Annotated in this window: 249 protein-coding genes and 3 tRNA genes (2 of these 252 only partly in view); 131 read left to right on the top strand and 121 right to left on the bottom strand. The window is 65.4% G+C overall.

All coding sequences use genetic code 11. From position 1 onward, the window contains the following. Positions 1–151 carry the final stretch of a hypothetical protein gene (locus tag ACEQZ0_RS06470; RefSeq protein ID WP_370189522.1) on the top strand. The gene continues 782 nt to the left of window position 1, outside the view, so only the last 151 of its 933 coding nucleotides appear in the window; the start codon falls outside the window, past its left edge; its stop codon occupies positions 149–151. Positions 152–239: 88 nt separating this feature from the next. After that, positions 240–315, top strand: a tRNA-Ala gene (locus ACEQZ0_RS06465). Between the two features lie 17 nt (positions 316–332). Here ACEQZ0_RS06465 and ACEQZ0_RS06460 read toward each other — a convergent pair. Together ACEQZ0_RS06460 and ACEQZ0_RS06455 are read right to left on the bottom strand one after the other, a co-directional pair. Beyond that, the gene (locus tag ACEQZ0_RS06460; protein ID WP_370189945.1) at positions 333–1,208 is read right to left on the bottom strand and encodes a hypothetical protein; all 876 of its coding nucleotides are present in this window, start codon (positions 1,206–1,208) and stop codon (positions 333–335) included. A 68-nt stretch (positions 1,209–1,276) separates the two neighbouring features. Further along, positions 1,277–2,596 carry a replication-associated recombination protein A gene (locus ACEQZ0_RS06455; RefSeq protein ID WP_370189521.1) on the bottom strand — a complete coding sequence of 440 codons (1,320 nt, stop codon included), beginning with the start codon at positions 2,594–2,596 and terminating at the stop codon, positions 1,277–1,279. A gap of 106 nt (positions 2,597–2,702) precedes the next feature. Here ACEQZ0_RS06455 and ACEQZ0_RS06450 point away from each other — a divergent pair, with 106 nt between their 5' ends. Continuing rightward, on the top strand, positions 2,703–3,329 hold the full coding sequence (locus ACEQZ0_RS06450; RefSeq protein WP_370189519.1) for a PadR family transcriptional regulator: 627 nt from the start codon (positions 2,703–2,705) through the stop codon (positions 3,327–3,329). Between the two features lie 72 nt (positions 3,330–3,401). Further along, entirely contained in the window at positions 3,402–3,857 is a 456-nt protein-coding gene (locus tag ACEQZ0_RS06445; RefSeq protein WP_370189517.1) for a hypothetical protein, read from the top strand. Here the strand turns inward: ACEQZ0_RS06445 and ACEQZ0_RS06440 are convergent. Continuing rightward, complete coding sequence (locus tag ACEQZ0_RS06440) at positions 3,854–5,035, bottom strand: glycosyltransferase family 4 protein (protein ID WP_370189515.1); 1,182 nt, start codon at positions 5,033–5,035, stop codon at positions 3,854–3,856. The genes ACEQZ0_RS06445 and ACEQZ0_RS06440 overlap by 4 nt on opposite strands. A 174-nt stretch (positions 5,036–5,209) precedes the next feature. Between ACEQZ0_RS06440 and ACEQZ0_RS06435 the strand changes: the two genes are divergently transcribed. The 3 genes from ACEQZ0_RS06435 to ACEQZ0_RS06425 all read left to right on the top strand — a co-directional run bounded on the left by ACEQZ0_RS06435 (position 5,210) and on the right by ACEQZ0_RS06425 (position 9,197). Beyond that, a complete protein-coding gene (locus ACEQZ0_RS06435; protein ID WP_370189513.1) occupies positions 5,210–6,373 on the top strand; it encodes a phosphoserine transaminase in 1,164 nt (387 codons plus the stop codon). 99 nt (positions 6,374–6,472) lie between these two features. Further along, complete coding sequence (serA, locus tag ACEQZ0_RS06430) at positions 6,473–8,056, top strand: phosphoglycerate dehydrogenase (protein WP_370189511.1); 1,584 nt, start codon at positions 6,473–6,475, stop codon at positions 8,054–8,056. A gap of 28 nt (positions 8,057–8,084) precedes the next feature. Next, positions 8,085–9,197 (top strand): ATP phosphoribosyltransferase regulatory subunit, encoded by a 1,113-nt coding sequence (locus ACEQZ0_RS06425; RefSeq protein ID WP_370189510.1) that lies wholly within the window; start codon positions 8,085–8,087, stop codon positions 9,195–9,197. Here ACEQZ0_RS06425 and ACEQZ0_RS06420 read toward each other — a convergent pair. From ACEQZ0_RS06420 to ACEQZ0_RS06405, 4 genes are all read right to left on the bottom strand, one after another. Then, positions 9,194–9,799, bottom strand: coding sequence for a glutathione S-transferase (locus ACEQZ0_RS06420; RefSeq protein ID WP_370189508.1), 606 nt, complete (start codon positions 9,797–9,799; stop codon positions 9,194–9,196). The genes ACEQZ0_RS06425 and ACEQZ0_RS06420 overlap by 4 nt on opposite strands. Continuing rightward, a complete protein-coding gene (locus tag ACEQZ0_RS06415; protein ID WP_370189506.1) occupies positions 9,792–10,754 on the bottom strand; it encodes a rhodanese-related sulfurtransferase in 963 nt (320 codons plus the stop codon). The genes ACEQZ0_RS06420 and ACEQZ0_RS06415 overlap by 8 nt, the downstream gene beginning before the upstream one ends. Before the next feature lie 47 nt (positions 10,755–10,801). Further along, entirely contained in the window at positions 10,802–11,896 is a 1,095-nt protein-coding gene (locus ACEQZ0_RS06410) for a DUF5694 domain-containing protein (protein ID WP_370189504.1), read from the bottom strand. Between the two features lie 70 nt (positions 11,897–11,966). Beyond that, positions 11,967–12,785: an aldo/keto reductase gene (locus ACEQZ0_RS06405; RefSeq protein ID WP_370189502.1), complete on the bottom strand. Its 819-nt coding sequence runs from the start codon at positions 12,783–12,785 to the stop codon at positions 11,967–11,969. A gap of 182 nt (positions 12,786–12,967) precedes the next feature. Between ACEQZ0_RS06405 and ACEQZ0_RS06400 the strand changes: the two genes are divergently transcribed. Beyond that, positions 12,968–14,257 (top strand): adenylosuccinate synthase, encoded by a 1,290-nt coding sequence (locus tag ACEQZ0_RS06400; RefSeq protein WP_370189500.1) that lies wholly within the window; start codon positions 12,968–12,970, stop codon positions 14,255–14,257. A 142-nt stretch (positions 14,258–14,399) separates the two neighbouring features. Next, entirely contained in the window at positions 14,400–14,912 is a 513-nt protein-coding gene (locus ACEQZ0_RS06395) for a murein L,D-transpeptidase family protein (protein ID WP_370189498.1), read from the top strand. On the opposite strand, the gene ACEQZ0_RS06390 is transcribed toward ACEQZ0_RS06395, so the two are convergent. Together ACEQZ0_RS06390 and ACEQZ0_RS06385 are read right to left on the bottom strand one after the other, a co-directional pair. Then, positions 14,909–15,283, bottom strand: coding sequence for a DUF6768 family protein (locus ACEQZ0_RS06390; RefSeq protein ID WP_370189496.1), 375 nt, complete (start codon positions 15,281–15,283; stop codon positions 14,909–14,911). The two genes, ACEQZ0_RS06395 and ACEQZ0_RS06390, sit on opposite strands and share 4 nt — an antisense overlap. Then, on the bottom strand, positions 15,280–15,840 hold the full coding sequence (locus tag ACEQZ0_RS06385; protein ID WP_370189494.1) for an RNA polymerase sigma factor: 561 nt from the start codon (positions 15,838–15,840) through the stop codon (positions 15,280–15,282). Before ACEQZ0_RS06385 ends, ACEQZ0_RS06390 begins: the two co-directional genes overlap by 4 nt. A gap of 122 nt (positions 15,841–15,962) precedes the next feature. Between ACEQZ0_RS06385 and ACEQZ0_RS06380 the strand changes: the two genes are divergently transcribed. Continuing rightward, on the top strand, positions 15,963–16,931 hold the full coding sequence (locus ACEQZ0_RS06380) for a MarR family transcriptional regulator (protein WP_370189492.1): 969 nt from the start codon (positions 15,963–15,965) through the stop codon (positions 16,929–16,931). On the opposite strand, the gene ACEQZ0_RS06375 is transcribed toward ACEQZ0_RS06380, so the two are convergent. From ACEQZ0_RS06375 to argH, 4 genes are all read right to left on the bottom strand, one after another. Then, positions 16,928–17,698, bottom strand: coding sequence for an NAD(P)-dependent oxidoreductase (locus ACEQZ0_RS06375; protein WP_370189490.1), 771 nt, complete (start codon positions 17,696–17,698; stop codon positions 16,928–16,930). The genes ACEQZ0_RS06380 and ACEQZ0_RS06375 overlap by 4 nt on opposite strands. A 12-nt stretch (positions 17,699–17,710) precedes the next feature. Further along, positions 17,711–18,973 carry a diaminopimelate decarboxylase gene (gene lysA / locus ACEQZ0_RS06370; RefSeq protein WP_370189488.1) on the bottom strand — a complete coding sequence of 421 codons (1,263 nt, stop codon included), beginning with the start codon at positions 18,971–18,973 and terminating at the stop codon, positions 17,711–17,713. 62 nt (positions 18,974–19,035) lie between these two features. Continuing rightward, a complete protein-coding gene (locus ACEQZ0_RS06365) occupies positions 19,036–19,272 on the bottom strand; it encodes a lipoprotein (protein WP_370189486.1) in 237 nt (78 codons plus the stop codon). Beyond that, complete coding sequence (gene argH, locus ACEQZ0_RS06360; RefSeq protein WP_370189943.1) at positions 19,272–20,648, bottom strand: argininosuccinate lyase; 1,377 nt, start codon at positions 20,646–20,648, stop codon at positions 19,272–19,274. Before argH ends, ACEQZ0_RS06365 begins: the two co-directional genes overlap by 1 nt. 16 nt (positions 20,649–20,664) lie before the next feature. On the opposite strand from argH, the gene ACEQZ0_RS06355 reads away from it, so the two are divergent. Next, positions 20,665–21,222: a TlpA family protein disulfide reductase gene (locus ACEQZ0_RS06355; protein ID WP_370189484.1), complete on the top strand. Its 558-nt coding sequence runs from the start codon at positions 20,665–20,667 to the stop codon at positions 21,220–21,222. 78 nt (positions 21,223–21,300) lie between these two features. Here ACEQZ0_RS06355 and ACEQZ0_RS06350 read toward each other — a convergent pair. Next, a tRNA-Val gene (locus tag ACEQZ0_RS06350) sits at positions 21,301–21,376 on the bottom strand. An 86-nt stretch (positions 21,377–21,462) separates the two neighbouring features. Between ACEQZ0_RS06350 and ACEQZ0_RS06345 the strand changes: the two genes are divergently transcribed. Further along, entirely contained in the window at positions 21,463–22,440 is a 978-nt protein-coding gene (locus ACEQZ0_RS06345; protein WP_370189482.1) for an asparaginase, read from the top strand. A gap of 87 nt (positions 22,441–22,527) precedes the next feature. Here the strand turns inward: ACEQZ0_RS06345 and ACEQZ0_RS06340 are convergent, their stop codons facing one another. The 3 genes from ACEQZ0_RS06340 to fmt form a co-directional block, all read right to left on the bottom strand. Then, entirely contained in the window at positions 22,528–23,640 is a 1,113-nt protein-coding gene (locus tag ACEQZ0_RS06340) for a zinc-binding dehydrogenase (RefSeq protein WP_370189480.1), read from the bottom strand. Between the two features lie 82 nt (positions 23,641–23,722). Next, complete coding sequence (gene truA / locus ACEQZ0_RS06335; RefSeq protein ID WP_370189479.1) at positions 23,723–24,472, bottom strand: tRNA pseudouridine(38-40) synthase TruA; 750 nt, start codon at positions 24,470–24,472, stop codon at positions 23,723–23,725. Positions 24,473–24,578: 106 nt separating this feature from the next. Further along, a complete protein-coding gene (gene fmt / locus ACEQZ0_RS06330; RefSeq protein WP_370189477.1) occupies positions 24,579–25,556 on the bottom strand; it encodes a methionyl-tRNA formyltransferase in 978 nt (325 codons plus the stop codon). A 73-nt stretch (positions 25,557–25,629) separates the two neighbouring features. Here fmt and recR point away from each other — a divergent pair, with 73 nt between their 5' ends. From recR to ACEQZ0_RS06305, 5 genes are all read left to right on the top strand, one after another. Beyond that, on the top strand, positions 25,630–26,226 hold the full coding sequence (gene recR / locus ACEQZ0_RS06325) for a recombination mediator RecR (RefSeq protein WP_370189475.1): 597 nt from the start codon (positions 25,630–25,632) through the stop codon (positions 26,224–26,226). 193 nt (positions 26,227–26,419) lie between these two features. Continuing rightward, positions 26,420–26,992 (top strand): peptide deformylase, encoded by a 573-nt coding sequence (locus ACEQZ0_RS06320; RefSeq protein ID WP_370189473.1) that lies wholly within the window; start codon positions 26,420–26,422, stop codon positions 26,990–26,992. 183 nt (positions 26,993–27,175) lie between these two features. Continuing rightward, positions 27,176–28,639, top strand: a complete 1,464-nt coding sequence (locus ACEQZ0_RS06315) for a DNA recombination protein RmuC (protein ID WP_370189471.1) — start codon at positions 27,176–27,178, stop codon at positions 28,637–28,639. Between the two features lie 110 nt (positions 28,640–28,749). Further along, on the top strand, positions 28,750–29,823 hold the full coding sequence (locus ACEQZ0_RS06310) for a PAS domain-containing protein (RefSeq protein ID WP_370189469.1): 1,074 nt from the start codon (positions 28,750–28,752) through the stop codon (positions 29,821–29,823). Then, positions 29,820–30,182, top strand: a complete 363-nt coding sequence (locus tag ACEQZ0_RS06305) for a response regulator (protein ID WP_370189467.1) — start codon at positions 29,820–29,822, stop codon at positions 30,180–30,182. The genes ACEQZ0_RS06310 and ACEQZ0_RS06305 overlap by 4 nt, the downstream gene beginning before the upstream one ends. Before the next feature lie 18 nt (positions 30,183–30,200). Here the strand turns inward: ACEQZ0_RS06305 and ACEQZ0_RS06300 are convergent, their stop codons facing one another. The 7 genes from ACEQZ0_RS06300 to ACEQZ0_RS06270 all read right to left on the bottom strand — a co-directional run bounded on the left by ACEQZ0_RS06300 (position 30,201) and on the right by ACEQZ0_RS06270 (position 35,489). Then, positions 30,201–31,007, bottom strand: coding sequence for a TrmH family RNA methyltransferase (locus ACEQZ0_RS06300; RefSeq protein ID WP_370189465.1), 807 nt, complete (start codon positions 31,005–31,007; stop codon positions 30,201–30,203). Positions 31,008–31,011: 4 nt separating this feature from the next. Continuing rightward, entirely contained in the window at positions 31,012–31,290 is a 279-nt protein-coding gene (locus ACEQZ0_RS06295) for an HPr family phosphocarrier protein (protein ID WP_370189463.1), read from the bottom strand. Further along, a complete protein-coding gene (locus ACEQZ0_RS06290; RefSeq protein ID WP_370189461.1) occupies positions 31,287–31,712 on the bottom strand; it encodes a PTS sugar transporter subunit IIA in 426 nt (141 codons plus the stop codon). The genes ACEQZ0_RS06295 and ACEQZ0_RS06290 overlap by 4 nt, the downstream gene beginning before the upstream one ends. A 72-nt stretch (positions 31,713–31,784) precedes the next feature. Further along, positions 31,785–32,681 carry an RNase adapter RapZ gene (gene rapZ / locus ACEQZ0_RS06285; RefSeq protein WP_370189459.1) on the bottom strand — a complete coding sequence of 299 codons (897 nt, stop codon included), beginning with the start codon at positions 32,679–32,681 and terminating at the stop codon, positions 31,785–31,787. Between the two features lie 12 nt (positions 32,682–32,693). Further along, positions 32,694–33,140: an HPr kinase/phosphorylase gene (locus ACEQZ0_RS06280; protein WP_370189457.1), complete on the bottom strand. Its 447-nt coding sequence runs from the start codon at positions 33,138–33,140 to the stop codon at positions 32,694–32,696. Beyond that, positions 33,137–34,702 carry an ATP-binding protein gene (locus ACEQZ0_RS06275; protein WP_370189455.1) on the bottom strand — a complete coding sequence of 522 codons (1,566 nt, stop codon included), beginning with the start codon at positions 34,700–34,702 and terminating at the stop codon, positions 33,137–33,139. Before ACEQZ0_RS06275 ends, ACEQZ0_RS06280 begins: the two co-directional genes overlap by 4 nt. Before the next feature lie 16 nt (positions 34,703–34,718). Continuing rightward, positions 34,719–35,489, bottom strand: coding sequence for a response regulator transcription factor (locus tag ACEQZ0_RS06270; protein ID WP_370189454.1), 771 nt, complete (start codon positions 35,487–35,489; stop codon positions 34,719–34,721). Between the two features lie 182 nt (positions 35,490–35,671). On the opposite strand from ACEQZ0_RS06270, the gene ACEQZ0_RS06265 reads away from it, so the two are divergent. Then, positions 35,672–37,270: a phosphoenolpyruvate carboxykinase gene (locus tag ACEQZ0_RS06265; protein WP_370189452.1), complete on the top strand. Its 1,599-nt coding sequence runs from the start codon at positions 35,672–35,674 to the stop codon at positions 37,268–37,270. A gap of 116 nt (positions 37,271–37,386) precedes the next feature. Here ACEQZ0_RS06265 and ACEQZ0_RS06260 read toward each other — a convergent pair whose 3' ends face one another. Genes ACEQZ0_RS06260 through ACEQZ0_RS06250 form a run of 3 tightly spaced genes read right to left on the bottom strand, consistent with a single transcriptional unit; the run spans position 37,387 to position 41,292 of the window. After that, the gene (locus tag ACEQZ0_RS06260) at positions 37,387–38,955 is read right to left on the bottom strand and encodes a hypothetical protein (protein ID WP_370189450.1); all 1,569 of its coding nucleotides are present in this window, start codon (positions 38,953–38,955) and stop codon (positions 37,387–37,389) included. A gap of 56 nt (positions 38,956–39,011) precedes the next feature. Then, positions 39,012–40,877 carry a DUF885 family protein gene (locus ACEQZ0_RS06255; RefSeq protein ID WP_370189448.1) on the bottom strand — a complete coding sequence of 622 codons (1,866 nt, stop codon included), beginning with the start codon at positions 40,875–40,877 and terminating at the stop codon, positions 39,012–39,014. A gap of 37 nt (positions 40,878–40,914) precedes the next feature. After that, complete coding sequence (locus ACEQZ0_RS06250) at positions 40,915–41,292, bottom strand: DUF3597 domain-containing protein (RefSeq protein WP_370189446.1); 378 nt, start codon at positions 41,290–41,292, stop codon at positions 40,915–40,917. A 95-nt stretch (positions 41,293–41,387) separates the two neighbouring features. On the opposite strand from ACEQZ0_RS06250, the gene ACEQZ0_RS06245 reads away from it, so the two are divergent. Continuing rightward, complete coding sequence (locus tag ACEQZ0_RS06245; RefSeq protein WP_370189444.1) at positions 41,388–41,597, top strand: hypothetical protein; 210 nt, start codon at positions 41,388–41,390, stop codon at positions 41,595–41,597. 7 nt (positions 41,598–41,604) lie between these two features. Here the strand turns inward: ACEQZ0_RS06245 and ACEQZ0_RS06240 are convergent, their stop codons facing one another. Together ACEQZ0_RS06240 and ACEQZ0_RS06235 are read right to left on the bottom strand one after the other, a co-directional pair. Next, complete coding sequence (locus ACEQZ0_RS06240) at positions 41,605–42,270, bottom strand: energy transducer TonB (protein WP_370189442.1); 666 nt, start codon at positions 42,268–42,270, stop codon at positions 41,605–41,607. 153 nt (positions 42,271–42,423) lie between these two features. Continuing rightward, positions 42,424–43,080 carry an alpha/beta hydrolase gene (locus ACEQZ0_RS06235; protein ID WP_370189440.1) on the bottom strand — a complete coding sequence of 219 codons (657 nt, stop codon included), beginning with the start codon at positions 43,078–43,080 and terminating at the stop codon, positions 42,424–42,426. Positions 43,081–43,206: 126 nt separating this feature from the next. Here ACEQZ0_RS06235 and ACEQZ0_RS06230 point away from each other — a divergent pair, with 126 nt between their 5' ends. The 4 genes from ACEQZ0_RS06230 (at position 43,207) to ACEQZ0_RS06215 (ending at position 46,926) form a co-directional block, all read left to right on the top strand. Further along, complete coding sequence (locus ACEQZ0_RS06230) at positions 43,207–44,259, top strand: cysteine desulfurase family protein (RefSeq protein WP_370221290.1); 1,053 nt, start codon at positions 43,207–43,209, stop codon at positions 44,257–44,259. A gap of 403 nt (positions 44,260–44,662) precedes the next feature. Next, complete coding sequence (locus ACEQZ0_RS06225) at positions 44,663–45,751, top strand: cysteine desulfurase family protein (RefSeq protein ID WP_370189436.1); 1,089 nt, start codon at positions 44,663–44,665, stop codon at positions 45,749–45,751. Then, positions 45,748–46,077 carry a 2Fe-2S iron-sulfur cluster-binding protein gene (locus ACEQZ0_RS06220; RefSeq protein ID WP_370189434.1) on the top strand — a complete coding sequence of 110 codons (330 nt, stop codon included), beginning with the start codon at positions 45,748–45,750 and terminating at the stop codon, positions 46,075–46,077. The genes ACEQZ0_RS06225 and ACEQZ0_RS06220 overlap by 4 nt, the downstream gene beginning before the upstream one ends. A 96-nt stretch (positions 46,078–46,173) precedes the next feature. Beyond that, positions 46,174–46,926, top strand: coding sequence for an SDR family oxidoreductase (locus tag ACEQZ0_RS06215; protein ID WP_370189432.1), 753 nt, complete (start codon positions 46,174–46,176; stop codon positions 46,924–46,926). Between the two features lie 100 nt (positions 46,927–47,026). Here ACEQZ0_RS06215 and ACEQZ0_RS06210 read toward each other — a convergent pair whose 3' ends face one another. Continuing rightward, positions 47,027–47,584, bottom strand: a complete 558-nt coding sequence (locus ACEQZ0_RS06210; RefSeq protein WP_370189430.1) for a type 1 glutamine amidotransferase domain-containing protein — start codon at positions 47,582–47,584, stop codon at positions 47,027–47,029. A 206-nt stretch (positions 47,585–47,790) separates the two neighbouring features. On the opposite strand from ACEQZ0_RS06210, the gene ACEQZ0_RS06205 reads away from it, so the two are divergent. Further along, entirely contained in the window at positions 47,791–48,393 is a 603-nt protein-coding gene (locus tag ACEQZ0_RS06205) for a hypothetical protein (protein ID WP_370189428.1), read from the top strand. Positions 48,394–48,475: 82 nt separating this feature from the next. Next, positions 48,476–50,767: a DNA topoisomerase IV subunit A gene (gene parC, locus ACEQZ0_RS06200; RefSeq protein WP_370189426.1), complete on the top strand. Its 2,292-nt coding sequence runs from the start codon at positions 48,476–48,478 to the stop codon at positions 50,765–50,767. A gap of 95 nt (positions 50,768–50,862) precedes the next feature. On the opposite strand, the gene ACEQZ0_RS06195 is transcribed toward parC, so the two are convergent. From ACEQZ0_RS06195 to ACEQZ0_RS06170, 6 genes are all read right to left on the bottom strand, one after another. Then, entirely contained in the window at positions 50,863–51,426 is a 564-nt protein-coding gene (locus ACEQZ0_RS06195; protein WP_370189424.1) for a hypothetical protein, read from the bottom strand. Positions 51,427–51,656: 230 nt separating this feature from the next. Beyond that, positions 51,657–52,835, bottom strand: coding sequence for a CCA tRNA nucleotidyltransferase (locus ACEQZ0_RS06190; RefSeq protein ID WP_370189422.1), 1,179 nt, complete (start codon positions 52,833–52,835; stop codon positions 51,657–51,659). Beyond that, positions 52,832–53,434 carry a CoA pyrophosphatase gene (locus tag ACEQZ0_RS06185; protein ID WP_370189420.1) on the bottom strand — a complete coding sequence of 201 codons (603 nt, stop codon included), beginning with the start codon at positions 53,432–53,434 and terminating at the stop codon, positions 52,832–52,834. The genes ACEQZ0_RS06190 and ACEQZ0_RS06185 overlap by 4 nt, the downstream gene beginning before the upstream one ends. Beyond that, a complete protein-coding gene (locus tag ACEQZ0_RS06180) occupies positions 53,431–53,979 on the bottom strand; it encodes a DUF1285 domain-containing protein (RefSeq protein WP_370189418.1) in 549 nt (182 codons plus the stop codon). The genes ACEQZ0_RS06185 and ACEQZ0_RS06180 overlap by 4 nt, the downstream gene beginning before the upstream one ends. A 182-nt stretch (positions 53,980–54,161) precedes the next feature. Further along, the gene (locus tag ACEQZ0_RS06175) at positions 54,162–54,716 is read right to left on the bottom strand and encodes a GNAT family N-acetyltransferase (protein ID WP_370189416.1); all 555 of its coding nucleotides are present in this window, start codon (positions 54,714–54,716) and stop codon (positions 54,162–54,164) included. A 49-nt stretch (positions 54,717–54,765) separates the two neighbouring features. Beyond that, on the bottom strand, positions 54,766–55,947 hold the full coding sequence (locus ACEQZ0_RS06170) for a PQQ-dependent sugar dehydrogenase (RefSeq protein WP_370189414.1): 1,182 nt from the start codon (positions 55,945–55,947) through the stop codon (positions 54,766–54,768). On the opposite strand from ACEQZ0_RS06170, the gene ACEQZ0_RS06165 reads away from it, so the two are divergent. Continuing rightward, a complete protein-coding gene (locus ACEQZ0_RS06165; RefSeq protein WP_370189412.1) occupies positions 55,946–56,587 on the top strand; it encodes a ribonuclease HII in 642 nt (213 codons plus the stop codon). The two genes, ACEQZ0_RS06170 and ACEQZ0_RS06165, sit on opposite strands and share 2 nt — an antisense overlap. Here the strand turns inward: ACEQZ0_RS06165 and ACEQZ0_RS06160 are convergent. Further along, positions 56,584–56,793: a hypothetical protein gene (locus ACEQZ0_RS06160; RefSeq protein ID WP_370189410.1), complete on the bottom strand. Its 210-nt coding sequence runs from the start codon at positions 56,791–56,793 to the stop codon at positions 56,584–56,586. The two genes, ACEQZ0_RS06165 and ACEQZ0_RS06160, sit on opposite strands and share 4 nt — an antisense overlap. Before the next feature lie 74 nt (positions 56,794–56,867). Beyond that, the gene (locus ACEQZ0_RS06155) at positions 56,868–57,080 is read right to left on the bottom strand and encodes a cold-shock protein (protein WP_370189408.1); all 213 of its coding nucleotides are present in this window, start codon (positions 57,078–57,080) and stop codon (positions 56,868–56,870) included. A gap of 410 nt (positions 57,081–57,490) precedes the next feature. Here ACEQZ0_RS06155 and ACEQZ0_RS06150 point away from each other — a divergent pair, with 410 nt between their 5' ends. Further along, positions 57,491–58,630, top strand: coding sequence for a site-specific DNA-methyltransferase (locus ACEQZ0_RS06150; protein ID WP_370189406.1), 1,140 nt, complete (start codon positions 57,491–57,493; stop codon positions 58,628–58,630). A gap of 3 nt (positions 58,631–58,633) precedes the next feature. Here the strand turns inward: ACEQZ0_RS06150 and ACEQZ0_RS06145 are convergent, their stop codons facing one another. Next, entirely contained in the window at positions 58,634–59,488 is an 855-nt protein-coding gene (locus ACEQZ0_RS06145; RefSeq protein ID WP_370189404.1) for a DUF4238 domain-containing protein, read from the bottom strand. A 119-nt stretch (positions 59,489–59,607) separates the two neighbouring features. On the opposite strand from ACEQZ0_RS06145, the gene ACEQZ0_RS06140 reads away from it, so the two are divergent. The 5 genes from ACEQZ0_RS06140 to folP all read left to right on the top strand — a co-directional run bounded on the left by ACEQZ0_RS06140 (position 59,608) and on the right by folP (position 63,352). Further along, positions 59,608–59,862, top strand: coding sequence for a type II toxin-antitoxin system ParD family antitoxin (locus tag ACEQZ0_RS06140; protein WP_370189402.1), 255 nt, complete (start codon positions 59,608–59,610; stop codon positions 59,860–59,862). Continuing rightward, on the top strand, positions 59,855–60,145 hold the full coding sequence (locus ACEQZ0_RS06135) for a type II toxin-antitoxin system RelE/ParE family toxin (RefSeq protein ID WP_370189400.1): 291 nt from the start codon (positions 59,855–59,857) through the stop codon (positions 60,143–60,145). The genes ACEQZ0_RS06140 and ACEQZ0_RS06135 overlap by 8 nt, the downstream gene beginning before the upstream one ends. A 51-nt stretch (positions 60,146–60,196) precedes the next feature. Then, complete coding sequence (locus tag ACEQZ0_RS06130) at positions 60,197–61,519, top strand: chloride channel protein (protein WP_370189398.1); 1,323 nt, start codon at positions 60,197–60,199, stop codon at positions 61,517–61,519. A 169-nt stretch (positions 61,520–61,688) separates the two neighbouring features. Further along, complete coding sequence (locus ACEQZ0_RS06125; RefSeq protein ID WP_370189396.1) at positions 61,689–62,243, top strand: GNAT family N-acetyltransferase; 555 nt, start codon at positions 61,689–61,691, stop codon at positions 62,241–62,243. Further along, complete coding sequence (gene folP / locus ACEQZ0_RS06120; protein WP_370189394.1) at positions 62,240–63,352, top strand: dihydropteroate synthase; 1,113 nt, start codon at positions 62,240–62,242, stop codon at positions 63,350–63,352. The genes ACEQZ0_RS06125 and folP overlap by 4 nt, the downstream gene beginning before the upstream one ends. Here folP and ACEQZ0_RS06115 read toward each other — a convergent pair. Together ACEQZ0_RS06115 and ACEQZ0_RS06110 are read right to left on the bottom strand one after the other, a co-directional pair. Beyond that, positions 63,349–64,128 (bottom strand): SDR family NAD(P)-dependent oxidoreductase, encoded by a 780-nt coding sequence (locus ACEQZ0_RS06115; RefSeq protein WP_370189392.1) that lies wholly within the window; start codon positions 64,126–64,128, stop codon positions 63,349–63,351. The two genes, folP and ACEQZ0_RS06115, sit on opposite strands and share 4 nt — an antisense overlap. A 22-nt stretch (positions 64,129–64,150) precedes the next feature. Continuing rightward, positions 64,151–65,569: a sigma-54-dependent transcriptional regulator gene (locus ACEQZ0_RS06110; RefSeq protein WP_370189390.1), complete on the bottom strand. Its 1,419-nt coding sequence runs from the start codon at positions 65,567–65,569 to the stop codon at positions 64,151–64,153. A gap of 188 nt (positions 65,570–65,757) precedes the next feature. On the opposite strand from ACEQZ0_RS06110, the gene ACEQZ0_RS06105 reads away from it, so the two are divergent. The 16 genes from ACEQZ0_RS06105 (at position 65,758) to ACEQZ0_RS06030 (ending at position 79,918) form a co-directional block, all read left to right on the top strand. Continuing rightward, on the top strand, positions 65,758–65,883 hold the full coding sequence (locus tag ACEQZ0_RS06105; protein WP_370189388.1) for an aa3-type cytochrome c oxidase subunit IV: 126 nt from the start codon (positions 65,758–65,760) through the stop codon (positions 65,881–65,883). Positions 65,884–65,892: 9 nt separating this feature from the next. After that, positions 65,893–67,017: an NAD(P) transhydrogenase subunit alpha gene (locus tag ACEQZ0_RS06100; RefSeq protein ID WP_370189386.1), complete on the top strand. Its 1,125-nt coding sequence runs from the start codon at positions 65,893–65,895 to the stop codon at positions 67,015–67,017. Between the two features lie 24 nt (positions 67,018–67,041). Next, complete coding sequence (locus tag ACEQZ0_RS06095) at positions 67,042–67,326, top strand: NAD(P) transhydrogenase subunit alpha (RefSeq protein WP_006833497.1); 285 nt, start codon at positions 67,042–67,044, stop codon at positions 67,324–67,326. Between the two features lie 170 nt (positions 67,327–67,496). Then, the gene (locus ACEQZ0_RS06090) at positions 67,497–69,014 is read left to right on the top strand and encodes an NAD(P)(+) transhydrogenase (Re/Si-specific) subunit beta (protein WP_370189384.1); all 1,518 of its coding nucleotides are present in this window, start codon (positions 67,497–67,499) and stop codon (positions 69,012–69,014) included. A gap of 1 nt (position 69,015) precedes the next feature. Next, positions 69,016–69,357 carry a hypothetical protein gene (locus ACEQZ0_RS06085; RefSeq protein ID WP_370189382.1) on the top strand — a complete coding sequence of 114 codons (342 nt, stop codon included), beginning with the start codon at positions 69,016–69,018 and terminating at the stop codon, positions 69,355–69,357. A 146-nt stretch (positions 69,358–69,503) separates the two neighbouring features. After that, positions 69,504–70,697: a parallel beta-helix domain-containing protein gene (locus ACEQZ0_RS06080; RefSeq protein ID WP_370189380.1), complete on the top strand. Its 1,194-nt coding sequence runs from the start codon at positions 69,504–69,506 to the stop codon at positions 70,695–70,697. Further along, a complete protein-coding gene (locus ACEQZ0_RS06075) occupies positions 70,694–71,722 on the top strand; it encodes an SO2930 family diheme c-type cytochrome (RefSeq protein ID WP_370189379.1) in 1,029 nt (342 codons plus the stop codon). Before ACEQZ0_RS06080 ends, ACEQZ0_RS06075 begins: the two co-directional genes overlap by 4 nt. Then, entirely contained in the window at positions 71,719–72,699 is a 981-nt protein-coding gene (locus ACEQZ0_RS06070) for an alpha/beta fold hydrolase (RefSeq protein WP_370189377.1), read from the top strand. Before ACEQZ0_RS06075 ends, ACEQZ0_RS06070 begins: the two co-directional genes overlap by 4 nt. 78 nt (positions 72,700–72,777) lie before the next feature. Then, positions 72,778–73,467: an aspartate/glutamate racemase family protein gene (locus ACEQZ0_RS06065; protein WP_370189376.1), complete on the top strand. Its 690-nt coding sequence runs from the start codon at positions 72,778–72,780 to the stop codon at positions 73,465–73,467. A gap of 131 nt (positions 73,468–73,598) precedes the next feature. Then, complete coding sequence (locus ACEQZ0_RS06060) at positions 73,599–74,729, top strand: S8 family serine peptidase (protein WP_370189374.1); 1,131 nt, start codon at positions 73,599–73,601, stop codon at positions 74,727–74,729. 133 nt (positions 74,730–74,862) lie between these two features. Then, complete coding sequence (locus ACEQZ0_RS06055; RefSeq protein ID WP_370189372.1) at positions 74,863–76,023, top strand: deoxyguanosinetriphosphate triphosphohydrolase; 1,161 nt, start codon at positions 74,863–74,865, stop codon at positions 76,021–76,023. Then, positions 76,016–76,717: an NAD(P)H-binding protein gene (locus ACEQZ0_RS06050; protein WP_370189370.1), complete on the top strand. Its 702-nt coding sequence runs from the start codon at positions 76,016–76,018 to the stop codon at positions 76,715–76,717. The genes ACEQZ0_RS06055 and ACEQZ0_RS06050 overlap by 8 nt, the downstream gene beginning before the upstream one ends. Further along, positions 76,714–77,166 (top strand): ABA4-like family protein, encoded by a 453-nt coding sequence (locus tag ACEQZ0_RS06045; RefSeq protein ID WP_370189369.1) that lies wholly within the window; start codon positions 76,714–76,716, stop codon positions 77,164–77,166. The genes ACEQZ0_RS06050 and ACEQZ0_RS06045 overlap by 4 nt, the downstream gene beginning before the upstream one ends. A gap of 80 nt (positions 77,167–77,246) precedes the next feature. Further along, positions 77,247–78,788, top strand: a complete 1,542-nt coding sequence (locus ACEQZ0_RS06040; RefSeq protein WP_370189367.1) for a fatty acid--CoA ligase — start codon at positions 77,247–77,249, stop codon at positions 78,786–78,788. Positions 78,789–78,798: 10 nt separating this feature from the next. Then, the gene (locus tag ACEQZ0_RS06035; RefSeq protein ID WP_370189365.1) at positions 78,799–79,392 is read left to right on the top strand and encodes a DUF938 domain-containing protein; all 594 of its coding nucleotides are present in this window, start codon (positions 78,799–78,801) and stop codon (positions 79,390–79,392) included. A gap of 58 nt (positions 79,393–79,450) precedes the next feature. Next, on the top strand, positions 79,451–79,918 hold the full coding sequence (locus ACEQZ0_RS06030; protein ID WP_370189363.1) for a hypothetical protein: 468 nt from the start codon (positions 79,451–79,453) through the stop codon (positions 79,916–79,918). A gap of 119 nt (positions 79,919–80,037) precedes the next feature. Here the strand turns inward: ACEQZ0_RS06030 and ACEQZ0_RS06025 are convergent, their stop codons facing one another. Further along, entirely contained in the window at positions 80,038–80,166 is a 129-nt protein-coding gene (locus ACEQZ0_RS06025; protein WP_282099801.1) for a hypothetical protein, read from the bottom strand. 53 nt (positions 80,167–80,219) lie between these two features. Beyond that, positions 80,220–81,140, bottom strand: a complete 921-nt coding sequence (locus ACEQZ0_RS06020) for a DMT family transporter (RefSeq protein ID WP_370189361.1) — start codon at positions 81,138–81,140, stop codon at positions 80,220–80,222. An 82-nt stretch (positions 81,141–81,222) separates the two neighbouring features. Here ACEQZ0_RS06020 and ACEQZ0_RS06015 point away from each other — a divergent pair, with 82 nt between their 5' ends. After that, positions 81,223–81,453 carry a hypothetical protein gene (locus tag ACEQZ0_RS06015; protein WP_370189359.1) on the top strand — a complete coding sequence of 77 codons (231 nt, stop codon included), beginning with the start codon at positions 81,223–81,225 and terminating at the stop codon, positions 81,451–81,453. On the opposite strand, the gene ACEQZ0_RS06010 is transcribed toward ACEQZ0_RS06015, so the two are convergent. Continuing rightward, entirely contained in the window at positions 81,450–81,599 is a 150-nt protein-coding gene (locus ACEQZ0_RS06010) for a hypothetical protein (RefSeq protein ID WP_370189357.1), read from the bottom strand. The genes ACEQZ0_RS06015 and ACEQZ0_RS06010 overlap by 4 nt on opposite strands. A gap of 206 nt (positions 81,600–81,805) precedes the next feature. Beyond that, on the bottom strand, positions 81,806–83,347 hold the full coding sequence (locus ACEQZ0_RS06005) for a CpaF family protein (RefSeq protein WP_370189355.1): 1,542 nt from the start codon (positions 83,345–83,347) through the stop codon (positions 81,806–81,808). A 231-nt stretch (positions 83,348–83,578) separates the two neighbouring features. Here ACEQZ0_RS06005 and glmS point away from each other — a divergent pair, with 231 nt between their 5' ends. Both glmS and ACEQZ0_RS05995 read left to right on the top strand, forming a co-directional pair. Then, the gene (glmS, locus tag ACEQZ0_RS06000; RefSeq protein WP_370189353.1) at positions 83,579–85,402 is read left to right on the top strand and encodes a glutamine--fructose-6-phosphate transaminase (isomerizing); all 1,824 of its coding nucleotides are present in this window, start codon (positions 83,579–83,581) and stop codon (positions 85,400–85,402) included. 85 nt (positions 85,403–85,487) lie between these two features. After that, positions 85,488–87,854 carry a putative bifunctional diguanylate cyclase/phosphodiesterase gene (locus ACEQZ0_RS05995; RefSeq protein ID WP_370189351.1) on the top strand — a complete coding sequence of 789 codons (2,367 nt, stop codon included), beginning with the start codon at positions 85,488–85,490 and terminating at the stop codon, positions 87,852–87,854. Here ACEQZ0_RS05995 and purQ read toward each other — a convergent pair whose 3' ends face one another. Together purQ and purS are read right to left on the bottom strand one after the other, a co-directional pair. Continuing rightward, on the bottom strand, positions 87,855–88,532 hold the full coding sequence (gene purQ, locus ACEQZ0_RS05990) for a phosphoribosylformylglycinamidine synthase subunit PurQ (RefSeq protein ID WP_370189349.1): 678 nt from the start codon (positions 88,530–88,532) through the stop codon (positions 87,855–87,857). It abuts the gene before it with no gap. Continuing rightward, a complete protein-coding gene (gene purS, locus ACEQZ0_RS05985; protein WP_370189347.1) occupies positions 88,532–88,765 on the bottom strand; it encodes a phosphoribosylformylglycinamidine synthase subunit PurS in 234 nt (77 codons plus the stop codon). Before purS ends, purQ begins: the two co-directional genes overlap by 1 nt. A 270-nt stretch (positions 88,766–89,035) precedes the next feature. Here purS and ACEQZ0_RS05980 point away from each other — a divergent pair, with 270 nt between their 5' ends. After that, complete coding sequence (locus ACEQZ0_RS05980; protein ID WP_370189345.1) at positions 89,036–91,261, top strand: TonB-dependent receptor; 2,226 nt, start codon at positions 89,036–89,038, stop codon at positions 91,259–91,261. A gap of 56 nt (positions 91,262–91,317) precedes the next feature. Here ACEQZ0_RS05980 and ACEQZ0_RS05975 read toward each other — a convergent pair whose 3' ends face one another. From ACEQZ0_RS05975 to ACEQZ0_RS05885, 19 genes are all read right to left on the bottom strand, one after another. Then, complete coding sequence (locus tag ACEQZ0_RS05975; protein WP_370189343.1) at positions 91,318–94,194, bottom strand: M16 family metallopeptidase; 2,877 nt, start codon at positions 94,192–94,194, stop codon at positions 91,318–91,320. A 118-nt stretch (positions 94,195–94,312) separates the two neighbouring features. Further along, a complete protein-coding gene (purC, locus tag ACEQZ0_RS05970) occupies positions 94,313–95,116 on the bottom strand; it encodes a phosphoribosylaminoimidazolesuccinocarboxamide synthase (RefSeq protein ID WP_370189341.1) in 804 nt (267 codons plus the stop codon). Positions 95,117–95,239: 123 nt separating this feature from the next. Further along, positions 95,240–96,547: a cation:proton antiporter gene (locus ACEQZ0_RS05965; protein ID WP_370189339.1), complete on the bottom strand. Its 1,308-nt coding sequence runs from the start codon at positions 96,545–96,547 to the stop codon at positions 95,240–95,242. A gap of 188 nt (positions 96,548–96,735) precedes the next feature. Then, entirely contained in the window at positions 96,736–97,296 is a 561-nt protein-coding gene (locus tag ACEQZ0_RS05960; protein WP_370189337.1) for a hypothetical protein, read from the bottom strand. A gap of 329 nt (positions 97,297–97,625) precedes the next feature. Beyond that, complete coding sequence (locus ACEQZ0_RS05955) at positions 97,626–97,808, bottom strand: helix-turn-helix transcriptional regulator (protein WP_370189335.1); 183 nt, start codon at positions 97,806–97,808, stop codon at positions 97,626–97,628. After that, positions 97,805–98,362 carry a hypothetical protein gene (locus ACEQZ0_RS05950; RefSeq protein WP_370189333.1) on the bottom strand — a complete coding sequence of 186 codons (558 nt, stop codon included), beginning with the start codon at positions 98,360–98,362 and terminating at the stop codon, positions 97,805–97,807. The genes ACEQZ0_RS05955 and ACEQZ0_RS05950 overlap by 4 nt, the downstream gene beginning before the upstream one ends. Further along, positions 98,359–98,880: an HNH endonuclease signature motif containing protein gene (locus tag ACEQZ0_RS05945; RefSeq protein WP_370221272.1), complete on the bottom strand. Its 522-nt coding sequence runs from the start codon at positions 98,878–98,880 to the stop codon at positions 98,359–98,361. The genes ACEQZ0_RS05950 and ACEQZ0_RS05945 overlap by 4 nt, the downstream gene beginning before the upstream one ends. 83 nt (positions 98,881–98,963) lie before the next feature. Further along, the gene (locus tag ACEQZ0_RS05940) at positions 98,964–99,266 is read right to left on the bottom strand and encodes a hypothetical protein (RefSeq protein WP_370189330.1); all 303 of its coding nucleotides are present in this window, start codon (positions 99,264–99,266) and stop codon (positions 98,964–98,966) included. A 69-nt stretch (positions 99,267–99,335) separates the two neighbouring features. Next, the gene (locus tag ACEQZ0_RS05935; protein ID WP_370189328.1) at positions 99,336–99,533 is read right to left on the bottom strand and encodes a hypothetical protein; all 198 of its coding nucleotides are present in this window, start codon (positions 99,531–99,533) and stop codon (positions 99,336–99,338) included. Beyond that, positions 99,530–99,778, bottom strand: coding sequence for a hypothetical protein (locus ACEQZ0_RS05930; RefSeq protein ID WP_370189326.1), 249 nt, complete (start codon positions 99,776–99,778; stop codon positions 99,530–99,532). The genes ACEQZ0_RS05935 and ACEQZ0_RS05930 overlap by 4 nt, the downstream gene beginning before the upstream one ends. 138 nt (positions 99,779–99,916) lie before the next feature. Beyond that, positions 99,917–100,054, bottom strand: coding sequence for a hypothetical protein (locus ACEQZ0_RS05925; RefSeq protein ID WP_370189324.1), 138 nt, complete (start codon positions 100,052–100,054; stop codon positions 99,917–99,919). Then, positions 100,051–100,296: a helix-turn-helix domain-containing protein gene (locus ACEQZ0_RS05920; protein WP_370189323.1), complete on the bottom strand. Its 246-nt coding sequence runs from the start codon at positions 100,294–100,296 to the stop codon at positions 100,051–100,053. Before ACEQZ0_RS05920 ends, ACEQZ0_RS05925 begins: the two co-directional genes overlap by 4 nt. Further along, positions 100,296–100,532 carry a DUF2312 domain-containing protein gene (locus ACEQZ0_RS05915; protein WP_370189322.1) on the bottom strand — a complete coding sequence of 79 codons (237 nt, stop codon included), beginning with the start codon at positions 100,530–100,532 and terminating at the stop codon, positions 100,296–100,298. The genes ACEQZ0_RS05920 and ACEQZ0_RS05915 overlap by 1 nt, the downstream gene beginning before the upstream one ends. Beyond that, positions 100,532–100,972, bottom strand: a complete 441-nt coding sequence (locus ACEQZ0_RS05910) for a helix-turn-helix domain-containing protein (protein WP_370189320.1) — start codon at positions 100,970–100,972, stop codon at positions 100,532–100,534. Before ACEQZ0_RS05910 ends, ACEQZ0_RS05915 begins: the two co-directional genes overlap by 1 nt. Continuing rightward, positions 100,969–101,118, bottom strand: a complete 150-nt coding sequence (locus ACEQZ0_RS05905; RefSeq protein ID WP_370189318.1) for a hypothetical protein — start codon at positions 101,116–101,118, stop codon at positions 100,969–100,971. The genes ACEQZ0_RS05910 and ACEQZ0_RS05905 overlap by 4 nt, the downstream gene beginning before the upstream one ends. Further along, positions 101,118–101,459 carry a hypothetical protein gene (locus ACEQZ0_RS05900; RefSeq protein ID WP_370189316.1) on the bottom strand — a complete coding sequence of 114 codons (342 nt, stop codon included), beginning with the start codon at positions 101,457–101,459 and terminating at the stop codon, positions 101,118–101,120. Before ACEQZ0_RS05900 ends, ACEQZ0_RS05905 begins: the two co-directional genes overlap by 1 nt. Before the next feature lie 147 nt (positions 101,460–101,606). After that, positions 101,607–102,110, bottom strand: a complete 504-nt coding sequence (locus ACEQZ0_RS05895; protein WP_370189314.1) for a hypothetical protein — start codon at positions 102,108–102,110, stop codon at positions 101,607–101,609. After that, positions 102,107–102,619 carry a hypothetical protein gene (locus tag ACEQZ0_RS05890; RefSeq protein ID WP_370189312.1) on the bottom strand — a complete coding sequence of 171 codons (513 nt, stop codon included), beginning with the start codon at positions 102,617–102,619 and terminating at the stop codon, positions 102,107–102,109. Before ACEQZ0_RS05890 ends, ACEQZ0_RS05895 begins: the two co-directional genes overlap by 4 nt. Further along, positions 102,616–102,924 (bottom strand): transcriptional regulator, encoded by a 309-nt coding sequence (locus ACEQZ0_RS05885; RefSeq protein ID WP_370189310.1) that lies wholly within the window; start codon positions 102,922–102,924, stop codon positions 102,616–102,618. The genes ACEQZ0_RS05890 and ACEQZ0_RS05885 overlap by 4 nt, the downstream gene beginning before the upstream one ends. Positions 102,925–103,048: 124 nt before the next feature. Between ACEQZ0_RS05885 and ACEQZ0_RS05880 the strand changes: the two genes are divergently transcribed. The 5 genes from ACEQZ0_RS05880 to ACEQZ0_RS05860 are packed head-to-tail and all read left to right on the top strand — an operon-like array spanning position 103,049 to position 105,110. After that, positions 103,049–103,654 (top strand): XRE family transcriptional regulator, encoded by a 606-nt coding sequence (locus ACEQZ0_RS05880; protein WP_370189308.1) that lies wholly within the window; start codon positions 103,049–103,051, stop codon positions 103,652–103,654. A 9-nt stretch (positions 103,655–103,663) separates the two neighbouring features. Next, a complete protein-coding gene (locus ACEQZ0_RS05875) occupies positions 103,664–104,134 on the top strand; it encodes an SHOCT domain-containing protein (RefSeq protein ID WP_370189306.1) in 471 nt (156 codons plus the stop codon). Further along, positions 104,135–104,485, top strand: coding sequence for a thermonuclease family protein (locus ACEQZ0_RS05870; RefSeq protein ID WP_370189305.1), 351 nt, complete (start codon positions 104,135–104,137; stop codon positions 104,483–104,485). 2 nt (positions 104,486–104,487) lie between these two features. Next, positions 104,488–104,865, top strand: coding sequence for a hypothetical protein (locus tag ACEQZ0_RS05865; RefSeq protein ID WP_370189302.1), 378 nt, complete (start codon positions 104,488–104,490; stop codon positions 104,863–104,865). Then, entirely contained in the window at positions 104,862–105,110 is a 249-nt protein-coding gene (locus ACEQZ0_RS05860; protein ID WP_370189300.1) for a hypothetical protein, read from the top strand. The genes ACEQZ0_RS05865 and ACEQZ0_RS05860 overlap by 4 nt, the downstream gene beginning before the upstream one ends. Positions 105,111–105,339: 229 nt before the next feature. On the opposite strand, the gene ACEQZ0_RS05855 is transcribed toward ACEQZ0_RS05860, so the two are convergent. Then, positions 105,340–105,963, bottom strand: coding sequence for a hypothetical protein (locus tag ACEQZ0_RS05855; RefSeq protein WP_370189298.1), 624 nt, complete (start codon positions 105,961–105,963; stop codon positions 105,340–105,342). Positions 105,964–106,218: 255 nt separating this feature from the next. Here ACEQZ0_RS05855 and ACEQZ0_RS05850 point away from each other — a divergent pair, with 255 nt between their 5' ends. The 35 genes from ACEQZ0_RS05850 to ACEQZ0_RS05680 all read left to right on the top strand — a co-directional run bounded on the left by ACEQZ0_RS05850 (position 106,219) and on the right by ACEQZ0_RS05680 (position 131,620). Beyond that, the gene (locus ACEQZ0_RS05850) at positions 106,219–107,001 is read left to right on the top strand and encodes a TIGR04255 family protein (RefSeq protein WP_370189296.1); all 783 of its coding nucleotides are present in this window, start codon (positions 106,219–106,221) and stop codon (positions 106,999–107,001) included. After that, entirely contained in the window at positions 106,998–107,540 is a 543-nt protein-coding gene (locus tag ACEQZ0_RS05845) for a hypothetical protein (RefSeq protein ID WP_370189294.1), read from the top strand. The genes ACEQZ0_RS05850 and ACEQZ0_RS05845 overlap by 4 nt, the downstream gene beginning before the upstream one ends. 4 nt (positions 107,541–107,544) lie before the next feature. After that, positions 107,545–108,324 carry a hypothetical protein gene (locus tag ACEQZ0_RS05840; RefSeq protein WP_370189292.1) on the top strand — a complete coding sequence of 260 codons (780 nt, stop codon included), beginning with the start codon at positions 107,545–107,547 and terminating at the stop codon, positions 108,322–108,324. A 6-nt stretch (positions 108,325–108,330) separates the two neighbouring features. Further along, entirely contained in the window at positions 108,331–108,663 is a 333-nt protein-coding gene (locus tag ACEQZ0_RS05835) for an HIRAN domain-containing protein (protein WP_370189290.1), read from the top strand. Between the two features lie 62 nt (positions 108,664–108,725). Then, on the top strand, positions 108,726–109,142 hold the full coding sequence (locus tag ACEQZ0_RS05830) for a hypothetical protein (RefSeq protein WP_370189288.1): 417 nt from the start codon (positions 108,726–108,728) through the stop codon (positions 109,140–109,142). Next, positions 109,108–109,758: a hypothetical protein gene (locus ACEQZ0_RS05825; RefSeq protein ID WP_370189286.1), complete on the top strand. Its 651-nt coding sequence runs from the start codon at positions 109,108–109,110 to the stop codon at positions 109,756–109,758. Before ACEQZ0_RS05830 ends, ACEQZ0_RS05825 begins: the two co-directional genes overlap by 35 nt. 179 nt (positions 109,759–109,937) lie before the next feature. Then, positions 109,938–110,111, top strand: a complete 174-nt coding sequence (locus tag ACEQZ0_RS05820) for a hypothetical protein (protein ID WP_370189284.1) — start codon at positions 109,938–109,940, stop codon at positions 110,109–110,111. After that, positions 110,111–110,287, top strand: coding sequence for a hypothetical protein (locus tag ACEQZ0_RS05815; protein WP_370189282.1), 177 nt, complete (start codon positions 110,111–110,113; stop codon positions 110,285–110,287). The genes ACEQZ0_RS05820 and ACEQZ0_RS05815 overlap by 1 nt, the downstream gene beginning before the upstream one ends. Next, complete coding sequence (locus ACEQZ0_RS05810; RefSeq protein ID WP_370189280.1) at positions 110,284–110,592, top strand: hypothetical protein; 309 nt, start codon at positions 110,284–110,286, stop codon at positions 110,590–110,592. The genes ACEQZ0_RS05815 and ACEQZ0_RS05810 overlap by 4 nt, the downstream gene beginning before the upstream one ends. Then, on the top strand, positions 110,589–111,101 hold the full coding sequence (locus tag ACEQZ0_RS05805; RefSeq protein WP_370189278.1) for a host-nuclease inhibitor Gam family protein: 513 nt from the start codon (positions 110,589–110,591) through the stop codon (positions 111,099–111,101). The genes ACEQZ0_RS05810 and ACEQZ0_RS05805 overlap by 4 nt, the downstream gene beginning before the upstream one ends. Further along, entirely contained in the window at positions 111,098–111,406 is a 309-nt protein-coding gene (locus ACEQZ0_RS05800; RefSeq protein ID WP_370189277.1) for a hypothetical protein, read from the top strand. Before ACEQZ0_RS05805 ends, ACEQZ0_RS05800 begins: the two co-directional genes overlap by 4 nt. Before the next feature lie 40 nt (positions 111,407–111,446). Then, on the top strand, positions 111,447–111,686 hold the full coding sequence (locus ACEQZ0_RS05795; RefSeq protein ID WP_370189274.1) for an HNH endonuclease: 240 nt from the start codon (positions 111,447–111,449) through the stop codon (positions 111,684–111,686). A gap of 124 nt (positions 111,687–111,810) precedes the next feature. Beyond that, on the top strand, positions 111,811–112,302 hold the full coding sequence (locus ACEQZ0_RS05790) for a P27 family phage terminase small subunit (RefSeq protein WP_370189270.1): 492 nt from the start codon (positions 111,811–111,813) through the stop codon (positions 112,300–112,302). Positions 112,303–112,313: 11 nt separating this feature from the next. Beyond that, positions 112,314–114,089: a terminase large subunit gene (locus ACEQZ0_RS05785; protein ID WP_370189269.1), complete on the top strand. Its 1,776-nt coding sequence runs from the start codon at positions 112,314–112,316 to the stop codon at positions 114,087–114,089. Next, the gene (locus tag ACEQZ0_RS05780; RefSeq protein ID WP_370189265.1) at positions 114,089–115,369 is read left to right on the top strand and encodes a phage portal protein; all 1,281 of its coding nucleotides are present in this window, start codon (positions 114,089–114,091) and stop codon (positions 115,367–115,369) included. Before ACEQZ0_RS05785 ends, ACEQZ0_RS05780 begins: the two co-directional genes overlap by 1 nt. Further along, a complete protein-coding gene (locus ACEQZ0_RS05775; RefSeq protein ID WP_370189263.1) occupies positions 115,344–115,964 on the top strand; it encodes an HK97 family phage prohead protease in 621 nt (206 codons plus the stop codon). Before ACEQZ0_RS05780 ends, ACEQZ0_RS05775 begins: the two co-directional genes overlap by 26 nt. Positions 115,965–116,045: 81 nt before the next feature. Continuing rightward, positions 116,046–117,323, top strand: coding sequence for a phage major capsid protein (locus ACEQZ0_RS05770; protein WP_370189261.1), 1,278 nt, complete (start codon positions 116,046–116,048; stop codon positions 117,321–117,323). Between the two features lie 120 nt (positions 117,324–117,443). Continuing rightward, positions 117,444–117,698, top strand: a complete 255-nt coding sequence (locus tag ACEQZ0_RS05765) for a hypothetical protein (protein WP_370189259.1) — start codon at positions 117,444–117,446, stop codon at positions 117,696–117,698. A 3-nt stretch (positions 117,699–117,701) separates the two neighbouring features. Further along, positions 117,702–118,283: a hypothetical protein gene (locus ACEQZ0_RS05760; protein ID WP_370189258.1), complete on the top strand. Its 582-nt coding sequence runs from the start codon at positions 117,702–117,704 to the stop codon at positions 118,281–118,283. A 71-nt stretch (positions 118,284–118,354) separates the two neighbouring features. Further along, the gene (locus tag ACEQZ0_RS05755; protein WP_370221277.1) at positions 118,355–118,606 is read left to right on the top strand and encodes a hypothetical protein; all 252 of its coding nucleotides are present in this window, start codon (positions 118,355–118,357) and stop codon (positions 118,604–118,606) included. Next, positions 118,607–118,798, top strand: a complete 192-nt coding sequence (locus ACEQZ0_RS05750) for a hypothetical protein (RefSeq protein WP_370189254.1) — start codon at positions 118,607–118,609, stop codon at positions 118,796–118,798. After that, entirely contained in the window at positions 118,798–119,202 is a 405-nt protein-coding gene (locus ACEQZ0_RS05745) for an HK97-gp10 family putative phage morphogenesis protein (RefSeq protein ID WP_370189252.1), read from the top strand. The genes ACEQZ0_RS05750 and ACEQZ0_RS05745 overlap by 1 nt, the downstream gene beginning before the upstream one ends. Next, positions 119,202–119,612 carry a hypothetical protein gene (locus ACEQZ0_RS05740; protein ID WP_370189250.1) on the top strand — a complete coding sequence of 137 codons (411 nt, stop codon included), beginning with the start codon at positions 119,202–119,204 and terminating at the stop codon, positions 119,610–119,612. The genes ACEQZ0_RS05745 and ACEQZ0_RS05740 overlap by 1 nt, the downstream gene beginning before the upstream one ends. 15 nt (positions 119,613–119,627) lie before the next feature. Continuing rightward, on the top strand, positions 119,628–120,062 hold the full coding sequence (locus tag ACEQZ0_RS05735) for a phage tail tube protein (protein WP_370189248.1): 435 nt from the start codon (positions 119,628–119,630) through the stop codon (positions 120,060–120,062). Further along, positions 120,062–120,553: a hypothetical protein gene (locus tag ACEQZ0_RS05730; RefSeq protein WP_370189246.1), complete on the top strand. Its 492-nt coding sequence runs from the start codon at positions 120,062–120,064 to the stop codon at positions 120,551–120,553. The genes ACEQZ0_RS05735 and ACEQZ0_RS05730 overlap by 1 nt, the downstream gene beginning before the upstream one ends. Before the next feature lie 62 nt (positions 120,554–120,615). Continuing rightward, positions 120,616–120,831 (top strand): hypothetical protein, encoded by a 216-nt coding sequence (locus tag ACEQZ0_RS05725; protein WP_370189244.1) that lies wholly within the window; start codon positions 120,616–120,618, stop codon positions 120,829–120,831. Next, complete coding sequence (locus ACEQZ0_RS05720) at positions 120,824–123,763, top strand: hypothetical protein (RefSeq protein WP_370189242.1); 2,940 nt, start codon at positions 120,824–120,826, stop codon at positions 123,761–123,763. The genes ACEQZ0_RS05725 and ACEQZ0_RS05720 overlap by 8 nt, the downstream gene beginning before the upstream one ends. 40 nt (positions 123,764–123,803) lie before the next feature. Continuing rightward, positions 123,804–124,469 carry a hypothetical protein gene (locus ACEQZ0_RS05715; protein ID WP_370189240.1) on the top strand — a complete coding sequence of 222 codons (666 nt, stop codon included), beginning with the start codon at positions 123,804–123,806 and terminating at the stop codon, positions 124,467–124,469. After that, positions 124,466–125,128: a hypothetical protein gene (locus ACEQZ0_RS05710; RefSeq protein WP_370189238.1), complete on the top strand. Its 663-nt coding sequence runs from the start codon at positions 124,466–124,468 to the stop codon at positions 125,126–125,128. Before ACEQZ0_RS05715 ends, ACEQZ0_RS05710 begins: the two co-directional genes overlap by 4 nt. Before the next feature lies 1 nt (position 125,129). Beyond that, on the top strand, positions 125,130–125,531 hold the full coding sequence (locus ACEQZ0_RS05705) for a hypothetical protein (protein WP_370189236.1): 402 nt from the start codon (positions 125,130–125,132) through the stop codon (positions 125,529–125,531). Continuing rightward, positions 125,524–127,698 carry a phage tail protein gene (locus tag ACEQZ0_RS05700; RefSeq protein WP_370189234.1) on the top strand — a complete coding sequence of 725 codons (2,175 nt, stop codon included), beginning with the start codon at positions 125,524–125,526 and terminating at the stop codon, positions 127,696–127,698. The genes ACEQZ0_RS05705 and ACEQZ0_RS05700 overlap by 8 nt, the downstream gene beginning before the upstream one ends. Positions 127,699–127,709: 11 nt before the next feature. Next, on the top strand, positions 127,710–130,226 hold the full coding sequence (locus tag ACEQZ0_RS05695) for a hypothetical protein (RefSeq protein ID WP_370189233.1): 2,517 nt from the start codon (positions 127,710–127,712) through the stop codon (positions 130,224–130,226). A gap of 65 nt (positions 130,227–130,291) precedes the next feature. Next, a complete protein-coding gene (locus ACEQZ0_RS05690) occupies positions 130,292–130,501 on the top strand; it encodes a hypothetical protein (protein WP_370189231.1) in 210 nt (69 codons plus the stop codon). After that, positions 130,494–130,994 carry a lysozyme gene (locus tag ACEQZ0_RS05685; RefSeq protein ID WP_370189229.1) on the top strand — a complete coding sequence of 167 codons (501 nt, stop codon included), beginning with the start codon at positions 130,494–130,496 and terminating at the stop codon, positions 130,992–130,994. Before ACEQZ0_RS05690 ends, ACEQZ0_RS05685 begins: the two co-directional genes overlap by 8 nt. Further along, the gene (locus ACEQZ0_RS05680) at positions 130,991–131,620 is read left to right on the top strand and encodes a hypothetical protein (protein WP_370189227.1); all 630 of its coding nucleotides are present in this window, start codon (positions 130,991–130,993) and stop codon (positions 131,618–131,620) included. The genes ACEQZ0_RS05685 and ACEQZ0_RS05680 overlap by 4 nt, the downstream gene beginning before the upstream one ends. Here the strand turns inward: ACEQZ0_RS05680 and ACEQZ0_RS05675 are convergent. Both ACEQZ0_RS05675 and ACEQZ0_RS05670 read right to left on the bottom strand, forming a co-directional pair. Beyond that, complete coding sequence (locus tag ACEQZ0_RS05675) at positions 131,605–131,859, bottom strand: hypothetical protein (RefSeq protein ID WP_370189225.1); 255 nt, start codon at positions 131,857–131,859, stop codon at positions 131,605–131,607. The genes ACEQZ0_RS05680 and ACEQZ0_RS05675 overlap by 16 nt on opposite strands. 164 nt (positions 131,860–132,023) lie before the next feature. Further along, positions 132,024–132,599, bottom strand: coding sequence for a hypothetical protein (locus ACEQZ0_RS05670; RefSeq protein WP_370189223.1), 576 nt, complete (start codon positions 132,597–132,599; stop codon positions 132,024–132,026). A 204-nt stretch (positions 132,600–132,803) separates the two neighbouring features. On the opposite strand from ACEQZ0_RS05670, the gene ACEQZ0_RS05665 reads away from it, so the two are divergent. Together ACEQZ0_RS05665 and ACEQZ0_RS05660 are read left to right on the top strand one after the other, a co-directional pair. After that, a complete protein-coding gene (locus ACEQZ0_RS05665) occupies positions 132,804–133,985 on the top strand; it encodes a tyrosine-type recombinase/integrase (protein WP_370189221.1) in 1,182 nt (393 codons plus the stop codon). Positions 133,986–134,016: 31 nt separating this feature from the next. Then, on the top strand, positions 134,017–134,250 hold the full coding sequence (locus ACEQZ0_RS05660) for a hypothetical protein (protein ID WP_370189219.1): 234 nt from the start codon (positions 134,017–134,019) through the stop codon (positions 134,248–134,250). 195 nt (positions 134,251–134,445) lie between these two features. Here ACEQZ0_RS05660 and ACEQZ0_RS05655 read toward each other — a convergent pair whose 3' ends face one another. The 7 genes from ACEQZ0_RS05655 to infA form a co-directional block, all read right to left on the bottom strand. Beyond that, entirely contained in the window at positions 134,446–135,204 is a 759-nt protein-coding gene (locus ACEQZ0_RS05655; protein ID WP_370189217.1) for a hypothetical protein, read from the bottom strand. A 25-nt stretch (positions 135,205–135,229) separates the two neighbouring features. After that, positions 135,230–136,498, bottom strand: coding sequence for a tyrosine-type recombinase/integrase (locus ACEQZ0_RS05650; RefSeq protein WP_370189215.1), 1,269 nt, complete (start codon positions 136,496–136,498; stop codon positions 135,230–135,232). Between the two features lie 160 nt (positions 136,499–136,658). Then, positions 136,659–136,733: transfer RNA gene (locus ACEQZ0_RS05645), tRNA-Phe, on the bottom strand. Between the two features lie 90 nt (positions 136,734–136,823). Continuing rightward, a complete protein-coding gene (gene yacG, locus ACEQZ0_RS05640; RefSeq protein WP_370189213.1) occupies positions 136,824–137,012 on the bottom strand; it encodes a DNA gyrase inhibitor YacG in 189 nt (62 codons plus the stop codon). Continuing rightward, positions 137,002–137,955 (bottom strand): ribonuclease E/G, encoded by a 954-nt coding sequence (locus tag ACEQZ0_RS05635; RefSeq protein WP_370189211.1) that lies wholly within the window; start codon positions 137,953–137,955, stop codon positions 137,002–137,004. The genes yacG and ACEQZ0_RS05635 overlap by 11 nt, the downstream gene beginning before the upstream one ends. Before the next feature lie 141 nt (positions 137,956–138,096). Beyond that, entirely contained in the window at positions 138,097–138,672 is a 576-nt protein-coding gene (locus ACEQZ0_RS05630) for a nucleoside triphosphate pyrophosphatase (protein WP_370189210.1), read from the bottom strand. A 6-nt stretch (positions 138,673–138,678) separates the two neighbouring features. Further along, entirely contained in the window at positions 138,679–138,924 is a 246-nt protein-coding gene (gene infA, locus ACEQZ0_RS05625; RefSeq protein ID WP_007163491.1) for a translation initiation factor IF-1, read from the bottom strand. Positions 138,925–139,180: 256 nt separating this feature from the next. Here infA and ACEQZ0_RS05620 point away from each other — a divergent pair, with 256 nt between their 5' ends. Next, complete coding sequence (locus ACEQZ0_RS05620) at positions 139,181–141,889, top strand: hypothetical protein (protein WP_370221280.1); 2,709 nt, start codon at positions 139,181–139,183, stop codon at positions 141,887–141,889. A gap of 4 nt (positions 141,890–141,893) precedes the next feature. Here the strand turns inward: ACEQZ0_RS05620 and ACEQZ0_RS05615 are convergent, their stop codons facing one another. The 5 genes from ACEQZ0_RS05615 to ACEQZ0_RS05595 form a co-directional block, all read right to left on the bottom strand. Continuing rightward, the gene (locus ACEQZ0_RS05615; protein WP_370189203.1) at positions 141,894–142,673 is read right to left on the bottom strand and encodes an esterase/lipase family protein; all 780 of its coding nucleotides are present in this window, start codon (positions 142,671–142,673) and stop codon (positions 141,894–141,896) included. Then, positions 142,670–144,280 carry a wax ester/triacylglycerol synthase family O-acyltransferase gene (locus tag ACEQZ0_RS05610; RefSeq protein ID WP_370189201.1) on the bottom strand — a complete coding sequence of 537 codons (1,611 nt, stop codon included), beginning with the start codon at positions 144,278–144,280 and terminating at the stop codon, positions 142,670–142,672. The genes ACEQZ0_RS05615 and ACEQZ0_RS05610 overlap by 4 nt, the downstream gene beginning before the upstream one ends. Before the next feature lie 113 nt (positions 144,281–144,393). Next, a complete protein-coding gene (locus ACEQZ0_RS05605; RefSeq protein ID WP_370189200.1) occupies positions 144,394–145,566 on the bottom strand; it encodes an NAD(P)/FAD-dependent oxidoreductase in 1,173 nt (390 codons plus the stop codon). Continuing rightward, positions 145,567–146,850 carry an APC family permease gene (locus ACEQZ0_RS05600; protein ID WP_370189199.1) on the bottom strand — a complete coding sequence of 428 codons (1,284 nt, stop codon included), beginning with the start codon at positions 146,848–146,850 and terminating at the stop codon, positions 145,567–145,569. Between the two features lie 53 nt (positions 146,851–146,903). Then, a complete protein-coding gene (locus ACEQZ0_RS05595) occupies positions 146,904–147,629 on the bottom strand; it encodes a lysostaphin resistance A-like protein (RefSeq protein ID WP_370189197.1) in 726 nt (241 codons plus the stop codon). Positions 147,630–147,727: 98 nt separating this feature from the next. Between ACEQZ0_RS05595 and uvrC the strand changes: the two genes are divergently transcribed. Then, on the top strand, positions 147,728–149,824 hold the full coding sequence (gene uvrC / locus ACEQZ0_RS05590; RefSeq protein WP_370189195.1) for an excinuclease ABC subunit UvrC: 2,097 nt from the start codon (positions 147,728–147,730) through the stop codon (positions 149,822–149,824). A 55-nt stretch (positions 149,825–149,879) separates the two neighbouring features. Here the strand turns inward: uvrC and ACEQZ0_RS05585 are convergent, their stop codons facing one another. Together ACEQZ0_RS05585 and ACEQZ0_RS05580 are read right to left on the bottom strand one after the other, a co-directional pair. Further along, positions 149,880–150,596, bottom strand: a complete 717-nt coding sequence (locus ACEQZ0_RS05585) for a type II CAAX prenyl endopeptidase Rce1 family protein (RefSeq protein WP_370189193.1) — start codon at positions 150,594–150,596, stop codon at positions 149,880–149,882. 113 nt (positions 150,597–150,709) lie between these two features. Further along, positions 150,710–152,587 carry a DEAD/DEAH box helicase gene (locus tag ACEQZ0_RS05580; protein WP_370189191.1) on the bottom strand — a complete coding sequence of 626 codons (1,878 nt, stop codon included), beginning with the start codon at positions 152,585–152,587 and terminating at the stop codon, positions 150,710–150,712. A 206-nt stretch (positions 152,588–152,793) separates the two neighbouring features. Here ACEQZ0_RS05580 and ACEQZ0_RS05575 point away from each other — a divergent pair, with 206 nt between their 5' ends. Further along, positions 152,794–156,366: a class I SAM-dependent DNA methyltransferase gene (locus ACEQZ0_RS05575; RefSeq protein ID WP_370189941.1), complete on the top strand. Its 3,573-nt coding sequence runs from the start codon at positions 152,794–152,796 to the stop codon at positions 156,364–156,366. Between the two features lie 292 nt (positions 156,367–156,658). Here ACEQZ0_RS05575 and ACEQZ0_RS05570 read toward each other — a convergent pair whose 3' ends face one another. From ACEQZ0_RS05570 to hisG, 8 genes are all read right to left on the bottom strand, one after another. Continuing rightward, positions 156,659–157,582: an acyl-CoA thioesterase gene (locus ACEQZ0_RS05570; protein WP_370189189.1), complete on the bottom strand. Its 924-nt coding sequence runs from the start codon at positions 157,580–157,582 to the stop codon at positions 156,659–156,661. Between the two features lie 20 nt (positions 157,583–157,602). Continuing rightward, complete coding sequence (locus ACEQZ0_RS05565) at positions 157,603–158,643, bottom strand: hypothetical protein (RefSeq protein ID WP_370189188.1); 1,041 nt, start codon at positions 158,641–158,643, stop codon at positions 157,603–157,605. Next, a complete protein-coding gene (locus ACEQZ0_RS05560) occupies positions 158,640–159,665 on the bottom strand; it encodes a GNAT family N-acetyltransferase (RefSeq protein ID WP_370189186.1) in 1,026 nt (341 codons plus the stop codon). The genes ACEQZ0_RS05565 and ACEQZ0_RS05560 overlap by 4 nt, the downstream gene beginning before the upstream one ends. A 162-nt stretch (positions 159,666–159,827) precedes the next feature. Further along, positions 159,828–161,984, bottom strand: a complete 2,157-nt coding sequence (locus ACEQZ0_RS05555; protein WP_370189184.1) for a sodium-translocating pyrophosphatase — start codon at positions 161,982–161,984, stop codon at positions 159,828–159,830. A 155-nt stretch (positions 161,985–162,139) separates the two neighbouring features. Beyond that, a complete protein-coding gene (thiL, locus tag ACEQZ0_RS05550) occupies positions 162,140–162,967 on the bottom strand; it encodes a thiamine-phosphate kinase (protein ID WP_370189939.1) in 828 nt (275 codons plus the stop codon). Positions 162,968–162,999: 32 nt separating this feature from the next. After that, the gene (nusB, locus tag ACEQZ0_RS05545) at positions 163,000–163,452 is read right to left on the bottom strand and encodes a transcription antitermination factor NusB (RefSeq protein WP_370189182.1); all 453 of its coding nucleotides are present in this window, start codon (positions 163,450–163,452) and stop codon (positions 163,000–163,002) included. Beyond that, positions 163,449–164,738 (bottom strand): histidinol dehydrogenase, encoded by a 1,290-nt coding sequence (hisD, locus tag ACEQZ0_RS05540; RefSeq protein ID WP_370189180.1) that lies wholly within the window; start codon positions 164,736–164,738, stop codon positions 163,449–163,451. Before hisD ends, nusB begins: the two co-directional genes overlap by 4 nt. Next, positions 164,738–165,394 carry an ATP phosphoribosyltransferase gene (hisG, locus tag ACEQZ0_RS05535; RefSeq protein WP_370189178.1) on the bottom strand — a complete coding sequence of 219 codons (657 nt, stop codon included), beginning with the start codon at positions 165,392–165,394 and terminating at the stop codon, positions 164,738–164,740. The genes hisD and hisG overlap by 1 nt, the downstream gene beginning before the upstream one ends. 36 nt (positions 165,395–165,430) lie before the next feature. Here hisG and ACEQZ0_RS05530 point away from each other — a divergent pair, with 36 nt between their 5' ends. Further along, on the top strand, positions 165,431–166,522 hold the full coding sequence (locus ACEQZ0_RS05530; RefSeq protein WP_370189176.1) for a DUF2332 domain-containing protein: 1,092 nt from the start codon (positions 165,431–165,433) through the stop codon (positions 166,520–166,522). On the opposite strand, the gene ACEQZ0_RS05525 is transcribed toward ACEQZ0_RS05530, so the two are convergent. From ACEQZ0_RS05525 to ACEQZ0_RS05510, 4 genes are read right to left on the bottom strand one after another with little or no spacing between them, the layout of a single operon-like run. Then, a complete protein-coding gene (locus ACEQZ0_RS05525; RefSeq protein WP_370189174.1) occupies positions 166,523–167,425 on the bottom strand; it encodes an alpha/beta fold hydrolase in 903 nt (300 codons plus the stop codon). 2 nt (positions 167,426–167,427) lie between these two features. Beyond that, positions 167,428–168,243 carry an SDR family NAD(P)-dependent oxidoreductase gene (locus ACEQZ0_RS05520; RefSeq protein ID WP_370189172.1) on the bottom strand — a complete coding sequence of 272 codons (816 nt, stop codon included), beginning with the start codon at positions 168,241–168,243 and terminating at the stop codon, positions 167,428–167,430. Positions 168,244–168,253: 10 nt separating this feature from the next. Then, the gene (locus ACEQZ0_RS05515; protein ID WP_370189170.1) at positions 168,254–169,144 is read right to left on the bottom strand and encodes a pirin family protein; all 891 of its coding nucleotides are present in this window, start codon (positions 169,142–169,144) and stop codon (positions 168,254–168,256) included. Between the two features lie 13 nt (positions 169,145–169,157). Beyond that, positions 169,158–169,430: a BolA family protein gene (locus tag ACEQZ0_RS05510; RefSeq protein WP_370189168.1), complete on the bottom strand. Its 273-nt coding sequence runs from the start codon at positions 169,428–169,430 to the stop codon at positions 169,158–169,160. Between the two features lie 59 nt (positions 169,431–169,489). On the opposite strand from ACEQZ0_RS05510, the gene ACEQZ0_RS05505 reads away from it, so the two are divergent. Next, on the top strand, positions 169,490–170,083 hold the full coding sequence (locus tag ACEQZ0_RS05505; RefSeq protein ID WP_370189166.1) for a DnaJ domain-containing protein: 594 nt from the start codon (positions 169,490–169,492) through the stop codon (positions 170,081–170,083). Here the strand turns inward: ACEQZ0_RS05505 and ACEQZ0_RS05500 are convergent. The 5 genes from ACEQZ0_RS05500 to ACEQZ0_RS05480 all read right to left on the bottom strand — a co-directional run bounded on the left by ACEQZ0_RS05500 (position 170,080) and on the right by ACEQZ0_RS05480 (position 172,969). Next, the gene (locus ACEQZ0_RS05500) at positions 170,080–170,472 is read right to left on the bottom strand and encodes a DUF302 domain-containing protein (RefSeq protein ID WP_370189163.1); all 393 of its coding nucleotides are present in this window, start codon (positions 170,470–170,472) and stop codon (positions 170,080–170,082) included. The genes ACEQZ0_RS05505 and ACEQZ0_RS05500 overlap by 4 nt on opposite strands. Positions 170,473–170,575: 103 nt before the next feature. Next, positions 170,576–171,061, bottom strand: a complete 486-nt coding sequence (locus tag ACEQZ0_RS05495; protein ID WP_370189161.1) for a VOC family protein — start codon at positions 171,059–171,061, stop codon at positions 170,576–170,578. Continuing rightward, positions 171,054–171,683 carry a glutathione S-transferase family protein gene (locus ACEQZ0_RS05490; RefSeq protein ID WP_370189159.1) on the bottom strand — a complete coding sequence of 210 codons (630 nt, stop codon included), beginning with the start codon at positions 171,681–171,683 and terminating at the stop codon, positions 171,054–171,056. Before ACEQZ0_RS05490 ends, ACEQZ0_RS05495 begins: the two co-directional genes overlap by 8 nt. Before the next feature lie 14 nt (positions 171,684–171,697). Beyond that, positions 171,698–172,051: a DUF1428 domain-containing protein gene (locus ACEQZ0_RS05485; protein WP_370189157.1), complete on the bottom strand. Its 354-nt coding sequence runs from the start codon at positions 172,049–172,051 to the stop codon at positions 171,698–171,700. Positions 172,052–172,123: 72 nt separating this feature from the next. Then, a complete protein-coding gene (locus ACEQZ0_RS05480) occupies positions 172,124–172,969 on the bottom strand; it encodes an oxygenase MpaB family protein (RefSeq protein ID WP_370189155.1) in 846 nt (281 codons plus the stop codon). A gap of 107 nt (positions 172,970–173,076) precedes the next feature. Between ACEQZ0_RS05480 and cobS the strand changes: the two genes are divergently transcribed. Both cobS and ACEQZ0_RS05470 read left to right on the top strand, forming a co-directional pair. Next, positions 173,077–174,072 carry a cobaltochelatase subunit CobS gene (gene cobS, locus ACEQZ0_RS05475; RefSeq protein ID WP_370189152.1) on the top strand — a complete coding sequence of 332 codons (996 nt, stop codon included), beginning with the start codon at positions 173,077–173,079 and terminating at the stop codon, positions 174,070–174,072. A gap of 60 nt (positions 174,073–174,132) precedes the next feature. Further along, entirely contained in the window at positions 174,133–176,322 is a 2,190-nt protein-coding gene (locus ACEQZ0_RS05470; protein ID WP_370189150.1) for a transglycosylase domain-containing protein, read from the top strand. Here the strand turns inward: ACEQZ0_RS05470 and ACEQZ0_RS05465 are convergent. Together ACEQZ0_RS05465 and ACEQZ0_RS05460 are read right to left on the bottom strand one after the other, a co-directional pair. Continuing rightward, positions 176,319–176,732: a PaaI family thioesterase gene (locus tag ACEQZ0_RS05465; RefSeq protein ID WP_370189148.1), complete on the bottom strand. Its 414-nt coding sequence runs from the start codon at positions 176,730–176,732 to the stop codon at positions 176,319–176,321. The genes ACEQZ0_RS05470 and ACEQZ0_RS05465 overlap by 4 nt on opposite strands. A gap of 1 nt (position 176,733) precedes the next feature. Continuing rightward, positions 176,734–177,180: a PaaI family thioesterase gene (locus ACEQZ0_RS05460; protein WP_370189146.1), complete on the bottom strand. Its 447-nt coding sequence runs from the start codon at positions 177,178–177,180 to the stop codon at positions 176,734–176,736. A 131-nt stretch (positions 177,181–177,311) separates the two neighbouring features. Here ACEQZ0_RS05460 and ACEQZ0_RS05455 point away from each other — a divergent pair, with 131 nt between their 5' ends. The 3 genes from ACEQZ0_RS05455 to ACEQZ0_RS05445 are packed head-to-tail and all read left to right on the top strand — an operon-like array spanning position 177,312 to position 179,346. Then, the gene (locus ACEQZ0_RS05455) at positions 177,312–177,467 is read left to right on the top strand and encodes a hypothetical protein (RefSeq protein ID WP_370189144.1); all 156 of its coding nucleotides are present in this window, start codon (positions 177,312–177,314) and stop codon (positions 177,465–177,467) included. A 14-nt stretch (positions 177,468–177,481) separates the two neighbouring features. Beyond that, a complete protein-coding gene (locus ACEQZ0_RS05450) occupies positions 177,482–178,462 on the top strand; it encodes a hypothetical protein (RefSeq protein WP_370189142.1) in 981 nt (326 codons plus the stop codon). Then, positions 178,450–179,346 (top strand): transposase, encoded by an 897-nt coding sequence (locus tag ACEQZ0_RS05445; RefSeq protein ID WP_370189140.1) that lies wholly within the window; start codon positions 178,450–178,452, stop codon positions 179,344–179,346. Before ACEQZ0_RS05450 ends, ACEQZ0_RS05445 begins: the two co-directional genes overlap by 13 nt. On the opposite strand, the gene ACEQZ0_RS05440 is transcribed toward ACEQZ0_RS05445, so the two are convergent. From ACEQZ0_RS05440 to pyrE, 9 genes are read right to left on the bottom strand one after another with little or no spacing between them, the layout of a single operon-like run. Beyond that, on the bottom strand, positions 179,337–179,498 hold the full coding sequence (locus tag ACEQZ0_RS05440) for a hypothetical protein (RefSeq protein WP_370189138.1): 162 nt from the start codon (positions 179,496–179,498) through the stop codon (positions 179,337–179,339). The genes ACEQZ0_RS05445 and ACEQZ0_RS05440 overlap by 10 nt on opposite strands. 11 nt (positions 179,499–179,509) lie before the next feature. After that, the gene (ruvX, locus tag ACEQZ0_RS05435; protein ID WP_370189136.1) at positions 179,510–179,998 is read right to left on the bottom strand and encodes a Holliday junction resolvase RuvX; all 489 of its coding nucleotides are present in this window, start codon (positions 179,996–179,998) and stop codon (positions 179,510–179,512) included. After that, entirely contained in the window at positions 179,974–181,212 is a 1,239-nt protein-coding gene (locus ACEQZ0_RS05430) for a DUF3089 domain-containing protein (RefSeq protein WP_370189134.1), read from the bottom strand. Before ACEQZ0_RS05430 ends, ruvX begins: the two co-directional genes overlap by 25 nt. Further along, on the bottom strand, positions 181,202–182,314 hold the full coding sequence (locus ACEQZ0_RS05425) for an AI-2E family transporter (protein WP_370189132.1): 1,113 nt from the start codon (positions 182,312–182,314) through the stop codon (positions 181,202–181,204). Before ACEQZ0_RS05425 ends, ACEQZ0_RS05430 begins: the two co-directional genes overlap by 11 nt. Positions 182,315–182,337: 23 nt before the next feature. Beyond that, positions 182,338–183,255, bottom strand: a complete 918-nt coding sequence (gene lepB, locus ACEQZ0_RS05420) for a signal peptidase I (RefSeq protein WP_370189130.1) — start codon at positions 183,253–183,255, stop codon at positions 182,338–182,340. Continuing rightward, positions 183,213–183,614 (bottom strand): holo-ACP synthase, encoded by a 402-nt coding sequence (gene acpS / locus ACEQZ0_RS05415; protein ID WP_370189129.1) that lies wholly within the window; start codon positions 183,612–183,614, stop codon positions 183,213–183,215. Before acpS ends, lepB begins: the two co-directional genes overlap by 43 nt. Continuing rightward, positions 183,611–183,859 carry a hypothetical protein gene (locus ACEQZ0_RS05410; protein WP_370189127.1) on the bottom strand — a complete coding sequence of 83 codons (249 nt, stop codon included), beginning with the start codon at positions 183,857–183,859 and terminating at the stop codon, positions 183,611–183,613. Before ACEQZ0_RS05410 ends, acpS begins: the two co-directional genes overlap by 4 nt. After that, positions 183,860–184,600 (bottom strand): pyridoxine 5'-phosphate synthase, encoded by a 741-nt coding sequence (locus ACEQZ0_RS05405; RefSeq protein WP_370189125.1) that lies wholly within the window; start codon positions 184,598–184,600, stop codon positions 183,860–183,862. Then, positions 184,597–185,178, bottom strand: coding sequence for an orotate phosphoribosyltransferase (gene pyrE, locus ACEQZ0_RS05400; protein WP_370189123.1), 582 nt, complete (start codon positions 185,176–185,178; stop codon positions 184,597–184,599). Before pyrE ends, ACEQZ0_RS05405 begins: the two co-directional genes overlap by 4 nt. A 211-nt stretch (positions 185,179–185,389) precedes the next feature. Between pyrE and coxB the strand changes: the two genes are divergently transcribed. The 7 genes from coxB (at position 185,390) to ACEQZ0_RS05365 (ending at position 192,397) form a co-directional block, all read left to right on the top strand. Further along, on the top strand, positions 185,390–186,412 hold the full coding sequence (gene coxB, locus ACEQZ0_RS05395; RefSeq protein WP_370189121.1) for a cytochrome c oxidase subunit II: 1,023 nt from the start codon (positions 185,390–185,392) through the stop codon (positions 186,410–186,412). A 30-nt stretch (positions 186,413–186,442) separates the two neighbouring features. Continuing rightward, positions 186,443–188,155, top strand: a complete 1,713-nt coding sequence (ctaD, locus tag ACEQZ0_RS05390) for a cytochrome c oxidase subunit I (protein WP_370189119.1) — start codon at positions 186,443–186,445, stop codon at positions 188,153–188,155. An 85-nt stretch (positions 188,156–188,240) separates the two neighbouring features. After that, complete coding sequence (locus tag ACEQZ0_RS05385) at positions 188,241–189,200, top strand: alpha/beta fold hydrolase (RefSeq protein WP_370189117.1); 960 nt, start codon at positions 188,241–188,243, stop codon at positions 189,198–189,200. Positions 189,201–189,223: 23 nt separating this feature from the next. Beyond that, entirely contained in the window at positions 189,224–190,141 is a 918-nt protein-coding gene (locus tag ACEQZ0_RS05380) for a heme o synthase (protein ID WP_370189115.1), read from the top strand. Between the two features lie 124 nt (positions 190,142–190,265). Then, positions 190,266–190,838, top strand: a complete 573-nt coding sequence (locus ACEQZ0_RS05375) for a cytochrome c oxidase assembly protein (RefSeq protein ID WP_370189113.1) — start codon at positions 190,266–190,268, stop codon at positions 190,836–190,838. 66 nt (positions 190,839–190,904) lie between these two features. After that, a complete protein-coding gene (locus ACEQZ0_RS05370; protein ID WP_370189111.1) occupies positions 190,905–191,726 on the top strand; it encodes a cytochrome c oxidase subunit 3 in 822 nt (273 codons plus the stop codon). An 86-nt stretch (positions 191,727–191,812) separates the two neighbouring features. After that, on the top strand, positions 191,813–192,397 hold the full coding sequence (locus tag ACEQZ0_RS05365) for an SURF1 family cytochrome oxidase biogenesis protein (RefSeq protein ID WP_370189109.1): 585 nt from the start codon (positions 191,813–191,815) through the stop codon (positions 192,395–192,397). On the opposite strand, the gene ACEQZ0_RS05360 is transcribed toward ACEQZ0_RS05365, so the two are convergent. Continuing rightward, the gene (locus ACEQZ0_RS05360) at positions 192,388–192,867 is read right to left on the bottom strand and encodes an SRPBCC family protein (RefSeq protein ID WP_370189107.1); all 480 of its coding nucleotides are present in this window, start codon (positions 192,865–192,867) and stop codon (positions 192,388–192,390) included. The two genes, ACEQZ0_RS05365 and ACEQZ0_RS05360, sit on opposite strands and share 10 nt — an antisense overlap. 49 nt (positions 192,868–192,916) lie before the next feature. On the opposite strand from ACEQZ0_RS05360, the gene ACEQZ0_RS05355 reads away from it, so the two are divergent. The 8 genes from ACEQZ0_RS05355 (at position 192,917) to ACEQZ0_RS05320 (ending at position 197,507) form a co-directional block, all read left to right on the top strand. Next, positions 192,917–193,270, top strand: a complete 354-nt coding sequence (locus tag ACEQZ0_RS05355) for an ArsR/SmtB family transcription factor (protein ID WP_370189104.1) — start codon at positions 192,917–192,919, stop codon at positions 193,268–193,270. 48 nt (positions 193,271–193,318) lie between these two features. Next, entirely contained in the window at positions 193,319–194,710 is a 1,392-nt protein-coding gene (gene thrC, locus ACEQZ0_RS05350; protein WP_370189102.1) for a threonine synthase, read from the top strand. After that, positions 194,710–195,624 carry a class I SAM-dependent methyltransferase gene (locus ACEQZ0_RS05345; protein ID WP_370189100.1) on the top strand — a complete coding sequence of 305 codons (915 nt, stop codon included), beginning with the start codon at positions 194,710–194,712 and terminating at the stop codon, positions 195,622–195,624. The genes thrC and ACEQZ0_RS05345 overlap by 1 nt, the downstream gene beginning before the upstream one ends. Before the next feature lie 9 nt (positions 195,625–195,633). Beyond that, positions 195,634–196,008: a dihydroneopterin aldolase gene (locus ACEQZ0_RS05340; protein WP_370189098.1), complete on the top strand. Its 375-nt coding sequence runs from the start codon at positions 195,634–195,636 to the stop codon at positions 196,006–196,008. Next, positions 196,005–196,304, top strand: a complete 300-nt coding sequence (locus ACEQZ0_RS05335; protein ID WP_370189096.1) for a Rossmann fold domain-containing protein — start codon at positions 196,005–196,007, stop codon at positions 196,302–196,304. Before ACEQZ0_RS05340 ends, ACEQZ0_RS05335 begins: the two co-directional genes overlap by 4 nt. Before the next feature lie 3 nt (positions 196,305–196,307). Then, entirely contained in the window at positions 196,308–196,550 is a 243-nt protein-coding gene (locus tag ACEQZ0_RS05330) for a MoaD/ThiS family protein (RefSeq protein ID WP_370189094.1), read from the top strand. Further along, a complete protein-coding gene (locus tag ACEQZ0_RS05325; RefSeq protein ID WP_370189092.1) occupies positions 196,543–197,010 on the top strand; it encodes a molybdenum cofactor biosynthesis protein MoaE in 468 nt (155 codons plus the stop codon). Before ACEQZ0_RS05330 ends, ACEQZ0_RS05325 begins: the two co-directional genes overlap by 8 nt. 74 nt (positions 197,011–197,084) lie before the next feature. Beyond that, complete coding sequence (locus ACEQZ0_RS05320; RefSeq protein ID WP_370189090.1) at positions 197,085–197,507, top strand: hypothetical protein; 423 nt, start codon at positions 197,085–197,087, stop codon at positions 197,505–197,507. Positions 197,508–197,573: 66 nt separating this feature from the next. Here ACEQZ0_RS05320 and ACEQZ0_RS05315 read toward each other — a convergent pair whose 3' ends face one another. Then, positions 197,574–198,092: a hypothetical protein gene (locus ACEQZ0_RS05315; RefSeq protein WP_370189088.1), complete on the bottom strand. Its 519-nt coding sequence runs from the start codon at positions 198,090–198,092 to the stop codon at positions 197,574–197,576. 202 nt (positions 198,093–198,294) lie between these two features. On the opposite strand from ACEQZ0_RS05315, the gene rplU reads away from it, so the two are divergent. From rplU to ACEQZ0_RS05300, 3 genes are all read left to right on the top strand, one after another. Continuing rightward, positions 198,295–198,720 (top strand): 50S ribosomal protein L21, encoded by a 426-nt coding sequence (rplU, locus tag ACEQZ0_RS05310; protein ID WP_370189086.1) that lies wholly within the window; start codon positions 198,295–198,297, stop codon positions 198,718–198,720. Positions 198,721–198,732: 12 nt separating this feature from the next. Next, the gene (rpmA, locus tag ACEQZ0_RS05305) at positions 198,733–199,002 is read left to right on the top strand and encodes a 50S ribosomal protein L27 (protein WP_221558324.1); all 270 of its coding nucleotides are present in this window, start codon (positions 198,733–198,735) and stop codon (positions 199,000–199,002) included. A 208-nt stretch (positions 199,003–199,210) separates the two neighbouring features. After that, positions 199,211–199,753, top strand: a complete 543-nt coding sequence (locus tag ACEQZ0_RS05300) for a GNAT family N-acetyltransferase (RefSeq protein WP_370189085.1) — start codon at positions 199,211–199,213, stop codon at positions 199,751–199,753. 125 nt (positions 199,754–199,878) lie between these two features. Here ACEQZ0_RS05300 and ACEQZ0_RS05295 read toward each other — a convergent pair whose 3' ends face one another. Continuing rightward, complete coding sequence (locus ACEQZ0_RS05295; RefSeq protein ID WP_370189083.1) at positions 199,879–200,757, bottom strand: metal-dependent hydrolase; 879 nt, start codon at positions 200,755–200,757, stop codon at positions 199,879–199,881. Between the two features lie 114 nt (positions 200,758–200,871). Here ACEQZ0_RS05295 and ACEQZ0_RS05290 point away from each other — a divergent pair, with 114 nt between their 5' ends. Further along, positions 200,872–201,471: a TetR/AcrR family transcriptional regulator gene (locus tag ACEQZ0_RS05290; protein ID WP_370189081.1), complete on the top strand. Its 600-nt coding sequence runs from the start codon at positions 200,872–200,874 to the stop codon at positions 201,469–201,471. On the opposite strand, the gene ACEQZ0_RS05285 is transcribed toward ACEQZ0_RS05290, so the two are convergent. Further along, a complete protein-coding gene (locus ACEQZ0_RS05285; RefSeq protein ID WP_370189079.1) occupies positions 201,452–202,195 on the bottom strand; it encodes a folate-binding protein YgfZ in 744 nt (247 codons plus the stop codon). The two genes, ACEQZ0_RS05290 and ACEQZ0_RS05285, sit on opposite strands and share 20 nt — an antisense overlap. A gap of 38 nt (positions 202,196–202,233) precedes the next feature. Between ACEQZ0_RS05285 and pyrC the strand changes: the two genes are divergently transcribed. Beyond that, complete coding sequence (gene pyrC, locus ACEQZ0_RS05280; RefSeq protein WP_370189937.1) at positions 202,234–203,271, top strand: dihydroorotase; 1,038 nt, start codon at positions 202,234–202,236, stop codon at positions 203,269–203,271. Here the strand turns inward: pyrC and rarD are convergent. Next, positions 203,249–204,151: an EamA family transporter RarD gene (rarD, locus tag ACEQZ0_RS05275; RefSeq protein ID WP_370189077.1), complete on the bottom strand. Its 903-nt coding sequence runs from the start codon at positions 204,149–204,151 to the stop codon at positions 203,249–203,251. The genes pyrC and rarD overlap by 23 nt on opposite strands. A 180-nt stretch (positions 204,152–204,331) precedes the next feature. On the opposite strand from rarD, the gene ACEQZ0_RS05270 reads away from it, so the two are divergent. Further along, positions 204,332–204,805 (top strand): glycine zipper 2TM domain-containing protein, encoded by a 474-nt coding sequence (locus ACEQZ0_RS05270; protein WP_370189076.1) that lies wholly within the window; start codon positions 204,332–204,334, stop codon positions 204,803–204,805. Between the two features lie 218 nt (positions 204,806–205,023). Next, positions 205,024–205,734, top strand: a complete 711-nt coding sequence (locus ACEQZ0_RS05265; RefSeq protein WP_370189074.1) for a hypothetical protein — start codon at positions 205,024–205,026, stop codon at positions 205,732–205,734. 6 nt (positions 205,735–205,740) lie between these two features. Here ACEQZ0_RS05265 and astD read toward each other — a convergent pair whose 3' ends face one another. Beyond that, positions 205,741–207,273, bottom strand: coding sequence for a succinylglutamate-semialdehyde dehydrogenase (astD, locus tag ACEQZ0_RS05260; protein ID WP_370189073.1), 1,533 nt, complete (start codon positions 207,271–207,273; stop codon positions 205,741–205,743). After that, positions 207,218–208,636: a protein adenylyltransferase SelO family protein gene (locus ACEQZ0_RS05255; protein WP_370189072.1), complete on the bottom strand. Its 1,419-nt coding sequence runs from the start codon at positions 208,634–208,636 to the stop codon at positions 207,218–207,220. The genes astD and ACEQZ0_RS05255 overlap by 56 nt, the downstream gene beginning before the upstream one ends. Before the next feature lie 75 nt (positions 208,637–208,711). On the opposite strand from ACEQZ0_RS05255, the gene ACEQZ0_RS05250 reads away from it, so the two are divergent. The 5 genes from ACEQZ0_RS05250 (at position 208,712) to ACEQZ0_RS05230 (ending at position 214,440) form a co-directional block, all read left to right on the top strand. Continuing rightward, positions 208,712–209,578: an alpha/beta fold hydrolase gene (locus ACEQZ0_RS05250; RefSeq protein ID WP_370189070.1), complete on the top strand. Its 867-nt coding sequence runs from the start codon at positions 208,712–208,714 to the stop codon at positions 209,576–209,578. Next, complete coding sequence (locus ACEQZ0_RS05245; RefSeq protein WP_370189069.1) at positions 209,575–210,726, top strand: glycosyltransferase family 4 protein; 1,152 nt, start codon at positions 209,575–209,577, stop codon at positions 210,724–210,726. The genes ACEQZ0_RS05250 and ACEQZ0_RS05245 overlap by 4 nt, the downstream gene beginning before the upstream one ends. A 117-nt stretch (positions 210,727–210,843) precedes the next feature. Then, the gene (locus ACEQZ0_RS05240) at positions 210,844–211,644 is read left to right on the top strand and encodes a tetratricopeptide repeat protein (protein ID WP_370189067.1); all 801 of its coding nucleotides are present in this window, start codon (positions 210,844–210,846) and stop codon (positions 211,642–211,644) included. 38 nt (positions 211,645–211,682) lie between these two features. Beyond that, positions 211,683–213,029, top strand: coding sequence for a PQQ-binding-like beta-propeller repeat protein (locus ACEQZ0_RS05235; RefSeq protein WP_370189065.1), 1,347 nt, complete (start codon positions 211,683–211,685; stop codon positions 213,027–213,029). Positions 213,030–213,093: 64 nt separating this feature from the next. Beyond that, the gene (locus ACEQZ0_RS05230) at positions 213,094–214,440 is read left to right on the top strand and encodes an isoprenylcysteine carboxylmethyltransferase family protein (protein WP_370189063.1); all 1,347 of its coding nucleotides are present in this window, start codon (positions 213,094–213,096) and stop codon (positions 214,438–214,440) included. Here ACEQZ0_RS05230 and ACEQZ0_RS05225 read toward each other — a convergent pair whose 3' ends face one another. From ACEQZ0_RS05225 to ACEQZ0_RS05215, 3 genes are all read right to left on the bottom strand, one after another. Beyond that, complete coding sequence (locus ACEQZ0_RS05225; RefSeq protein WP_370189061.1) at positions 214,441–214,743, bottom strand: putative quinol monooxygenase; 303 nt, start codon at positions 214,741–214,743, stop codon at positions 214,441–214,443. Positions 214,744–214,784: 41 nt separating this feature from the next. Beyond that, positions 214,785–215,924, bottom strand: coding sequence for a cytochrome-c peroxidase (locus tag ACEQZ0_RS05220; protein WP_370189059.1), 1,140 nt, complete (start codon positions 215,922–215,924; stop codon positions 214,785–214,787). Between the two features lie 274 nt (positions 215,925–216,198). Further along, positions 216,199–216,609 carry the end of a glutamate--cysteine ligase gene (locus ACEQZ0_RS05215; protein WP_370189057.1) on the bottom strand. It continues 960 nt past the right edge of the window, so the window shows 411 of its 1,371 coding nt (coding positions 961–1,371); its start codon lies beyond the right edge, outside the window; it ends in the stop codon at positions 216,199–216,201.

Raw genomic sequence — 216,609 nt, 5'->3', positions numbered from 1 at the left:
GAGCGCGGCACCGCTGCGCGAATCCAAGGTGGTGGACCCCGAGACCGGGGCGAAGATTCCCGTGGTCCCGGTCGATGAAACGCAATCCTCGGTTCCGGTGATCCAGCCGATCCTCAACGATGCCGGCGAGGACGACACACCGCAGAACTGACGAGATTGGTTCTTTTCAGGCGCGCCGCAATTGGTTAAACGGCGCGCCTCGCACCGCCGCCAAGACGCCGGTGCGGCAAACCTGGAACGGGGCCGTAGCTCAGTTGGGAGAGCGCGTCGTTCGCAATGACGAGGTCAGCGGTTCGATCCCGCTCGGCTCCACCAGGGCTTCACCGGACATCTCACAACGCACCGAAGGTCCAGCCTTCGGTCCGGGCGATCTCGGGCGTCAGCGCAGGCGGCTCCCAGCGGGATTGCTCGCCCACGACATGGCGCAGCCAGGCAGCGGCCAGCAGTGCGTCGGAGGAATGGTCGTCGATCGCTCCCGTGTGACCGGTCGGCGGCGCGCTGAGACTGGCCAGCGCCGCATCGAGTTCTTCCCCGCTGCGCATCTTCGCCCGTGCCGCGCTGCGCCCGGCCTCGAGCGCGGCGAGGCTGGTGTAGATTTCGACCACGGCCGAACCCTGCTCGGTGCGCTCGTCGACCGGCCAGACGGGCAACTGCCCGCGTAGGCGATGCAGCAGGCGCATTCCTGTGAGGCTCGATTTGCCCACCTGCGCCGCGCCGACCAGATTGAAGTTCGAATAGGGTTTGCAGCCCATGGCCGCCTGCGCTGCCTCGGTCACGCGGAAGCGCCCGCGACCATGCGCCGCGCCATCGCAGCCGAAATGCGAACCGGTTTCGGTGCCGTCACGGAAGTAGGGACGAAACTCGGGGTGGTCGACGAAGCTCTGAGCGCCAAGATTGGAGTCGCGCGAACAGATGTCGTCGATTAGCGCCCAGAGATCGGGCGCATTGTCCGGCGATTGGCCGGAGCCGGGGAAATAGCCACCGCAATCGGCGAAGGGCAGGGCGATGCCGAGATCGAGGCCGACCAGCGTATCGTCGGGCAGATCCTCGCGCAGCAAGGCCAGCACGTCCTCGCGCGACCAGCCCCGACCACGTTCGATCAGCACCGGGGGACCGCCATCGGCATGCGCGAGAGCCAGCGCGATACCCTGCTGCACGGGCCCCTTGGCGCCCGACCAGTCGATCGCCAGGAAATGTCTGAACCGGATCCTCGCGTAGGCGGGGGCCTCGGGCGAAGGTGCGCTTGGCCGACCGAGTTCCCCGCCTTCGCGGGGACTCACGCCTGTTTCTCGCGCCGCAGCTTGTCCCAATAGTCGAGCCGTTTCTTCACTTCGCGCTCGAAGCCGCGCTCGACCGGCTCGTAATAGCGCTGCGGCTCCATCTCTTCGGGCCAGTAATCATCGCCCGAAAAGCCGTCTGCCGCATCGTGGTCGTAGCTGTAACCCGAACCATAGCCGATATCCTTCATCAGCTTGGTCGGCGCGTTGAGGATGTTCTGCGGCGGCATCAGGCTGCCCGTTTCCTTGGCGGATTTGAAGGAGGCCTTCTGCGCCTTGTAGACCGCGTTCGACTTGGGCGCGGTGGCGAGATAGGTGCAGGCCTGCACCAGCGCGAGTTCTCCTTCGGGACTGCCGAGAAATTCGTAGGCATCCTTCGCCGCCATGCACTGCACCAGCGCCTGCGGGTCGGCCATCCCGATATCCTCCACCGCCATCCGCACCAGGCGGCGGGCAAGGAAGCGCGGTTCCTCACCCGCAGTGAGCATCCGCGCGAGATAATAGAGGCTCGCCTGCACGTCGCTGCCCCGCACCGCTTTGTGCAGCGCGGAGATGAGATTGTAATGGCCTTCACGGTCCTTGTCGTAGACCGCCACACGCCGTTGCAGGAATTTTCCCAGGCCGGCGGGATCGAGCGGCGCGGGAATCTTCGCGTTGTAGAGCGTTTCGGCCTGGTTGAGCAGGAAGCGTCCATCGCCATCGGCGCTCGCGACAAGCGCATCGCGCGCCTCGGGGGCGAGCGGCAGTGGTCCTTCGAGTTCCTCCGCGCGGTCGAGCAGCTGGCCGAGCGCCGCGCGGTCGAGCCGCTGAAGGATCAGCACCTGCGCGCGGCTCAGCAGTGCGGCATTGAGCGCGAAGCTCGGGTTCTCGGTTGTCGCGCCGACCAGCGTCACTGTGCCGCGTTCGACGAAGGGCAGGAAGCCGTCCTGCTGCGCGCGGTTGAAACGGTGGATCTCGTCCACGAACAGCAGCGTGCGCTGGCCGGCTTCGGCTGCCTTGTCGGCGGCGGCAAAGGCCTTCTTGAGGTCGGCGACGCCGCTGAATACCGCGCTGACGCTCTCGAAGCGCATGCCCACGCTGTCGGCGAGCAAGCGGGCGATGGTGGTCTTGCCCGTGCCGGGAGGTCCCCACAGGATCATGCTCGAGAGGCGGCCGGCCGAAACCATCCGTCCTATCGCACCTTCGGGCCCGGTCAGGTGCTCCTGTCCGATGACTTCCCCTAGGCTCGCCGGGCGCAGCCGGTCGGCCAGCGGCGCATCCTCGCGCGGCGTGTCGGCGGGGCGGGGCTGGTGGGTGTCTTCGGGAAACAGATCGACCATTGGTCGGCTGACATAGGGCGTTCACCGAGGAATTGCATCGTCCTCTTGCATCATTGATTGTAAGATATATCTTAGAGCTATCAAAGATAGGACAAGGGATGATCCGATGCACAAGGCTCACAAGTGGCGCAAAATGCGCAGGATGGGCGGCTGGCCCTTCGTGGCTGCGATGATGGCGGAAGCCGAATGCAAAGAGGGCCTCGGAGCCTCGGCACGATTCGGTGGGCCGGGGTGGTCGTTCGATTTCGGGCCGCGTGGAGGCGGACGGCGCCGGCGCCGGATGTTCGGTTCGGGCGAGTTGAGACTGGTGCTGCTCAAACTCGTCGCCGACGAGCCGAGTCATGGCTACGAACTGATCAAGGCGATCGAGGAATTGACCGAAGGGGCCTATGCACCGAGCCCTGGGACGATCTACCCCACGCTTTCGCTCCTCGAGGACGAGGGCGCGATTGCGCAGGCTGCAGGCGACGAAACGCGCAAGGCCTATGAGGCGACCGGTTCAGGACGGGCCGAGCTCGAGGAACGTGCCGACGAGGTCGAGGCCCTGTTCGAGCGGCTGTCGGGCCACGGCGAACACCGCCGCGCCTTTGCCACACCCGAGATGTTCCGCGCGCTCGGCAATCTCGCCGGCGTACTGAAGAACCGCGCCCGCTCGGGCAAGCTAGACGAGGACACCATGCGCGAGATCGTCGACCTGGTGGACGAGCTCGCCAAGAAGATCGAGCGGCTCTGATCGCCCTCCCGTTTACGACCTGCTGTGCAAGGTATATCCTGCCTCGCGGGTCGTCGAGAGGGAGGGAAGACAATGGACAAGGCTGGCAAGGCACCCTGGCACCTGTGGGTAGTCGGGTTCGTATCGCTGCTGTGGAATGCGTTCGGCGGCTATGATTACACCATGTCGCAATTGCGCGACCCGGCCTATCTCGAGGCGACGATGGGCCAGATGGGCATGTCGGTCGAACAGTCGATCGCCTTTCTCGACAGCTTCCCGGCCTGGGCGGATGCGCTCTGGGCGCTGGGCGTCTGGGGATCGGTTGCCGGATCGGTGCTGCTGCTGCTCCGCTCGCGTTTCGCGGTCATCGCGTTCCTGGCCTCGCTGGTCGGCGCGGTGCTCAGCTTCGCCTACCAGTATACCATCGACCTGCCGTCGCAGATGGCCGACACAGCCATGACCAAGGTCATGCCGTTGGTGATCATCCTCGCGGTCGTGTTGCAGTGGTGGTATGCGCGCAGCCAGCAGGCCGCAGGAGTCCTGCGCTAGCGTCGGTCTTCGGCGTCCGGGCGCTGATCGTGCAGCCGCAGATAGGTATCGACCACCGCCTGGTTGATCGCATCCCATGAATAGGCGCCGGCGGATAGCTCGCCGTTGGCGCCGTGCCGCAGGCGCAGCGTGTCGTCGAGGCAATAGGGTGCGAGCGCCTCGGCACAGGCAGGGGCAAAGACATCGGGCTTGCCCGGGGGGACGAGGCGACCGGTCTCGCCATCGGCCACCAGGCTGGCGGCGCCGGTGGCCCCGGCGGCGACCACGGGCAGACCGCAGGCCATCGCCTCGAGCGTGACGTTGCCGAAGGTCTCGGTGATCGAGGGGTTGAAGAAGATATCCCCGCTCGCCAGCGCCGTGCCGAGATCGGCCCCGGTCCTGAAACCGGCGAAAATGCCGCCCGGCAAGGCCTTCTCGAACCAGCCGCGCGCCGGACCGTCGCCGATCACGAGGACCTTGTGCGGCACCTGCCGCTTGCGCAGCTGGACGATGGTTTCGGCAAAGACATCGAGGCCCTTTTCCATCACCAGCCGGCCGAGAAAGACGATCGCGACATCTTCGTCGGCGAGACCCAGCGAGCGGCGCCATTCGAGATCGCGCTTCGATGGGTGAAAGAGATCCCGGTCGACTCCGCGCGACCAGATGCTGATGTCGTCGTGCATGTCCTGCGCCTTGAGCTCGTCGATCTGGCTTTGCGACGGCGCCACGAGCGCGTCGCAGCGGCGGTAGAACCGACGCAGCAACGCGACCACCGCCGGTTCGAGGAACCCGGCGCCGTAATACTGCGGATAGGTCTCGAAGCGCGTGTGGACCGAGGCGAGCACCGGAATATCGCGCTTGCGCGCCCATTTGAGCGCCGAGTGACCGGTGAAATCGGGAGCCGAGAGGTGGATCGTATTGGGCGCGAACGTTTCCAGATCGGCGCGCGCCTTGGCATCGAGCGGCAGGCCGAGGCGATATTCGCCGCGGTTCTTCACCGGCATGCGCATGTTGGGCACGTCGACGAGATCGCCGGTCGGCGGAAAATCGGGCTCGTCCACCACCGGCGAATAGACGCGCAGCGCGGCGCCTTGCCGCAAGAGATAGTCGGCAAGGCGGTTGAGCGCCTGATTGCAGCCGTCGCGGGTGTAGTTGTAGTTCCCGCTGAACAGCGCGATGCGGAGATCGGTCACATCCATCGCCGCGCCCTTAGGCAATTGCCGTCGCTTTGGCGAGGGGGGAGCCTGCCGTGTCGCAGCTACGCTTCGTCGCTGCATAGGTATTTCGCATTGACTTGCCGCGGCGCAACATTAGTTCGGCCATCGGGCCACGCGGTCCCAACGCCGCGCGAGCTCTCTGCAAGGAGAGAATACATGACTGCCGAACCGACGCTCAAGCCTGAGCGCCCCTTCTTTTCGTCCGGTCCGACCGCCAAGCACAAGGGCTGGTCTGCCGCCAATCTCAAAACCGAATCGCTCGGCCGCTCGCATCGCAGCGCGCTCGGCAAGTCGCGGCTGAAATACGCCATCGATCTGTCGAAGGAGATGCTCGGCGTGCCCGAGGATTACCTCGTCGGCATCATGCCGGCCTCGGACACGGGCGCGCTCGAATGCGCCATGTGGACGATGCTGCGCCCCGATCGCCCGGCGACCGTGGCGGCATGGGAGAGCTTCGGCAATGTCTGGATCCAGGACGCGGTCAAGCAGCTCAAGCTGCACCGCCTGACCACACTCGATGCGGACTATGGTGAGATACCCGATCTCGCCTCGATCTCGCAGGACAATGACGTCGTGTTCACTTGGAACGGCACGACCTCGGGCGCGAAGATACCGGACACCGACTGGCTCGCCCCGGGCCGCGAAGGCGTGACGATCAACGATGCCACCAGTGCCGTGTTCGCAATGGAGATGGACTGGGCCAAGCTCGATGCCACGACCTACAGCTGGCAGAAGGTGATGGGCTCCGAAGCCCAGCACGGCATGCTGATCCTTTCACCCAAGGCAGTCGAGCGGATCGAAAGCTACGATCCCGAATGGCCGCTGCCCAAGCTCTTTCGCCTCAAGAAGGGCGGCAAGATCAACACCGGCATCTTCGAAGGCGCGACGATCAACACGCCTTCGATGCTGGCGACCGAGGACTATATCGACGCGCTTGAATGGGCGCAGGCGCTCGGTGGCCGCAAGGCGATGTTCGAACGCGCCGATGCCAATGCCAAGATCGTGCTCGACTGGATCGAGGCGACGCCGTGGCTGCGCAACATGGTCTCCGACCCGGCCAAGCGCACCAATACCGGCGTGTGCTTCGTCTTCCAGGGCGAATGGTACGATAGCCTGTCAGACGAGGACAAGGCGGCGGTGCCGAAGAAGATCGTCAAGCTGCTCGAGGAGCGCGACGTCGGTTACGACTTCAACGGTTATCGCGATGCCCCGCCGAGCTTGCGCATCTGGTGCGGCGGCACGGTCGAGCAGGAGGACCTGAAACGCCTCCTGCCGTGGATCGAGTGGGCCTACGAACAGGTGAAGAGCTCGCACGCCTGAGGATGCCGCGAGCCCTAGCGAAGGCTGGGGCCTCCATCGGCCCAGCACCAATCTGGACGAGGTCCCAGCCCGCTCCGGGACTCGATTTAGGAAGAAATCATGACCAAACCCAAAGTCCTCATCAGCGACAAGATGGACCCCAATGCTGCGCGCATCTTCGAAGAGCGCGGCTGCGATGTCGACGTGAAGCCGGGCATGACGCCCGACGAACTCAAGGCTGTAATCGGCCAGTACGATGGCCTCGCCATCCGTTCGGCGACCAAAGTGACCAAGGAAATTCTCGAAGCCGCCGAAAATCTCAAGGTCGTCGGCCGTGCCGGGATCGGGGTCGACAATGTCGATATCCCCGCCGCCAGCGCCAAGGGCGTGGTGGTGATGAACACGCCTTTCGGCAATTCGATCACCACCGCCGAACACGCCATAGCCATGATGTTCGCTCTCGCCCGCGAAATCCCCGCGGCGAATGCGCGCACCCAGGCCGGCGAATGGCCCAAGAACGATTTCATGGGTGTCGAAGTGACCGGCAAGACGCTCGGCCTGATCGGCGCGGGTAATATCGGCAGCATCGTCGCCAGCCGCGCGCTGGGCCTACGCATGAAGGTCGTCGCCTTCGATCCCTTCCTGACCGAGGAACGTGCAGTGGAAATCGGAGTCGAGAAGGTCGATCTCGACACGCTGCTCGCCAAGGCGGACTTCATCACGCTGCACACGCCGCTGACCGACGAGACACGCAACATCCTGTCGGCCGAAAACCTCGCCAAGACCAAGAAGGGCGTGCGCATCGTCAACTGCGCGCGCGGCGGGCTGATCGACGAGGCGGCGCTGGCCGAGGCGCTCGACAGCGGCCAGGTCGCGGGTGCGGCGCTCGACGTGTTCCAGACCGAACCGGCCAAGGAATCGCCGCTGTTCGGCAAGCCCAATTTCATCTGCACCCCGCACCTCGGGGCATCGACCACCGAGGCGCAGGTCAATGTCGCATTGCAGGTGGCCGAGCAGATGGCCGACTACCTCGTCAACGGCGGCGTCACCAATGCGCTCAACATGCCGAGCCTCAGCGCCGAGGAAGCGCCCAAGCTCAAGCCCTATATGAAGCTGGCCGAGAACCTCGGCAGCCTCGTCGGGCAGCTGGCGCATGGCAACCTCACCAAGATCAGCATCGAGCGCGAGGGCGCGGCGGCCGAATTGTCGGGCAAGCCGATCGAAGGCGCGGTGTTGGCCGGCCTGATGCGCTGCTATTCGGATACGGTGAATATGGTCAACGCGCCCTTCCTGGCCAAGGAGCGTGGGCTCGACGTGCGCTCGATCCGGCACGAGAAGGAAGGCGCCTACAATACGCTGATCCGCGTTACCGTGGGCACCGAGGCGGGCGACCGTTCGGTGGCGGGAACGCTGTTCGGAACCGATGCCCCGCGCCTGGTGGAGATGTTCGGCGTCGGGATCGAGGCCGAGCTGTCGGGTGACATGCTCTACATCGTCAACGAGGACGCGCCCGGCTTCATCGGCCGGATCGGGACGCTGCTGGGCGAAAACGGCATCAACATCGGCACCTTCCACCTCGGTCGCCGCCAGGCGGGGGGAGAGGCGGTGCTGTTGCTGAGCGTCGACGCACCGATCCCGCAGGACGTCGTCAAGCAGGCCTGCGCGCTCCAGGGCGTGAAGACCGTAATGCCGCTGGCATTCTGACGGGCGATGAGGCAGGGGGCGCGGCGTTATGACGACACCTGACGACCTCCTGCCCGTCGGCCTCGAAGATGCGCTTCCCGATCGCGCCCGTGCGATCACCCGCGCGATGCGCGCCGTGCTCGATGCGATGGATGCGCATGGCTATGACCGCGTGCGTCCGCCGCTGGTGGAATTCGAGCGCTCGCTCGCCGGGCGCATGGACGGGGTGGCGACGCGGCGGATGGTGCGCTTCACCGACCCCGACAGCCTGCGCACGCTGGCGTTGCGCAGCGATATGACGGTGCAGGTCGGACGTATCGCAGCGACTGGCATGGCCGGCGCCCCGCGACCGCTGCGGCTGTGTTACGCCGGCGATGTCGCGCTGCTCCGCGCCGACCAGCTCGACCCCGCGCGGCAGCGGCTGCAACTCGGGGCCGAATTGATTGGCGCCGATAGTGTTGCGGCGGCGAGCGAAATGGTCTCGGTGGCGATCGATGCGCTCAAGGCGGCGGGCGTGGCCAATATCTCGGTCGATTTTACGCTGCCCGACCTCGTCGACGCGCTCGCCCGAGACGCGATGCCGCTCGATCCCGAGCAGCGCGAGGCGGTACGGCGCGAGCTGGATACAAAGGACGCCGGCGGGCTGCGCGAAGCTGGCGGCGAGGCCTATCTCCCGCTGCTCTATGCCACCGGCCCCTTAGGCGAGGCGATCGACAAATTGGCCGCGGTCGATGCGGGCGGCGCGCTCGCCAGCCGGATCGAGGGCCTGCGCGAGATCGCTGCAGCCATCGACAATCGCGCCCGGGTCACGCTCGATCCGACCGAACGCCACGGTTTCGAATACCAGAGCTGGTTCGGCTTCACGCTCTATGGCGAGGGCGCGCGCCGCGCACTGGGCCGTGGCGGCACTTACACCATTAAAGGCACCGACGAGGCCGCGACCGGCTTTTCGCTCTATATCGATCCGCTGCTCGAGGCTCTCGGCGCGATCGCTGCCGACAGGCGCGATACGCTGTTCCTCCCGTTGGGCCATGACCGCGAAGTGGCGGCACGCCTGCGCGGGATCGGCTGGCGGACGATCGCCGCCGTGGCCGAGAGCGACGATGCGCGGGCACTGGGCTGCACGCATGTGCTCGAAGGCAAGGAGCCGAAGCCGCTCTAGGCGCTCCGCCATTGCGGATGCTTGTGCATCACCCCGGAAAACAGATCTGACTCGATCAGCGCAGCGAGCCAGGCCTGCAGGCTTGGCAGATCCTGCGCATCAAACCAGGTGCGGTCGGCATTGGCGAACTGGCGGATGAAGGGAAAGATCGCGATATCGGCGAAGCCGCGCGCGTCGCCGCACAAAAAGGCGCTGGCAGCTAGCCGTGCCTCCAGTCGCTGGAGGATCTCCAGCGCCGCGGCGCGGTGCTCCTCGGGATCGACGTCGTCGTAGCGCGTGGCATATTTGTAGCGGTCGAGATGGTGCTTGAAGGGGCCGTCATTGGCTTCGAGCAAGGCCTCGTCGTGCCGCGCGAGCCAGCTTTCGGGATCGCTTCGCCCGAGCGCCCAGCGCATGATGTCGAGGCTCTCCTCGAGCACCGCACCGTGCTCCGTCACCAGCACCGGCACGGTGCCCTTGGGCGAGACCGCGAGCATCTCGGCGGGCTTGTCGCGCAGCACCACCTCGCGGTGGTCATAGCGCGCGCCGCTCACGCTCAGCGCCATGCGGGCGCGCATCGCATAGGGGCAGCGGCGAAAGCTGTAGAGGACCGCTTCAGCCATCGGCCTCTTCGTCGATCCCCGGGTTTTCCCGGCGTCCGACATGCTCCTCGCCGCGCGCCTCCGCGAGCCTTTCCTGCCGCTGGCGTTCGGCATAGCGGGCGCGCTGTTCATCGCTGCGTTCGCCATGGCAGCGGGGGCAGGAGACGCCTTCCTCGTAATGCTCATGCGTCATATCTTCGGCGCTGAGCGGGCGCCGACACGCGCGACACAAGGCATGGTCGCCGAGCCTCAGCCCATGGCCGACGCTGACTCGCTCGTCGAAGACGAAGCATTCGCCGCGCCACAGGCTTTCGGCCTCGGGTACCTGTTCGAGGTAATTCAAGATGCCACCCTTGAGGTGGTAGACTTCTTCCACCCCTTCGGCGCGCGCGAAAGCGGTCGATTTCTCGCAGCGGATGCCGCCGGTGCAGAACATGGCGATCCTGGGCGAGCGGCCCTCCGCCTCGATCTCGGCGCGCTTGGCGCGGAACCAGTCGGGAAATTCACGGAAGCTTGTGGTCTCCGGGTCGATCGCGCCCTCGAACGTCCCGATCTGCACCTCGTAATCATTGCGCGTGTCGATCACGATCGTGTCGGGATCGGAGATCAGCGCATTCCAGTCCCCGGGCGCGACATAGGTGCCGACTCCTGCCAGGGGGTCGAGATCGGGCTGGCCCATGGTGACGATCTCCTTCTTCAGCCGCACCTTGGTGCGGTGGAAGGGCATCGCCTCGGCGCGCGATTCCTTGACTTCGATATCCGCGCAGCCGGGCAGCGCGCGGACATGCGCGAGCACCGCCTCGATCCCCTCGTCCGAACCGGCGATGGTGCCGTTGATCCCTTCGCGGGCGAGTAGCAGCGTGCCGCGCACGCCGGCCTCTTCCATGCAGGCGAGCAGGTCCGGCTTCAAGGCGGCGGGATCGTCGAACCGCGCGAACTGGTAGAGCGCGGCGATGCGGATGGGAGGCAGCGACATGATCGCGCCCCGTTAGCACTCCGGGGCGCTTCGGGCACCCCTCGATGTCACTCCCTGCCGCTGCCCGCCAGTACAGCCTGTGTATCGGCCAGCTCGACATCGCTCATCATGCCGAGATAACGCTCGTAATAGGGCTTGTGCGACGAGCCGACGATCGCCAGCACGCGGCGGCCCGCGCCGATCACCTGCCGCAAATTGGCGACCATGCGCAGGTTTCGCGTCTCCCAATAGGCGAGATATTTGCGGCCCGTATTGCCCGGGTGGCGGGCGCCTGCGGCCGCGCCGAAATCGCTGCGCATAGCCAGCCGTGCCTCGCGCTCGCTGTTCATGAGGCGGTACCATTCGAGCACCGATAGCGATCCGTTTTGGAGCTGCTTGTCCCGGGCCTCGGAAGCGGCACGGCGCTCGGCCGTTGCGGGATTGTCCCAGGCTGCGCGAATTTCGCGCACATAGAGCTCCTCGTCGTCGATCGGCCCGGTGGCGATATCACCGGTATGGTCATCGACCGGATAGACGCGCTCGTGGCCGAGCCGGGCGGCGAGATGCGCCGCGATCAGGCTCGATTCGTTGCGCCGGGTCATGCGCTTGTCGATCTGTGCGACCAGCTCCCCGGTCAGCGCGCCCCCTGCACGGCGCTCGGGAGCAGGCAGGCGGAGCCACTGGACCAGCGCCGAATCGGGTTCGCCGATCGCGAGGAAAAGCGCCGCCAGCCGCCGCCGTTGCGCCGGCTCCCGCTCGGTGCCTTGTTCATCCAGCAGCTCGCGGACTTCGCGATCCGCTTCGGGCCCCGACACGCCGAGCGCGGCGCGTGCGGGCCCGGGGTCGGGGCAATAGTTTTCCGCAGTGTCGGGGTAGGCGTGCGCGTAGGCGCGCAGGAAGTCGCATTGCGGCCCGTCGAGATTCTCGATCGCGATGGCCTCGGGGCGCCACTCGGCAAGCCGGTCGAGCAGCGGGGCGAAGCGGGTGCGGTCGAAATCCTCGGGTAGAGAGCTGAGATGCGCTGTGCCGAGTACAAGCACCTCGCTCAGATCACCCCGCTCGCGCGCAGCCTCGTCGACGATGGCGACCGGATCGGTTGGGGTGGCTGCGGCTTGGGCGGGCGCCGCTGCGGCGACGAGCAGGCTGGCGATAAACAAGGTCATGACACTCTCCGTTTCCGGAGACGTGTCATGCCTATATAATACAGTCAATCCTCGCCCGGAGGACCGCAGCTCAGCCGTTGAAGTTCGCCGGATCGGGGCCGAGACGACCATCGTCGGTATCGAGCGCATCGATCCGCGCCATCTGCTCCTCGCTCAGTTCGAACGACAGGGCGGCAAAATTCTGCTCGATATGCTCGCGGCTAGTCGACTTGGGGATCGGGCAGAGCCCGTGCTGAATATGCCAGCGCAGCACCACTGCGCTCGCTGGCTGGCGCGTCTCGCCGGCAATCTCCTGGATCGCGGCGGCATCCATCCCGCCGCCCTGCCCAAGCGGCGACCAGCTTTGCGTGACGATGCCCATGTCCTCGTGAACCTTGCGCAGTTCGCGCTGCTGGAAGCTCGGGTGCAGTTCGATCTGGTTGAGCGCCGGGGTGACGCCGGTCTCGTCGACGATGCGCTTCAGATCTTCCTTGCGGAAATTGGACACGCCGATCGACTTCGCCTTGCCCTGGTCGCGCAGGTCGATCAGCGCCTTCCACGTGTCCACGAACAGGTCCTTATCAGGGCAGGGCCAGTGGATCAGCAGCATGTCGACATGGTCGCGCCCCAACCGCGCGAGGCATTTGTCGGCAGCCTTGAGCGTCCGGTCGTAGCCCTGGCTCTCGTTCCAGATCTTGGTCTGGAGGAAGATATCGGACCGCTCGCCGATCCCCTCGCCCACACCGCGCTCGTTGCCATAGATGGCCGCCGTGTCGACCAGCCTATAGCCGGTTTCGAGCGCGGTCTTGACGGCTGCGGGCGCCGTCTCCTCCTCGATCTGCCAGGTACCGAAACCGAGCTGTGGAATCTGGCAGCCGTCGTTGAGGGCGAGGGTGGGGTAATCGGTCATGGGGTCTCCTTTACCCTATCAATGATGCAGTGCAGCAATGTTTCCGCGGCTTGACTGCCAACCCGCAGGCTCCTACCTCGCGCCCCGCATTTGAAGCGGCACACCCGTTTCTCCATTCCATCCCCTGGTCGAGTCCTGTCGAAGGACCTTGTGGATCCCCTGGCAGGGGAAAAGGCGTAATCATGGCAAATGTGACCGTAATCGGTGCCCAGTGGGGCGATGAGGGCAAGGGCAAGATCGTCGACTGGCTTGCCAGCCGCGCCGATGCCGTCGTGCGCTTCCAGGGCGGGCACAATGCCGGCCACACGCTCGTCGTCGGCGACAAGACCTACAAGCTCTCGTTGCTGCCGAGCGGGATCGTCACGGGCACGCTCAGCATCGTCGGCAATGGCGTGGTACTCGATCCCTGGCATCTCAAGGCCGAGGTCGAAAAGCTCGAGGGGCAGGGTGTCGAGATCAATCCCGACAATTTCGCCATCGCCGACAATTGCCCGCTGATCCTGCCGATCCACCGCGATCTCGATGGCCTGCGCGAAACCGCAGCGGGTTCGGGGAAGATCGGCACCACCGGGCGCGGCATCGGCCCGGCCTATGAAGACAAGGTCGGCCGCCGCGCGATCCGCGTCTGCGATCTCGCGCATCTCGACCATCTCGAACCGCAGCTCGACCGGCTCTGCGCGCACCACGATGCGCTGCGCGCCGGTTTCGACCAGCCGCCGATCGACCGCGAAAGGCTACTCGCCGAGCTGCGCGAGATCGCACCCTTCGTGCTGCAATTCGCGCAGCCGGTGTGGAAACGCCTCAAGAAGGTCCGCAAGGCGGGCGCCAAGATCCTGTTCGAAGGCGCGCAGGGCGTGCTGCTCGATATTGACCACGGCACCTATCCCTTTGTCACCAGCTCTAACACTGTCAGCGGCGCCGCTGCGGCGGGCAGCGGACTCGGCCCCAATGCTACCGGTTTCGTGCTCGGCATCGTCAAGGCCTACACCACGCGCGTCGGCAGCGGGCCGTTCCCGACCGAGCTCGAGGACGAGGTGGGCAAGGGTATCGGCGAGCGCGGTCATGAATTCGGTACCGTCACCGGGCGCCAGCGCCGGGTGGGCTGGTTCGACGCCGTGCTGGTACGCCAGACCTGCGCGATCAGCGGCGTCACCGGTATCGCGCTGACCAAGATCGACGTGCTCGACGGGCTCGACGAGGTAAAGGTCTGCACCGGCTACCGCCTCCACGGCAAGATCATGGACTACTTCCCCAGCCACGCGGCGGATCAGGCCGCGGTCGAGCCGATCTACGAGACCATGCCGGGGTGGAAGGAATCGACTGCCGGCGCGCGCAGCTATGCCGACTTGCCCGCCAATGCGGTGAAATACATCCAGCGCGTGCAGGAACTGATCGAAACGCCCGTGGCGCTGGTCTCCACCAGCCCGCAGCGCGAGGACACGATCCTGATGCGCGATCCTTTCATGGATTGATGCGCAGTTCAGTTATTGCGAGCGTCGCGAAGCAATCCAGTCCTGCGCTGTCAGGATTGTTCTTTGGACAGCACGCTTCGCCGCGAAGCCTTCGGCTTCTCGCAATGACGAATTAAGAGTTGGTCGTTATGGTGCCCACACCATGCGCGGTCTCGCTCTTTCACTCGTGCTCCTGTTCGCGGCCTGCCTGCAGCCGGTGCCGGTCGCGCAGGCGCAGCAGGCGCGCGCGGGCGAGCGCGCCGATTTCGTCCTGATCGACAAGTCCGAACGCAGGCTGTGGCTCTATCAGGGCGGTCGCGTGATCCGTGCCTATAGCGGCCTGCAGTTCGGCGACCAGCCGATCGGCCACAAGCGCTTCCAGGGTGACGAGCGCACGCCCGAGGGGCGCTATACGATCACCTACGGCAATCCGCAGTCGAGCTATTATCTCAGCCTGTTCATCGACTATCCCAACGCGGCGGACCGGGCCTATGCCAAGGCACGCGGGCGCTCGCCGGGTGGGCTGATCTTCATCCACGGCCAGCCCAACGGCCTCGCCTTCGACGAGCGGATTCCGGGCGACTGGACCGATGGCTGCATCGCGCTGTCGAATGCCGAGATCGAGGAGCTGTGGAGCCTCGTGCCCGACGGGACGCCGATCGAGATCCGCCCCTAGCCGCGCCGCTCTTCGAGCATCGCCACCTGCAGCTGCAGGCGCTTCACCTCGCGCAGCACGCTGAGCAGGTTCATGCGCGAATAGAACCATTCCTTGATGAAGCCCTGCATGGTCAGCAGGCCGAGCGTCACAATCCCCCACCACAGCGCTTGGTCGAGCCCCGGAGCGGTAAAGAAGCGGTAGCCGCAATAGACCAGGGCGATCCCGACCGGCACCGCGAAGACGAAGATCAGCTTGGCCCAGCCGCCCAGCGGCCCGGCCAGCACGTCGCCCATCTGGCTGAACATGCCGCGCCCCTCGTCGAGCCCGGCGAGGAAGGCCTTGTCGTCGGCGTCGAGCGCGCCGCGGATACGGTCGTCGATATCGGTCATGTGTCGTCTCCTGTAAGCACCGCCTTTAGCTTGCGGCGGGCGTGGAAGAGGCGCGTCTTGGCGGTGCCCGGTGGCACCTCCTGCACCTCGGCGATCTCGGCGAGGGTGAGCCCCTCGACGAAGAACAATTGTGCGGCGAGCCGCTGGTTGGGCGGCAGCGCAGCGAAGGCCTGACGGATGGCCACCGCCTCCTCCGCCGAAGCGGGTAAGGCGGGCTCGTGCTCGCTCGCGCCGCTCCGCACCCGGTCGGCCTGCGCCCTGCGGATGCGATCGGCACAGCGCCGGCGCAAAATGCCGAAGGCCCAGGGCGCGAAGCGCGCGGGATCGCGCAGTGTGCCGATGCCGCGCAGGATCGACAGCCACGCCTCCTGCACCACCGCAAGTGCCGCCTCGTCCTCAGCGAGCAGCCGCCGCGCGGTCCGCGCGAGGCGCGGCTGCCAGCGCGCCGCCAGTCGCTCGCCCGCGCGCCGGTCACCCGACTGCACCAGCGTGACGAGCAATTCGTCATAGAGCCGCGCCGAAGCGGGTGGTCCGGCCGTTCTGCCCCTCGTTGTCATGATGCGATAGTCGCAGCAGCGGGGCGAAAGGTTCAATCACTCGTGTGGATTTTGCCCATCTTCTTGACGTGTGCGCTTTTTGTTCGCATTATGTTCCGTATCGGAGCAAGGAGTGCGAGTCGATGCAGGCGGATTTCGAGTATGAGCCGGCGCGCGATGCCTCGGGGTGCCAGCTGTCGGTGACCGTTCTCGCGGATCGCGACCATGTGCGAGCCGAAATGCGCGAGGATGCGCTCGCCGCAGGGTTTCGCCTGCGCGAATGCGGCAGCCTCGAGGAATATGCGCAGGGCCCGCTGGCCGCGCTGGGCGACCTCGTGCTGGTCGATTGCGCCGAGGCGAGCGCCGATGCGCTGGCGCTGCTCTCGCGGCTCGACATGCGCGGGGGCAAGGCCGGGGCGCAGCTGGTGGTTTCGACGACGATGGGCGCGCTCGACGACGTATTCGGCTGTTTTTCGATGTCCGCGCCGCAGATCCTCGTCGATCCCGCGCGTGCCGAACGGGTCATCGCCATCGGTCGCGTGCTCGCGCGCATTCCCAATCTGCGGCTGCGCGAAATGGGCGAGGAAGACCGGCTGATGCTGCTGCGGCTGACCGAACAGGTCGGCCGGATTGCCGAGCGGCTCGAACGGCTATCGCCCGGCCAGCGTGAAGGCGGCGGGGCGTTCAGGCTTGAGACGCCTGCGCCCGGATGGCGCAGCGAGGGGCACGATTATGTGATGGCGGGCAAGGACGAGCGGCCGCGGCTGCCCGATGCGGCAACGATCCGCAAGCTGATCAAGGCCCGGCAGGCGCGGACGCGCTTCTTCGATGCCGAACTCTTTGCCGATCCCGCTTGGGACATATTGCTCGATCTTGCCGCCGCGCGGGCCGAACGCAAGCAGGTTTGCGTGACCTCGCTATGCATCGCCGCAGGCGTGCCGGCGACCACTGCGCTGCGCTGGATCGGGCAGATGGTCGAGGCCGACCTGCTGGTGCGCGTATCCGACCCGCACGACCGGCGCCGCGCCTATATCGCGCTGGCCGACGAGACCGCCGACGCGCTGGCGCGCTATTTCGCCGCGGTCGGCGCAGGCGAGCTGGCGGTGGTCTAGGGCTTCCGCCGCAGGATCACGGTCAGCCCGTTGGCGGGCGGATCGGCGGGCAGCGGCAGGCGCACCGCATCGGCGCGGGCGCGGACCAGCAGCGCATCGGGCAGGTCCGGATCGTGGAGCACGGTATCGGCCATTCCCAGCGCGCGGGCCTGGCGCAAAGTCAGATCGTCGGGATCGTCGCTCGCAAGCGTGACATCGAAAACCTCTCCCTGGCGTGCCTCGCTGCGCCCCGCGAGCCAGCGATCGACCGCTTTGCCGTCCTGCGCGTCGAAAGGATCGAGCGCGCCGCCCTGCCGCAAGGCTTCGTCGAGCGCGCGGCGGCGGGCATCGGCCTGCGGGAAGCGTGCACGGATGCTGTCGCGCGCCGCCTCAAGCGCGCGGGCCAGCGCGCCGAGCCCATGCGGCAGCAGCGCCTCGAGCCGCAGCCGGACATGCTTTGCCAGCCCCGCCGAAGCGCCGCCGGTGCTCACCGCCACCAGCACCGGATCGCGGTCGAGCACGCTCGGCAGAGTGAAATCGCAGAGATCGGGCCGGTCGGCGACATTGACCAGCAAGCCCGCGCGCTTCAGCCGCAGCGCGGCAGCCTCGGCCGCACGCGGATCTTCGAGCGCGACGAAGCCGAGGCGCGCATGATGCGCCTCGGTCTCGGGGCAGGGCATGCCGCCCGCACGCGTAACCAGTCGCGCCTTGGCTTCGGCCATTGCGCCCGTGCCGACCACCACGACGCGTGTCCCCGCGATCCGGTGGAAGAGCGGCAGGCTATGCATGGCTGCGGGCCATCAGGCGAGCCACTCGGGTACGCGCTCGGCATCCATGATCGCGGAGGCGGCGATCCGGTCGGCGACGACGGCGTAGCGGTCGCCGTCGACCAGCACCTCGGCGACGAAGCCGCGCGAATTGTAGGACGAGGCCATGGTCGCGCCATAGGCACCCGCGGTGCGAAACACGGCGAGATCGCCCGCCACCAGCGCGTCGCAGTCGCGATCCATCGCAAAGGTATCGCCGGTCTCGCAGATCGGACCGACGATATGCGCGGTCATGCGCTCGCCACTGGGTTCGACCGCGTCGAAATCGTGCCACGCGCCATACATGGCGGGCCGCGCGAGGTCGTTCATCGCCGCATCGACCACCACGAAGGGCGGGCCGTTGCCGCTGCGCTTGGACCGGATCACGCGGGTCAGCAGCACGCCGGCATTGCCCGCGATCACGCGGCCCGGCTCGAACATCAGCCGCACGTCCCAGCCCTTGGTGACGCGGGCGACCATTGCGCCGTATTCGGCCGGGGCCGGCAGTTCCTCGCCGGATTTGTAGGGCACGCCGAGGCCGCCACCGAGATCGGCATGCGTCACGCTGCAGCCCGCCGCGCGCAGTTCCTCGATCAGCGCACCAACCTTGCCGAAGGCGGTTTCGAGCGGTTCAAGATCGGCCAGCTGGCTGCCGATATGCACGGCGATCCCGCGCATATCGAGCCCGTCCTCACGCGCCAGTCGGCCATAGATGTCCGCCGCGCGGTCGAGCGGGACGCCGAACTTGTTCTCGCGCTTGCCGGTCGAGATTTTCTCATGCGTGCGCGCATCGACATCCGGATTGACGCGCAATGCGCAGGCGGCGCGCGTGCCGTGCCGCGCGGCGATGGCGGAAAGCTCGTAGCCCTCTTCCTCGCTCTCGATGTTAAACTGGCCGATGCCGGCCTCGAGCCCCTGGAGCAGCTCGGCATGCGTCTTGCCGACGCCCGAGAAAACGATGTCCTCGGGCTTCATCCCCGCCGCCAGCGCGCGGGTCAGTTCGCCGCCCGAGACGACATCTGCGCCATACCCCTCGTTCGCCAGCACCTTGAGCACGGCGAGGTTTGGATTGGCCTTCACCGCGAAGGCGATATGCGGATTGTCGAGCGCGCCGAGCGCCTCGCGGAACACGCGCGCATGCCGTTCGAGCGTGGCGCGCGAATAGATGTAGACGGGCGTGCCGACCTCTTCAGCGATACGCGGCAGCGGCACGTCCTCGGCGTGGAGCACGCCGTTCTTGAGCTGGAAATGGTCCATGGCGCGTGCCTCTGCACAATGCCGGGCCGTCTGTCGAGCAAGCCTTGCTTGCCGTCTCGAAATTACTCGGGCGGCAGGTCGAAGGGGTCATCCTCGCGTTCCTCCGAGCGCGTCCGCAGTTCCACGCTGCGGTCGGGCGCGGCGGTGGGCGGTAGTGCGAGCAGTTCTTCCGAGGTCGGCTGTGCCTCCGCGCCATAGGGGGCGGGCGGCAGTGCGGTGCCCTCGACCGGTTCGAGCGCAGTCTTCTGCCCGCAGGCGGCGAGTGCCAGCAGCGCAGCAAGGGTGAGCGATAGGCGCATCAATCCTCCATGCCGAGGCGCTGTTTCGCCGCGGCCACCTGTTCCCTTACGCGAACCGGCGCGGTCCCGCCATAGGAGGCGCGCGCGGCGACCGAGGCATCGACCGAGAGCGCATCGAACACGCGCTCGTCGATCCGCGCATCGATGCCTTTCAGGTCCTCGATCGTCAGCCCGTCGAGCGCGACACCTTTCTCGTCGGCCAGCTTGACCGCCGCACCGGTGATGTGATGCGCCTCGCGGAAGGGGATGTCGGCCTGCCGCACCAGCCAGTCGGCCAGATCGGTCGCAGTGGCATGGCCAGCCTCGGCGGCCTTGCGCATCCGCGCCGTGTCGAACCCGCTGTCGGCGACCATGCCCGCCATCGCGGCAAGGCTGAGATCGAGCAGGCCCGCGGCTTCGAACACCGGCGGCTTGTCGTCCTGCATGTCCTTCGAATAGGCGAGCGGGAGGCCTTTCATCGTCACCATCAGGCTGGTTGCGCAGCCGATCATGCGCCCGGCATGCCCGCGCACGAGTTCGGCGGCATCGGGATTGCGCTTCTGCGGCATGATCGAGCTGCCGGTCGAAAGAGTATCGGGCAGCTTGACGAAGCCGAAGGGCTGGCTCGCCCAGATGATGAATTCCTCGGCCAGCCGGCTGAGGTGGAGCGAGCACTGGCTCGCCGCCATCAGGTAATCGAGCGCGAAATCGCGGTCGGACACCGCATCGAGGCTGTTGCGCGTCGGCCTGGCGAACCCCAGCGCTTGCGCGGTCATATCGCGGTCGAGATCGAAACCGGTGCCCGCGAGCGCCGCCGAGCCGAGCGGGCATTCGTCCATCCGCGCCAGCGCATCGCCAAAGCGCGAACGGTCGCGCATCAGCATTTCGAAATAGGCAAGCAGGTGGTGGCCCAGTGTCACCGGCTGCGCGGTCTGCAGATGGGTGAAGCCGGGCATGATGCTCTCGGCGTGTTCCTCGGCCCGCGTCACCAGCGCGGCGAGCACCGCATCGATCCCGCCGATCGCGCGCTGCGCGGCGCTGCGCACCCACATGCGGAAATCGGTCGCCACCTGGTCGTTGCGGCTGCGCGCGGTGTGCAGCCGCCCCGCCGCCGGGCCGACGATCTCGGTCAGCCGCGCCTCGACGGTCATGTGGATGTCTTCCAGGTCCCAGTTCTCGGGCACGCCGTCGCGCTCGTATTCGGCGGCGACCTGCTGGAGGCCCTCGTCGATCGTCTTCGCATCGGCCTCGCTGACGATGCCCTGCCGCGCGAGCATGGCGACATGCGCGCGGCTGCCCGCGATATCCTCGCGCCACAGCGCCTTGTCGAAGGGAATCGAGGCGTTGATTTCGCGCATGATCGCGCTAGGGCCTTCGGCGAACCTGCCGCCCCACATCGAATTGGAGCCCTTGGTGTCCCGCTTTTCGTTCACGCTAGCCTTCGTCCTCGGTCTTGCTGTCGCCGGCTGCGATAGGGGCGCGCCCGAACCGGCGCAAGAAAGCACCGCTTCTATTGCGCCAACGGCCGAAATCGACACGGGCGAGGCAGGCACGCCGATGCCGACCGCCGATGTGGCCGATCCGGACGGGCGTGTGCTCAACTTCGGCGACTTGCGCGGTTCGCCGGTGCTGCTCAACCTCTGGGCCACATGGTGCGCACCCTGCGTCAAGGAAATGCCGCTGCTCGATTCGCTGGCGAGCGAATATGACGGGCGGCTCAGGGTCCTGACCGTCAGCCAGGACATGCAGGGCGCGGAAAAGGTGCGGCCTTTCTTCGCGCAGGGCGGTTTCGCCCGGCTCGAACCGTGGATGGACCCCGAAAACAACCTCGGCTTCGCGATCGGCGGCGGGGTGATGCCGACCACCGTGCTCTACGATGCGGAAGGCAAGGAAGTGTGGCGCGTACAGGGCGAATTCGACTGGTCGGGCGAGGAGGCGCGCGCCGCCATCGACGCTGCGATCGCGGGGTAGCGCCGAGACGCGCCTTTCGCTTGCGCTCGGGAGGTTACGCGCGAGGCCAACCCCCGGATGCCTTCGTCCAGCGAAAACTGGTGGGCGCTGACGGGCTCGAACCGCCGACCCTCTCGGTGTAAACGAGAGGCTCTACCAACTGAGCTAAGCGCCCGCTCGCCTTGCGGGAGTGCTGCACATAACGTCCAAATCTTCAAAATCAATTGCCGAGATCGCTCCGCGGGGGCTAGGCCGCGCCGCATGACCACCAGGCTCACCGTTCTCGCCACCGGCGGCACGATCGCAGGGATCGCCGGCAGCGCCATCGCACAGGATTATCGCGCGGGCGAGATCGGGATCGAGGATTACCTCGAACGCGTCGGCGGGCTCGGGCTGGGGGCGGAACTGTCGGGCACGCAGATCGCCAATATCGATTCGGCCGATATCGGGCCCGCAGTGTGGCGCCCGCTTCATGCGGCCGCGCTTGCCGCGCTTGCCGACGAAAACTGCCACGGCATCATTGTAACCCACGGCACCGATACGCTGGAAGAGACCGCCTTCCTGCTCGACCTGACGCTGCCCGCGACCCAGCCGGTGGTGGTGGTCGGCGCGATGCGGCCCGCCGACGCGGTGGGCTATGACGGCCTCCGGAATTTCGCCAACGCGGTGCGCGTGGCGAGCGACCCCGATGCGGCCGGGCGCGGGGTGCTGGCGGTGATGGGTGACCGCGTCTTCGCCGCGCGCGACGTCTATAAGGTGCGCACGCGCGGGACCGAGGCGTTTCGCGGCTTCCCGCGCGAATCGGTGGGGCTGGTGACGCCCGCCTCGCTCGAATGGTTCGGCGCGCCCTGGCGCAGCGGGACCGAGGCGGCGTTCGCCTGGCCAGAGGCGCTGCCCGAAGTCGTCATTCTCTATGCCTATGCCGGTTTCGACGGCGCGGGCGTCATGCGGCAGGTCGGCGAGACCACTCGCGGCGTCATCGTGGCGGGCGTGGGGGAGGGCAACATGCCAGAAAGTGCCCGGCAGGCACTGATCGGGCTTGCGCGAAACGGAATTGCAGTGGTGCGCGCAAGCCGGGCCGACGAGGGACTGGTCGATCGCGAGCCCGAGGACGAGGCCAATCGCTTCGTCGCCGCGCGGGCGCTCAACCCGCAAAAGGCGCGTATCCTGCTGCAGCTGCTGCTGGCGGGCGGGACCAGCGATCCCGCCGCCATCCAGCGTGCCTTCGACGGGCGGTAAGCAGCGTGTGTCCCAGCGAAGGCTGGGACCTCCTGCAATTGCGCGCGATTGCGATGGAGGCCCCAGCCTTCGCTGGGGCTCACCAAGTTATCCGTTGGGCACGACCAGATATTTCTCGCCGGTCTTCATCCGGCGATAATCGAGGATCGCCTCCCTGGTCAGCATGCCTTCGAGGTCGACCCTGGTCTTGTAGCTGCTGGCGAAGGTGGTGGTGAGGTTGTCGAGCACGCGCTTGCGCATCCGCATCACGGTTTCCATGCCCGCGGTCTGCAGGAACGGGGTCAGCAGCCAGCCCGACAGCGTCCAGCCGAAGCCGTAGCTCGGGGTCAGCGTGGTCGGCCCGAAATCGAGCCGGCCATAGATGAACATGCGCTTTTGCTGATTCGAGCCGTAGCGCGAATATTCGGTCATCTTCGACACGGCGACCTGTTCCATCGCCTTGAAGCAGGTGTCGACCATCTGCCCGCCGCCGATCGGATCGAAACCGTAGAAGGCATCGGTCTCGTCGATCGCCGCCTTGAGCTGGGCCATGAAATCGTCGTCCGACGAGTTGACCACATGCTTGGCGCCGAGGCCCTTGAGCAATTCGGCCTGCTCCTGCTTGCGCACGATATTGACGAGATCGAGGCCGTCTTCCTGGCAGATCTTGACCAGCATCTGGCCGAGGTTGGAGGCGCCGACCGTGTGGAGGATCGCCTTCTGGCCGTCCATCTTGGCGTTCTCGGCAAACCCCAGCGCGGTCATCGGATTGACGAAGCTCGAGGCGCCATCCTCGGCGCTGTGATCGCCCAGCGGCAGGCACATGGCGGCATCGGCAATTGCGTATTCGGCATAGGCGCTGCCGGGGACGCAGGCGACGCGCTGGCCCATTAGCGCCTTGGCCATGTCGCTGTCACCCGTGGCGACGACGGTGCCGGCGCCTTCATTGCCCGCGGGCAGACGCTGGCCGTGGCGCGCCTTCTGGCCTGAATTGAACGGTTCGGGCATCTTGGCGACGACCTTGCCCGGCGAGTAGTCGGCATTCTCGAAATCCGCCGCACCCGTCAGGATCGCGAGGTCGGAAGGATTGATCGGCGCGGCTTCCATCTTGACCAGCACCTGGTTGCCGGTGGGATCGGGAAACTCGCTGTTGGCGATCTCTACGGTGAGCGTGCCGTCGCTTTCGAGCGTGGTGAAAAGCTGCTTGCCGGTGGTTGTCATCCTCGTCCCTTTCGTTGCGATACGAAACTCTTTGCGCGTCTCGCTACGCCCCGAAACCGGGCTTGGCTAGGGTGACGTTGGGTCAAGCCTCGTCCGGGTAGACCGCCCGAACGAAGTAAAGGCCGCAGGACGGGGCATTGAGGCCGAGCGCCTGCCGGTCCTTCGCCGCGAGCGCCTCGGCGAGCCGTTCCTCGCGCCAGCGCCCCATGCCGACCAGCGCCAGGCAGCCGACCATGCTGCGCACCTGGTGATGGAGGAAGCTGCGCGCCTCGGCATGGATACGCACCTCGTCGCCCTCGCGCTCGACATCGAGCCGGTCGAGCGTCTTCACCGGACTGTCCGACTGGCAATGGACCGAGCGAAAGGTGGTGAAATCGTGAAGGCCGACCAGCGCCTGCGCGGCGCGGTGCATGGCCGCGTGGTCGAGCTCCTGCGGCACCTGCCATAGCCGGTCCTTGTCGAGCGTCAGCGGCGCGCGGCGGTTGGCGATGCGATAGACATAGGCGCGGCCCACGCAGGAGAAGCGCGCATGCCAGTCGTCGGGGACCACCTCGCATTGCGTCACCGCGATCGGATCGGGCCGCAGATGCGCGTTCAGGGCCTCCATCAGCCGGAAGGGTGCGATGTCCTTCGCGATGTCGAAATGGCTGCGCATGGCGAGCGCGTGGACGCCCGTATCGGTCCTGCCAGCGCTGTGCAGCCGCACCTCCTCGCCCAGCACGCGAAAAGCGGCTTCCTCGACTGCCTGCTGCACGCTCGGCCCGTCCTTCTGGCGCTGGAGGCCGTAGAAGGGCGTGCCGTCGAATTCGAGAGTGAGCGCGAAGCGGGTCATAGCGGGCAAGCGCCGTGCCTGTGCTTCGACAGGCTCAGCACGAGCGGATGGGGGAACAGGCACCAGACCTGCTCAGCCTGAGCTTGTCGAAGGCCACGCACCAGCCTCACCCCAGCACCGTACCCGGTGCCACCGCATTGCCGCGCAGGAAAGTGTCGAGATCCATCTTTGGCTTGCCCGCACGCTGGAGTTCGATCGGGCGGATCGCGCCATCCTTGCAGGCGATGGTGAGCCGTTCGTCGAGCACCTCGCCGGGTGATCCCCCGCGCAGGCGGGGGACTCGGTCGGCCTGGTCGTCGCTCTTTGACTGCCCGAGGTCCGCGCCTTCGCGGGGAAGCGGTACTACTTGTGCGCGCAGGACCTTTACCCGCATGCCGTCCATTTCGAACCACGCGCCGGGGAAAGGCGACAGCCCGTGAATGTGGCGCACGATCTCCTGCGCGGGGCGGTCCCAGTCGATCCGCGCCTCGGCCTTGTCGATCTTGGCGGCATAGGTCGCTTGCCGCTCGTCCTGCGCCATCGGATGCAGCACGCCGTAGTCGATCAGCGTGCCGACCATCAGCTGCGCACCGATTTCGGCCAGCTCCTCGGTCAATTCGCCGGTGGTCTTGTCCTCGATCGGGGTGCGCGCGGTGGCCAGCATCGGGCCGGTGTCTAGCCCGGCCTCCATCTGCATGATCGTGACGCCGGTCACCGGATCGCCCGCCATCACCGCACGATGGATCGGCGCGGCTCCACGCCAGCGCGGCAGGATCGAGGCATGGACGTTGAGGCAGCCGTGCGCCGGCGCATCGAGGATCGCCTGCGGCAGGATCAGGCCATAGGCGGCAACCACTGCCACATCGGCATCGAACGCGGCAAACGCCTCCTGCTCCTCGGCCGATTTGAGCGACTTGGGATGGCGCACATCGATCCCCAGATCGCTTGCGCGCTGGTGCACCGGGGTCTGGGTCAGTTCCTTGCCGCGCCGCCCGCCGGGGCGCGGCGGCTGGGTGTAGACGCAGACCACCTCATGCGCCGCATCGATCAGCGCCTGCAGCGTCGGCACCGCGAAATCGGGGCTACCCATGAAGATTATGCGCACAACTTCGCTCCGTTCGCCCTGAGCCTGTCGAAGGGTCTTTCTCTGCTGTGCCCGCGCCCCTATCTGTGCCGCCATGGCATCGCAAGAGATCGAGACGCTGGCCGCTGCGCTGGCCCGCCTCCCCGGGCTCGGCCCGCGCAGCGCGCGGCGCGCGGTGCTGTGGCTGGTCAAACGCCGCGAAAGCGCGCTGCCCGCGCTGCTCGAAGCGCTGGCCACCGTGGGCGAGGCGCTGGTCGAATGCGACACCTGCGGCAATGTCGACACCACCAACCCCTGCGGCATCTGCGCCGACCCGCGCCGCGACACCAAATCGCTCTGCGTGGTCGAGGACGTCGCCGATCTCTGGGCGCTCGACCGGGCGAAGCTGTTCACCGGCACCTACCATGTGCTCGGCGGCAAGTTGTCGGCGCTCGACGGGGTGCGGCCCGAGGATCTCAACATCGCTTCGCTGATGGCGCGGGTCGAGAAGGGCGGCGTGGACGAAATTGTCCTTGCGATGAATGCGACGCTCGAAGGCCAGACCACCGCGCACTACCTCGCCGAGCGGCTTGAGGAGCACCCCGTGCGGATCACCCAGCTCGCCCATGGCCTGCCGGTCGGCGGCGAGCTGGATTATCTGGACGAAGGCACGCTGGCGCAGGCGCTCAGGGCGCGGCGGCCCGTTTCCTGATACGTGCGTGAAGCGCGTCCGCGCTTCCCTTTCGGCTGTTCCGTCCCACTCCCCCTCCCGGCCACCCACGGCACGGTAACTTTATAGGTGGCCGGGAGGGGGAGTGGGACGGAACAGCAAGCCTTCGACGGAGGTCGAAGGCGCACGCAACGAACAATTGAAGAATCCCGCGCTCGCGCCTATCTGGGCACCCATGGCTATCCGTGAAATCCTCGAAGTGCCGGATCCCCGGCTCAAGACCGTGTCGACCAAAGTTGAACCCGACGAATTCGGCGACGAGTTGAACACCCTCGTCTCCGACATGTTCGAAACCATGTATGCCGCGCCCGGCATCGGCCTTGCCGCGATCCAGGTCGGCGTGCCCAAGCGCGTGCTGGTGATCGATCTCCAGCCCGAGGACGAGGAAGCCGAGGGCGAGGTGTGCAACCATGGCGGGCACGAGCACGTCCATTATCCGACCAAGAAGGAACCGCGCGTCTTCATCAACCCGGAAATCCTCGATCCGGCGGACGAACTGGCGACCTATCAGGAAGGCTGCCTTTCGGTCCCCGACATTTTCGCCGATGTCGACCGGCCCGCGACCTGCCGCGTGCGCTATCAGGACCTCGAGGGTGAAACGCACGAGGAAGAGCTCGACGGGCTGATGGCGACCTGCCTCCAGCACGAGATGGACCATCTTGAAGGCATTCTCTTCATCGACCACCTCTCGCGCCTCAAGCGCAATATGGCGCTCAAGAAGCTGAAGAAACTGCGCGAAGCGGCGTAAGGCCGCCTCTCCCTCCGGATCCCAATCATCGTCACCCCGGACTTGATCCGGGGTCCCGCTTTTCCTCGCGTATTCTCACTACACGCAAGCAAGCCTGGCCTCGGCTCGGAGACCCGGGCGACGATTGTGGGTAGGCTGGTCGAGGGGCTGGCGTTCCCTCTCCGTTCCTCATAAAGTGCGCGGATGGATCCCGCAATTCTCGCCATCGTCGCACTCGTTCTCGGCCTTGGGCTGGGGTATTTTCTCGGCCACCGCTTCGGATCGGCCCCTGCCAAGGACTGGCAGGCCCGGCATGGTGAAAGCGAGGCGCGAGTCAGCGATCTCGACGAGAAGTTCCGCAAGGCGATCGTCGACCTTGAAAACGCCAGCGTGCGCGCCGACCGTGCGGATGCGCTCGATGCGGAGCTGCGCGAAACGCGCAAGAGCCACGAGGCGGCGATGGAGGAACTGCGCCGCACCAATGGTGCGCTCACTGCAGAACTGGCCACGCTGAAGGAAAAAACCGCCAATTTCGACGAGCAGAAACGCCTGCTGATCGAAGCACGCGAGGAATTGCTCAAGGAATTCCAGAACACCGGCTCGGCGGTGCTGACCAAGGCGCAGGAAGCCTTCCTCGAACGCGCCAACGAGCGGCTCGGGCATTCGGAAAAGAGCAGCGAGGAAAAATTGAAGGCGCTGCTCGATCCGGTCGGCAAGCGGCTTGAGGCTTACGAGAAGCAGGTCGCCGCGCTCGAGGAAAAGCGCACCGACGCCTTCGGGCGGCTCTACCAGCAGATCACCGAGATGCAGCGCGGACAGGAAGAGGTCCGGCGCGAGGCGCAGCGGCTTGGCAACAGCCTGACCAATGCCCCCAAAGCACGCGGGCGCTGGGGCGAGCGGGCGCTGCAGAACGTGCTCGAACAATGCGGATTGTCGGAGCACACAGACTTCAACCTCGAACATTCGATCGAGACCGACGAGGGCCGCTTGCGGCCCGATGCGGTGGTGCATGTGCCGGGGCAGAAGAAGCTGGTCATCGACGCCAAGGTTTCGCTCAATGCCTATCAAGCGGCGTTCGAGGCCGATGACGAGGGCGAGCGCGTGCGCCATCTCGACCTGCACGCCAAGAGCATGCGCAACCATGTCCAGACGCTGGGATCGAAGAGCTACCAGAGCCAGTTCGACGACACGCCCGACTATGTGGTGATGTTCGTGCCGGGCGAGCATTTCGTTGCCGCCGCGCTCGAACACGATCCCGAATTGTGGGATTTCGCCTTCCGCAACAAGGTGCTGCTGGCGACGCCGACCAATCTCGTCGCCATCGCGCGGACCGTGGCGCAGGTCTGGCGGCAGGACACGATCGCCCGCGAAGCGGTGGAAATCGGCAAGGCCGGGGCCGAGCTCTACGACCGCCTCGCGGTTGCCGCCGAACACATGAAGCGCGTCGGTGGCGGACTCGAAACCGCAGTCAACAATTACAACAAGTTCGTCGGCAGCTTCGAACGCAACGTGCTGTCGGCCGGTCGCCGCCTGCACGAGAAGGGCATCGAAATCGGCAAGCGCGAGATCGAGGAAGTGCCCAAGGTCGAGGCGACCCCGCGCTACAATGCCGAGGACGCCGCGCAGATCGAGGACGGGCGCGCAGGGCTCGGCGCTGCGGCTGAATGAGGGGCGGGGCCGGGCGGAACCCAAATGCGGTCATCTGCATTGCCTGAACAAACGAATCATACATATAGACGGCGTGATTCGACTGGTAGGCAGCAGCAGGAAGCCCCCTCATGCAACGCGGCGAAGGTGACGGAGAGCGCCCGACATTCGAGCAGGCCCAACAGGCCGGGCGCCCGTTCGATGCCGAGACAGACAATTTCTCCGGCGCGTCGGGCCTGTTGTTCGAACAGGCCATGGCGCAGACCCGCATGGCGGTGTGCCTCACCGACCCGCGGCTGGAAGACGATCCGATCGTCTTCTGCAACAAGGCGTTCGAAAAGCTGACCGGTTACCGGCAGGAAGATGTTATCGGCCGCAACTGCCGTTTCCTTCAGGGGCCCAAGACCGACCAGCGCCAGGTCGCCAAGATCCGCGAGGCGATCCGCACCGAAGAGGTGCTGGTGGTCGAACTGCTCAACTATCGCAAGGACGGCTCTACCTTCTGGAACGCGCTCCACCTCGGCCCGATCTACGACGAAAAGGGCGAGCTGCGCTATTTCTTCGGCAGCCAGTGGGACGTTTCGGATATCCACCTCGCCCGTGCCGAGGAAAAGCATGCCAAGGCCATGGCGCGCGAGGTTTCGCACCGCTTGAAGAACGTGTTCGCGGTGATCGGCGGCATCGTCAACATCACCGGCCGCGCGATGGATGCGCGCTCGGTCACCGTCAAGATCAACGAGCGTATCCAGGCGCTCGGCAGGGCCTACGAGCCGACTCTCGACGATGCCGCGCTGGGCACGATCGAGGTCGGGCAGGCGATCCGCTCGGTCCTCAACCCCTACGATCCCGAAAACGACCGGATCGTCTTCGTCGGCAATGGCGCGCGCACCGAACCCAATGCGGTATCGGCGATGGGGCTCACCTTGCACGAGCTCGCGACCAACGCCTCGAAATACGGCGCGCTGTCGAACCGCGAGGGCAAGATCACCGTGTCGTGGCATCACGAGGAAGACCGGCACGGTCGGCAATCGCTCGTGATCGACTGGAAGGAAACAGGCGGCCCGGCGATCGAGAGCCCGCCCGACGATACCGGGACCGGGTTCGACATTGCCGAGAGGCTGCTGGCCTATTCGCGCGGAACGCTCGACCGGATATGGGAGGAAGACGGGTTGCGAGCCAAAATCTCGCTACCGCTGAGATCATGAAATCGATTCTGATACTGGAAGACGAACCGCTGATTGCCATGGACCTGCAGTTTGCGTTCGAAGACGCTGGCGCGCATGCGGTCGTCACGATTTCCTGTGCCGAAGCGTTCGACGCGCTCGACCGGATGGAGTTCGACGGGGCGGTGCTCGATGTGAACCTCGGGCGGGGCGAGACCTGCGAACCGGTGGCGATCCACTTGCGGAAGCAGCGTATCCCGTTCCTGCTCCACACTGGCGATCTCGATCGGGCGGGCGAGGCGCTGCGCGATCTCGAGGCCCCGATACTCGCCAAGCCAAGCGGGGCGGACCATGTCGTCGAGAGACTCTTCGGGCTCGAAGGCCAGTACGAGCGGGCGTGACGGATCGCCGCGCCGCGATCAGTCGCCCAGCGTCGCCAGCACTTCATAGCCGAGTACCGCCGCCGCCACCGCGGCGTTGAGGCTGTCGGCGCGCCCCCTCATCGGCATGGTCACGCGCAGGTCGCAGGCCATCTCGTACTCTTCTGGCAGGCCGCGGCTTTCGTTGCCCACCATGACGAAGCACGGCGCGGCATAGGGGGCGTCGCGATAGGGCTGGGCATCGCGCAGGCTCGCCGCCACCAGCTGGCCGGCGCCGCCGCGAAGCCAGGGTTCGAATTCCTTCCACCGCGCCTGCGCGATCCTCTGCGTGAACACCGCCCCCATGCTTGCGCGCACTGCCTCGACGCTGAAGGGATCGGCGCAATCGTCGATCAGGATCAGCCCGCCCGCACCGATTGCGTCGCCGGTGCGCAGCATGGTTCCCAGATTGCCCGGATCGCGCAGCGCCTGCGCCACCAGCCAGATATCGGCGCGCGAGCGGTCGAGGGTGGACAGGGAGGTGTCGAACTCCGCGAACACCCCGGCCACCGCCTGCGGATTGTCCTTGCCGGTGATCTTCGAAAGGATGTCGGGCGTTGTCTCGATGACTTCGCCGCCCGCGGCCTCGACCGCAACCTCGAGTGCACCGAGCAGCGGATGCGGGTCGCGCCGGTCGGCCAGCACCAGCGTCTCGGGCAAATGGCCGCATTCGCGCGCATCGGTCAGCAGGCGCAGCCCCTCGGCGAGGAATTTGCCCGCGGCCTTGCGATGCTTCTTTTCGCGCAGGGCCCGCAGCGCCTTGACGGTGGGATTGGAAAAGCCGGTGATGTGGCGGCGATCGGCCATGTACCTACGGCTCCCCGAAGCCGTCCTCGACCATGGCGGACAGTTCGGCCAGGACCGCATCGGCATTGTCGCCCGCGACGATCAGTTCGATCGTGTCGCCCTTGGCCGCGCCGAGCATCATCAGCCCGAGAATCGATCCGCCCGCGGCCTCGTTGTCGCCCTTGGCCACGCGTACGCTGCAGCCGTTCGGCAATTCGGCCACGGCGTTGACGAATTTCGCGCTAGCCCGCGCGTGCAGGCCGCGCTGGTTGACCACTTCGATACGCTTGCGCCGCTCGCTCAAGAGGCTTTCCGTGCGCTTTCGAGGTCCTGGCCGAGGAACTCGCTGGCCACGGTGATGTAGTTGCGCCCGGCAGTCTGCGCGGCATGGACCGCATCGACCACATTCATGCTCTTGCGCGCGCCGGCGAGGCGGATGAGCATCGGCAGATTGATCCCCGCGATCACCTCGATATGCCCCGTATCGAGCAGCGAGATCGCGAGGTTGGATGGGGTCCCGCCGAACAGGTCGGTGAGGATGATAGCGCCCTGGCCCTCATCCACCTCCTTGATCGCATTGGCGATATCGGCGCGACGCTGCTCCATGTCGTCGTTCGGACCGATGCAGATGGTGGCCACGCCGTCCTGCTTGCCGACGACATGCTCCATCGCATCGATGAAATGCTCGGCCAGTTTGCCGTGGGTGACGAGGATCATGCCGATCATGCAGCTTCAGTTCCGTTTGCGATGCCCGAAGAGTGTGCCTGCGTGGCGCTTAACCATTCCTTGCCTCCGGGTCTAGCGGCGCTCGAGCGGGTCGGCGGGGCGCGATCCGAGGTTCCGGTGGATGACCGTGGGCGAAAATCCCGCCTCGCGCAAGACCTCGGCGGCGCGTTCCGCACTGTATACCGAACGGTGTCTCCCACCGGTACAGCCGAAGGCGATGTTGAGATAGCTGCGCCCCTGCGCGGCATAGCGCGGCATGACTTCGTCGAGCAGCGCGACGATGCGCGCGAAAGCGGGGGCGAAAGCGGGATCTGCAGCGATATGCTTTCCCACCGCGTCGTCGAGCCCGGTCTGTTCGCGCAGGCCCTCGACCCAGTGCGGATTGTCGAGAAAGCGCATGTCGAACAGCAGGTCGGCCAGCGGCGGCATGCCGCGCGCGAAGCCGAAACTCGAAACGGTCACCGTCATCGTCCGCTCGGCATCTCCCGCGAAATGTTCGCGTACGACCTGCTGCAACTGGTTGGTGGCATAATCGGTGGTATCGACGACCACATCGGCCCAGCGGCGCAGCGGTTCGAGCAATTCGCGCTCTGCCTTGATCCCGTCATGCGCCGGACGTCCGCGGGCCATCGGGTGCGGGCGACGCGTTTCATTGTAGCGCCGCTCGAGTTCGCCGCTGCCGCAATCGATGAACATCGTCGTCACCTCGAGGTCGTCGCGCGCCTCGAATTTCTTGAACAACTCGATGATCTTGGCCGGCACGAAGCCGCGCGTGCGCGAATCGACCCCGATGGCGATGCGCGAACTGTCTGCGCTGGCGCCGACCAGCCGGTTGAGCAGGCGGATGGGGAAATTGTCGATCGCCTCCCAGCCGAGATCCTCGAGCACCTGGAGGGCAGTCGACTTGCCCGCGCCGGACAGGCCGGTGACCAGGAGGATTCGTTGTTTCGAATGCGAATCGGCTGCCATTGCCTGCGCTGCCTATGCCTTTTCGGTGGGCTTGGGGAGGGGGAGACCGTGTACAGCCAGCGCTCGTTCGGCACGCAGCGCCTGGATCGCATCGCCCGGGGCGAAAGGCAGCACGGGCACCGCGCACCCCTCGATATCGCGCATGGCGAGATCCATCGGGTAGCGGGGTGCAGCGGGATCGAGCGCGAGAACCAGCGCCACAGGACCCTGAGCTACCGGCGTCTCGACGATCCCGACATTGCGGATCTCGATCAGGCCGGCGGTATTCGCTGGCGGTGCGGCGGTCAGGCGTCCGTCGTGCGCAGCCACTTCCACCGCGTCGTCGCCTACCAGCACCCCGCCGCGATCGATCAGCGCCAGCGCGAGCGAGGACTTGCCCGAACCCGGCGGCCCCTCGATCAGGATGACGCGACCGTCCACCGCCACGCCGGTGACATTGGCGAGAACGCGCGCGCTCATCGCTTCGCCGGCAAGCCGAGCTCAAGGCAGGCGCCCTCCCCGCCATCGGCGCGCGAGGTCGCCACCAGCGTTCCCTCGTGGGCCTCGGCAATGGTCCGCGCGATGGCGAGGCCGAGGCCCGAATGGTTGCCAAAATCCTCTTCCGCCGGGCGGTCCGAGTGGAAGCGCTGGAACACCTTTTCGCGCTTTTCCTCGGGGATGCCGGGCCCTTCGTCGCAGATGGACAGGGTGACCCAGTCGTCGCGGCGCACGATATCGGCCCAGATCCGCCCGTCGGCAGGCGAGAAGGAAACCGCGTTGTCGAGCAGGTTCTGGATCACGCGTTCGAGCCGCACCGGCACGCCCATCACCCAGGCCGGCTTGTCGGCGCCCGATATCTCGAGCTGGCGTCCTTCGTTCTCGTCGCGCGCGGCGCGGCTTTCGGCGATCGTGCAGAGCAGGTGCGCTAAATCCACCGGCTCGAAATCGGTGCGCGACATTTCGGCATCGATCCGGCTGGCGTCGGAAATCTCGGTCACCAGCCGGTCGATCCGGCGCACGTCGTGCGTGGCGATGTCGAGCAATTGCGCGCGCAGGTCCGGATCCTCCACCTTGGCGAGCGATTCGGTTGCGCTGCGCAGGCTCGCGAGCGGGTTCTTGATCTCGTGCGCGACGTCGGCGGCGAAATGTTCGACCGCGTCGATCCGCTGGCGCAGCGCGGCGGTCATGTCGGAGATCGAGCGCGCGAGCATGCCGATTTCGTCGCGCCGCTGCGGCAGGCGCGGAACCTCGACCTGCCGGTCGCGGCCCTGCCGCACGCGCACCGCAGCCTGGACCAGTTCGCGCAGGGGCCGCACGATGGTCTGCGCCAGGAACAGCGACAGCAGTGTCGAGATCGCCAGCGCCAGCAGGACGATCAACGCAACGGTCGAGCGCGCCTCGCGCACGCGCTCGGTGATGTCGACCGGATTACGGGTTAGCAGCAATGTGTCGCCGTCGAGCCCGACCGGCGCGGCGGCATTGATCACATGCGTCCCGTCGGGCGCGTCGCGCAGCACGATCTGGGTGAGGCTGTCCTCGCGCGCGCGGGTCAGTTCGGGCCAGTCCTCGACATCGTCGCTCTCGGGTTCGACATAGTCGGGCAGCGCGGGCGCGCCGACGATGCGGTCGAACCAGCGATCGAGCCGCAGCGCGAAAGCATTGCGGTCGACTTCGCTCGCGGAAGGCAGGGTGAAGCTGGGCGGGGCGAGCTTGAAACTGTCGGATTCGAGCCTGCCGTCGGGTCCATAGACGCGCAGGCGAAGGCGCTGTTCCTTGCCGATCTGGATCAGCAGGGCTTCCTGCCGCTGCGGTGTCGCCCCGGCGAGCGCCTCGGCGGTGATCTGCGCCTCGACAAGTGCCAGCTTGAAGCGCTCGTCGAGCAGCTGCTTGCGATAGGCATCGACATAGATCACCCCGCCGCCGAGCAGCACCAGCGGCAGGACGTTGACGAAGAGGATACGGCTGGTGAGCGAAAGCCGCCGCGACCAGCGCAGTTTCTCGAGCCGCGGATCGCCTTTGAGGACGCTGCCTATTTCCGACATGGCGTGCCTGCCCGCCTCAGCCTTCGTTGAAGCTGTAGCCGGCGCCGTACAGCGTCTCGATCGCCGAGAAGGTCGGATCGACACTGCGGAACTTGCGCCGCATCCGCTTGATGTGGCTGTCGACCGTGCGGTCGTCGACGAAAACGTCGTCGGGATAGGCGGCGTCCATCAACTGGTTGCGGCTCTTGATTACGCCGGGGCGCGCGGCGAGCGCCTCGAGCAGGAGGAATTCCGTGACGGTGAGCGAGACCGCCTGCCCGTCCCAGGTTACATGGTGGCGCGCCGGATCCATGTAGAGCCGCCCCCGTTCGAGCGCTTCGCCCGGGGTATCGTCGAACTGTTCGGACAGCAGCAGCGGATGGCGGTCTTCCCCGCTGCGGCGCAGGATCGCGCGGATACGGGCAAGCAGCAGGCGCAGGCTGAACGGCTTGGCGATGTAATCGTCGGCGCCCATCTCGAACCCGGCTTCCTCGTCGGTTTCGTCGTCCTTGCTGGTCAGGAAAATGACCGGCAGGGGCGATTTCTCGCGCAGTCGGCGAAGCAGTTCCATCCCGTCCATTTTGGGCATCTTGATGTCGAAAATGGCGAGGTCGGGCGGATTGGAGAGCAACGCGCTGAGCGCCGCCTCGCCGTCGGAATAGACGCGGGTGGCGAAGCCTTCGGCCTGCAGCGCGATGGAAACGGTGGTGAGGATATTGCGATCGTCGTCGACCAGCGCGATGACCGTGCGGTTTTCCTCGGTCCCCGTGGCGGGCCCCGTTGCGGGCTCTGGGCTTGTGCTGTCCATCGTCTTGCTGATTAGCCGCAATAATTCCGCAAAACAACGCAGGCCATGTCCCGCATAAAGACAAGTTGTCGCCCAGCCGTTTGACGCAGCGGCACGGCGGGACTATTGGCGATAGCGAAAGCCGCGCATTCGTATGCGCAGGCGATTCCCGGACCAACCCGCACGATGCGCTGGAGGATTCAGTGACCTTTCCGCTTTCCCACTCGCTTGCCGCGCAGGGCATCGAGACAGCCGCCACCATCCATCCCAACCTCACCTCGGAAGAGCTGACCGCCGCCGCGCTCGCCAATGGCGAGGGACGCCGCGCCAAGGACGGGCCGCTGGTGGTCGAGACCGGCAAGCACACCGGCCGCAGCGCCAAGGACAAGTTCATCGTCCGCGACGCCGAGACCGAAAACACCGTGTGGTGGGACAACAACGCTTCGATGACGAGCGCGCATTTCGCCGCGCTCAAGGAAGATTTCCTCAAGGCGGTGGCGGACAAGGGCGACCTCTACGTCGCCGACCTGTTCGGCGGCTCGCAGCCCGAATATCGCGTCAACGTGCGCGTCATCAACGAGCTCGCCTGGCACAACCAGTTCATCCGCACGCTGCTGGTCCGCCCGACCGAGGCCGAACTCGACGGTTTCGTCCCCGAATACACGATCATCGACTTGCCGAGTTTCAAGGCCGATCCCGAACGCCACGGCACGCGCAGCGAAACCGTCATCGCGGTCAACCTGTCGGAAAAGCTGATCCTCATCGGCGGCACCAAATATGCTGGCGAAATGAAGAAGAGCGTGTTCGGCATCCTCAACTACCTGCTGCCGACCAAGGGCGTGATGCCGATGCACTGCTCGGCCAATATCGGCCCCGACGGCAAGAGCGCGGTGTTCTTCGGCCTTTCGGGCACCGGCAAGACCACGCTTTCGGCCGATGCCAGCCGCACGCTGATCGGTGACGACGAGCACGGCTGGTCGGACACGGCGGTCTTCAACTTCGAAGGCGGCTGCTACGCCAAGATGATCCGCCTCGATCCCGAGGCCGAGCCGGAAATCTACGCCACCACCAAGATGGAAGGCACGATCCTCGAAAACGTCGTGATGAACGATGCGGGCGAGATCGACCTCGACGACAACAGCCTCGCCGAGAACACCCGCGGCGCCTATCCGCTGTCCTCGATCCCCAACACTTCGGCCGAGAACATGGGCCCGCCGCCGAGCAATGTGATCATGCTGACCGCCGATGCCTTCGGCGTGCTGCCCCCGATCGCGCGGCTGACTCCCGACCAGGCGATGTATCACTTCCTCTCGGGCTATACCGCCAAGGTCGCCGGTACCGAGATCGGCGTGACCGAGCCGCAGGCGACCTTCAGCACCTGTTTCGGCGCCCCCTTCATGCCGCGTCACCCGAGCGTCTACGGCAATCTCCTGAAAGAGCGGATCGCCAAGGGCGAAGTCCACTGCTGGCTGGTCAACACCGGCTGGACCGGCGGCAAGTACGGCACCGGGCACCGCATGCCGATCAAGGCCACCCGCGCCCTGCTCAACGCCGCGCTCGACGGATCGCTCAACGACGCAGAATTCCGCAAGGATCCGAATTTCGGCTTCGAAGTGCCGGTGAGCGTCGAAGGCGTCGACGACGGTATCCTCGATCCGCGTTCGACCTGGGCCGACAAGGACGAATACGATCGCACCGCCAGCAAGCTGGTGCAGCTCTTCGTCGACAATTTCGAACCCTTTGCGGCGCATGTCGACCAAGGCGTGCGCGATGCGGCGCCGAATACGGCAGTCGCCGCCTGACCCGATCGGCTTCCCCAAGGGGGAACCCACCAGTTGGAGAGGAGGCCCCCGGCCGCGGAAACGCGGACCGGGGGCCGAAAATTCCGGGACCGTGGCGAGCGGGCCTCCAGCCGCGATCAGTCGCCCTCGTCCTCGCCTTTGTCGCCGTCCTTCTTGCTGGCGATCGCCGCGAGCGCATCGGTCAGGTCGACCACGCGGCGCGGGCTCCATTCGGTACCCTCCGCAACCTCGTCGAGTTCTTCGAGATAGTGCTGCGCCTCGCGCGCCATGCGCCCGCCGTGGGGGTTCGCCGCGACCGGGCCGAGCGTGTTGCGGGCCAGCGCGATCTTGCCCTCGCGTGCCTGCATCAGCCCCGCATTCATCGCCAGGCTGCGGTCGAAGGGCGAGAGCTGTGCCGCGCGTTCGAGCGCATGGCGGGCGACCTCGTTGGGAGCGACGCCGCGTTCGACGAAGCTACGGTAGTAATAGATCAGCGGTAACGGGTGATCCTGTTCGAGCCGGTTGAGCGCCGAGAAGGGCTGCATCGCGGCGGCATAGGCGGCCTCTTGGTCGTCGGCCTGCTCCGCCTTGCGAAACAGCGCGAACCCTTTCTGCACCAAGGCGTTCTTGACCGTGGCGTCGATCGCCAGCGCGGCATCGGCGGCAGCGATCGCCGCATCGTCGTGGCCGGCGTCGAATTCGGCTTCGGCCAGCGCGGCGAGCACGCCGGCATCGTCGGGAAACCGCGCGGCCACTTCGCGCGCATCTGCGAGAATGCCTTCCGCTGTCTCATCGTCCACCCCGCGCTTCGAGCGGATGATCACGGGCAGCATCTCGTCCATTCCCGCGCTCAGCCTCTCCACGGCGACGGGCCGGATGGGGAGCATTTCGGGCTGCAGGACGAAGCCCAGCAGCTTGCGCTTCTTGAGATAGGCATCGAGCTCGCGTTCGAGCACGTCGAGGTTGCCAAAGGCGCTGACGGCGGCCTCGCGCGATGTCTGGCCCGCGGCGATATGGCGCGCGTATTCGAGCAGCTGGTTTTTGCGTTCGGGCGAAAAGGTGAGGTAGTGGTAGAGCGCCCAGCTGCGGCCGTAGAAATTGTCCTCGGGGTTATTGCCCCCGCGGCTTAAATTGCCACGGTCAAACAGTTCCTCGATCGGGACATCGGGTGCCAGTGCCAGTTCGTAGGCGCGATGGTGCGCCGGCAGGCCGATGCGCACTTCGCCGCTGCGCGGGAAGCGGGCCGAAGCGAAGAATTCGGCACCGCCTTCGTCCATCCACCGCGGCATGGCGAAGCGTGAGCTGCCGATCAGGAAATGATGCGCATATTCGTGCAGCAGGGTAATCATGGAAAAATCGAGCTCGCCGGAGCTTGCCCGGACGTCGGGTACGAAGGCGACCGAGCTGCCCGCGCGCGGGATATAGAAGCCCCCGACATTCCGAATTCCGGCCAGCTTGCGGATCTTGCGCGAGCTGCCGACGGCATAGATCGTCACGCGGTTCGACGGGCTCGGTGTCTCGAGTTCGCGCCCGGTGACGAAAGACATGGCGGCGTGATAGCGCTCGAGCATCTCGGCGAAGCGCGCGACGTCCTTGGCGCTGTCATCGGCATAGATGACGAAATGTTCGCTGTCCGCGCGGTGCCAGTCGGCCTGCGCCGGCACGGCGAGCGAAAGTGCTGCAATCGCAGCGATAGATCTCAGCATGGTTGCGACCCCCGTCTGTCTAGCGAGGCTGAGACTAGCCGGGGCTCGCGGAAAATCTATGACGAATGCGTCATCCGCGTGTGCTCGATATAACGCGAGATGGTCTTCTCCAGCACGTCCATCGGGACATTGCCGCCGAGCACGACGGCATCGTTGAAGCCCTTGAAATCATAGGCAGTGCCCAGTTCGCGCTGCGCACGGGCGCGCTGGTCGACGATCCGGCTGTGACCGAGCTTGTAGCCGGTCGCCTGGCCCGGCCAGCTGCAATAGCGATCGACTTCGCTGTCGACCTCGGTCGGCTTGTTGCCGTTGCGGGTGACGAAGAAATCGACCGCCTGCGCGCGGCTCCAGCCCTTGGCGTGGAGCCCGGTGTCGACCACCATGCGGCAGGCGCGGAAGGCGAGGCTTTGCAGATAGCCCAGCCGCCCGACGGCGAAGCCGTCGTAGGCGCCGAGTTCGTCAGCCAGCTGTTCGCCGTAAAGCGCCCAGCCTTCGCTGAACGGGTTGAAGGCGAGAATCGAGCGGATCAGCGGCAGGCGGTTCGAATATTCGCCCTCCCACACATGACCGGGGATGGTCTCGTGATAGGTGAGGTCGGCAAGATCGTATTTACGGTGCAGGTCGGTGGTCCGCAGGTTGATCCAGAAGCGGCCCGGGATCGTCCCGTCCTTGCTGCCCGCACCGCCATAGGCACCTGGTGCGCCGACTTCCTCGGCCGGCGGGATACGGCGGACCTCGAGATTGGGATCGACCAGCGTATGGAAAGCGCGCGGCATTTGCGCCTTGATCCAGTCGATCCGCTCGTGGATGAATTCCATGATCTCGGCGCGGCCCGCGTCGCCTGCGGGAAACTGGTAGCGCGGGTCCGCGGCGAGCGCCTGCATGCGTTCGCCCACCGAGCCGCTGGTATAGCCGATATCGCGCAGGATCGGGTCCATCCGCGCATGCAGCGCCTCGAGTTCCTCGAGTCCCTGCCGGTGGACTTCATCGGGCGAGAGCCGCGTGGTGGTGCTCGATCGCAGCGCCCAGTCGTAGAACTGCTCGCCATAGGGCCGAGCGGCAATGCCCGGGGCGTCGGTTGCAACCGCAAGCTCGGCACGCAATTCCTCCAGTTGGCGGGTCAGTGCCTCGGCGATCGGCCCGCTTTCGAGCGTCAGCGCGCGATTGGCATGGCTCTCGGGCATGCCCTTGGCCGTGAGCTTGGCGCGCAGATCGTCGGCGAACAGCTCGCCCTTGCCGGCGCTGGCGATGGTCTGTTCCATCTGGCGGATCGCCTTGTCGAGCAGGAAGGCGGGCGGAACCACACCCATGCCGCGCGCGGCACGGATGCGTTCGACTTCACCCGCGAAACTCGCCGGCATCTGCTCCATGCGCTCGATATAGGCGTCGGCATCGTCGCCATTCTCGACCTTGTGGTTCGACTGCATGAAGCGCGGCAGCGCGAGATATTCGCCGACGTTCTGGATCACGACATAGGGCGCTGTGCGCCAGTTGCCGACGGGCGTGTCGCCATAGGGCAGGGCGAAGCCGTCGAGTGCGAGATCATAGGCGCTCTCGACTACCTCGAGGCTGGTCAGCGTCGCATCGTCGAGCCCCTCGCGCGGGAAAGCGCGGACGCGGGCGAGATCCTGGCGCAGCGTCGCGGCATAGGCCTGCTGCCCGGCGGGCGACTGATCCTCGAGCTTTGCGCGCAAGTGGTCATGCGCGCCGGTATCGACGCCGAGCGCGGTGGCGCGGTCGGGTTCGTGTTCGAGCAGATTGTATCCCACGACTTCGAGCAGCCGCTCGGCACCGATGGCCTGCGCGCGGGCGAGCGCTTCGGGGCGCGCGGAAACCCCGCAGCCGGTGAGCGCGAGGGCGGAGGTGGCGCCGAGCCCGGCAAGGGCCTGGCGACGGGTGATTTCGAAGCTGGTCTGGGTCATGCGCGCGGGTGTGCTGTCCGTGCGCATGCCTGTCAAATCAATCGAGGAATTCCGCGGGGACCTTGCCGCCATTGGTTGCGAGGCCGTTCATCACGCGCCGGTGAAGCCAGATGTTGTCTTCCGCACTGCCCGCATAGTCCTCGCGACCCATCTCGCTCGCAAGCGCCTTGCGTGCCTCGTAATCGGAGTCGATGCCGAGCAGCTTCATCAGGTCGACGATCGAGGTCCGCCAGTTCAGGCTGTCCGCGCCGGGCATCGAATCGAGGTGGTTTTCAACGTCGATGACCGGCTTTGGCCGGGCCTCGATGACAGGCGCGTCGGTCGTGCCATGGCCGGACGGCCGAGTTCGGGGGGCTTCGCGTGCCTCGGCCTTCTTGCCGAAGATCGCGTCCTTGATCTTGCTGAAAATGCTCATGGGATCGTCTCCTTTGCCCCAGTCGAACGGGTGAAGGATGACCGTGTTCCGGCGAGGAGGCTTGCCGCAGGAGCGCAATCGGTTAATGCGATCGCATGCTCGATGCCGTGCTCTCGATCACTGTCCTCGCCGCGCTGCTGCTGCTCGTCGGAGCCTTCTTCCTGTGGCGCCGCACGGGCAATGCGAAGAACGCGCTGCTGATGGTGCTGCTGGCAGCGATCGCGCTGGTCAATGTGGCGATCTGGACGCTGCCCGATACGGATGGCGAGGCCCCGCTCGACAAGCTCGAGCAGGGCACCCGCTGACCCGCGCCTAGCGCGGCAATTCCCACCGCACCGCGCTGGAATAGCTGCCGGCGACCGGCTCGCCATTGACTCCGCGCGCCGGTTCGAAGCGTGCCCGCTTGGTGACCAGCGCACAGGTTGCCTGGTCGAGTTCGTCATGGCCGGTCGAGCCGGTAACGGTGCAGCCGGTGACCTTGCCGTTGGCCGCGATCTCGAGCCGGAAGCGCGCAGTCCCGGTCAGTTCGCGCCGCGCCCAGCTGGGCCGGTAGTCGTCGTCGCTCAGCCAGCGCGCCGGGTCGTTGCGCGGCTTTGCGGCAACCGGATCGAAGCCCGGCTGCGGCACCGGTCTGGGCAGCTCGCGGCCGAGCCCGGGCTGCGGCGTCGGCAGCGGAGGCAGGACCAGCGGAGTGGTCGGAATGGTCGGTTCGACGGGGGCGATGTCGAGCTTGGGCTTGGGGGCCTGGACCAACGGATCGACCGGTTGGGCCTCGCGGGGCTCGACCGGATCGGTGGGTTCGGGCGGCGGGGGCGGATCGATCGGGATGTTCGTCGCGTCGATATCGTTGATGATCTCGGGCATCGCACCGCTGACAGTCAACCCGGCGACGAGCGCCGCTGCAATAGCCGCATGCACGCCGACGACCGCCGCCATGCTGGCGGGGGAAGGCCTGCGGGTCTGGTCGATATAGGACATGGGTTGTGCTCCTCTTCCAACGCGGGAGCCGTTCGGGCGACTCTCCTGTTGGCAATGTTACAACGTAACATGCACGAGGCAAGCATTTTCGCGTTGCATTCCGCAACCTTGCAGCGATGGGGAGTTAGCGCAGGCGCCGGGTGGCCGGCGCGATCACTTGATCGGGCAGGACGGGTCGAGCCGGAAATCGAGATAGTTGTCGACCGACTTCATCAGCTCGGCCTGCTCGTTCTCGAAGAAGTGGTTGGCGCGCGGGATTTCCTCGTGATGCACGGTGATGTGCTTCTGCGTGCGCAGCTTCTCGACCAGCTTGGTCACCGCCTGCGGCTGGACCACCGTGTCCTGCGCGCCGTGGATGAAGATGCCGCTGGCGGGGCAGGGCGCGAGGAAGGAGAAGTCGTACATGCTCGCCGGCGCGCCGATGCTGATCCAGCCGCGGATCTCGGGGCGGCGCATGAGCAGCTGCATGCCGATCAGCGCGCCGAAGCTGACGCCAGCGACCCAGGTCACCTGCGCTTCGGGATGGACCTGCTGCACCCAGTCGAGCGCGCTCGCCGCATCGGACAGCTCGCCGATGCCGTTGTCGAAACTGCCCTGGCTGCGGCCGACGCCGCGGAAGTTGAAGCGCAGCGTGGCGAAGCCGCGGTTGACGAAGGTCTTGTAGAGCCGCTGCGTGATCTGCTCGTTCATCGTGCCGCCGCCCTGCGGGTGCGGATGGAGGATCATCGCCACCGGGGCGCGCGGGCGCGGGGCGGGGGAAAAACGGCCTTCGAGACGGCCTTCGGGGCCGGGAAAGATCACGGTCGGCATGGGAGGTATACCCTGGTCGAAATTTTCATGGGCTCGGCCCCCGAGAGGGCTTGCGCGAGGTTGCGCGCTATATAGGGTTTGTTGCCCAAATCGCAATCATTTCGAGCATGTCCCATCGCGAACCGCATCTATCTCGATCACGCCGCCACCAGCCCGCTGCGCCCCGAGGCGCGCGCCGCTATGGACGAGGGCTTCGGACACTGGGCCAATCCGAGCAGCCCGCATGCCGAGGGGCGTGCCGCGCGCAAGCTGCTCGAGGACGCGCGCGAGCGGGCGAAGGCGGCGCTCGGCTGGAAGGGCGAGGTGATCTTCACCTCGGGCGCGAGCGAGGCTGCGGCGCTGGCGTTGCAGCACGCCCAGGCCGGGGCGCGGCTTGTCTCGGCGGTCGAGCATGACTGTATCCTGCAGGCGGCCCCCGATGCCGAGCGCTTGCCTGTGCGCAGCGACGGTGCGCTCGATCTCGAAGTGCTGACCGAAGCGGTGCAGCGCGAGCGCCCGCTGGTCATTGTGCAGCAGGTCAATTCGGAAACGGGCAGCCGACAGGATGTGCCCGCCATCGCCGGGATCGTCCACCAGGCGGGCGGGCTGCTGCTGGCAGATTGCGCTCAGGGGGCAGGCAAGATGGCCCTGCCGGAGGGGGCGGACTTGGGAATCGTCTCGGCGCATAAATTCGGCGGGCCGATCGGTGTCGGCGCGCTGCTGGTGAAGGATTACGCCATGCTCACCCCCTCCGGCGGGCAGGAGCGCGGCTATCGGCGCGGGACCGAGAACATGCCCGGCGTGCTCGGCATGGCGGCGGCGCTGGAGGCTTGCAGCGATCGCTATGTCGATCCGCAGGTCTTCGAACCACTCGAGGTCCTGGCCGACGAATGCCGCAAGCTCGGCGGCACCTGGCTCTCGGATCGGCTCTCCGATCCCACCCCCTATATCCGCGCCATCGCCATGCCCAACATGAGCGCCACTGCGCAGGTCATGCGCTTCGACATGACGGGGATCGCCGTGTCGCAGGGCAGCGCCTGTTCGAGCGGGACGATGAAGACCAGCCGCGTGCTCGAGGCGATGCAGGTCGAGCCCGAGGTCGCCGCCAACACGATCCGCGTCTCGCTCGGCTGGAACACGACCCGTGCCGAGGTCGAGCGGTTCTGCGAAGTCTGGCTCGACCTCGCGCGGCCGCGCTGATCGGTTTTTCGCGCGAAGACGCCAAGACGCGAAGGCGAGCGGCGCAGGCTTTTGAACATTTGCACACGAAGCCACGAGGCCACGATGAAGCTGTTCGCGCCGACACCGTCGTGCATTCGTGGCTTCGTGTGCTCATAAACGGCGGCTTCGCCGCGGACTCATCCGCTTAGCGTCTTCGCGCGATCAAGACCGCCTGCAAGATGGAGCTTTCCTACTTCGCCCGCAGGCGTCAGAAATCCCCAATGGCCTCCCAAACCCACGATAGCCTGCTTTTCGCGCCCCGCACCCTGTCCGTCCGCCACGGTTTGGACCGTAAAAGGCCTGCATTTGCAGCGGATTGCCCCCTCCGCGCGAAAGTGACGGGGTGTCACCTTCGTCACTTTCGGCCTATCGAGGGTGTGGCATGATCTATCTCGACTACCAGGCCACCACCCCGCTCGCGCCCGAGGCGCGCGATGCCATGTTGCGCTGGCTCGACGGGCCGGGCGGCACCGGTTTCGGCAATCCGCACAGCGCGCACCGCATGGGCCGGCAGGCCAAGGCAGCGATCGAGCTGGCGCGCGACCAGGTCGCCGCGTTGTTTCCGCCCAATGGCCGGGTGATCTTCACCTCGGGCGCGACCGAGGCGATCAATCTCGCGATCCGCGGGTCGCGGCCGAGGGGCGAAGAGGGCGGCACGGTGTCCTATTCGGCGATCGAGCACTCGGCGGTCGGCGATACCGCGCAGGATGCAGGCAAGAGCCACATGCTCAACGTCGCCAGGAACGGCCAGTGCAATACGAAGCAGGACCTGCCCGCCGACACGCGGCTGGTCTGCGTGATGCAGGTCAATAACGAGATCGGGACCATCCAGCCGACGGTGGAATGGCATCGCAAGGCCAAGGAAAACAACGCGCTGTTCCTGTGCGATGCGGTGCAGGCCTATGGCAGGATCGAGCTGACCGGGGCCGACATGATCGCCATCTCGGCGCACAAGTTCCACGGCCCCAAGGGTATCGGCGCGCTGTGGCTGCGCAATGGAGTGGACCTGCATGAGGTACAGACCGGCGGCGGGCAGGAAATCGGCCTGCGCTCGGGCACCCTCAGCCCTGCGCTGATAGCGGGGATGGGCGCCGCGGCGGCCGAGGCGAAGGACCGGATGGAGCAGGACCGCGACCATGTCGAAAAGCTCTGGAGGCGCGCGCGCGACCTCTTCGCCGACTGGACGTTGAACGGCAGCGAGGAGGCGCGCTGGCACGGCAATCTCAACATCCGCCGCAAGGGGCTCGATGTCGCCCGGCTGATGAGCGAGGTGCGCGATGTGATGTTTTCCGCCGGGAGCGCCTGCGCCAGCGGATCGGGCCGCCCGAGCCATGTACTGAAAGCCATCGGCCTCAGCGACAAGCAGGCGAAGAGCTCGATCCGCCTCGGCTTCGGGCGCTACACCACGCTCGAGGACATCGAACAGGCGGCGGGCAAGATCAATGCTGCAGCGGAGGCGCAGGGACTGTGAAGATCGAATTCCTCACCTCGAAAGGCGAGACCGTCACAGCCGAGGCCGAACCCGGCGACAACCTTCTGCGCGTGGCGCAGGCGGCGGGCCTTCCGCTCGAGGGCACATGCGAGGGGCAGATGGCGTGTTCGACGTGCCACGTGGTAGTCGCCGCCGAATGGTTCGACCGGCTCGAGGAAGCGAGCGAGGAGGAAGAGGACATGCTCGACCTCGCCGCCGGCGTGGCGCGCACCAGCCGCCTCTCCTGTCAGATCGACCTCACCGCGGAGATGGATGGCCTAACCGTGCGCATCCCCGCCGAAAGCCACGATATGCGGCGGGGGTAGGTTCGCGTCATCGAAAGACATTTGAAGGCAAGAAACAAGACGCGCGAGGCAGCAATTGCTTATACATGACCGGCTCCATTGTAGAGGAGCGGGAAAATGGGGCTGATAAACGGCAAAGTTGCGATAGTTACCGGGGCCAGCGCTGGCATAGGAAAAGCAGCCGCACTGTTGTTTGCGAAAAATGGTGCATCCGTCGTTCTTGTTGCCCGACAGCAAGAACGTCTGACCCGTGTCGTACAGGAAATCAGGGATCAAGGGGGGCAGGCGCACGCCATTGTTGGGGATGTGGTTGACGAGGATCTACATCAAAAAGCTGTGGCGACCGCTTGCGACCGGTTTGGTGGTGTACACATAGCCTTTAACAATCCCGGTCTGGTGGGCGCCATGAAACCTTTGGCAGAGATTGAAATCGGGCAATGGTCAGACGTTCTCAGGGTAAATCTGACTTCGGCATTCCTTGCAGCAAAAGCGCAAATTCCTGTGATGCTAAAACAGGGTACGGGATCACTCATTTTCACCGGAAGCTTTGTCGGTTGCAGTGTAGGCTTACCAGGCATGGGTGCCTATGCGGCAGCCAAATCGGGCCTGCTGGGGCTCGTTCGGGCAATCACAGCGGATTATGGCGCCACCGGAATTCGCGCCAATGCCCTGCTGCCGGGGGGAACCGCGACAGACATGGCCGGAGATGCATCCCAGCGCGAATGGGCGGCACAGCTCCATGCCATGAAACGTATTGCGGATGCGGAAGAAATTGCTCAGGCGGCGTTATTTCTCGCCAGCGATATGTCGAGTTTCGTATCCGGATCAGCCCTATGGGCGGATGGAGGCAATGCTGCGGTAAAGTTATAACCTCTGTCTAAGCAATTGAACTATAATCATATGCATCGCATGAACAGCCAAGCCCCGTCGTGAAAGCGCGGCGGGGCTTGGGAAGATACAAATGGTGCAGTCATGCCGTTTCCAGATCGCCGGCATCTGCTGTGGCACCCAGCTTTTCGATCAGCGCCTTGCTGAAAGCGGGGATGTCGTCGGGGTTGCGGCTGGTGATGAGGTTGCCGTCGGTCGCGACTTCCTGGTCGACCACATTCGCGCCGGCGTTCTTCAGGTCGGTGCGGATCGAGGGCCAGCCGGTCACCGTCTTGCCGTCGATAAGGCCCGCCTCGGCGAGCAGCCACGGGGCGTGGCAGATCGCGGCGATGGGCTTGCCCGCCTTGCCGAATTCGCGGACGAGGGCGATCGCGCGCTCGTTCATGCGCAGGATGTCGGGGTTCATCTGCCCGCCGGGGAGCAGCAGCGCATCGTAACTTTCGCAGCTCGAAACTTCGTCGACCGTCGTGTCGACCTTGATGGCGTCGCCCCAGTCCTTGTCCTCCCAGCCGCGGATCATGCCTTTCTCGAGGCTGACCACCTCGGTGCTGATTCCGGCCTTTTCGAGATTGGCCTTGGGCTTTTCCAGTTCGGACTGTTCGAAGCCATCGGTGGCGAGGATCATTACGCGCTTGGTCATGAAGGGTCTCCTGTTGTTTGCGGTTACCCCCTTCAACGCCTCCGCGAAACGCGCCGTTCCGACGCGGACCACGAAGCGAGGCAGCGGCGAGGCGGATCGCGCAATTCCGCGCTTCCCGGCCGAAAAACGGTCCGAATTGGATGTGGTTGGGCTGGACAACGCGCGTCCTTGCCGGCCAGTTCGGGCATGAGCAGGGGGGGGCTTGCATGATACTTGGCGACAGGCAGGTCAGGGACAGGGACGGCAACCGCTATACGCTGCGCCTGAGTGTCGATGTGCAAAGCGCCATACTCAACGATGGCAATGTCGAGACGAGCGTCAGCGCCATTCGCCATGTCGATGATGGCGAGGATATCGCGCTGACCGCGCTGGTGCGTCTGGAATCCTTTGAACGCAGGATCGCGATTAGCCTTCCCGAGCAGGGCCCGATCTACATCGACATCGAATATTTCGAAGGCTTTGCCGAGCGCGAGGGGGGCGAAGTCGATCCGCTCGACGATGTCGAGGCAGGCGACGCGCTCGAACAGGCGGCGCAAGACCTGCTGGCGGGCGCCGGCGTGGACGAGGCGATCGAGGCCGCGATCCAGCGTATGCCGGTTCCCGAACCCGCCTTCGGCTGCCTGATCAAGGCCGGCGTGAGCACTACTGTCGGTCAACTGATCCGCTGCCACAATCGCCACCGCAGGATCGAACAGCGCGGCAACCGCGCCTGGCAGATCGTCAAGTGCCTCGGCGTCAATGCGCCGGGGATGACGATCAAGGCAACGCTGCGAACCTTGGGGTGCTGGCTGACGCTGGGTATCGTCTGACGGGCGGGAGCCGCCAAAAAACATGCCAATATCTGTCCCGGGGTATCTCGTGCCGACGGGGCAGTATTGCTAGTCCGGTGGCATGTCCGCGACCGATATCACCGATTCAGACCCCTTCGACGCAATCGTCGACGCGCCTTTCGACAGCGCCTTGTCCGAGCGCTACCTCGTCTATGCGCTGTCGACGATCACCGCGCGCTCGCTGCCCGATTTGCGCGACGGGCTGAAGCCGGTCCATCGCCGCTTGCTGTGGGCGATGCGGCAATTGAAGCTCGACCCGTCCAGCGCCTTCAAGAAATCGGCCCGCGTCGTCGGCGACGTGATCGGCAAGTACCACCCGCATGGCGATGCCAGCGTCTACGATGCGATGGTCCGCCTCGCGCAGGATTTCGCACTGCGCTATCCGCTGGTCGAGGGGCAGGGCAATTTCGGCAATATCGACGGCGATAATGCCGCCGCCTACCGCTACACCGAGGCGCGGCTGACGCGCACTGCGCTGCGGCTGATGGAGGGGCTCGACGAGGGCACGGTCGATTTCGTCCCGACCTACAACGGCGAGGAGCAGGAGCCCGAGATCTTCCCCGGCCTGTTCCCCAACCTGCTCGCCAATGGCGCCAGCGGCATCGCGGTGGGCATGGCAACCAATATCCCGAGCCACAATGTCGCCGAGATCGTCGATGCGACGCTCGAGGTGATCGACAATCCGCACGTCGAACACGCGCGGTTGATGGAGCTGTTCAAGGGGCCCGATTTTGCCACTGGCGGAATCCTCGCCGAAAGCGCCGAGACGATCGCCGCCGCCTACGAGACCGGGCGCGGGTCGTTCCGCGTGCGTGGCCGCTTCCATGCCGCCGAGGCCGAGAAAGCCGAGGATCGCGAGGCGGGGATCGAACGGCTTGGCGGCGGGCAGTGGCAGCTCGTCATCAGCGAGATCCCGTACCAGGTCGCCAAGGGCAAGCTGATCGAGCAGATTGCGCAGGCCATCGCCGACAAGAAACTGCCGATCCTCGAGGACGTGCGCGACGAGAGCGACGAGGCGATCCGCATCGTGCTCGTCCCGCGCAGCCGCAATGTCGATCCCGAACTGCTCAAGGAAAGCCTCTACAAGCTGACCGATCTCGAGACGCGCTTCGGATTGAACCTCAATGTGCTCGATGCCGGTCGCACGCCGATGGTGATGGGGATCAAGGAAGTCCTCACTCACTGGATCGCCAGCCAGATCGACATCCTCCAGCGCCGCAGCCAGCACCGGCTCGACCAGATCGCGCGGCGGCTCGAACTGGTCGAGGGCTACATCATCGCCTTCCTCAATCTCGACCGCGTTATCGAGATCATCCGCACCGAGGATGAACCCAAACCGGTCATGATGGCGGAGTTCAAGCTCACCGACCGCCAGGCCGAGGCGATCCTCAACATGCGCCTGCGGTCCTTGCGCAAGCTCGAGGAGATGCAACTCCGCAACGAACGCGACGAGCTGCTCAAGGAACAGGACGAGCTCGAAAAGCTGCTTGCCAGCCCGGCCCGCCAGCGCACGCGGCTGAAGCGCGATTTGAACCAATTGCGCAAGGAGTATGGCGAGCATACCGCGCTCGGCGCGCGTCGCACGACGATCGAGGAGCCCGCCCCGGCGGTCGAATTCAGCATGGATGCGATGATCGAGAAGGAGCCGGTGACGGTGATCCTCTCGCAAAAGGGCTGGGTGCGCGGGGCCAAGGGGCACCTGCCGCTCGACCAGGACTTCAAGTACAAGGAGGGCGACGGGCCCGCCTTCGTGCTCCACGCGCAGACCACCGACAAGCTGCTGCTGGCGACCGACAAGGGCCGGTTCTTCACGCTCGGCGCGGACAAGCTGCCCGGCGCGCGCGGCTTCGGCGAGCCGGTGCGCAACACGCTCGACATCGATGCCAGCGCGCAGATCGTCGCCGTGATCGTCCACAAGCCGGGCCAACGGCTGCTGCTTGCCGCCGATACCGGCAAGGGCTTCGGCGCGACGACCGACGAGCTGCTCGCCGAAACCCGCAAGGGGCGCCAGGTAGTCAATCTCAAGGGCGATGCGAAGCTGATCGTCGCGCGCCCGATCGCCGAGGGGCACGACCACGTCGCCTGCGTCGGCGACAATCGCAAGCTCGTGGTGTTCAATCTCGAGGAACTGCCCCAGCTCGCGCGCGGGCAGGGGGTGACGCTGCAGCGCTATCGCGACGGCGGGTTGTCTGATGCCACCACCTTCACGCTTGCCGAGGGGCTCAGCTGGACGATGGGCGGCAAGGAAGGCCGCACCCGCACCGAGGGCGAGATGTGGCAATGGAAGGTCGCGCGCGGCGGCGCCGGTCGCATGCCGCCGCAGGGCTTCCCGCGCGACAATCGCTTTGGCTGATCGGGGGCTCTAGGGCCCGTCGCCCTTCAACGCGAAAGGCCGGAGACGATCGCTCGTCCCCGGCCTTCGTGCGACCCGTCCAAGGGTAAGGCGGATTATTCGCCGGTGCTGGTCGCCGAGGCGCCGGCCTGGGCGGCCATGGCAGCATCGATCTGGGCGTTGGTCAGCAGCGCCATCAGCATGCCGTTGGCGTCGGCGGCGAAGTGTTCGCGCAGCAGGGTGATCTTGTTGGTTTCGTCGCCACCGCGAGCGATGATGACGTTGTCGCCATTGATTTCGAGCACAGTGCCGAGCGGCGCATGCTGGGCGGTCATGGCTTCGGCGCCGACGACCAGAGCGGCGTCACGCGCGGCGATGGCCTTCTGCTTGGCAGCCTGGAGCATGCCCACGATCTGCGCCTTGGTCGCGTTGAGCGATGCACCCTTTTCGCCGGTGCCGAAGGCATTGGCGGGAACCGGGGCCTTCATGCCGTCGACGACGAGGATCGCGGTCGCGCCATCCACGCGCTCGACCGTGCCGATTTCCGCACCATCATTGCCGTAAACGGTCGCGCCAGCGGTCACGGAAGCCGAGGCTTCCTGGGCAGCGGCCATGGTCGGCAGGGCAGCGGCGGTGGTGGTGAGGGCGACGGCGGCAAGCGCCAGCTTCGCGGTTTTCATGTGGCAACTCCAAGACTTGTTATTCGAAACACGCGGCTCTCCCACACGTGAATCGCGCGATCGAGCCGACCAAACTGGAAAGAGCGGGCGAGAGTGGAATTCAACGCCACCCGCAAGTCCCCCTGAGAGAACGGGGTGCTCTATCTCACGGGTCACGGTTTTTTGCAACCGCGAGCCCTTTATGCTGCATTGCACCTTAAGCCAGGCTGAAGCTGAGCCATGGTGCGCGTTCAGCGGGCGGCGAGTTCTTCCTCCAGCATTTCCTCGACGCGCTCGCGCGGGGGAAATTCCTCGGCCACCCAGCGTTTCTCGATGCGCTGCAGCATGCGCGCGACTTCAGGCCCCTTGTCGACCCCGCGTGCGACGATCTCGCCACCCTTCAGCGGAAAGACTGGCGCTTCCCACGCGCGGATGGGGGCCGGATCGGCATGCGTGAGAAGCAGGCGGTCGATCGCGCAGTCGCGGCCGACCTCGTAAGCGAGCGCCTGCGGATTCTCGCCGTCACGCATGCCGCGCTTCGCCACGCAGACGAGCCGGTCGCGCTGGCTGCGCGACAGGCGCAGCCGTGCCGAAACCGCCTCGGCCACCGGCGGGACCGCCGGCAGCAGGGCAGCCAACCGGCGCATCGCATCGGGTTCGACCGCTGCGGCCTTCTCCGCCTCGACCAAGATGGCGAGCTGCTCGACCTCGCGCGCGCCGCTTTCGGGCAGCACTTCCTGCAGCACGCCCAACTCGCGCATCTTGGCGAGCGTCGCGGCAGGATCGGGCAGGGCGAGAAGGTTCCGCATTTCCCAGCCCACGCGCTCGCGACTGAGGCCTTTCAGCGTCGGGGCGAGCATGCTGCAGGCACGGCTCGCCTCTTCGTCCCATGCGTCGCCGAAGCGCGTTGCGAAGCGGAAATAGCGCAGGATTCGCAGGTGATCCTCGTTGATCCGGGTCGCGGGATCGCCGATGAAGCGTACTCGCCGGGCCGAAAGATCGTCGAGCCCGCCGAAATAATCCGAGATTTCGAGCGTTTGCGGATGCGCATAGAGCGCATTGATGGTGAAATCGCGCCGTGCGGCATCGTCTTTCCAGTCCTGCGAAAAGGCGATGGTCGCGCGCCGCCCGTCGGTCGCGACGTCGCGCCGCAGCGTGGTGATCTCGACATTGCCCTCATCGAGGATCGCGGTGACGGTACCGTGATCGATCCCGGTGGGAATGGTGCGGATGCCGGCGTCCTTGCAGCGGTCGATCACGGCTGCGGGCAGGTGCCGCGTCGCCGCGTCGATATCGTTCACTGGATAGCCGAGCAGCGTATCGCGCACGCAGCCGCCGACCCAGCGGATGTCCTCGGCGCCGAGCGCCCGCACAAGCAGGGCGAGGCTCTTGCGCTGGGTCCACTCGGTTGCAGGCAGGCGCTCGCTCATCCGCGCGCCTCCAGCCACGCGACGCGGCGCGACAGGTTCCAGCAGATCGCCGCCGTCACGCCCCAGATCCGGTACCCCTCGTGATCCATCTCGAGATATTCGCGCATAGCCCCTTTCCAGAAGACCTCGTTGCGGCTCCATTGCGATGCATCCATCAGCTTGTCGAGCGGGCAGGTAAACCAGCTTTCGACCTCGCGCGGGTCGGGACGGATCGACAGGTCGTGCGGCACCGTGGCGAGGACCGGAGTGATATCGAAGCCGGTGCCCGTCTGGTAGCGGTCGGTGGTGCCGATCACACGCACCTGTTCTGGGGTGATGTGCAGTTCTTCCCACGCCTCGCGCAGCGCCGCCTCGATCGCGTCCTCGCCATGGTCGAGCTTGCCGCCGGGAAAGGCGACCTGGCCGGGATGGTCGCGCATGGTGCGCGGCCGCTGGGTCAGGATCACCGTCGGTTCGGGCTGCTCGGTCACCGCGATCAGCACCGCGGCATCGGCAGTGCGCGCGGCATCGGCGAAGCGGCGGTCCGACATCAGCTCGCCGACATCGCGCGCATGGCCCTGTTCGAAGAGCTGGGTCAGCCGGTCGAAGACGGCACTCATGCTGGCAGCAGCGAGTAGGTTTCGCCGCCGCTGGTCACGGTCCAGTCGTCTCCGTGTTCGAGCGCGATGCGGGCGAGCTGCTCGTAGGTCGAGCGGTTGAGCCGCGCCTCGCATCCCCGGCGGACATGGAGGTAGATCGCGGGCTGGTCGGCATCGCCTGCGGCGCGGATGGAATGGCCGGGCCCGGCGACAACCAGCTCGTCGGTGTTGATCCGGAAGGCGAGGTCGCCTTCGACCACGCTTACATCGGTGGCGATGAAGCAGGCGTCCTCGACCTCGATGCTCAGCTTCTGGTAGGGAACGACCAGCCAGTAGCTGCCATCGTCCTCGCGGTTCAGCAGGCCCGCGAAGGCACGTACCATGCCGGGGCGCTTGATCGGCGAGCCGTCGTGGTACCAGGTCCCGTCGGCCGCGATGCGCATGTGGCTGTCATCGACATTGTCGGGCGACCACTCTTCCACCGGCGGGAGCTTGCGTGCGGCGACCGCCTCGGCGATCTGTGCGAGTGACATTCCGGCGATTTCGGGGGGCGGGGTGTAGGGCACGGGTCGAGCGATGGCAGATGTCTCGCCTCGCCTCAATACCGCGTCGCCCCTGCGCAGGCAGGGGCCTATTCCAGCCTCCCCGGCACGGGGAGGGAGACCAGCGAAGCTGGTGGAGGGGCAGGCCCCAATGATCAAGACTTCAGCGGTGCGGATCAGGGTACGTGCCCCTCCACTCCGCGCCGCTACGCGTCTCGCGGTCCCCCTCCCCCGTTGGGGGAGGCAACCCACGGCCCCAGCATGCCCTCGGCAGGCAGGATCGCCGGATTGCCCGTGCGTGCCAGCAGGCGGCGCTGGTCGAACGGGCCGGGACAGTGCCAGCCGCCGGTATGCGCGGCGGTGAAGTCCCAGCGGTCGTAATAGTCGGGATCGCCGATCATCACCTGCGGCAGCGGGGCGGCGCCATCCTCGAACCCTGCATCGATCGCGCCGAGGCTGGCGGCCATCAGCGCCTTGCCGAAACCTTCTCCCTGCCGCCCCGGCATGACCGCCACGGGGCCGACCATGACCATCGGATGCGCCCGCCCGCGCGGATCGGTCAGGGCGACGGGCCAGCACTGGATCGTGCCAGCCAGATAGTCCTCGTCGTCGAGCGCGGCGAAGCTCAGCGCCTCGAGCCAGTCCATGCCTTCGCGGATGCGATAGGCGGTACGCGCGTGGCGCCCCTCGCCGAAAGCGGCGTCGAGCAGGTCTTCGACCAGGTGTGGGTCGATCGCGGCAAGGGGAACGAGCGTGGCCATGGGCGCGCGCCGATTAGGGGCGCGCGCGACCCGAGTCGATCAAAAATAACTAGCCCGGGGTAAGCTTCAGCAGGCGTCCGCCTTCGCCGTCCTCGATCACCCACAATGCTCCGTCGGGGCCCTCGGTGACCCCGCGGATGCGCTCGCCCATCGAATAGCGCGCCACCTCGTATGCGCTTTCGCCGTCGATGCCGACGCGAATGATGGCGTTGGACGAAAGGCCGGCGATCAGCGCATCGCCCTGCATGCCGGGGAACATGTCGCCGCGATAGAAGATCATCGATCCCGGCGCGATCACCGGCGTCCAGGTGATCGCCGGGAGGGCATAGGCGTCGCTGGTGTCGTTGTCGGGGATCGGATCGCCATTGTAATGCATGCCGTCGGACACGCGCGGCCAGCCGTAGTTTGCGCCCTTGCGTACGACATTGAGCTCGTCTCCCCCGCGCGGGCCGTGTTCCATGTCCCACAACCGACCCTGCGGATCGAAGGCCAGGCCGAGGATGTTGCGGTGGCCCCAGCTCCAGATGTCGGCCCGGGCACCGTCCTGTCCGGCCAGCGGATTGCCGCTCGCCGGGGTGCCATCGAGATCGAGACGGACGATGCTGCCGAGATTGTTCGACGTGTCCTGCGCCGGATCGAGCTTCTGGCGGTCGCCGCTCGCCACGAACATGTGCTTCTGGTCGGGGCTGAAGGCGATACGGTGCGAATAGTGGCCGCGCCCGGTGACCTTGGGCGCCTGCCGCCAGATGACATCCAGCCCCTCGATCGCGCAGCTGCGGCGATCCGCACACGACAGCGTGCCGCGCCCGACCACCGCGCCGCGCGTATCGCCCTTTCCGGCCTCGACCCAGCTGAGATAGATCGTGCGGCCCGACAGCGGGGCGTCGGCCTCACCTGGCAGGAAAGCGACGTCGCCCATGCCGCCCTGACCACCGTAATCGACCTGGGGGGCGCCGGTGAACGACAGCGGAGTGCCGCTGGCGGCGTCGTAGCCCTTGAGCCCGCCCGCCTTCTCGGTCACCACCACGATTTCGGTCCCCGGGATTACGGTGACGGCCCAGGGTTCTTCGTAGCTGGCGATCTCCTCGATCGCGAAACGGCCATCGAAATCGGCGGCGGCCGCTACCGTCGGGCTCGAGGCCGGCTGGGTATCCACATTCGCGGCATTGCCGCAGCTTGCGAGGCCCAGGGCGAGCGTTAGGGTGGCGGCGAACTGCGGAAAATGGGTCATGTTGAGTGCAACTCCCGAAACTGGTCTGGGTGACGTGCCGCTCGTCGTCGGCGTGGACGAGGCCGGGCGCGGTCCCCTGGCTGGGCCAGTAGTTGCAGCCGCGGTGGTGCTGTGCAAGCCATGCCCTGCGGGTTTGGACGATTCAAAACGGCTTTCGTCGAAAAAGCGCGGCCAGCTCGAGCCGGTGATCCGGGCGCGCTGCGCCTGGGGGCTGGCGGTGGTCGAACCCGGGGAGATCGACCGGATCAATATCTTCCAGGCGACGATGCTGGCAATGACGCTGGCGGTCGGGCGGCTGGTCGAGACGCTCGGCCGCGAACCCGACGCGGTCCTCGTCGACGGCAACATGACTCCGCATGGGCGCCATGCGGACTGGCGCTGGCCGCTGGCGCGCGCGATCGTCGGCGGCGACGGCAAGGAGAAATGCATCGGCGCCGCGAGCATCCTCGCCAAGGAGCAGCGCGACCGGCTGATGCGCGCGGCGGCTGATGCGCATCCGCATTACGGCTGGGATCGCAATATGGGATACGGTACGCCCGAGCATATGGCCGCGCTGCGGGCGCATGGGCCGACACCGCTCCACCGGAGGAGCTTCGCGCCCGTTGCGCAGGTCGACATGTTTGCCGGGGAAGCGGCCTAGGAAGAGGCGCTCTCGCGCTCGGCGGCCTTCTGTTCCTCGAGCTTGCGCCGCTGGTGGGCGACATCGCGCGCCTGCTTGGCCAGCGCCTGCCACGTCGCTTCCGATCGCAGGGCGCGTTCGCGCACGTTGGCGAGCGTCGCTGCTTCGGCCTCGGCGGCAGATTCTCGTGCGCGGGCCGCATAGAATTCGTAAGTCTGGCTTACCATTGACTTGCTCCGCCTTGATGGTTTCGGAAGCCGCGTGCCGTATCCTGCGGGACCCGGCACGCGGCCCGTGAAAGTCAGTCGGCAGCCGAAAGGTTGACTGCGCTGGCCTTGCCGTTGCGGCCGGTCTCGATCTCGTAGTTGAGACGCTGGTCCTTATCGAGCGTGTGCATGCCGGCGGCCTGCACCGCGCTGATGTGGACGAAGCTGTCGTCCGAACCGTCGTCGGGCTGGATGAAGCCGTAACCCTTGTCGGTGTTGAAGAACTTCACGGTTCCGGTCTTGCTCATGATGGTTCCTTTCAAGAACGCGAGAGATTGCCGCGCCGCGACATGCGGTGCGGTCGTGCGTCAGATCGTCCGATGAAAGGAAGTCGTCGTCTGGTTTGCGCCGGGACCCGCGAAGGCCAGCGGCGGTCGTCAAAATTCGAAGTCCGTCGCAAATTTCGACGTCAGCGGCGGCATGCTAGCAGCTGCGGCCGCAAAACCCTAACGTTTAAATCGGCACTGCAATTGAGTCCTCCGCGCCACACCGCACCATCTTGAGTCCGTGGATTCGGCGCGGACTCAATATCTTGTGGCGGACACCTTCTGTTCTCTCTGCGCTTCGTCCGGCGCGCGGGGCGCCGCCCCATTTTCGTGCTTGACCCCGACTCCGTTTGGACTCACCCTGTGGATAACTCAGGACAGGGAAGCATATCATGGGGGTCATCACGACCGCGAAGAGTCGCGCGAAAGCGACTGTAAAACCGGCAGAAACGCCGAAAGAACTGCTGCCGCTCGGGCGCATTCTCGATGGCGACTGCGTCGAGGCCATGCGCTCGCTTCCCGATGCCAGCATCGATCTCGTCTTCGCCGATCCGCCCTACAATCTCCAGCTCGGCGGCGACCTCAACCGCCCCGACGGCAGCCATGTCGATGCAGTGACCGACCACTGGGACCAGTTCGACAGCTTCGCGCTCTATGACCAGTTCACGCGCGACTGGCTGACCGAGGCCAAGCGGGTCCTGAAACCCGACGGCGCGCTGTGGGTGATCGGCAGCTATCACAACATCTACCGTGTCGGCGCGATCCTGCAGGACCTGGGCTTCTGGATCCTCAACGACATCGTCTGGCGCAAGTCGAACCCCATGCCCAATTTCAAGGGCACGCGCTTCACCAATGCGCATGAGACGCTGCTGTGGTGTTCGCAGGGCGAGAAGGCGAAATACCAGTTCAACTATCGTGCGATGAAGACGCTGAACGACGAATTGCAGATGCGCAGCGACTGGGTCCTGCCGATCTGCAACGGCGGCGAGCGGCTCAAGGAGGGCGGGCACAAGGTCCACCCGACGCAGAAGCCCGAGGCGCTGCTCTACCGCGTGCTGCTTTCGACCACCGAGCGCGGCGACGTGGTGCTCGATCCCTTCTTCGGCACCGGCACCACCGGCGCGGTGGCAAAGCGCCTCGGTCGCGAGTGGATCGGCTGCGAACGCGAGAACCTCTACCGCGACGCCGCCTACAAGCGGATCGAGAAGGAACTCCCGCTCGACGAAAGCGCGCTCACCACGATGCAGTCGAAGCGCGCCGCGCCCAAGGTCGCCTTCGGCTCGCTGGTCGAGAACGGCTATATCGCGCCGGGCACGCAGGTGTTCGACAAGAAGCGCCGCTGGGTCGCCACCGTGCGCGCGGACGGCTCGCTCGCCTATGAAAAGCAGACCGGCAGCATCCACGGCCTCGGCAAGGAGCTGCAAGGCGCGCCGAGTTGCAACGGCTGGACCTTCTGGCACTACGAGAACGGCGGCGAGGTCAAGCCGATCGACGCCGCGCGGCAGCTCTACCTGCTGGCGGTGGAGGACTGAGGATTAGATCTTCCACTTTACCAGTCCCGTTACCGGATCAATTGCTTTTGCTAAGCTAGTGTTTGAGCGGTTCAAGCGGTTATCGACAAAGCGTTCCTGGCTTCGATCTGCACCAATTACGAGCTTCTTAGCTTGGACAGTCACGGCGTCATTCATCGCTTTCGAGAGAACTTTCCCGCTGTGCGATGCCATGTGTTTCGGCAGAGCTTCGTTCTCCGCGAGCATGACCAGCGTCCGCGGGCCTGTCGGCAAGATGACAAACGCGTCTTTGTGAGCCATTCCATTTGAAATCATCAGCGGGCTGTCGCCTGTCAGCAGATCAAAAGCACCTTCGCCTAAGTTGATGACAAATGTGGAGAGTTGCATCATTCGCTCAAGCATTTGTCGGGACTGAACCAAGTCAACGAATACATCCAAGGCGCCTGCACGAAAAACAGTGGAGTCTTCTTCGGCAAATAGGGGATTATCTGCTAAATCCTCGGTCAACCGCTTTTCTAGATAGTCAATCCTCTCTGGAGATCGGTGCATCATGGAAAGCATGAATTGGACGAGGCCAAATTTGTCGGAGGGACCCGCGACCTCGTTTCGTTCCGCCATCAATACAGCCTTGGCGCCACGATCATCTATGACCTGCAATAACTCAGTTTCAATTTGTGCTGCATCATCCGGAGATCGATTGGGAAGCGTATAAAGGTCTTTCGCATAGCCTGTCGCCGCCGGATGACGGTAACGTGCGTTCAGCTTCTTTTTCGGGCCGACACGAGCGAACTCCCAGATGACCTCTTGGTCGTTGAACTTTCTCCTCCACCGCGACAGATACCATTCGGGTAGATAATGATGTTTTCTCGGTGCGGGCATCCTCTCAATTTAGTTTTTGTGGCGAAGATTCCAATTGTGTGTTTAGGGTGGTTTCGGCCAGTGGGTAGATTGAAGCCCGCACCAATAGTATGATACCTTGCTCCGCAAAGGAGCCACTCATGCCCACCATCCGCAAGACCATCACGCTGAGCGATACGCAGGATGCCTGGATCAAGCGGCAGATCGCGCGCGGGGCGTTCACCAATGACAGCGAGTATATCCGCGATCTCGTGCGCCGCGATCAGGAGGCACAGGCGAAGCTTGCCGGATTGAAGCAGGCGATTGCCGAGGGGCTGGAGAGCGGGGTGAGCGAAAGGTCGCTCGACGCGATCTGGACCGAGGCGGAAGGTCGCGCTGACGCAGTCGGTGCGTAGGCTTCGTCTCAGTGGCAAGGCAGCAGACGATCTTTCCGGGATAGCCGATTTCACCATTGCTGCTTTCGGTGTCGAACAGGCGAGAAAATACCGCGACCAGTTCCAGCGCTGTTTCAACTCGCTTCTCGCCAACCCGCTGCTCGGCCGCAGTGCCGACGAACTGGCCCCCGGGCTTCGCCGCATCCGGCAGCAGGCGCATGTGGTGTTCTATCGGGCGGATGTGGACGATGTGCTGATCGTCCGCGTGCTGCATCATCGCATGGATTTCGACCGCCACCTCTAGCCCGCACTCTCCCCTCGACTCCCCAACGCCATCGCCATAGAGAGCGCCGCGATGGCGCTCCTTCCCCGCAGACCCGACTTCCTCTCCGGCAAGATGCCGCGGGAACTGGTCAGGGCGGACGATTGGCATCGCCGCATCGCCATGCTGGTATCGGCGGTGCTGATCGGGCTCGCCGCGCTGTTCTTCGCCCGGCTTGGCGATGCGGCGCAGGCGCTCTTCCTCTCTGTCCGGCAGGACTGGGTCTACCTGCCGCTGGTGCTCACCCCGCTGACCTTCCTGGTCGCCTCCGTGCTCACCCGGCGTTTCGCCCGCGAGGCGCGCGGCTCGGGCATTCCGCAGGTTATGGCGGCAAGCCGAAAGCCGATGGGGCGCACCGCGCGGGCGCTGCTCTCGCTGCGCGCGGCGAGCGCCAAGATCGTCCTCACCGTGGTCGCGCTGCTCGGCGGGGCATCGGTCGGGCGCGAGGGGCCGACGGTGCAGCTCGCGGGCGCAATCATGGTCCAGGTCCACCGGCTGTTCCGCCTGCGCGTGACGCCGGGCGTGGTCATCGCGGGCGGCGCGGCGGGCGTCGCCGCGGCTTTCAACACCCCGCTCGCGGGGATCGCCTTCGCCATCGAGGAACTCGCTGTCGCCTATGAACAGCGGCTCGCCGTGCTGGTAATGGGCGCGGTAATGATCGCCGGCCTGACCGCGCAGGGGCTGGCGGGTGATTATGTCTATTTCGGCCTGCTCGAGGGCAATCTTCCGATCTCGAGCGTGCTGGTGGCCGCGCCGCTGGCAGGGCTTATCGGCGGGGTTCTGGGCGGGCTGTTCTCGCGCCTGTTCCTGATGCTTCGCGGGCCCGACGGGCGCTGGGCGCCGCTGCTCGACCGCTGGCCGATGGTCACCGCACTGGCCTGCGGCTCGCTGGTCGGCCTGTTGATCTACCTCACCGACGGCCATGTCGCGGGCACCGGTTACGAGCCGACCACTGCGCTGCTCGAGGGCGAACAGGGCGATTACTGGTTCGGCCCGGCCAAGTTCGTCGCCGCGCTGGCGACCAGCGCCAGCGGCATTCCCGGCGGCATCTTCGCGCCCTCGCTGGCGGCGGGGGCAGGCTTCGGGCAATTGCTCACGCCGCTGTTTCCGACCGAACAGGCGGGGCTGATCGTGTTGCTCGGCATGGCGGGTTACTTCACCGGCGTGGTGCGCGCGCCGCTGACCGCGGTGATCATCCTCAGCGAAGCGACCGGATCGAGCCATGTCATCCTGCCGCTCTTCGCCACCGCGCTGATTGGCGACTGGGCGGGCAGCATGGTCTGCCGCGACAAGCTCTATCTCGTGCTCTCGCGCGGTTTCCTGCCGCCCGAGAAGAGCGAGGAAAAGCCGGCCTGAGCCGCTGTCCTACACGGCCATGCGGCGCTACACCTGTGCGCATGACCCCGCTTTCGCCCGCCTCCAGCCTGCACCTATGGAAAGCCGGAAACGGGCATCCGGCTTTTTTCCGCCTGGACCGTGTAACACCCGGTCCATGTCACGGGACTTGCCCAGCGGCATTCCAACAATGATCCAACAGGCTGCCACCGTGCCGCTCGCGACCGAGCGCTTTTCGCTGCGGGCATTGCGGCGATCCGATGCCGCGGCGCTGCTGCCGACTCTGGGGGACGAGGCGCAATGCCGTTATCTGACGCGTCCGGCCTTCACCTCGGAAGACGAATTGTGGGGCTGGCTCGCCGATCCCGACTGGCCTGGGCAGACCTGGATCGCCGAGGATGCCCGGGGCGAGATATGCGGCCGGTTTGTCGCGATTCCTCAGGCGCAAGAAGGCCTCGTGGAAATCGGCTACATCACCTGCATCGGCTGGCAGCGGCGTGGCGTCGCGCGCGAATGCATGGAGGCGCTGATCGCGCATCTGTTTTGCGAGGGGCGTGCGCAGCGGCTGCGCGCCGAAGTCGATATCGAGAACGCGGCGTCGCTGCGACTGCTCGACCGGCTCGGCTTCGCGCGCGAGGCGCTTCACCGGAACTATGAGGAAACGCATAAGGGGATGTGCGATGTGGCGATCTATGGCCTCGACCGCGCTGCCTATCGCGTGCAAAGCGGAGCGAGTGACCGATGAGCGCTAGTCTCTATATCCGCCCGATCGGCTTCGTACCGGGACCGCAGAGCGAGCACGGCAATGCCGTCCGCCTCGCCGGCGGGATGGTTTATGCCAGTCGCTTCGCGGTGATCCTGCGCCGAGATGGCGAGGTGGTCGAACGCTGGCTCGCCGCGCCCGACACGATGGCCGAGGTGCTTGGGCAATTGCCCGATGGCTGCGGCGCCGATGCCGAGGCGCAATGGGGCAATCTTACGCTCGCGCATCCGCCGCTCGAGCTGGGCGCGCGGACCGTGCGGCTCGACCAGCCGCAGGTGATGGGCATCCTCAACGTCACGCCCGACAGTTTCAGCGACGGCGGCGCGCATGACGGACCCGATGGCGCGCGCGCGCATGCCGCGGCGATGCTCGAGGCGGGGGCGGCGATCATCGACGTCGGCGGCGAGAGCACGCGTCCGGGAGCCACGCCGCTGTGGGAAGGCGACGAGATCGCGCGCGTCGTGCCCGCTATCGAGGCCTGCGCCGGCATGGGCGCGGCGGTGAGTATCGACACGCGCAAGGCGGCGGTGATGGAAGCCGCGCTCGCGGCGGGCGCGCACCTGGTCAACGATGTCTCGGGTCTCGCGCACGATCCACGCAGCGCGGAGGTGGTCGCGGCGGCGGGATGCCCGGTGGTGCTGATGCACGCACCGGGCGCGGCGGGCGAGGACCTGCACGAGGGTGGCAGCTACGGCAATGTGGTGTTCGACGTGTTCGATGCGCTGCGCGCGCGCCGCGATGCCGCGCTCGCGGCGGGTATTGCGGCGAAGAACATCCTGCTCGATCCGGGGATCGGCTTCGGCAAGAGCCTCGCCGACAATCTCGCTCTGATCAACGCGCTGCCGCTGTTCCACGCGCTCGGCCACCCGCTGCTGCTCGGCGCGAGCCGCAAGCGGATGGTGGGCGCGCTGTCGAACGAGGCCGCGGCCGGCGACAGGCTCGGCGGCAGCCTGGCGCTGGCGCTCGAGGGGATGCGCGCGGGCGTCCAGCTCCACCGCGTCCACGACGTTCCCGAGACCGTCCAGGCACGCAATGTCTGGCGCGGATTGCGCGACGCCGCGCTGACCGATTTCGGGGACTTGCCTGGCTAGCCGGGCGAGGCTGCGCTTCCCGCAAGCAGCCCGCCGTCGAGCGTGAGCTCGGCACCGGTCATATAGGCGCTCTCGGGCGAGGCGAGGTAGACGCAGAGCGCGGCGACCTCTTCCACCGTGCCGAAGCGCTTGAGCGGGGTGTCGGCGACCAGCCTGGCCATCTTCGCCTCGCGGTCGGGGCCGTCGCCCAGCATCGGCTCCCAGATCTCGGTCAGGATCGCGGCGGGATGGATCGAGTTGCAGCGGATCTGCCAGCCCTGCTGCGCGGCATAGAGCGCGACCGACTTGGTGTGATTGCGCATCGCCGCCTTGCTCGCGGCATAGGCCGCCGCGCCGGGTATGCCGACGAGGCCCGAGCGCGAGGACATGTTGATGATCGAGCCGCTGCCCTTGGCCTTCATGGCGCGCAAGGCATAGCGGCAGCCGAGGAAGCAGCCATCGGTATTGACCGCGTGGACCCGGTGCCATTCGGCGAGGCTGGCGTTCTCCGGGTCGTGCGCCGCGGGGCCGTCCTCGAAGCCGGTTATGCCGGCATTGTTGACCAGCACGTCCACCGCGGGGAATGTCTCGGCGAGGGCGTCCCACGCCGCCTCGCTGGCAACGTCGAGCCCATGCCACTCGCAGCCGAGGTCGGCGGCGGCTTTCCTACCTGCCTCTTCGTCGATATCGGTGAGCACCACGCGTGCGCCTTCGGCAAGGAAGGCCTCGCATACGGCGCGACCGATGCCGCGTGCGCCGCCGGTGACGAGGCAGAGCAGATTGTCGAGTTTGGTCATGACCCCGTCGGGGTTACGCAGGTTACGCTGCGTTGTCGATTCCGAGCTCGGAGAGCTTGCGGTAGAGCGTCGAGCGGCCGATGCCGAGGCGGCGGGCGACTTCGGTCATGCGGCCGCGATAATGGCCGATGGCGAGACGGATGATGTCGGCCTCGATCTCCTCGAGCGGGCGGACGTTGCCATCGTCGGTATAGAGCAGCACGCCGAGCCCGCGCGCGCGGCTTTCGCCGCGGTCGGGATTGTCGCCGAGAAGTTCGGCAAGCTGGGGGAAGCTGTGCGCGGTCAACGCCTCGCGCTGTTCGAACACGCAGGCGCGGAACAGCACCGCCTGCAGCTGGCGGACGTTGCCCGGCCAGTCGAAGGCTTCGAGCAGCGACAGCGCGCTGTCGGCGATCGAATGATGCTTGAGCCCGGGTTGTTCGCCGATCCGGCTGAGGAAATAGCGGGTCAGCGCCGGAATGTCGCCGAGACGCTCGCGCAGCGCGGGCAGGCGGATGCGGGTGGCCGAGAGCTGGTCGAACAGCGCCTGCGAGAAGCCTCCCGCCGCGATCAGTTCCTCGAGCGGGCAATCGCTCGCCGCGAAGACGCGCAGGTCGATGCGGAAGCCGTGCGACGCGCCGGTAGGCCGTACGATGCCGCTGGCCAGTACTTCGGCAAGGCGTTCCTGCTGGTCGAGGGGAATGCGGTCGACCTCGTCGAGGATCAGTGTCCCGCCGTCGCACTGCTCGATCAGGCCGGTCTGGCGATCGAAGGCGCCGGCAATGGCGCCCTTTTCGTGGCCGAAGAGCAGCGATTCGAGCGAGGCGGGGGGCATGCCGCCGCAATGGACCACATGCATCGGCGCCTTGGCGCGGGTGCTGGCGGCGTGCATCGCGCGGGTGAGCATGTCCTTGCCGGTGCCGCTCTCGCCTTCGACCAGCACATGCGCATGGCTGCGCGCGGCGGTGGCCGCCTTGGCCAGCGCGGTGCGGAACGGCGCGGCGGTGCCGACCATGGCGTCGAAATCGACCGGGTGGGAGAGTTTCTCGGTGAGCGGCTGGAGCTCGGCCCGCGGCCGCTCGGCATTCCGCGCGCTGGCGAGCGCCTGGAGCAGGCGGTCGGGGTCGACCGGCTTGACCAGGTAATCGGTCGCGCCCGCGCGCATCGCCTCGACCGCGAGCAGCGGCGAGGTGCTGGCAGTGAGCATCAGCAGCGGTGCCTGGGGTCGTGCGGCGCGCAGGTCGCGGATGAGGTCGCAGGCGGCATCGCCGGGCACCCATTGGTCGAGCAGGATCGCTTGCACATCATCACCCTCGGGCGAGGCGAGCGTGGCGAGGGCCTCCTCGCCGCTGGCCACCGTCAGCGTGCGCCAGCCTTCGCGCGCGGCGAGCGCGGCCACGAGCCGGCTCTGCGCCGGTTCGTCGTCGATCAGCATCAACAGGCGCGATTGCCGTGTCGCCATGGGGTTATCGGTGCTCCCTTGTGCTCTACGGACGCCAGACCACGCCCTGTATCCCTCGCTTATCGCAATAGGGTAAAGAGCCGATTAAGCGCGGGCCGCAGGGGACGCCGCGATTGCGGGGCTTGAGCGCTGCCGCCGGCCGCGATAAACCCCGGCGCAACACCACTATCACACAGGGACTTATCACCATGGATTCCGCCAACGACATGAAGGCGCATGCCAAGACCTACGGATCCTTCATCGGCATGCTCAAATGGTCGGTGCCGCTGATCGCCATCATCACGCTGCTCGTCGTCATTCTGATTTCCGACTAAGCGCCCGCGGTGCGCATTGCGGTGCTGAAGGAGCGTGCGCCCGGTGAAAGCCGGGTCGCGCTGACGCCCGAAACGGCGAAGAAATTCGTCGCCCTCGGGGCTACTGTCGCTGTCGAGGAAGGGGCCGGTTCCGGCGCCTCCGTGACCGACGAGGCGTACCGCGAGGCCGGGGCCGAAGTGGCCGGTGCCGCGGCAGTGGTGAAGGACGCCGACATCGTGCTCGGCGTCCAGGCACCCGACCCGGCATTGCTCGCGGGTGCGAACCCCGGCGCCTGGGTCGCGGCGACATTCGATCCCTTCCGCAATGGCGATCTGGTCGCTGCCTATGCCAAGGCGGGCCTCGAAGCGCTGTCGATGGAATTCATGCCGCGCATCACGCGCGCGCAGAGCATGGACGTGCTGTCGAGCCAGTCGAACCTCGCCGGCTACAAGGCGGTGCTCGTCGCCGCGAATACCTATGGCCGCGCCTTCCCGATGATGATGACCGCCGCCGGCACGGTGCAGGCGGCCAAGGTATTCGTGATGGGCGTCGGCGTGGCGGGCCTGCAAGCGATCGCCACTGCCAAGCGGCTGGGCGCGCAGGTGAGCGCGACCGACGTACGCAGCGCGACCAAGGAACAGATCCTCTCGCTCGGGGCGAAGCCGGTGTTCGTCGAGAATGTCGCGGGGATCGAAGGCGAGGGATCGGGCGGCTATGCGACCGAGATGAGCGAGGAATACCAGAAGGCCCAGGCCGAGCTGGTGAGTTCGCACATCGCCAAGCAGGACATCGTGATCACCACCGCGCTGATCCCGGGCAAGCCCGCACCGCGGCTGATCTCGGATGCGCAGATCGCCAGCATGAAGCCGGGCAGCGTGATCTTCGACCTTGCCGTCGCGCAGGGTGGGAATGTCGAGGGCTCGAAGCCCGACGAGGTGGTCGAGAAGCACGGCGTCACCATCGTCGGCTATTCGAACACCGCAGGGCACCTCGCGGCGGACGCTTCGGCGCTGTTCGCGCGCAACCTCTACAACTTCCTCTCGGCCTTCTGGGACAAGGAAGCGGGCAAGCCCGTGCTCGACGAGGAAATCGGCGATGCCGTGCGGCTGACACAGGGCGGCAAGGTCGTAAACGAGAGGCTTCAGGCCACGTAATCCGGGCCCGGGGAGGGGCCGCACATGGACTTCATTTCGATCCTGTCGATCTTCGTGCTGGCGTGTTTCGTCGGCTATTACGTGGTCTGGTCGGTCACGCCCGCGCTGCACACGCCGCTGATGGCGGTGACCAATGCGATCTCCTCGGTGATTATCGTCGGCGCGCTGATCGCGGCGGCGGCGGCGGATGTGCCGGGGGCGAAGTGGCTGGGGCTGCTCGGCATCGTACTCGCCAGCGTGAACATCTTCGGTGGCTTCGCGGTCACGGCGCGCATGCTCGCCATGTACAAGAAGAAGGAGAAGAAGTGATGCAGGGGCTCACCTCACTCCTTCGTCGCCCCGGCCCCCGAGCCGGGGTGGTGCTGCCTACAAGCGGTGCGACTGAAGAAAAGCACCGGCCCCGGATCAAGTCCGGGGTGACATTTGCTCTATTGACGGCTCTGTTTGCGACTCCCGCCTCGGCCTCGACCGGCGCGCCCGTGAACCCCTGGGTCGCGCTCGCCTATCTCGTGTCGGGCGTGTTCTTCATCCTCGCGCTGCGCGGCCTCTCCTCGCCCGCCTCGAGCCGTGCGGGCAACCGCTTCGGCATGATCGGCATGCTGATCGCTGTGGTAACTACGCTGGTGACGCACTTTCCGTGGATTAAACCGGACGCGGCGAAATGCGCGCAAATTCGGGATGTTTCTAGCGATGGCTCGACCTTCGCTTTCGATGGCCCGGGTGCCTGCGGTTACATGTCATACCCGGACTGGTTCGGCGCAGGCGAAATCCTGATCGCCATCGCGATCGGCGCGATCATCGGCATCACTATTGCCCGCCGCATCGCCATGACCGCGATGCCCGAGCTGGTCGCGGCCTTCCACAGCCTCGTTGGCCTTGCTGCTGTGCTGGTGGGCTGGGCAGCCTATCTCAATCCGGGCGCCTTTAGCTTGCTCGTGGGTGACAGCATCGGCGCGGTTTCCAAGGTCGAGATGGGACTCGGCATCGCCATCGGGGCGATTACCTTCTCGGGCTCGGTTATCGCCTTCGCCAAGCTGTCGGGCCGGATGAGCGGTTCGCCAATCCTCCTGCCTGCGCGCCATGTCATCAACCTCGGCACGCTGGCGGCGATCATTGTGCTGACCGCGCTGTTCGCGATGGCGGGTCCTGCCGAAACCATGCCGCTGATCGTCGCGCTGACGGTGCTCGCCTTTATCATCGGCTTCCTGCTGATCATCCCCATCGGCGGGGCGGACATGCCGGTCGTCGTCTCGATGCTGAACTCCTATTCGGGCTGGGCCGCAGCGGCGATGGGCTTCACGCTCGGCAATACGGCGATGATCATCACCGGCGCGCTGGTCGGCTCCTCGGGCGCGATCCTCAGCTATATCATGTGCCGGGCGATGAACCGCAGCTTCATCTCGGTGATCGCGGGCGGGTTCGGCGCGGATGACAGCGGCGGCGCGGGCGGCGAGGCGAAGGAACAGCGCCCCTACAAGCAGGGCAGCGCGGCCGATGCGGCCTTCATGCTCGAACAGGCCGAGAAGGTCATCATCATCCCCGGTTACGGCATGGCGGTGGCGCAGGCGCAGCACGCGCTGCGCGAAATGGCCGACCTCCTCGAGGAAAAGGGCGTGGAGGTAAAATACGCCATCCACCCCGTCGCCGGCCGCATGCCGGGACACATGAACGTGCTGCTTGCCGAAGCGCAGGTGCCTTACGAGAACGTCTTCGAGCTGGAGGACATCAACTCCGAATTCGCGCAGGCCGACGTCGCCTTCATCATCGGCGCCAACGACGTGGTGAACCCGGCGGCGAAGACCGACAAGTCCAGCCCCATCTACGGCATGCCCGTGTTCGACGTCGACAAGGCCAAGCAGGTCTTCTTCATCAAGCGTTCGATGGGCGGCGTGGGCTATGCGGGCGTAGACAACGACGTCTTCTACATGGACCAGACCATGATGCTGCTGTCCGATGCGAAGAAGATGGTCGAGGAAATCGTCAAGGCGCTCGACTGAGATGAAGCAGTTGCTGATCGTGCTTGCGCTGCTGGCCTTGGCCGGGGCGATCCTCTGGGCGACCGTGGGCGGCGGGCTGCAAGGCAGCGTCGAGGATCGGCTCGAGGCCGAATTCGTGGCGCGTGGCCTCCCCCAGCCGATGGCCGAATGCATGGCCGGGCGGATGGCGGAGCGGCTCTCGGTCAACCAGCTTCGCAAGCTGGAAAAGCTGGCCCCCGAGGAGGGCGAAGCCGACGTGCCACTGAGCATGGCCGAAGTGCTCGAACGCATCCGCCGAGTCGACGATCCCGAAGTGCTCGAAGTGGCGGCGGGTTCGGCAGCGGTCTGCGCCTTCTCTGCTTAGCAAAACCAGTCATTGCGAGGAGCCGCAGGCGACGCGGCAATCCAGATAGCGCGGGACTGGATTGCTTCGCTAAGCTCGCAATGACTTGCTGAGGGTCCTTGCTTTCCTTTTCGCAGGCGGCACAATGGGTTGCAAGGGAGAGACTCATGACCATCAGATTGACGCTTGCTGCCGTCCTGCTCGCCACTGCCGCGCCAGCGCTTGCCGCCACGCATAATGTCGCACCGGGCGAAGGTGCGCAGGAAGCCTTGCAGGAGGCGCTGATACTCGCCGAGCCGGGTGACGAGATCGTGCTCGCCGCGGGGCGCTACGTGCTCACAGACGGGCTCAGCCTCGATGTCGACGGGGTCACGCTGCGCGGCGCGGGGATGGATGGCACCGTGCTCGACTTCACCACCCAGGCCGGGTCGGGCGAGGGCCTGCTGGTGACGAGCGACAACGTCACGCTGCGCGATTTCGCGCTAGAAAACCCCAAGGGCGACGGGATCAAATCCAAGGGCGCCGACAATATCGTCTACCACCGCATCCGCGTGACCTGGACGCGCGGGCCGCACCCGGAAAACGGCGCCTACGGTATCTATCCGGTCGAAAGCGACGGCGTTCTTGTCGACGGGGCCAAGGTCACCGGCGCGAGCGACGCGGGCATCTATGTCGGCCAGTCGAACCACATCACCGTGCGCAATTCGATCGCCGAGGCCAATGTCGCCGGGATCGAGATCGAGAACAGCCGCAACGCGCTTGTCGAACACAATGTCGCCACGCGCAATACCGGCGGCATCCTGGTGTTCGACCTGCCCGACCTGCCCGTGATGGGCGGGGGCAATGTGGTGGTCGCGAACAATCTCGTCGTGGCCAACGACACGCCCAATTTCGCGCCTCCGGGCAACATCGTCGCGGGCGTGCGCCGCGGCACGGGCATCCTTGTGATGGCCAATGACAAGGTGCTGATCGAGAACAACATCCTCTCGCAGAACCCGACTGCGCCGGTGATGGTGATCGCCTATACGCAGCCTTTCGAGGACGAACGCTACAACCCGCTCCCGCGCGAGGTGGTAGTGGGTGCAAACCGCTATGACGGGGGCGGCTACGATCCGCAGCTCGATGGGGCCGACATGCTGCTCGCGGCCTTCGGCGGCGAATTGCCGCCGGTGATGTGGGACGGTCTCGGCAGCCTTTCGGTGGCCGAAGGGACAGCCGGGTGGAGCCTCAACCTTACTGAAGCGGGCAAGGGCCTCGACGCGGCGCAACCGGGGCCGCTCGATGTCGCGGTGCCCGCTGGCGAATTTGACCGCAGTGGCATCGGCGCGCCGGCCGCGCTGGAGGAACGGCTGGGGGGATGAAGCGCGCAACCAGCCTCCTTCTCGCCGCGAGCCTGGCGCTCGCCGGGTCGGTCGTCGCGCGGGCGGAGTTCTTCCAGCCGCTGACCGTGCTGGAGCAGGTCGATGACGAGGCGGTGCTGCAGGGCATGCCGCGGCTCTTGTCGGACTATGGCTTCTTCAATTCGCTCAGCGCCCAAACCCCTAACATCGGTGTCACTCCCTATCGCCTGAACACGCCACTCTTTTCCGACGGGGCGGACAAGCACCGCTTCGTCTACCTGCCCGAGGGTACGCGGATGGCGGCGCAGGGCGAGGGGCTGCTCGACATTCCTGTGGGTGGGGCGCTGATCAAGACTTTCGCCTTCCAAGTCGATGGCAAGCGTCGCCTGATCGAAACGCGCGTATTGCTCCACCGGGCGGACGGCTGGCTGGCGCTGCCCTACCTGTGGAACGAGGAACAGAGCGATGCCCAGCTCGCCATTGCCGGTGCGCGGCTGAACCTGACCACGCCGGCAGGAGAGACGATCAGCTATCGCGTGCCGAACAAGAACCAGTGCAAGGAATGCCATGGGCTTAATGGCGAAGTGGTCCCCATCGGCCCAAAGGCGCGCAATCTGTCGCATGACTGGCTGGGGCAAATGGTGGCTGCGGGGCATCTCGATGCCATGCCGCAAGGCGCCGACCAATTGCCGCTGTGGGAGGCGCGCGAAAGCGCCAATCTCACCGCCGCCGCGCGCGGCTATCTCGACGTCAATTGCGCCCACTGCCATCGGCCGGGCGCGACCGCTTCGAACAGCGGGCTCGACCTGCGCTGGGAACAGCAATCGCCCGAAGCCATCGGGATCGGCAAGCGGCCGGTCGCCGCCGGGCGTGGGGCAGGCGGCCACCTGTTCGACATCGTGCCCGGTTCGCCCGATGCCTCGATCCTCGTCTATCGCATGGCCAGCCCCGAACCGGGCATCGCCATGCCCGAACTGGGCAAGGCGACGGTCGATGAGGAGGGCCTCGATATCGTGCGCCGCTGGATCGAGGAGATGGCACCGTGAAATGGTTCTGGCGCATTCTCGGCGGGCTTCTCGCCGTGTTGGCGGTTGCGTTTATTGTGCTGCGCGTGCCCGACACCGACCCCGGTGATATGTATGCCAAATACGGCACCCCGCCTTCGCAAATGCTGGCCATTGCGGGCGAGCGCCGCGTGCATCTCCGCGACGAAGGGCCGCGCGATGCGCCGGTCATCATTCTGCTGCACGGTTCGAATGCCGATCTGCATACCTGGCAGCAATGGGCCGACGCGCTGAAAACCGATTATCGCGTGATTCGCTACGACCAGCGCGGGCATGGACTGACCGGCCCTGCGCCCGACGGGAATTATGCGCTCGATGCCTTCGTCGAGGATGTCGATGCGGTTGCCGACGCACTCGGTGTGGAGCGCTTCACACTGGCGGGCAACTCGATGGGCGGCGCGATCGCCGTGGGCTATGCCATCACCCATCCCGAGCGGCTCGACGCGCTGGTGCTGGTCGATGCCGGCGGCGCGCCGATCGAGCGCGAGGGGGGCGGGAATATCGCCTTCCGCCTGGCGGGCATGCCCGTTGTCGGCGATGTCATGAGCCAGTTGCTGCCGCGCTCGCTGGTCGAGAAGAGCCTCGCGCAGAGCGTCTCCAACCAGGCCGTCGTCACTCCCGAGGCGGTCGATCGCTATTGGGAACTGGCGCGCTACCCCGGCAATCGCACGGCGACACGCCAGCGCTTTTCGGCTCCGCGCAGAAGCTTCGCTGCCGAAACCGTTGCCAAGGTCCAGGTCCCGACGCTGGTCATGTGGGGCGAAGAGGACGCGCTGATCCCCTTCGATGCGGCGCGCTGGTACATGGATCACCTGCCCAATGCGACGCTGGCCAGCTATCCCGGCATCGGCCATATCCCGATGGAGGAAGCGCCCGAACGCAGCATCGCCGACTTGGAAATCTGGCTTGCCGAAGTGCTTGCTTCTCGGGACGCGTCGGCCAATGGAACCGCGACGTAGCCCAGCCGTTGCAACCCACTGATACGCGGGCCAACCGCGATCGACTGAACGACAGGGCGGAAGAAGAGGGATCAAGGCTTGCGCAAGCTCGGCATTATCGGGGGGATGAGCTGGATCTCGACCCGCGCCTATTACGAACGGATCAACAAATTCGTGCAGAAGCATGGCGCCCCGTTGGCCAGCCCGCCGCTGCTCATCGAGAGTCTTGATTATGCGCCGATTGCCGCGGCCAAGCAGGCCGACGACTGGGACGCGATCGCCGCCATGCTGGTCGATTCCGCGCGCCGCCTCGAAAATGCCGGAGCCGAAGGTCTGGTGATCGCCGCCAACGCGATGCACAAGGTTTACGACCGCCTGACCGAGGCCGTCTCGATCCCGGTCCTGCATATTGCCGATAGCGTTGGCGCGGCGATGGAAGAGGCAGAGTGCGATAGCGCTGCACTGCTCGGCACGCGCTTCGTGATGACCGAGAGCTTCTATCGCCAGCGTCTCGTCGCGCACGGCGTCAACCTGCTGCCGCCCAATCCCGACGACGTCGAGATGGTCGACGGGATCATCTACAAGGAACTGATGCTCGGTCGCGTGACCCGCAGCGCCGAACGCGCGCTCAAGACCATCATCACGATGAAGGAAAAGGAGGGCGCCGAAGCCATCGTCCTCGCCTGCACCGAACTCGAACTGGTAGTTGATACCGATGCCAATGTACTTCCGGTGTTCGATTCGACCGATATTCACTGCCGCGCTGCGGCAGAGTGGATTTTGGATTGAAACCCAACTTGTAAAAATGCGACATTTTGGCGACAGGTGCCGCTCTTTTTTCGTAAATTAACTATCAGCCGATTGATGCTGGCGCCGATCGACGCATGCTGACCTTCCTTATCAAGGGAAGGGACTGTTTTATGAACATCAATTGGGGTCGCTTGGCGACCGTGAGCCTCGTTGCGCTTGCGGGTGCGGGCATCGCTGCGCCTGCATCGGCGCAAAAGGTCGAGAACAGCTACATCTGCGTCTTCCAGCCGGGCCTCGTTGCCAAGGGCAATGTGAAGGCCGAAGCGGCGCGCGCTGCACAGGCCGCCGGCGGACAGGTCAAGTTCGAATACCGGAACACGATCCGCGGTTTCGCGGTCAATGCATCGGCGCAGGGCGTCGCCAACATGCAGGCGAAGAACCCGCGCATCGCCTATTGCGAGCAGGACCAGCTGATGACCACCGTCGCCAAGCCGGGTGACGGCGCGAAGGGCAAGCCCGGCGGCGGCTCGAGCCAGCCCCCCGAACAGACCCCCTGGGGAATTACCCGTGTGGGCGGTGGCCTGACCGGTGTCACGCGTCGCGCCTGGGTGATCGATACCGGTGTCGACATGGATCACCCGGACCTGAACGTGAACCAGACCGAAGGCGCGACCTTCATCGCCCGCACCAGCTCGCCCGATGACGACAACGGCCACGGTACCCATGTCGCAGGCACCATTGCCGGCATCAAGGGCAATGGCATCGGCACCGTCGGTGTCGCCGCCGGCGCGCAGATCATCCCGGTCAAGGTTCTCGACCGCCGCGGCTCGGGCACCAACAGCGGCGTGATCGCCGGCGTCGATTTTGCCGGTGCGAACTTCCAGGCCGGCGACGTTGCCAACATGAGCCTTGGCGGCGGATTCAGCCAGGCGCTCAACGATGCGGTCATCGCCGCAGCGGGCAAGGGCCTCAAGTTCGCGCTCGCGGCGGGCAATGAATCGACCGACGCCAACACCAAGTCGCCGGCTTCGGCGAATGGAGCCAATATCTACACCATCAGCTCCTTCGCCCAGGGCGACAACTGGTCGAGCTTTTCGAACTACGGCAACCCGCCAGTCGATTTCGCCGAGCCGGGTTCGTCGATCTACTCGACCTACAAGGACGGCGGTTACGCGACGCTTTCGGGTACCTCGATGGCCAGCCCGCACATGGCCGGCCTGCTGCTGCTCGGCACGCCGCGCAGCGGCGGCACCGTGAATGGGGATCCGGATGGAAATCCGGACACCATCGGCATCAACTGATTTCAGTTGGGTCGCACCTGGATCGGGCCGCATGTCGTCGGACGTGCGGCCCTTTCTTTTGGCCGAAAACCGGCGCAGTTCGCTATTCGTTCACGTTGTCGGCGGGCGGCATGAACTCTAAGCCCGCGCTTCGATGAACAGAGCTCCCTACGCCTCCGATCCTGCTGCCAGCCGCGGGCGCGAATTCGGCGAAGAACGCGAAGGGTCGCGCGGGCCGCGCAGCGAATTCCAGCGCGACCGCGACCGGATCGTCCATTCGATTGCCTTCCGCCGGTTGCGCTCGAAGACGCAGGTGTTCATCTCTCCCGACGGCGACCATTATCGCACCCGCCTGACGCATAGCATCGAAGTGGCCCAGATCGGCCGGGTCCTTGCACGCGAACTCGGGCTCGACGAGGATTTGACCGAAGCGCTGTGCCTTGGCCACGACATCGGCCATCCGCCCTTCGGCCACGCCGGGGAACAGGCGCTCGAGGAGGCGATGGCCGGGGCCGGCGGCTACGATCACAATGCGCAGGGGCTGCGCACGCTGGCGCGGCTCGAAAGCCCCTATTGCGACCATGATGGGCTCAACCTCACCTGGGAGACGCTGGAGGGACTGGCCAAGCACAACGGGCCGATCGCGAACCCCAATTGGGCGCTGGCCGAAATCGACCGGGCGTTTCCGCTCGACCTCCACAGCTGGCCCTCGCTCGAGGCGCAGGTCGCTGCGCTGGCTGACGATATCGCATACGACAATCACGACATCGACGATGGCCTGCGGGCAGGCTTTCTCGATCTCGACGATCTGCTGGTGCTCGATTCGCTTGCCGACCAGTGGCGCGCGGTCGAGAAGCGCTTTCCGCACGCCCCGCGCGACCGCCAGCTGCGCGAGCTCATCCGCACGCAGATCGGGCTGATGGTCAACGATTTGCTGGCATACACGCGCGAGCAGGTCCGGGATATCGGCAGTGTCGAGGAAGTGCGCGGCGCGGGGCGTCAGCTCGCCGCCTTCTCGCCTGCGATGCGCGAGCAGGAGCGCGTACTCAAACGTTTCATGTACGACCGGCTGTATTATCACGAAGAGCAGCTCGGCACCGCCGAACGCGCGCATGATGTGATCTCCCGCCTGTTCGCGGCCTATCAGCAGGATCCGACCGCCATGCCGGCCGACTGGCTCGCCACCCTGCCTGCGGCCGAGCCGCAACGCAGCCGCCATATCGCCGATTTTATCGCCGGGATGACCGATCGCTATGCCATTACCCAATGCGCGCGCATCTATGGCCGCATGCCCGAAGGGTTGAGCAATGTCTGATGCAGTGCGCATCGCGCTGTTCGGCGCCACCGGCCTGATCGGTTCGACGGTGATCGCGCAATGCGTCGGACGCGAGGACGTGCGCCTGACCGGCATCGCGCGGCGCGAGACCGAGCTGCCGCGCGGCATCCGGATGGAGCTGTTCGTCGCCGATCCGGCGAAGTGGGGCGAGGTCATCGAAGCGGTGCGTCCGCGGGCGATGATCTGCGCGCTCGGCACCACCTGGAAGAAGGCGGGCGAGGACGAGACCGCGTTTCGCGCGGTCGACCGGGACCTCGTCCTCGAAACCGCGCAGGCAGCGAAGGACCTGGGTGTCGAACGCTTCGTGCATGTGAGTTCGGTCGGTGCCGATCCGGCATCCAGATCCTTCTACCTGCGGGTGAAGGGCGAGGTCGAGCGCGAGCTCACCAAACTGCGGTTTGACCGGCTCGACCTCCTGCGTCCGGGCCTGCTGCTTGGACGGCGCGTTAACGAGCGCCGCACCGCCGAACGCGTGGGCATCGCACTCGCGCCGGTAACCAATCTCCTCCTGCACGGCGGATTTCGCCAGTATCGCGGCATCAAGGCCGAGGTGGTCGCGCAGGCCGCCCTGGCCCTGGCCAAGCGCCCGGCGCGCGGTCGTTTCGTTCACGACAATGACGCGATCCATCGCGCGGCGAGGACCTTGCCGCAAATCGCGGTCGATCCGACATGATGTGGGAGGCGGTCTTCGGCGCGGCGAACCTGCTCGCGATGGTCATGTGGGCCGCGTTGATCCTGGCGCCGCGCTGGCCGGCGCTGCTGTCGGCCGTGCTCTATCTCGGTGTGGGGCTGCTGTGCCTGGCCTATGCGGCAGGAATGGTCGGCATACTGTCGGGTGGTTTCGATGCGGGCGGCGAGCGCGGAGCTGTCGATTTTGCGACCATTGCGGGCGTGCGCGCGATCTTCGCCAGCGATGGTGGAGCGACCATCGGATGGATTCACTACCTCGCCATCGATCTCTTCACCGGCCTGTGGATCGCGCGCGATGCCGATGCCAAGCGGTTCTCGCGGCTGGTCCAGGCGCCGGTCCTGCTGGCGACCTTCCTCGCCGGACCGCTCGGCCTGCTGCTGTGGCTCGGCATGCGTGAACGGCGGGCGCGGGCCGGGGGGCGCTGGCGCTAGTGCGAATCGGGTTGCATGGCGCAACCGACATGTCATGATGCTCTCAAGGCTGATAACAGCGGAGAGGATGGATTACCGGCATGCAGAAGCTCACCTTCGATGAGCTCATCAGGCACTGGGCCAGCGAAAAACCCGACGAGGTGGCGATCGAACAGGATGGCGACGCGCTGACCTTCGCCGAGCTCGAGGAGCGTTCGCGGCGGATCGTGGCCATGCTGCGCGCGCACGGCCTCTCCAAGGGCGATCGCATCGCCTGGCTGGGCAAGAATTCGCGGCACTATTTCGAGCTGTTCTATTCGGCCGCGCGGCTAGGCGTGGTTATGGTCCCCATCGGCTGGCGCCTCGCCGCTCCCGAGATCGCCTATATCCTCGGCGATACGGGCGCGAAACTGCTGTTCATCGACGAGGGTTTCGACGAACTCGCTGCCAAGGCCTGCGGCCAGATGGACAGCCCCCCGCAGGTCATCGACACGCCCGCCGCCAAGACCGAAATTGCCGCCGCTCCGGCCGACGCTTTCGACGGGGCGGGGCCCGACGATGCGGTGCTCCAGCTTTATACCTCGGGTACCACGGGCAATCCCAAGGGCGCGGTGCTGACCAATGCGAACCTGTTTTCGCTTCGCCTGCCGGCGGAGGAAGCCGGGCAACCGTGGTCGAAATGGGACGACAACGAGGCGATCCTCATCTGCATGCCCTGTGCGCATATCGGCGGGACGGGGCTTGGCATCATGGCGATCGCGGCGGGCATCCGCGCGATCGTGCAGGCCGAATTCACGCCCGACGGCGTGCTCGACGCCTTCGAGCAGGGGATCACGCGATTGTTCATCGTGCCGGCTGCGCTGCAGATGGTGATCCAGCACCCGCGCGCGAAAGATACCGACATGTCGGCGGTCAGATACGTCATGTATGGCGCCGCGCCGATCCCGCTCGATTTGCTGCGCGAAGCGGTGCAGACGATCCCCGCGGCGGGTTTCCTCCAGTGCTACGGCATGACCGAGACCACCGGCACGATCGCCATGCTGCCGCCCGAGGACCACACTCTGGATGGCAACCAGCGGATGAAATCGGCGGGCAGGGCGGTGCCCGGTGCCGAGCTAAGGGTCGTGGGCGACGATGGCGAAGAACTGCCGCGCGGCGAGGTGGGCGAGCTGATCTGCAAGAGCCCGTCGAACATGCAGGGCTATTGGCACCTGCCCGAGGCAACGAAGGGCGCGCTGAAGGATGGCTGGATGTACACCGGCGACGCCGCCTATATGGACGAGGACGGCTATGTCTACATCCAGGACCGGATCAAGGACATGATCATCTCGGGCGGAGAGAACGTCTATCCCGCGCAGGTAGAAAGCGCGATCTACGGGCACCCGGCGGTGGGCGAAGTGGCGGTGATCGGCGTTCCCGACGAAACCTGGGGCGAGGCGGTCAAGGCCTGCGTGGTGCCCAAGCCCGGCAGCGAGGTCGATCCCGATGACATCATCGCCTTCACCCGCGAACGGCTGGCCGGCTTCAAGGTCCCCAAGACCATCGACGTGATCCCGCAGATGCCGCGCAACGCCAGCGGCAAGATCCTGCGCCGCGAGCTGCGCGCACCCTATTGGGAGGGGCGCGACCGCCAGGTGAACTGAGGGCCTTCGCGTGAAGCGCCACGCGCCCGCCACCGCGCGCAATTCTCAGCCGCTCGCCGAAGTGCTGGCGCGCGAATTGCCGGCGAGTGGGCTGGTGCTGGAAGTCGCCAGCGGGACCGGCGAGCATGCGGTCTTCATGGCACGGCGCTTTCCCGCGCTCGACTGGCAACCCAGCGATTGCGCGACCGATGCGCTGCACTCGGTCGAGGCCTGGGCGCAGGATGCGGGCCTTGCCAATCTGCGCCCCGCGATCGCGCTCGATGCGGCTGCGGGCGAATGGCCCATCGAGGCAGCGGATGCCGTGCTGTGCGTCAACATGGTCCATATCAGCCCGTGGGAAGCGACCGTGGGCCTGTTCGCGGGTGCGGGACGGCTTCTGCCCGCCGGAGCTCCGCTGATCTTCTACGGTCCGTTTATCGAGGACGGGGTGGAAACGGCCCCCTCGAACCGCGCTTTCGACCAGAGCCTGAAAGCGCGCGATCCCCGCTGGGGCCTCCGCCGAGTTGCCGACATCGATGCGCTTGCGATATCTCAGAACCTGCAGCGCACCGCCCGCCACGAAATGCCGGCAAACAATCTCGTGCTGGTGTATCGCAAGCACTGAACGTCACGACCGCTACCGACCCGATTGCGGACTTTGCGGACCGAAGTATCATCGCGACATGAAGCTGAAGGTTTTCGAGGACGACAAACACATTGGCGATGCGGAAGTATTTGCGCTGGACCCGCCCATGGCCGTTGCAGAAGCAAAGTTTCACCCAGCCTCAGCATATGAGGCCATGCGTCATGCGAGTGTGATCGATGGTGACTACGTTGGTGACCGAAGCGACATTCTACGCCTCGAAATGTCAAACGGTTCGGCGATGAAGAGCAAAGCGATCTCAATCCAAGATTTTCCCTCCCTCGATGAGCGGGAGGTTTACATTTTAGGCATCTTCCAACCGTTTGATCAACTCTTTAGCGACCACCCGCATTATCGTGATTACTACGATCTAGATCTGACCGACGAGCAGCGTGCAGAAAAGCAGCGAATGCTACGGGCCAATGTGCGTATTAGATCGGTGAAGGGGTGGTTAGTGCTAGTCGCGATTTTTGCGTCAATTGCCGGCGCAATCGCGTTCTTTATCTAGGTCCGCTTCCCACCCAAGACTAGCCATACAGCCTGCGATCAAAGAAGGGGCTCCGCCACCCCCAAAGAAAACGCCCGCCGGGTGAGGGCGGGCGTTTCGCTATCGCTTGTGCGAAGGGCTCAGGTTTCCTCGTCGACCGCATTGGCGGCCGACTGGAGGTCGCTGCCGACGCCACGGACGGTGTTGCAGGCTGCAGCCGAGAGGGACATGGCGGTAATGCCGAATGCGAGCAGGATCTTCTTGATCATCGTGATCTCCTTGCCGAAGGGCTCAATGGCTTGGCTCCGCGAATTGGAACGGGTCATGTGTCGATCGGTTCCGCCAGCGCCCGTCGCTCGATGCCGAGCCGGTGCTCGCGCCACGCGATGAGGATGCCCGCGGCCACCACCAGTGGCGCGCCGAGCCAGGTCGACGATGGCGGCAGATTTTCGAACAATAGCCAGCCAAGCAGCGTTGCCCAGACAAGTCCCGAATAATCCATCACGATGACATTGGCTACCGCGCCATAGCGCAGCGCGGCGGTGAGCAGAACCTGGCCCAGCAGGCCGATGACCCCGCAGGCAAGTAGGAGCAGCCATTCGTCCGGCGTATGCACGGTCCCCACGAAGGGCATCGCCAGCGCCAGGACGGGCACGGTGAACAGCGAGAAATAGAACACGATGGTGAGCGGGTGTTCGGTCCTTCCCAGATCGCGCAGTTGCACCGAGATCAGCGCGATCATCAGCGCCGCGCCCAGCGCAACGGCGGCTCCCAGCAGCGGCAGGTCGCTGCCCCAGGGCCGGGCAATCAGGACGACGCCGACGAAGCCCATCGCCACCGCGCTCCAGCGCCACGGTCCCGTCGGCTCGCGCAGGACCACCGCCGAGAGCAGCACGGCGAATATCGCCGAGCTGTAGTTGAGCGTGGTTGCGACCGCGAGTGGCAGCAGGGTGGCCGCGCCGAAATTCATCGCCATGCCGAGCAGGCCGAAGCCCGAGCGGCGCAGATGCGATCCTGCGCGGCGGGTTCGCACCAGGTCGAACCTGCCGCGCAGGGCGACCCAGGCGAGCAGGATCGGGACCGTCGGCAGCTGGCGCCAGAACATGATCTCGGCGAGATGGATGCCCCTGTTGCTGGCCAGCTTCACGCAGGCGAGCAACCCGGCGAGTACGAAGGCGGCGGCGAGGCGCAGTCCCAGCGCGAGCAACGGACGGTGATGAGGATGGTCGTCGTCGGCCTGCATCGCTGCCGTCGGTTAGACCAGCCGCGCGCCAGTGCAAGCGGGAGATTGCAGGCGCAGCCGGGTGTCCCCATATGCCCGGCCCATGACCGAGCCCGATTTCCTGCTCTTCGCCAGCGACGCCGAGCTGGCCGCCTATTGGGGAGCGGCCTGCCTGTTTGCGGCCGCGGTCTGCCTAGGCATGGAGCGCCGGAGGATGCGGCGGACCGAAATCAACCGTGTCGGCTGGATGCCCTGGACCGGCCTGTTCCTGACCTTCGCGGTGATCGGCGGCGGGCTGCTCGCCCTGTCGGTTCCGGCGATCCTGGGAAGCTAGCTAGTCTGGGGCTTCGAACTGCGCGCGCGCATTTCGGTAAAGCTCTGCATGTAGAGCGCTTCGAAATGCCGCTCGCGGTCGAGATCGCGCAGCGTTTGCTTGCGCCTGGGCTTACGATTTCCCGGAAAAAGAAGCTTGTCGAACATCGCGTCGTCCTACCTTGAACCGGGGTATACGCCGCCCTGCGCTCAAGGGATTGTACGAAGCCGACTTTTTCTGGCGCGTACTTACAAGCAGGCTGCCATGGTATCCATGGCAAAGGCGTGGCACGGCCGACCGGCCGTCGCCGCCCCTGCCGCTAGGACAGGTCGCACGGAGGTGCGGCGCCCGGCGGGCAAGGGCGCGGGTTTCCTTAGAGGCATGCCTCCAGATATGCCTGGTCGAAACCGAACTGGCGCGCCTTCTCAAGCGTGTAGGGGCGCAGGCCCGAGCTGCGGAACTCGCCCAAAATCTTGCCGTCCTCGCTCTCGTCGAGATACTCGAACTTGAACAGCTCCTGCGTGACGATCACATCGCCTTCCATCCCGATCACCTCTGTGATGTTGGTGGTGCGGCGCGAGCCATCGCGAAGGCGTTTCACCTGCACGATCAGATCGACCGATTCGGCAATCTGACGGCTGATGGCTTCCTTGGGGATCTTGATGTCGCCCATCAGGATCATGTTTTCCATGCGGCCGAGGCATTCGCGCGGGCTGTTGGCGTGCAGCGTACACATCGAACCGTCGTGGCCGGTGTTCATCGCAGCGAGCAGGTCGAAACATTCCGCGCCACGAATTTCGCCCAGAATGATGCGGTCGGGGCGCATACGCAGGGCGTTCTTCACAAGGTCGCCGATGGTGATTGCGCCCTGACCTTCGAGGTTCGGCGGACGCGTTTCGAGCGGCAGCCAGTGGGGCTGTTGCAGGCGAAGTTCGGCCGCGTCCTCGATCGTCAGCACGCGCTCGCCCGGGTCGATCATCTTCGACAGGGCGTTGAGCATGGTCGTCTTGCCCGACCCCGTACCGCCCGAGATGACGATGTTCATGCGGCACGCGCCCGCAATCTTGAGCGCGGTGCACATCTTGTCCGACATCGACCCGAAGTCCTTGAGCATATCCAATGTGATCGGCTTCTCGGAAAACTTACGAATCGAAATCGCGGTGCCGCGCAGCGACAGCGGCGGCACGATCACGTTGACACGGCTGCCGTCCTTGAGGCGCGCGTCGGCCAGCGGCGTCGTCTGGTCGACGCGGCGGCCGACCTGGTTGACGATGCGCTGGGCGATCTGGAAGAGGTGGGTCTCGTCGCGGAACTTGATCGGCGCGATGACCAGCTTGCCCTTCTTTTCGATATAGGTCTGGTCGGGGCCATTGACCATGATGTCCGACACGTCGGGGTCGTTGAGCAGTTCTTCCAGCGGACCGAAGCCGAGCAGCTCGTCGACCAGCACCTTTTCGAGAGCGAACTGTTCGCGGCGGTTGAGTGTGACCTTCAGTTCGGCCAGCACTTCCATGATGATCGGGCGGAATTCTTCGGACAGCTCGTCCTTGGTCAGCGTGGCCGCCGCTTCGGGATCGACGCGTTCGAGCAGGCGCGGCAGCACCTGTTCCTTGATCTTGTGGACGCTGGCCTCGAAGCCGCCGACTTCGCTCTGGCCCGAATGGGTGGAATTCATCCGCTCTTCGAGGCGCGACATGGCGTCGCCGCCCTGAGGCGCGATCGGAGCGGGGACGGCGGCATCGGTTTCGGGCAGCGGCGGGAATTGCTGACCACCACCGCCGCGGTCGCTTTCGCGATCGGTGCGGGTCTGTGCGGGAGTCGGCGTGCCGCCGCGCATGGGCTTGGCGACGCCGAATTGCGGACGCGCACCGGCACTGATCCCTGCCGGTCCGTTCTTCCGTCCGAATGCGCTCATTCCGGTCACCCCCGAGGAAAATCCTGATTCGCCGGACGGACCCTGCCGCGCTATGGCAAAGCCCGTCTCACAGGGTGTGGTGAATAAAAAGGAAACCTTGATTATTCCCTAATGGGGCGAGTGGGGTTACGCCGCGTCAGGTCGTGATTGCGGCGGCAATTCCACGCATCGATTGATTGCCGATGAGGAATGTCTAAGGCGGCATCCACAGTTGCTTGGAGTATGAACTTTATGTGCGGGATTATCGGTATCGTCGGTGCAGAGGCCGTTGCCGATCGGCTGGTCGAGGGGCTCCGGCGAATGGAATACCGCGGATACGACAGTGCCGGGGTCTGCACACTGCACGAAGGTCGGCTGATCCGCCGCCGCGCCGAGGGCAAGCTCAACAATCTGGTTGTCGAACTGGCGGACAATCCGGCGCCAGGCGAAATCGGCATCGCGCATACCCGCTGGGCCACCCATGGCGCGCCGACGGCCAAGAACGCGCACCCGCATGCGACCGAGCATGTCGCGCTGGTGCACAACGGGATCATCGAGAACTACAAGGAACTGCGCGCCGAATTGCGCGAAGCCGGGCGCACGCTCGAAAGCGATACCGATACCGAGGTCGTGCTGCAGCATATCTCCTGGCTCGTCGAACAGGGCAGGAATCCGCAGGAAGCCGTGGCCGAAATGCTGCCGCGGCTGCGCGGCGCCTTTGCTTTGGCGATCGCCTTTCGCGATCATCCCGACATGCTGATCGGGGCGCGGCGCGGCTCGCCGCTGGTAGTGGGCTATGGCGAGGGGGAAACCTACATCGGTTCCGATGCGCTCGCGCTCGCGCCGTTGACGCAGCAGATCAGCTATCTGGAGGAAGGCGACTGGGTCGTGGTGACGCGCGAGGGCGCGACGATCTACGATGCCGCAAACGCGCGGGTCGAACGCGAGGTACGTTCCTCCGGCGCTTCGGCGGCGGCCGTGGAGAAGGGCAATTACCGCCACTTCATGCAGAAGGAGATCTTCGAACAGCCGACGGTGGTCGCGCAGACGCTCGGCTCTTACCTGCGCCGCTCGGACAACGCCGTGGCGCTGCCGCAGTTCGATTTCGACCTCTCGAAGATCAAGCGGGTCACCATCGTCGCCTGCGGGACCTCGTTCTACGCGGGCATGGTCGCCAAATACTGGTTCGAGCAGTTCGCCCGGGTTCCGGTGGACATCGATGTCGCGTCCGAGTTCCGCTATCGCGAGCCGGTGCTCGAGGAAGGCGGGCTCGCGCTGTTCATCTCGCAAAGCGGTGAAACTGCCGATACGCTGGCAGCGCTGCGCCACTGCAAGGAGAACGGGCAGACGATCGGCGTGATCGTCAACGTGCCGACCAGTTCGATGGCGCGCGAGGCCGACCTGCTGCTGCCGACGCATGCAGGGCCCGAGATCGGCGTTGCCTCGACCAAGGCCTTCACCTGTCAGCTTGCGGTGCTCGCCGCACTCGCCGCGCATATGGCGGTCAAGAAGGGGCTGATGAGCCGTGCTGAAGAGCAGGAGGTCGTCGGCCATCTGCTCGAAGCGCCCGCCGCGCTCAACGCCGCGCTCGATCACGACGACGACATCGCCAGCATGGCGCATCTCATCGCGCCCGCGCGCGACGTCCTCTATCTCGGCCGTGGACCCGATTTCCCGCTGGCGCTGGAAGGTGCGCTGAAACTCAAGGAAATCAGCTATATCCACGCCGAGGGCTACGCCAGCGGAGAAATGAAGCACGGGCCCATTGCGCTGATCGACGACGCGGTGCCGGTGATCGTTCTGGCGCCTTCGGGGCCGCTGTTCGAGAAGACCGTCTCGAATATGGAAGAGGTCCGCGCGCGCGGCGGGCAGATCGTCCTCATTTCCGATGCCGAGGGGCTGGAGGAGGCGGGCGAGGGCTGTCTCGCGACGATCGAGATGCCAAGGGTTCATCCGCTGATCGCGCCGCTGGTCTATGCCATTCCGGTGCAATTGCTCGCCTATCACGTGGCCTGCGTCAAAGGCACCGATGTCGACCAGCCGCGCAACTTGGCCAAGTCGGTCACGGTGGAATAGGCCCCGCACTCCCGCGGATTGGCGGCGTGGCACGGCTGACCAAGCCTTTACCCGGAGATAAGGATTTCCGCGTAACGGTGCGGGTGTGAGCGAACAGGCACCCACTCTCAAGGCCAAGTCGGCCTCGCCATCGATTGCGCAGGTTATCGGGATCGAAGCGCCCGAGGGCAGCGATTGGTCGCTGGCGCACGGGCAGCAATATGCCCTGCTGAAGGAACGCATGGGCGTGCGCGCCGGACTCCATATCCTCGGTTTTCTGCTTGCCGCGGCTACGCTTGGTGCGGTGGTCCCGCTGCCGCTGCTGGCCGTCTGGGGAGTGGGGCTGATGGTGGCCGTCTGGCTCTCGGCGCGCGCCGATCGCAGATTGGGCGATGCGGACACGCGCAGCATCTCGCGCGAGGAAATCAGGGCGCATGCCGCAACCTCCGGTGCCAAGGGCGCGCTGTGGGGCGCGGGCATGATCCTGAGTGCGCTGGTGGCCGATCCGGCTGCTACGGTGGTGGTATGGGGCATCGCCGCGATGATGGTGCTCGCCAGCAGCGCCAGCCGCTTCGGTGCACCGCTCAGTTCGATCAGTTTCGCCTTCGCCGTGGGTTTCGGCGGACTGCTCGCCTGCCTGATCGCCGGGCAATTCATCCTCGCGGCAGTGGTGGTCCTCTCGACGCTGCTGTCCATTTTCGGCGTGATAGAAAGTGCGCGGGTCGCCGTGGCCGTTCGCCTCACCGAATCGGCGATGCAGGAAAAGAGCGAAGTCGTGTCTATGCTCCTGCGCGAATTCGAGGAAGGCAAGGCCGACTGGCTGTGGCAGATCGACACGCGGCGCCGCCTCAAGTCGGTTTCGCCGCGCTTCGCTTTCGCGCTCGGGCAGGACCCCGGCCAGGTCGAAGGCCAGTCTTTCCTCCAGCTGATCTCGGGTACCGGCTGGAAGACCGGACAATTCCCGCAAAGCCTGCACGAGCTCGCCGACCGGCTGAAACGAAAGGAGAATTTCTCCAATCTCCTGGTCAAGGTCTCGATCGACGGGCATGATCGCTGGTGGGAGCTGTCGGGGACGCCGATCATCGACGAAGCCGGCAAATACCACGGCTTCCGTGGCGTCGGCTCCGACGTCACCGAACAACGCGAATCGTCCGAAAAGATCGAATATCTGGCGCGTTACGACACGCTGACGCATCTGCCCAACCGGCGGATGCTCAACGAAGCGCTGGGCGAGGCGCTGCAATATGCCGCGCAATGGCGCTCGCGCTGCGCCTTCATGATGATCGACCTCGATCGCTTCAAGTCGATCAACGATTCGCTCGGCCATCTCGTCGGCGACCGCATGCTTGCCGAAGTCGCTGCGCGGCTGAAGGGCCTGATGGCCGAAGGCGAGGTCTGCGGCCGGTTGGGAGGCGACGAATTTGCCGTGGTCATCCGCGACGCGAGCAGGCGCGAGCGCATCGAGAGCCTCGCGCGCGAAATCATCGAGCGCCTGTCCGAACCCTACGAGATCGAGAACCATGTTCTCTATGTCGGGGCCAGCGTCGGTTCGGCGCTGGGACCGCGCGACGGGCACAGCGTCGAGGAACTGCTGCGCAATGCCGATCTGGCGCTCTATCGCGCCAAGGACGAAGGCGGCGGGACGCATCGGGAATACGAACCTTCGCTGCACGCCAATGCCGAAGAGCGTCGGCAGCTCGAACATTCGCTGCGCCACGCGCTCGATCGCGACGAACTGGTGCTGCACTACCAACCGGTGGTCGATGCGAGGACCGAGGGGGTGGTCAGCTTCGAGGCGCTGATCCGCTGGAACAGTGCCGAACACGGTTTCGTCAGCCCGGGCAAGTTCGTACCGCTGGCAGAGGACACGCGCCTGATCGTGCCGATCGGTACCTGGGTCATGCAACAGGCCTGCCGCGAGGCGGCCACGCATTGGCCGGCCAATGTGCGCGTCAATGTCAACGTTTCGCCCGAGCAGCTGCTCGAACCCGATTTCGTCGCCACCGTCGTGCGGGCGCTCTCAGAAACCGGGCTCGATCCCAAGCGGCTCGAGATCGAGGTCACCGAGAGCATTTTCCTTCGCGACGCCAGTGTGGCGCGCAAGGCGCTCGAAGAGTGCATGGCGCTCGGCTGCTCGATCGCACTCGACGATTTCGGGACCGGCTATTCCTCGCTCGGCTACCTGCGCAAGCTCAAGTTCTCGACCATCAAGGTCGATCGCACCTTCGTTCAGGGGGCGGCACAGCAGAGCCCCGAATCGATTGCGATCATCCGCGCCGTCGTGGCCATGGCCGACAGCCTCGGCATGACCACCACCGCCGAAGGGGTGGAGAACGATGAGGAGGCAACGATGATCCGCGGGCTCGGCTGCACCAAGATCCAGGGGTTCCACTTCGGGCGCCCGATGCCCGCGGGCGATGTCCGCGCGATCCTCAACCGCCATGCCGAGGAATGGCGCCGCAAGAGCGCCTGATCAGGCTTCGGCCAGCGCCTTCACCGCATTTTCGAACAGCGCGAGGCCATCGGTGCCGCCGTGCGCCGCATCGACCGCGCGTTCGGGATGCGGCATCATGCCGAGCACATTGCCTGCGGCATTGAGCACGCCGGCAATGTCGCGGCGCGAGCCGTTGCAATTTTCGGCATAGCGGAAGGCCACGCGGCCTTCACCCTCGAGCCTGTCGAGCGTGTCCTCGTCGGCGAAATAATTGCCGTCGTGATGGGCCACGGGAATGCGGATCGTCTGGCCGCTGTCATAGCCGCCGGTGAACAGCGTCTGGTTGTTTTCGACCGTCAGCGCGACGGTGCGGCAGATGAAGGTCTGGCCGGCATTGCGCATCAGCGCGCCGGGCAACAGTCCAGCTTCGGTCAGGACCTGAAATCCGTTGCAGACACCCAGCACGGGGACACCCCGCTCGGCGCGCCGCTTGACGCTGCGCATGATCGGGCTGTTGGCCGCCATCGCACCCGAGCGGAGATAGTCTCCATACGAAAAGCCGCCGGGAAGGGCGATGAAGTCGAGATCCTCGGGCAGGTGGGCATCGCCGTGCCAGACGCGGATCGGTGCAGTGCCCGAAACCTTCTCGATCGCCACCGCCATGTCGCGGTCGCAGTTCGAACCGGGGAAGGTGATGACGGCGGCGCGGAACGACATCAGCCGACCTTCTCGATGCGGTAGTTTTCGATCACCGTGTTGGCGAGCAGCTTCTCGCACATTTCGGCGAGCGCTTCGTCGCTCGTGTCGTCGGCAACGTCGAGCTCGATCAGCCTGCCGACGCGTACATCGTCCACCCCGGCGAAGCCGAGGCCTTCGAGCGCGTGGTGGACGGCGCGACCCTGCGGATCGAGGACGCCGGGCTTGAGCGAAACATGGACGCGGATCTTCATCGGGCAAGGCCTTTCCTTTGGCGCGCCTATGGCGCAGCGGCCGCGCGCATTCAAGCATCTCGCGCGATGGGCCCCCATGCCGCCCGTCAGCCGGAGCGGCGGACGCCGATGTAACCTCGATGCAACATGTGTCACAATTTTGTCCCGTGGCGGTTTGCGACACCCCCATTTCCCGCGCAAGCTGCTAAGGGATGCGCGCGGCGCAACCGGCCGCCTCCCTCCAAATGCGTGCCGATCAGACGGGGCGCTCAAGCAGGAACTCTCCCCACCATGACCATCCGTTCGACCGCTGCCCATCTTCTCGGGACCAGCACTCTCGCGCTTGCGGCCCTCGCCGCGCAGCCTGCCGTTGCCCAGGAGGCCGATGCTCCCGCCGATGCGGCAGCCAGCCAGGGCCAGCTCAACACCATCATCGTCACTGCCAACCGGCGCGAGGAAAACCTCCAGGACGTCGCCGTTTCGGCCGCGACGCTCGACTCGAGCATGGTCAAGACCATCTTCGACGCCGGCGCCGAAGTGACCGCGCTCGCCGCGCGCGTCCCGGGCCTCTTCGTCGAAAGCTCGAACGGCCGTGCCGCGCCGCGCTTCTACATCCGCGGCCTCGGCAACACCGATTTCGATCTCGCCGCCTCGCAGCCGGTTTCGGTCGTCATGGACGATATCGTGATGGAAAACGTCACGCTGAAGAGCTTCCCGATCTTCGACGTCGAGCGCATCGAGGTGCTGCGCGGGCCGCAGGGCTCGCTGTTCGGTCGCAATACGCCGGCCGGGATCGTCAAGATCGACACCGCCAAGCCGGGCGACCAGTTCGCCGCGCAGCTTTCGGCGAGCTATGGCAGCTTCAACTCGATCTCGCTCGATGGCGGCGTGACCGTGCCGCTTGCTCCGGGCGTGGCCTCGCTGCGCGTCTCGGGCCTCTACCAGCACCGCGACGACTGGGTCGACAACGGCTTCACCGGCCAGGACGACGTGCTCGGCGGCTATGACGAGCTCGCCGGGCGCGCCCAGCTGCTGATCACCCCCGACAGCCGCCTGTCGCTGCTCGGCTCGGTCGCCTTCCGCGATCTCGACGGCACCTCGACGCTGTTCCGTGCCAATATCCTCGGCCCCGGCAACAACGACCTCAACGCCAATTACGACCGCGATACGGTGTTCTACGATGCCGGCGGCGGCAATGTGGCGAAGTACAATGCCTTTGTCGGCAGCTTCAAGCTCGACTACGATGCCGATTTCGCAACGCTGACCAGCATCACCGCCTGGGCCAACAGCGAAGGTTCGAGCCGCGGCGACATCGACGGCGGCAACATGGTCACCGGACCGGGCTTCATCCCGTTCCCCTCGGACACGCAGGATTCGATCGACCTCGAGCAGTTCACGCACGAAGTGCGGCTCGCCTCGAATCCGGGCGGCGTGTTCGACTGGCAGGTTGGCATGTTCGTCTTCCAGAGCGATTTCGACGTCACCACTGTGGGCTTCAACTTCCCGCCGCCGGTTACCGTGCGCCACACCAACGACAGCTGGGCGACCTTCGGCCAGGTTTCGGTACAGGCGAGCGACGTGCTCAAGCTGACCGGCGGACTGCGCTATACCGACGACAAGAAGCAATTCGCCGTCACCCAGACGTCGTTCATGTCCGGCCCGGGCGCGCAATACCGCATCGTCACTGACGACCGGTTGAGCTGGGACCTGTCGGCCTTCCTCGACGTCAGCGACGATGCCAGCGTATACGCGCGCCTCGCCAATGGCTTCCGTGCGCCGACCATCCAGGGCCGCGACGTGGCCTTCGGCTCGCCGCCGTCGATCGCGACCTCGGAAAAGATCATGAGCTACGAAGCGGGCTTCAAGTCTGAACTGGCCGGTCGCCGCGTGCGCCTCAACGGCGCGGTCTATTACTACACCATCGAGGATCCGCAGTTCACCGCCGTGGGCGGAGCCAACAACCTCGTCCAGCTGGTCAATGCCAACAAGGGGCGCGGCGTCGGTTTCGAACTCGACAGCGCCTTCCAGGTGACGCCGGACTTCCTGCTCACCGCCGGTCTGAGCTGGAACAATACCAAGATCCAGGACGAGAACCTTGCGGTGGGCATCTGTGCGCAGTGCACCGTGACCGATCCGATCGTGACCCTGTCGGGAACCGACCGCGCGTTGGTCGATGGCAACCCGTTCCCCAATGCTCCCGAATGGATCGCCGACGTCACCGCACGTTACGCGTTCCCGGTCGGCAATGCGGGTGAAGTCTTCTTCTTCACCGATTGGGCCTATCAGGGGAAGACCAACTTCTTCCTCTACGAAAGCGAAGAATTCAACGCGAACAACCAGATCGAAGGCGGGCTGCGCGTGGGCTATGCCCGCAATGACGGCACGTTCGAGGTCGCTGCCTTCGTGCGCAACATCACCGATGCCGACAATGTGAAGGGCGGCATCGACTTCAACAACAACACCGCCTTCGTCAACGATCCGCGCGTGTTCGGTATCTCGGCACGGGTCAACTACTAAGCCGGGACCGCACAAGGAAATCGGGGCCGAGGGAAACGATCCCTCCGGCCCCTTTTTCAAGGCTGGCGGGCAGCCTCGCCAGGGATCACGCGAATGCGGAGTTCCTGCGCCGGGTCGAGATAGCGCTGCGCCGCGGCTTGCAGCATTTCCGGCGTCACCGCGCGGATACGATCTTCATAGCTGCGCACGCGGTCGAGCCGCTCGGCGCGAAGTTGCGCCTCGTCGATGATCGCGAGCCACCAGCCGTTCTCGCGTCGGCTCAGGGCGATCTTTTCCAGCAGCGGGGTCCGCGCGCGCTCGAGCAAGTCCGCATCGATCGGTGCCGTGCGGAAATCCTCGACGATCGCGTCGACCGCCGCGAAGACCTCGTCGGCCTGTTCGGGCTCGACCACGACCGAGGTGGAGAAGGTGCCGAAGCCGCGATAGATGCTCGACATGCTCGAACCCGCGGCGGGCGAGTAGGACGCGCCGAGCTGCTCGCGGATGCGGTCGAGCAGTTCGAGCCGCATGACGAGCGCAAGCACTTGCATGGTCGCCTCTTCCTGCGCGTCGTCGTCGTCGGTCGTCGGCCAATAGGTAAGCGCCAACGCCTGGTCGCTCGCTCCGGCATGCGTGAGGACACGCTCGCTGCGGTCGGTCGCGAACTGCGCCACGCGCTCGCTGTCCCAGCCCTCCAGAGTCGCCGCACGCCGGGGCAGGGCACCGAAGCTCGCGGCGACCGCGCCGATCACCGCATCGCTGTCGAAATCGCCCACGACCGAGATCTCGATCGGGGCCCGTGCGAACTGCTCGGCCACCAGCGCGCGGGTCTGCTCCAGCGTTACCGAGGTCAGCTCTTCTTCCGAGGGCAGGCCGAAGCGCGGATTGCCGTTGGCGAGGATTCGCGGGACCTGTGCCCGTGCCACCGCCTGCGGGGTGGCGTCGAGTTGCGCCACATAGGGCGGGATGATCGCCTCCCACCGCGCCAGCATTTCGGGCCGCAGCCCGGGATCGCTGAAATAGGCGGCGCTCAGCCGCAGTTGCAGCGGCAGGTCGGCCATGGTCGTGGCGCCGCGCGTGGCATAGCGATCTTCAGCAGCACCGAAGCCGTAGGTGAGGCGGTGTCCGGCGAGCACCTGGCGCAGCTCGTCATAGCCCTGTTGCCCAAGTCCGCCGAGCGCGCTGACCGATGACAGGAAGACCGCCTGCCCCATCTGGTCGCGCGGCAGCGCCAACTGGCCCGATCCGAGGCGGATCGCGAAGCGGACCTTGTCCTTCTCGAAGGATGTGGGCTTGAGGTTGAGCCGCACATTGTTGGCGAAGCGGATCGTGCGCACGCCGAGGTCTTCGATGATGCTGTCGTCGACAACCGTCCCGGCTGCTCCGAAATCGTCATAGGCGAAAGCCTGCCCACTCGTATCCGCCGGCGGCTCGACCGGTTCGGCGGCGGAGGCGCGCCAGGCGTCGAGGATGGTCGTCTGCGCATCGGCGATCGGTTGCTTGGTCGAGACGTGGATCAGCGGGTCCGACAGCGCGAAATGCTGTGCGAAGGCCTGCGAAACCGCCGCGGCGGTGATCCGGGGTTTCTGCGCCAGAAACAGCTCGTAGGTCGTCTGCGGGGTGATGAAGAGCCGCTCGCGGCGTGCAGTCGAGAGGATTCCGTCAGCGAGTTGCGTGTTGCGCCGCGTGTCCTGCTGGCGCGCGGCATCGCGATAGCGCTGTTCGAAATTGGCGAGCTGTTCGGCCACTTCGGCCTCGGTGAAGCCGTGTTCGACCGCGCGGCGCCATTCCTGTTCGCCGACCTCCAGCGCGCGCTGCCATTCGCCCTCGCGTGCCTGGAGCGCGACCTGCGCCGCGCGCTGGATATCGAAGAAGTCCGAGGCCGAGGCATTGCCGCCGATGATCGGCGAATCGGGGGCATTGGCTATCTTCTGCAGCCGGCGGTCGAGAATGGCGGTCCCGAGAGCGACCAGCCGCGCCTCGTCGGTTTCCGCCACCGTGGGCCGGCGTTCGACATAGGGCGCGAAGCGGTCGATCGTGACGAGCGTCTGGACGTCGGGATCGACGAAATTGGCCGCCGCGGGTCCGCGCGCGAGGTCGAGTGTGCCCTTGTCGACCTCGACCCGCGCCGTTGCTGGCGCCGCCCAGTCGCCGAATGCCGCGCGGATTTTGGCCTCGACCATATCCGGATCGACGTCGCCGACCACCACCAGCGCGGCATTGTCGGGGCGGTAATATCGTCGGTAGAGATCGCGCAGCACCTCGCCGGGGGCGGTGTCGATGATCTCCTCGGTCACGTCGGCGCGGAAGCGTTGCGCAAAGAGCGTATCCGGCGCGACGAAGCTGATCCAGTGCTTGATACGGCGCAGCGAGTAATTGTTGCGCGTGCGCGTTTCGGACTGGATCACCCCGCGTTCGCGATCGACCGCATCGTCGGCGATGGTCAGCTCGCTCGCGGTCTGGCGCATCAGCATCAGCGCGGTGTCGAGCAGTGCCGCGTCGGTGCGCGGCAGGTCGAGCTTGTAGATCGTGTCCTCGAAGCCGGTCGAGGCGTTGGTGTCCGCTCCGAAGGCGAGCCCGAGGCGTTCGAGCAGCTTGACCATCTCGCCCTCGGGCACCTTTTTCGAGCCGTTGAAGGCCATATGCTCAAGCATGTGCGCGAGGCCGAGTTCCTCGTCGCTTTCGTCGATATAGCCGACATCGAAACCGAAGCGGATCACTGCGGTGTCTTCGGGTGTGCCATTCTTGAGGACGGCGTAGCGCATCCCGTTGGCAAGTACGCCGAAGCGCACGGCGGGATCGGGCGCGATGTCGTAGACAGGATGCCCCCAGCCGGTTGCTGCCGGAGCGGCCTCGACGCTCGCGGTTGCCGGTGTGTCGCCCGCGATCAGCGGGTGGGCGAGGGCGAGAAGCGGGAGTGCCGCGAGCATGCGGCCGGTAGAAAATACGGACACGAAAACCTGTGCGATTGCGGCCGAGGCCGGACGTGGTCCAACGCTATGCAATCGGCAGGCTTAAGCCAAGCTTTCCAATGCGGCTTGCCCCCGGTGGGCTCCGCGCGGCGCGAAGCACCTACTTTTTCGGCTTGCTCGGCGTCCGCAGCCGCCCGCGATGGGCGTTCATGTCGAGCACTTCGCCCGGCCCGCTGTCGTCGTTCTGCAGGATACCGAGACGGCGCGCGACTTCCTGGTAGGCCTCGCTCTCGCCGCCCAGATCGCGGCGGAAGCGATCCTTGTCGAGCTTCTCGCCGGTATTGATGTCCCACAAGCGGCAGCCGTCGGGGCTGATCTCGTCGGCCAGGATCACGCGGCTGTAATCGCCGTCCCAGATGCGCCCGAATTCCAGCTTGAAGTCGATCAGGCGGATGTCGATCGCGCTGAACATGCCGCACATGAAATCGTTGATGCGGATCGCCATGCTCGACATGTCCTGCAGCTCCTCATGGCTGCACCAGTTGAAGCAGGCGATTTCCTCTTCGGAAACCTTGGGGTCGCCGAGCGAATCGTCCTTGAGGCAGTATTCGATCAGCGTGTGCGGCAGCAGTTCGCCTTCCTCGATCCCGAGGCGCTTGGCCAGCGTGCCCGCGGCGACATTGCGCACCACCACTTCGAGCGGGATGATTTCGACCTGGCGGACGAGCTGTTCGCGCATGTTGAGGCGGCGGATGAAATGCGTCGGGATGCCGATGTGCGACAGGCGGGTGAAAACATACTCGCTGATGCGATTGTTGATCACGCCCTTGCCGTTGATCGTGCCCTTCTTCTGGGCATTGAAGGCGGTCGCGTCATCCTTGAAATACTGGATGATCGTCCCCGGTTCGGGGCCCTCGTAGAGGATCTTGGCCTTGCCTTCGTAGATCTGGCGGCGACGTGCCATGCGGGGAATTCCTTCGCGCGTGAAAGCCATGCGCCCCGGAGGCGGAATCGACGGGCGATCGCGACTGCCGGGGCGTGCCCGGTCGCCATACAGAAGCGGCCGTGCGAAAGCAATCGGAGCGCGTCACTGCAGCGCGCGCGACGGAGCCTCCTCGACCGCCGGCGCGTGGTCGGCCTTCAGCCGCTCGATCAACCGCCCCAGCGTGGCGCGCTGGACCAGCACGCTGAACAGGACCGCGGCGAAGGTCGCGGCGAGGATCAACTCGCGCGTTTCGCCCGGTGGCAGTGAGAGCGCCAGGGCAATGGAAATGCCGCCGCGCAGGCCGCCCCACCACAGCACGCGGCCGGCGCCCTTGTCCTGCAGCCGCGCGGCGGGAATGGCCTTGGTCGAGGCAAGGATGCCCACTGCGCGCGCGGCAAGCGTGAGCGGGATCGCAGCCAGTCCGAACAGCAGGTGATAGCCGCCGGGGACGAGCGCGATCATCTCCAGCCCGATGAGCAGGAACAGCACCGAATTGAGCAATTCGTCGACCAGCTCCCAGAATTTGATCACATAATCCCGGGTCACGTCGCTCATCGCATAGGTAACCCCCTGGTTGCCGATCAGCAGCCCGGCGACCGCCATCGCCAGCGGGCCCGAGATATGGAGCGAGGAACACAGCGCATAGCCGCCCATCACGATCGCCAGCGTGATCAGCACTTCGAGCGTATATTCATCCATGCTGGCGAGCGCGCGATAGCCGATCCAGCCGAAGACGAGCCCGACCAGCACGCCGCCGCCCGCCTCGATCGCGAACAGCCGCGCGCCCTCGGACAGCGAGAAGTCGGCGCCCGTCAGCGCCGCGCCGAGCAGTATCGTGAAGACGACGATGCCGACCCCGTCGTTGAACAGGCTTTCGCCCGCCACCGCACTCTGCAGCGACTGCGGGACTTTCTCTTCCTTGAGCACGCCGAGCACCGAAACCGGGTCGGTCGGGGCGATCAGCGCGCCGAAGACGAAATACCAGATCGGCGCGAGGGGCAGGGCGAGCAGCAGGCCGACGCCCCACATGGCGAGGCCCACCAGTACGGTCGAGACGATCACGCCCAGCGTCGACAGCAGCAGCACCGGCAGCCAGGCGCTCCTGAGCCGCTCGAGATCGACATGCAGCGCGCCCGCGAAGAGCAGGAAGCTGAGCATGCCCTGCAGCAGCGTCTCGGTGAAATCCATCTGCCGCAGCGTCTCGGCGACCCAGTCGTCGAGCGTGATCGAGGGGATGAAGGCATCGGCAACCATCAGGCCGATCGCCGCCAGCGCCCCCATCACGGTCAGCCCGATGACATGCGGCAGCCTGACGAAGTGATGGTTGAACCACCCCAGCAGCGCCGAGGCGACCACCAGCAGGGCGGCGATGTCGAAAGCGGAGAGGGCGGTGCTGGCGGTATCGTGCATGGCAGATGCCTAGCGTGGGTGGCGATGCAGGAAAAGCCGGGCCGGATAAGGCAGGGTAGCAGAGTGGTGCCCAAGGGCGGAAAGGTCTTTGTCGATGTGATCGATGGTGCCTTCAACGCGCATGTCGGTCCGCGAATGCCAAACGTCAGCATTCTTGGCGCGCCCCGAAATTGTGGCGGGAAGCTGATCTAATCGCACAGTTTGTTGCGGCGATATCCGTCAACCCACTTTGCGATTACTTCGTCTGGTGGAGGTGAAACGCTCACAATGCGAGATGCATAGAAGTCGCGTGGGTATGCGCCCAAATGACCAAAGGCACCCTTGGAGATCGTTACCCAACCTTCGACTTCAATCTTCGCAAATCCGGTATGAAACAGTGAATCCTCGATACAGCCTTTGAGGTGGTTCCTATCCAACTGTTGAGCCAAAGCAACGCCGCACCCGTCTTGCGGGCAGTGAAACCAAGATCGTGTGTCGTCGGACCCGAACTCGCTGGGGACAGGCGGGAAATCAGGACTGGAAAAGTTCGAGGCCTCAAACCCCGTAATCAAAAGGCCCTCATAGCGGCTGCCAGGCGCTAGTATGGCACAGCCCACTTCATCCGGCTCAAGTTCACTCGGAATAGAATAATTCGGAAGCCCAATGGCACATGCAGAATGCAGAACGGAAGGCCGATCAATCCAATACCATGTGACTAGCCCAAGGATGGTGACCAGCAACCCCACGAGAATGAACTTAGCTATCTTCATGAAGAGAGAACGCTAGCCGAAATGCCAATGTCCGCAACCGGGTCATTAGCGGACAGTCCGCTTCCGGCCAGCGTAGTGGCAAAGCTGCCGGTATTCGGGAGGCGCGCGTTCTTGTTCGACCCGAGACCCGCTGATTGGTCCAACCGACTTCAGGGCGCGCGCCCAACCGGAGAAAATCCAGATCTGAGGTGCTGATTGCCGGGGTAGCGAAGTGGTGCCCAGGGGCGGCGTGAAAACATCGGTCTAACTCTCTGTCCAATCGTCATATTATGTTCTCGGTGTCGGAAAATGCCCCCGCCCGTGCCCCGGGCGAGGGTAAAAAAGGGGGATCAGCAGACGAGCTGATCCTCCAGCCAGGCTTCGATTTTGGAGCGCTTCCAGCGGACGTAGCGCGCATCCCGGAAATGCTCCGGTTCGGGGAACTTGCCCTTGCTGATGCGGTCGTAGATCGCGCTCTTCTTGAGGCCGACGATCGCCTCGACTTCGCTGCGACGGAGTAGCTGATCGGTCATGCGAGCTCTTGTGCTTTCAGTTCGGCAGAGAGAGCCTTCTCCTCAGGGAGCGGCTCCAGCTTGGGGATGAGGTTGAGGACGATGACCTGCGGGTTGTTGGCCCATTGCCTAGGATCGTGGATCGAAGTGAAGCTGGTGATGTCGGCATCCCAGCGGGCGGCCCAGCCTTCGACCCTGGTGAAGCCCTCGCCCCTGGCCTCCTCGAGCGTGATCTCCTGCAGCGGCTGCAGTTTCACTTCGTCGACTATCGCATGCCATCGATGCCAATCGCGCAGAAGGCACCGCGCGTGCCGCATGTCGCCGAGCTCGAGCGCCTCGACGTCGCCGGGTCCGAGATCCTGCTCGAAGTAAGGTCGGGCGTCGTAGCCGCTCGCTGCGGTTGGCGAGAGCGAATTGAACTTGCGCTTCAACCGATAGGGCTCGCGGATCCAGACGCGATCGCCCGCGACAAGGCGGGCGTACATTCCGTCGGCCGGGCGGCGAACGCGCAGCGGGGCACCCGATGCGAATGCGGCCGTGGTTGGCTGGCGGATGGTGAAGGGGAGTGCGGTCATCGCGCTTTGCTCCTGTGCTTTCGGGCTTCGCGAGCGGCATGCTCGAGACGCGCTGACGTCAGAACCGCTGGCTTCAGTTCGTCGGGAGCGTGGTCGTAGGGAAGCGACCACCGACCAGCGAGGCGGGGAAGAAGAGCGCGCGGGATGCACAGCCAGTTTGCCGGATCTGTGTTGCTGCGATCGCCATCGCGGCACTTGAGGCAATGTCCCTCCGGCACCGGCCCGTGAAGCTCTTCCCACTCGATGCGGTGGACTTCTTTCCAGCGCGACTGGAACGGCATGCCGTCGTGGATCTTCCGCTCTCGATAGCCGTCTTTCGAGACCCTTTCGGTGCCGATCGGCTGGTAGAGTTCGGCGGCCTTGCCTCCACGGTGGCCCTTCTTGAACTGAGTCCGGGCAGATGCCGCGTTGTAGGGCATTCTCTTGCCCTTGTTCGCCGGCACATGCCCTTTGGGAAAGAAACCGGTCCGCCCGGTCTTCCATCCCTTCCGCGAGCAGAGGGCCTTGATGTGGCCCACCTGGACATCGGTTCTGCGGAATCGCTCGACAAACAGACTGTGCAGCTCCCGACGCGGCAGTGCGGCATTGGCCTCGATCCAGCTCAGTTCGGCTGCGCTGTACTCGATTGCCCGGCCTCGACCGCCGCGTTGAGCTGCGGCGCCGTCGCTTCGCTGGTCCCGCCGATCGCGGGCAGCATGCGGGCGAAGCGATCGCCGTGGTTCGCGATCAGCGTGGCCGCCTTGAGCTGGGTATTTGCGCCCGAGAGGATCTGATCGGAGACGGCCACGATCGCGTCGGCGCGCTTGCACTCCTGCTCGATCTTGTCCTCGGACAAATCCTCGTCTGACAGCCGCTCGAGCTGCGCGAAAAGATGATTGTTCAGATCCGTGAGCTTGTTCTTCACGGGCTTTCTCCTTTTGAAGGCGCTCTATCGAGACGCGGGTGTAAGCAAATGGCGATCGGAGCTTGGTCATCAGGCGGCTCCTCGCGGGACGCAGTATTTTTCGACTTGTCCTTCGACCGCGGGCCCGTTGGCCCCGTAGACCCAGCGTCCTGCGCGGCGCTGGGCGCAGTGGAGGAATTCATTGGCGGTCTTCACCAGATAGAAGCGACCGTCCTCGATCCGATCGTCGAGCGGGACGAAGTGGAACTGGCTCTGGCGCTGTCTCAATGCGGCCTCCTCTTCAGGAGGGTCGCGCCCGAGCAACCGCGCGGAAGGACGGTGACGACGGTGAAGCCCTGGAGCACGATCCGCTGACCATGCTCGAGGCGAATGTAGGGCGCCCCGATCAGCGCCGCACGTTCTACCGCAGGCGAAGCGAGCTGTTCGCAGATGTCCCGATCGGGAAGATCCTCGACCCGCTCGCGGAAGCGCTCGATCGCGTGCCGCGTGATACAGATTGCGCAGCTAGCCATCGGGCTTGTCCTGGCGAATCTCGCGAGCGGCGCGTTGGCGCGCAAGCAGCTCTTCCTCGCGCGGGTCGATAGGCAGGATCCCAGTTGCGCCCTTCCGGGGGCGCAACGGCCGGAAGGGGAGAAAGCGGAGCCAGCGCATCACAGGCCGCCCTGCCATTCGGCGAGCGCGCGGCCGACGCTGCCAGCGACGCGGGTCGATGCCTCGAGCAAGAGAACGTAGGCGAAGCCCACGACACCTGCCGCGGCACAGTAGGCGAGGAGGTGACGGCGGCTCATCGACGATGCTCCGGTCGCGGCGTCGTGGGATACCCAGCCGCGCCGATCGCGGCGAGAAGCGATTGCGTGCCCTGGCGGATGGCCTGCTCGTGCCGTGCGTCGCCCGCGAGGTCGACCGAGAGTACCGAAAGTGTGCGACGGACCGAGCCGCGCTTGATGCCCATCGCCCTCGCTATCGCGGCATCGTTCATGCCCTGGTCGCGCAAGTCGATCATCTGCTGTTCGCGCTGGGTGATGGCCATCACCCGATCCCCAGCGCCGCTTTGTAGGTATCGAGGATGGTCTCCATCTCTCGACGATTGTCTGGCGTCATGGCGCGCAATCGGACGATCTGGCGCATGATCCTGACGTCGTAACCGACCGCCTTGGCCTCGGCGTAGACGTCGCGGATATCGTCGCCGATGCCCTTCTTCTCTTCCTCGAGCCGTTCGATGCGCTCGATCAGCAGGCGCAGGCGGTCATCAGTTGCTTCGGCCATCAGCAGGCTCCTTGGTGGGAAAGTTGGATCGGGATCGCGTCAATCGAGACGCGGGACGGGCGCTCGGCGCATGCAGAACAAAGGTCGGGTTCCGCCCATGAGCATGCGGCCGCCTTCTCACCCCTTGCGCCGGAATCGGGCAGGCACGGATCGAACCAGCTGCAAGCGCAGGCCCGGCAAATCTGCGTGAGAGGAAGCGTGCCGCGAGCCAGCAAGCGCATGTAGAGATGCGGATCGAATGCGAAGACGTTTCGCAGAACTTGCGCCTGGGCTAGCGTCAGAGCGGCCTCGTCGCCCTCGACACGCTCCAGCTGTTCGAGCAGGTTGCGCCGATCGAGGCGAACCAGGCCTAGCTGTATGGTGGCAATCTGCCGTGCCACCTCGCCTAGCGACAAGCCGGCCGCCTCGCGACGCTTCCTGAGATAGAGGCCCGGCGTCACGGCAGCACCACAGGGCGATGGATCGGCGCAAGCCCGCGTGCTCCCATCTGGAGGCCGTAGGCAAGGCGGTCGGCGAAATGGGCCGCGCCGAAGGTCGACAGGACCGCCACGGCGATCGCAAATGGATGGGCAAGCCGGGAGTGCATCAAACCGAATCCCATTCGCCCAGGCCGGGTGCACAGGTCGCCGCTGCCAGCGCGCGCAGGCGGTCGGCATCGAAGGGAAACACACGGTGATGCTCGAGCGAGCGGATCAGATAGGCGTAGTCGCCGGGCTGGTCGTCCTCGAGCGCGCGCAGGTCTGCCTCGGTTCGCGGGTAGGCGCCGGCGTGGCGGGAGATCTTCTCCGCACAGCTGCGCAACGCCATTCCCGCGCGCTGGCGACAGTCGCGGAGATAGCGACCAGGGGTGAGCCCGGAACGAAGGGCGGCGCCGCGTGCGGCGAGGCCGGCGGTGCGATCGTCGATGTAGGCGAGTGCTGCGGGCATAGTGGTGAACCTTCCGGAAAGCGGCAAAGCGAATGCGCTTCCGGAAGCGAGCCGGATGCGCGGGAACGGGAGTGAGATTGCGGGACGATCGGAGCCGCCGCAGTCGGGAATGCCGCGGCGAGACGAGCTCGGCCGCAGCGCGTGCGATCAGGGGCCCTGCGCTGCGGCAGCGACGGTATCGACCGCGCGAACGACAGGGATGTCACCCTTTTCGAGCGCGAGGATGATCGGCTTGGCCTTGTCGACGACGTCGACGAGTTCCTTGAGGGCGCGGCGTTCCTCCACGGGGCCGGCGCCCGGTGCGCAGGCGCGCATCAGCGCGGCGAGCGCTTCGCCGGTTTCGGTGGCGAGCCCCTCGGTGTGCGCGAGCAGGGTAAAGCGTTCGGCGAAGCGGGCCGCGGCGGCGAGCTCGAGCCGGATGAGATAGGAATCGGCGAGCGGCGCCCCGATGCCCCCGGCCGCCTGGAAGGCGAGGTCGAGCTCGATCGCATCGTCGAGCGGAATCTTCTCGCGTCGATCGGGATCGCCCCATGCACGGACCATGCTCTCACTGCGACGCGTAACCTGCGCCATCTCGGCGAAACCGCCGGGCAGCTGGCCAGCGATCCGCGCGAGGGCCTGGTCGGTCGAGAGAGGAGCGCGGGGCTTCACTGGCGCGCCTCGCTAAAAACGGCAGCAGTGTAGGGCATGCCGCCTCCACCGGCGGGATTGTTAGTCCCCCCGGCTTCGGCCATCCTGTCGGCGCTGAAACAGACAGGAGAAAAAACGTGCGATGCAAGACCACAGTCTATGGTGAATTCGTGCTGGGGGACGGTATACCCCGTCGACGAGCGGATCGTATACTCGGCGGCCGACTTCAACTCGATAGCGCGGATCGTCCCGATACTGTTGCAGTTCAGTGGAGAGGGGTCGAGGGTCTCGTGACCCTCGAGATGGATTTCGTTCAGGCATTGCAGTTGCTCTCCCTGCTCAAGAGTCTCCAGCTCGACAGCGGTGTCCCGTTTCCCGACGATCCGCGTGCGCCGAGCGCGCGCTGAAACCGGGCTCCTATCGTCGAACGGGAAGGGGCGGCCGAAGCCTGCTGCAAGGCGGCGCTCAGTCCGCAGCATACGCGGGTTGCGCGCTTCGGCATGATCGGCAGCGATGATGGCCCCGATCATATCCGTGCTTCCTCGAGCTCGTTGTGGCGTGAACCGCCGGCGGGCTGGGGAGGTGTGCAGCCCACCGGCGGATGCGCGGGCGGCTCCTCGCGCGGATAAAGGTCGGGACGAAGGTCGTGGCGGGAGACGCCTGTGGCGGCTTCGACTGCCAAGACAAATCGGCCTGGAAGCAGAGATTTGCGCTCAAGGAGCTGATGAATGTTTGAGGGCGAGCATCCGCAAATACGAGCTAACCCCGAATGTCCTCCCGCGCGCTTTTGCGCGGAGACGAATGCTTCGAAAGAACGAGATGATTCGTAGGACATGTAAGCCGACTTAAAGTCAACTTACACTCATGTCAAAGCAAAATTATAAAGCGAGCTTAAAGAGGTGACCTTAGTTTGCTTTGAGATGGAGGAAAATCTCACCGCGAAGAGACTAACGTCTCGAATGGATGAACTTGGCATCGACCAGAGTGAACTGGCACGACGCGTGGGATGCAGCTCTGCCGCCATCAATCAGATCGTCCGAGGTCACACACGCAACTCCCGTCTTCTGCCGAAGATCGCTTCGAGATTGGGGGTTCCGCTGGAATATCTCACCGGTGAGGCCGGCAATTCGGATTTTGTCGACGGCCTTCCGGTTCGTTCTGATATGGTCGCAGTCGAAATGGTCGACTTAGCGTACGGAATGGGCGGCACCTTTCTTGACGAAGATGCCGAATCACGAATCGAGGAATTCCCACTCTCGTTTCTAAGGCAGTTTACAAAGTCGGACCCTGGGCAGCTGCTTATCGCTGAAGGGATCGGCGACAGCATGACGCCTACGATCGGGCCGAACGATCTAATCCTGATCGACCGCGGGCAAAACATGCTCAACATAAACGACCGAATATGGGCCTGCGCAGTAGGTGAGATCGGAATGATCAAGCGCCTGCGAGTGCGCGGCGACACAGTGACGATCCTTTCGGATAACGAAAATGTCTCCGACGATCATGCCGCCGATGGCGAGCTTCATATCGTCGGCCGGGTAGTAGGTAAGTTCTCGCGACTATGAGGTCGGACGATGGCAAGAACCAATAAACACCTCGACGCGTTCAAAGCCGAGCACTGTCTGAATAGCGAGGAGGTCCTCGCATGGGTGAAAGCGATCAGGGACGAGCGCGGTTTCGAGGGTGTGGCGATCCTCACCAATCAAAGGGTGGTATTCATACGGAAGGGTTTTACTTCGACGAAGCTCGAACCGTGGCCCCTCGCTTCGTTGCATTCGGTCGAATCGCGCCGCGGGCTGATTTTCCTCGATATCACGTTGCACAGTTCAGGGGACAAGCTGGCTCTTAGGATCGGCGACAAGGATCTCGGGCAGCAATTCCTGACGCAACTTCAGGAGGCTCGGAATGCCGGCACCCCGCCAACGTCTATGACCATGGATGACCCTGTCGAACAGATTGCCAAGCTGGCGCAGCTCCGTGATGCTGGCGCCATTTCGGATGAAGAATTTGCTGAGAAGAAGGCGCTGCTACTGCAGCGGATATAGTTGCCATACCTCAGTTTCCTCTGTGCAGCTGCGCTGGCGGTCGACGGCGATACGCTGCGCTGCGCGAACCTTAGCGCCGAAGCGAATGGTCGGGTTCGCCTGGCGCGCATCGACGCGCCAGAGCGCGGCGAGCCAGGCTACGAGGAAGCGACGCGGGCCCTGACCACGATGATCGAGGGCAGGGAGGTGCGCTGCGAGCTGGTCGACGCCGATCCGCGAACCAAGCACTTTGAGGAGCGGGACCCATACGGGCGACCGGTGGCGCGCTGCACAGTCGATGGTCGGGATCTTGGCCAAGTGCTGATCGAGATGGAGATGGCCAAACCCTGGCCGAAGGTGCGGAGGAAGTAGCGATGCTCAAATTCACGTTGGTCGTTCGCGAGCCGGGCAAAGTGAAGCCCGACTATTCGCTCGATTTTCAGACCCCTGCGCTTCCTCGGGTTGGGGACTACCTTTCGATCCAGCGCCCGGACCATCCACCGCCCTACGGAGAGGATGTGATCGTTCGCCGCATCTGGTGGCGTTTCGATCACCCTACCACCGACGGTTTCGTCGAAAAGCCCGAGACGGGCACGTTGAAGGAGATTTTGGTCGAATGCGACCCCGCCTTGAGCCCCTATTCCAGCGATCAATGGCGCAAACACAATCAAGGTGCCCCCGAGTTCGAAGTCGAGCGATTTTCGATCGGCGAGGCACGGTTGCGTGAGGCCGAGGGCTGGGACAAGGCATGAGCCGCATCCCTATGACGGGCGAGCGCCATGCAAATCTGGCGGACATCTCAAAGCAGATGGACGAAGCTCTGCCGCGAATGCTGCGCGAGTGCCTGGAATTTCGCAACGCGGCTGCGGATGCGGGCGAAGACATAGAGGGCTGGGACAAACAGATCGAGAAGGTCGAAGGTATGTGCCGCCTACGGGGCATCGCTCCGGAACCGATTAAACAGGAATTCAATCAGCAGAGGGAGAGCCTAGCATGAGTGATGGTGAAACGAAGACGAGCTTGATCGGCGTGCGCACCGATAGCGGAGAAAAGTTCAGCGCGCAGCCAAGGACCGCCAGTCCGACGCGAAGCGACGGGAACCGCGAAGACCGGTCTGCGCAACCTTTACCTGCCCGTTCCCCGCGCGAGGGTGACGGAGGTGCGAATACGCAGCCGCGCCCCGCTCCGACGCCGACAACATCGCCAAAGCCAAGCCCGCGCGGAACCTAACTTTTCAATCGGATACTCAAGGCTTTGATGTTGCCTGCCGGAATATAAGTCAGGAGGTCTCCCCAGGCATCATCGAACACGCCATCAACCTGGTCGACCTCGCCACCGGCGCTTTCGCGCTGGTCGACATACATCAGGATGTCGCCCGAGGTTCCTAGTACGAACGGCCCGTAGGGCAGCTTCTCGAGCCGTTTGGCCTCGGTGCTGTGGAGGTACCGACCGTCGTCGAGCTCGACGGAGAGCTGAGTGACGCCTTTGTATTCACACTCGAGGAGCCTATCCCATGCGCTCGGCGTGTCATCCGCCCAGGAATATCCGGACCAACGAAGAGCCTTGCGCAACTGCCTTCTGACGATCCAGCGCCAAATGATTGCGGCGCACAGCGCAGCCACGATTGCCAGGGCCGCACCAGCGATCCAATGGACCGTGGCCGGCAGAAGCGCGAGTGTTGCCAGGCTGAACAAGCCAAAAGCGAGAGTGCCAAAGACGGTGTCTGCAGCCTTGTGAGTGTGACGGATACCGACGAATGCCAGCAGGTAGGCGATGTAGCCGGAGCCGAGTACCAGCTGCAGCTGCCACGGCAGCGCAGCGAGCGCGGTCAAATTTGAGGGATCGAGCATTCAGATGATCTCCGGAACAGCGTTGGCATGCTGCGATCTTTCTGACTCACTCGTCAAGGACCGAAACGTGACCCACGCTTAATGAGCGTGCCACAGCCAGCGGATGTGCGCGACAACATCCGATGGATGGGCGAGCCCGAACCTCAGGTACCCAGAATTAACCCCCTTGCGGTCCACCTGTCGTTAACCTACCTGACCGCATAAGCGTTCTACTTCACATAAACTTCACACTGTGATTCCGCTGGGGAAACATCGATGAGCGAACTGCCACTGGGTGCCATTGAGCGCCGCGATCCGTTTGTGGGTCCGCGGCTCATCGAGCGTGCCGTGGTAGTGATCACGTTCGCCCCGATCGCCAAAATCGGCGATGAGAAAAACAAGATCGTGAGCGCATTTCAGGAAGCGATCCGGCACGACTATCCCCGCTTCGCTCAGCGCATCGAGCAATCTGTCAAAATTGAGATCGACGAGAAGGGGCAAGTCGCGAGTGCTCCATCAGGGGAGCGAAGCTGGATCTTTCAGTCCGAGGACGAGCGGAAGAAGGTGGTGCTCACCACCGAATTGCTGGCGCTGGAAATCCAGAAGGAAGCTTATACCAACTGGAAAGATTACACCGAAGCGCTGCTTAAACTTATCGATGCGTTCGAAAAATATGCAGAGCCCTCTCACCTCGCACGTCTCGGAGTTCGTTATCTCAATACCGGCCCTGTCGGTGGCGACGGAGATCCGCGACAACTGTGCAATCGGGCGCTGACTACGATCACTGGGAAAAGTCCACTTGAGGCGGCGGACCTGCTGTGGATGTTCAGGGTTGACGAAGGAACCTTGCTGCTGCGGAGTGGCATCATGCCCGCAAACGCCACTTATGATGCTTTCTTTCGGGCACGAGAGGGCAGAACTTGGTATCTCGACATTGATGTGGCGAGCCAGAATTTCGAGCCATTCAATCGCGAAGTGATCGCCGCCAAATTGCAGGCGCAGGCGGAACGCCTGCACGCTATCTACGCATGGGCAATGACCAAGGACGATGAACGATGATGGGCGCTGGTTTCCAAACCTATAGCGCGCCGCGCATGGAGGCCGAGGTGCGTTTCGACAAAGGGATGACGGTTCCGATAGGTGTCGTAGGGGCGAGCATCATTTTGTTGATCTCACCAACATCGGCTAGCGGGGGAACGATGCTTTCGCGTGCCGCGATGCAGCACACTTCGCCGATCAACCCGCCCTTTGCACGGGAGGAAGACGTTACTGTCGAGAACGCGCTGCTTGACGTGAAGGAGCGCGCCGGACTGGCCTGGAAGGACGTTGCCCTGCTGCTGGGGGTGACTCCACGAGCAATTTACGATTGGTTGAAGGGTGCTGGCGTCAGTGAGAAAAATCAGGCGGCGTTGTTCGGCCTGCGTGACCGGGTTCAGCAGATGGACGGCGAACCCCGCTTCCGGATCCGCAACGCATTGGTTGGCGATCAGGGCGCTGGCCTGCCAGAGCGGTTCCGTACGGTAACGGAGTTCGATCAAAACCCACTGCGTGAAAAACCGGCCGCTATCGAAAAAAACACCCTCAAGATCGCGGGCTAACAGCGTGGCGAAGGCGGGTTGCCCACTTGAAGACTGGCGTCAGGGCGACCTTATCCTCGCGCCCTTCAAGCTTCCAGTGCTTTACCTAGACGATCAGGGGCAACACGTGATTGGCAATATCGATGCACCGCACGGCGTTGCCCTGCTTTCGCAATCCTGCGACGTGTGCAAGCCAATCGATAAGATCAGCGTGGTGCAAGTTTGCCCACTCGTACCCGCCGATCCAAAGAAACTCGCGACGATCGCCAAGCGACAAGACAACCGCGCTGCAATTGTCCCCGCCAGCGAGAAACTCGGGCTGGCGCTCGATCTCGACAATGTCGCTATGTTGACGAAAGAAATGGTGGCTCAATTCGAGCGGGTCGAGGGCTGCCCTTGCGATGCAAGCCAGCGCGATCTCGCAGCGGCGCTCGGTCGCCATCGGAGCCGTTTCGCCTTCCCCGACGAGTTTCATGAACAGATCTCAACGCATCTGCGTGCATGGATCCAGAAACGGAATGGAAAGGCCAGTGAGCAAGGTAGGCTCGCTGATGCTATATATCAGGTTCGAGCCGAAACAGACAATTGGTCCAAGCCGACATACATGACGTTGCACCTGCTGCTCGACATTCCTTGTCCTTCGCCACTTCCCGCTGAATGGATTAAGGCGAGAGACGGTTTGCAGAAGAAGGCAAACTTGGCCAAAGATTATCCAGACATCGATATCGTCATCCAAGCCTATGCCGATTTTTCGACGAAAGATTTCGATGTGACCGACGAACTGGACTGGGAAGGTCTGAGCTAACGCTTGGTGGGAGCCAAGACACCTTACGCCGTCGGGCTCGCAGGCGAGCGCAGCTACCAGGCGCAAATCGCGGCCGTGGGCGTGGGCGAGGCCGTGGTGCTCGTCCACGAGCCGGACAATCCCTATGATGAGCGCGCGATCGCCGCGACATGCCACGGCGATACGATCGGCTATGTCCCGCGCGACAGCTGGCTGACGGCGGCTCTCCTGGACGAGGTGAAGGGCTGCAGCGCGACGATCAAGCGCCTGCAGCGGGGCAGCGAGGGCATCACCGGCGTCACGCTGCAGGTCCGGCTCGACGGAAAGCCGATCGGGGAAAGGGACTACGCACCCGCCTGATTATTGTCGTAAAATGGGATTCCCGCTATGTTCCCGCATGAACGGGAGGGCGGAGGCCGGGTGTGGGTCGCTCGCCAGACGACAGTGCCAGGCAAGTGAAGGCGAAGCTGACGGCCGAGATGGCCAGCTTCCGCCTGCTGGTGCTCACCTTCATCCGCGACTACTGGAACGACGTCGGCGCAAGCCCGAGCTATGGCGAGATCGCCGCAGGCCTCGACAGCAACCGCGACCGGGTGCGCAAGGCGGTGAAGAGCCTGAACCGCGACGGTCTGGTGCTGCGCACGCCGGGCCCGCGGGGGATCAAGCTGCCATCAGTGCTCGAGGAATCGGTGCGCCAGCTGCGCGAGCTGGGCTGGCGGGTCGACGAGGATCTGCAGGAGGCGCGTGCCCCCGTGACAAATTCTCCCCTCCTGCCGCCGGCCGCGCTGACCTATCCAAGCAGGGATGGGACGGAAGGGCAAAAGCGCGATCGAGGCTGAGCGGCAGGCGCGCCGCCAGCTGACCGACGAAAAGTTCCGCGCCCGCCATCCGCAAGTCGCCCGCGCCGAGCGCGCGTTCCGCAAGGATCGCGCCGAGCGCGAGCGCAACTTCTCGCGCCGCGACAAGCTGCAGGACGGCGGCACGCCCGAAACCCGGGCCCGCGCGGCGAAGGTTCACCAAGGCAGTCTGGCGCGGCTTTACGAGCGCGGCCACATCACGATCGAGCAGCTGGCGGCGAGCCAGCAGATCCGCGGCGTGGCCGAACGGCTCGGCCGCGACGTCGCGATCGGGACGGTCAGCATGGAAACGCGGGTCGACCAGTCGCGATCGGGAACGGGCGCCTTCTTCGAGGCGCTGGGCGCGGTGCGGGCGGAGGTCGCCTACAAGCGATGGTGCGAGTGGCTGGGCACTACGAGAGCGGGTGCGGCGCCCGTTCTGGCGATGGTGGTCGACGACCTGGCGGCGACGGCGGCGGGGAAGCGGTGGTTCATGCGGCCGGCGACGGCGCGCAAGGCGCTGTCCACCGCGCTCGACAAATGGGCGGACATCATCGGCGCGGTGTGCAGCGAGATCGAGGAGCCGGACCTTCTGGCGATGCAGGCGGGGCTGGTGTGAAAATGCGGCCGTGACAAATTGTCCCCTCCCGAAATGTCATCGAATCGGCCAAATCCGACCCCGCGACAATTGCGTCTCGATCCCTCGGCGCAGTCTCACAAGGCCCGGCCTGCCTCGGCAGCGACCGGGCCTTACCCGTTCCTGCGGGAGGACTTTCATGACCAGACCCGAAGTCTCCGGTGGCAGCGCGTAGCATCGAGCAGCTGCTCAGCGAGCAGCAGTCGGCGCTGGACGGCGTCTTGAACGAGGTTTCCCTCGGGATCCGCAACCAACGCCAATTCGACGAGCTCGAGGAGCGCGCGACCGCGATCGCCTTCGGCGTGCGCGACGCCTTCAGGAAAGGACGCCGCTGATGGCCTCACCCGAACCGATCGACCTCGAGAAGCTGGAAGCGCAGATCGAGGGCGAGGGCGACGTCGTCGTCGAGCGCGCCTGGCTGGCGCGGGTCCACGAGGAATTGCGGGCGCTGGAAGCGATCCGCGAGCGGATCGGCCAGGTGTTCGGCCTGCCCAAGGGCACGACGTTGTGAGGGATGCGCTGCGCGAGGCGGTGCTGGCGGTCGGCGGCGGTCTCGGCAGCGTGATCTTCCATAACGACAAGGCCTGGTCGGCCGACACGTTTTCCGGGACGCGGCATACGCTGCGGATCGAGTTCGACGGGCCCGAAGAGGTCGAGGGCGGCGAGAAGCTGGTCGACGAGCTCGCCAGCCATGAGTTTTCCATTCCAGGCCAGTTGGTTGCGGACGCAGGCGTAGAACATGTCGAGCATCGGATGCTGGGCAATCCGCGCATGGTCGTGACGGCATCGCTGCTGCTGATGGAAGTAGGTCGATGACATCGATCCGCCAGCCCCGCAGCGTTGAGGCCGCGACCGAGCTGTGCGAACGCTGGGCCACGCTCGACGGGCAGATCGCCGAGATCGAGGAGCGCCGGCAAGCGGACATCGCCGCGATCAATGCAGATGCCGATCGTGCGGCGACCGACCTGATCGCGCAGCGCGATAAGATCACCGAGAAGCTGAAGCCGTGGTGGGCAAAGGCCGGCAAGGAGCTGACCAAGGGTAAGCGCAAGTCGACCGAGATCGGAGGCTGCATGGTCGGCATGCGTTGCGGCAAGGCCAAGCTGGAAGTGCCCGGCAAGTCTTCCGACATGGTCGACGAGCTGAAGGGCAAGCGTTGGGCCAAGCCGTTGCTTCGGGTAACGACCTCGCTCGACGCCCAGGCGATCTCTAAGGCACTGCTCGGCAAACATGGGCCGAAGCTCAAAGGGCTCGGCTTCACGATCGTGCCGGGCGACGAGAGCTTCTTCGTCCAGCGGACCGAGCAGGAAGGCACGCGGACATGAAGCTGTCGCTACTTGGGCCTGCCTGCGACCTCGCCGTGCGGCGTGGCTGGCTTATCGAGCAAATCGCCGCGGTCGAGCGCGGCGAGTACACTTTCAGCGTGGCGGGCAAGGCGCTGACCGGTGCCGGCATCGCCATGATCAAGGACACGATGCTGCGGGCGCTGAGGACCGACCTTGCGGTGTGCGAGCAGAACCTCATCGCGCTGGGCGTGGAGATCTCCGATGCCGGCAAAGCCGCCGACATTCCGGCCTGCAGGGTGGAAACCGCGGGAGCCGTGGTCCCGACCAGCAGGCTGGCAGGATAAGCGCAAGCGCGGCCGCGCCGGGCAGCGAGACCGGGCACAGGTGCTCCTCGAGGAGCCCTACTGCCGCGAGTGTCTGAAGGCAGGCCGACGTCGCCAGGCGCGCATCGTCGACCACATCGTGCCGCTGGAGTGGTCGCAGTGCGACGAGCGGTACAACAAGCAGGCGCTGTGCATCGCCTGCCACGACGAGAAGTCGAAGCAGGAGCGGGCAGCGGGCAGGCCGAGCAACGAGGAGCTCGCCGCGAGGCTCCGCAGGCTGAAGGCCGAGTGGCTGACCTAACACCTCATAGGGGGGGAGGGTCAATCTCTCAGGCCGACCGTCGCGGACACCGCCGCCTCAGCCAAATTTTTCCGCGGTCGATTTCAAAGCATAAAAAGTTGGCCCTTTGGCCGGGAGGTCAGCGATGGCTTCAGGTGGATCTCGACCAGGCAGCGGTCGGCGGCGGAAGTCGCTGGATCTGAAGAAGCTCGAGGGCACGAGCCGCAAGGATCGCGACGGCGGCGGCGACGTCCCGGCGACGCCGGGCTCGCTCGTCTGTCCGGCTCACATGTCGGACCTCGAGCAGCTCTATTTCGGATCGATCGCGCATATCCTCGAGGAGCAGCGCCGATCGAGCCCGCACTTCTCGGAGCACGTCGGCCTCCTTGCCGTCCGATTGGCGCAGATCGAACGGTATAAGGCCGTCCTCGAATGCGACGGCGATACCTTCGAAACGAGGACCTCGACCGGCGCGCTGATGATCCGGAAGCATCCGGCGGTGCAAATGTTGAGCGATGCCATGCGGCATGCGCAGTCGCTTCTCGGCGAGCTGATGCTCAACCCCTCGGCGGCCATGCGCTTGGCAGAGGGAGAAAAGCCCGATGACGGTGGATTGGCGGCCTTCTTCCAAAGCTGAGGAAGGGCAGTGTGGCAGGGCGTGACTTCGTCGCGATCGCGAAGGGGTATGCCCGGGACGTAGCGAAGGGCAAGATACCGGCGGGCAAGACGGTCCGCCTCCAATGCGAGCGGTTCCTCGACGAGCTCGCACGACAGAAGCGCAAGGACTTCCCGTTCAAGCTCGACGCCAAGAAGGCGGCGCGCGTCTGTCAGTTTATCGAGTTCCTGCCTCACACCAAGGGCAAGTGGGCTCGCGAGAAGCGACTGCTGGTGCTCGAGCCCTGGCAGGTGTGGATCCTCGTCTGTACGTTCGGATGGATCCACAAGGCCGGCAAGCAGAAGGGCTTGCGGCGTTTTCGCGTCCTGATCGTCGTCGTGCCGCGCAAGAACGGCAAATCAGCGCTCGCCGCTGGCATCGGGCTCTACATGCTCTGCGCCGACGGGGAGCATGGCGCCGAGGTCTACTCGGGCGCCACCAACGAGAAGCAGGCGAAGGAGGTCTTCACACCGGCTCGGGTGATGATCAAGCGATCGCCGTCGCTGGCGAAGCATGCCGGCGTCACGGTGCTTTCGAACAGCCTGGTGCGCTATGGCGACGGGTCGAAGTTCGAGACGGTCATCGGCAACCCGGGCGACGGCCAGAGCCCGAGCTGCTCGATCCACGATGAGTATCACGAGCACGCCGACGACCGGCAGGTCGACACGATGATCACGGGGATGGGCGCACGCGACCAACCCCTGCAGCTGATCATCACAACGGCCGGCGACAACCTCGCGGGCCCTTGCTACGCCACTGTGCTCGAGCAGCGCGAGCTGATCGCCGGCATCGGCCACGACGACGGGCCACCGCTCGAAGACGAGACCTTCTTCGTCGAGTACACGATCGACGAAGAGGACGACTGGAAGAGCGAGGCCTCGCTCCGAAAGGCGAACCCGAACTTTGGCGTCTCGGTGTCGGCCGAGTTCCTGCTGGCGCGGCTGCGCGACGCGATCGCGATGCCGCGCAAGGCGGCCGTCTTCAAGACGAAGCACCTCAACCTGTGGGTCGCCGCCAAGGCAGCCTACTACGACATCGAAGCCTGGCGCCGGTGTGCCTCGAGCGAGATCCCGCAACGAGCGCTTGATGCACTGGCGCTCGAGCGGTTGCGTGGCCGCCTATGCATCCTTGCGCTCGACCTCGCGACGAAGATCGACATCGCCGCGCTCGAGTATCTGTTCCCGCCGATCGGACCGAAGGCAACACCCGAGGATCCATATATCCGGATAGGCCGCTCGTTCCTGCCCGGCGACACGATCGAGAACGTCCAGCGCTACCAGGCATGGGACGCGGCGGGCTACTTCGATGTCACCGAAGGGGCGGTGACCGACTTCTCGTTCCTCGAGGAGGCGCTGCGGCAGGCGGCGGTCGACTTCGACGTCGAGGCCTGCGCCTACGACCCGTGGCAGGCGGAGCAGCTCGCGCAGCGGATGGTCGCCGAGGGTCTGCCGATGCTCGAGTATCGCATGACGGTGCAGAACCTCTCGAGCCCGATGAAGGAGCTCGATGCGCTGAGCCGCGCCGGCACGATCGCGCACGGTAGCTGCCCGGTCATGGAATGGCAGATGAGCAACGTCGTCGGCCAGATCGACGCGAAGGACAACGTGTTTCCGCGCAAGCCGCGGGACGAAGCCAAGATCGACAACCCGGTGGCACTGATGATGGCGCTGGGCGTGGCGATGAAGGAGGAGGACGAGGTGGAAGCAGTCTCGCCCTGGGATGATCCCGAATACAGCCTCGCCGGTGCCGACGAGAGCGACGAAAGCTGATGGGTTTCCTGAGCCGCGCGATGGGCGCGATGGGGATTGCCTCGGCTGTCGCCGAGGAGCGATCGCTCGAGAACCCGCAGGTCTCGCTTAGCGATACCGATGCCATGCTCGGCCTGCTCGGCTTGCTCGACAGGAACGGTGCGCTTCCGCGGGTGTCGATCGAGGCCGCCCTGGCGGTTCCCGCGGTTTGGGGCATCACAAACTTTCTTCCGCGCACGCTCGCGGCATTGCCATTCCACACCTTCGAAGCTGGAGAGAATGGCGAGCGGGTCAACGATCCCCGCGCCCAGCTGCTGAGCTTCGCCTCCAACGCTGAAACCAGCAGCTATGCCTGGCGCAAGTACCACTGGCACCAGGTCTTCACGATCGGGCGCGGCCTGAGCTGGATCGAACGTGCCGGCGATCGAGCTGTAGCGATCTGGTCTATGGACGCCTCGAAAACGCAGGTAATTCGCCGGAACGGCCGCAAATTCTACAAATACGGCGACAGGGAGTATCCGGCGAAGGACGTGATCGACACGCCGTTCCTGCTGAAGCCGGACGGTCTCGGTAGCTATTCGCCGATCGAGAAGTGTAACCTCGCGATCAGTCTGGCGATTGCCATGGGCGACTTCGCGGGCGGTTTCTTCGCCGGCGGCGGTGTGCCGCCCTATGCGCTCGAGGGACCGCTGCCGACGGGTCGCGATGGCCTGCAACGCGCGCGCGACGATATCCAGCGCGCGATCGATCTCGCCAAGAAGGAAGGCAGGGCGTTTTTCGGCCTGCCCCCGGGCCACAAGCTCAACCCGATCGGCACCGACCCGAGCAAGGGCCAGATGGTCGAGGCGCGCCTATTCCAGATCCAGGAGGTCGCGCGAATTTGGCAGATGCCGCCGGTCTTCGTCCAGGATCTCTCGAAGGGCACGTTCACCAATACCGAGCAACAGGATCTGCAGCTGGTGAAGCACCTGGTCGGGCAATGGGCCAAGGACTTCGAGGACGAAGTTACGCTCAAGCTATACGGCCAGCGGCCGCGGCGTCGGGCGAAGCACAATCTCGACGGCCTGCAGCGCGGCGCCTTCAAGGATCGCATCGAGGCGCTCGCCCGCGCAATTCTCACAGGCCAGCTGATGCCGGACGAGGCCCGTGCGCTCGAGAACAGACCGCCGGCGGCGGGCGGCGATCGGCTTTATGTCCAGCAGGCAACGGTGCCGCTGGAAGAAGCGGGCGTAGTACCTGCGCCCCCAGAACCCAAAGACGAGGAGGACGGCGACGATGCCGGCACCGAAACCGAAAAGTGACGGCCGCGAGCTGCGGACGCTGACCGAGGGGCTCGAGCTCCGCTTTGCGCAGAGCGATGATGAAGAGCGGGTGGCCGAGGGTTACGCGGCAGTATTCGGCATAGAGTCGGATATCGGCGGCTACTTCACAGAAGTGATCGCGCCCGGTGCGTTTGCCAAGTCGCTCGATGAACGGGATTGCCTCGCCGTCCACAGCCACGATCTCGGCCGTGTCGTCGGTCGCAAGAACGCCGGCACTCTTGAGCTCGAAGAGGACGGCAAAGGTCTCCACTTTCGCAACGACCTGCCGGACACCAGCGACGGCCGCGATCTCGCTGTCCAGATCGATCGTGGCGACATCGCCGGGATGAGCTTCGCTTTCCGCGCGGTGCATGACGAGTGGGACGAGACGGTCGATCCTCCGAAGCGAACCATCCACGAGGCGATCCTCTACGAGATCACCTACACGCCGATGCCGCAGTACCCCGACACCGAAGTCGGGATGCGCAGCCTCGAGCATGCGCGGCAGGAAAAGCGCACGCACAATCGCTCCGCGGCAATGGCGCGGATCGCGATGCGCCAGGCGCAAGCCGAGCGCAAACCCAGATCCCGGTGAACCCGGAGGCGGCGAAGGCCCCCCGCGCTTTTCGCCCTATCGCCCGCCACTGGCGGGCTTTTTCGTACCTAGGAAAATCAGATGATCCTGACCCAGTATTACGAGCAGCGCGGCCGACTTGTGGCCGAAGCGCGTGAGATCCTCGACAACATCGCCGACGACGCTGACGAAACCGCCCTCGCGGAGGCCGAACAGCGCCACGATGCGGTGATGAAGAAGGTCGACGAGCTCGACAAGAAAATCTCTCGCGAAGAGCGCATGCTCGCCGCGGAGAACCGCGAAGAAGAGCGTCGCGCGGGTCAGCGTCCGCTCGAAGACGGCCGCGCGCCGGCCGGTGGCGGTGGTGGCGCCGAAGAGCGCAGCGAGGAAGACGTCCAGGCTGAATACCGCGACGCGTTCTTCGAATTCCTGCGCGCCGGCGCCGACCAGTCGAACCTGAGCACCGAGCAGCGCAGCCTGCTCCGCCAGGGCTTCATCGAAAACCGTACGCAGACCGCGGGCAACGACGCAGCCGGCGGCTACACGGTCCCGACCACGCTCGCGAACTTCATCGTCGAAGCAATGCTCGACTGGGGTCCGATGTACGATCCGGGCATCACCGACGAGATGGTCACCAGCTCGGGCAACCCGTTCGACATCCCAACCAATGACGACACCGGCAACAGTGCTGCTGCGCTGGCCGAGGGTGCCGATCTGACCGATGATGGCAGCGGCGATATCGTCTTCGGCGAGAAGTCGCTGAGCGCCTACACCTACGCAACTCCCTGGCTGAAGATCAGCTGGGAGCTGATGCAGGACTCGGCCTTCAACCTCGAAGCCTTCATCGCGCGCAAGCTCGGGGAGCGTCTCGGTCGCCTGGCGAACGCCCAGCTGACGATCGGCGACGGCGCTGGCGATCCGAACGGCATCGTCACTGCGGCTGTAGTCGGCAAGGCGGCCGCGGCCGTCGGTGCGATCGCCGCCGACGAGATGATCGACCTGCAGCATTCGGTCAATGCGGCCTATCGTCGCAGCCCGAAGTGTCGCTGGATGTTCCGGGACACCACGCTCGCTTCGATCCGCAAGCTGAAGGACGGCCAGGGCAACTACCTCTGGCAGATGGGCGACGTGCGCGTCGGCGCGCCCGACCTCATCCTCGGCAAGCCCTACAGCGTGAACGACGACACGCCGGCGATCGCGACCGGCAACAAGTCGGTGCTGTTCGGCGACTTCGGCCGCTACACGGTCCGCAAGGTCGGGCGCCCGCTCATCGGCACGGTGCGCGAGCGCTTCTGGCCGAAGATCGGCCTCGCCGGCCTGATCCGCTTCGATGGCGAGCTGCTCGACGCCGGTGCGGTGAAGGCGCTGCAGCAGGCCTGATCCGACGATCAATACCCGATCAAATGAGCCGGGCGGCAGCAATGCCGCCCGGTCTTTCGGTGAGCGCCGTCTTCGTCCCCCGGGGCGGCTCTCTCCGAAGGTACCAGAACGGAGACTACCATGAAGATCGATCTCACGATGCTCACCGGCATGTCCGGCCCCAAAATCAACGTCACTCGAGGTGACCCGTACTCGACCGACCTCGACGAAGCGGCGCGCATGGTGCGTGGCGGCTTGGCGCAGGCATCGGATACCAAGGGTGCGAAGGCGGTCGAGGAGAAGATCGCAGAGATGGAGGCCGAAGAAGCGGCCGCAGCCGAGGCCGCCGAGAAGAAGGCCGCGGAAGCCGCCAAGAAGGCCGCGGCGAAGAAGTAACCGATGGCCTGGTCTGCAGCCGTCACCACCGTCGAGCCGGCGGAGGAGCCGATCACGCTCGACCAGGTGAAGGAGTTCGTGTCGATCGACGCCACAGAGGCGGAGTTCGACACGCTCCTGGGCGGGTTTATCGCCGCAGCGCGCGGGCACCTGCAGGCGATCACTGGCACGCGCCTGGTTGTACAGACTGTCGAGCTGCAGGCCGACAGCTGGAGCGATCTCCTGTGCCTGCCGATCGGGCCTGTCTCCGATGTCGTGTCGGTGAAGTATGACGACGTCGACGGCGTGGAGCAGACGATCGCCGACACGGTCTACGAGCTGACGGGTGCCGGTCTCGCACGTGGGATCCGGACCAAGGTCGGCGAAGGCTGGCCGAACAGCGTCCGCTCTGTTTCGGGCGCGATCCGGGTGGCGCTGACGGTTGGCTACGACACCCTGCCGCCCGAGCTCGAAACCGCGCTGCTCCTGATGGTCAGCGACCAGTTCGCCTTCCGCGAGAGCGGCGTCGTTGGGATGGCTGCGGCCACCATCAAGTCGAGCATGCAACTCGACGGCCTGATCATGAACCACCGGATCTGGCTGTGACACCGAGCGGACGGAGAGACCGGCGGTTCCGCTTCGTCCGGCCGGCGACCACGAAGACGCCGCGCGGCTCGATGGTCCAGGGCGCCGGTGCCGAGCTCGCGAAAGGGCTGGGGCAGGTCAACTACGGATCGGGCGCGGAGCGCCGGCGCGCCGGGGCGGAGAATTCGGAAGTCGCGGCGACCATTCGCGTGCTCGCGACCGCAAAGACGCGGGAGGTCAAGGCAACCGACCTCTGCGAACTCGACGGTGCGACATGGAACGTCACCGGCGCCGTTCCCTGGGGACGGCGCGAGATCGATATCACCATCATCAGGAGAGGCTAGATGGCCACCAAGACTGGAAGCAAGAAGACCGAGCCGCGCAACGCCGAAGTGAAGGCGCTGCGCGCACATTCAAACCAGCACGGGGCGAAATACGCCAAGGCGCAGGGTGACACCTATGTGCATCCGCGGCCGCAGGCCGACATCGATGCCGGCCTGGTCGAGCTGGTAGCGGAAAAGCCGAAGAAGGCCTGATGCTCGACTTCGCGATGGACGGCATCGACGCAGCGATCGATGCCGTCCGTCGCGTCGTCCGGCCGGTCAACAACAAACGAATCGGCGAAAACGCGGCAGCGGCACTCGAACCGATCGCCGAAGACGCGCGTCGGCTCGTGCCGGTCGAGAGCGGCGATCTGCGCGACACGATCCGGGTCTCGCTCGAATTTGCAGACGGCGGCTTCACCGATGGAAGCATGGTCGTCGTCGGCCCGCTCGCGGCCGGCGATGCGCGCCATGTGTTCTACGCGCATTTCCTCGAGTTCGGGACGATCACCATGCGCGCGAGGCCGTTCCTCGGGCCGGCGATCGCGAAGCACCAGGAACTCGTCTTCGACGTGCTCGGCGAACGCATCGGCAGGGACATGATCGGAGCTATCTGATGGATGCTGCCCTGCTCAAGCGGCTGCGCGAAGCGCCAGCTGTCGCCGCCAAGTGCGGGACGTTCAACGACGAGCCGGCGATCGACTTCGATGAGCGCAAGTCGGACGAGCAGAGTGCCTTTCCGGCGGCGATCATCACGCTGATCGATCCCGGCAAGCGCTATGACCAGGACGGGCCGAGCGGCAAGCGGCAGGCACGCTGGCGCTTCGAATGCATGGCGCTGACGCCTGATGGCGCGGCCGAGCTCGCGGAAGCGATCGAAGGCGAGCTCGAGACAGAGGCCACGGTGGCGACGGTCCGCTTCCAGCAAGGTTTTCTCGCATTCGGGCGGAGCTTTCCGCCGGAAACGGTCGGCGAGCTGCGGATCTACCGCCGCCTGATCGACATGGACATCACCGCAACTTACTAACGGAAGGAAATTGCCATGGAAGGCGATGGCGTCGTCAACACCGGGGGGATCGAGGTCCACCTCACCAATGATTCCGCGGTCCTGACCAAGCTCAAGGGCGTGGTCAAATGCAACCGCCCCACGCTGCAGGTCGAGGAAAGCGAAACCACCGACCAGGACAGCGGCGGCACCAAGGAATTCAAGGCCTCGATGGCCGAGGTTCCCGATCTGTCGTTCGAACTCAAATACGAGCCGGGCAGCGCCACCGACCTGCTGATCCTCGAGCACCTCGCCTCGAAGGAAACGCGCCCGTTCAAGCTCGTGATCCCCGAGGAAGACGGCACGACGCAGGATTGCTCCGGCTCGATCTTCCTGAAGACCTACGTGCCCGACGACGGTAGCCTCGGCAGCACCCGCATGGCGAAGGTCACCGGGCGCCCGGGTCCGATCACCCAGGCAGCCTCGGCATAATGGCCGGCGCATCGAAACCCTCGAAGTTCTTCGGCGAGGCGGACTTCGTCTATGGAGGCGAGCTCTATCGGCTCACCCTCGACAACATGGCGCTGCTCGAAGCCGAGGGCGTGCTCGGCGAATCGATGATGGACTTCCTCCCGCAGCTGCAGGGGGCGATCACCTCGGGTGGAAACCCGCAGATCCGCCACCTCGCCGCGATCATGTACGGCGGGCTGAAGAACAATCACCCCAAAATCGAGCAGCGCGACGTCGTCGACATGGCAATGTCAAAGGATCCTGCGCTCCTGAAGGCAATGGTGGAAGCCATGGAGGCCATCGAGGTGCCCGAGGACGACACCGGAGAGCCGGGAAACGGCGAGCCGGCGGGCAACCGCCAGCAGCGCAGGGCGGCAAGGGCTGGTGCTGGGACACGCTCTACCGGCTCTGGGCGCAAGCAGGCTTCGAGCCGGAAGCCTTCTGGCGGCAAACCCCGCGAAGCACGATCTTAGCGCTCTACGGCGCACGCGACAGGGGCCTGGGCGACCAGCGAAGCCGGATCTCGGCGGGCTGGATGACCGGGCTCCTGACACATTGGGATCCGCTGAAATTCCCGTCGCTGGAGCAGATGCTCGGCGAGCAGAGTGACAAGCAGGTCGCGACACCGGTGGATGACGCGGAGCCGCGCGCCAATGCGGCGGCCTGGATTGCCGTCATGAACAGCTGGAACCGCAAGGCAGGGGCACAACCCACCGGCAATATCGAAGAGCAGGAGGTCGACGATGGGTAACCGGCGCATTGCCGACCTCCACGCCGCGCTGACCTGGGATCTCGACGATTTCGAGCGCGGTACCGGGCGGATCGAAAGCGGCTTCAACAAGCTGATCGGCAAGGGCCGCGAGATGGCGGACAAGTTCCGCTCGATCGGTCGCGACATGACGCTGGCGCTGACCGTGCCGATCGCCGGGCTCGCCACCGGGTTCGCGGTGGCGGCCAAGGGCATGGCCGAGGACGCACTTGCGATCCGGAATTCAGCTCGCCTGGCGGGCAGCGGGTTCGAGGACTTCCAGCGGCACGCCTATGCCGCGCGCGAAGTGGGCGTCGAATTCGAGAAACTCACCGACATCTTCAAGGACGTCCAAGACAAGTTCGGCGACTTCATCGCCAATGGCGGCGGCGAAATGCAGGACTTTTTCGAGCATGTCGCGCCCAAGGTCGGCGTGACGGCCGAGATGTTCAAATCGCTGAGCGGGAAGGACGCGCTCCAGCTCTATTTCGATTCCCTGCGCAAGGCGAACGTCAGCCAGGCGGAGATGATCTTCTACCTCGAAGCCGTGGCGGACGAAGCTTCGCTGCTGATCCCGCTCCTCGAGGACAGCGGCCGCGCGTTCGACGAGCTCGGCGCGAAGGCCCCGGTCATCAGCGAGGAAGAAGCCGACACACTCCTGCGGTACCGCGAGGCGCTGAAGGATCTGACCGATGCCTTCCGCCGCGTGACGATCGCGGTGGTCGAGAGCGGCCTGCTCCAGTCGCTGACCGATATCCTCGAGACAATTGCACGCAGTGTGGGCGAGTTCGCCGAGGCCAATCCCGCATTGTTCCGGTTTGCGGCCGGCGCCCTCATCGTGCTCGCCGCGCTGGGCCCGCTCGCGACAGTCCTGACGACGCTGGCCTTCATCGCTCTGCCGCTTTTCCTCGCTCGCCTGAGCCCGGTATTCTTCGCCCTCTCGGCGCTGATCAATCCGATCGGCACGCTGCTGGTTTTTCTCTCGAAGCTGGTCGGCGGGTTTTCCGGGCTGATCGGCGGCATCGGGCGCGTGATTCCCTTCCTCGGCAGGATGGTGCTGAGCCTTGCCCGGCTGCATCCGGTTGCGGCCGTACTGATCACAATCTTCACGCTGTTCGGCGACAAGGTGGTCGGTGCCCTCGGGCGATTGTGGGATCGGGCGAAGCAAGTGCTGGGCCCGGCGTTCGAAAAGCTCCTCACCAATCTCTCGCATGCCGTCGAGGCGGTCATCGGTGCGTTCACCGCGCTCGGCCGAACGCAGCTGGGCCAATTCCTCGGAAAGGTCATCGAAGTCGTGGGCGACCTGGTCGCCGCGCTCCTCGAGCTTGGCGGCGGAGTAGTCATCTTCGCGATCGAGCTGCTGATCCGGGCCATCGCCGGCATCCTGCGCATCATCGAAGGTGTCGTAACGGGGGTCTACAAGCTGCTGAGCGGCGACTTTGCAGGTGCCTGGCAGATTGCGAAGTCGGCGGTGGTAGATGCGATCGCGGGCATGTTCCCGGCCTTCCAGAACCTGTGGAACTGGATCCACGATACGCTCGCACGGCTCGGGCTGATGGACGAAAGGGTCAAGGAGGCGACCGGACAGGGCTCTGGCGACAATGACAAGGGCGCACCTTCGACCAAGCCCAAGGGCCGCGACTGGTCGGGCTTCACGCCCTACACCCTGCCCGAGAAGGGCAAGAAGGGTGGAGCGAAGAAGACCCGAACGGGCCCGTCCAAGGAAGAGCTGGCGGATCGGCGCGAAGAGATCAGGCTGGAGCAGGAACTTGAGCTCGCCCGGCTGCGCAACGACCAGGACGCGATCAAGGCGCTCGAGCGGCAGAAGAGCCTCAAGGATCGCATCGAGCAGTACGAGCGCGCGGGACTCAAGGCTGCCGAGGCGAAAGCCGCGGCCGAGCGCGACTTCGCCGATATCGATCGGGCGAAGCTGGCCGCACGCGACGAGTTTCTCGCGCGGCGTGAGGACGAGCTCGACCTGCAGCTCGCGCAGCTGCGCGGCGACTGGCAGCACCTCGACGACCTTGAGGCCGAAGAATATCTCAGGCGAGCCATTGTCGAGCTGCAGGAAGACGGGTTTACCCTCATAGGTGCCGAACGGATCGCCCAGGCCGAACTCCTGCGTATCGAGCAGGCTCGCGCCGAAAACGCGGCACAGCGGCTCCGCGACCAGAAGGCTGCGCATGATATCGAGCTAGCAAGGCTCCGCGGTGACGACGTTCTCGCACGGCGTCTCGAAGAGGATCGGCGTGTCGGCGATCGGACCGAAGAACTGCAGCGAGATTTCGGTTACAGCCGCGCGGAGGCCGAAGCAGAAGCGATCCGTGAGGCGAGCGATCGCGCGCGGGCGCATGTGCAGGGCAATTTCCGATCGGCGTTCCGCGATGGCCTCCGGGCCGCGATGGACGGCAATTTCTGGGGGTGGTTCAAGGATCGCCTCAAGGATGCGAGCTTCAACGCGCTTGCCAAGGCTCTCGATCGCCTCGCCGATCGTCTCGCCGACATGGTCTTTGGCCAGCAGGGCGGCGGCAGTGGCGGGGGAGGCCTCTTCTCCTTCCTCGGATCGCTCTTCGGGGGCGGTGGCGGTGGAGAACCTGCCAATCTCCTGAGCGGCACGCCCTACGATGTGCCCGGCTTCGCCACAGGCGGCAGCTTCAAGATCCGCGGCTTCTCCGGCGTCGACCGGAACATTCTCTCGCTGAACGGCCGACCGGTGGCGAAGGTCGGCAACGGCGAGATCATGGACGTGCGCAAGGGGGAGAATGGTGCGGCAGGGACGCATGTCTTCGCGCCCAATATCTACGCACCGGGAGCCGACGCCGCCCAGCTGAGGCGCGTGGAGGAGCAGCTCGTGGCACTGAACGACAGCGTCGAAGGCCGCGCGGTAAGCGCCGTGCGAGACTTCAACCAGCGCACGTTCGGCCAGGGCTTCTAGCGGGGCTGTTTCGATGATCTTGACGATGCCCGGGCGGGGCGTGGCTGCGAGCGACTTCGAGATCGATCGTAATGACGCTCTCGCGCCCGAACGCGGCGGACGCCTCGGCAGTGTTTCCCTCGGCGAACCGCTGTGGCACGCCAAGTACGAGCTGTCGCGCAGCATGTCGCTCGATCTTTCGGACGAGTGGCGCGCCTTCGCGGCAAGGCTGCGCGGCCCGCAGAGGGTTCTCGTCGGGCAGGACCGGACGCGACGCTATCCTCGCAACTATCCGGACGGTTTCGCGAAGGCGACGCGCGTCGCTGGCACGCCTTTCGACGGCGCGGCTGCCAGCTGGTCGCAGGCGATAAACTCCGACCTCGAGGCGACGCTAACGCTCAACGACCTGCCCGCAGGGCTGCGCCTCGAGCGGGGCGATTATGTCGGCTTCCGCTGGGATGCTGCCGGCTCGCCGGCGGGAACGCACGATCGCCTGGCCATGGTGCGCCTGGTTTCACCAGCCATGGCGAATGCGGCGGGCACGCTCGACGCGCTGGTCGAGATGCCTGTCCCGACGCTCGTCGTACCGGCCGGCGCCGAGGCGCATCTCGACAACCCGGCCTGCCTCATGAAGGTCGTGCAGGGCGGCGTGAAGCTGGGCGACATCGATACGCTCGGGACGCTTACCGGCGGAACGATCGAGGCGATGCAGGACCTGCGGCCGTGAGATCGCTGGCAACGGCCGCCATGGCCGCGATCGAGGACGGAACCGCGCAGATCGCCGGGGCCGTCGAGATACTCGCCGTCGACGAAGCGATCCGCGTGTGGAGCGGACACGGTATCCTTCCTCTCGAGGGTGAGGACTATCTCCCGCTGGGTGACCGCGATCTCGGGATCGCCACGGGTGCCGCACTAGGCGGTATTGCGCAGAACCTTTCGTTGAGCCTCTCCGGCATCGAACCGGCTTTGCTCGAGTTGCTCGATGCCGCATCGATCAAGGGCGCGCCGGTTCGCGTCATCACGCTGGTATTCGATGGCAGCGGAACGCAGCTGCTCGACCACTTCGTGCATCGCAGGGGGCGCGTCGACCGGGTCAGCCAGAAGGAGACCAGCGCTGGCACCGCGACCATCACGGTCGAGGTCGAAGGCCCGGGCCGAGGTCTCGGTCGCAGGACCGGACGGATGCGCAGCGACGCCGACCAGCGCCTGATCGATCCCGATGATGGAGGCATGCGGCAGGTCAGCTTCGCAGCCGAGAAAACGCTCTATTGGGGCGGGCGGCGACCCTCTAGGGCAGGCGCCTCTCTCGGAGGCGGTGGCCGAAGCGGCATGCCGGGCTACGAATACGGCCAGCAGTTTCCCTGGGTAAATCGGAGCCATCATTGAGATGGCCCGCGATCTCATGGCGCTGGTCGCCTATCTCGACATCAAGCTCGCCGAGCCGCACGACTTCGACCGCAATTGCTGCGTCCGCTTTGTGCTGGGGGCTGTCGAGGCGCAGTTCGGCAGCGCTCCGGATCTCGGCACTACATGGCGGACCGAGGCAGGCGCGAAGCGTGCCCTGGTCAAGCTGGGCGGTATCGAGGCGGCGACCGACCGGCTGTTTCGCCGGATAGAGCCTGCGCGGGCCCAGTTCGGCGATATCGCCGGCGTCGTCGACAGCGAAGGCTTCTTCCACGTCATGGTAGTCGAGGGGCAGACGCTGTGCTCGCCTGGCGAGCGTCGGCTCGAGCGCGTGTCGCGGCGCGAGATGATTGCCGCATGGAGCGCGGAGCCGCTCGGTGAGTAAGGTCGTCAAGGCGGTTGCCGGCATCGCGATCGCGGCTGTCGGTTTCGCGACGGGCAATCCGTTCCTCGTTCTCCAGGGGCTTTCGCTTACTGCGTCGTCGATTTTCAGCCCCAAAGCTGCGAACCAGGAGGAGCGCCAAGCCAGCGAGACCACCCTGCAGATGGGCGAGGTCCCGCGACAAGCAGGGTTGGGAACCTTTGCTACTGCCGGGAGCCTGCTCGACGCGTTCAACTATGGTGGCAAGTACGGCACCGACTGGGAAGTCCAGCAGATCGCGCTCGTCGACCACGAATGCGAAGAGCTGGTCGGCTTCTACGTCAACGACGAATATGTCGCTTTCGGCGGCGACGGCGACGTCGCCGGCTACAACAGCCAGCTCAAGGTCCACTTCCTTCCCGGCACAGCGACGCAGGCCTGGCCGAGCCACGTCACCGCGAATGGGCCGGGCTGGGACGATCCGGACAACAATTGCAAGGGCGTCGCCTGCGTAGCGGTCGCCTACAAGGCCGACGATCCCGAAGTGCAGAACCCGGTATGGTCGGGGGGGCGGCCGCGCTTCATCTTCGTCCTGAAGGGCAAGAAGCTCTACGATCCGGCGAAGGACAGCACCGTCACCGGCGGATCGGGCACGCATCGCTGGGCCGATCCCTCGACATGGGAGTGGAGCGACAACGCGAATGTCTGCCGCTACAATTTCCAGCGCGGGATCTTCGCGCTCGACCAGGTAGACCAGCCTGAGCAGCTGCTGATCGGCCGCGGCCTATCCGAGATCGAGGCTCCGCCCGAACGCAGTATCGCGCACAGCGCGACCTGCGACGAGCTGGTCGATGGGGAGAAGCGCTATACCTTCAACGGCCTGATCGGTGCGGACGAGGAATTCCTGACCGTGGAGGGCTATTTTGCCGCGGCCATGGCGGGCATCATTCGCCAGCCCGAAGGAAGCATCGAGGTCGAGCCCGGGCAGGCAAAGGCCGTGGTCGCCGAGATCACCGATCTCGACATCCTCAACCTCGCCGAGGTCCAATACGAAGCCTTCCGCGGGGAAGGCGACCGCGAATGGATCAACTCGGTCATCCCGCGCTATGTCGAGCCCGACCAGAAGTGGAAGATGCACACCGCTTCGATCCGGCGCGACTATGCCGATATCATCGCCGATGGCGGGCAGAGGGTCGAGACGCTCGAGCTCAAGCAGGTCACTGTCGAAGGGCAGGCCGAGCGTTGCGCCGAGATCACCCGTAAGCTTGGCCGCCTGCAGGGCAAAGGGGGCCTTTCGCTGGGGCCGCGGTTCTGCGAGCTCGAGGAAGGCGACTGGATCGGATGGACGAGCGCGCGCCACTTCGGGGGGGCGCGCAAGGTGTTCCGCATCGAGAGCTACCAGCGCGACGGCAAATGGCACATCCGGATCGACCTGCGCGAGATCGCCGCCTCGGTTTACGCCTTCGATCCTGCAAGCGACAGCAACCCGAACACGGCGACCGCGACCCAGCAGGCCGCGCCGCCGGCGATCGACGCGCCCGGAGCAGCTGCCTGGTCGCTGCTCGGCGGGCAGGTCAGTGGGCCGCGTGGCGATCAGCCCGCGCTGTTCCTCTCGGGGGCCAGCGACGACAGCCTGGCGCAGGCAATCCGTGTCGAGCAACGGGTCAGCGGCACGACCCCATGGATCCACGGCGGGGACTTTCCGCCTGCGATGACAGAGAAGGCGATCACCGGCGTGGCGGACGAAACGGCCTATGAGGTCGCGGTCAGCTATGTCGTGAGCGGCGAGCCCGGCGCGCGGCGGGTCCTGGGCCCGGTCACCACGGGTGTGATGGAGGGTGCCCGGGGGGCGCGGTGGATCGCCTCGAAGAGCCTAGCCTACCCGCTGACCAGCGATGACGACAGCATCGCGGTCGCGGCCTTCACGGGCACGCTCTACGACGGCTCGCAGGTGAGCTTTCCGGCCGATACCGACGACATGACCAGCCTCGCCAGCGGCACCAATTTCGGGGTCTTCTACGACCCCCTCGCCGGAACCTATTCGGCGCATGAAAGCCCCGCCGAAACCCAGATGGCCGACCGTTCGCTGATCTTCATCGGCGGGCAATCGACCAGCGACAGCGGTGTCTACGATGATCCGCCCACTCCGCCCGGCGGCAGTGGCGGTGGCGGCAACTACAACACTCCCTGACAGGATAAGCGATGAACAAGACCCTGCTCTACGCTCGCGAGAGCGTGGTGTTCGATAAGGTGCTCACCCTTGTCGACGCCGACGGTGCGCCGATCGACATCACCGGTTGGACCTTCGCGCTAGACCTGACCCGCCAGGCCGGATCCTCGGACCTGTCGCTGGACATGAACACGGCGAGCGGCGACGGCGGCTTCGCGGTGGTCGACGGCAGCGCGGGCGAGCTGCGCATGGTGGTGCTGCAGGCGGCGCTGGCAGGGATCGAGGATACGACCGGCGACTTCACGCTCTTCGGCGACCTGCTGGGCACTGCGCCTGCCTCGAGCGCCGTTTTCGTGCGCGATATTCGGCTCAACGTAACCACGGCGGGGACCGAGTTCGCCGGTACGAGCTACGAGGTCGCGCTCGAATCGATCGGCGCAGTGCTGAAGACCGAACTCAACGCAATCGTCGACCAGGCAGAAGCCTGGGCCGAGGGCACCGAGCCGGGCGGCGCGTCGACGAAGAGCGCGAAGGAATGGGCGGAGTCGATCGCTGCACAGGCCTATCACTCCTACCTCACCGGCGAGAACAAGCTGCCGGTTTCGATATCGAGCATCACGACCAGCGGCGGCGCTACGAAGACGGGGCGCGAGGTGACGATCCCGATCGGCGTCACCGGCAACAACACCTTCATTCGCGAGTATCTGAACGCGGCCGACCTGCCCGAGACCTGGGAGGTCGGACAAAAGCGTCAGATCTTCTTCGCGCTCTTGCTGAGTGCGCCCTTCACGCGGACGCTCGTGCCCAAGCTCAATGTCCGCAGGACAGACCTCGTGACCGTGGACCGGACCGAGGGAACGCCGACCATCGTCTATGCGACGGCAGGCTTCGCGATCTATCGCTTCGAATACACGGTGCAGGGCGACGAGAACCAAATCCGCCCCGAGGTGAAACTATCGAGCGTTGGCAACGCGGCGACGGTCGAGACGATCGAGCCGATCGGCGTGACCATCGGCCAGGCCGAACCGCTCGACAAGACGATCACTGCAATGACGGCAATGATCCGCGAGCGCGAGACCAGCCTTCTCGCGTGGATGGCGAAGTATTCGGTCCCCAACCATCCCGACATCTACGACGAGATCATCACGGTCGAGACCGATGGCAGCGGTGACTTCACGTCGGTCAAGGCGGCCTACGAGGCCATCACCAAGACGAAGTCCTTCCACCATGTGCTGATCCGCATCGGCGAAGGTCTGTTCAACGAGACCGAGCAGATTACGCACGACGGGGAGTTCTTCGTCCACTTCGTCGGCCGCGGCCTGCACGTCTCTCGCATCAACTACAATCCCGGCGACGGGGCGAGCGGGGTGCTGATCGACACCGACAGCGCCTTCAAGCTGCAGGGCTCGTACCGCATCGAGGGCCTCTCGATCCACGCGACGAACGCCCGCTATACGCTGCACCCCGAAAGCGATGGCGACAATGGCGACGGCATTTTCGCGAACCGCGTCTGGATCATCCGCAACAACGAGATCAAGCACCTCGGCAATCCGTCGGGCAACAACTATCGCGCGCCGCAGAGCCAGAGCGCGATCGGCGCCGGAACCTCCTCGGGCAAGTTCTTCCTGATCGAGCACAACTACATCGAAGCGGCCAATGGTGCGGCCGTCGCCTGCCACAACAACGACGATTTCGCCTTCGCCACGGTGCTGCTGATTCATGGCAACACGCTGGTTTCGGGCAGCGCCAGCGGGAGGGCGCTGTCGTTCGGCTTCCTGCAGTCGGGTTGCCCCGACCTCATCGCCTACACGCACAACACAATCCACGGCATCGTCTATATCGACCCGACCGCCGGGGCATCGCCGTTCACGGCCAATGCGTCGCTCTTCAGCGAGATTCACATCATCGGCTTCGGCAACACTCCGCATGTGGTCTATGTCGGCGACGAGGAGAATGGGGCGAACAACGCCTATTATCCGCGTATCACCGACGAGGAGAAGTCGCTCCTTAACACCACGGGTGCGACGATCCCGCGCAAGACGATGGTCGCCTACGATCGCAGGATGGATGCGATCCGGCCGATGACCAGCGCCGACGATCCGGAGCTGTTCGCGGGCGTCACCCTGCAGGATATCGCCGCGGGCACGCGTGGCCGGGTGAAGCACAAGGGCTGGCTCTCGGCCTATCGCGTCAACGGGATCACGCCGGCAAGCTTCACCGGGTCGATCAACGGCACCGCGCTGACGGTATCTGCGATCTCCTCGGGCACGCTGGAGGTCGGCGACCTGGTCGAAGGGACCGGCGTCCTCGAACGGACCTACATCACCGCGCTGGGCACGGGCAGTGGGGGCACCGGCACCTACACGGTGAACGTCAATTACAACGGCACCGGCGGCAATCCCGCCGCAGTCGCGTCCACGGCAATGAAGGGACGCCCGAGCCTGTTCAAGAAGTACTCGGTCGATCCGGGCACCGACGGCAAGGCGATCAAGGGCGGTGCGCAGAGCCTGCTTCGCGCGGTGACGCGAACCGGGGTGGAAATAGCCTGACGGCCCGCTTCCCCAACTTCATTTAAACATCCGGCGCGGTCGCGGCGGCGAAGGAGAATGCATCAATGCTCGAGCACAACAGCAGCGAATACGCGACGGCCGCGGCCAAGTCCGCTCCGCCGGTCGCCGTCCTGGCGGCCGACACTGCCGGGCTGACGCTCGAGCAATGGGTTTTCATCGCGACGCTGATCTACCTCGCCCTGCAGAGCATCTACCTGCTCTACAAATTCGGGCGGGATCTGCGGGCTGCACGCACGGAGAGGCGCGATGGCTAATCCCGGAGCGCCGGCGGGCGCATCGAACGCGACCAAGCTGGGCCTGGTCGGCTCCGTCCTCACCGCACTGGCGATGGCTGCGGCGACGATCGCGCCGTGGGAAGGCAAGCGCAACGAACCCTATCGCGACCCGATCGGGATCCTCACGGTCTGCTATGGCGAGACACGCGTCGAGATGCGCCGCTATACCGACGCCGAATGCCTGGCCATGCTCGAGGAGGCCTCGGCCGAGTTCCTCGAAGGCGTGCGCCGGCGCAATCCCGGGATCACCGGCTATCCGCACCAATGGGCGGCGCACACCAGCTTCGCCTACAATGTCGGGCTCGGCAAATACGGCCGATCGAGCGTCGCAAGACTGTTCGAACAAGGCAGGCAGGTCGAGGCCTGCCGCTTCCTCGGCCGTTATGTCTACGCCGGCGGCCGCAAGCTGCGCGGGCTAGAGCGCCGGCGCGCGGCCGAGACCGCGCTCTGCCTGAAGGACGCCGCGAAGTGAGGGTACCGGCATGGACCAGCGCCGAAGTCGCGCTGAAGGGTGTGTGGTGCGCCGCGATCGGCACCGTCATCCTGATCTCGCTTGGCTTTGCCGGTGTGCAGACGGCGCGTCTCGAGGGCTTCAAGCTCGGGCCGATATCGATGACCGGTTGGATCGAGACCGCGAAGACGGCCGCGGCCGAACGCGATGCCGAGAAGGGCGCTCACCGGAAGACCAAGACCGACTACCGCAACGCCCAGGCAGAGGCCGCCGAGCTCGAGCGCCAACGCCTTGCCAGGGTGCGAAGGGAGCAACAGGAGATCTCCGATGCGATCGAAGCCGACTACAATGCTCGTCTTGCCGATGCTCGCGCTCGCGCTGAGCGCCTGCGCAAAGAACTACGAACCCGAGACACCGCTACCCGTAAGGGCGGAAGCCTCGAAGTGCCCGGCCTATCCACTGCCGGCGACCGAGCTGCTGCAGCGACCGCGGATGCTCGACTTCCTGCCGCCGAGCGCGGATCGGCCGACCAGCTCGAGCGCGACCTCGTCGCAACCGAGCAGGCCCTACAACTCGACGCGCTGATCGACTGGATCATTCGGCAGGCCGAGATCGATCCGAATGCAAACGCTCAGCCGGGCCAGTAGGCGAGGATATCGAAGCCGGAGGCCTCACGGCCGCGCCATTCCCAGCAGCTGCCTTCCTCGAAGGCTTCCCATTCGTCGGCCGATCGCGTGCCGAGCGCGAACCGCGTACCGCTCGTGAAGAGAATCGCCGGCCGCGCATCGAGCGCGACCGGGCAACCCGCACCATCGTGACGGATCCATCCCTCACCAAGCTCGACGTCGTCGGGCAGTAGGCGAGGGCGTGACGATCGGCGCGGCATCGAGTTGTCCTAGCGGTTCGTAGAGCCGGGACAAGTGCGCCCAAATTTGGGGGTATCGCTGGGGGTATCGCCGAAGCCGCGGTGGCCGGAGAGGCGCAGGAAAGCGCGGTTTCCGCGCGCGATTGCGGCGGAGGGATTATCCGCCGCAATGGGCGGGCTATACGTCACAATAAGAATGCGAGAGCGGTACTTGCTGCGCCAAATACGAATGCACCGAGTGAAATGTACCCGCTAGCGTACGCGCCGCCCGCCTTCTGCAATGCCTCGGTTCCTAGCTGCGCGATTTGCAGTTCGGTGTCGCGATCGCGAAACCCGTTGTGTTCTACTGCGCGCCAATAGCCTTTGATTTCCCCAAGACGCAGAGACATCGCCAGTCCGTTTCGGATCCCAAGGTGAGTGCCCCATAGAGAAGCGATAATGCCCAATACGAACGCCGCAAGAGCGATGCCTTGCAGCAGGGCTGAGCCTTTGAACTGTAAGGGGGCGAACAGTCCAGCAATATTGATGGTGGTCAAGGTTGCTCCCAACCATCTTGATTGCTCGGTCATAACACGGTTGTTTGACTCCGAGGCCTTTTCGAAGTCTTCAGCGTAGTGGCGGGCCATGCGGCGATTATCGTCTTTGTCCTCGTTGAGTTCTTCCTGAGATGGAAATACTGCGTCAAGGTCGATAGCCTCTAGCGGATTGCCGGGCCCAAGCTTTCTGACAGCACGCCGTATTAGACTTACCTTCTCCGCCATGAAGGCTTCTTATCTCAGCCTTGGTGGAGCGAATAGTCCCAGGACTAGGTCCTCCACTGTCTCATGTCCGAAGTCAGCGGGTCCTTCCCCGGGGCAGGCGCATATTGCGGTGGGGCGTAGGGCAACGTTCCGGTTCACACAGCCGGTTTCGAATTGTGAACTTGTGAACTCTTCGGCTCGGCCGATTTCCTGAAGGATCCGAGAATGCTTACCAACGCCGCGGCGAAAGCCGCCGGCGCGCAAAGTCGCGCCTACAAGCTGCACGACCAAGGCGGCATGCACCTGCTCGTCCGACCCACGGGGACGAAGAGCTGGCAGCTGAAGTACCGCTGGCGCGGCCGTGAGAAGCTGCTCACGATCGGCCAGTTTCCCGAGATCAACGTCGCTCGGGCCCGGATCCTGCAGGCGCAGGCGAAGGAGCAACTCGAGCAGGGCGTGGATCCATCGCGCGCTCAGCGCTCGGCCGATTCTTTCGAGCAGCTGGCGCGTGGCTGGCACCGGCATCATCGAGCTAGTTGGAGCCAGACGCATGCGGCCGACGTCCTCGCCAGCCTCGAGCGAGACGTCTTCCCCGAGCTCGGTGCCCGGCCGATCGGCGCGGTCCAGCCGCGCGAGCTGCTCGATATAGTGCGCCTGGTCGAACGTCGCGGCTGTCTCGAGACGGCCGGACGGCTGCGCCAGCGCCTCTCCGCGATCTTCGGTTTCGGAATTGCCGAAGGCCTTTGCGAGGATGATCCAGCCGCGCAGCTCGGCCGCGCGATGAAGAAGGGCAAGCTCTCGGTACCGCACCCAGCGCTGACCTCGATCGACGATTGCCGCGCGCTGCTCGCGGCGTGCGAGGTCGACCGCGGCGCCGCGGTGTCGATCATGGCGTCGCGCTTCCTCGCGCTGACGGCCGTCCGCCTGGCCGCTGTACGCGGGATGCGCTGGACGGAGGTCGACCTCGAGGCGCGGATCTGGACGGTACCAGCCGAGCGCATGAAGCTGTCGAAGCCGAAGAAGGGCGAGGAGCGGTTCGATCATGTCGTGCCGCTGAGCGAAGAGGCGCTGTGGATCCTGCGCGGGGTTCGCCCCGCTTCAATCGGGGGTGAACCCCAAGTTGACCGGCTGGTATTCCCCGGTCGGTCGAGCGGGCCGATCGGCGAGGGCACGCTGCGCGAGCTCTACAATCGCGCCGGCTTTGCCGGCCGGCACGTCCCGCATGGCTGGCGCTCGAGCTTCTCGACCATCCTCAACGAGGATCTCGGACCCGAGTGGCGCACCGATATCGATCGCGCGCTGGCGCATTCGCCGAAGGACAAGGTCGAGGCAGCCTACAACCGCGCGCAGCTGCTCGATCGGCGCCGCGTGATCTTCGACCGCTGGGGCGAGCTCCTGTCCGCTTGAACATCGAGGAAGTGCGGCCTAGGCCGGAACCATGGCGAATGGCTGGCCCGATGAGCAGGAGATGAGTGGCGTGGAAGTCGCGCGCTCGCTCAACCATTTCGCCATGCGGCTCGAGAAGATGGGGCATGCAAAGGATCGCGCGCTCATCTTGGCCATGCGAGGGACTGCGAGGGCGATCGGAAGCGCGACGGATCATCCGTCGGTCGAGGAGCTCCAAGCGATCCTCGAGCTATTTGTCGAGCAGCTCAAGAAGCTGACCCAGTAGGACCCGACCTTTCCGCCAGTACCGCGCGTAGAGAAGATGTGCTGGCACGCATCTTGCGCTTGGCCCCTCGCCAAGCATGGAGGCGGCGCAGCCGCCGACCTCCGAGGCTTCGGATCGCTGCTATCGGTGATTTTTCGAGGGGATTTTGCGGGCCATCCCCAATCAGAAGAACGCGTGAGACCGCCTAAAGCGGTCTCACTCCTTATGAATTCTTCGATCGGGGGGGGGATTCAGGCTAGCCTCTGAACTCGCACTCTCCAACATGGCGAGGTGGGCGCGCTGAGCCGCCTCGTCGCCCGGGTAGAGGGCGGCGACGGTTTCCTCGGGCGTCCGTGCGCGCTGGAGCGCGTTGCGCTTTACTGCCCTGTCATAAGCCACCTTGTCGCGGATAGCCTTCGAGCGCCGTTTCTGGAGGCCCTCGTAGCGCGGGAACGATGGCGACTGGGGCGGGGTGAAGGCCCGGCCCTTGCGCCGGAGCTTCTCTTTCAGCCGCTTCATGCAGCGAGCGGGCATCCGCGCGAGGTCGAAGAAGTAGGCGTTGCTCACCTGGACAACGGGAGGGCCTTCGTCCGGCGCGTTGTTCGTCCTGGCAGTACGCCGGATCCAGTTCACGAAGCCCTTCTCCCAGAGCAGATGCAGCGCGCGGACGATTGTCGCCCTGGCGAAGTGAGTCTTTTTCATCAGCGTGTCGATCGACGGTTCGCAGATACCGGTTTCGAAGTCGCAGCAGCGGAGAAGGTAGTCGAGCACCTTGCGGCAGTTCTGGCCGAGAAGATGCTGCTTGCCTTTCTGCTTCGACCAATCGGCCCATTCGTCGAGCGTCTCGAGCAGGGCCTCCTTGAAGTAGATGCCGTGCTCGATGCGCCGGAACACCTGCGCGCGAGGATCATCGATGTCGAAACAGTCGCGCCGCGTCTTGGCCCGGCTGTGAAGGTCGAGAGCGTGCGCCGTCATGCCGCACCTCCCGCCGCGCGAGCGGCTAGTTGCGCGGACCCTCGAGCAGCTGCTCGACCGGCACCAGCCCGGGCGTGAGCATGTCCGCCCATTCCTGCGCCAGCTTCCGCCGACGCGGCATGTAGGCGGCGCGGTTGTAGTGCGCCTCGACGCCCTCGGGCTTGTGGCCCAGCATGAGGTCGATGATCGCGCGATCGCCCGGACGATCGAGATCGGCCGCGCGTTCGTTCATGATCGTCGAGAAGCTCGATCGCCAGCCGTGCGGCACATGCCTGCCCTGGAACAGCGGGCTGCGCCTGTAGGCGACGCTGAGCGCGTTTTCGCTGATCGGCTTGCGCGGGAACTGGACCGAGGGGAAGAGCCAGGCGCGCGGGCCCGCATTCGCGATGGCCGCCTTCACCAGTTCGACCGTCTGCCGGGCAAGCGGGATCTCGAAGGCGAAGTTCTCCTGCTCGCTCTCGGCGCGCTCGAGCTTCATCTTCGCGGCCGGGATGATCCAGCGCGGCTGGTCGCCGTCGAGGTCGACGAACTCCTCCTTCTGCGCAAAGCGCACCGGGCCCGGCCGTGCTGCCGTCAGCGCCAGCAGGCGCGAGGCGAGCTTCGTCTCTGGCCAGTGGCGCTCCGCTTCGAAGGTCTGGAGCGCGGCGCGCGCCTCCTCGAGCTTGAGGATCGCCTTGTACTTGCGCTTCGGAACGGGGTTGAGGATCGCCGTGAGCGGCGCGGCCGGGTCGACGTCTGCTTCCTCGTCCACGATCGCCAGCTGGAAGATGCGCGAGATCCGCATCAGCATGCGGTGCGCCTGGTCGACCGCGCCGCGGTCCTGCATCTCCTCGATGATCGGCCTGATGTCCGCCGGCAGCAGCTCGGCGATGGGCCGGTCTCCGATCGCGGGAAAGGCCTCCTTCTCGAGACTGTTCTTCACGTCGTCCGCGTGGCGCTTCTTCCACCCGTGCGACTGCAGCGCATGCCAGCGCAGCGCGGCTTGCCTGAAGGTGGAACCGCCGACGAGCGTGCCGGCGCGCCGCGCGCGGATCTCGCGCGCCTTCGCCGATGGATCGAGCCCCTGCGCGAGTTCGCGCTTCGCCTGATCGCGCAGCTCGCGCGCTTCGCTGAGCGACATCATGGGGAACTGCCCATGCGTCAGCTGCTTCTCCTTGCCCCCGAAACGGTACTTCTGGCGCCAGCTCTTCGTGCCGGTTTTCGTGACGAGCAGGAACAGGCCGCCGGTGTCGTGGAGCTTGTAAGGAGAATCGCCCGGCCGGGCGTTTTTCACCTGCGTCACTGTCAGCGCCATCCGGTGCCCCCAAACCAGCGCCGCGAGTCCCCGCTCGTGCCCCCAACATGCCCCGGCTTTCGGCGGAAGGCAGCGGAACGGCGCGGAACGTCGATAGGGCCGTAAACGGCAGTTCTGCAAGGGTTTTCCGGACTGATACGGACCGGCGCGGAATGAAAAGTGGTGCCCAGGGGCGGAGTCGAACCACCGACACGACGATTTTCAATCGTCTGCTCTACCACTGAGCTACCCGGGCACACTGCTTCGTCAAAGGGGGGGCTGTGCAGCCCCGCGAGCAATGAGGAGGCGCCTATGGCGAAGGCGGGCGGCCTTGGCAAGGGGGTATTTAGTCCTCTTTCCCCTGAATGACCTCGGCGGCTATTTCCTCGGGCAGCGCGGGGCGTCCGGGCACCGCATAGCCATCGCCGAACCATTGCGAGAGGTCGCGGTCGCGGCAGCGGCTCGAGCAGAAGGGCGCGAATTCCTCACTGCGCGGCTTCCTGCAGATCGGGCAGGGGCGGGGCTTAGTCGTCATGGGCGACGATCTGGGCCGCGGCAGCCTCGATCGCAAGCCCCGGATCGGTCTCTATCCGCACCGGGCGCGCGGTCCGCCGCTCGAGTTCGGCGCACCATTCGGGCTTGAGCTTGGCCTTGAGCGCAGGATGGACCGTGAGCAGCGTCGCGCCCGGTCCCTCGACCTGTTCCGCGCGCCGCAGCGCCATGCGCGCGGCCATGCCCACGCGCGATGTCGCGAAGCGATGGAGCAGCGAGGGCCCTTCGAGCCGCGCTACGATCTGGACGAAGCCGAAGCCGTTCATCGCGGTGCGTTCGTGCGGCCAGCCGTCCAGCGCCTCGTCCAGCGCCGCATCGACCGCCTTGCGATCGGCCTTGGCGGCAAGCGTGGGGAAATCGATCCCGATCGACCCGCCGAGGTCGAAGAGCCGCAGCCAGCGCGCCAGTTCGGGCACGGCGGCGAGAGCCAGTTCGCGCGGGGAAAGCTCGCCGTCGATATCGATGACGGTCATGCCCGGAGTCACCGCGAAGAGCAGCGCGCCGCCCGCAAAACCGACTTCGCCCGAAGAGGCGGCGTGCCAGATGTCTTCCCATGCCCCGGAAGGGAAGTGGCGGACGGGCTTTGCCTCCGCGAAAGGATCGCTGGTGGTGGTTCCGACAGCTTCGGCGGGGCGCGCGGCGGGCAGCTTCAACCGCCCGCGTTCGGCCATCGCCGCGCGGGTCACGGTGAAGCGGTAACTCGCGCCCTCGCCGGCATCGCGCGGGAGCTTGTCGACAAGGATTTCGCGGCCCGAGGGATGCTGCGCCAGTCCCCGTGTGCCGCTTTTGCGCAGCAGCTTGCCCTCGAAGCTCTCGCCCGCGGCGATTTCCTCCGGCCAGCGCAGCTTTGCGGCCAGCACCTCGTCGCCTTCGAGCAGCTGCGCCCGGCTTTCGCCGATGCCCTGCTCGACAACCCATTCGGCCATCACCGCCTCCCCGGCCCGGGGAGGGGACCCATGCGCAGCATGGGGGAGGGGCACTTTCGGCGGTTCGGAACGTCTGCGGCTCGGATCAGGGCGCCTGCCCTACCACCGTCTGCGACGGTCCCCCTCCCCCGTTGGGGGAGGCTAGGCAAGGTCGAATCCCGCGGCCTTGAGCAGCGCGCGTGTTTCGTAGAGCGGCAGGCCGACGACGCCCGAATGGCTCCCCTGGATGCGGCGGACCAGCCCTTCGGCCACGCCCTGGATGGCATACCCGCCGGCCTTGCCGTGCCAGTCGCCGCTGGCGATATAGGCGTCGATTTCGTCGGCAGAGAGCCGCTTAAAGATGACCACGGTCTCGCTCAGCCGCTCGCGAATGCCGCCGTCGGGCGCGCGCAGCGCGATCGCCGAAAGCACGCGGTGGCGGCGTCCCGAAAGCAGTTCGAGACATTGGCGCGCGGTGGCCTCGTCCTCGACCTTGGGCAGGATGCGGCGCCCGGCGGCGACCACTGTGTCACCCGCAAGCACATGGCCTTCGCCCGATGCCGCCGCCTCGGCCTTTTCGCGCGCCATGCGGCGGGCATAGTCGCGCGGCAGCTCGCCCTTATGCGGCGTTTCGTCGATATCGGCTGGAGCAACGGCAGAGGGCGTCGCACCGAGGCGGGCGAGGAGCTCGCGCCTGCGGGGACTGGCCGATGCTAGAATGAGAGTGGGCTGGCCCACGGGCGCTTATTGCGGGCCGGGGCCGCCGCGACCGGGCATGAAGCGGTAGGTGATGCGCGCCTTGGTCAGGTCGTAGGGCGTCAGCTCGCACAGGACCTCGTCGCCCACCAGCACGCGGATGCGGTTCTTGCGCATCTTGCCGGCGGTATGGCCGAGCACTTCATGGCCGTTCTCGAGCTCGACGCGGAACATCGCATTGGGCAGCAGCTCCACCACCCGGCCGCGCATTTCGAGAAGTTCTTCCTTGGCCATCTAGTCCGTCGTGTCCGTTCGTATATGCAATCAGAGCGGCGGCCTTTAGCGGCGCGGGCGCCAAAAGGGAAGCCTTGGCGACACGCGACCTCCATCGACCGACCGCCGATGGCCCCCGACCGGCGACAAAGCGATACGGAAACCAGGCTTGTCGTTCGGCATTCTTGCCCACATAGCCTTCTCCCGGGGGCGGTTCGAGAGTGTCCATAGGAAGGCCCGTTTCTTGGAATCGATAAGGTTTGCAGCAGTTTCGCTGGTGGCCCTGGGGTGGGCGAATGTCTCGCAGGCACAGGATGTGGCGCAGGCCGCCGATGCCGCCTCGGAAGCCGGCGAGGAGGACCTTGCCGCTCCTGGCTCGATCATCGTTACCGGCGAGCGGATCCGCGGGCAGCTGATCGTCGACCAGCCGCCGGTCGCCGAATATGACAGCGAGGACATCGCGGCCTTCGGCGGCAGCTCGATTGCCGATATTATCGCCGCGATCGAGCCTTCGACCGGTGGCGCGCGCGGCAGCCGGGGCGGAGGGCGCCCGGTCTTCCTCATCAACGGCATCCGCGTGTCGAGCCCACGCGAGTTCCACTCCTACCCGCCCGAAAGCATCGCCAAGGTCGAGGTCTTTGCCGAAGAGGTCGCGCAGCGCTTCGGCTACGATCCCGACCAGCGCGTCGTGAACATCGTGCTCAAGAACGACTATTCGGCGCTCACGCTCGAGGGCGAGATCGAGGCACCCGCGCGCGGTAGCTACTGGCGCAACGAGGAGGAGGCGACCTATCTCAGGATCGCCGACGGTGCGCGGCTCAACTTCAACCTCGACGTCGAGGATACCAGCCTGCTGACCGAGGCCGAACGTGGCTTCACCGTGCCCTCCGCCATCCCCGGTGTCGCCGACGAGGCACCCTTCCGCAGCCTCGTGTCGGACAGCTGGCAGGTCGAGGGAACCGCCAATTATGCGCGTGCCTTCATCGACAGCGGCTCCTCGCTCAGCCTCAATGCCACCGCCTCGCGGCAAGAGAGAACGGGCCTCTCGGGCCTGCGCGACACGGGTGGTACGATCGAGCCGATCGAGCGCCGCGGCCGCACCGACACGCTCTCGCTCGGCGCCGCCTACAATCGCAGCATCGGCTCGTGGAAGACAACCTTCACCAGCGACGCCGTGCTCGCCAATGGCGATACCGAAATCGATCGCCGCGATGCCGCGGATTTCGACTCTGCCGAAACGCGCACGCGCACGGTGGTCAACAAGGCGACCTTCACCGGCTATCCGGTCGACCTGCCGGCGGGCGAGGTTTCGGCCACGTTTGACCTTGGTTTCGACTGGACACGGCTGGACAGCGCGGATTCGCGTTCGGCGAGCGATGTCTCGATCACGCGCCGCCGCTTCGATGGCGGGATCAATCTCAACATCCCCATCGCCCGCCGCGACGGAGCTTGGGGGGCGATCGGCAACGCCAGCCTCAACCTGTCCGCCGGAGCCGAGGACCTGTCCGATTTCGGTGGCCTTGCCAACTGGAGCGCGGGTTTCAACTGGTCGCCTATCGACAGGCTCAACCTCCAGGTCACGCGTATCTGGCGCGAGGCGGCTCCGGGCATTTCGGCACTCGGCAATCCGCGCATAGATGAATTCAACGTGCCGGTTTTCGATTTCGCCACGGGACGCGATGTGCTCGCCACGGTCACCACCGGCGGCAATCCCGATCTCGGTGCGGAAACGCAATCGGACTGGAAGCTGGGGGCGAACTGGCAACTTCCGCTCGACGGCGCGCGGCTGCAGGTCGATTACGGCATCAACCGCTCGCGCGACGTGACGCTGTCTTCGCCCGCCTTCACCGCCGCCTTCGAGCAGGCCTTTCCCGACCGGGTGGCGCGCGATGCGGGGGGCGAGCTCCTGGCGATCGACCGGCGGCCCGTGACGCTTTACGAAACGCGCAGCCGCACGCTCAGCTTCGGCCTCTCGATGCGCGGACGCATCGGCGGTTCGGACGAACCACGCGGCGGCCGCCCGGGCGGGTCGCGCCGGGGCCCGCCGCGCGGGATCGGTGGCGACGGGAACCAGCAGCCACGCTTCGATCCCGAGCACTTCGCCCGGATGCGCGAGCAGTTCTGCGCCGCGCCAGCGACGAAAACGCCCGACCTGTCGCAGCTGCCCGAGGGCATGCGCGCACGGCTGGTCGATGCCGATGGCAATCCCGATCCCGTGCGGGTCGAGATGTTGCGCCAGCGTCTGTGCAGCGCCGATGGCGAGGCCGACGTCGACCGCTTTGCCGCCATGCGCGAGGCACTGTGCGCCGAACCGCCGCGGATCGACGCGTTACCTCCGCAGATGCTCGAACGGCTGCGCGGCGAGGATGGCGAGATCGACCAGAAACGGCTCAACCAGTTCCGCACCCGTATGTGCGCGGCCGAAGGTCCCGGCGGGTCCCCGCGCGGCGAGGGCGGCCAGCGCGAAGGCGGTGCGGGGATGAGCCCCTTTGCCCGGCGCGGCGGAGGCGGTGGGCGCTATTTCGTCAATCTCAACCACACCATCGCGCTGCAGAACGAGGTCACGCTGGCCGAAGGCGGGCCGGTGTTCGACCAGCTCGACGGCTACGTGCTCGGCAGCGGGGCGATCCCCAGGCACAGCACGCGGCTCGAAGGCGGCATGTTCATCGACGGATATGGCGTGCGCCTGTCGGGCAACTACCTCGGGCAGGCGGTGCTGCGTGGTAGCGGGCTGCCCGGATCGAGCGACCTGTTCTTTGGCGATCTGGTCACCTTCGACCTGCGCCTGTTCGCCGACCTCGGCCAGATCCTCGAGCGCGAGGACGGCTTCTTCAAGGGCTTCCGCGTCGCTTTCGTCGTCGACAATCTCTTCGACGGCCAGCGCCGCGTGGTCGATGCGCAAGGGCTGGTTCCCGAGGCCTACGATCCGCGCCGGATCGACCCGGTAGGCCGCTATCTCGGTATCGACCTGCGCAAGATGTTCTGACCGGTCAGGCGAGCGCGCGGCGGGGGAAGAACAGGCTCGCAAGGCCGGTGGCGCGGAAGGGCTTCCATGTCCCTTCGGGCTGCGCCAGCCGGTCGGCGATGGCATAGACCGCCGCCGGGTTCACGCCGAGCCCGCAATGGCTCGCATGGACCTCGATGTTCTCGCATTGGGCATGGTCGTCGCACTGCACCGAGCCGCGCCAGTGCACGACACCGTCGGTCCGCGTGAGGATCGAGGTGGTCGGCACCGGCGGCGCCTCTGCCAGCTTGCGGAAGTTGCCGCCCTGCATCGGCTCGGGTTCCTTGCCGTTGAGATATTCGAACAGGCGCGCGGCATTGGTATGGCCGCGATCGTCGCTTATCGGCGAGCCGAGGCTGACCACCCCGCGGATCTTTTCGGGCGCAAGCTTGGCCAGCTCGCGTGCGAACACCCCGCCGAGGCTCCAGCCGACAATGCTGATCTTCTCGCCCGTGCGCTCGTGCAACTCCTCGACACAGCCCATCATCGCCTCGATCCGGGCATTGTCGACCCGGACGTTGCGGCCGAGATTCCAGCCGACCGCGTCGTAGCCGAGATCGGACAGCAGCGAACGCAGCGGTGCAGTCGAGTAATCCGACGCCATGAAGCCGGGGAGCACCAGCACGCCGTGCCCGTCGCCGCGCGGCAACATCGAAAGCAGCGGGCGCAGCGCGTAGAAGCTGGCCAATTCGCCCATCGCGCGGCCCGGTTCGGCCAGCGTGAGCAGGCGGCTGGGCGGGCGGGCTTCGGTGGTGGTTGTCGTCATTCGATGGTCGGGCCTTTCAGGGGTTGGGCAGCCTTGTTGGAACGCCTGGTGGAGGTCTTGGTGCCCCCTTTGACGGGTTCGGACGGCTTTTTCCTCGGTGCGGTCCGCTTCTTCGCGGCGGGCTTCTTGGGTGCAGATTCGGCTAAGCTCTTCTTCGCCGGAGGTTTTTGTTCTGCGGGGGCGGCAGTCCCCGCCGCAGCATCGCGCAATTCCTCGAAACTTTCGCGAATGCAGGCCGCGTAGAATTCCGGATCGTCCATCATCTCGCGGTCGGCGGTGAAGGCGATGGTCGCTTCCTGGGTATAGCTCTGCACCACATGCGCGAGGCCCATGCCGTCGGTCAGGCAGATCAGGCCCATCATGCTCTCGAGCCGCGCACCGGCCGAATAGATCGGCACCGGCGGGCCCGGCACATTGGTCACCACGGTGGTGAAGATCGGGCCCACGCCGCGGTTGGCGAGGCTGAGGCGGGTATAGAGCTGCGCGCCGAGGCTCATCCACAGCGCAGGGCTGACCTTGCTCATCTCGGTCATGTTGCGCGCGCCCATGGCGTCGGTCATCGCCTTGGAATTGGTCGTGCGATCGTGCACCCATGCCAGCCGCTCGACCGGATCGGCGATCTGCGTACCCAGCGGGGCGATCATCGCGGCGACCTGGTTGCCCATCGCATTCTTCTCGCCCTTCGACCGGACCGAGATCGGCGCCATCGCAGTGAGCGATTTCCCGGGCAGCTCGCCCTTGCTGTCGAGATAGCGCCGCATGGCGCCCCCGATGATGGCAAGGAATACGTCGTTGACCTTGGCGCCCTCGACCGCACTGCGGATCGCCTTGATATCCGCCAGCGGGACGCTGACGCCTTCGACCACGCGGTGCGGACCGATTTTCCTGTTGAAGCGCGTCTTGGGCGCGATCATCTCGGTCGAGACGTCGAATTCCTTCGCCGCGAGACCGCGCAGCGCCTTGGCAAGGCCCGGCGCCGCCTTGGCCGCGACCTCGATCTGCTTGAGCGGATTGGCGATCGCGTTGAAATAGCTCTTGCCGAGCAGCTCGATCGGATTGGGGACCTTCTCGGGCTTCCATTCGTCGGGCCCGGGCGGTGGCGGCTCGTCGGGCCGCAGCGTATGTGTCGCCTCCATCAGGTCGATCCCGCTCATCCCGTCGATCGCGGCGTGGTGGACCTTGGTAATGTAGGCATAACAGCCCTTGGGCAGGCCTTCGACATTGTCGAGCCCCTCGACCACGGTGAACTCCCACGGCGGCCGGTCGAGATCGAGCGGGCGGGCGAAGATGCGCGCGGCCTGGATGCACAATTGGCGCCAGTTGCCGGGCGCGGGCAGCGCCACGTGGCGGACGTGGTATTCAAGGTCGAAGTCGGGATCCTCGATCCAGTAGGGATAGTCGAGGTCGAAGGGCACACGCACCATCCGCTGGCGCATCGTCTTGGATAATTGCAGGCGGCTTTCGAAAAAGGCGAGGATATCCTTGAACCGCACGAAGCCATCGGGCGCGGTTTCGGGATTGTAGATCAGGATCGAGCCGATGTGCATCGGCGAATTGCGCGTCTCGAGCGCGACGAAACTCGCATCCATGCCCTGGAGCTGCTGCATCCTGTTCCCCTTGCATGCCCCGCTTTTGCGGGTGCGAAGGGGAAGGCTAGCACGCGGCGGGACGCCGTCAACTTGCCGCTCCGGTCAATCGCTGACCTTGCGGAAGGGGCGGATCAGAGCGCCTCGCCCGCCGCGACGCCGCTCGCCCAGGCCCACTGGAAATTGTAGCCGCCCAGCCAGCCGGTCACGTCGACTGCCTCGCCGATCGCGAACAGACCCGGAATTCGCTTGGATTCCATCGTCTTGGAGGAAAGCTCGACGGTCGAAATACCGCCCAGCGTGACCTCCGCCTTGGCGAAGCCCTCGGTCCCGTTGGGGCGGAAGGTCCAGCGCTTGAGCCGCTCGCCCGCGGCGCGCAGCGCCTTGTCGGGCAGATTGCCCATGTCGCCGTCGAGGGCGAGCTTTTCCGCCAGGATATCGGCTAGGCGCGCCGGCAACGCTTCGCGCAGCAGCGTCTTGAAGCCTGTTCGCGGCGTATCGCGCTTCGCGTCGAGCAGCCACTCCGCGCCGCGATCTGGCACGAAGTCGATCAGCAGCGGCTCGCCCGTGCGCCAGTAGGAACTCGCCTGCAGGATTGCCGGGCCCGACAGCCCGCGATGGGTGAACAGCACGGCTTCGGCGAAGCCGGTCTTGCCCGCGGTAGCGACCACCGGGGCCGCCACGCCCGAAATCTCGCGAAACAGCACTTCCTCGCCGCCCAGCGTCAGCGGGACGAGCGCTGGGCGCGGCTCGACCACCCTGAGGCCGAACTGGCGCGCGAGCTCGTAGGCAAAGCCGGTCGCGCCCATCTTGGGGATCGACGGGCCGCCTGTGGCGATGACCAGCGCGGGGGCGGTGTAGGTGCCGGTCTGCGTGGTGACGGAGAAACCCTCGCCATGCCCGACCGAGGCGATGTCTTCGCCGCAGCGCACGGTCACGTCGCCTTTTGCGCATTCTTCGAGAAGCATGGCGACGATCTGTTTCGCCGAGCCGTCACAGAACAGCTGACCCAATGTCTTCTCGTGCCAGGCGATGCCGTAGCTCTCGACCAGATCGAGGAAATCGCGCGGCGTGTAGCGCGCCAGCGCCGATTTGGCGAAATGCGGATTGGCGCTGAGGTATTTTGCGGGGCCCGCACCGATATTGGTGAAGTTGCACCGCCCGCCGCCCGAGATGAGGATCTTCTTGCCCGGTTGCTCGGCGCGTTCGAGCACCAGCACGCGCTTGCCGCGCTGGCCCGCGCGGGCGGCGCACATGAGCCCTGCGGCGCCTGCGCCGAGGACGATCGCGTCGTAACGGTCGGTCACTCAGGCCTCTTCGATCGAATACTCGGGCGTCTGCCGCGCGGCGATGAAGTAGAGCAGCGTGCCCGCCGCGATGAAGCCGCCCAGCACGATCCACGCCTGCGCCTGCGCCTGCGCGGCGATGAACAGCGAACTGCCCACCGCGAAGACCACGCAGGCGAGGTGCCATGGATCGATCCGCCCTTCGCGATGTTCGAGCACCGGCAGCGCGCAGCTGGTCACAATATAGGTCACCAGCCGTACCAGCGTGCCCGCAATGGCGAGCACTTCGAAGCCTTCCCACAGGCCGAACAGGATCGCGACCACGCCATAGAACAGGATGGCGTTGAAGGGCGTCAGGAAGCGCGGGTGAACGTATTCGAACCAGCGCGGGAGCATACCGCGCTCGGCCATGCCGTACATCAGCCGCGGCTGCGCCACCCCGCTGGCGAAATTGTTCGCCCCGATGGAAAAGCTTGCCGCGATAACGATGGCGAGCGAGCCGAGCTGCCCCATCGAGGCCTGGGCTACGCCGGCCAGCGCATTGGTCTCGCCCGCGAACTGGGGGCCGATGGCGATGAAAGCCCAGATGATCGCCATGTAGAGCAGTGTCACCCCGCTCACCATGGTGACGATCGACAGCGGCACGTCGCGCTTGGGGTTCTTGAACTCGCCCGCGGCCTCGACCACGCCCTCGAAGCCGATGAAGGCGTAGAAGGTCAGCAGCACCACGCTTTCGACCGCGCTGAACTGCGGCAAGGCCACTTCTCCCATGCCGCCGCCAGCGAACAGGGCGGAGACAACCAGCAGGCCGAGCGGCAGCAGCTTGATCGCGGTCATCACCCCCAGCGTGCCGACCGAGGCGCGCATGCCGTAGAGATTGACCAGCGTGATCAGGGCGAGGCCGATGGCCACCGCCACCGGCGCGGCGACCGGCCCGGCGAGGCCCGGGAACAGCGCAGCGAGATAGGCCACCATCACGTGCATGTTCGCCGCCGCGGTCACGATCGCGCTGGCATAGCGCGCCCAGCCCGCCTGGAAACCGACGAAGCGCCCGAAGGCGGCCTCGCCATAGAGCACCGAGCCGCCGCTATGTTCGAAGCGGCTCGCCATCCAGGCGTAGCACAGGGCCAGCGGCAGGAAGAGAATCCCGCCGATCAGCATCATCCACGGCGCGAAATTGCCGACCGCCGCCACCAGCACCGCGGGCAGCGCGAAAATGCCTGCCCCGATCATCCCGTTGAGCGGAAAAAGCGATGTGCCCCAGAAGCCGACCGTGCGCGGCGGGGCGATCTTGCTTGCGTTCATGACCGCTGACCTGCCCGCTAATGTGCGGGCGTGCAAGCGGGCCTGTGCATGGCTCAGGTTTCGCCGAGATAGAGCGCGACGAAGTTGATCGTATCGATCGCCCCGTGAACCAACACCAGCGGCCACAGATTGCGCTTGAGCAGCAGGAAGGAGATGCCGAAGGCGAGGCCGATCAGCCCGGTCATCACCAGCCCGAACAGGCCCTGGTAATAATAGTGTCCGTAGCCGAAGATCAGCGCTGGCAGCAGTACCGCGATGGCGAGCCGGCCGGGCACGCCCGCCAGCCCATCGGCGAGGCGGGTGACCATGTAGCCGCGGAAGAACATCTCCTCGCCGAAGGCCGCGCTCGTCCAGACGATTGAGAGCCACAGCACCAACATCGCAAGATCGCCCTCGACGCTGCCCCAGCGCGCCTCGACCCCCGCCGTATCGGTGCGGGTGAGACCCGTGTGTTCGCCGACGAAGAGTACCAGCGCCACGGCGCCCGCAAACAGGGCGAAGGGCACCAGCGCCTTGGGCAAGACCAGTGCCTTCGCCTTCCATCCCGGCAGCCGGATAAGCCCCATGTCGCGCCAGGTGACGCCGCGAGCTCGCATGGTGAGCGTGAGCACCGCCAGCGTCAGCAGAAGCGACATCGGCCCAGAGAATTCCCAGGCCAGCTGCGCAAAGGCCAGTCGCGAGCCGAAGGCGAGGGCGGCGAAAGCGAGCACCTCGAGGACGACCCACCAATTGGCGGTCGACTTGTCCTCCATGGGCTGAATGGCGGCACCGGCCTGCATGATCTCTCCTCGTTGTATTGGTGTAGCAATACAGTGCATCAAGGATTTGACAAGCGCCGCGATTGTGAAATCCGGCGCTCCCGCCTATCTCGGCGCCCATGTCGCGCAGCAAGGCAGGTTCTCCCCACGATCCGAGAGGCAAGGAGCGGTTCCACGAGGAACGCGCCACCAAGACGGTCGCCAGCGCGCAACCCGATCTCGACGCGGGGCTGACCGCGATACGCGAGACGGTGAAGACGCTGAAGCCGCGCCCCGGCGTTTATCGCATGCTCGATACGCGTGGCGACGTGCTCTATGTCGGCAAGGCGCGCAGCCTCAAGGCGCGGGTGGCCAATTACACGCAGGTCAAGGGGCTTTCGAACCGCCTCCAGCGCATGGTCAGCCAGTGCCGGGCGATGGAAATCGTCACCACCAATTCGGAGGCCGAGGCGCTGCTCTTGGAAGCGCAGCTGATCAAGCGCTACCGCCCGCCCTTCAACGTGCTGCTGCGCGACGACAAGAGCTTCCCCTTCATCCTGCTGCGCGCCGATCATACCTTCCCGCGCATCCAGAAGCACCGCGGCGCACGGCGGGCCAAGGGCAATTACTACGGCCCCTTCGCCAGCGCGGGCAGCGTCAACAAGACGCTGAACGCGCTGCAGAAACTGTTCCTGCTGAGGAGCTGCACCGACAGCTTCTTCGCCAACCGCGACCGGCCCTGCCTGCTCTACCAGATCAAGCGCTGCAGCGCGCCCTGCGTTGGGCGGATCGATGAGGAAGGCTACGAGAAGCTGGTGCGCGAGGCGAAGGACTTCCTCGGCGGCAAGTCCAGCGCGGTGCAGGCCGAGATCGAGAAGCAGATGGCCAAGGCTGCCGAGGATCTCGATTTCGAGACCGCCGCGATCCTGCGCGACCGGCTGCGCGCGGCAACCTTCATCCAGGGATCGCAGGCGATCAATGCAGCTGGGGTGGGCGATGCCGATGTCTTCGCGCTCGCGGCCAAGGGCGGGCAGGTGGGCGTGCAGGCCTTCTTCATCCGCGGCGGGCAGAACTGGGGCCACCGCACCTTCTACCCGCGCAACACCGGCGACCTCGAATTGCCCGAGGTGCTCTCCGACGTCCTGCTGCAATTCTACGAGGAAGTTCCGCCCCCGCGCACCGTGCTGGTCGATCGCGAGCTGCCCGAGCAGGAGCTGGTCGGTGAGGCGCTGGCGGAAAAGGCGGGCCATGCGGTCGCGATCTCGATCCCGCAACGCGGTACGCGGCGCAAGCTCATGCAGCAGGCGAGCCGCAATGCGGTGGAAGCGCTCGACCGCCGACTGGCTGAAAGCGGCACCAAGGCGAAAATCCTGCGCGAGCTCGCCGAGTTCCTCGAACTCGACGAGGTGCCGCAGCGCATCGAGGTCTACGACAACAGCCATATCCAGGGCGCCAAGGCGGTCGGCGCGATGGTCGTCGCCAGCCCCGAGGGTTTCGAGAAGGGCCAGTACCGCAAGTTCAACATTAAGTCCGCGAAGACCAACGACGATTTCGGCATGATGCGCGAGGTGATGGCGCGGCGGTTTCGCGCGCTGGCGGGGGAGGATTTCGCTCACGGAGGCACAGAGGCACAGGGGAACGGTTCCGGCGCCGCAGGCAAGCCAACCGTCAAGACTGCGCCGGGCGGCGAGGGAGGTGTTTCAAAACCGGCTTCGCCGAAGGATCAAACCCCCAGTGCCTCCGCGCCTCTGCGAGCGTCCAAAAAATCGGACCACGAAACCGTCTGGCCCGACCTCGTTCTGATCGACGGCGGCAAGGGGCAGATGTCGAGTGTGCGCGATACGCTCGAGGAGATGGGCATCGAGCACGTCCCGCTGATTGCCATCGCCAAGGGCCCGCATCACGGGCGCGAGGGGCGCGAGGTGTTCCACTTTCCCGATGGGCGCGAGAAGACGCTGCCGGTCAATTCGCCGCTGCTGTTCTATCTCCAGACCCTGCGCGACGAGGTCCACCGTTACGCCATCGGCGCGCACCGCGCCAAGCGCAGCCGGGCAATCACCGCCTCACCGCTCGACGAGATCCCCGGCATCGGCCCTGCGAGGAAACGCGCGCTTCTGCTCCATTTCGGCACTGCGGGGAAGGTCCGCGCCGCGGCGCTCGACGACCTCAAGCGCGCCCCCGGCATCAGTGCCGGCGTGGCGCAGCAGATCTACGACTTCTATCACGCGGGTGGGTGAGGGCACCGGCACTGCGGTAACATTCTCGCCGCTCCTGGCCCGACCCGGGGGCGCGTCAGATCAGCAGCGGGATCGAATTGCCGACCGAATGCAGCACGACCGGCAGCAAGAGACTGCCGCTGCGGAGGCGTAGCCATACCGCCAGCAGCGAGGGGATCGTGGTCAGCGCCATATAGATCGGATCGAAGCTGAACTGGCCGTCGGAATAGCCGAAGGCATGGCCGAGCCCGAACAGCAGGCACGCAAGGATCGCACCCCAGCTCCAGTCAATCCCGAGGGCGCGATATCTGCCTGCAAAGGCCTCGTACAGCGCCAGCAGCAATATGCCCCGGTAGAAGGGTTCTTCCTCCAGGCTCGGCATGGTCAGCTGGAAGGCGATCGTTTCGGTCGAGGCGGGCTCGTTCGGGAAAGCCACGCCGATCGCCACGAAGAACAGGCAGTAGCCGATCGCGACGGGAACGCAGCTGCGCAGGCTGCCCTTGGCCTGCACCAGCGTGATGCCCGACCGCCGCCAGCCGAATTGCTTGTGCGATGCGATCGCGAGGGTGCCGAGCAGCGCGAGCGTCTTGCCCTGCCAATTCCACTCGGCGCCGGGCAGCACATTGGGGATCAGCCCGTAGGCGTTGGTGAGCAGGATATCGTTGACGAAGACGAGCGCGGCGGCGACGAGCAGCCAGGCGAAGGAGAAGCCGCGCCGGTCGAGCTGCCCCAGCACCGTACCGCCGACCAGCAACATGCCGACGATGGCAGCTGTCGAGATGATTCCGTCCATGGCCCGCGCTCCTCAGGCCGAGGATGCGTTCGGCGTGTTTGTGTGTCAAGACACCGTCACACTCGCTTGGGTGTGGGGGCCTGACCGAAACTACCCTGGCGAGGGGCCGCCTCTCACCCCTTGCCGGGCTTGCCCTTGAACGGCCCGCGCGGCTTGCCCGGGCCCTTGGTGCCCTTGCCGCCACCGGGCTTGCCCTTGAAGCCGCCGCCGGGCTTGCCCCTGAACCCGCCGTCGCCGCGCTTGTCCTTGAAATCGCCGCGCGGCTTGCCGGGACCTTTGGGACCACCGGGGCCCCTCGGACCACGCGGGCCCTTGCCCAGCGGGCGCGGTTCGACGCGGTCGCCGGCGTGGCGCCGGCGGTTCTCGCGCGCCTCGATGCGCGGGCCTTCGGGCGCTTCCTCGATCAGGATCGCGTCCTGCTCGTCCTCGCCGCCCGCAGTGCGCGCGACGCATTCGGCGAATTTGCCCGCCTGCGCCTGCGGGATCTGGAACCAGCTTTCGTGCAGGCCGATGCGGATTGCGCCGATCTCGTTGCGCGTCACATGGCCGCGGCGGCAGATCAGCGGCAGCAGCCAGCGCGGCTCGGCATTGTGGCGGCGCCCCACGCTCATCCGGAACCAGACGACCTCCTCGAAGCCGGGGCGGTGGCGCTCGGCCTTGGCCTGCTCGCGCGCCTCGGGGGTGTTGGCGATCAGTTCCTCGGGTTCGGGCATCTCGGCGCGCAGCGTCTGCACCAGCGCGGTGGCGATGTCCTCGGGCGTCATCCGCGCCATCAGCTCGGCGCCCAGTTCGCGCTCGTATTCGTCGAATTCGCGCGGTGCGGTGAGCCGTTCGATCAGCCGCGTGCGGTCCTTGGCGCGGATCGCCTCGGGCGTCGGCGCATCGATCCACTGCGCTTCGATCCGCGCGCCGCGCAGCATGCCCTCGACCCGGCGACGGCGGTTGTAGGGGACGACCAGCGCGGCGGTGCCCTTCTTGCCCGCGCGCCCGGTGCGGCCCGAACGGTGCTGCAGCGTTTCGGCATCGCGCGGAATCTCGACATGGATGACGAGGCTCAGCGTCGGCAGGTCGATCCCGCGCGCGGCGACATCGGTGGCGACGCATACGCGCGCGCGCCGGTCGCGCAGCGCCTGCAGCGCGGTGTTGCGCTCGCTCTGCGAATGCTCGCCCGACAGCGCGACCACGCCGAAGCCGCGGTTCTGCAAGGTGGTGTGCAGCCGCCGCACGCTCTCGCGCGTGGCGCAGAAGCAGATCGCGGTCTCGGCCTCGTGGAAGCGCAGCAGATTGACCACCGCATTCTCGATTTCCGAGGGGCTGACGGTCACCGCCTGGTAGGAAATGTCGCCATGGCCGCGCGTCTCGCCGACGAGGCTGAGGCGCAGCGCATCGCGCTGGTAGCGTTCGGCCAGCCGCTCGATCGGGCGCGGCATGGTGGCCGAGAACAGCAGCGTGCGGCGCGTCTCGGGGGTTGCGTCGAGGATTTCCTCAAGATCCTCGCGAAAGCCCATGTCGAGCATTTCGTCGGCCTCGTCGAGCACCACCGCGGCAAGGTCCGAGAGGTCGAGCGCGCCGCGTTCGAGATGGTCGCGCAGGCGGCCGGGCGTGCCGACGACGATCGCCGGGCCGCCGCGCAGGTTGCGGCGTTCCTTGCTCGCATCCATCCCGCCGACGCAGGTGGCGATGCGGATATGCGCGCCGGCATAGAGCCAGCCGAGCTCGCGGCTGACCTGCAGCGCGAGTTCGCGCGTGGGGGCGATGACCAGCGCGAGCGGGCGCTCGACCAGCGGCGCGGCGCCGAGTTCGGCGAGCAGCTGGTCGGCCAGCGCCAGCCCGAAGGCGACGGTCTTGCCGCTGCCGGTCTGCGCCGAGACGATCAGGTCGCGGCCCTGCGCATCGGGCGCGGTGACCGCCTGCTGGACGGGGGTGAGCGCATCGTATTCGCGTGCGGCCAATGCTTCGCCGAGGATCGGCGGGAGGGTATCGAAAGCCATGGAATCTCGTATCTTGTCCGGCGCGGCGATGCGGGGGGCACGGCTCGGGGCGCACGGGGGTGCGGTGCCTATAGCGACAAATGCGCGGTTTGGCTTGTGCTTTTTTGCGGGTGCGAGATGGGAGCTATAGGGTCTTGTAATTCCAAGAATGCGCACGCATCACGCGGTCGATGGGGGATGTCGATCAAACCGCGCTTTAGAAGCTTATTGCCGATTTCGCCGCTTCCGGCGGATCGGAAATGGCGAATGCGCAGATCTTCCTCGAGCGCCTAACGCGCGCCCTCGATGTCGACCAGCCTTCTCCGGCCCGAGAAGACACGCGGCACAATGATTACGTTTTCGAGCGGAACGTAACGTTCCGCCATGCCAACGGAACCACCAGCACGGGCCGGATCGACTGCTACAAGCGCGACTGCTTCATCTGGGAAGCGAAGCAATCCGCCAAGCGCGAGAAGGCGCGCGAGACCGAGCAGCTGGAACTGGTGGGCGTCGAGACACCCCAGAAGCAGGGTCACGCCAAACGTGGCACCAAGAGCTGGGACCGGGTGATGATCGCCGCCAAGAAGCAGGCGGAAGATTACGCCCGCTCGCTGCCGGACGATCACGCCTACCCGCCCTTCATCCTCGTCGCAGACATCGGCAATGTGATCGAAGTCTATGCCGACTTCAGCGGGCAGGGACGCAATTACGCGCATTTTCCCGACCGCCAGAATTATCGCCTGTCGATGGAGGATCTGCTCGAAGAGGACGTGCAGAAGCGCCTGTGCGCGATCTGGACCAATCCGCACAGCCTCGATCCCGCCCGCATCAGCGCTGAAGTTACCGAGGACATTGCCGAACGCCTCGCCAAGATCGCCAAGAGCCTCGAGCGCAGATACGACCCCAAGGATATCGCCGAATTCCTCATGCGATGCCTCTTCACCATGTTCGCCGAGGACGTCGGGCTGATCGAGGAGACCGACGAGGAAAAGCGCATCGGTGTCGGACCGTTCGAGGCCATGCTCGAGCGGATGATCGATCATCCCGAGGTGTTCCCCGTCGCGCTCGAAGACCTTTGGCGCGCGATGGACGAGGGCAGATATTCGGGCGAATTCGGCCGGGTGCTCAAAAAGTTCAACGGGTCGTTGTTCAAGACACGCACGGCGCTGAAGCTCGAAGCCGACGATATTCGCGAACTCTGGCTGGCGGCGAGGAAGGACTGGCAGGACGTCGAGCCGGCCATTTTCGGCACGCTGCTCGAACGCGCGCTGGCGGCGAAGGAACGTGGCAAGCTGGGCGCGCATTTCACCCCGCGTGTCTATGTCGAGCGGCTGGTGGTGCCGACCATCATCGAGCCGCTGCGTGAAGACTGGGCCGAAGTGCAGCAACTGGCGGAAGACCTTGCACGGCAGGGCAAGCAGGATGCCGCTGTCGGGGCCGTGCGCGCCTTCCACCACCAGCTCTGCACCACTCGCGTGCTCGATCCGGCCTGCGGCACGGGCAATTTCCTCTATGTCAGTCTCGAACTGATGAAGCGGCTCGAAGGCGAAGTGCTCGACGCGTTGGAGTCGCTGGGGGATGACGAAGCGCGGCTGCTGCTCGATGGCGAAACGGTCAACCCGCGCCAGTTCTACGGCCTCGAAATCAACCCGCGCGCGGTACCGATTGCCGATCTCGTGCTGTGGATCGGCTTCCTCAAATGGCAGCTGCGCACGACCGAGGCGAAGAACCTGCCCGAACCGATCCTGCATGCCTATGGCACGATCAAGCATCAGGATGCGCTGCTCGCCTATGACAGCATGGAGATGCTGCGCGACAAGGACGGCAAGCCGCTGAGCCGCTGGGACGGCGAGACGATGAAGCTGCATCCGATCACGGGCGAGGAAATCCCCGATCCCGATGCCAAGATGGAACTCTACGAATTTGTGAACCCGCGCCGCGCCGACTGGCCGGAAGTGGAATTCATCGTCGGCAATCCGCCCTTCATCGGCGGCAAGGACATGCGCGCCGAACTGGGCGATGGCTATGCCGAGGCGGCGTGGAAGGTGCGTAAGGATGTGCCTGGCGGCGCGGATTTCGTGATGCATTTCTGGGACGAGGCGGCGACGCGCCTGCTCGCCAAGCCGCCCAAGGGCGCGAAGGGTGAGAACCCGCTGCGCCGTTTCGGCTTCATCACGACGAATTCGATCACCCAGACTTTCAGCCGCCGCGTGGTGGAGCGGCATATGAACGCCAAGCTGCCGCTCAGCCTCGTCTATGCCATTCCCGACCATCCCTGGCTCAAGGCGAGCGACAAGGCGGCGGTGCGTATTGCGATGACCGTTGCGATGCGCGGCGAGCGGCAAGGCAAGCTGGCGGAGGTGGTGCACGAGAGCGGGTTGAATACCGACACGCCCGAGGTGCGTCTGGAGGTGGCTGAAGGGAAGATTACGAGCAATTTGCGCTTAGGTGCCGATCTATCCCGCCTCGTTCCCAATATGGCGAATGAGGAAATCGCTCATATGGGGGTAAAGCTTCACGGGAAGGGCTTCGTGGTCGCGCCAGCTTTCAAATCTGCGCTGCCTGAAGAACAAAGAAGCAGGGTAAAACACTTTCTCAATGGAATGGACCTCGCTCAGCATTCGCGAGGGGTAATGGTCATTGATGTGTCAGATCTGTCCCGCGACCAACTTCGTGATCGCTATGGTCAGATTTATCAGCACCTGCTTGAGCAAGTGAAGCCGATAAGGGAATCGCAAGCGAACAAATCTCCCACCGCTGACGCAGTGGCGTATGCAAAGACTTGGTGGGTGTGGGGTAAGCCCAGAGTTGAATGGCGCGAAGCGATCGCCCCCCTTCCTAGATTTTTCGGAACCTCACGGACCGCTAAGCATCGCTTGTTTGTCGGGCTCAGCAACGATCAGGTTATCGAAAGCAAGGTCGTTGGCATCGCGCTTCCCGGCTTTGCCCATTTTGGAGTTCTTTCCTCTCGAATTCACGTCCATTTTGCCAACCAAACGGGTGGTTGGCAGGGGGTGGGTAATGACCCGGTTTATCAGCATTCGGCCACGTTCAATCTATTCCCGTTCCCCGTTCTCACCGACACGCAATCCGACAGACTCGACCAGCTCGGCGAGCGACTCGATGCCTTCCGCAAGGAGCGGCTGGCCGAGCACGCCTTCCTAACCATGACCGACATGTACAATGTCCTCGAACGCCTGCGCGAACTTGAGCAGGGCGTGGGCGAGCCGTTCAGCCAGAAGGAGCGCGATATCCATGAGGCCGGGCTGATCTCGGTGCTCAAGGATATCCATGACGATATCGACCGCGAAGTCTTCGCTGCCTATGGCTGGGAAGACCTTGGTGAGCGTCTGGTCGGTCGCCCCGGCGCCACCACACCCAGCCCGCACAAGTCCGAAGACCAGGAAGCCGCCGAAGAGGAATTGCTCGTGCGGCTGGTGGCGCTCAATCAGGAGCGCGCGGCAGAGGAAAAGCGCGGCCTCGTGCGCTGGCTACGCCCCGAATACCAGAAGCCGCGCCTCGCCCACAAGGTGAAGGGGCAGGACGATCTCGACATCGAACTGGTCGAAGCGGGCGTGGTCGAAGAACGCCCGTGGCCAAACGAAGAGCGCGAGCAGTTCGCCACCATGCGCGATGTGCTGGCCGAGGCCGAAGCGCCGCTACCCGCCGAAGCGCTTGCTGCGCTGTTCAAGGGTCGTAATACGCCCAAGCGCAAACAGCGCATCGCCCGCGTGCTCGAGATCATGGCCGATATGGGCGGCGCCCGCCGCAGCGAAGACGGCTACTTCCTGCCCCGTTGAGGCAGGGCGATTTTCCTACATCCCCCGCGCAGTGCTAGCTTCGCATCGGGCCCTCGTCGGGCTCAGATAGGCTCTTTCACACCGTCGACACCCGAACCGCTCCGCCATGGCCCTTTTGCGGCATTTTGCGCCTCGCTCCCCCGTGTCACCCTCGCGCAAAGTCCACGAATACCGTTCCATGCCAGACACTTGCCGCGGGACGCGAAAGTGACACGCTGTCACCTTTGTCCGCCTCAACTCAAGGATCAGGCGTCCTTCTTGACGCTAAGTTTTTGTCCGTCCTACCGCTGCGCTACTTGAGGACGCGTTTGCGCATCATCCCTTCCTGCGCGACGCTTGCGACCAGCTCGCCCTGGCGGTTGAAGATGCGGCCGCGGTTGAAGCCGCGTCCGCCGCCGCTCCACGGGGCGTCGGTCGCGTAGAGCAGCCATTCGTCGGCGCGCGCCGGGCGGTGGAACCAGATCGCGTGGTCGAGGCTCGCGCCGACCAGCTCGCCGCGCATCCAGCTGAGGCCATGCGGCAGCGCGCTGGTGCCGAGCAGCGTGTAGTCGCTGGCATAGGCGATCACCGCGCGGTGGAGCGCGGCATTCTCGGCGATGTCGGGCAGCGGGGCGACGGTGCGGAACCAGCTGTTGGCGCGCGGCTCGCTCGGCTCGCGGTTCATCCAGTGGAGCGGGCCGCAGCTGCGCATGTCGATCGGGCGCGGGCGCAGGAACAGCGCGCGCTGCGCCTCGCTCATCCGCTCGCCGGCGCGCTCGGCCACGCTGGCGCGTACCGCCATGTCGCTTTCCAGCTCCTCGGGCGGGGCGACTTGGGGCATGGTCACGTCGTCGTGGCTGAGGCCGTCCTCGGGGCGCTGGAAGCTGGCGGTGAGGTTGAGGATCGGGCGGGTCGAGCCGTCCTCGTCCTCCTGGCTTGCGACCACGCGGCGGTTGGCGAAGCTGCGCCCGTCGAAATCGCGCGCGGTGCGATAGGAAATGTCGAGCCCTTCCTTGCCGCCGCGTAGGAAATAGGCGTGGAGCGAATGCGCCTCCATCCCCTCGGGCGCGGTGGCCTGCGCCGCCTGGAGGCCCTGCGCGATGACCTGGCCGCCGAACACGCGGCCGATGCCGCCGGGCTGCTTGCGGCCGGTGAAGGCGTCCTCGCCGGTGCGGGTGACGGTGAGCAGCCGGACGAGGCCGGCGACGAGCTGTTCGGGGGTTTTCGGTTCGGTCACCCCCGGGCTTTGCGGGTGGTTTACGTTTGCGTCAAGCGCTCACCGCCGCGCCACTGTCGCCAGGCGTAGGCGGCGAGGCCGATGGCGATGAACAGCTCGCGGTATTCGCTGCTGTCGTAGATCGCCAGCATGTGCGGGCCGAGCAGGAACAGGTGGAGCAGCTGGCCGAGCACGACCCACAGCGCGAGCGCGCGCCACAAGCGGCGTTCGCCGCGGCTGCCGGAGGTGCGGGCGAAGGCGAGGCAGGCGAACAGGCCGATCCAGAAAGCCGCCTGGACCGGCAGCAGCGTCCAGTGGCTGTAGGTGAAGATCAGCATCGGCGCCGAAATGGCGGCGACGCTGCGGTCGGGGAAGAAGGCGGTGAACGGGCGCAGCAAGGGCCAGCGGGCGGCCTCGCTCTCGCGCACCAGCGGCAGCAGCATGAGGAAGAGCCCGGTGCCGGTGTAGAGCAACAATTCGGTGATGTCGGTGTGGAAATTATGCAGGTTGAATTCGCCCTGCCAATTGTGCGCCGCCACGGTCTCGGGAGTGGCAAACCCGATCTGGCGCTGGAACCAGCTGACTTCCTCGCCCGCCATGAGGAAGAAGAGGGCGGCGAAGCCCGCTGCGCCGACGAGGTGGAGCAGGCGGTAGGGCCGGCTCTCCGGCGCGCGCCACAGCGCAAGCACGCGCGCCGCCATGAATCCCGCGCCGGCGAACAGCAGCAGCGCGCTGAGCCATTCGATGATCCCGTCCTCCGCTCCGAGGCCGGCATAGGCTGTCGCACTGGACGCGAGCAGCAGCGTGGCCGCAACGCTGAGGGCGACGACGAGCGTGGCGCTTGCCAGCATCGCCCGGTCGAGCGGTTCGCGCTGCAGGCCGGGGCGGGCGAGGGCATAGACGAGCAGCCCCGAGAGGAGGGCGTCCAGCGTCCTGCGCAGCCAGTGCCAGCCATCGTGCAGCGGCACCTCCTCGCGCGCGAAGGGCCAACCGAAGGCAAGCTGTTCGAACACCATCGTCCCGAGCTGGAACGCGAGCAGCAAGCCGGCGGCGAGCAGGATGTGGCGGGTCGCGCGGGTCACGCCTTGCGCTCCCACCAGCGGCGCAGGAGCGTGGCGAGCAGGCCCCCGCGTACGAACAGCAGGTCGACCATCGCCGGGCCGGGCACCGCGCCCATTTCGCCCTTGTATCCGGCGTCGCCGAGGCCCCAGCTGATGCGCGCGATCCCGCGCTCGGCGGCGCGGGCGAAATCCTCGTAGAGGAGCACGCGGCCCGGGCCGAATCTGGTGAAACGCTCGTCGTAATTGTTGGCGATGTAATAGCGCGTATCGCCCGCCTCGACGCCGAAGGTGAAGGCGGCGGGTATCTCGCCGATCCACATCACGCTGCCGAACAGCATGGGGGCGAGGGCGGCGTCGGCACAGAGCGCTTCCCAATAGGCGCGCATTGCCGGATCGCGGAATTTGGTGTCGCCGCCATCCGCGAGGCCGCCGAGCCAGCTGGCCGCCTCGATCGCCGCCATCGCGTCGCGCTGTCCCACGGTCCAGTCGCTGCCGGTGAAGACTTCGGTGCGGATGGCGCCGCCCTCGTCTTCGAGCCGCCGCTTGCGCCAGCGGTTCTTGCGCTGGGTCTTGGCCGAGGGCCAGTCGCCCGAGGCGTCCAGTGCGGCGAGGTCGAGCTCGTAGACCGTGCCGAGCTGGCGGGTCAACACCTGCCAGCCGGCCCGCTGCGCGGCCGAGACGAGCGTGTCGAGCGCGGGATCGCCCGCTTCCGCCGGGCCGAGCCGCCAGGCCCATCCGAGGTCCTTGCCCATGCCCGGCAGTGCTGTGGCAAGTTCCTCGGTCGTCGCATCAAGCGGAACGCCGCGAAACGGCCAGTAGCAGCCCGCTATTTCGGCGAGGCGCAGCGGTCCCTTCCGCCGTTCGACCAGGGCGAAACCGGCGAGCGGCTTGCCGGCATCGCCATACGCGACGACACGCCGGTCGGCCCCCGTGAACCACTGCCCGCGCAGGAAGCCGCGGCGCGCGTCGCCGCGTTCGGCCAGCGTATCGAATGCCGTATCGCTTCCAGGCCGGTCGAACTGCTCCATGCCTTCGCTTAGCACGCCTTGCTCCCCCTTGCGGACGGGACGAAACCTGCCGTCCCCGATCACGTCGCGCCGCGCATGCTAGCCTATCGGGCCTGCGAAGTGTTTAACATCCCGCAAAGCATAAGGGCGGCGGCACTCGCAGGTGCTGCCGCCCCGTTGGCTCGGGTGATGAACCGATCAGCCCGCAGCGAGCGCTGCCAACAGCAGCAGCGCGACGATGTTGGTGATCTTGATCATCGGGTTCACCGCCGGACCGGCAGTGTCCTTGTAGGGATCGCCCACCGTATCGCCGGTGACGGCAGCCTTGTGCGCTTCCGAACCCTTGCCGCCGTGATTGCCGTCTTCGATGTATTTTTTCGCATTGTCCCATGCGCCGCCACCGGCGGTCATGGACAGGGCAACGAAGATACCGCCGATGATCACGCCGAGGAGCAGCGCTCCGACAGCGGCAAAGGCGTTCTCCTGCCCCGCGAGCAGGTCGATCGCGAAATAGACCACGATCGGTGCGAGGACCGGAAGCATCGAGGGCACGATCATTTCCTTGATCGCCGCCTTGGTCACCAGGTCGACCGTCTTGGCGTAGTTCGGCTTGGACGTACCTGCCATGATGCCCGCATCCGCAGCGAACTGCTCACGCACGTCGACCACCACGTCGCCGGCAGCACGACCCACGGCGGTCATACCCATCGCACCGAAGAGGTACGGGAGCAGTGCGCCGAGCAGCAGGCCGACGATGACATAGGGGTTCTCGAGGCTGAAATCGACGTCCGCATCGGGGAAGAACTCCGCGAGGTCGGTCGTGTAGGCAGCGAAGAGAACCAGCGCGCCGAGGCCCGCCGAACCGATGGCATAGCCCTTGGTCACGGCCTTGGTGGTGTTGCCCACCGCATCGAGCAGGTCGGTCTTCTCGCGAACGCTGTCGTCGAGCCCGGCCATTTCGGCGATGCCGCCGGCATTGTCGGTCACCGGACCATAGGCGTCGAGCGCCACGACCATGCCTGCCAGGGCCAGCATTGCGGTCGCCGCATAGGCGATGCCCATGAGGCCGGCGAGTTGGTAGGTCGCGATGATGCCGGCCACGATGACGATGGTCGGCAGTGCGGTCGATTCAAGGCTGATGGCGAGACCCTGAATTACGTTGGTGCCATGGCCCGTTTCCGAGCTCTTGGCGATCGAGCGGACCGGACGATAGTTCGTGCCGGTGTAGTACTCGGTAATCCAGATGATGAGGCCGGTTATGGCGAGGCCGATCAGCGCGCACCAGAAGAGCGCCCAGCCGGTAAAGGCGACGACCTGTTCCGACGTGCCTTCTTCGGACAGCGGCGCGCCTGGATCGACGCCGGCGGTCGAGCCGCCGATCTCGGTGCCCATGCCGCCCAGCGCGTAGTTCATTACGAGCCAGATCAGCGGGATCGCCAGAACAGCAGAGACAAGGAAGCCCTTGTACATCGCGCCCATCACATTCGTGCCGCCCTTGCCGAGCCTCACGAAATAGGTGCCGATGATGCTGGTCACGATGCACGCGCCGCCGATTAGCAGCGGAAGCGCCATCATCGGCATCAGCATGTCGCCCAGCGCCTCGCCGAACAGCAGCGCGGTCAGCACCATGGTGGCGCCGACGGTGACGACATAGGTTTCGAACAGGTCGGCGGCCATGCCGGCGCAGTCGCCCACGTTGTCGCCGACATTGTCGGCGATGACGGCCGGGTTGCGCGGATCGTCTTCGGGAATGCCCGCCTCGACCTTGCCAACAAGGTCGGCACCGACGTCGGCGGCCTTGGTGAAGATCCCGCCGCCCAGACGGGCGAAGATCGAGATCAGCGAGGCACCGAAGGCCAGGCCAACCAGGCCGTCGATCACTTCACGGCTATTGGCGGCATGCCCGGCCGGGCCGGTCAGGTACCAGAAGAACACCGCGATCGCGAGCAGCGCGAGACCCGCCACGAGCATGCCGGTGATGGCGCCCGCGCGAAAGGCAAGGGTCAGGCCCTGCTGCAGACCGCTCTGCGCGGCAGCGGCCGTGCGCACGTTCGAACGCACCGAGATATTCATCCCGATGAAGCCCGCGACGCCGGACAGGATCGCGCCGATCACGAAGCCGATGACCGGAATGACGCCCAGAAACACCCCGACGAGCACGGCAACAACCACGCCGACCATGGCGATGGTGGTGTATTGGCGCTTGAGATAGGCCTGCGCGCCTTCCTGGATGGCGCTGGCGATTTCCTGCATCTTTTCGTTGCCGGCGCCGGAGCCCAGCACCTGGCGGCTGGTGACGAAGCCGTAGACGACGGCAAGCAGTCCCAGCACGATTGCTATGAGAACAAGGTCCACTGAAAAATTCCCCTCCCGATTGATTTTATATGTCTATGCGGCCCGGCGCGGGAAACGCCGGAGCATGTGGAGCGTGGGTATAAGGGGCCTATGTTGCGTGACAAGGCCGAATTGCGCAGCAATCGGCGCTTATCGACGGCCTCGCGCGCAAGCGCTCAGTGCTGGTAGCCGAGGCCTTCTTCGGGCGTGAGAATTTGCCCGTCGAGCAGGAGCGCGGGAATTCCCGCCGCGTCGACCTGCCCGATGCGGGAGGCGGCGACGGGCAGCTGTGCGTCAGGGGCTGCGGTGAACAGCAATTGGTAGTCGTCGCCCCACCGCATGCAGTCGCTAGCCCGGGCCGGGTCGGCAACGGGAATGCGCGTGCTCTCCAACCGGAAAGTGCACTGGCTCGCCTTTGCGAGGCGCCAGCAATCGAGCAGCAAGCCGTCGGAGACATCCATCATTGCGCTGACAACGGGCGCCAGCATCCGGCCTTCGGCGAGCAGCGGCTGCGGACGACGATAGGCGAGGTCGTCTGCGCTACCTGAGCCGCGGTCCTCGAAGCCCAACATCGCACGACCCAGCACACCGGTGACATAGACCCCGTCTCCCGCCTGCGCCCTTCGCCTGTCCGGCACCGGCGTGTGCGAAGCGCGTCCGATGGCGGTGCAGCCCCAGGCACGACGACCCTCGGCGCGAACGGTGTCCCCGCCGAGCAGCGCGACGTCATAGGCTTCGAGTATCTCGCGCAGGCCCCTCACGAACCGTTCGTCGCCTTCGCCGAGCATGTGCGAGACGAGCACGCCGAGCGGCTTCGCGCCCTTGGCGGCGAGATCGGAGAGGTTAACCGCGATCAGCTTCCAGGCGACGTCGGCCAGGTCCTCGTCCTCGCGGACATGGACCCCCTGGACCATGGTGTCATGTGTCAGGACGAGGCTCTCCCCGCCGAATTCAAGCACCGCCGCGTCGTCATCGAGCCCGCGTGCGGCGGGATCACCGGCCAGCGCGCGGAGCGCGGCGACGAAGGCGGCTTCGTTCAGCGCCCGGCTTCCCTGGCGACCGCGTCGAGGATGCCGTTGACGAATTTCGCCTCGCGATCGTCGAAGAAGGCCTTGGCGACATCGACATATTCGCTGATTGCGCTGGCTTTCGGCACGTCGGGCCGCGCGATCAGCTCGTAGGCGCCCGCGCGCAGTATCTGGAGCATGGTCTTGTCGAGCCGCGCCAGCGTCCAGCCTTCGGCGAGGCGCGCGGTCAGCTTCTCGTCGATCTCGGCGCGCCGGGCCTCGACCCCGCTGACGATGTCGTCGAAGAAATCGACGTCGGCTTCGGCATATTCCTCGTCCTCGATAACGCGGCCGAGGCGATGCTGGTGAAACTCGTCGAGCAGCTTGGCCAGCTTGGTGCCTTCCATCTGCTGCTGGTAAAGCGCCTGCACGGCACCGAGGCGGGCGGCGCTGCGCGCCTGGGACTTGGAATTCTGGCTCATTTCAGTCTCGTCGAAATCGATAAGGCATGCGCGGGAAGGCCTTCTGCCTCGGCCAGCTTCACCGCGGCCGGACCGATCGCCGCGAGCGCGGCCTCGGAGGCATCGATGAAGCTCGTGCGCTTCATGAAGTCGAGCACCGACAGCCCGCTGGCAAAGCGTGCGCGGCGTCCGGTGGGACGGACGTGGTTGGGCCCGGCGATATAGTCGCCCACGGCCTCGGGCGTGTGGCGACCGAGGAACACGCTGCCGGCATGACGAAGTCGCCCGAACAGCGCCTGCGGATCATCGATCATCAGCTCGACATGTTCGGCCGCGAGGCGATCGGACAGGGCGGGAGCTTCGTCGAGGCTGTCGACCACGACGATCAGGCCGTGCGCCTCCCAGCTGGCCTTGGCCGTCTTGGCCGTGGGCAGTTTCATCAGCGCGAGGTCGACCGCATCCTCGACCTGCCGGGCGAGGCTTTCGCTGTCGGTGATGAGGATCGACTGGCTGGTCGGGTCGTGTTCGGCCTGGCTCAGCAGGTCGGCCGCAATCCAGTCGGGATTGTTGTTTTCGTCGGCGATGACGAGGATCTCGCTCGGCCCCGCGACCATGTCGATGCCGACCACGCCATAGAGCTGGCGCTTCGCCTCGGCGACCCAGGCATTGCCGGGGCCCGCGATCACATCGACCTTGTCGATCCGCTTGGTGCCATAGGCGAGCGCGGCCACCGCCTGCGCGCCGCCGACACGCCAGATTTCGTCGACTCCGGCGATATGCGCCGCCGCGAGGACAAGCGGATTGATCTCGCCCCTCGGCGTCGGCGTGGTCACGACGAGCCGTTCGACCCCTGCCACCTTGGCGGGAACGGCATTCATCAGCAGCGAGGAAGGATAGGCCGCGCGCCCCCCGGGGACATAGAGCCCCGCCGCCTCGACCGCGCTCCACCGCGCACCGAGCCGCATGCCGATATCGTCGGTATAATCGCGGTCCGCCGGCATTTGGCCTTCGTGATAGGCGCGGATACGGGCCGCCGCGAGGTCGAGCGCGTCGCGCAGGTCGGCATCGAGCGCGTCATAGGCGGCGCGGCAGTCTTCCGCGGTAATCTGCCAGTCGCTGTCCGCACCGAGGCCGTGTGCGTCGAACCGCGCGGTATAGTCTATCAGCGCCTCGTCACCCCGCTCGCGCACCTCGTTGATGATCGAGGCGACATCGCGCGCGACCTGCGTGTCGGCTTCGCGCCGGTTGCGGACGACGCGCGCAAAGGCCTTTTCGAAGCCTTCGTCGGAAGATCGGAGGAACTGCATCAGGCGACCTCGCGCTGCGCAGCATCGGCGCGGAAGGCCTCGACCAGCGCGGCAATGCGCGGATCGGTCTTGAGCGCGGCGCGGTTGACGATAAGGCGCGCCGAGATGTCGAGGATGCGGCTGGTCTCGACCAGCCCGTTCTCGCGCAGCGTGGTGCCCGTCGAAACGAGATCGACGATGCGCCCTGCCAGGCCCAGTGCGGGAGCGATTTCCATCGCCCCGTTGAGCTTGACGCACTCGGCCTGGATGCCCTGCCGCTCGAAATGGCGCCGGGTGAGATTGGGATATTTGGTCGCGACGCGCAGGTGGCTGGCCCCGTCTACGCTGGCTGCGCCATCCTTCGGTTCGGCCACCGAAAGGTGACAATGGCCGATGTCGAGATCGACCGGTGCGTAGAGGTCGGCATAGTCGAATTCCTCGATCACGTCGGAGCCGACGATCCCGAGTTGTGCCGCCCCATGCGCGACGAAAGTCGCGACGTCGAAGGCGCGCACGCGGATGAGGCGCATGTCGTCGCGCGTTGTCGCAAAAGTGAGCGAGCGGTTGCCCTTGTCGTGAAACGCATCCTCGGGCACGACGCCCGCGCGCGCCATCACCGGCAGCGCTTCGTCGAGGATACGCCCCTTGGGAACGGCAAAGGTCAGGCATTCGTTCATGGGATGCGCAGATAGGCAGCAGGTTTGGAAAGGGCAATGCCGATCGACCAGGCGGAATATGTCGTGATCGAACCTGGGGCTACCGGACCCGACGCAGTCGCGCGCGCCTTCGAGAACCAGGTCGCCTATTGTCGCGACAATGGCGCGCCGATCACCGCACAGGTCTGCCACGCCTTGCGCGAGCTGCTCGATACCGACCGTGGTGGTGCGGTCATGCGCAGGGTTCGCCGCTGGGCCGGGCCGGCGCTGGCCGATGCTTTGCCGCTGCGCGTTGCGGGCGGGTTGCACGCGCTGCATCTGCGTGGGGACGAGCCGAACCTGGCACCGATCTACGAAGGGTTGTCGCCGAACAATGCCACCGAGCTCATCGCCGACGCGATCGAACGGCATGAACCCTTCCTGTTGCCATGGCTCGACGGCCCGCCGCAGACCAACGAGGCGGGGCGTTCGGCGGCCTTCGCCGCGGCATTCCTGTGGCTCGTCGATCACGGTTTGCCCGGCCATTTCGACTTGCTTGAAATCGGCTCGAGCGCAGGCGTCAATTTGATGATGCGGCGTTTCCGCTATGATCTGGGTGGGCTCAGGATTGGCCCGAAAAATGCGCGCATGCAACTGAAGCCCGAATGGCGCGGGGAGCCTCCGCCGGCGAAAGGGTATGATATTGTCGGGGCCGAGGGGTGCGACGTTGCCCCGGTGGACCTTACCGACGAAGGGCAGGCCCTCCGTCTGAAGGGTTATATCTGGCCCGAGTTCACCGAGCGTTTCGCCCGCCTCGATGCCGCTATCGAGGCAGCGAAGGTCTTCCCGCCCGAAATCGAGCGCAAGCGCGCTGTCGATTTCCTGCGCGAGCGGCTTGGCAGGCCGCAGCAGGAGGGTACGACGCGCGTCCTGATGCATTCGGTAGTCTGGCAATATATCCCGCGTGAGGAACGCGACCAGATCGTCGAGCTGATGGAAGAGGCAGGGCACAAGGCGCGCGATGAGACGCCGCTCGCCTGGGTCAGCCTCGAGGCCAATCGCGACACGCACCGCCACGAATTGACGGTGAGCTACTGGCCGCATGGTGACATCCGCCGCAAGCTCGCCACCGCGCATCCGCACGGCAGCTGGATCGACTGGAAGGGCTGATCAGCCGGTCCGGCTGAGAAACGCGTCCGCAGCTTCGTTGAAGGCGTCCGGCGCCTCCCATTGCACGAAATGGCCCGAGCCGGGCACCTGCACGACCTCAAGGTTTTCGACCACCTCCTCCAGCCCGTCGAGATTGGCTGGCGGCAATGCGATGTCGTCCATCGCCCAGATCACCAAGGTGGGGATTGTCAGCCCTGGCAGCGGTAAGGGCTGGTAGTCTTCCGGCAATTCGTAAGGGGCGTCGAGCGGGAGCACCTCCATCGGGCTGGCGCGGTAATAGTTGAGCATGCCGATGGCGGCATCGGGATCGGACCAGTCCTTCAGCAGTGCAGCCTGTTCTTCGGGTTCCACATCGAAGCTGGGCTCGCCGCCGAAGGCCTTTATGAGCACCGGCAACAGTCCGTGCTCACGGATAATCGGGTCGTTGTCGGTATTGCGGAACTCGCGGAAATACTGGCTCGCCTCGCGCTGTGCCCGGTTGGTGTAAAGCAGTTTCGGAAACAGTACCGGATGCGGCGCATTGGCGATGATCGCGCGTGCCACGCGACCGTTCATCATGCCCCCATACGCCACGCCCCAGGCGATAGCGCCGCCCCAGTCGTGGCCGACGATGGTGAATTTATCGACGCCCAGCGCATCGGCCAGGAGGAAGACGTCGCCGACCATCTTGTCGGGCGTATATTCGCTCACCTCCTGCGGCTTGGACGATCCGCGATAGCCGCGCTGGTCGGGCGCGATGCAGCGATAACGATCGGCGAAGTACGGAATCTGGTGGCGCCAGGTGCGATGGCTGTCGGGAAAGCCATGCAGGAAGATCAGCACCGGCGCCTCGCGCGGCCCCTCGTCGACCACGTCGAGGTGAATGCCGTTGGCAAGCTCGACCCGCTTCTGCTCGAGCGCCATGCTCAGGCTTCCGCCTTCATCTTTTCCATGTAACCCGCTGCGACCATGCCCGCGACCTGGTCGAGCAACTGGTCGGGCGTCCGCCGCATTTCGCCCATCGCCTCCTCCATGCCTTCGGCGACGATGATCTCGCGCTGTCCAGCCGCGACCGCATCGATGATGCGCCGCGCGGCCTCGGCGGGGGCTATGCCGTTGTCGATCACTGTGTCGCTGCGTCCGCGCTTGCTGCCGTCGGCGGTCAGCGCATTGCGGCTGACGTCGGTGGCGACCGATCCGGGGCATACGACATGGACCGACACACCTTGCTGTGAAAGCTCGGCGCGCAGTGCATCGGCATAGCCGATCAGCCCGAACTTGGCCGCGCAATAGGCGGTGCGCATGGGCACGCCGACCTTGCCTGCGATCGAACTGACGAACAGCAGGTGCCCGCTTCCGCGTTCTACCAGATGCGGCAGCAGCGCCTGCGTCGCGGCGATCTGCGCGGTCAGGTCGATATCGATGATCTCGCGATAGACGCTCATTTCGGTTTCGAGCGCGGCGCTGCGCTGCGACACGCCGGCATTGGCGACGAAGATATCGACGCAACCCTGCCAGGTGATCGCCTTTTCGGTCGCGAGCTGCATGGCCTCTTCGTCGCGCACGTCGAAAGGCAGGACCAGCGTGTCACCAGCGAGGTCGTCCGCCACCGTCGCGAGGCGTTGCTCGTCGCGGCCCGACAGGATGATGCGCGCGCCGCGGCCTGCCCATTCGCGTGCCAGTGCCGCGCCGATCCCGCTCGATGCGCCGGTAATCCAGGCGGTCTTGCCTTCGAAACTCATAAATCTCCCCTCACGGATAGGTAACGGTCTTGGGCGTGCCCTCGGGCAGGGGGATGAATTCATCCTCGTCGCCCGGCACCTTGGGAAACCGCCCCGCACGCCAGTCTTCGCGCGCCTGCTCGATCCGCTCGCGACGCGAGCTGACGAAATTCCACCAGGCATGGCGGCGCGTCTCGAAGGCTTCGCCGCCTAGCAGCAGGACCCGCGCGCCCGTTTTGGTTTCGAGCGTCATGTCGCGGCCCGGCTGGAGCACGGCGAGTTCGTAGCGCTTCAGCGAATGCCCGTCGATCGTGGCCTCACCCTCGACCAGCATGACCGCGCGCTCGTCGGCCTCGTCCTCGATCGGGATCGCCCCGCCGGGAGCGAGGTGGATTTCGGCATAGATGGTGTCGGCATAGGTGGTGGTGGTGGCGCGCTCGCCCCACAGCTCGCCCATGATGACGATCGCCCTGGCGCGCCCGTCCTCGATTATCGGAAGATCGCTGACCGCTTCGAAGGCCGGATCGATTTCTTCGCGCCCGTCGGGCAGCGCCAGCCAGGTCTGCATGCCGAAGAGCTTCGGGCCGGTTATGCGTTCGCTTTCCGGCGAACGTTCCGAATGGACGATGCCGCGCCCTGCAGTCATCAGGTTCACTTGTCCCGGCCGGATGGTCGAGAAGCTGCCGAGGCTGTCGCGGTGGTCGATCGCGCCCTCGAACAGCCAGGTCACCGTGGCGAGATTGATGTGCGGATGCGGGCGCACGTCCATACCGGCGCCGAGATCGATCTGGGCGGGCCCGAACTGGTCGACGAAAATGAATGGCCCGACCATGCTGCGGGGCCGCGAAGGCAGGACGCGTCGAACTTCGAACTGGCCGAGATCGTGCGTGGTCGGGGTGAGGACCTGTTCGATCTGGCTCATGATCGCGCGTCTCCTAGCTCGTGGGTGCGGAGGCCTGGATGGCGAGGGCATGCACCCGCTCGCCGGGAATATCGCCCAGGGCCTTGTTGACCATGCGCTGGCGCTCGAGCCGAGACCTGTCGGCAAAGACGGGGGCTTCGATCACGACCGTAAAGTGCGATTCACCGCTGCCATCGTCGCCCGAATGGCCCGCATGCTTGGCGCTGTCGTTGATCACCTCGAGCCGGGTCGGGTTGAAGGCCTCGGTCAGAAGGCGTTCCATTTCCTGCTGGACTGGTCCTGGCACGGGTTCGAATCTCCTCTCGAGGGTTTCCTTAGCGCAGTTCGCTCCCCATTCTATACCGAATGCGCCAGACAAAGTTTCACGGACGGTACGAAGATACGGGCAGGGTGTGCGCGCATCCGGCTTGCAATGAAGCGGGCGAATTCCGTGCTCCCGGAGGACGCGGGCATGGATTCGACGGCCCCGGAGAATGGCGCTGGCTGTGCCTCGACCACGTCCGCGAATTCAACGCCGGCTACGACTGGTTCGATGGTATGAGCGCGGAAGAAATCTATCATGCGCAGGCCCCCGGCGCGGGCTGGCGGACCGAACAGCCCGCCTACCGCCCGACTGCCGGGGTCGACGGAATGCCGCGCTGGGCCGACTACGATGACCCGCTGGAGGCGATCGCCGCGCGCGCCTCGGGCATCAAGAGCCGCGCGCGGCGCGAGGCGGAAATGGCCATGGACGGCCGCTTCTCGAAGGAAGAGGCGCTGGCACTCGAGACGATGGGTCTGGGCCTCGACACCGACCGCCGGCGCTTGCGCAGGCGCTATTCGGAACTCGTGCGGCGCTATCACCCCGACAGGAACGGTGGCGACCGGCAATACGAAACACGGCTGGGCCGCGTGGTCGAGGCTTACCAGATGCTCCGAAAATCGCGGGCGATTGGCTAGGATCCGAGGCTGTCGATGACCTTCGACAGCCTGTCGCGGATTTCAGCAGCCGCCGCATGGAGCTTGGGATTGTCGATCGCCTGCATCGACGCAACGGGGTCGATCGCAGCCACTTCGGTGCGGTTTTCGTCGAGTTGCTGGACGATCACGTTGCAGGGCAGCATGGTCCCGACCTTGTCCTCGATCTGGAGGGCTTCGAAGGCAGCTTTCGGATTGCAGGCGCCGAGGATCGTATAGGGCCGGAAATCGGCGCCGATCTTCTTCTTCAGCGTTTCGCGCATGTCGATCCGCGTGACGACGCCGAACCCTTCTTCGGCAAGCGCGCTTTCGACCCGTGCAATCGTATCGTCGACATTCGCGTGCAGTTGTGTGGACAGGTAATATGCCATGGAACCTCCTTACCCGTGCCAACCGGAGAAGGCCGGGCCCGGTTCCTGAAAGGGTGGATTTCGTCCGTCGGCGGAATCGCCGCCGCGCAACGCTCTCTCCAGCTCACTCCTCCGCGAGTGCTGCTTCGATCGCGGCATGATCGATCTTCACCATCTGCTGCATCGCCGCGAACACGCGCCCGCGCGTCGCCGGATCGTCGTGCGCCAGCCCCTTCATCAACACCCGCGGGACCACCTGCCAGCGGATGCCGAAGCGATCAGTCAGCCAGCTGCACGCCATGGGCGCCCCGCTCTCGCCGAGCAGCGCCTGCCAATACCGATCGGTCTGCTCCTGCGTATCGGTAAAAACCTGCAGCGACATGGCGTTGGTGAAGCTGTCGTCCGTATTCCCGTTCATCGCCATCGTCCGCAGGCCGAGCAGGGTCAAATCGACGGTCAGCACATCGCCCGCCTTGCCGCCGGGCCAGTCGGTCGGCGACCGGTTGATCGCGTGAATTTCGCTGTCGGGAAAGAGGTCGCAATAGAACCGCGCCGCCTCTTCGGCGCCATTCCGGAACCACAGGCTGAGGGCGATTTTCTCCTCAGTCATCGGCCTGTGCCTCGGCGATCAGTTTCATGTCGATCGCCCGCGCTTTGTTATAGGCACTGCGCTTGCGCAGCCGCGCGGCATATTCCTCGAACGCGCCGCGCTTGGGTATCGACCCGAAATCCATGCCCCAGGTGATGTGACTGCCGACATAGACGTCGGCCATCGTGAAACGGTCGCCGCAGACGTAGTCGCGGTCGCTCATCAACGTTTCCAGCGTGTCGATGGTGCGTTCGTATGTGCCGAATCCGGCCGTCATCTGCTTGTCGAAGGGGACCGTCCACCCCATCGAATTCGCGACGATCGCCTGTTCGAGCGGACCGGCGGCGAAGAAGAAATAGCGGAAGTAATCGGCCATCTCCTCCGCCCGGGGAGCGAGCTCGGGCGCGTGCATGGCCGCGAGATAGTGGCAGATTGCCGCGCATTCGGTGACGACGTGCTGGTGGCCGTTGTGATTGTGGACCAGAGTCGGAACCTTGCCCATCGGATTGACCGCCAGCAGCGCGTCCGGCTTGTCCTCCCAGTCCACCAGCTGCGTCTCGTATTCCGCCCGCGCCTCGTGCAGGGCCCAGCGCGCGATCTGCCCGCGGCTCATCGGATTGGTGAACAGGACGAATTCGGCCATGATCCTCGTCCCTTTCAGCGTCCCAGCGAGTAGATCGGTGTAAACCCGCCGTAGATCAGTCGCTTGCCGGCAAAGGGCATCTCCTCGGGCGGTTCCATTTCCTCGTCCTCCTGCATCAGCCTTTCGGCTTCTTTGCAGGTCTCCTTGTCGGGCCAGACGACCCAGGAGAAGACGATTTGCTCGCCCTCCTCGGCCTGCACGGCCTTGCGAAAATCGGTGTGCGTGCCGTCCTTGATATCGTCTTCGATGGTCTCGACGATTTCGAGTGCGCCATAGCGCCGGAATATCTCGCCGGCCTGTTTCGCCATGGCGATGTAGGCGTCCTTCTTGCCCGGCAGGACGGGCAGGACGAATCCTTGTACATACATGCCAGTACTCCTCTCCGCTGCGAGACATAGCACAGCCTTTGCGAGTCGCCTTGCGGCAGGTCGCTTTCGGATTCAGTTCTGGCGGAAGGCCCAGCGCAGCGTCTTGCCCATGCCCCAGGTCGCGGCGCGCGCGGGGAGGGCGGCGAGGCCCGGACGCTCGAGGCCGAGCATCGAGCGCGCGAAGGGTGGCAGCAACGCCACCGCTTCCGCGCCTAGCATCGCCTGCACGGCGGGGGGCGATCCCCGGGGGCGCTGGGTCAGGACGAGCTGTGCAATCTCGCGCGCGGCGGGCGAACTTGTCAGCTCGGCGCGCATCTCGCGGAAAATCGCTTCGGCCTCGCGCCGGTTTTCCGGAACCGGATCGGCCCCCAATGCCCCGGCGACGACCGCGAACTGCCGGTAATATTCATCCTGGTCGCTCCCGGGCATGGCGGGGCGTACATGACGGATGTAGGCGGCAAGGAAGCTGGTAGCCTCGGCCACATGGACCCATGCCAGGGTGCGCGGATCGGTGGCCGAATAGGGGGAGCCGTCGGGCAGCGTGCCGTCGACCTGCGCATGGATGCGGTTGACCCGCTCGATCGCCGCCATGGCATCGTCGCGCCGGCCGAAGGTCGTAACCGCAATGAAGCGCGCGGTGCGGCGCAGCCGCCCGTGCATGTCGCTGCGAAAGTTCGAATGGTCGATCACGCCCTGCAGCGCATGCGGGTGCAGCATCTGCAGCAGCAGGCCGCGGATCCCGCCGACCATCATCGCGACGACATCGGCATGGACCATGCGGATCGGCGTGTCCTTGACGAACAAAGCTTCGTCGGAGGGAGGGACGGGCTTCTGTCCGCCCTCGACATCGTTGAAGATGCCGCGCACGCGCTCGACGAGCTTCAGGCGGAGACGTTCGGAGAGCGGCGTCGGCGGCATTCGCGCGAGTATGCGACCGGCAGGAAGGCGAGTCGAGGGTCGCTTGGGATGCGGCGCGATTTCGTTGCTTGCAGCTACCTATTCATCCGTCTACGCCGCCAGACGCGATGAACGATATGACCGACAAGACCTTCGACGCTTCCGCCAAAACCGTGCTTCCCGCGCCCGACACCACCGTCGACGTACGCGAGACGTTCGGGATCGATATCGACTGGCAGGTGCCTGCATTCAGCAAGCCGGACGAGCGCACGCCCGATCTCGACGAGGCCTATGTCTTCGATCCGGACACGACGTTGGCGATCCTCGCCGGCTTTGCCCACAATCGCCGCGTCATGGTGCAGGGCTATCACGGCACCGGCAAGTCGACGCATATCGAACAAGTCGCCGCGCGCCTCAACTGGCCCTGCGTGCGGATCAATCTCGATGCGCATATCAGCCGTATCGACCTCGTCGGGCGCGACGCAATCGTGCTGCGCGACGGGTTGCAGGTCACCGAATTCCGCGAGGGCCTGCTGCCCTGGGCGCTGCAGCACCCGGTGGCGCTGGTGTTCGACGAATACGATGCCGGCCGTCCGGACGTGATGTTCGTGATCCAGCGCGTTCTCGAACAGCAGGGCAAGCTGACGCTGCTCGACCAGAACCGCGTGATCCGCCCAGATGCGGGCTTCCGCTTGTTCGCCACCGCAAATACCGTCGGCCTCGGCGACACCAGCGGACTGTATCACGGCACGCAGCAGATCAACCAGGGCCAGATGGACCGCTGGAACATCGTCGTCGGCCTCAATTACCTGCCCGCCGAAACCGAGCAGAAGATCGTCGAGGCGAAGAACCCCGAGATCGATCCCAAGATTCTCGCCGACATGATCAAGGTCGCCGACCTCTCGCGCCAGGGCTTCATCAACGGCGACATCTCCACTGTGATGAGCCCGCGTACGGTGATCACCTGGGCGCAGAACTACGCCATCTTCAAGGATGTGGGCTTTGCCTTCCGCCTCAGCTTCCTCAACAAGTGCGACGAGGAAGAACGGATGCTGGTGGCCGAATACTACCAGCGCGTGTTCGGCGAAGACCTGCCCGAAAGCGTAGTCGGCAAAGCCTCGTAAAGCAGGGTTCATCGGACGTCCCCTATGCATAGCTGTGTTGTTTCGTTAACACAGTAGACGATGGGCGTTTTCGATTCCTTCCGGCGCAAGGCCGAACCGCAGGCGGAGGTCCCGGCGCATCGCGGCTATTACGCGACGCATGAGGCGCTCGACTACGACGATTGGGACGACCGCCTCGACCGGCTCGACACCGCGCTGGAGGCCGAGGAGCGCAAGCGCCTGCGTTTCTGGCAGCGCGACTATTGGCGCGGGCGACGCAAGCGCTGGTGGGCGGTCCGCCTTGTCGCGGGTGTGCTCGGCCTGTTCATGGTGCTCTTCGCCTGGCTGGCGATCACCGCACCGCTCTCAAAGTCGCTCGAACCCATCGCCGCACCGCAGATCACGCTGCTCGCCGCCGACGGCACGCCGATCGCGCGCAACGGCGCGATCACCGACGAACCTGTCGAGGTGGCGAAACTCCCGCCGCATGTGATCGAGGCCTTTCTCGCGACCGAAGACCGGCGCTTCTATTCGCACTGGGGCGTCGATCCGCGCGGCATCGCCCGCGCCGCCCTTACCGGCACGGGCGGGGGCAGCACGATTACCCAGCAGCTCGCGAAATTCACCTTCCTCACGCCCGAGCGGACGCTGACGCGCAAGGCGCGCGAGGCGCTGATCGCCTTCTGGCTCGAAGCCTGGCTGACCAAGGACGAGATCCTCAGCCGCTACCTCTCGAACGCCTATTTCGGCGACAACGTCTATGGGCTGCGTGCCGCGAGCCTTCACTATTTCTACCGCAAGCCGGAGAACCTCAAACCCAACCAGGCGGCGATGCTCGCGGGTCTCCTGCAGGCACCCAGCGCCTATGCCCCGACGCGGCACTACGATCGGGCGAGCAAGCGCATGGCGATCGTGGTTCAGTCGATGGTCGCCGCAGGCTACCTGACCGAGGCCGAGGCGCGCGCGATGAAACCTCCCGCGCTCGACGTGCGCACGCGCAACGACCTGCCGACCGGGACCTATTTCGCCGACTGGGCGCTGCCCGAGGCACGCGACCAGACCGAACAGGGCTATTCGCGGCAGACATTGACCACCACGCTCGACGCCCGGTTGCAGAACATCGCCCGCCAGGTGACGCAGGGCGCGCCGCTCGGCGAGGCGCAGGTGGCGCTCGTGGCCATGCGGCGCAATGGCGAGGTGGTGGCGATGATCGGTGGCAAGGACTACGCCCAATCGCCCTTCAACCGGGCAACGCAGGCGCGACGCCAGCCCGGATCGACCTTCAAGCTGTTCGTCTATCTCGCCGCTTTACGCGCAGGGTGGAGCCCCGACGACCCGATCGCCAATACCGAGATTACCGAAGGGAGCTATCGTCCCAAGAATTCGGGGGGACGCTATTCGGAAAGCCTGACCCTCGAGCAGGCCTTTGCGCGCTCGAGCAATGTCGCCGCGGTCCGCCTGCTGGGCGAGGTCGGGAGCGAAAAGGTCATCGCCACTGCGCGCGATCTGGGCGTCACCGCGCCGCTTGCCAAGGGTGACCCGAGCCTGGCGCTCGGCACTTCTACCATGTCGCTGCTCGAATTGACCTCGGCCTATGCCGCGGTGGCGGCGAATGAATATCCGATCGAGCCGCATGCCTTCGCGCGGCCCGAGCGTGGATTCTTCGAGAACCTGTGGGACGGGCCTTCGAGCTTCTCGTCCTCGACCCAGCGGGCCATGGAAAGGATGCTGCGCTCCGCGATCAACAACGGCACCGGGCGCGCGGCCATGCTGCGCGGTCCGAACTTCGGCAAGACCGGCACCACGCAGGACAATCGCGATGCGCTGTTCGTCGGCTATGCCGGAGATCTGGTGGTCGGGGTGTGGATCGGCAATGACGACAACTCTCCGCTCAAGGGCGGAATCAGCGGGGGCGGGCTGCCTGCGCGCATCTGGCGCGATTTCATGAACCGCGCGATGAATGTGAAAGCTGCGCCGAGCAGGCCCGAACCGCGCCAGCAGGACGATCCGGGTGGCCCGATCGAACCGCTCGACGTGCCCGACATCGGTGACATTCCGTTGGGTGGCGGCAATTCGCGCCTGCGTATTCGCGACGGCGAGGCGATCCTCTCGACCGAGATCGATGGCGTTCCGCTTGATATCTCGATCGGCGATGGCGGCCTTGCGGTCGATCCGGCGGCGATCGAGGAGGCCCGCAGGCGCGCTGACGAACGGCGGGCCGAAGCGCGCAACCGCCGCGAGGAAGCCGCGGCGCAAGAGCCGCGCAACTAGCCTTCTGGTTCGGCCATGAAGACGTTCATCACCGCGGTGGCGATCGGACGATTGCGATCGTCCTGCCATGCCTCGACGGTAATGTTGGCGCTGCGCCGCCCAAGCTTGGTGATCCGCCCCTGCGCATAGCTGGTGCGGCTCTTGCCCGCAGCGAGATACTGCACGGTGATGTTGATCGGCTTGAGCATCGCGGAGCGGCCCTGGCGCGCGAGTTCGGCGCGCAGCGCGGCATAGCCTGCCGTTTCGAGCAACCCGCCGGTTGCCCCTCCGTGGTAATGTTTTGGCCGGCCCTCGACCGTTTCGTCGAACGGCACCGACAGGATCGGCGTGCCGTCCTCCCAGGTATCGAGCGCGATGCCGAGCGAGCGGGCATAGGGAGTGAGGGCATCGATCTCGGGATTGTCCGTCATCTCAGAGCCTCGTCGTCGGTGCGATTTTCATGAACACCGCTTGGATGTGCGCCACCGGATCCTCGGCCTCGCCGTCATGCGCCAGCCCGCGCACGAAGGCCGCGCTGCGCGTGACACGGTAGCATTGCGAGCGGCCGAACACGCTGGCGCCTTCGCGCGCGGGCCGGACGTAATCGACGCGCAGGTCGAGCGTGGCGATGGCGGTGAATTCGTCCATCGCGCGCCAGATCGCCATGCCGCTCGCCATGTCCATCAGGCTGAGGATCGGGCCCGAGGCAAGCACACGCTGTCCTTCCTCGCCCAGCAGGTCCTCGCGCCAGGGCAGTTCGAGTTCGACCCAGTCGTCGCCATGGTCGGAATATTTCAATCCCAGCCAGCCCGAATGTCCCCGCCCGGTAAAGAAGGACGTGGCCTTGGCGGGATCGAATTTGCGCTCCTGTTCGCTCATCGCGGGCTGCGATAGCCGCGCGGCTGCGGACCTTACAATCCTTTAATTTCACCTCCTCGCCCAGCTCCGCTAGCCTCTCTCGCGGCGGGCGCGAACAGGGGGTTCGGTGGCTGCCTGGAATAGAGGAGAAAATGATGGATCTTCCCAAGATCGAGCTGGGCAGTCTTCCGGATCTGGATACCATGAGCGGCCTGTTCGGCAGCCTGTCGGCGGGCGGCTCGGACGATACGATCGTGGCGATCATGGTCTATGTCTACGACCATACGCTGTTCGACATGCTGCTCTGATCAGCGGGCGGGGCATGCAGATCGATCCGCAGATCGGCGCGCTGCGCGGTGATCATGCCGCGCAGCGCGCAATGCAGCGGGCGGTAGCCGATGCAATGGCGCAATGCCGGCACGATCCCGCCCTGTCCCCGGTGCTGACGGATCTCGAATCCTACGGGACGGGAGTTCCGCTTTCCGACTGCACGCATCTCGCGGCGCTGTTCGCAGCGGAGGGGTCTGCGCGAAAGGCAATTGAACCATTTGTGCGGCGCCTGGTGACGCTGCAGCGCGCCTATCCCTTGGCGCTACTCGCCTTTCGCCACCAGTCCGGCACTGGATTTCACTTTCTGCAGATTGCGGGAAAGGGGCGCGCCACGCTCGGGCTGGCGCTCCACGAGGGCGGAGCGCATTTCGCCGCCCCGACGACCGCGACTTTCTCCGATGCCGAGCGTCATGAAGCGGTGCTCGCCGGTGAGGCCGAGATATCCATGCTCGAAATCGCCCGCGAAAATGGTGAGCATGCCATGATCGTGGAGCACCGCCGACAGGTGTCGACAGGCACCATCTTCACCTGTTCGGGCAGGAAGCAATCACGGATCGTCCGCAGCCTTGCAAGCCGACTGCTGGTTCTGCGGCTCGCCCGCACCGGCGAGGAGATGCTGCCTGCGCGGCAATTCGCGCTGCCTTCGGGAAGGCTGGTTCATCGCGCGTGTGGCGACCGGCGCGAAAGCCGGCACGAAATGATGCTGACCCTGCTTGGCCGCATGGGGCGCTGCGATGCCGCGCCACTCCTGGCCGATCTCGCAGTGCAGGACGGGGCCGGTGGCGAGCAGTTCCGCTGGCAGGCCCTGCGCGAATGCCTCGCCCTCGACGCCGCGGCAGGCTTCCGCGCCCTTTCCAGCATCGCCGAGGTTCCGGCCGATCCGCTGGCGCGGCCCGCGCAGGAGCTGCGCACGAATCTGGTCCAGACGCATCCTCAACTGGCCGAACTGGAACCTGCGCCATGCCTCGCGTGATCGCCAATACCCAGAGCTGTCCCGCCAGCCTCGCCGAGACGGTGGAGGTGCTTGCCGAAGGCTTCAATCCAAACGACGATGCCAGCACACTGGAGGCCGCAGCGGCGCTTGAACGGCTCGCCCGCAACAGCAGCTTTCTCGGCGATCTGCTGGTCGCGCAACTGCAGGAGCGCCATCGTGACGCTTTCGAAGACAGCGCCTATGGCCCGCAGGCGATCGTGCTTTCTCCATTGCGGGGCGGCTGTTTCCTGCGCGCCAATATCTGGCCGAGCGAGGACGAAAGCTGCTTTCGCGCAAGCGGCGCGCGCAGTTTCGTCTACGGTATCCCGCACGATCACAATTTCGATTTTCTCACCGCAGGTTATTTCGGGCCCGGCTATCGCAGCGACTACTACGAAATCGACTATGAAGCGATCGCCGGTTTCGGCGGCGAGGAGGTCCCGCTGCGTTTCGTCGAGCGTAGCGCGCTCCATGAAGGCAGACTCATGCATTATCGCGCGCATGTCGATGTCCACGCGCAGCTTCCCCCGGTATCCACTTCGGTTTCGCTCAATCTCATGCGGGTCGATGCGGGGCAGGACTGGTTCGACCAGTACGGGTTCGATCTAGAGCGCTCGACTGTGGCACGCATTCTCAATCCCTCTGCCAGCGAGACCTTCTTGCGCTGCGCGGTCGCGCTGGGCGATGCCGAGGCGCTCGATCTTGCGGAAGGGTTCGGTCGGACGCATCCGAGCGCCCGCATGCGGCTGGCCAGTTTCGAAGCGCGCGCAGGCCTGCTCGAGAGCGACGAGGACCGGGACCGATTGTGGCGCGAGGCGGAGCGGGGCGGCAGCCTCATGCTGGCCGAGGAAGCCCGTCTGCGTCGCGCGGCTCTTCAGCCGTAGAGGATGGCGAAGAGCCCGAAGCCCAGCAGCAGGAAGATCGTAGCAAGCACTGCCAGCGCGCGCGACAGCGAGCGTTCACGATGCGCCAGCCCGGTATCGGGATCGGATCCTTCGCCCAAGGCGAGGTGCCGGAGAGCATCGATAAGCCGCATGGCGGCTGCGACTATAGTCCGCCGCCGGCCAGTGCGTCTATCGCGCCCTGCAGGATTACCGCTGCGGCGTGGCTGTCGATCTTTTCCGCACGCCGTGCGCGGCTCATATCCTGTCCGATCATGGCGGCTTCGGCACTGGCGGTCGACCAGCGCTCGTCCCACAGCAGGATCGGCAAAGCGAGCGCCACACCCAGGTTCCTCGCATAGGCGCGACTGGCCTGCGCCCGCGGCCCTTCGCTTCCGTCCATGTTGCGCGGCAGGCCAATCACCACGCCCTTGATCGAGCGCTCCGCAACGATCGAGCGCAAGGTCCCGCAATCCTTAGTGAACTTGCTGCGCGCGATTGTCTTGCCCGCAGTTGCATAGCGCCATCCCGGATCGCAGGTTGCGACGCCGATCGTCTTGGTGCCGAGATCGAGCCCCAAAAGCGCGCCGCCCTCGGGAAGCGCGTCGCCATAGACGAGCGCACTGTCGGTTATGATGTGCGTGTCGTCGTCCATGTCTTCACCCGAGCGATGACATCCTCCTGCAGGTTCTTCCAGAACAGCGGAATGTCGTAGACGTGGTAATTGCCGCCGGGCAGAACGCCGGGTCCGAGATCGGGCGGATTACCGATATACAGCAGACCATCGGCGCCGCACCGAGCCGGAACAACCCCCCGCACCAGCTCGCCGCGCGACAGGCTGGCGTCTGGAACCAGCGTGCCGAGGTTGGCGTCGGCCGGGGCGGCGCCGTTGACCCCGCCGGTCAGCGGATTGACGCACAGGATCGGCCCATCGCCGCGCCGCTCGCCGTCGTACCCTACGGTAGCCTCGTAACGGCGCATGATCATCTGCGGATCGCCGTTGTCGGAGAACGTCGACCACGCGAGGAGGCAGGCGGCCTGACCGGGCGCAGCGCAGGCGGGGAGGGGCAGGGCGGGAAGATCATGTTCGACCGAAACCGGCCAGCCCGGCGCGTAGACCGCCGCGATACGTGCTTCGGTTGGCGTGCCCGCCACCTTCTCGCGCAGCAGCCGCAGGACGTGGGCGGCCCCCTGACTGTGGCCGGCGAGAACGATCGGCACGTCGGGGTTCACGCTGGCAAGGAAGTAGTCGAACGCCTGCGCAACGTCGGCATAGGCGGCATCGATCGCCTGTTGGGCTTCGGGCTTGTCGGTCAGGAATGCACCTGCCGCAGCCTGGCGGTATCGCGGCGCCCATAGTTCGTCGGCGCGGTTGAAGGGGCTGGCGATGCCCTTGAGAAACAGCCGCGCCCGGTTGTCGGTCGATTCGTCGTCGAGAGCTGCGTTCCAGTCTCCTCCGGCCTGGATATAGCTCGTCGGGGGGACGAAGAAGACGGCGAAGTCGGGCACGGCCTGGGCATCGGCTGCCTCGCCGGCGAGCGAGCCGGCGCTCGACAGCGGGTTGCGGCCCTCGAGACTGCGCTCGGCCGCCGGAGCCTCGGGAGAAGCGGGACGGTCCGAGGGCGCAGATACGGTTTGGGCGATGGCAGGCTGGTAGCGCGCCGGATCGTTCGTGCCCAGGCCCGGTCGCGAGTACCACATGGCCGGATCCTGATAGGCATTGGCGGCAAGCGGTTGTTGCTCGACGAATTCACCGCGCGGAACGAAGGCGATTTCGGTCGCCTCGCGCGACCAGATCGAAAGCGCGATCGCTCCGGCGATGATTGCGACGATGCAGACCGCCACGAAATAGAGAAACTTACGCGCCATTGCCGACACCCTCTTCGCCTTGGTTCTCGTCCGCCTGCTCGGCCCGGCGTTCCAGCGCGACCTTGATCATTGCCAGCAGCGGATCGGCCAGGAACAGGCCGAGAATTCCGAACAGGATACCCATGATCAGCTGGAAGGCGAGAACCAGCGCAGGGGCCAGGTCGACCGTCTTCTTGGCGATCATCGGGATGACAATATAGCCGTCGAAGTTCTGGACGAAGAAATAGACCAGGATCGTGTATATCCCCATCTCGACCCCACCTGAAAATCCGACCAGCACCATCAGTGCGCCCGAGATGATCGCGCCTAGGTTGGGGACGAAGGCCAATAGTCCGGTCAGGATCGCGAGGAGAGCTGCCATCGGCACCACGCCGATACCGACAAGCGGGGCGACCACGGCCAGCATGACATAGGTGAACACCGCTTCGACCACCATGCCGAGCAGGCGGCCCGCCATCAATCGGCGCATGGTCTGGCCCATCCGCGCCGTCGTCACATAGAAGCGCGCGCGCTGTTCGCGCGGCAGCATCCAGGCGACGCCGCGCTCGTACAGCTGCGGGTCGATGGCGACATAGACACCGATCACCACGATGAGCAGCATCGTCGCCGCTCCGCCCAGTATTCCGCCGAGCGCCTTGGTGACGGTGCTGATCCCGCTGCCGATATTGCCGAGATAGTTCTGCAGCTGCGACTGGTCGATCTGGAACCCTTGCGCGCGGGCCCAGGCAAACATCTCGCCCAGCTGGCGTTCGATGATCGCGGGGAACTGGGCGGCTTCCTGCGAAATCGTCGACCCGGCAAAATAGCCGAGCCAGACGAGGAAGGCGACGGTCGCGGCAAGGACGATCGCGACGCGCACGCTCCGCCTTATATCGAGTGCGCGGCCGAGAAGACGCGCGCCGCCATCGATCATCGAGGCGAAGACCATTGCGCCGAAAATGACCAGCAGCGGGCGCGCGATCCATACCGCCAGGACAACCGTTCCGACCACGGCGACCCACACCATGGCACGCGACATTTCATGGCGAATGCGCGGGTTGTTGATCCGCGAGGGGCTGGTGCCGAGATCCCGGCTGCTGTTGTCCTGCGACTCGTCGGCCATGCGCGTCCCCTGATCCAGTGCCTTTAGCGCTCGGGAGCGCCTTTTCGTTCCGCGATGGCGGGTCGCAGGGTCGACCAGGCCCGCCCTTCGCGCAGGCTGGTCCACCAGGTGATCGGATTGAGCGTGGTCGTGCCGTCGAGCGAGAAGGTTATGAATTCGGCGCGCCCGCCGATATTTTCGAGCGGTACTGGACCGAGGAGGCCGCGCGAATTGTTGAGCTCGCGGCTGTCCGCGGAGTGGTCGCGATTGTCGCCCATCACGAAGACGTGGTCTTCGGGCACCGTGATCTCGGGGAAATTGTCGAGTTCCTGGTTCTGGTGGTCGATGACGAGATAGGTCGCACCATTGGGGAGCGTCTCGCGCAATACCGGCACGCGGCAGACGCGCCTTCCCGCCGAGGTCACTGCACGAAAATCGTCGAAGCCGAAGCCGTCGCAGCGCGAATTGGCATCAAGCGGCAGGTCGAGCGCTGGCTCGACCTTCTGTTCGACCGGCGTGCCATTGAGGATGATCTGGCCGTTGCGCACCGCGATCCGGTCGCCGGGCAGGGCGACGACGCGCTTGATATAGTCCTCGTCCTTATACGGATGCACCGGAATGACGATGTCGCCATATTCTGGAGTCGCGCCGAACAGTCGCCAGTGGCCGCGCGGGGCGAGATGGAAGCTGATCGAGCTCCAGTTCCAGCCATACGGATATTTGCTCACCACCAGCCGGTCGCCGACCAGCAGGTTGGGCATCATCGATTCCGAGGGGATGTAGAACGGCTTGGCGATGAAGCTGTGGAAGGCGAAGACTGCCAGAAGCATCAAGGCAAGGCCGCGGATTTCCGCGATCCAGTCGACCTTCTTGTCGGATTCGGTTTCGGAGGACTTCTTCACTGTCGTGGCGCCGGTGGTCACTGGGGTAGGGCCTCGATGATGACGTAGGCCTGGGCCCATGGATGATCGTCGGTGAGGGTAAGATGAATGCGCGCCTCATGGCCCTGCGGCACCATTTCCGCAAGCACGATCGCCGCACCGCCGGTGAGCGCAAGCGTGGGCGCGCCCGATGTCGCGTTAACTACACCGATGTCCTTCATGAACACCCCGCGCCGAAAGCCGGTGCCGACCGCCTTCGAGAAAGCTTCCTTGGCGGCGAAGCGCTTGGCGTAGGTGCCGGCGATGGTGAAGGGGCGGCGCCGTGCCTTGGCGATCTCGATTTCGGTGAACACGCGGTTCTCGAACCGCTCGCCGAAGCGGTCGAGCGAATTCTGGATGCGCTCGATGTTGCACAGGTCCGAGCCGAGGCCAATTATCATCGATCCCTCCTCCAGCGACACAGCGGCGCACCAGCCAAATGATTGATCGTGCGTCTGCCCGCCTCTGCTAAAAACCCCGCGAACAGGATCAGTCCCGCCGCAGGGATCAACAAATCGTCGCCGATGCTTCCCTCGATCTCACCGGAACTGACGTTGGCGACGATGAGGATAGGGACGACGATCAGGAAGAGGAAGAAAGTGGCCCTGAGCGAGCGCCAGATGTTCAAGGCGTTCTGTTCCGACAATTATCGCGCCTCATCCATAAGTGCGCGCATCCGGCGAACCGCCGCCTCGAGCCCGACGAACACCGCCTCGCCGACAAGGTAGTGGCCGATGTTGAGCTCGGCGAGCTCGGGTATCGCGGCGATCGGCTTGACGTTGTCATAGGTGAGGCCATGGCCGGCATGCGGCTCGATCTCCATCTCGCGTGCCAGCTTCGACATCGCCGCGATGCGCTCGAGCTCCGTTGCCTCGCGATCTTTATCGCCGTCGATGCCTGCGTGGGCGTATTCGCCGGTGTGGAATTCGACCACCGGTGCGCGCAGGCGCTGCGCAGCTTCGAGCTGGCGCTCGCTGGCTTCGATGAACAGCGAGACGCGAATGCCGTTGTCGGCAAGCTTCCACACGATCGGAGCAAGCTGGTTGTGCAGCCCTGCCGCGTCGAGCCCGCCCTCGGTGGTGCGCTCCTCGCGCTTTTCGGGGACAATGCAGGCGGCATGCGGCTTATGCGAAAGGGCAATGGCCAGCATTTCTTCGGTCGCCGCCATCTCGAGGTTGAGCGGAAGGTCGGTTGCCGCCTGGATGCGCTTCAGGTCCGCATCGCGGATGTGGCGCCGGTCCTCACGCAGATGCGCGGTGATACCGTCGCCGCCGACGGCTGCCACGATTTCCGCGGCACGCACCGGATCTGGATGATCGCCCCCGCGCGCGTTCCTGATCGTCGCGACGTGGTCGATATTGACCCCGAGGCGCAGGCGCCCGCTCAAGCCGCGCGGCTCCCGGGCTTGGTCACGGGAATGGCCGCGAGCTCTGCGGGAATTTCATCCTCGGCATAGGTCGGGAAATTGATGTCGACCAGCGGGAAGAAGGGCACGCCCAGATCGGCCGAGCCGTTCGACCGGTCGACGAGCGCGACTTCGGCGATCACTTTGCCGCCCTCACGCCCGACCGCCTCGATCGCCTCGCGGCTGGAGAGGCCGGTGGTGACGACGTCCTCGACCATCAGCACCTTGGCGCCCGGGTCCAGGCGGAAGCCGCGGCGGAGGTGGAACTCGCCTTCGGGCCGTTCGAGGAACATCGCGTCCTTGCCCAGCGCCCGGCCCATTTCCTGACCGATGATGATCCCGCCCATAGCCGGGCTGACCACCACGTCGATCTGGCTGCGGATGTCGCGCGGAATTTTCTGCGCGAGCGCGAAAGCGAGGCGTCCTGCGCGCTCGGAATTCATCAGCACGCGGGCGCATTGGAGGTAGTGGCCGCTGTGACGTCCGCTCGAGAGCTTGAAGTGGCCTTCGAGCAGGGCTTCGCTGGCGCGGAATTCGTGGAGGATTTCTTCATCGGTCATGGCGCGTGCGTCCAAAGCGCCTCGCGCGCGTTTGCGCAAGAGGCAAAGGTGCTTGCACATTTTTATCGGCCACCCGCTTGAGGCTGGCGCAATCCCTGCCTATAGGCGGGCGCAATCGGGCCCTGCCACAGGGATGCGTCCCGCCGTGCACGCGGGATTCGCATGGTCAAGAGGTCCGGACGACGACACGACACGAAAGAGTGCCAAGACGATGAAAATTCTCGGCTCCCTCAACGGGTTCCACCGCATTGTCGCCAGTCTGGCGATGGCCGCGATGTTGGCTTTCGGCGCGCAGGGCGCCATGGCGCAGGATGCCGCCGAAGCGACCGATACCGCGCAGCTCGAACTGGTCGATCAGGCCGGAGCCACCGACGCGTCGAGCGAGGCCGTGGGCGCCTACACCCCGATGAAGCCGACCGCAGGCAAGGGTATGCCGACCCCCGGCGGGATCGACGTCCAGCAGCAGTTCTCGCCGATCGGCCACCAGGCCAATGCACTGCACATCGGCCTTGTGTGGGTCATGGCCCTTATCAGTGTCTTCGTTCTCGCGCTTTTCGTCTGGGTCGTGCTCAAGTACAACAAGCGCGCCAACCCCTCGCCGTCCAAGACCAGCCACAACACGCTGATCGAAGTCATCTGGACGGTCGTGCCTGCGCTGATCCTGCTGGGCATCGCGATCCCCTCGATCGGCCTGCTCAGCGCGCAGTACAAGACGCCGCCCAAGGATGCGATCACGATCAAGGCGACAGGCTATCAGTGGTATTGGGGTTATACCTACCCCGACAATGGCGATTTCGAGATCGTCTCGAACATGCTGACCAAGGAAGAGGCCGATGCCCGCGGCGAGCCGCACCAGCTGGCGGTCGACAACCGCATGGTCGTGCCCGCCGGCGTGCCGATCCGCCTGCAGACGACTGCCGCCGACGTGATCCATTCCTTCGCGGTGCCGAGTCTGTGGTTCAAGCTCGACGCCGTCCCCGGCCGCCTCAACGAGAAGCTGCTCTTCATCGACGAGCCCGGCGTCTATTACGGCCAGTGTTCGGAATTGTGCGGCGCGCGCCACGGCTACATGCCCATCGCGGTCGAAGCGCTGCCGATGGATCAGTACAACGCCTGGGTTCTGGCGCAGGGCGGCAAGATCGCCGGCGCCGAAGAAGCGGCTGCCGCGGCCGCGCCGGCGGCTGAACCCGCAAGCGCCGAAGCCGGTGCGGCTCCTGCCGCCCCGACCGCCTAAGATTTTCGTTTAGCTCGAGAGTACAGCACGATGGCTACCACCGCCGACCACTTCGAGGCCCACCACGAGGACCATGCGCACGACGCCGATCACAAGCCCGGCTTCTTCGCGCGCTGGTTCATGTCGACCAACCACAAGGATATCGGCACGCTCTACCTGATCTTCGCGATCATCGCCGGCATCATCGGTGGCGCGATCTCGGGCATCATGCGCTGGGAGCTCGCCGAGCCGGGTCTCCAGGTCCTCAACCAGGTGGCGCCGTTCTTCGGTGCCGATCCGACGCAGATGGACCAGAACCTCCACATGTGGAACGTGTTCATCACCGCCCACGGCCTGATCATGGTCTTCTTCATGGTCATGCCGGCGATGATCGGCGGGTTCGGCAACTGGTTCGTGCCGCTGATGATCGGCGCGCCCGACATGGCCTTTCCGCGGATGAACAACATCAGCTTCTGGCTGACTGTGGCCGGCTTCGCCTCGCTGCTGTTCTCGCTTTTCGTGCCCGGCGGTACGGGGCCTGGAGCGGGCACTGGCTGGACCGTCTATGCGCCGCTCTCGACCACCGGCTCGCAGGGTCCCGCCGTCGATTTCGCGATCTTCTCGCTGCACCTTGCCGGTGCGGGCTCGATCCTTGGTGCGACCAACTTCATCACCACCATCTTCAACATGCGCGCACCGGGCATGACCCTGCACAAGATGCCGCTGTTCGTGTGGTCGGTGCTGGTTACCGCCTTTCTCCTGCTGCTGGCGCTGCCGGTTCTCGCGGCCGCGATCACCATGCTGATCACCGACCGCAACTTCGGCACGACCTTCTTCGATCCTGCCGGCGGCGGTGATCCGATCCTCTACCAGCACCTGTTCTGGTTCTTCGGCCACCCCGAAGTCTACATCATGATCCTGCCTGGCTTCGGCATGATCAGCCAGATCGTCTCGACCTTCAGCCGCAAGCCCGTGTTCGGCTATCTCGGCATGGCCTACGCCATGGTCGCGATCGGCGTGGTCGGCTTCGTCGTGTGGGCGCACCACATGTACACCGTCGGCCTCGACGTGAACACGAAGATGTACTTCACCGCAGCGACCATGGTCATCGCGGTCCCGACCGGCGTGAAGATCTTCAGCTGGATTGCCACGATGTGGGGCGGCTCGATCGAGTTCAAGAGCCCGATGGTCTGGGCGATCGGCATGATCTTCCTGTTCACCGTCGGCGGCGTCACCGGTGTCTACCTCGCCAATGGCGGCGTCGACGACGTGGTCCACGACACCTACTTCGTGGTGGCGCACTTCCACTACGTGCTGTCGATGGGCGCGGTGTTCTCGCTCTTCGCGGGCTTCTACTACTGGTTCCCGAAGATGAGCGGCAAGATGCACTCCGAACTGCTGGCCCACCTGCACTTCTGGGGCTTCTTCATCGGCGTGAACGTGATTTTCTTCCCGCAGCACTTCCTCGGCCTGCAGGGCATGCCGCGTCGTTATCCCGATTACGCGGATGCCTATACCTACTGGAACGAGATCAGCTCGCTCGGTTACGTCATCATGGCGGGTTCGATGATCTTCTTCTTCATCAACCTCGTCTACGCTTTCACCGCAGGCAAGAAGGCGGCTGACAATCCGTGGGGCGAAGGCGCAACGACGCTCGAATGGAGCCTGTCGAGCCCGCCGCCGTTCCACCAGTTCTCGACCCTGCCGGTGATCGAGGATCATCATACGGCGCACGATCATCTGAGCGAGGCCAAGCCCGCCTGATCCTGCGGTCGAAAGACTGGACACGAAAGAGCGGCCGGTCCCATGGTGGATCGGCCGCTTTTTCATGCCCCAAGGGAGTAAGGCCATGCCGCGTATGCACACCGTCGATACCGGAAAGGTCAGCCTGCGCTGCGCCATCGAAGGCGAGGGGCCGCTCGCCATCATGGTCCACGGTTTTCCCGAAAGCTGGTACAGCTGGCGGCACCAGATCGGCCCCGTCGCGGATGCCGGGTTCACCGCCTGCGCGATCGACGTGCGCGGCTATGGCGGGTCGGACAAGCCGCACCCCGTCGGCGCCTATGCCATGGAACACATCGTCGGCGATCTCGTCGGCCTGCGGCACGCGCTCTCGCCCGATGAAAAGGCGATCCTGATCGGACACGACTGGGGTGCGCCGATCGTGTGGAATTCGGCGCTCACCCATCCCGAAGATTTTCGTGCTGTTGCCGGGCTCTCTGTGCCCTTCGCCGGCGTGCCGAACAGACCCTTCACCGAGGTCTTCCGCGAGCATTTCACCAGCCAGGGGCGCTTCTTCTACCAGGAATATTTCCAGGAACCCGGCATTGCCGAGGCCGAGGCGGAGAAGGACCCGCGCGAATTCGTCGAGCGGATGATGTATTCGATCAGCGGCGACGTGCCGCCGGGCGATTACTGGAACAAGCCGGTCGGCGCGACCTTTCTCGAAGGTCTGCCCGATCCCGAGCCGGTTCCCTGGCTGACCGAGGACGATCTCGATTTCTACGAGGCGGAATTCAAGTCCTCGGGATTTCGCGGGCCGCTCAACCGCTACCGCAATCACGAGGCTGATTTTGCCTGGCTGCAAGCCTGGAAGGGAAGGGCGATCGAACAGCCTGCCCTGTTCATCGGGGGGACCCGTGATCCGGCGACTTTCCTGTTCGGCGCGGTCACCGATCCGATCGGGATGATGACGGCTTTCGCCCCCGCAGTCGAAGGCCATATTCTGGAAGGTGTTGGCCACTGGACCCAGCAGGAACGGCCCGATGCCGTGAATGCCATCCTGATCGACTGGCTAAACCGCCTCTAACGCCCTATATGGCGCCCGATTCCATGACCCAGACCCTTCCCTCCCAGCTGCCCGCCGACTGGCGCGATTTCTTTGCGCTGACCAAGCCTCGCGTGATGAGCCTGGTGATCTTCACCGGACTGTGCGGTCTGCTCGCCGCACCCGGCAGCATCCACCCGGTGCTTGGTTTCACCGCTATCCTGTGCATTGCGCTCGGTGCGGGTGGCGCGGCGGCTCTGAACCAGTGGTGGGAAGCCGATATCGACGCCGGCATGAAGCGCACCCAGGCGCGGCCGTTGCCGGCTGGCCGCCTGCAACGCACCGACGCACGCGATTTCGGCGTCCTCATCTCGGTCGCCTCGGTGCTGATCATGGGGCTGGGCGTGAACTGGCTCGCCGCAGCCATCCTTGCGCTGTCGATCGTCTATTACGCAGTGATCTACACCATCTGGCTCAAGCCGCGCACGCCGCAGAACATCGTCATCGGCGGCGGAGCAGGGGCCTTCCCGCCGTTGATCGGCTGGGTCGCGGTGACGGGTGACATCACGCTGATGCCGGTACTCCTGTTCCTGATCATCTTCATGTGGACCCCGCCGCATTTCTGGGCACTCGCGCTGTTCGTGAAGACCGATTATGCCAATGTCGGCATCCCGATGATGCCGGTGGTCAAAGGGGAGAAATCGACCCGCCGCCAGATCTTCGTCTATGCCGTGCTGCTGGTGCCGATCGCCGCCGCGCCGTGGTTCATCGGCGGGACGGGCTATGTTTACGGTATTGCGGCGCTCGCACTGTCGCTTGCTTTCCTTGCGCTTTCGCTTCCCGTCGCCTTCCGGCAGACAGGGGAGACCGATACAATGAAGCCCGAGAAGCGCCTGTTCGCTTTCAGCATACTCTATCTTTTCGCCCTGTTCGCCGCGCTGGTGGCGGATCGGGTCCTGGCCAACAACGGATGGATCGCATGACCCCCGAAGAAGAAGCCGAGTTCCGTCGCCGACAGAAGAGCCGCAATCTCGTGGTGGGCGGCATATTGCTGTTTCTGGCGCTGCTGTTCTACGTGATCACCATCGCGCGGATGTGAGGCCCGGTATGAGTGTAGAGGCCCTCGATACACGCAAGACCCGCACCGCCATGATTGCCATCCTTATGGCGCTCGGCATGCTCGGCCTCGGCTTTGCGGCCGTCCCCCTTTACCGCATGTTCTGCCAGGTGACCGGTTTCGGCGGTACTACTCAGCGGGCCAGCCAGAGCGATGCGGCGCAAGCGGCGCGTTTCGCCGACAGCGCGGCTGCGCGGACGATCTCCATTCGCTTCGATGGCAACACCGCCGCCGACGTTCCGTGGAGCTTCCATCCCGAACATCCCACCGACACGGTGACGATCGGCCAGCGCGACATGGCGATCTATATCGCCAAGAACAATTCCGACGAACGGATAACCGGTACCGCCACATTCAATGTCGAGCCTGAGCAGGCGGGCGCCTATTTCAACAAGATCCAGTGCTTCTGTTTTACCGAGCAGGTCCTCGAGCCGGGTCAGGAGGTGCGCATGCCGGTGCTCTACTACGTCGATCCAAAGGCGCTCGACGACCCCAATATGAAGGGAGTAGAGCAGATCACTCTCTCCTACACTTTCCACCGGGCACTGGAATCTGCAGAGTAGCCCCTAGACCCGCGCGCATTGGCGCATTAAGGGCACCCGCAAAGCGAAACCCAGGACGCGAGTACAATGGCTGGCAACGTCAATCACGAATATCACATCCTCGAACCCGATATCTGGCCGCTGATCGGCTCGATCTCGGCGCTGACCTTCACCAGCGGCATGGTGCTCTACATGCACGAGATGGCGAGTGCGCACCTTGTGCTCGGCCTCGGCATCGCCGGCCTGATCGCCACCTTCTTCAGCTGGTTCTCGAACATCGTGAAGGAAGCCGAGCGCGGCGATCACACGCCGGTCGTGCAGCTGCACATGCGTTACGGCATGATCCTGTTCATCGCTTCCGAAGTGATGTTCTTCGTCGGCTGGTTCTGGAGCTGGTTCGACTTCGCGCTGTTCCCCAGCGAGCTGTCCGACGTCGTCGGCGGGGTCTTCCCGCCCAAGGCGATCGAAGCGGTGATCGATCCGTTCAGCCTGCCGCTGCTCAACACGCTGATCCTGCTGTGCTCGGGCACCACGGTGACCTGGGCGCACCACAGCCTGATCCATGGCGACCGCGAAGGACTCAAGAAGGGGCTGTGGCTGACCATCCTGCTCGGCATTCTGTTCACGAGCATCCAGGCCTATGAATACGCGCATGCGCCGTTCGGCTTCGGTGGCAACACCTACAGCTCGGCCTTCTACATGGCGACCGGCTTCCACGGCTTCCACGTGCTGGTCGGCACGATCTTCCTGATCGTCTGCCTCGTGCGCACCTACAAGGGCCACTTCACCCCGCGGCAGCACTTCGGCTTCGAAGCGGCGGCATGGTACTGGCACTTCGTCGACGTCGTGTGGCTGTTCCTCTTCGTCGCCGTGTATGTCTGGGGCGGCTGGGGCGCTGCCATCCACTGATGTCTGCGGACAAGTACGAAAAACGCGAAGGGCAGCCCGGTTATGCCGAGGCTGCCCTTCTCGGTTTGCAGCAGGGTTGATCGATCATGCGCGTTCCCGTGGTTCCGACTGCCATCGTTGCCTTCGCCATCGCGACGATGATCGCGCTCGGCTTTTGGCAACTGGACCGCAAGGGCGAAAAGGAAGCCTTGATCGCGCATGCCGAACAGGCGCTGACGATCCCGACCGAGATCGACTATCCGCGCGATCCAGACCGGCGCGAGGACGCGCTGTACCGCCGCACCTCGGTGACCTGCCTTTCCGCCAGTGGGGCGACCACCGTGGCTGGCACGAGCAGGCGGGGAGAGAAGGGGGTCGCCCAGCGCGTCTCCTGCGCGCTTGCCGATGGAGGAGCGGCCACGATCGACTTGGGGTTTTCGCGTGACCCCGCACCGATCACCTGGAGTGGGGGCCAGGTCCGCGGCATCATCGCGCCGGGTGGCCGGATCGTCGCGACCGATCCGGTGGCCGGGCTCGAGCCGCTCGCGCTGCCCGATCCGCGCGACCTGCCCAACAATCACCTCGCCTATGCCGGCCAATGGTTCTTCTTCGCACTGACCGCGCTGGTGATCTACATTCTCGCGCTGCGGCGCCGGCGAAATCCTCGTTCAACGGGAGCGGACTACTTGTAGAATCCCTCGCGCAGATTGATGCCGTGTTCGATCCACATCTTGAGCGCGCAGAGCATGCCGGTCCATCCTTCGCAATTCATATAGGACCCGCGCAGCCCGCCGGGCGTCTCGCGCCAGCCCTCCTCGACGATTTCCACCAGTGTCCGCCCGTCGTCGGTGGGTTTGAACAGCATGGTGACGGTGGTCCGGTAGTCGGTTTCGACACCCTTGGCGCCGATCTCGCCGCTGTCGCCCTCGTGCGCACCCCATTCGAGGACGATCTTTTCGTTCGGCACGACCTCAATCACTTCCACGGGAAAGGCGCCGGGGAAGTCGTGGAAATCCCAAGTGAGCGTGGCGCCTTCCTCTATCCGGCCCTGGGCACCGCCGGTCGTGAAATAGTTCGACAGCTTCTTCGGATCCGCGACCGCTTCGAACACCTCGGCCACGGGCTTCGCGATCCGTCCGGCCACTCTGAATTTGATTTCCATCGCCAAACCTCCTCTTGAGTCGCGTTCAAATATGTTATAAAAACATAACATGTCAAACGAAGGCGATCTTGACGCGATCTTTAAGGCGCTGGCCAACCCAGTTCGCCGGTCGATCTGCGATGCGCTGAAGCTGCGCCCTCTGACCACCAAGCAGCTATGTGCGGAGTTTCCCAATCTCGATCGGACCACGGTGATGATGCACTTGCGGGTTCTTGAGGAGGCGGGGCTGGTGGTCCCGGTGCGCAAAGGACGCGAGCGCTTCAACCATCTCGACGCCATGCCGATCCACGACATACATGAACGCTGGATTGGGCCCCATGCAGCGCAGGCGGTGCAGGGGCTTTCGCGCCTCAAGCGGGACCTCGAAGCGGTCGAGGACAAGGAAAAGCAAACCACCGACTAGGCCGGCTTGCTTGCCCGGTGCTCTGTGCCTCGCTAACCGCTTTCCGGCATGAAATACGTCTCCACCCGCGGTAGCGCGCCGGCGCTCGATTTCGCCGGCGTCACGCTTGCCGGACTCGCCAGCGACGGCGGCCTCTATGTCCCCGAGGAATGGCCGCAATTCTCGATCGACGAGATCGCCGCGATGCGCGGACTGCCCTATCCCGAGCTCGCCGCGCGCGTGATGCAGCCTTTCGTCGGCGACTGCCTGGCGCCCGAAAAGCTGCGCGAACTGACCGCCAAAGCCTATGCCCGCTTCGCCCACAAGGCGGTCACACCGCTGGTACAATTGACTGAACGGCAGTGGCTGCTCGAATTGTTCCACGGGCCGACGCTCGCCTTCAAGGATGTCGCATTGCAATTGCTCGGCCTGCTGTTCGAGGAATTCCTCGCGCGCGAGGACGGCACGCTGACGATCGTCGGGGCGACCAGCGGCGATACCGGAAGCGCGGCGATCGATGCGGTGGCGGGTCTCGACCGGGTCGAGATATTCATGCTCCACCCCAAGGGGCGGGTGAGCGATGTCCAGCGTCGCCAGATGACCACTGTGCGCGCGCCCAATGTCCACAACATCGCGATCGAGGGCAGTTTCGACGATGCGCAGGCGATGGTGAAGCGCATCTTTGCCGACGAGAGCGTGATCGCCAAGCACCGCATCGGAGCGGTCAATTCGATCAACTGGGCGCGGCTGATGGCGCAGGTGGTCTATTATTTCGCCGCCTCGCTGCAGCTGGGCGGGCCCGAGCGCAAGCTGGCCTTCAGCGTGCCGACGGGCAATTTCGGCGATGTCTTCGCCGGCCATGTCGCGGCGCGCATGGGATTGCCGATCGAACGGCTGATCGTGGCCACCAATATCAACGACATCCTCCACCGCGCGCTGTCGAGCGGCGACTATTCGACCGGCAGCGTGACCCCCACCGCCGCGCCCAGCATGGATATTCAAGTTAGCTCGAACTTTGAGCGCCTGCTGTTCGATGTCGGTGGGCGCGACGGGGCTGCGCTGGCCGAGCAGATGCGCGAGTTCGAGCAAAGCCGCGCGATGCAGCTCACCAACGCGCAGCGCGAGGGAGCAGCGGTGCTTTTTTCCAGCGCGCGCGCCGACGAGGCCGAGACCGCGCAGGCGATCCGCTGGGCCTATGAAACCTGCGGCGAAACGATCGACCCGCATACCGCGATCGGTCTCCACGCCGCGCGGCAGGCCGAACTGCCCGCCGATGTCGCGGTGGTCACGCTGGCGACCGCGCATCCCGCCAAGTTTCCCGATGCGGTCGAACGCGCGACGGGGACACGGCCCACGCTGCCCGCGCGCGTCGGCGACCTCTTCGCGCGGGAGGAAGCCTATACCGAGCTGCCCGGAACCTACGAGGCGGTGCGCGAGCATATCCTGGGGCATGCCTCCTGATGGCCGAACTCGTCCGCGAACCCGTGCTGATGGTCGGCGAGGGCTGGGATGCCTATCGCCTGCTCGACAGCGGCCATGGCCGCAAGTTCGAGGCCTATGGCCCCTTTCGCTTCATCCGTCCCGAGCCGCAGGCGATGTGGTCGCCGCGGCTAGAGGCGTGGGATGCGCATGGCGAATTCGTCCCCGGCAGCGACGAGGATGGCGGCGGGCGCTGGCAATACGCCAAGCCAGTGCCCAAGGATGGCTGGGAACTTGGTTGGGGCGGCGAAGCGCGCTTCACCGCGCAGTGCACCCCCTTCCGCCACCTCGGCTTTTTCCCCGACATGGCCCCGGTGTGGGAGTGGATGGGCGCGCAACTCGGCGATGCGACCGATGCCGAGACGATGAACCTGTTCGGCTATACCGGCGTCGGTACGCAGGCGCTAAGCCGCTTCGGGCGTGTCACCCATGTCGACGCGAGCAAGAAATCGGTCGCGCAGGCGCGCGCCAATGCCGAGCTCGCGGGACTGGCCAACCGTCCGATCCGTTGGCTGGTCGAGGACGCGATGAAATACACCGCGCGCGAGGTGCGCCGCGGGCGTCGCTATGACGGGATCATTCTCGATCCGCCCAAGTTCGGCCGCGGTCCCGACGGCGAGGTCTGGCGGCTCGAGGAGGGGCTGCCCGGTCTCGTTTCCGATTGCCGCCGGCTGCTCGACGAAAACAGCCGCTTCCTCTTCCTCACCGTCTATGCCGTGCGGATGAGCAGCCTCGCGCTCGGCGGGCTGCTCGAGGAAGTCTTCGAAGGCCTTCCGGGCAAGATCGAATATGGCGATCTGGCGGTGCAGGAAGACGCCCTTCGACAGGCTCAGGGTGAACGGGCCGGTCGCTTGCTGCCTACCGCGATCTTCGCGCGCTGGTCCAATCCGCGCTAGGGCAACGCGATGAACGATTCGCTGATCCTCGAAGTGGCCGAATTCGAGCACGATGTGCTCACCGGCATCTATTCGGAAGAAACCGGGCGCCCGCAGCCGCTGCGCTTCACTATCCAGGCGCGGATGAAGCCGCTGCATCGCTACGATCCCGAGACTTCGCTCGATCATTCGAAGAACTATATGGATCTGAAATTCGCCGCCTCCGAGGCGCTGCCCGAAGGCGTGCATTTCAAGCTCATCGAAGCTGTTGCCGACCATGTCTGCGAAACGCTGTTCCTGCAGGACAAGCGCGTCGAGGCGGTGACGGTCAAGATCGTCAAGCTCGCGATCGCCGAAGCGGGCGAGAAGATCGGTATCACGCTCCACCGCGAGCGGCGCGAATGAAACGCATTTCGGTCGAGGGCCTGCCCGACGACCCGCTCGCCGCCGCGGGCGTCTTTCACCAGCACTGGCTGGCGCATGTCGAGGATGCGGTCGGCAAGGGGGAAGAGGTAATGCTGGTCGTGCCCACCGCAGACCATACCCATCGCGAATGGCGGCGCGCCATCGTCGCCGGGCTCGCTCGCAAACATGCGCCGCGGCGGATCAACATGGTCGCGGGCGAGGGCGCTGCAATTGATGCGACCGAGACCTATCTGGCCCGAGCCCCCGCCATCACCGGCCAGTATCTGGAGACCTGAGCCATGGGCGTTCGGATCCTCTTCCTCGGACCTCTTCGCGATCTCGCGGGGGAGCCGGAACGTGAGCTGCCCGCCCCGCTCGACTGGACAGGACTGCTTGCGGCAGTCGCCCCCGAAGTCGCCGAGCAGTTGCGCGAACCCCGCGTCCATGTCGCGTGCGGCGGTCGGGTGCTGACCGACAAGACCCGGCTCAATGCGCGCGATGGCGACGAAATTGCTCTCTTGCCTCCGGTCAGCGGTGGCTAGGCTCGCGCTTTCGACCCCGCTCGACGTGCGCTTGCTCGACAGGGGGCTGTCGGTAGGCGAGGCGCTGGCCGCCTTCAACGCGGCGCACAAACAGGCGGGCGGCATAGTTTCCTTCCTCGGCAAGGTGCGCCCCGATAACAGTGTACGCGCGCTCGAACTGACGCATTACGAACCGCTGACGCTCCCCGGAATGCAGGATCTGGCGCGCACCGCATACACGCGGTTCGAACTGGAGGGAGCGCTCGTCTGGCACCGCGTGGGGGTGATGGTACCGGGCGAGGCGATCGTGCTGGTGGCCGCTGCCGCGCGCCACCGCCGCTGCGCCTTCGAGGCCGCCGATTACCTGATGGATCATCTCAAATCCGCGGCATGGCTGTGGAAGCGCGAGAAGCGGGGGGACGGCTGGCACTGGGTGGAACCGCGCGATGCAGACCGGACCGACCTGGCGCGATGGAAATAATCGATAATTCTTGATCTCGATCAAGGAATCCCCGCCGCAGGAGGCGCATCAAGGCTCCGGAAAAGGAGCACACCATGGTCAAGCACTTCACCCGCGAGCTGGTCGCCGAACAGGGTACCATCGTCGAAACGCCCGTGGTCTCGCACGAGACCGATCGCAGCTTCGAACTGCCCAAGGGCCTCTATGTCGCGACCGTGGGGCTCTATCTCGGCTTCCTTGCGGTGATGGCGGCGGGCCTGTCGACGCCCGGGCTGATCCTTCCGATGGCCATCTTCGCCTTCGTCATCCTCGCCGGATTCGCTCTGCCGACGATCTGGACGCGGATGCAGCCGCAGCATCGCGGCCGCGCCAAGAGCTGGAGCAAGCTGGCCAGCGGCGGGATCGCCACGCATACCGGTCGTGTCAGTGCACGTGACGCCGCGGTTCAGGTGCTGATCCTGCCGGTGCTGATCTTCTGCTGGGGAATTGTCGCGGTGACGATCGCCGCATTCGTCTGAAGACTTCCGGATGGGGAGAGGCGCGGGGTCGGGCAACCGGCTCCGCGTTTCGCATTGCAGGGCGGGTCAGCGGACCTGCGCGCGGAGCCTTTCGAGCACGGCGTCCTCTTCCGCTACCAGCGCGATCACGCTGTCGCGTGCCGTAACGATGGCGGCGGCATCTTCCGCCTGGACAGTCGCGGCGGTAAACAGGATGTCGAGATCGCCCAGCGCGATGGCTGCGGTGCTACGCGCCGAATCGAGATCGGCGAGCGCGACCTGCGCAACCGCCCAACTGTCACTCCCCACGCTGCTGCCCGAGGCTGCCCTGACACGTCGTTCGGCGGCGGGGACGGCAGCGAGGAACCCGGCATGCGCCTCGCGCGCCTGGGCGACGAGTGCGTCGAGCCGCTCGGCGAGATTCGTGCCCTGGTCCACTTCGACCGGTGGGACCTCGAGTTTAGCCGTCTCGACCGGCTCGAAGGTCCCCTCGGCGCGCTCGACGTCGCGCGTGGCGAGCGAAGGATAGCGCTCGGCGGCGGTGGTGGCACACCCGGCAAGCAGGATTGCGGTGAGCGGGAGAACGGGAAGCTTGCGGAAGTTCATCGGCTTCTCCATATCACGCGCATCGCCGGGCGCCAGCGAGGATGCAAAATTCCTCGCGGCAAGCGTTGACTTGGCCCCTCCTTTCGCCTAACGGCACGCTTCTTTCCGGGGCTGCCGCTGGCGGCCTGACGGGCGCGCCGTGCATTTGCAAGAATTCGTCTTGTGGGTGAGGGCACAGCAATTTGAACGAGAGATAACCACCATGTTCGCAGTAGTGCGCACGGGCGGCAAGCAATACCGGGTTGCCGCCGGAGACAAGATCGCGGTCGAGAAGCTGGCAGGCGAAGCCGGCGACACCATCACGCTGGGCGACGTCCTGCTCGCAGGCGAAGGCGACACGCTTTCGGACGCCGGCAAGGTGACTGTGTCGGCCGAGATCATCGCGCAGGCGAAGAGCGAGAAGGTGGTCGTCTTCAAGAAGCGTCGCCGTCACAACTATCGCCGCAAGAACGGTCATCGCCAGCAGATGACCCTGCTGCGCATCACCGATGTCGGCACCGGTTCGGCCAAGAAGGCCGCGCCGAAGAAGGAAGCCGCTCCGAAGGCCGAAGCCGCGGAGAAGAAGGCTCCCGCCAAGAAGGCTGCACCGAAGAAGGCTGCTGCCAAGAAGACCGAAGCCAAGAAGTAAGGAGCGCGGACGATGGCACATAAGAAAGCAGGCGGTTCGTCGCGTAACGGTCGTGATTCGGCCGGTCGTCGCCTTGGCGTGAAGAAGTTCGGCAGCGAGAACGTCGTCGCCGGCAACATCATCGTGCGCCAGCGCGGCACCAAGTTCTACCCGGGTGCCAATGTCGGCATGGGCAAGGACCACACGCTGTTCGCCCTTACCGACGGTATTGTGCGCTTCCACAAGGGCAAGCTCGACCGCAAATTCGTCTCGGTCGACATGATGGCCGAAGCCGCCGAATAACCGGACGCTCCGATAACGGGATCGTCCAAACGGGACGGTCCCAGCCGGGTCCATGATCCGGCAACCGAAGAGGGAGATGGGACCAGCCCGTCTCCCTCTTGTCGTTTCTCCCTCTTCAAAATTCGCGGCGACATTTTCTTTCGCCATCACGCAATTGTCACGCGTCCGGCCTAGGAGCCCGGAGCGTGGATCGAAGGGGAGATTACCGATGTTCCATGTTACCGAAAGGCTGCTGCTGCGGCCTGCCTGGCCCGAAGATGCAGACGCGCTGTTCGGCGGCATTGCCGACGAAGGCGTCGTACGCAACCTCGCGCGTGCGCCGTGGCCCTATCTCCCCAAACATGCGCGTGAATTCGTCGCGATGACCCGCGAACAGCGCGTCCCGAACTTCCTCATTACGCTGCCGGGCGAGCAAGGTTCGACGATCATCGGCTCGATCGGCTTCGGCGAGACCGAGACGGGTATCGAACTCGGCTACTGGATCGCGCGTCCCTACTGGGGGAAGAGCTATGCCACCGAAGCGGGCAGGGGCCTGATCGAGATCGCGCGCCTGCTCGGTTACGAGCGGCTCGAGGCGGGGCATTTCCTCGACAATCCGGCCTCGGGCCGCGTGCTGCGCAAGCTCGGCTTCCGGCCCACGGGCAAGGTTGCCAAGCGGCACAGCTGCGGGCGCGGCGAGGACGTCGATTGCGCGCTCTATCAGCTCGAGCTGGGCGCGGACCAATCGGTAGCCCCACCGATGGCGGCCTGAACGCAAAAAGGCCTCGCAAGCACTGCGCTTGCGGGGCCTTTTTGCTTACGGATTCCCTGCGAAGGCGCGGGTCTCGGTCCATCGGCGCTATTGGCCTGCCGACCCGGCTTTCCCGGGGAGACCGATCATTCGGCAGGCATCAGGGCATCCGCGAAGTCGCCTTCGTAGAGCTTGATCAGCTCGCGGTCGTCATGATCCCACGGGTGGAAGCCGGGCTTGAAATAGGCCAGCCACGCCGGGAAGATGCGGCGCACAATGCCGGGCGTGACAGTGAGGTACTTGAACAGACCCCACTTGGCCTTCCAGCCGGTGATCCCGTCCTGCTCGAGCAGGTTGAGCGAATCGATCCAGCGGTTCTTGAAGAAGCGCGCCGTGACGGTGAGCATCACGAGGCTGCGGACCTTCCAGCGGCGCCAGCCGGTCCAGTCCCTGGTCGCGTGGTTCCAGGTGTCGAAGGCGACGCCCTTGTGTTCGATCTCTTCCGCCGAGTGCCAGCGCCACATGTCGCGCACTTCCTTGTCGGCATTCGCGAAATGCTTCGGATTGGCAAGGAATTCGGCGGCCATCATCGCGGTGTAGTGTTCAAGCGCCATGGTGACCGCGAGGTTGGCGATGGCCGGGCGGTCCTTGGTCAGGGCCAGCAGTTCGGCGACGCGGGCGTCGATCGCCTTGATGTCGTAACCGGCGTCTTCGGCGAGACGGTTGAAGGCGATATGTTCGCGCGTGTGGTTGATTTCCTGCTTCACAAAGGCGCGGATTTCTGCCTCGAGCTTGGGATCGGCGCCTTCACGGTGGGCCTTGACCGCCTCGATGAAAAAGGCCTCGCCGCGCGGGAAAGTGGCCGACAGCGCATTGTGCCAGGCGGTGCCGAAGGGCTCGCCCGCCCACCAGCGACGCGGGCTGCTGGTGCGGTTGAAGCGCCCGTCGCGCACGGTGATGGTGAGATCGGCCGGGGTCGGTGCCGAGCGGCGCGTATCGGTATCGATCGTGACGGGGGCGTTCATCGGAATACTCCGGGAATTGACTGACAAGAGTGTAAGTAGCGCTTACTTACATTGTTGTCAATAACACGTCGAGACGGCTTCCCACCCTGCCGGAGATGGGTTAACCCGGCGCCAATGGCGACACGCAAACGACTTTCTCCCGAAGAATCCCGCCTTGCCGCGCTCGAAGCGGCGCGCGCGCTGCTGATCGAAACCGGCCCTCAATCGGTCACGCTGAAGGCCGTCGCGGCGCGTATCGGGCGTACCCACGCGAATCTGCTGCATCATTTCGGCTCGGCCGCCGGGCTGCAGAAGGAACTCGCCGGCCATCTTGCCAAGACGGTGTGCGACACGATCATCGATGCCGTCCGGGCGAGCAGGGCCGGGCTGGGATCGCCGCGCGAGGTGGTCGATCTCGCCTTCGACGCCTTCGACAAGGAAGGGGCCGGGGCGCTCGCCAGCTGGATGATCCTCACCGGCAACGAAGATGCGTTGACGCCGATCGTGGAGACCATCCACCAGCTGGTCGACGAGATCGCCCCCGAAGAGGCCGCGCATGGCGCCGCGCCCACGCAGGTACACGAAGAGACGCTGGCGCTGGTGCTGATGGCCATGGGCGATGCGCTGATTGGCGGGGCGCTGTCGCGCTCGCTCGGCCTGCCCGAAACCGCCGCGCGCGACCGGGCCGAGCGCATGCTGACGCGTTCGATCGAAGTCAGGCTTCCGAAGGGCTGAGCGTAGCGCGCAGCCAGGCCGGGGCACGCTCCTGATCGATGGACTCGACCCGCAGGTGGTCGACCGCCAGACCGAGCGCCGGATATTCCGCCTTGCGGCGTTTTTCGTCCGATTCGTCGAGCGGGACCACCACCAGCCTTCGGTTGATCTTGCTGCGCCAGTTCATCCGCGCGGTGTTTTCCTGGCCAACATAGCAGCCCTTGGAAAAGCTCACGCCCTGGAGTTCGACTGCGTTGGTCTCGAGCCACAGGATGTCGCCCAGTTCGGCGCGGCCCTCGGGCACGCCCAGGGCGAGCCGGTGCGCCTGCCACGCCTCGTCCGCTGATTCTTCGCCCTCGGCTGCCGGTGCGAGCCAGCGCTGGCCGAGCGATCCCAGTCGCGGATCCGCCGCGCCGCCATCGCCCATCGCGGGTTGCCAGTGGACCGCGACCGCCGGATCGACCGTGATCGCGATCTTGCGGCGCAGCCGGTAGAGCGAGAGGCGCTTGACCAGATCCTCCGCCGCATCGGCTTCGCAATCGAGCAGGAGTTCGCCGGGCTTGCCGGGCCAGACGATGAAATCGAACAGCGTCTTGCCCTGGGGCGTCAGAAGGCCGGCATAGGCGGGAAGGGTGCCCGCCACGTCATTGGTCACGAGACCCTGGAGGAAGTCTACGACATCCTCCTCCTCGTCGGAGGGCGAGAGGCGGATCACGGCGCGACTGGTCAGGCGGGTGGCGGTCATGGGTGACAGATAGGCCGCCTGCCGCCATAGGCAACCGCATGGTCGAATCGCTGACAATCCGCCGCCCCGACGACTGGCACCTGCACTTCCGCGATGGCGCAACGATGCGCGCCGTGGTGTCGCATACAGCGCGCCAGTTCGCCCGCGCGATCGTGATGCCCAACCTTGCCCCGCCGGTAACCACCAGCGCGCTCGCCGCGGCCTATAGGGAGCGCATTGCAGAGGCGGTACCCGAGGGGCTTGAATTCACCCCGCTGATGACCGCCTACCTCACCGACGAGAGCAATGCCGACGATCTGGCCGCGGGCCATGCCGACGGCGTGCTGACCGCGGCCAAGCTCTATCCCGCCGGTGCCACGACCAATTCGGCGCAGGGCGTGACCGACATTGCCAATATCATGGGCGTGCTCGAGCGCATGGCCGAGATCGGCATGCCGCTCTGCGTCCATGGCGAGGTCACCACACCCGACATCGACATCTTCGACCGCGAGGCGGTGTTCATCGACCGCGTCCTGCAGCCGCTGGTCGATCGCCTGCCGACCCTGCGCGTCATCTTCGAGCATATCACCACCATGCAGGCGGTCGGCTTCGTCGAAAGCGCCGGTGCCAACGTCGCCGCAACGATCACGCCGCAGCACCTCCACATCAACCGCAACGACATTCTCGTCGGCGGCATCCGTCCGCATATGTATTGCCTGCCCGTCGCCAAGCGCGAACAGCACCGCCTGGCGCTGCGCGGCGCGGCGACCAGCGGTTCGCCCAAGTATTTCCTCGGCACCGACAGCGCGCCGCATCATCGCCACACCAAGGAAAGCGATTGCGGCTGCGCCGGGATATTCAACGCGCCCTTCGCGCTGGAAAGCTACCTCCAGGTCTTCGAGGAAGAAGGCGCGATCGAGCATTTCGAGGCCTTCGCCAGCCTCAACGGCCCGGCCTTCTATGGCCTGGCGCCCAACGAGGAGCGGATCACCCTCGAGAAGGCCCCGGTGGTGGTGCCGGCCGAAGTCGACGGGGGCGAGGCACCGATCGTGCCCTTCCACGCGGGCGAGACGCTCAAATGGCGGCTGGCTTCCTAGACCGCGCAACGAGGTCCCATACGAAGATCGCCGCGGCCAGCCAGATGCAGGTGAAGCAGGCGATTTCCGCCGGGTGGAGCGGTTTGTCGAAAACCGTCAGGCCGAGGAGGAAGACGATGCTCGGCGCGAGGAACTGGATGAAGCCGAGCGTCGAATAGGGCAGCTTGCGTGCGGCGATGGCGAAGCACAGCAGCGGGAAGGCAGTCAGCGCGCCGCCTGCCATGATCGCCAGGCTTAGCTCGGTCGAGACCGCGAAGGATGAGCCCTGCGTCTGCGCGAAGTACCAGACGACACCTGCCGAGGGCAGCAACAGCAACGCCGATTCGATCGTCAGCCCGGGGACCGAACCGATCTCCACCTGCTTGCGGATGAGGCCATAGGTGCCGAAGCTCAGCGCCAGTGTCAGGCTGATCCACAGCGTCGTGAGCGCTCCTGCCGCGAGCAGCGAAACGCCTACTGCGGCGATCCCTACCGCCGCCCATTGTGGCCGGGTCAGCTTCTCGCCGAGCAGCATCGTGCCGAGCAGCACGTTGACCAGCGGATTGATGTAGTAGCCGAGGCTTGCGGCATAGACCTCGCCCGCCTGGATCGCCCAGACGTAGACGACCCAGTTGACCGCGATCAAAGTCGCGCTGATCGCGAGCCACGCCATCGTTCGCCAATTGCTTATCGCTTCGCGTAGCGCGGCGCCCTGCTTGCGGGCGGCCACGATCACCAAGCACAGCGGCAGCGTCCAGATGATTCGCCAGCCGACGAACTCAAATGCGGGCACACTCTTCACCAGGATCAGGTAGAGCGGCAGGAAACCCCAGATGAGATAGGCGCAGAAAGCTGCGGCGAGCCCCGTCCTGTCGTGTTGCTGTGTGCCGCGCGCATTCATCTCCGCCGCGCTAGGCGGCCCCGCAGGGGGCGGCAAGCGGCAATTCGTCGCCCCCAGCACTCGGATGGCCGAAAAATGCGAATCTGACGAGGCTGTTGCATTTGGTTCAGCTTCGGGGGGTTAAAGCTTAACGGCATCGACGGAGCGACCTCCGTAAAGCGAGAGTGAAAAGGACCTGACATGGCGAAGACCTTCAAGACGGCTTCGATGGCCCTCGCTGCGACCGGCCTAGCGCTGGCCGTCCCGGCGAGCGCCGCCACCGCCATTCACGCCGCCACCGGCGCGCATAGCGCCGTCACCGGCGACATGACGTTCGAGCATGGCAAGAAGCGCAAGTACCGCAAGCATCGCGAGCGCGAATACCACCGCTATCGCGGCAGCTACCGGGCGCAGCCCTATTACGAGGGCTACGGGCGCTATTATGGCGAGCCGGTTCGCGCCGATACCCGCATCTGGCGTGGCAATGACGGGCGCTATTACTGCCGCCGCGACAATGGCACCACGGGCCTTCTGGTCGGCGCCGGCGTTGGCGCCCTGATCGGCCATGAAGTCGCCGGGCGCGGCGGCGACCGCACGCTCGGGGCCATCCTCGGCGGTGCTGCGGGCGCGCTCCTCGGCCGTTCGATCGATCGCTCAAGCACGCGCTGCGGCTAATTCAAATACCGAGATCCGGCCGTGCCCACCCACGGCCGGATACCGCGGCCCCCCACCGGGCCGTGCGGGCGTCGTTCGTCCTCGCTTGCGGGGATGGGCGGCGCCCATTAGTCTTTTCAACACGGCGTGTCCCACTATGATGCATCCGCTCCGGGCGGCTGGATTTGCCCGCGAATCCAGCCCTATGGGGTCGGTGTTCCCAAGCTGAAGGTCTACAGATGAAACGTCGCCTGCTGGTCTCCATCCTACCCGTCGCCCTGCTCGCAAGCTGCGGCGACAAGTCCGAGGACGAGGCAGCAGGCGACGCAATGGACCCGGCGAGCGAACAGGCTCTCAACGACGATCTGGCGACCGATCCGGACCTTGCCGGCCGCAACGAGGCGAATGCCGCGCTGTCGGGCACGGGCAATGCCGCGGTCCCCAACATCGACAAGTCGCCGCGCGCCATCGAGGCCGCGCGCAGCCGCGCCGCCGAACTGGTCGGCGGGCGCAGCAAGCTGGTGGCCCCCCCTGCGGCCAAGGCGCTGGGCAAGGATTCGGCGCCGAGCAAGGCGATGGTCGCCGCTGCCAAGGCGGCGGTCGCGCCCGGCGGTGCGAATTGCGGTGACAAGGTCGAATATACCTCGGCCTGGGCGGCCAAGCTGCCCGCGGCCTTCCCCGTCTATCCGCGTGGCAATACGCAGGAAGCCGCCGGCACCGACGAAGGTGCCTGCGCGCTGCGCGTGGTGTCTTTCGTGACACCGGTCGCGCTCGACGAGGTGCTTGCCTTCTACAATACCCGCGCCAAGAGAGCGGGTTACAGCGTAGAACACGTCACCAGCGCGGGCGACAACATCCTCAGCGGGACCAAGGGCAAGGCCGCTTATGTGGTATACGGTCGGCGCCTGCCGCAGGGTGTGACCGAGATCGATCTCGTCACCACCGACTGAGCCGCCTCAGGCATCCTTGACGCCCACGCCGATGCTGGCGCGCGGCTGTTCCATTTCATTGCTGGCGACCGGATAGGCGCAGTAGTCCGCGGCATAGAAGGCCGCCGGGCGATGGTTGCCCGACAGGCCCACACCGCCGAAGGGCGCGGCCGAGGAGGCGCCGTTGGTCGGGCGGTTCCAGTTGACGATGCCGGCACGAATCTCGTTCCAGAAATGCTCGAAATCGTTCGGCTTGCCGCCAATCAGCGAGGCGGAGAGGCCGTAACGCGTGTGATTGGCCTCGTAGATGGCTTCGTCGAAATCGGCCACGCGGATCACCTGGAGCAGGGGGCCGAACAATTCGATGTCCGGACGTTCGTGGACATCGGTCGCATCGAGGATACCGGGCGAGAGGAAGGGCAGTTTCTCGTCGGGCCGGCGCATGTGCATGATCGGCTTGCCGCCGCGATTCATCAGCGCGACGAAGCTTTCCGAGAGGAGGTCGGCGGTTCCGTTGTCGATCACGCAGCCCATGAAAGGTTGCGGATCGGCGAAGGGTTCGTCGACGATCAGCCGTTCGGCGAGGCTCTTCACCGCAGGGACGATCTTGTCGAACATCGAATCGACCACGATCAGCCGCCGCGCGGCGGTGCAGCGCTGGCCGGCGGTGGTGAAGGCCGACTGGATGATGGTCGCCGCAGCATCCTCGATCTTGGGCGTGTCGAGCATGACGATGGGGTTGTTGCCTCCCATCTCCAGCGCGACGATCTTGCCAGGCTCGGCCGCCAGCTTGCGGTTGATGGCGATGCCGGCGCGTGCCGAGCCGGTGAACAGGACACCATCGACCATCCAGTGTTCGACCAGCGCCTGGCCGGTCTCGACCCCGCCATGAATACACTGCACCACGCCTTCGGGCACCTTGGCCTCGTGGAAGCATCGGGTGAGGAATTCACCCACAGCGGGTGTTTTCTCGCTCGGCTTGAAGATCACCACATTGCCCGCGATCAGCGCTGGCACGATGTGGCCGTTGGGCAGGTGCGCGGGGAAATTATAGGGCCCCAGCACCGCCATCACTCCATGCGGCTTGTGACGCACCGCGGCAGTGCCCTGCAGCGCGCTGTTGAGCTTCTTCATCCCGGTCCGCTCGGCATAGGCGGTGATCGAGATCTCGACCTTGCCGATGACCGCCTCGACCTCGGTCCGCGCCTCCCACAGCGGTTTGCCGGTCTCGCGCGCGATCAGTTCGGCGAAGGGTTCGGCATGCTTGCGCACGGTATTGGCGAAGCGCCGCATGAATTCGATCCGGCGGCCCAGCGGTTCGCGTGCCCAGTCGCGCATCGCCTTGCGCGCGCGTTCGATCGTGGCATCGACATCGCCGGAGGTGCCACGCCAGATTTCTTTGCCGGTCGCGGGTTCGGTTGAGACCAGTTCGGTCGCCATTGCGGTATGGTATTCCTCTTTGCGGATCGAAGTGGGCCCTAAGTGGTGAGTCAGGCGCGCCGCGTCAATCGGCCTCTTCGCCAGCCCGGACCTGCGCCGCGGGCGGGGGCGGCGCGCCATGCGCCTCGCCCATGCGGCGCAAGGCAGCGACCTTGTCTTCGAGCGGCTGCCAGTCGTCGTGTTCGGCGATCGCCGCCCAGATCGCTTCGACTTCGTCGATCAGCATCGATTGCGGCGTATCGTCGCGCCAATAGGCATGGTCGCTTGGGACCGCTTCGAAGTCGCGCAGCGCCTCGGCGAATTCGCCCGGCACTTCGCGGCCGCCACGATGGGCGAAGAAGAAAGTATCGGGTGCCACGGCGCTCTCGCGCAGTGCCTTCTCGCTGGCGGCGACAAGCCGCGCGTTGGCATCGGCATCGCGCGGCACGAGGCCCAGCCGCCAGCACCAGCGCCGGCCGACGGCTTCCATGTAAAGCGGCCCGAACCGCTCCATCGCGGCAATCAGCGGCGGGGCCTCGGCGACCAACCGCAATGCAACGGCAAACTGGCCGCAGTTCCAGTGCAGCGCCTCGGGCTGGCGACCGAAGGCATAGAGGCCCTGGTGGTCGAAATAGGCGGCTGTGAAGCTCGGGTCCCAACGCGGCAGAAAGCGCCAGGGCCCGTAATCGAAGCTCTCGCCCGAGATGTTCATATTGTCGGTGTTGAGCACGCCGTGGACGAAGCCCGCGACCATCCAGCTTGCCGCGAGATCGGCCATGCGCTCGACCACCAGGTGCATCAGTTGCACCGCCGGCTCGTCGCGGCCCGGCGCATCCTCGGGCGGGGGCGGGCCGGGAAACTGCGCGAGGCAATAGTCGACCAGCTGCGCCATGTGGTCGCGTTCCTCCAGCGCAAGCAGGCGCTGGAAGGTGCCGATGCGGATGTGTCCGTGGCTGAGCCGGGTCAGCACCGCCGAGCGGGTGGGCGAGGGTTCGTCGCCACGCCACAGTTCCTCACCCGTCTCGACCACGCTGAAGGTCTTCGAGGTGTAGACGCCGAGCGCCTCGAGCATTTCGGTGGCGAGGATTTCGCGCACCGCGCCCTTGAGCGTCAGTCGCCCGTCGCCATCGCGGCTCCACGGCGTCTGTCCCGATCCCTTGGTGCCGAGATCGAGCAGCCGGCCTGCACCGTCGCGCAGCTGGGCGAACAGGAAGCCGCGTCCGTCGCCGATCTCGGGATTGTACACGCGGAACTGGTGTCCGTGGTAGCGCAGCGCCAGCGGGTGTTGGAGGTTGCCTTCGAGCGGTTCGAAACGCCCGAAATGGCGCACCCACTCCTCGTCGGCCAGCCCGGCGAGCCCGACGGTGGCGGCATGTGAATTATTGCGGAAGCGCAGCCGCGTATCGGGGAAGGGGGCCGGCTCGACCGCGTCGCCGATCCAGTCGGCAAGCGTTTCGATCGGCGTGTCGGGGCGATAGCTCGCGGCTTGCGGTTCAGCGCGCATGCGGCGATAGTGGGCACCAAGCCGGCCCGAAACAAGGGCCCGACCGCCACGTTACCGGGGTTTTCGCCGCCAGACATGGATACCAGCTTCACCGACTGTCAGTGGCAGACTGCCGACGGTCTCACCCTCCGTTTCCGCGAATATGGCACTCCCGACGGCCGCCCGCCGGTGATCTGCCTGCATGGCCTGACCCGCAATGCGCGCGATTTCGAGGACCTTGCCCCGCATATCGTGGCGCAGGGATGGCATGTGCTTGTGCCGTCGATGCGCGGGCGGGGCGACAGCGACTATGCCGAAAGCTCGGAAAGCTATGCGCTGCCGATCTATGTCGAAGACCTGCTCGCCCTTCTCGATCAGGAGGGGATCGAGCGCTTCGTTTCGATCGGCACCTCGATGGGCGGGCTGATAACCATGCTGCTGGCCCAGGAGCAGCCCGGACGGATTGCCGGGGCGGTGCTCAACGACATCGGTCCCGTGCTCGAGACGGAGGGGCTCGACACGATCAAGTCCTATGTCGGGCAGGGGCGCAGCTTCCCCACCTGGATGCACGCGGCGCGCGGGCTCGAGGAGGTGCATGGTGCGGGGTTCCCCGGCTATGACGTCCAGGATTGGATCGCCATGGCCAAGCGGATCATGACATTGTCGAGCAGCGGGCGGATCGTGTTCGATTACGACATGAAGCTGGCCGAGCCTATCCTCGCTTCGCCCGAGGCGGCAGCCCCGGTCGATCTCTGGCCTGCCTTTCGCGCACTGGCAGACAAGCCGCTGTTGCTGCTGCGCGGCGAATTGTCGACGCTGCTCTCCGCCGCCAGTTTCGCCGAGATGCAGCGCGTGGCCGGAGATGCCGACAGCGCGGTTATTCCCCAGGTCGGCCATGCTCCGACGCTCGACGAGCCCGAAGCGCGCGCGGCGATCGACCGCCTGCTGGTACGTGTAGCATGAGCCGCGCCCGAGGCGGCGCGGTGCCGCATATCCTGCACCTGCAATCGACCTTCTCCCCCGGCGGGAAGGAATTGCGCACAGTCCAGCTGATCAATGCCTTCGGGCGAAAGGCGCGACACACCATAATTTCGGCCGAGCCCGAGAATCTCGGCGCGGCCCAGCGGATCGACCGCGGCATCGACCTGCGTCTCCAGCCCGAATTTCCCAGCCTCAAGGGCTGGCCGACGCCGGGACGGCTGCAGAGGCTGGCCAAGGCGATGAAAGGCTACGACCTGGTCTGCACCTACAATTGGGGCGCAATGGACGCGGTGATGGCGCACACGCTGTTCAAGGACCTGCACAATCTCCCGCCGCTGATCCATCATGAGGACGGCTTCGACGAAAGCGAGCTGAAGAAGCTCAAGCCCAGCCGTACCTGGTATCGGCGCATTGCGCTCGGCCGCGCGGCGGGGCTGGTAGTGCCTTCCGAACGGCTCGAAGAGATTGCGCTGGTCGACTGGCAGCAGCCGCTCGGCCGCGTGAAGCGCATCCCCAACGGGATCGACACCAAGGCTTTCGCCATGCGTCCGAAAAAGGACGCGCTGCGGCTGATCAAGCATCCGGGCGAATTCTGGGTCGGCACGCTTGCCGGCCTGCGCACGGTCAAGAACCTTCCGCGACTGGTGCGCGTCTTCGCGGACCTGCCCGAGAACTGGCAGCTGGTGATCCTGGGCGAAGGCGATGCCGCGGCGCGCGAGTCGATATTGGCCGAAGCCGACCGGCTGCAGATCAATCATCGCGTTCACCTGCCCGGCGCGGTTTCCGACGCCGCGCGGGCCATCGGCCTGTTCGACATCTTCGCACTGTCGAGCGATTCCGAGCAATTCCCGCTCTCGGTGGTCGAGGCGATGGCCGCCGGGCTGCCGGTGGTTGCCCCCGCGGTCGGCGATATTGCCCACATGGTATCGGCGCCCAATGCCGAGTTCATCGCCCTGCCGGGCAATGAAGAGGAGCTGGCGATGGCGCTGGTACAGCTCGCCGTGTCGAAGGAGCTACGCAAGGAAGTAGGCGAAGCCAACCGGGCCAGGGCCGTGGCCGAGTTCGACGAGGCGAAGATGGTCGCCACCTACCGCCGTCTCTACTCGAGCGCGATGCGCATTGACCTTTAAAGCCTTTCATCCGCCATTCACGCGCTCGGGGACAGGCTTTCCCGACCATTGCCCTTGCCCCCGCCTGCCCGTAAAGAGCCGCGCAAACCGACACCTATCCAGATGGAGCCCGCCGCAGTGGCCCTGACGCCGAAGAACGAACTCTCCCGCGAAGAAAAGCGCGCACAACAGGAAAACGCCCAGCAGGAAGCACTGCTGCGCGAGGTCGATGACGCCGTTCGCCAGGGCGATGCCGAGGCTTTCCTCAACCAGTGGGGCAAGCCGCTGCTCGGCGTGCTGCTGGCAGGCCTCGCGGCCTTCGGTGGCTACCTGTACTGGGAAAGCCGCCAAGAAGCCGCGATGGAGCGCGATGCAGAGACCCTCGTGGGCGGACTCGACCAAATTCAGGCGGGCAATCTCGACACCGGTTTCGACCGGCTCGAGCAGCTGGCGGCCAAGGACGGCAGCGGAGCGGCCGTCTCTGCCGTGCTGATGCGCGCGGGGATCGCCGAGCAGCGTGGCGATCGCGAGCAGGCCTCGAGCCTGTTCAAGCGCGTGGCAGACAATGAAGATGCCGCGCCCGCGCTGCGCGATCTCGCGCGCCTGCGCAGCGTAGCGCTGAATTACGACACCATGAAGAGCGCCGAGATCGTCGCCACGCTCAAGCCGCTGGCGGTCCCGGGCAAGCCCTATTTCGCGAGCGCGGGCGAACTGGTCGCGCATGCCTATCTCGATCAGGGCAAGAGGGCCGAGGCCGGCGCGCTGTTCGCGCAGATCGCGCAGGACAAGACCGCCCCCGAAAGCCTCCGCTCGCGTGCGCGGCAGATGGCCGGCGTGCTTGGCGTCGATGCAATCGAGGATGTCGATGCGCTGCTGAAGGAACAAGGGGTCGACCGCGAAGAGGCCGCAAGCGATAACGCTGCGGCTGCCACCGAATAGGCCGCTGCGGCCGGACAAGACACGGAACGAGGATTTCAATGAACCGCACACACCTCTCGCGCTCGGCGCTCGTCGTGGCTCTGGCGATCGGTCTTGGCGCCTGCGCGGGCGGCGGCCTGTTCGGCGGCGGCAAGGACAAGAAGGTTACGCCCACATTGGGCGATCGCCAGCCGATCCTTTCGCGGATCGAAACCGGTGCCAAGGTCGATCCGGCGCTGGCAGGTGTCTCGGTCGTATTGCCCCCGGCGCAGGTCAATGAAAGCTGGGCGCAGGCTGGCGGCACGGCCAGCAAGTCCTATGGCCACCTGGCGCTTGGACCGAATCCCACCCGTGCCTTCACGGTCAATGTCGAGGGCGCAAACCAGCGTCGCCGCCTCGGCGCCTCGCCTGTGGTCGGTGGCGGCATGCTGTTCGCCGTCGGCGGCGACGGCACACTGTCCGCGTTCGACGCCCAGAATGGCGCGCGTCGCTGGTCCTACAACCCGGGTCTCGCGAGCGACCTGCGACCTTCGGCCTTCGGCGGCGGGGCCAGCTATGACGACGGCAAGGTCTATATGACCGACGGCGCGGGCGATGTCGTTGCACTCAACGCCGCCGATGGTGCTGTGTTGTGGAAGGTGAAGCCGTCCGGGCCGCTCCGCGGTTCGCCGACGATCGCCTTCGGATCGGTTTTCGTGATGACGCAGGACAACCAGATCTTTGCGCTCAGCGCTGCCGACGGTGCGGTCCAGTGGCAGGAAACGGGTTCCTCGACGCAGGCCGGTGTCTTCGGCGTTGCCGCTCCGGCAGCCGGGCAGGGCACGGTCATCGCGGGCTACAGCTCGGGCGAACTGAATGCCTATCGCTACGAGAATGGCCGCACGCTGTGGGCCGATGCCCTCGCTCGTACGTCGATCTCGACGTCGGTCGGCTCGCTGACCGATATCGATGCCGATCCGATCATCGATAACGGCCGCGTCTACGCGCTCGGCCAGGGTGGTCGGATGGCCGCCTACGAGCTGGTCACCGGCCAGCGGATCTGGGAGCTCAACCTCGCCGGTATCTCGACCCCGGCGGTTGCGGGCGAATGGATCTTCACGCTGACGGACGACGCCCGCCTGCTCGCCATCGCGCGCTCCACGGGCAAGGTGCGCTGGCTCACCCAGTTGCAGCGCTGGCGTGACGAGAAGGACAAGAAGGGACCGATCTTCTGGTCGGGCCCGGTGCTTGCGGGCAATATGCTCTGGGCGGTCAATTCCGAAGGCGAGGTCTATCGGATCAGCACCGGCGAAGGATCGGCGAGCCTGTTCACCGATCTCGACCAGTCGGTGTCGCTAGCCCCGATCGTGGCCAACAACACGCTTTATATTCTCGACGACAGCGGCCGGATTACCGCCTTCCGGTGATTTTCGTGCTAGCGTGACCGCCGTGTTAACCAATCTGGGCTAACGAGGCAGGGTCATGAGCGCGATGGAGCAAGCACCCCTTGCGCGGCCGCGGAGCGATGTCTCTTCGGCCGTGGGGCTGGTGGGCCTTGCCGGGCTGTTCGCCTGGGTCGCCTTCGCGCGCGCATTCCCCGCCATTGCCGAGGCTTTCGACTGGGCGGTGCCGCACGATACGCTCGGCGGACAGAATTCGGCGCTCGTCGGCCTGCTTGCCGCGGCGATCCCGATGGCCGCATGGTCGGTGCTTGTCGACAAGGTCCATCTGCGCCCGTCGACCGGGCTCGACTGGTCGCTGATGCGCAGCCGCAAGCCCGATCGCAGCGCCACCTGGGTCAAGCTCGCAGGTCTGTGGGCGACCTGGGCGATCATCGCCGGCCTCTATTGCCTGTGCCGGTGGTACTGGCAGGGGCAATACATCTTCTCGATGCAGGTGCTCGGCTATGCCGCGCTCCCACTGGTGGTGCTGTCAGTACCCTATGTATTCTGGATCGACCGCGCGCTGGTCAATCCGCGCGATCATGCCTGGCACTTCGGCGCACTGCTGCTGATGCGGCCCGGCTGGGAGCTGGACGAGGTCAAGAAACACTGGCGGACCTGGATCATCAAGGCCTTCTTCACCGCTTTCATGATCTCGATCATCCCCTTCGCCTTTCGCCATATCGTGACCGCCGATTTCGCAGAGGTCGTCGCGCGGCCCGAGCGTATCGCGCTGACCGTGATCGAGGCGATGTTCATGATCGACGTGATGATCGGCACGGTCGGCTACATTGTCACCATGCGCCCGCTCGATGCACATATCCGTTCGGGCAACCCGTTGCTGGGCGGCTGGGTTGCGGCGCTGATCTGCTATCCGCCGGCCGTCTGGGGCATTCTCGGCAACGGCAAGGCGATCTTCTACGAAGAGGATACGGCGGGCTGGCTGCACTGGCTCGAGGGGCACGATCTGGCGATCGCGCTGTGGGGCGCGCTGCTGGTGGCCCTGACGGCGATCTATGCGTGGGCGACCTTCGCCTTCGGCCTGCGGTTCTCCAACCTCACCTATCGCGGCGTGCTGACCAACGGCCCCTACCGCTTCACCCGGCACCCGGCCTATGTGTCGAAGAACCTCTTCTGGTGGGCTTCGGTCATGCCCTTCCTCGTCACTACCGGCTCGCTGGTCGAGGCGATCCGCAATTGTTTCTTTCTGGCGGTCGTCAACGGAATCTATTTCTGGCGCGCCAAGACCGAGGAAGCGCATCTCCTCGCCGAAGATCCGAAATATCGCGAGTACCACGCATGGATGGCGCAGCACGGTCTCATCACTGCGCCGCTCACCCGGCTGTGGCAGCGTTTCCGGCCGCGCTCCGCGATCGAGGCCCAGCCTGCCGAATGATCAGCCGAGCGGCTGGCCCTCGTCGGTCTCGTAGATCCGCAGGTCGCGCGATTCGGGGGGATTGGCGGCCATGACCTTCTGGAATTCGGCCATGTGGGCGGAGGTGCCATGCGCCGCCAGTGCCTCGCGGTCGCGCCACCGCTCGAACAGCACCAGCGTATCGGGATCGGCGAGGTCGCTGGCAAAGGTGTAGTCGAGGCAACCGTCCTCGGCGCGGCTCGCGCGGATCATTTCGACCATCGCCTTGCGCGTCGCCGCATCGATCGGTCGGCCGAGCTTTATGGTGCCGTTTATCTGGATCATCGCCTCTCTCCCGTGGTGGCGTGGAAAGAGGCGATAGCAGGTCACCGAATGAATGGGTCGGAAAATTTCGGATCGGTGGAGAGCGTGTCGTCGGCCAGCGTGAGGAGGAAATCGACCAGCGCCTGGCGGTCGGTGACCGAAAGGTTGAGCCGCCGCGGGGCGCCGCCTGCCCGAAGGCGATTGTCGAGCGCCGGGCCCGCCTGCACGCCCTCGTCGTAATGGACAATCACGTCGAGCAAGGTGTCGAAGCGGCCATCGTGCATGAAATGGGTCGAGAGCCCGACATTCTTGAGCGAGGGCGATTTGAAGATCGTCGTCTCGCCCGCGTCGAGCCCGTTCGAGCGGCTGTTGGCATTGAGCGCGAAAGTCGGCGGCTGGTGGCACGCGGCGCATCCCGCACCGCCGTTGTTGGGGCCGCCCATGAACAGCTGGCGACCGCGGTTTTCCGACGCCGAGAATCCCGGCAGGGTCACATTGAGGTTGCGGTTCTGCGCCTCGGGATCGAACACCTGGGCATAGGCGCGGTCCCAGCGGCTGTCGGTGGAGATGATCGCGCGCTCGAAATTGGCCAGCGCGCGCTCGATCCGGTTCATCGTAATCGCCTCGTCGCCGAACACGTAGGCGAACAGGACGGGGTAGTATTCGAGAGCCTGAAGCTTTGTCACCAGCGCGGCGAGGCCGCCATTGTCGACCCAGCCCATTTCGACCTGGTTGAGGATCGGCTGGGTCGCCTGGTCCTCGATACTGTCGGCACGGCGATCCCAGAACATCTCGCCCGGCTCGTAGAAACGCGCATTGCCGAGCCGCATCGCGTGCGCGCCGGTGAATGCGCCTCCGGCGAAGCCCTCGGAAAAGCGCTCGTTGTCGTCGAAGCCGAATTGCTGCTGGTGGCAACTGGCGCAGCTAATCGAGTCGTTCACGCTCAGCGCGGTGTCGTAGAATAGCACGCGGCCGAGCATGGCCAGATCGTCGCGCACGGGGTCGTTGTCGGGCGTGTTGTCGAGCGCGAAGGCGGTGTTGTCGTAATAGGCCGGCAGCGAGGGCGCGGCGTAGTTCTCCGGCGCATCGAGATCGAGGCGCAGATAGGCCTGGATAACCGCGTTGCCCTCTTCATTGCCGGTTGCCGGAGGTGTGGGGGTCGGTGTCGGCGTGGGCGTAGGCGGGGGCGTGGGTGTCGTCACCCCTGTGCCTCCCCCGCCCGTGGTTTCCGAGGAATCCCCGCCTCCGCAGGCGGTTAGCACCATTGTCAGTACGGCGATCGATGCGAAGTTGCGCGCCCGTTTCGGCATGGTCGAACCCTCATCCTCTGTATCCCTCGTCTCCCGGGACGAGCGATGCCGAGGATTGATTGCAGGTCAACTGCGGGCGGTATCATATTGTAAGCGCTGGATAAAATGACCGGGTATCACGACGCTGGCGATACGTCTGCGACAAACCGATACGCCCGGTCCGCGACTAGAAGCTGTATTTGTAGACGCGCTCGATGTCGCCGTCCCATTCGCCATGGTAGCGATCGAGCAGCACCTGCGCCGGGACCTTGCCGCTGGCGACGATTTCGTCGAGCGTCTCGAGGAATCCGGTCTCATTGTCGCCCGAACTGTTGTAGCGCGCGCGCGCGGCGAGGCCAGCGCGCGAGATGGCGAGCACCTCCTTCGCGAGGTCGCGTAGCGTGCCACCACCAGGGATCGATGCGTCGAGCGCCAGTTTCGGCACGGCGTTGCGCAGGTCCTCGCGCTCTTCCATCGTCCAGTGCTTGACCAGGTCCCACGCCGCATCGAGCGCGCCCTGGTCGTAGAGCAGGCCGACCCAGAAGGCGGGCAGGGCGCAAATCCGGCTCCACGGGCCGCCATCGGCACCGCGCATTTC

The organism is Qipengyuania sp. (assembly GCF_964227205.1).
In the GTDB taxonomy this organism is placed as follows: Bacteria; Pseudomonadota; Alphaproteobacteria; order Sphingomonadales; family Sphingomonadaceae; genus Qipengyuania.
The sequence above is the reverse complement of the archived record's forward strand: the minus strand, read 5'-3'. Positions and strand labels throughout refer to the sequence as shown.

Bases quoted from the DNA above. Each gene is read 5' to 3' on its own strand.
- ACEQZ0_RS06455 (WP_370189521.1), bottom strand. From the start codon at position 2,596: ATGGTCGATCTGTTTCCCGAAGACACCCACCAGCCCCGCCCCGCCGAC.
- ACEQZ0_RS06450 (WP_370189519.1), top strand. From the start codon at position 2,703: ATGCACAAGGCTCACAAGTGGCGCAAAATGCGCAGGATGGGCGGCTGG.
- ACEQZ0_RS06445 (WP_370189517.1), top strand. From the start codon at position 3,402: ATGGACAAGGCTGGCAAGGCACCCTGGCACCTGTGGGTAGTCGGGTTC.
- ACEQZ0_RS06440 (WP_370189515.1), bottom strand. From the start codon at position 5,035: ATGGATGTGACCGATCTCCGCATCGCGCTGTTCAGCGGGAACTACAAC.
- ACEQZ0_RS06435 (WP_370189513.1), top strand. From the start codon at position 5,210: ATGACTGCCGAACCGACGCTCAAGCCTGAGCGCCCCTTCTTTTCGTCC.
- serA (WP_370189511.1), top strand. From the start codon at position 6,473: ATGACCAAACCCAAAGTCCTCATCAGCGACAAGATGGACCCCAATGCT.
- ACEQZ0_RS06425 (WP_370189510.1), top strand. From the start codon at position 8,085: ATGACGACACCTGACGACCTCCTGCCCGTCGGCCTCGAAGATGCGCTT.
- ACEQZ0_RS06420 (WP_370189508.1), bottom strand. From the start codon at position 9,799: ATGGCTGAAGCGGTCCTCTACAGCTTTCGCCGCTGCCCCTATGCGATG.
- ACEQZ0_RS06415 (WP_370189506.1), bottom strand. From the start codon at position 10,754: ATGTCGCTGCCTCCCATCCGCATCGCCGCGCTCTACCAGTTCGCGCGG.
- ACEQZ0_RS06410 (WP_370189504.1), bottom strand. From the start codon at position 11,896: ATGACCTTGTTTATCGCCAGCCTGCTCGTCGCCGCAGCGGCGCCCGCC.
- ACEQZ0_RS06405 (WP_370189502.1), bottom strand. From the start codon at position 12,785: ATGACCGATTACCCCACCCTCGCCCTCAACGACGGCTGCCAGATTCCA.
- ACEQZ0_RS06400 (WP_370189500.1), top strand. From the start codon at position 12,968: ATGGCAAATGTGACCGTAATCGGTGCCCAGTGGGGCGATGAGGGCAAG.
- ACEQZ0_RS06395 (WP_370189498.1), top strand. From the start codon at position 14,400: ATGCGCGGTCTCGCTCTTTCACTCGTGCTCCTGTTCGCGGCCTGCCTG.
- ACEQZ0_RS06390 (WP_370189496.1), bottom strand. From the start codon at position 15,283: ATGACCGATATCGACGACCGTATCCGCGGCGCGCTCGACGCCGACGAC.
- ACEQZ0_RS06385 (WP_370189494.1), bottom strand. From the start codon at position 15,840: ATGACAACGAGGGGCAGAACGGCCGGACCACCCGCTTCGGCGCGGCTC.
- ACEQZ0_RS06380 (WP_370189492.1), top strand. From the start codon at position 15,963: ATGCAGGCGGATTTCGAGTATGAGCCGGCGCGCGATGCCTCGGGGTGC.
- ACEQZ0_RS06375 (WP_370189490.1), bottom strand. From the start codon at position 17,698: ATGCATAGCCTGCCGCTCTTCCACCGGATCGCGGGGACACGCGTCGTG.
- lysA (WP_370189488.1), bottom strand. From the start codon at position 18,973: ATGGACCATTTCCAGCTCAAGAACGGCGTGCTCCACGCCGAGGACGTG.
- ACEQZ0_RS06365 (WP_370189486.1), bottom strand. From the start codon at position 19,272: ATGCGCCTATCGCTCACCCTTGCTGCGCTGCTGGCACTCGCCGCCTGC.
- argH (WP_370189943.1), bottom strand. From the start codon at position 20,648: ATGTGGGGCGGCAGGTTCGCCGAAGGCCCTAGCGCGATCATGCGCGAA.
- ACEQZ0_RS06345 (WP_370189482.1), top strand. From the start codon at position 21,463: ATGACCACCAGGCTCACCGTTCTCGCCACCGGCGGCACGATCGCAGGG.
- ACEQZ0_RS06340 (WP_370189480.1), bottom strand. From the start codon at position 23,640: ATGACAACCACCGGCAAGCAGCTTTTCACCACGCTCGAAAGCGACGGC.
- truA (WP_370189479.1), bottom strand. From the start codon at position 24,472: ATGACCCGCTTCGCGCTCACTCTCGAATTCGACGGCACGCCCTTCTAC.
- recR (WP_370189475.1), top strand. From the start codon at position 25,630: ATGGCATCGCAAGAGATCGAGACGCTGGCCGCTGCGCTGGCCCGCCTC.
- ACEQZ0_RS06320 (WP_370189473.1), top strand. From the start codon at position 26,420: ATGGCTATCCGTGAAATCCTCGAAGTGCCGGATCCCCGGCTCAAGACC.
- ACEQZ0_RS06315 (WP_370189471.1), top strand. From the start codon at position 27,176: ATGGATCCCGCAATTCTCGCCATCGTCGCACTCGTTCTCGGCCTTGGG.
- ACEQZ0_RS06310 (WP_370189469.1), top strand. From the start codon at position 28,750: ATGCAACGCGGCGAAGGTGACGGAGAGCGCCCGACATTCGAGCAGGCC.
- ACEQZ0_RS06305 (WP_370189467.1), top strand. From the start codon at position 29,820: ATGAAATCGATTCTGATACTGGAAGACGAACCGCTGATTGCCATGGAC.
- ACEQZ0_RS06300 (WP_370189465.1), bottom strand. From the start codon at position 31,007: ATGGCCGATCGCCGCCACATCACCGGCTTTTCCAATCCCACCGTCAAG.
- ACEQZ0_RS06290 (WP_370189461.1), bottom strand. From the start codon at position 31,712: ATGATCGGCATGATCCTCGTCACCCACGGCAAACTGGCCGAGCATTTC.
- rapZ (WP_370189459.1), bottom strand. From the start codon at position 32,681: ATGGCAGCCGATTCGCATTCGAAACAACGAATCCTCCTGGTCACCGGC.
- ACEQZ0_RS06280 (WP_370189457.1), bottom strand. From the start codon at position 33,140: ATGAGCGCGCGCGTTCTCGCCAATGTCACCGGCGTGGCGGTGGACGGT.
- ACEQZ0_RS06275 (WP_370189455.1), bottom strand. From the start codon at position 34,702: ATGTCGGAAATAGGCAGCGTCCTCAAAGGCGATCCGCGGCTCGAGAAA.
- ACEQZ0_RS06270 (WP_370189454.1), bottom strand. From the start codon at position 35,489: ATGGACAGCACAAGCCCAGAGCCCGCAACGGGGCCCGCCACGGGGACC.
- ACEQZ0_RS06260 (WP_370189450.1), bottom strand. From the start codon at position 38,955: ATGCTGAGATCTATCGCTGCGATTGCAGCACTTTCGCTCGCCGTGCCG.
- ACEQZ0_RS06255 (WP_370189448.1), bottom strand. From the start codon at position 40,877: ATGACCCAGACCAGCTTCGAAATCACCCGTCGCCAGGCCCTTGCCGGG.
- ACEQZ0_RS06250 (WP_370189446.1), bottom strand. From the start codon at position 41,292: ATGAGCATTTTCAGCAAGATCAAGGACGCGATCTTCGGCAAGAAGGCC.
- ACEQZ0_RS06245 (WP_370189444.1), top strand. From the start codon at position 41,388: ATGCTCGATGCCGTGCTCTCGATCACTGTCCTCGCCGCGCTGCTGCTG.
- ACEQZ0_RS06240 (WP_370189442.1), bottom strand. From the start codon at position 42,270: ATGTCCTATATCGACCAGACCCGCAGGCCTTCCCCCGCCAGCATGGCG.
- ACEQZ0_RS06235 (WP_370189440.1), bottom strand. From the start codon at position 43,080: ATGCCGACCGTGATCTTTCCCGGCCCCGAAGGCCGTCTCGAAGGCCGT.
- ACEQZ0_RS06225 (WP_370189436.1), top strand. From the start codon at position 44,663: ATGATCTATCTCGACTACCAGGCCACCACCCCGCTCGCGCCCGAGGCG.
- ACEQZ0_RS06215 (WP_370189432.1), top strand. From the start codon at position 46,174: ATGGGGCTGATAAACGGCAAAGTTGCGATAGTTACCGGGGCCAGCGCT.
- ACEQZ0_RS06210 (WP_370189430.1), bottom strand. From the start codon at position 47,584: ATGACCAAGCGCGTAATGATCCTCGCCACCGATGGCTTCGAACAGTCC.
- ACEQZ0_RS06205 (WP_370189428.1), top strand. From the start codon at position 47,791: ATGATACTTGGCGACAGGCAGGTCAGGGACAGGGACGGCAACCGCTAT.
- parC (WP_370189426.1), top strand. From the start codon at position 48,476: ATGTCCGCGACCGATATCACCGATTCAGACCCCTTCGACGCAATCGTC.
- ACEQZ0_RS06195 (WP_370189424.1), bottom strand. From the start codon at position 51,426: ATGAAAACCGCGAAGCTGGCGCTTGCCGCCGTCGCCCTCACCACCACC.
- ACEQZ0_RS06190 (WP_370189422.1), bottom strand. From the start codon at position 52,835: ATGAGCGAGCGCCTGCCTGCAACCGAGTGGACCCAGCGCAAGAGCCTC.
- ACEQZ0_RS06185 (WP_370189420.1), bottom strand. From the start codon at position 53,434: ATGAGTGCCGTCTTCGACCGGCTGACCCAGCTCTTCGAACAGGGCCAT.
- ACEQZ0_RS06175 (WP_370189416.1), bottom strand. From the start codon at position 54,716: ATGGCCACGCTCGTTCCCCTTGCCGCGATCGACCCACACCTGGTCGAA.
- ACEQZ0_RS06165 (WP_370189412.1), top strand. From the start codon at position 55,946: ATGTTGAGTGCAACTCCCGAAACTGGTCTGGGTGACGTGCCGCTCGTC.
- ACEQZ0_RS06170 (WP_370189414.1), bottom strand. From the start codon at position 55,947: ATGACCCATTTTCCGCAGTTCGCCGCCACCCTAACGCTCGCCCTGGGC.
- ACEQZ0_RS06160 (WP_370189410.1), bottom strand. From the start codon at position 56,793: ATGGTAAGCCAGACTTACGAATTCTATGCGGCCCGCGCACGAGAATCT.
- ACEQZ0_RS06155 (WP_370189408.1), bottom strand. From the start codon at position 57,080: ATGAGCAAGACCGGAACCGTGAAGTTCTTCAACACCGACAAGGGTTAC.
- ACEQZ0_RS06150 (WP_370189406.1), top strand. From the start codon at position 57,491: ATGGGGGTCATCACGACCGCGAAGAGTCGCGCGAAAGCGACTGTAAAA.
- ACEQZ0_RS06145 (WP_370189404.1), bottom strand. From the start codon at position 59,488: ATGCCCGCACCGAGAAAACATCATTATCTACCCGAATGGTATCTGTCG.
- ACEQZ0_RS06140 (WP_370189402.1), top strand. From the start codon at position 59,608: ATGCCCACCATCCGCAAGACCATCACGCTGAGCGATACGCAGGATGCC.
- ACEQZ0_RS06130 (WP_370189398.1), top strand. From the start codon at position 60,197: ATGGCGCTCCTTCCCCGCAGACCCGACTTCCTCTCCGGCAAGATGCCG.
- ACEQZ0_RS06125 (WP_370189396.1), top strand. From the start codon at position 61,689: ATGATCCAACAGGCTGCCACCGTGCCGCTCGCGACCGAGCGCTTTTCG.
- folP (WP_370189394.1), top strand. From the start codon at position 62,240: ATGAGCGCTAGTCTCTATATCCGCCCGATCGGCTTCGTACCGGGACCG.
- ACEQZ0_RS06115 (WP_370189392.1), bottom strand. From the start codon at position 64,128: ATGACCAAACTCGACAATCTGCTCTGCCTCGTCACCGGCGGCGCACGC.
- ACEQZ0_RS06110 (WP_370189390.1), bottom strand. From the start codon at position 65,569: ATGGCGACACGGCAATCGCGCCTGTTGATGCTGATCGACGACGAACCG.
- ACEQZ0_RS06105 (WP_370189388.1), top strand. From the start codon at position 65,758: ATGGATTCCGCCAACGACATGAAGGCGCATGCCAAGACCTACGGATCC.
- ACEQZ0_RS06095 (WP_006833497.1), top strand. From the start codon at position 67,042: ATGGACTTCATTTCGATCCTGTCGATCTTCGTGCTGGCGTGTTTCGTC.
- ACEQZ0_RS06085 (WP_370189382.1), top strand. From the start codon at position 69,016: ATGAAGCAGTTGCTGATCGTGCTTGCGCTGCTGGCCTTGGCCGGGGCG.
- ACEQZ0_RS06080 (WP_370189380.1), top strand. From the start codon at position 69,504: ATGACCATCAGATTGACGCTTGCTGCCGTCCTGCTCGCCACTGCCGCG.
- ACEQZ0_RS06075 (WP_370189379.1), top strand. From the start codon at position 70,694: ATGAAGCGCGCAACCAGCCTCCTTCTCGCCGCGAGCCTGGCGCTCGCC.
- ACEQZ0_RS06060 (WP_370189374.1), top strand. From the start codon at position 73,599: ATGAACATCAATTGGGGTCGCTTGGCGACCGTGAGCCTCGTTGCGCTT.
- ACEQZ0_RS06055 (WP_370189372.1), top strand. From the start codon at position 74,863: ATGAACAGAGCTCCCTACGCCTCCGATCCTGCTGCCAGCCGCGGGCGC.
- ACEQZ0_RS06050 (WP_370189370.1), top strand. From the start codon at position 76,016: ATGTCTGATGCAGTGCGCATCGCGCTGTTCGGCGCCACCGGCCTGATC.
- ACEQZ0_RS06045 (WP_370189369.1), top strand. From the start codon at position 76,714: ATGATGTGGGAGGCGGTCTTCGGCGCGGCGAACCTGCTCGCGATGGTC.
- ACEQZ0_RS06040 (WP_370189367.1), top strand. From the start codon at position 77,247: ATGCAGAAGCTCACCTTCGATGAGCTCATCAGGCACTGGGCCAGCGAA.
- ACEQZ0_RS06030 (WP_370189363.1), top strand. From the start codon at position 79,451: ATGAAGCTGAAGGTTTTCGAGGACGACAAACACATTGGCGATGCGGAA.
- ACEQZ0_RS06025 (WP_282099801.1), bottom strand. From the start codon at position 80,166: ATGATCAAGAAGATCCTGCTCGCATTCGGCATTACCGCCATGTCCCTC.
- ACEQZ0_RS06020 (WP_370189361.1), bottom strand. From the start codon at position 81,140: ATGCAGGCCGACGACGACCATCCTCATCACCGTCCGTTGCTCGCGCTG.
- ACEQZ0_RS06015 (WP_370189359.1), top strand. From the start codon at position 81,223: ATGACCGAGCCCGATTTCCTGCTCTTCGCCAGCGACGCCGAGCTGGCC.
- ACEQZ0_RS06010 (WP_370189357.1), bottom strand. From the start codon at position 81,599: ATGTTCGACAAGCTTCTTTTTCCGGGAAATCGTAAGCCCAGGCGCAAG.
- ACEQZ0_RS06005 (WP_370189355.1), bottom strand. From the start codon at position 83,347: ATGAGCGCATTCGGACGGAAGAACGGACCGGCAGGGATCAGTGCCGGT.
- glmS (WP_370189353.1), top strand. From the start codon at position 83,579: ATGTGCGGGATTATCGGTATCGTCGGTGCAGAGGCCGTTGCCGATCGG.
- purQ (WP_370189349.1), bottom strand. From the start codon at position 88,532: ATGTCGTTCCGCGCCGCCGTCATCACCTTCCCCGGTTCGAACTGCGAC.
- purS (WP_370189347.1), bottom strand. From the start codon at position 88,765: ATGAAGATCCGCGTCCATGTTTCGCTCAAGCCCGGCGTCCTCGATCCG.
- ACEQZ0_RS05980 (WP_370189345.1), top strand. From the start codon at position 89,036: ATGACCATCCGTTCGACCGCTGCCCATCTTCTCGGGACCAGCACTCTC.
- purC (WP_370189341.1), bottom strand. From the start codon at position 95,116: ATGGCACGTCGCCGCCAGATCTACGAAGGCAAGGCCAAGATCCTCTAC.
- ACEQZ0_RS05965 (WP_370189339.1), bottom strand. From the start codon at position 96,547: ATGCACGATACCGCCAGCACCGCCCTCTCCGCTTTCGACATCGCCGCC.
- ACEQZ0_RS05960 (WP_370189337.1), bottom strand. From the start codon at position 97,296: ATGAAGATAGCTAAGTTCATTCTCGTGGGGTTGCTGGTCACCATCCTT.
- ACEQZ0_RS05955 (WP_370189335.1), bottom strand. From the start codon at position 97,808: ATGACCGATCAGCTACTCCGTCGCAGCGAAGTCGAGGCGATCGTCGGC.
- ACEQZ0_RS05950 (WP_370189333.1), bottom strand. From the start codon at position 98,362: ATGACCGCACTCCCCTTCACCATCCGCCAGCCAACCACGGCCGCATTC.
- ACEQZ0_RS05930 (WP_370189326.1), bottom strand. From the start codon at position 99,778: ATGGCTAGCTGCGCAATCTGTATCACGCGGCACGCGATCGAGCGCTTC.
- ACEQZ0_RS05925 (WP_370189324.1), bottom strand. From the start codon at position 100,054: ATGAGCCGCCGTCACCTCCTCGCCTACTGTGCCGCGGCAGGTGTCGTG.
- ACEQZ0_RS05920 (WP_370189323.1), bottom strand. From the start codon at position 100,296: ATGGCCATCACCCAGCGCGAACAGCAGATGATCGACTTGCGCGACCAG.
- ACEQZ0_RS05915 (WP_370189322.1), bottom strand. From the start codon at position 100,532: ATGGCCGAAGCAACTGATGACCGCCTGCGCCTGCTGATCGAGCGCATC.
- ACEQZ0_RS05905 (WP_370189318.1), bottom strand. From the start codon at position 101,118: ATGCACTCCCGGCTTGCCCATCCATTTGCGATCGCCGTGGCGGTCCTG.
- ACEQZ0_RS05900 (WP_370189316.1), bottom strand. From the start codon at position 101,459: ATGCCCGCAGCACTCGCCTACATCGACGATCGCACCGCCGGCCTCGCC.
- ACEQZ0_RS05890 (WP_370189312.1), bottom strand. From the start codon at position 102,619: ATGATCGGGGCCATCATCGCTGCCGATCATGCCGAAGCGCGCAACCCG.
- ACEQZ0_RS05885 (WP_370189310.1), bottom strand. From the start codon at position 102,924: ATGTCCTACGAATCATCTCGTTCTTTCGAAGCATTCGTCTCCGCGCAA.
- ACEQZ0_RS05880 (WP_370189308.1), top strand. From the start codon at position 103,049: ATGGATGAACTTGGCATCGACCAGAGTGAACTGGCACGACGCGTGGGA.
- ACEQZ0_RS05875 (WP_370189306.1), top strand. From the start codon at position 103,664: ATGGCAAGAACCAATAAACACCTCGACGCGTTCAAAGCCGAGCACTGT.
- ACEQZ0_RS05865 (WP_370189302.1), top strand. From the start codon at position 104,488: ATGCTCAAATTCACGTTGGTCGTTCGCGAGCCGGGCAAAGTGAAGCCC.
- ACEQZ0_RS05860 (WP_370189300.1), top strand. From the start codon at position 104,862: ATGAGCCGCATCCCTATGACGGGCGAGCGCCATGCAAATCTGGCGGAC.
- ACEQZ0_RS05855 (WP_370189298.1), bottom strand. From the start codon at position 105,963: ATGCTCGATCCCTCAAATTTGACCGCGCTCGCTGCGCTGCCGTGGCAG.
- ACEQZ0_RS05850 (WP_370189296.1), top strand. From the start codon at position 106,219: ATGAGCGAACTGCCACTGGGTGCCATTGAGCGCCGCGATCCGTTTGTG.
- ACEQZ0_RS05845 (WP_370189294.1), top strand. From the start codon at position 106,998: ATGATGGGCGCTGGTTTCCAAACCTATAGCGCGCCGCGCATGGAGGCC.
- ACEQZ0_RS05825 (WP_370189286.1), top strand. From the start codon at position 109,108: ATGGGACGGAAGGGCAAAAGCGCGATCGAGGCTGAGCGGCAGGCGCGC.
- ACEQZ0_RS05815 (WP_370189282.1), top strand. From the start codon at position 110,111: ATGGCCTCACCCGAACCGATCGACCTCGAGAAGCTGGAAGCGCAGATC.
- ACEQZ0_RS05805 (WP_370189278.1), top strand. From the start codon at position 110,589: ATGACATCGATCCGCCAGCCCCGCAGCGTTGAGGCCGCGACCGAGCTG.
- ACEQZ0_RS05800 (WP_370189277.1), top strand. From the start codon at position 111,098: ATGAAGCTGTCGCTACTTGGGCCTGCCTGCGACCTCGCCGTGCGGCGT.
- ACEQZ0_RS05790 (WP_370189270.1), top strand. From the start codon at position 111,811: ATGGCTTCAGGTGGATCTCGACCAGGCAGCGGTCGGCGGCGGAAGTCG.
- ACEQZ0_RS05780 (WP_370189265.1), top strand. From the start codon at position 114,089: ATGGGTTTCCTGAGCCGCGCGATGGGCGCGATGGGGATTGCCTCGGCT.
- ACEQZ0_RS05775 (WP_370189263.1), top strand. From the start codon at position 115,344: ATGCCGGCACCGAAACCGAAAAGTGACGGCCGCGAGCTGCGGACGCTG.
- ACEQZ0_RS05770 (WP_370189261.1), top strand. From the start codon at position 116,046: ATGATCCTGACCCAGTATTACGAGCAGCGCGGCCGACTTGTGGCCGAA.
- ACEQZ0_RS05765 (WP_370189259.1), top strand. From the start codon at position 117,444: ATGAAGATCGATCTCACGATGCTCACCGGCATGTCCGGCCCCAAAATC.
- ACEQZ0_RS05760 (WP_370189258.1), top strand. From the start codon at position 117,702: ATGGCCTGGTCTGCAGCCGTCACCACCGTCGAGCCGGCGGAGGAGCCG.
- ACEQZ0_RS05755 (WP_370221277.1), top strand. From the start codon at position 118,355: ATGGTCCAGGGCGCCGGTGCCGAGCTCGCGAAAGGGCTGGGGCAGGTC.
- ACEQZ0_RS05750 (WP_370189254.1), top strand. From the start codon at position 118,607: ATGGCCACCAAGACTGGAAGCAAGAAGACCGAGCCGCGCAACGCCGAA.
- ACEQZ0_RS05745 (WP_370189252.1), top strand. From the start codon at position 118,798: ATGCTCGACTTCGCGATGGACGGCATCGACGCAGCGATCGATGCCGTC.
- ACEQZ0_RS05740 (WP_370189250.1), top strand. From the start codon at position 119,202: ATGGATGCTGCCCTGCTCAAGCGGCTGCGCGAAGCGCCAGCTGTCGCC.
- ACEQZ0_RS05735 (WP_370189248.1), top strand. From the start codon at position 119,628: ATGGAAGGCGATGGCGTCGTCAACACCGGGGGGATCGAGGTCCACCTC.
- ACEQZ0_RS05730 (WP_370189246.1), top strand. From the start codon at position 120,062: ATGGCCGGCGCATCGAAACCCTCGAAGTTCTTCGGCGAGGCGGACTTC.
- ACEQZ0_RS05725 (WP_370189244.1), top strand. From the start codon at position 120,616: ATGACCGGGCTCCTGACACATTGGGATCCGCTGAAATTCCCGTCGCTG.
- ACEQZ0_RS05720 (WP_370189242.1), top strand. From the start codon at position 120,824: ATGGGTAACCGGCGCATTGCCGACCTCCACGCCGCGCTGACCTGGGAT.
- ACEQZ0_RS05705 (WP_370189236.1), top strand. From the start codon at position 125,130: ATGGCCCGCGATCTCATGGCGCTGGTCGCCTATCTCGACATCAAGCTC.
- ACEQZ0_RS05695 (WP_370189233.1), top strand. From the start codon at position 127,710: ATGAACAAGACCCTGCTCTACGCTCGCGAGAGCGTGGTGTTCGATAAG.
- ACEQZ0_RS05690 (WP_370189231.1), top strand. From the start codon at position 130,292: ATGCTCGAGCACAACAGCAGCGAATACGCGACGGCCGCGGCCAAGTCC.
- ACEQZ0_RS05685 (WP_370189229.1), top strand. From the start codon at position 130,494: ATGGCTAATCCCGGAGCGCCGGCGGGCGCATCGAACGCGACCAAGCTG.
- ACEQZ0_RS05675 (WP_370189225.1), bottom strand. From the start codon at position 131,859: ATGCCGCGCCGATCGTCACGCCCTCGCCTACTGCCCGACGACGTCGAG.
- ACEQZ0_RS05670 (WP_370189223.1), bottom strand. From the start codon at position 132,599: ATGGCGGAGAAGGTAAGTCTAATACGGCGTGCTGTCAGAAAGCTTGGG.
- ACEQZ0_RS05665 (WP_370189221.1), top strand. From the start codon at position 132,804: ATGCTTACCAACGCCGCGGCGAAAGCCGCCGGCGCGCAAAGTCGCGCC.
- ACEQZ0_RS05660 (WP_370189219.1), top strand. From the start codon at position 134,017: ATGGCGAATGGCTGGCCCGATGAGCAGGAGATGAGTGGCGTGGAAGTC.
- ACEQZ0_RS05655 (WP_370189217.1), bottom strand. From the start codon at position 135,204: ATGACGGCGCACGCTCTCGACCTTCACAGCCGGGCCAAGACGCGGCGC.
- ACEQZ0_RS05650 (WP_370189215.1), bottom strand. From the start codon at position 136,498: ATGGCGCTGACAGTGACGCAGGTGAAAAACGCCCGGCCGGGCGATTCT.
- yacG (WP_370189213.1), bottom strand. From the start codon at position 137,012: ATGACGACTAAGCCCCGCCCCTGCCCGATCTGCAGGAAGCCGCGCAGT.
- ACEQZ0_RS05635 (WP_370189211.1), bottom strand. From the start codon at position 137,955: ATGGCCGAATGGGTTGTCGAGCAGGGCATCGGCGAAAGCCGGGCGCAG.
- infA (WP_007163491.1), bottom strand. From the start codon at position 138,924: ATGGCCAAGGAAGAACTTCTCGAAATGCGCGGCCGGGTGGTGGAGCTG.
- ACEQZ0_RS05615 (WP_370189203.1), bottom strand. From the start codon at position 142,673: ATGACGACAACCACCACCGAAGCCCGCCCGCCCAGCCGCCTGCTCACG.
- ACEQZ0_RS05610 (WP_370189201.1), bottom strand. From the start codon at position 144,280: ATGCAGCAGCTCCAGGGCATGGATGCGAGTTTCGTCGCGCTCGAGACG.
- ACEQZ0_RS05600 (WP_370189199.1), bottom strand. From the start codon at position 146,850: ATGAACGCAAGCAAGATCGCCCCGCCGCGCACGGTCGGCTTCTGGGGC.
- ACEQZ0_RS05595 (WP_370189197.1), bottom strand. From the start codon at position 147,629: ATGCAGGCCGGTGCCGCCATTCAGCCCATGGAGGACAAGTCGACCGCC.
- uvrC (WP_370189195.1), top strand. From the start codon at position 147,728: ATGTCGCGCAGCAAGGCAGGTTCTCCCCACGATCCGAGAGGCAAGGAG.
- ACEQZ0_RS05585 (WP_370189193.1), bottom strand. From the start codon at position 150,596: ATGGACGGAATCATCTCGACAGCTGCCATCGTCGGCATGTTGCTGGTC.
- ACEQZ0_RS05580 (WP_370189191.1), bottom strand. From the start codon at position 152,587: ATGGCTTTCGATACCCTCCCGCCGATCCTCGGCGAAGCATTGGCCGCA.
- nusB (WP_370189182.1), bottom strand. From the start codon at position 163,452: ATGAGCCAGAATTCCAAGTCCCAGGCGCGCAGCGCCGCCCGCCTCGGT.
- hisD (WP_370189180.1), bottom strand. From the start codon at position 164,738: ATGCAGTTCCTCCGATCTTCCGACGAAGGCTTCGAAAAGGCCTTTGCG.
- hisG (WP_370189178.1), bottom strand. From the start codon at position 165,394: ATGAACGAATGCCTGACCTTTGCCGTTCCCAAGGGGCGTATCCTCGAC.
- ACEQZ0_RS05530 (WP_370189176.1), top strand. From the start codon at position 165,431: ATGCCGATCGACCAGGCGGAATATGTCGTGATCGAACCTGGGGCTACC.
- ACEQZ0_RS05525 (WP_370189174.1), bottom strand. From the start codon at position 167,425: ATGGCGCTCGAGCAGAAGCGGGTCGAGCTTGCCAACGGCATTCACCTC.
- ACEQZ0_RS05520 (WP_370189172.1), bottom strand. From the start codon at position 168,243: ATGAGTTTCGAAGGCAAGACCGCCTGGATTACCGGCGCATCGAGCGGG.
- ACEQZ0_RS05515 (WP_370189170.1), bottom strand. From the start codon at position 169,144: ATGAGCCAGATCGAACAGGTCCTCACCCCGACCACGCACGATCTCGGC.
- ACEQZ0_RS05505 (WP_370189166.1), top strand. From the start codon at position 169,490: ATGCGCCAGACAAAGTTTCACGGACGGTACGAAGATACGGGCAGGGTG.
- ACEQZ0_RS05500 (WP_370189163.1), bottom strand. From the start codon at position 170,472: ATGGCATATTACCTGTCCACACAACTGCACGCGAATGTCGACGATACG.
- ACEQZ0_RS05495 (WP_370189161.1), bottom strand. From the start codon at position 171,061: ATGACTGAGGAGAAAATCGCCCTCAGCCTGTGGTTCCGGAATGGCGCC.
- ACEQZ0_RS05490 (WP_370189159.1), bottom strand. From the start codon at position 171,683: ATGGCCGAATTCGTCCTGTTCACCAATCCGATGAGCCGCGGGCAGATC.
- ACEQZ0_RS05485 (WP_370189157.1), bottom strand. From the start codon at position 172,051: ATGTATGTACAAGGATTCGTCCTGCCCGTCCTGCCGGGCAAGAAGGAC.
- ACEQZ0_RS05480 (WP_370189155.1), bottom strand. From the start codon at position 172,969: ATGCCGCCGACGCCGCTCTCCGAACGTCTCCGCCTGAAGCTCGTCGAG.
- cobS (WP_370189152.1), top strand. From the start codon at position 173,077: ATGAACGATATGACCGACAAGACCTTCGACGCTTCCGCCAAAACCGTG.
- ACEQZ0_RS05470 (WP_370189150.1), top strand. From the start codon at position 174,133: ATGGGCGTTTTCGATTCCTTCCGGCGCAAGGCCGAACCGCAGGCGGAG.
- ACEQZ0_RS05465 (WP_370189148.1), bottom strand. From the start codon at position 176,732: ATGACGGACAATCCCGAGATCGATGCCCTCACTCCCTATGCCCGCTCG.
- ACEQZ0_RS05460 (WP_370189146.1), bottom strand. From the start codon at position 177,180: ATGAGCGAACAGGAGCGCAAATTCGATCCCGCCAAGGCCACGTCCTTC.
- ACEQZ0_RS05455 (WP_370189144.1), top strand. From the start codon at position 177,312: ATGATGGATCTTCCCAAGATCGAGCTGGGCAGTCTTCCGGATCTGGAT.
- ACEQZ0_RS05450 (WP_370189142.1), top strand. From the start codon at position 177,482: ATGCAGATCGATCCGCAGATCGGCGCGCTGCGCGGTGATCATGCCGCG.
- ACEQZ0_RS05445 (WP_370189140.1), top strand. From the start codon at position 178,450: ATGCCTCGCGTGATCGCCAATACCCAGAGCTGTCCCGCCAGCCTCGCC.
- ACEQZ0_RS05440 (WP_370189138.1), bottom strand. From the start codon at position 179,498: ATGCGGCTTATCGATGCTCTCCGGCACCTCGCCTTGGGCGAAGGATCC.
- ruvX (WP_370189136.1), bottom strand. From the start codon at position 179,998: ATGGACGACGACACGCACATCATAACCGACAGTGCGCTCGTCTATGGC.
- ACEQZ0_RS05430 (WP_370189134.1), bottom strand. From the start codon at position 181,212: ATGGCGCGTAAGTTTCTCTATTTCGTGGCGGTCTGCATCGTCGCAATC.
- ACEQZ0_RS05425 (WP_370189132.1), bottom strand. From the start codon at position 182,314: ATGGCCGACGAGTCGCAGGACAACAGCAGCCGGGATCTCGGCACCAGC.
- lepB (WP_370189130.1), bottom strand. From the start codon at position 183,255: ATGGGCCCAGGCCTACGTCATCATCGAGGCCCTACCCCAGTGACCACC.
- acpS (WP_370189129.1), bottom strand. From the start codon at position 183,614: ATGATAATTGGCCTCGGCTCGGACCTGTGCAACATCGAGCGCATCCAG.
- pyrE (WP_370189123.1), bottom strand. From the start codon at position 185,178: ATGACCGATGAAGAAATCCTCCACGAATTCCGCGCCAGCGAAGCCCTG.
- coxB (WP_370189121.1), top strand. From the start codon at position 185,390: ATGAAAATTCTCGGCTCCCTCAACGGGTTCCACCGCATTGTCGCCAGT.
- ctaD (WP_370189119.1), top strand. From the start codon at position 186,443: ATGGCTACCACCGCCGACCACTTCGAGGCCCACCACGAGGACCATGCG.
- ACEQZ0_RS05385 (WP_370189117.1), top strand. From the start codon at position 188,241: ATGCCGCGTATGCACACCGTCGATACCGGAAAGGTCAGCCTGCGCTGC.
- ACEQZ0_RS05380 (WP_370189115.1), top strand. From the start codon at position 189,224: ATGACCCAGACCCTTCCCTCCCAGCTGCCCGCCGACTGGCGCGATTTC.
- ACEQZ0_RS05375 (WP_370189113.1), top strand. From the start codon at position 190,266: ATGAGTGTAGAGGCCCTCGATACACGCAAGACCCGCACCGCCATGATT.
- ACEQZ0_RS05370 (WP_370189111.1), top strand. From the start codon at position 190,905: ATGGCTGGCAACGTCAATCACGAATATCACATCCTCGAACCCGATATC.
- ACEQZ0_RS05365 (WP_370189109.1), top strand. From the start codon at position 191,813: ATGCGCGTTCCCGTGGTTCCGACTGCCATCGTTGCCTTCGCCATCGCG.
- ACEQZ0_RS05360 (WP_370189107.1), bottom strand. From the start codon at position 192,867: ATGGAAATCAAATTCAGAGTGGCCGGACGGATCGCGAAGCCCGTGGCC.
- ACEQZ0_RS05355 (WP_370189104.1), top strand. From the start codon at position 192,917: ATGTCAAACGAAGGCGATCTTGACGCGATCTTTAAGGCGCTGGCCAAC.
- thrC (WP_370189102.1), top strand. From the start codon at position 193,319: ATGAAATACGTCTCCACCCGCGGTAGCGCGCCGGCGCTCGATTTCGCC.
- ACEQZ0_RS05345 (WP_370189100.1), top strand. From the start codon at position 194,710: ATGGCCGAACTCGTCCGCGAACCCGTGCTGATGGTCGGCGAGGGCTGG.
- ACEQZ0_RS05340 (WP_370189098.1), top strand. From the start codon at position 195,634: ATGAACGATTCGCTGATCCTCGAAGTGGCCGAATTCGAGCACGATGTG.
- ACEQZ0_RS05335 (WP_370189096.1), top strand. From the start codon at position 196,005: ATGAAACGCATTTCGGTCGAGGGCCTGCCCGACGACCCGCTCGCCGCC.
- ACEQZ0_RS05330 (WP_370189094.1), top strand. From the start codon at position 196,308: ATGGGCGTTCGGATCCTCTTCCTCGGACCTCTTCGCGATCTCGCGGGG.
- ACEQZ0_RS05320 (WP_370189090.1), top strand. From the start codon at position 197,085: ATGGTCAAGCACTTCACCCGCGAGCTGGTCGCCGAACAGGGTACCATC.
- ACEQZ0_RS05315 (WP_370189088.1), bottom strand. From the start codon at position 198,092: ATGAACTTCCGCAAGCTTCCCGTTCTCCCGCTCACCGCAATCCTGCTT.
- rplU (WP_370189086.1), top strand. From the start codon at position 198,295: ATGTTCGCAGTAGTGCGCACGGGCGGCAAGCAATACCGGGTTGCCGCC.
- rpmA (WP_221558324.1), top strand. From the start codon at position 198,733: ATGGCACATAAGAAAGCAGGCGGTTCGTCGCGTAACGGTCGTGATTCG.
- ACEQZ0_RS05300 (WP_370189085.1), top strand. From the start codon at position 199,211: ATGTTCCATGTTACCGAAAGGCTGCTGCTGCGGCCTGCCTGGCCCGAA.
- ACEQZ0_RS05295 (WP_370189083.1), bottom strand. From the start codon at position 200,757: ATGAACGCCCCCGTCACGATCGATACCGATACGCGCCGCTCGGCACCG.
- ACEQZ0_RS05290 (WP_370189081.1), top strand. From the start codon at position 200,872: ATGGCGACACGCAAACGACTTTCTCCCGAAGAATCCCGCCTTGCCGCG.
- ACEQZ0_RS05285 (WP_370189079.1), bottom strand. From the start codon at position 202,195: ATGACCGCCACCCGCCTGACCAGTCGCGCCGTGATCCGCCTCTCGCCC.
- pyrC (WP_370189937.1), top strand. From the start codon at position 202,234: ATGGTCGAATCGCTGACAATCCGCCGCCCCGACGACTGGCACCTGCAC.
- rarD (WP_370189077.1), bottom strand. From the start codon at position 204,151: ATGAATGCGCGCGGCACACAGCAACACGACAGGACGGGGCTCGCCGCA.
- ACEQZ0_RS05270 (WP_370189076.1), top strand. From the start codon at position 204,332: ATGGCGAAGACCTTCAAGACGGCTTCGATGGCCCTCGCTGCGACCGGC.
- ACEQZ0_RS05265 (WP_370189074.1), top strand. From the start codon at position 205,024: ATGAAACGTCGCCTGCTGGTCTCCATCCTACCCGTCGCCCTGCTCGCA.
- astD (WP_370189073.1), bottom strand. From the start codon at position 207,273: ATGGCGCGCCGCCCCCGCCCGCGGCGCAGGTCCGGGCTGGCGAAGAGG.
- ACEQZ0_RS05255 (WP_370189072.1), bottom strand. From the start codon at position 208,636: ATGCGCGCTGAACCGCAAGCCGCGAGCTATCGCCCCGACACGCCGATC.
- ACEQZ0_RS05250 (WP_370189070.1), top strand. From the start codon at position 208,712: ATGGATACCAGCTTCACCGACTGTCAGTGGCAGACTGCCGACGGTCTC.
- ACEQZ0_RS05245 (WP_370189069.1), top strand. From the start codon at position 209,575: ATGAGCCGCGCCCGAGGCGGCGCGGTGCCGCATATCCTGCACCTGCAA.
- ACEQZ0_RS05235 (WP_370189065.1), top strand. From the start codon at position 211,683: ATGAACCGCACACACCTCTCGCGCTCGGCGCTCGTCGTGGCTCTGGCG.
- ACEQZ0_RS05230 (WP_370189063.1), top strand. From the start codon at position 213,094: ATGGAGCAAGCACCCCTTGCGCGGCCGCGGAGCGATGTCTCTTCGGCC.
- ACEQZ0_RS05225 (WP_370189061.1), bottom strand. From the start codon at position 214,743: ATGATCCAGATAAACGGCACCATAAAGCTCGGCCGACCGATCGATGCG.